At 49.1% G+C, this 229853-nt stretch carries 241 protein-coding genes, 1 tRNA gene and 1 other annotated feature (1 of these 243 running past the window's edge); of the genes, 56 read left to right on the top strand and 186 right to left on the bottom strand.

Annotated features, from left to right (window positions below; all coding sequences use genetic code 11):
- Together ftsZ and BQ7364_RS07730 are read right to left on the bottom strand one after the other, a co-directional pair.
- Positions 1 to 528, bottom strand: partial view of a cell division protein FtsZ gene (gene ftsZ / locus BQ7364_RS07735; RefSeq protein WP_083538534.1) — the beginning only. It extends 549 nt beyond the left edge of the window; 528 of the gene's 1077 nt are visible here — the first part of the coding sequence; it begins with the start codon at positions 526 to 528; the stop codon falls past the left edge of the window.
- A 21-nt stretch (positions 529 to 549) separates the two neighbouring features.
- On the bottom strand, positions 550 to 1815 hold the full coding sequence (locus tag BQ7364_RS07730; protein WP_072684194.1) for a cell division protein FtsA: 1266 nt from the start codon (positions 1813 to 1815) through the stop codon (positions 550 to 552).
- 290 nt (positions 1816 to 2105) lie between these two features.
- On the opposite strand from BQ7364_RS07730, the gene rpmB reads away from it, so the two are divergent.
- Complete coding sequence (gene rpmB, locus BQ7364_RS07725; protein ID WP_006058954.1) at positions 2106 to 2300, top strand: 50S ribosomal protein L28; 195 nt, start codon at positions 2106 to 2108, stop codon at positions 2298 to 2300.
- Between the two features lie 249 nt (positions 2301 to 2549).
- Here the strand turns inward: rpmB and BQ7364_RS07720 are convergent, their stop codons facing one another.
- The 13 genes from BQ7364_RS07720 to BQ7364_RS07660 form a co-directional block, all read right to left on the bottom strand.
- Positions 2550 to 4499 carry a helix-turn-helix domain-containing protein gene (locus BQ7364_RS07720; protein ID WP_072684193.1) on the bottom strand — a complete coding sequence of 650 codons (1950 nt, stop codon included), beginning with the start codon at positions 4497 to 4499 and terminating at the stop codon, positions 2550 to 2552.
- Positions 4500 to 4614: 115 nt separating this feature from the next.
- Positions 4615 to 5112 (bottom strand): GNAT family N-acetyltransferase, encoded by a 498-nt coding sequence (locus BQ7364_RS07715; protein WP_072684192.1) that lies wholly within the window; start codon positions 5110 to 5112, stop codon positions 4615 to 4617.
- Positions 5109 to 5702 carry a P-loop nucleotide/nucleoside kinase family protein gene (locus tag BQ7364_RS07710; protein WP_159432773.1) on the bottom strand — a complete coding sequence of 198 codons (594 nt, stop codon included), beginning with the start codon at positions 5700 to 5702 and terminating at the stop codon, positions 5109 to 5111. The genes BQ7364_RS07715 and BQ7364_RS07710 overlap by 4 nt, the downstream gene beginning before the upstream one ends.
- Before the next feature lie 175 nt (positions 5703 to 5877).
- Positions 5878 to 6567 carry a M24 family metallopeptidase gene (locus BQ7364_RS07705; RefSeq protein ID WP_234973162.1) on the bottom strand — a complete coding sequence of 230 codons (690 nt, stop codon included), beginning with the start codon at positions 6565 to 6567 and terminating at the stop codon, positions 5878 to 5880.
- Positions 6568 to 6680: 113 nt separating this feature from the next.
- Complete coding sequence (locus BQ7364_RS07700; RefSeq protein ID WP_072684191.1) at positions 6681 to 7298, bottom strand: thiamine diphosphokinase; 618 nt, start codon at positions 7296 to 7298, stop codon at positions 6681 to 6683.
- Positions 7292 to 7939, bottom strand: coding sequence for a ribulose-phosphate 3-epimerase (gene rpe, locus BQ7364_RS07695; RefSeq protein WP_072684190.1), 648 nt, complete (start codon positions 7937 to 7939; stop codon positions 7292 to 7294). Before rpe ends, BQ7364_RS07700 begins: the two co-directional genes overlap by 7 nt.
- The gene (gene rsgA / locus BQ7364_RS07690) at positions 7939 to 8802 is read right to left on the bottom strand and encodes a ribosome small subunit-dependent GTPase A (protein WP_072684189.1); all 864 of its coding nucleotides are present in this window, start codon (positions 8800 to 8802) and stop codon (positions 7939 to 7941) included. The genes rpe and rsgA overlap by 1 nt, the downstream gene beginning before the upstream one ends.
- Before the next feature lie 33 nt (positions 8803 to 8835).
- Positions 8836 to 10536, bottom strand: a complete 1701-nt coding sequence (pknB, locus tag BQ7364_RS07685) for a Stk1 family PASTA domain-containing Ser/Thr kinase (RefSeq protein ID WP_072684188.1) — start codon at positions 10534 to 10536, stop codon at positions 8836 to 8838.
- Complete coding sequence (locus tag BQ7364_RS07680; RefSeq protein ID WP_006058944.1) at positions 10533 to 11282, bottom strand: Stp1/IreP family PP2C-type Ser/Thr phosphatase; 750 nt, start codon at positions 11280 to 11282, stop codon at positions 10533 to 10535. The genes pknB and BQ7364_RS07680 overlap by 4 nt, the downstream gene beginning before the upstream one ends.
- A complete protein-coding gene (gene rlmN, locus BQ7364_RS07675) occupies positions 11279 to 12322 on the bottom strand; it encodes a dual-specificity RNA methyltransferase RlmN (RefSeq protein ID WP_072684187.1) in 1044 nt (347 codons plus the stop codon). Before rlmN ends, BQ7364_RS07680 begins: the two co-directional genes overlap by 4 nt.
- Positions 12323 to 12352: 30 nt before the next feature.
- A complete protein-coding gene (rsmB, locus tag BQ7364_RS07670; protein WP_072684186.1) occupies positions 12353 to 13591 on the bottom strand; it encodes a 16S rRNA (cytosine(967)-C(5))-methyltransferase RsmB in 1239 nt (412 codons plus the stop codon).
- Positions 13592 to 13692: 101 nt separating this feature from the next.
- On the bottom strand, positions 13693 to 15861 hold the full coding sequence (priA, locus tag BQ7364_RS07665; protein WP_072684185.1) for a replication restart helicase PriA: 2169 nt from the start codon (positions 15859 to 15861) through the stop codon (positions 13693 to 13695).
- Between the two features lie 118 nt (positions 15862 to 15979).
- A complete protein-coding gene (locus tag BQ7364_RS07660) occupies positions 15980 to 16603 on the bottom strand; it encodes a recombinase family protein (protein WP_072684184.1) in 624 nt (207 codons plus the stop codon).
- 251 nt (positions 16604 to 16854) lie between these two features.
- Here BQ7364_RS07660 and BQ7364_RS07655 point away from each other — a divergent pair, with 251 nt between their 5' ends.
- Positions 16855 to 17082, top strand: coding sequence for a hypothetical protein (locus BQ7364_RS07655; protein ID WP_072684183.1), 228 nt, complete (start codon positions 16855 to 16857; stop codon positions 17080 to 17082).
- An 88-nt stretch (positions 17083 to 17170) separates the two neighbouring features.
- Here BQ7364_RS07655 and BQ7364_RS07650 read toward each other — a convergent pair whose 3' ends face one another.
- The 6 genes from BQ7364_RS07650 to sufC are packed head-to-tail and all read right to left on the bottom strand — an operon-like array spanning position 17171 to position 22461.
- Entirely contained in the window at positions 17171 to 17725 is a 555-nt protein-coding gene (locus BQ7364_RS07650) for a 5-formyltetrahydrofolate cyclo-ligase (protein ID WP_072684182.1), read from the bottom strand.
- Positions 17718 to 19127 carry a Fe-S cluster assembly protein SufB gene (sufB, locus tag BQ7364_RS07645; protein ID WP_139248594.1) on the bottom strand — a complete coding sequence of 470 codons (1410 nt, stop codon included), beginning with the start codon at positions 19125 to 19127 and terminating at the stop codon, positions 17718 to 17720. Before sufB ends, BQ7364_RS07650 begins: the two co-directional genes overlap by 8 nt.
- Complete coding sequence (sufU, locus tag BQ7364_RS07640; protein WP_072684180.1) at positions 19124 to 19573, bottom strand: Fe-S cluster assembly sulfur transfer protein SufU; 450 nt, start codon at positions 19571 to 19573, stop codon at positions 19124 to 19126. Before sufU ends, sufB begins: the two co-directional genes overlap by 4 nt.
- A 17-nt stretch (positions 19574 to 19590) precedes the next feature.
- Positions 19591 to 20823, bottom strand: a complete 1233-nt coding sequence (locus tag BQ7364_RS07635) for an aminotransferase class V-fold PLP-dependent enzyme (RefSeq protein WP_072684179.1) — start codon at positions 20821 to 20823, stop codon at positions 19591 to 19593.
- Positions 20802 to 21641 (bottom strand): SufB/SufD family protein, encoded by an 840-nt coding sequence (locus BQ7364_RS07630; RefSeq protein WP_072684178.1) that lies wholly within the window; start codon positions 21639 to 21641, stop codon positions 20802 to 20804. The genes BQ7364_RS07635 and BQ7364_RS07630 overlap by 22 nt, the downstream gene beginning before the upstream one ends.
- A complete protein-coding gene (sufC, locus tag BQ7364_RS07625) occupies positions 21634 to 22461 on the bottom strand; it encodes a Fe-S cluster assembly ATPase SufC (RefSeq protein WP_039864287.1) in 828 nt (275 codons plus the stop codon). The genes BQ7364_RS07630 and sufC overlap by 8 nt, the downstream gene beginning before the upstream one ends.
- A gap of 269 nt (positions 22462 to 22730) precedes the next feature.
- Here sufC and BQ7364_RS07620 point away from each other — a divergent pair, with 269 nt between their 5' ends.
- The 5 genes from BQ7364_RS07620 to BQ7364_RS07595 all read left to right on the top strand — a co-directional run bounded on the left by BQ7364_RS07620 (position 22731) and on the right by BQ7364_RS07595 (position 28472).
- Positions 22731 to 23828 carry a peptidylprolyl isomerase gene (locus tag BQ7364_RS07620; RefSeq protein ID WP_072684177.1) on the top strand — a complete coding sequence of 366 codons (1098 nt, stop codon included), beginning with the start codon at positions 22731 to 22733 and terminating at the stop codon, positions 23826 to 23828.
- Positions 23828 to 24691 (top strand): peptidylprolyl isomerase PrsA family protein, encoded by an 864-nt coding sequence (locus BQ7364_RS07615; protein ID WP_072684176.1) that lies wholly within the window; start codon positions 23828 to 23830, stop codon positions 24689 to 24691. The genes BQ7364_RS07620 and BQ7364_RS07615 overlap by 1 nt, the downstream gene beginning before the upstream one ends.
- A gap of 205 nt (positions 24692 to 24896) precedes the next feature.
- Positions 24897 to 26003: a DUF362 domain-containing protein gene (locus BQ7364_RS07610; protein ID WP_072684175.1), complete on the top strand. Its 1107-nt coding sequence runs from the start codon at positions 24897 to 24899 to the stop codon at positions 26001 to 26003.
- A gap of 13 nt (positions 26004 to 26016) precedes the next feature.
- Positions 26017 to 26409: an HIT family protein gene (locus tag BQ7364_RS07605; protein WP_072684174.1), complete on the top strand. Its 393-nt coding sequence runs from the start codon at positions 26017 to 26019 to the stop codon at positions 26407 to 26409.
- Between the two features lie 776 nt (positions 26410 to 27185).
- Positions 27186 to 28472 (top strand): ISL3 family transposase, encoded by a 1287-nt coding sequence (locus BQ7364_RS07595; RefSeq protein WP_072684172.1) that lies wholly within the window; start codon positions 27186 to 27188, stop codon positions 28470 to 28472.
- Between the two features lie 994 nt (positions 28473 to 29466).
- Here BQ7364_RS07595 and BQ7364_RS07585 read toward each other — a convergent pair.
- The 15 genes from BQ7364_RS07585 to BQ7364_RS07515 all read right to left on the bottom strand — a co-directional run bounded on the left by BQ7364_RS07585 (position 29467) and on the right by BQ7364_RS07515 (position 47780).
- On the bottom strand, positions 29467 to 30855 hold the full coding sequence (locus BQ7364_RS07585) for an MATE family efflux transporter (protein WP_072684170.1): 1389 nt from the start codon (positions 30853 to 30855) through the stop codon (positions 29467 to 29469).
- A 117-nt stretch (positions 30856 to 30972) separates the two neighbouring features.
- The gene (locus BQ7364_RS07580; RefSeq protein ID WP_072684169.1) at positions 30973 to 32328 is read right to left on the bottom strand and encodes a dicarboxylate/amino acid:cation symporter; all 1356 of its coding nucleotides are present in this window, start codon (positions 32326 to 32328) and stop codon (positions 30973 to 30975) included.
- A 232-nt stretch (positions 32329 to 32560) separates the two neighbouring features.
- On the bottom strand, positions 32561 to 32761 hold the full coding sequence (locus BQ7364_RS07570) for a hypothetical protein (RefSeq protein WP_139248593.1): 201 nt from the start codon (positions 32759 to 32761) through the stop codon (positions 32561 to 32563).
- A 43-nt stretch (positions 32762 to 32804) separates the two neighbouring features.
- Complete coding sequence (locus BQ7364_RS18520; RefSeq protein WP_255370394.1) at positions 32805 to 32936, bottom strand: hypothetical protein; 132 nt, start codon at positions 32934 to 32936, stop codon at positions 32805 to 32807.
- A gap of 96 nt (positions 32937 to 33032) precedes the next feature.
- Positions 33033 to 33773, bottom strand: coding sequence for a tyrosine-protein phosphatase (locus tag BQ7364_RS07565; RefSeq protein WP_072684166.1), 741 nt, complete (start codon positions 33771 to 33773; stop codon positions 33033 to 33035).
- A gap of 98 nt (positions 33774 to 33871) precedes the next feature.
- Positions 33872 to 34054, bottom strand: coding sequence for a hypothetical protein (locus tag BQ7364_RS07560; RefSeq protein WP_234973161.1), 183 nt, complete (start codon positions 34052 to 34054; stop codon positions 33872 to 33874).
- Positions 34055 to 34190: 136 nt separating this feature from the next.
- Positions 34191 to 35159, bottom strand: a complete 969-nt coding sequence (locus tag BQ7364_RS07555; RefSeq protein WP_072684165.1) for a 3'-5' exoribonuclease YhaM family protein — start codon at positions 35157 to 35159, stop codon at positions 34191 to 34193.
- Positions 35152 to 37137, bottom strand: a complete 1986-nt coding sequence (locus tag BQ7364_RS07550; protein ID WP_072684164.1) for a glycosyltransferase — start codon at positions 37135 to 37137, stop codon at positions 35152 to 35154. Before BQ7364_RS07550 ends, BQ7364_RS07555 begins: the two co-directional genes overlap by 8 nt.
- Positions 37134 to 38183, bottom strand: coding sequence for a lysylphosphatidylglycerol synthase transmembrane domain-containing protein (locus BQ7364_RS07545; RefSeq protein ID WP_072684163.1), 1050 nt, complete (start codon positions 38181 to 38183; stop codon positions 37134 to 37136). Before BQ7364_RS07545 ends, BQ7364_RS07550 begins: the two co-directional genes overlap by 4 nt.
- A 156-nt stretch (positions 38184 to 38339) precedes the next feature.
- Positions 38340 to 39359, bottom strand: a complete 1020-nt coding sequence (locus BQ7364_RS07540; RefSeq protein WP_072684162.1) for an LTA glycolipid anchor biosynthesis glycosyltransferase, IagA/BgsA family — start codon at positions 39357 to 39359, stop codon at positions 38340 to 38342.
- 256 nt (positions 39360 to 39615) lie between these two features.
- Complete coding sequence (gene nifJ / locus BQ7364_RS07535) at positions 39616 to 43122, bottom strand: pyruvate:ferredoxin (flavodoxin) oxidoreductase (RefSeq protein ID WP_072684161.1); 3507 nt, start codon at positions 43120 to 43122, stop codon at positions 39616 to 39618.
- A gap of 207 nt (positions 43123 to 43329) precedes the next feature.
- Positions 43330 to 44733, bottom strand: coding sequence for an MATE family efflux transporter (locus BQ7364_RS07530; protein WP_083538485.1), 1404 nt, complete (start codon positions 44731 to 44733; stop codon positions 43330 to 43332).
- A gap of 234 nt (positions 44734 to 44967) precedes the next feature.
- Positions 44968 to 45996, bottom strand: coding sequence for a M42 family metallopeptidase (locus BQ7364_RS07525; protein WP_072684552.1), 1029 nt, complete (start codon positions 45994 to 45996; stop codon positions 44968 to 44970).
- Positions 45997 to 46034: 38 nt separating this feature from the next.
- Positions 46035 to 46544: a bifunctional pyr operon transcriptional regulator/uracil phosphoribosyltransferase PyrR gene (gene pyrR, locus BQ7364_RS07520; protein ID WP_072684160.1), complete on the bottom strand. Its 510-nt coding sequence runs from the start codon at positions 46542 to 46544 to the stop codon at positions 46035 to 46037.
- Positions 46545 to 46562: 18 nt separating this feature from the next.
- Positions 46563 to 47780 carry a class I SAM-dependent rRNA methyltransferase gene (locus BQ7364_RS07515; RefSeq protein ID WP_072684159.1) on the bottom strand — a complete coding sequence of 406 codons (1218 nt, stop codon included), beginning with the start codon at positions 47778 to 47780 and terminating at the stop codon, positions 46563 to 46565.
- 228 nt (positions 47781 to 48008) lie between these two features.
- On the opposite strand from BQ7364_RS07515, the gene BQ7364_RS07510 reads away from it, so the two are divergent.
- A complete protein-coding gene (locus BQ7364_RS07510; RefSeq protein ID WP_159432771.1) occupies positions 48009 to 48434 on the top strand; it encodes a sporulation initiation factor Spo0A C-terminal domain-containing protein in 426 nt (141 codons plus the stop codon).
- Between the two features lie 234 nt (positions 48435 to 48668).
- On the opposite strand, the gene BQ7364_RS07505 is transcribed toward BQ7364_RS07510, so the two are convergent.
- The 12 genes from BQ7364_RS07505 to BQ7364_RS07450 all read right to left on the bottom strand — a co-directional run bounded on the left by BQ7364_RS07505 (position 48669) and on the right by BQ7364_RS07450 (position 61762).
- Positions 48669 to 49955, bottom strand: coding sequence for an ISL3 family transposase (locus tag BQ7364_RS07505; RefSeq protein WP_072684157.1), 1287 nt, complete (start codon positions 49953 to 49955; stop codon positions 48669 to 48671).
- A 225-nt stretch (positions 49956 to 50180) separates the two neighbouring features.
- Positions 50181 to 51509, bottom strand: a complete 1329-nt coding sequence (murD, locus tag BQ7364_RS07500) for a UDP-N-acetylmuramoyl-L-alanine--D-glutamate ligase (protein ID WP_072684156.1) — start codon at positions 51507 to 51509, stop codon at positions 50181 to 50183.
- A 1-nt stretch (position 51510) separates the two neighbouring features.
- Positions 51511 to 52473 (bottom strand): phospho-N-acetylmuramoyl-pentapeptide-transferase, encoded by a 963-nt coding sequence (gene mraY, locus BQ7364_RS07495; protein ID WP_072684155.1) that lies wholly within the window; start codon positions 52471 to 52473, stop codon positions 51511 to 51513.
- Positions 52474 to 52490: 17 nt separating this feature from the next.
- Entirely contained in the window at positions 52491 to 53930 is a 1440-nt protein-coding gene (locus BQ7364_RS07490; protein WP_072684154.1) for a UDP-N-acetylmuramoyl-L-alanyl-D-glutamate--2,6-diaminopimelate ligase, read from the bottom strand.
- Complete coding sequence (locus tag BQ7364_RS07485) at positions 53881 to 55797, bottom strand: penicillin-binding transpeptidase domain-containing protein (protein ID WP_072684153.1); 1917 nt, start codon at positions 55795 to 55797, stop codon at positions 53881 to 53883. Before BQ7364_RS07485 ends, BQ7364_RS07490 begins: the two co-directional genes overlap by 50 nt.
- A gap of 78 nt (positions 55798 to 55875) precedes the next feature.
- Positions 55876 to 58059, bottom strand: a complete 2184-nt coding sequence (locus BQ7364_RS07480; protein WP_072684152.1) for a penicillin-binding protein — start codon at positions 58057 to 58059, stop codon at positions 55876 to 55878.
- 5 nt (positions 58060 to 58064) lie between these two features.
- Positions 58065 to 58367 carry a hypothetical protein gene (locus tag BQ7364_RS07475; protein ID WP_006058889.1) on the bottom strand — a complete coding sequence of 101 codons (303 nt, stop codon included), beginning with the start codon at positions 58365 to 58367 and terminating at the stop codon, positions 58065 to 58067.
- A 4-nt stretch (positions 58368 to 58371) separates the two neighbouring features.
- Positions 58372 to 59310, bottom strand: coding sequence for a 16S rRNA (cytosine(1402)-N(4))-methyltransferase RsmH (gene rsmH / locus BQ7364_RS07470; protein ID WP_072684151.1), 939 nt, complete (start codon positions 59308 to 59310; stop codon positions 58372 to 58374).
- Positions 59307 to 59738: a division/cell wall cluster transcriptional repressor MraZ gene (gene mraZ / locus BQ7364_RS07465; protein ID WP_072684150.1), complete on the bottom strand. Its 432-nt coding sequence runs from the start codon at positions 59736 to 59738 to the stop codon at positions 59307 to 59309. The genes rsmH and mraZ overlap by 4 nt, the downstream gene beginning before the upstream one ends.
- Before the next feature lie 271 nt (positions 59739 to 60009).
- Complete coding sequence (gene rpmF, locus BQ7364_RS07460; protein WP_006058885.1) at positions 60010 to 60165, bottom strand: 50S ribosomal protein L32; 156 nt, start codon at positions 60163 to 60165, stop codon at positions 60010 to 60012.
- Between the two features lie 13 nt (positions 60166 to 60178).
- The gene (locus tag BQ7364_RS07455) at positions 60179 to 60682 is read right to left on the bottom strand and encodes a YceD family protein (RefSeq protein WP_072684149.1); all 504 of its coding nucleotides are present in this window, start codon (positions 60680 to 60682) and stop codon (positions 60179 to 60181) included.
- A gap of 144 nt (positions 60683 to 60826) precedes the next feature.
- Entirely contained in the window at positions 60827 to 61762 is a 936-nt protein-coding gene (locus BQ7364_RS07450; RefSeq protein WP_072684148.1) for an alpha/beta hydrolase, read from the bottom strand.
- A 159-nt stretch (positions 61763 to 61921) separates the two neighbouring features.
- On the opposite strand from BQ7364_RS07450, the gene BQ7364_RS07445 reads away from it, so the two are divergent.
- Positions 61922 to 63034: a tRNA(Met) cytidine acetate ligase gene (locus BQ7364_RS07445; protein ID WP_072684147.1), complete on the top strand. Its 1113-nt coding sequence runs from the start codon at positions 61922 to 61924 to the stop codon at positions 63032 to 63034.
- Between the two features lie 681 nt (positions 63035 to 63715).
- On the opposite strand, the gene tagD is transcribed toward BQ7364_RS07445, so the two are convergent.
- Positions 63716 to 64108 (bottom strand): glycerol-3-phosphate cytidylyltransferase, encoded by a 393-nt coding sequence (gene tagD, locus BQ7364_RS07440; protein WP_020223869.1) that lies wholly within the window; start codon positions 64106 to 64108, stop codon positions 63716 to 63718.
- A 182-nt stretch (positions 64109 to 64290) separates the two neighbouring features.
- Between tagD and BQ7364_RS07435 the strand changes: the two genes are divergently transcribed.
- Entirely contained in the window at positions 64291 to 65058 is a 768-nt protein-coding gene (locus BQ7364_RS07435) for an SDR family NAD(P)-dependent oxidoreductase (protein ID WP_072684146.1), read from the top strand.
- 105 nt (positions 65059 to 65163) lie between these two features.
- Here BQ7364_RS07435 and BQ7364_RS07430 read toward each other — a convergent pair whose 3' ends face one another.
- From BQ7364_RS07430 to BQ7364_RS07410, 5 genes are all read right to left on the bottom strand, one after another.
- A complete protein-coding gene (locus BQ7364_RS07430) occupies positions 65164 to 65886 on the bottom strand; it encodes a YebC/PmpR family DNA-binding transcriptional regulator (RefSeq protein ID WP_072684145.1) in 723 nt (240 codons plus the stop codon).
- Between the two features lie 83 nt (positions 65887 to 65969).
- Positions 65970 to 66839 carry a PHP domain-containing protein gene (locus BQ7364_RS07425; protein WP_072684144.1) on the bottom strand — a complete coding sequence of 290 codons (870 nt, stop codon included), beginning with the start codon at positions 66837 to 66839 and terminating at the stop codon, positions 65970 to 65972.
- A gap of 112 nt (positions 66840 to 66951) precedes the next feature.
- Positions 66952 to 68676 carry a M56 family metallopeptidase gene (locus tag BQ7364_RS07420; RefSeq protein WP_072684143.1) on the bottom strand — a complete coding sequence of 575 codons (1725 nt, stop codon included), beginning with the start codon at positions 68674 to 68676 and terminating at the stop codon, positions 66952 to 66954.
- Complete coding sequence (locus BQ7364_RS07415; RefSeq protein WP_072684142.1) at positions 68663 to 69034, bottom strand: BlaI/MecI/CopY family transcriptional regulator; 372 nt, start codon at positions 69032 to 69034, stop codon at positions 68663 to 68665. Before BQ7364_RS07415 ends, BQ7364_RS07420 begins: the two co-directional genes overlap by 14 nt.
- Positions 69035 to 69144: 110 nt before the next feature.
- Positions 69145 to 70101 carry an NAD-dependent epimerase/dehydratase family protein gene (locus BQ7364_RS07410; RefSeq protein WP_072684141.1) on the bottom strand — a complete coding sequence of 319 codons (957 nt, stop codon included), beginning with the start codon at positions 70099 to 70101 and terminating at the stop codon, positions 69145 to 69147.
- 331 nt (positions 70102 to 70432) lie between these two features.
- On the opposite strand from BQ7364_RS07410, the gene BQ7364_RS07405 reads away from it, so the two are divergent.
- Complete coding sequence (locus tag BQ7364_RS07405) at positions 70433 to 70612, top strand: hypothetical protein (protein WP_072684140.1); 180 nt, start codon at positions 70433 to 70435, stop codon at positions 70610 to 70612.
- 337 nt (positions 70613 to 70949) lie between these two features.
- Here the strand turns inward: BQ7364_RS07405 and parC are convergent, their stop codons facing one another.
- Together parC and parE are read right to left on the bottom strand one after the other, a co-directional pair.
- Positions 70950 to 73499, bottom strand: a complete 2550-nt coding sequence (parC, locus tag BQ7364_RS07400) for a DNA topoisomerase IV subunit A (RefSeq protein WP_072684139.1) — start codon at positions 73497 to 73499, stop codon at positions 70950 to 70952.
- Positions 73496 to 75418: a DNA topoisomerase IV subunit B gene (gene parE, locus BQ7364_RS07395; RefSeq protein ID WP_072684138.1), complete on the bottom strand. Its 1923-nt coding sequence runs from the start codon at positions 75416 to 75418 to the stop codon at positions 73496 to 73498. Before parE ends, parC begins: the two co-directional genes overlap by 4 nt.
- Before the next feature lie 195 nt (positions 75419 to 75613).
- Between parE and plsY the strand changes: the two genes are divergently transcribed.
- Positions 75614 to 76219, top strand: a complete 606-nt coding sequence (gene plsY, locus BQ7364_RS07390; protein WP_072684137.1) for a glycerol-3-phosphate 1-O-acyltransferase PlsY — start codon at positions 75614 to 75616, stop codon at positions 76217 to 76219.
- A 73-nt stretch (positions 76220 to 76292) separates the two neighbouring features.
- Here the strand turns inward: plsY and BQ7364_RS07385 are convergent, their stop codons facing one another.
- The 6 genes from BQ7364_RS07385 to BQ7364_RS07365 form a co-directional block, all read right to left on the bottom strand.
- The gene (locus BQ7364_RS07385; RefSeq protein ID WP_072684136.1) at positions 76293 to 76706 is read right to left on the bottom strand and encodes a hypothetical protein; all 414 of its coding nucleotides are present in this window, start codon (positions 76704 to 76706) and stop codon (positions 76293 to 76295) included.
- Between the two features lie 106 nt (positions 76707 to 76812).
- A complete protein-coding gene (locus BQ7364_RS07380; RefSeq protein WP_072684135.1) occupies positions 76813 to 77526 on the bottom strand; it encodes a biosynthetic peptidoglycan transglycosylase in 714 nt (237 codons plus the stop codon).
- A gap of 155 nt (positions 77527 to 77681) precedes the next feature.
- Positions 77682 to 77897: a YneF family protein gene (locus BQ7364_RS07375; protein WP_072684134.1), complete on the bottom strand. Its 216-nt coding sequence runs from the start codon at positions 77895 to 77897 to the stop codon at positions 77682 to 77684.
- Between the two features lie 57 nt (positions 77898 to 77954).
- Positions 77955 to 78299: a hypothetical protein gene (locus BQ7364_RS07370; RefSeq protein ID WP_139248592.1), complete on the bottom strand. Its 345-nt coding sequence runs from the start codon at positions 78297 to 78299 to the stop codon at positions 77955 to 77957.
- A gap of 349 nt (positions 78300 to 78648) precedes the next feature.
- Positions 78649 to 78810 (bottom strand): hypothetical protein, encoded by a 162-nt coding sequence (locus tag BQ7364_RS17955; RefSeq protein ID WP_159432770.1) that lies wholly within the window; start codon positions 78808 to 78810, stop codon positions 78649 to 78651.
- A 103-nt stretch (positions 78811 to 78913) separates the two neighbouring features.
- Positions 78914 to 80224: a hypothetical protein gene (locus BQ7364_RS07365; protein WP_072684132.1), complete on the bottom strand. Its 1311-nt coding sequence runs from the start codon at positions 80222 to 80224 to the stop codon at positions 78914 to 78916.
- Between the two features lie 383 nt (positions 80225 to 80607).
- Here BQ7364_RS07365 and BQ7364_RS07360 point away from each other — a divergent pair, with 383 nt between their 5' ends.
- Together BQ7364_RS07360 and BQ7364_RS07355 are read left to right on the top strand one after the other, a co-directional pair.
- On the top strand, positions 80608 to 81048 hold the full coding sequence (locus BQ7364_RS07360; RefSeq protein WP_234973160.1) for a sigma-70 family RNA polymerase sigma factor: 441 nt from the start codon (positions 80608 to 80610) through the stop codon (positions 81046 to 81048).
- A 65-nt stretch (positions 81049 to 81113) separates the two neighbouring features.
- Entirely contained in the window at positions 81114 to 81536 is a 423-nt protein-coding gene (locus BQ7364_RS07355) for a helix-turn-helix transcriptional regulator (RefSeq protein ID WP_139248591.1), read from the top strand.
- Positions 81537 to 81557: 21 nt separating this feature from the next.
- On the opposite strand, the gene BQ7364_RS17755 is transcribed toward BQ7364_RS07355, so the two are convergent.
- A complete protein-coding gene (locus BQ7364_RS17755) occupies positions 81558 to 81782 on the bottom strand; it encodes a hypothetical protein (protein ID WP_139248590.1) in 225 nt (74 codons plus the stop codon).
- A gap of 214 nt (positions 81783 to 81996) precedes the next feature.
- Between BQ7364_RS17755 and BQ7364_RS07350 the strand changes: the two genes are divergently transcribed.
- From BQ7364_RS07350 to BQ7364_RS07335, 4 genes are all read left to right on the top strand, one after another.
- The gene (locus BQ7364_RS07350) at positions 81997 to 84303 is read left to right on the top strand and encodes a tetratricopeptide repeat protein (RefSeq protein ID WP_139248589.1); all 2307 of its coding nucleotides are present in this window, start codon (positions 81997 to 81999) and stop codon (positions 84301 to 84303) included.
- Positions 84304 to 84344: 41 nt separating this feature from the next.
- Complete coding sequence (locus BQ7364_RS07345; RefSeq protein WP_072684130.1) at positions 84345 to 85157, top strand: alpha/beta fold hydrolase; 813 nt, start codon at positions 84345 to 84347, stop codon at positions 85155 to 85157.
- 129 nt (positions 85158 to 85286) lie between these two features.
- Complete coding sequence (locus BQ7364_RS07340) at positions 85287 to 85796, top strand: helix-turn-helix domain-containing protein (protein WP_200798776.1); 510 nt, start codon at positions 85287 to 85289, stop codon at positions 85794 to 85796.
- Between the two features lie 47 nt (positions 85797 to 85843).
- Entirely contained in the window at positions 85844 to 86035 is a 192-nt protein-coding gene (locus BQ7364_RS07335) for a hypothetical protein (protein ID WP_072684128.1), read from the top strand.
- A 165-nt stretch (positions 86036 to 86200) separates the two neighbouring features.
- Here the strand turns inward: BQ7364_RS07335 and BQ7364_RS07330 are convergent, their stop codons facing one another.
- From BQ7364_RS07330 to istA, 3 genes are read right to left on the bottom strand one after another with little or no spacing between them, the layout of a single operon-like run.
- Complete coding sequence (locus tag BQ7364_RS07330) at positions 86201 to 86404, bottom strand: mobility-associated LCxxNW protein (protein ID WP_200798775.1); 204 nt, start codon at positions 86402 to 86404, stop codon at positions 86201 to 86203.
- Entirely contained in the window at positions 86397 to 87188 is a 792-nt protein-coding gene (locus BQ7364_RS07325; protein ID WP_072684126.1) for an ATP-binding protein, read from the bottom strand. Before BQ7364_RS07325 ends, BQ7364_RS07330 begins: the two co-directional genes overlap by 8 nt.
- The gene (gene istA, locus BQ7364_RS07320) at positions 87182 to 88744 is read right to left on the bottom strand and encodes an IS21 family transposase (RefSeq protein ID WP_072684125.1); all 1563 of its coding nucleotides are present in this window, start codon (positions 88742 to 88744) and stop codon (positions 87182 to 87184) included. The genes BQ7364_RS07325 and istA overlap by 7 nt, the downstream gene beginning before the upstream one ends.
- A gap of 329 nt (positions 88745 to 89073) precedes the next feature.
- Between istA and BQ7364_RS07315 the strand changes: the two genes are divergently transcribed.
- From BQ7364_RS07315 to BQ7364_RS07285, 7 genes are all read left to right on the top strand, one after another.
- Positions 89074 to 89283 carry an AbrB/MazE/SpoVT family DNA-binding domain-containing protein gene (locus tag BQ7364_RS07315; protein WP_072684124.1) on the top strand — a complete coding sequence of 70 codons (210 nt, stop codon included), beginning with the start codon at positions 89074 to 89076 and terminating at the stop codon, positions 89281 to 89283.
- A 15-nt stretch (positions 89284 to 89298) separates the two neighbouring features.
- The gene (locus BQ7364_RS07310; protein ID WP_072684123.1) at positions 89299 to 90474 is read left to right on the top strand and encodes a macrolide family glycosyltransferase; all 1176 of its coding nucleotides are present in this window, start codon (positions 89299 to 89301) and stop codon (positions 90472 to 90474) included.
- 229 nt (positions 90475 to 90703) lie between these two features.
- Positions 90704 to 91621: a ParM/StbA family protein gene (locus BQ7364_RS07305; RefSeq protein ID WP_072684122.1), complete on the top strand. Its 918-nt coding sequence runs from the start codon at positions 90704 to 90706 to the stop codon at positions 91619 to 91621.
- Positions 91622 to 91624: 3 nt separating this feature from the next.
- Positions 91625 to 91996, top strand: a complete 372-nt coding sequence (locus BQ7364_RS07300; RefSeq protein ID WP_072684121.1) for an adenylate cyclase — start codon at positions 91625 to 91627, stop codon at positions 91994 to 91996.
- Positions 91997 to 92035: 39 nt separating this feature from the next.
- Positions 92036 to 92755, top strand: a complete 720-nt coding sequence (locus BQ7364_RS07295) for a replication initiator protein A (protein WP_072684120.1) — start codon at positions 92036 to 92038, stop codon at positions 92753 to 92755.
- Positions 92752 to 93594, top strand: a complete 843-nt coding sequence (locus BQ7364_RS07290) for an ATP-binding protein (RefSeq protein ID WP_072684119.1) — start codon at positions 92752 to 92754, stop codon at positions 93592 to 93594. Before BQ7364_RS07295 ends, BQ7364_RS07290 begins: the two co-directional genes overlap by 4 nt.
- 146 nt (positions 93595 to 93740) lie before the next feature.
- Entirely contained in the window at positions 93741 to 93959 is a 219-nt protein-coding gene (locus tag BQ7364_RS07285; protein WP_083538531.1) for a DUF3847 domain-containing protein, read from the top strand.
- 139 nt (positions 93960 to 94098) lie between these two features.
- Here BQ7364_RS07285 and BQ7364_RS17750 read toward each other — a convergent pair whose 3' ends face one another.
- Positions 94099 to 94329, bottom strand: coding sequence for a hypothetical protein (locus BQ7364_RS17750; protein WP_139248588.1), 231 nt, complete (start codon positions 94327 to 94329; stop codon positions 94099 to 94101).
- On the opposite strand from BQ7364_RS17750, the gene mobQ reads away from it, so the two are divergent.
- Positions 94315 to 96018 (top strand): MobQ family relaxase, encoded by a 1704-nt coding sequence (gene mobQ / locus BQ7364_RS07280; protein WP_072684117.1) that lies wholly within the window; start codon positions 94315 to 94317, stop codon positions 96016 to 96018. The two genes, BQ7364_RS17750 and mobQ, sit on opposite strands and share 15 nt — an antisense overlap.
- Positions 96019 to 96067: 49 nt before the next feature.
- Here mobQ and BQ7364_RS18130 read toward each other — a convergent pair whose 3' ends face one another.
- The 6 genes from BQ7364_RS18130 to BQ7364_RS07250 all read right to left on the bottom strand — a co-directional run bounded on the left by BQ7364_RS18130 (position 96068) and on the right by BQ7364_RS07250 (position 100007).
- Entirely contained in the window at positions 96068 to 96808 is a 741-nt protein-coding gene (locus BQ7364_RS18130) for a hypothetical protein (protein WP_072684116.1), read from the bottom strand.
- Positions 96809 to 96821: 13 nt separating this feature from the next.
- Positions 96822 to 97247, bottom strand: a complete 426-nt coding sequence (locus tag BQ7364_RS07270; RefSeq protein ID WP_072684115.1) for a hypothetical protein — start codon at positions 97245 to 97247, stop codon at positions 96822 to 96824.
- Positions 97248 to 97289: 42 nt separating this feature from the next.
- Positions 97290 to 97640, bottom strand: coding sequence for a helix-turn-helix domain-containing protein (locus BQ7364_RS07265; RefSeq protein ID WP_072684114.1), 351 nt, complete (start codon positions 97638 to 97640; stop codon positions 97290 to 97292).
- A gap of 124 nt (positions 97641 to 97764) precedes the next feature.
- Positions 97765 to 99165: a DUF2812 domain-containing protein gene (locus tag BQ7364_RS07260; protein WP_072684113.1), complete on the bottom strand. Its 1401-nt coding sequence runs from the start codon at positions 99163 to 99165 to the stop codon at positions 97765 to 97767.
- Entirely contained in the window at positions 99162 to 99485 is a 324-nt protein-coding gene (locus BQ7364_RS07255; protein ID WP_072684112.1) for a PadR family transcriptional regulator, read from the bottom strand. The genes BQ7364_RS07260 and BQ7364_RS07255 overlap by 4 nt, the downstream gene beginning before the upstream one ends.
- Positions 99486 to 99635: 150 nt before the next feature.
- Positions 99636 to 100007 carry a TnpV protein gene (locus BQ7364_RS07250; RefSeq protein ID WP_072684111.1) on the bottom strand — a complete coding sequence of 124 codons (372 nt, stop codon included), beginning with the start codon at positions 100005 to 100007 and terminating at the stop codon, positions 99636 to 99638.
- An 89-nt stretch (positions 100008 to 100096) separates the two neighbouring features.
- Here BQ7364_RS07250 and BQ7364_RS07245 point away from each other — a divergent pair, with 89 nt between their 5' ends.
- Genes BQ7364_RS07245 through nagZ form a run of 4 tightly spaced genes read left to right on the top strand, consistent with a single transcriptional unit; the run spans position 100097 to position 104784 of the window.
- Complete coding sequence (locus BQ7364_RS07245) at positions 100097 to 101926, top strand: recombinase family protein (protein ID WP_072684110.1); 1830 nt, start codon at positions 100097 to 100099, stop codon at positions 101924 to 101926.
- Positions 101927 to 101933: 7 nt separating this feature from the next.
- Positions 101934 to 102299, top strand: coding sequence for a sigma-70 family RNA polymerase sigma factor (locus BQ7364_RS07240; protein ID WP_229100626.1), 366 nt, complete (start codon positions 101934 to 101936; stop codon positions 102297 to 102299).
- Between the two features lie 53 nt (positions 102300 to 102352).
- Complete coding sequence (locus BQ7364_RS07235; RefSeq protein WP_072684109.1) at positions 102353 to 103012, top strand: HAD family hydrolase; 660 nt, start codon at positions 102353 to 102355, stop codon at positions 103010 to 103012.
- Positions 103013 to 103068: 56 nt separating this feature from the next.
- Positions 103069 to 104784 (top strand): beta-N-acetylhexosaminidase, encoded by a 1716-nt coding sequence (nagZ, locus tag BQ7364_RS07230; protein ID WP_159432768.1) that lies wholly within the window; start codon positions 103069 to 103071, stop codon positions 104782 to 104784.
- 92 nt (positions 104785 to 104876) lie between these two features.
- On the opposite strand, the gene BQ7364_RS07225 is transcribed toward nagZ, so the two are convergent.
- The 16 genes from BQ7364_RS07225 to BQ7364_RS17950 form a co-directional block, all read right to left on the bottom strand.
- The gene (locus BQ7364_RS07225; RefSeq protein WP_072684108.1) at positions 104877 to 105107 is read right to left on the bottom strand and encodes a hypothetical protein; all 231 of its coding nucleotides are present in this window, start codon (positions 105105 to 105107) and stop codon (positions 104877 to 104879) included.
- Positions 105108 to 105243: 136 nt separating this feature from the next.
- Positions 105244 to 105882, bottom strand: coding sequence for an orotate phosphoribosyltransferase (gene pyrE, locus BQ7364_RS07220; RefSeq protein WP_072684107.1), 639 nt, complete (start codon positions 105880 to 105882; stop codon positions 105244 to 105246).
- A 2-nt stretch (positions 105883 to 105884) separates the two neighbouring features.
- Positions 105885 to 106592, bottom strand: coding sequence for an orotidine-5'-phosphate decarboxylase (pyrF, locus tag BQ7364_RS07215; RefSeq protein ID WP_200798774.1), 708 nt, complete (start codon positions 106590 to 106592; stop codon positions 105885 to 105887).
- Positions 106589 to 107506 (bottom strand): dihydroorotate dehydrogenase, encoded by a 918-nt coding sequence (locus BQ7364_RS07210; RefSeq protein WP_072684106.1) that lies wholly within the window; start codon positions 107504 to 107506, stop codon positions 106589 to 106591. Before BQ7364_RS07210 ends, pyrF begins: the two co-directional genes overlap by 4 nt.
- On the bottom strand, positions 107491 to 108246 hold the full coding sequence (locus BQ7364_RS07205) for a dihydroorotate dehydrogenase electron transfer subunit (RefSeq protein ID WP_072684105.1): 756 nt from the start codon (positions 108244 to 108246) through the stop codon (positions 107491 to 107493). Before BQ7364_RS07205 ends, BQ7364_RS07210 begins: the two co-directional genes overlap by 16 nt.
- Before the next feature lie 9 nt (positions 108247 to 108255).
- Positions 108256 to 111435: a carbamoyl-phosphate synthase large subunit gene (gene carB, locus BQ7364_RS07200; protein WP_072684104.1), complete on the bottom strand. Its 3180-nt coding sequence runs from the start codon at positions 111433 to 111435 to the stop codon at positions 108256 to 108258.
- Between the two features lies 1 nt (position 111436).
- On the bottom strand, positions 111437 to 112522 hold the full coding sequence (gene carA / locus BQ7364_RS07195) for a glutamine-hydrolyzing carbamoyl-phosphate synthase small subunit (RefSeq protein WP_072684103.1): 1086 nt from the start codon (positions 112520 to 112522) through the stop codon (positions 111437 to 111439).
- Between the two features lie 3 nt (positions 112523 to 112525).
- Entirely contained in the window at positions 112526 to 113812 is a 1287-nt protein-coding gene (locus BQ7364_RS07190) for a dihydroorotase (protein ID WP_072684102.1), read from the bottom strand.
- Entirely contained in the window at positions 113813 to 114688 is an 876-nt protein-coding gene (locus BQ7364_RS07185; protein ID WP_072684549.1) for an aspartate carbamoyltransferase catalytic subunit, read from the bottom strand.
- Between the two features lie 388 nt (positions 114689 to 115076).
- Positions 115077 to 116462 (bottom strand): PTS transporter subunit EIIC, encoded by a 1386-nt coding sequence (locus BQ7364_RS07180; RefSeq protein WP_072684101.1) that lies wholly within the window; start codon positions 116460 to 116462, stop codon positions 115077 to 115079.
- A gap of 125 nt (positions 116463 to 116587) precedes the next feature.
- Entirely contained in the window at positions 116588 to 117076 is a 489-nt protein-coding gene (locus tag BQ7364_RS07175) for a PTS sugar transporter subunit IIA (protein WP_072684100.1), read from the bottom strand.
- Positions 117077 to 117080: 4 nt separating this feature from the next.
- Positions 117081 to 117968: a 4Fe-4S dicluster domain-containing protein gene (locus tag BQ7364_RS07170; protein WP_072684099.1), complete on the bottom strand. Its 888-nt coding sequence runs from the start codon at positions 117966 to 117968 to the stop codon at positions 117081 to 117083.
- On the bottom strand, positions 117949 to 118830 hold the full coding sequence (locus BQ7364_RS07165) for a PRD domain-containing protein (RefSeq protein ID WP_159432767.1): 882 nt from the start codon (positions 118828 to 118830) through the stop codon (positions 117949 to 117951). Before BQ7364_RS07165 ends, BQ7364_RS07170 begins: the two co-directional genes overlap by 20 nt.
- A 363-nt stretch (positions 118831 to 119193) precedes the next feature.
- Positions 119194 to 119316: a hypothetical protein gene (locus BQ7364_RS18515; protein WP_255370393.1), complete on the bottom strand. Its 123-nt coding sequence runs from the start codon at positions 119314 to 119316 to the stop codon at positions 119194 to 119196.
- A gap of 157 nt (positions 119317 to 119473) precedes the next feature.
- Positions 119474 to 120439 carry a helix-turn-helix domain-containing protein gene (locus BQ7364_RS07160; RefSeq protein WP_072684097.1) on the bottom strand — a complete coding sequence of 322 codons (966 nt, stop codon included), beginning with the start codon at positions 120437 to 120439 and terminating at the stop codon, positions 119474 to 119476.
- Positions 120423 to 120599, bottom strand: coding sequence for a hypothetical protein (locus BQ7364_RS17950; RefSeq protein ID WP_159432766.1), 177 nt, complete (start codon positions 120597 to 120599; stop codon positions 120423 to 120425). Before BQ7364_RS17950 ends, BQ7364_RS07160 begins: the two co-directional genes overlap by 17 nt.
- Before the next feature lie 312 nt (positions 120600 to 120911).
- Between BQ7364_RS17950 and BQ7364_RS07150 the strand changes: the two genes are divergently transcribed.
- Genes BQ7364_RS07150 through BQ7364_RS07125 form a run of 6 tightly spaced genes read left to right on the top strand, consistent with a single transcriptional unit; the run spans position 120912 to position 134068 of the window.
- Positions 120912 to 128192, top strand: a complete 7281-nt coding sequence (locus BQ7364_RS07150) for a non-ribosomal peptide synthetase (RefSeq protein WP_072684095.1) — start codon at positions 120912 to 120914, stop codon at positions 128190 to 128192.
- Entirely contained in the window at positions 128189 to 130066 is a 1878-nt protein-coding gene (locus tag BQ7364_RS07145) for a histidine kinase N-terminal 7TM domain-containing protein (protein ID WP_072684094.1), read from the top strand. Before BQ7364_RS07150 ends, BQ7364_RS07145 begins: the two co-directional genes overlap by 4 nt.
- The gene (locus tag BQ7364_RS07140; protein ID WP_072684093.1) at positions 130066 to 131601 is read left to right on the top strand and encodes an HD domain-containing response regulator; all 1536 of its coding nucleotides are present in this window, start codon (positions 130066 to 130068) and stop codon (positions 131599 to 131601) included. The genes BQ7364_RS07145 and BQ7364_RS07140 overlap by 1 nt, the downstream gene beginning before the upstream one ends.
- 15 nt (positions 131602 to 131616) lie before the next feature.
- Positions 131617 to 133278 (top strand): AMP-binding protein, encoded by a 1662-nt coding sequence (locus tag BQ7364_RS07135; protein WP_072684092.1) that lies wholly within the window; start codon positions 131617 to 131619, stop codon positions 133276 to 133278.
- Positions 133279 to 133287: 9 nt separating this feature from the next.
- Positions 133288 to 133515, top strand: coding sequence for an acyl carrier protein (locus BQ7364_RS07130; protein WP_072684091.1), 228 nt, complete (start codon positions 133288 to 133290; stop codon positions 133513 to 133515).
- A complete protein-coding gene (locus tag BQ7364_RS07125; protein ID WP_072684090.1) occupies positions 133508 to 134068 on the top strand; it encodes a 4'-phosphopantetheinyl transferase family protein in 561 nt (186 codons plus the stop codon). Before BQ7364_RS07130 ends, BQ7364_RS07125 begins: the two co-directional genes overlap by 8 nt.
- On the opposite strand, the gene BQ7364_RS07120 is transcribed toward BQ7364_RS07125, so the two are convergent.
- From BQ7364_RS07120 to BQ7364_RS07100, 5 genes are all read right to left on the bottom strand, one after another.
- Positions 134053 to 134715 carry an amino acid ABC transporter ATP-binding protein gene (locus BQ7364_RS07120; RefSeq protein ID WP_072684089.1) on the bottom strand — a complete coding sequence of 221 codons (663 nt, stop codon included), beginning with the start codon at positions 134713 to 134715 and terminating at the stop codon, positions 134053 to 134055. The genes BQ7364_RS07125 and BQ7364_RS07120 overlap by 16 nt on opposite strands.
- A gap of 11 nt (positions 134716 to 134726) precedes the next feature.
- The gene (locus BQ7364_RS07115; RefSeq protein WP_072684088.1) at positions 134727 to 135359 is read right to left on the bottom strand and encodes an amino acid ABC transporter permease; all 633 of its coding nucleotides are present in this window, start codon (positions 135357 to 135359) and stop codon (positions 134727 to 134729) included.
- A gap of 2 nt (positions 135360 to 135361) precedes the next feature.
- Positions 135362 to 136159, bottom strand: coding sequence for an amino acid ABC transporter substrate-binding protein (locus BQ7364_RS07110; protein WP_083538481.1), 798 nt, complete (start codon positions 136157 to 136159; stop codon positions 135362 to 135364).
- 106 nt (positions 136160 to 136265) lie between these two features.
- Positions 136266 to 136524, bottom strand: a binding site (T-box leader).
- A gap of 80 nt (positions 136525 to 136604) precedes the next feature.
- A complete protein-coding gene (locus BQ7364_RS07105) occupies positions 136605 to 137492 on the bottom strand; it encodes an SDR family NAD(P)-dependent oxidoreductase (protein ID WP_072684087.1) in 888 nt (295 codons plus the stop codon).
- Positions 137493 to 137684: 192 nt separating this feature from the next.
- Positions 137685 to 138785: a M20 metallopeptidase family protein gene (locus BQ7364_RS07100; RefSeq protein ID WP_072684086.1), complete on the bottom strand. Its 1101-nt coding sequence runs from the start codon at positions 138783 to 138785 to the stop codon at positions 137685 to 137687.
- A gap of 119 nt (positions 138786 to 138904) precedes the next feature.
- Between BQ7364_RS07100 and BQ7364_RS07095 the strand changes: the two genes are divergently transcribed.
- The 5 genes from BQ7364_RS07095 (at position 138905) to BQ7364_RS07075 (ending at position 144699) form a co-directional block, all read left to right on the top strand.
- Complete coding sequence (locus BQ7364_RS07095; RefSeq protein ID WP_072684085.1) at positions 138905 to 140497, top strand: NAD(P)/FAD-dependent oxidoreductase; 1593 nt, start codon at positions 138905 to 138907, stop codon at positions 140495 to 140497.
- Entirely contained in the window at positions 140494 to 141264 is a 771-nt protein-coding gene (locus tag BQ7364_RS07090; protein ID WP_072684084.1) for a threonine/serine exporter family protein, read from the top strand. Before BQ7364_RS07095 ends, BQ7364_RS07090 begins: the two co-directional genes overlap by 4 nt.
- Entirely contained in the window at positions 141258 to 141680 is a 423-nt protein-coding gene (locus BQ7364_RS07085; protein WP_072684083.1) for a threonine/serine exporter family protein, read from the top strand. The genes BQ7364_RS07090 and BQ7364_RS07085 overlap by 7 nt, the downstream gene beginning before the upstream one ends.
- 267 nt (positions 141681 to 141947) lie before the next feature.
- Positions 141948 to 143210 (top strand): glycosyltransferase family 2 protein, encoded by a 1263-nt coding sequence (locus BQ7364_RS07080; protein ID WP_229056845.1) that lies wholly within the window; start codon positions 141948 to 141950, stop codon positions 143208 to 143210.
- Between the two features lie 343 nt (positions 143211 to 143553).
- A complete protein-coding gene (locus BQ7364_RS07075) occupies positions 143554 to 144699 on the top strand; it encodes a S1C family serine protease (protein WP_072684081.1) in 1146 nt (381 codons plus the stop codon).
- A 167-nt stretch (positions 144700 to 144866) separates the two neighbouring features.
- Here the strand turns inward: BQ7364_RS07075 and BQ7364_RS07070 are convergent, their stop codons facing one another.
- Positions 144867 to 146939, bottom strand: coding sequence for an elongation factor G (locus tag BQ7364_RS07070; protein WP_072684080.1), 2073 nt, complete (start codon positions 146937 to 146939; stop codon positions 144867 to 144869).
- An 11-nt stretch (positions 146940 to 146950) separates the two neighbouring features.
- Complete coding sequence (locus BQ7364_RS07065) at positions 146951 to 147619, bottom strand: ankyrin repeat domain-containing protein (RefSeq protein ID WP_072684079.1); 669 nt, start codon at positions 147617 to 147619, stop codon at positions 146951 to 146953.
- Between the two features lie 597 nt (positions 147620 to 148216).
- On the opposite strand from BQ7364_RS07065, the gene BQ7364_RS07060 reads away from it, so the two are divergent.
- Positions 148217 to 148966, top strand: a complete 750-nt coding sequence (locus tag BQ7364_RS07060; protein ID WP_072684078.1) for a sugar isomerase domain-containing protein — start codon at positions 148217 to 148219, stop codon at positions 148964 to 148966.
- Positions 148967 to 149051: 85 nt separating this feature from the next.
- Here BQ7364_RS07060 and BQ7364_RS07055 read toward each other — a convergent pair whose 3' ends face one another.
- Both BQ7364_RS07055 and BQ7364_RS07050 read right to left on the bottom strand, forming a co-directional pair.
- A complete protein-coding gene (locus BQ7364_RS07055) occupies positions 149052 to 150200 on the bottom strand; it encodes a MalY/PatB family protein (RefSeq protein WP_072684077.1) in 1149 nt (382 codons plus the stop codon).
- Positions 150201 to 150308: 108 nt separating this feature from the next.
- A complete protein-coding gene (locus BQ7364_RS07050) occupies positions 150309 to 150989 on the bottom strand; it encodes a peptidoglycan-binding domain-containing protein (protein WP_072684076.1) in 681 nt (226 codons plus the stop codon).
- Between the two features lie 138 nt (positions 150990 to 151127).
- Between BQ7364_RS07050 and BQ7364_RS07045 the strand changes: the two genes are divergently transcribed.
- The gene (locus BQ7364_RS07045) at positions 151128 to 151622 is read left to right on the top strand and encodes a peptidoglycan-binding domain-containing protein (protein ID WP_072684075.1); all 495 of its coding nucleotides are present in this window, start codon (positions 151128 to 151130) and stop codon (positions 151620 to 151622) included.
- Between the two features lie 73 nt (positions 151623 to 151695).
- Here BQ7364_RS07045 and BQ7364_RS07040 read toward each other — a convergent pair whose 3' ends face one another.
- The 6 genes from BQ7364_RS07040 to BQ7364_RS07015 form a co-directional block, all read right to left on the bottom strand.
- A complete protein-coding gene (locus tag BQ7364_RS07040) occupies positions 151696 to 152199 on the bottom strand; it encodes a hypothetical protein (RefSeq protein ID WP_072684074.1) in 504 nt (167 codons plus the stop codon).
- An 84-nt stretch (positions 152200 to 152283) separates the two neighbouring features.
- Positions 152284 to 154218: a sensor histidine kinase gene (locus tag BQ7364_RS07035; RefSeq protein ID WP_072684073.1), complete on the bottom strand. Its 1935-nt coding sequence runs from the start codon at positions 154216 to 154218 to the stop codon at positions 152284 to 152286.
- Positions 154193 to 154888, bottom strand: a complete 696-nt coding sequence (locus BQ7364_RS07030; RefSeq protein ID WP_072684072.1) for a response regulator transcription factor — start codon at positions 154886 to 154888, stop codon at positions 154193 to 154195. Before BQ7364_RS07030 ends, BQ7364_RS07035 begins: the two co-directional genes overlap by 26 nt.
- A gap of 82 nt (positions 154889 to 154970) precedes the next feature.
- Entirely contained in the window at positions 154971 to 155660 is a 690-nt protein-coding gene (locus BQ7364_RS07025) for a M48 family metallopeptidase (protein WP_072684071.1), read from the bottom strand.
- 164 nt (positions 155661 to 155824) lie between these two features.
- On the bottom strand, positions 155825 to 156850 hold the full coding sequence (locus BQ7364_RS07020) for a DUF4097 family beta strand repeat-containing protein (protein WP_072684070.1): 1026 nt from the start codon (positions 156848 to 156850) through the stop codon (positions 155825 to 155827).
- Positions 156847 to 157164, bottom strand: coding sequence for a PadR family transcriptional regulator (locus BQ7364_RS07015; protein WP_072684069.1), 318 nt, complete (start codon positions 157162 to 157164; stop codon positions 156847 to 156849). The genes BQ7364_RS07020 and BQ7364_RS07015 overlap by 4 nt, the downstream gene beginning before the upstream one ends.
- Before the next feature lie 130 nt (positions 157165 to 157294).
- On the opposite strand from BQ7364_RS07015, the gene BQ7364_RS07010 reads away from it, so the two are divergent.
- Together BQ7364_RS07010 and BQ7364_RS07005 are read left to right on the top strand one after the other, a co-directional pair.
- The gene (locus tag BQ7364_RS07010) at positions 157295 to 158011 is read left to right on the top strand and encodes an RcpC/CpaB family pilus assembly protein (protein ID WP_072684068.1); all 717 of its coding nucleotides are present in this window, start codon (positions 157295 to 157297) and stop codon (positions 158009 to 158011) included.
- Positions 158012 to 158094: 83 nt separating this feature from the next.
- A tRNA-His gene (locus BQ7364_RS07005) sits at positions 158095 to 158171 on the top strand.
- Positions 158172 to 158585: 414 nt separating this feature from the next.
- Here BQ7364_RS07005 and BQ7364_RS06995 read toward each other — a convergent pair.
- From BQ7364_RS06995 to BQ7364_RS06690, 63 genes are all read right to left on the bottom strand, one after another.
- Positions 158586 to 158906 (bottom strand): hypothetical protein, encoded by a 321-nt coding sequence (locus BQ7364_RS06995; protein ID WP_072684066.1) that lies wholly within the window; start codon positions 158904 to 158906, stop codon positions 158586 to 158588.
- Between the two features lie 3 nt (positions 158907 to 158909).
- Positions 158910 to 159167, bottom strand: a complete 258-nt coding sequence (locus BQ7364_RS06990; RefSeq protein WP_072684065.1) for a phage holin family protein — start codon at positions 159165 to 159167, stop codon at positions 158910 to 158912.
- A 13-nt stretch (positions 159168 to 159180) separates the two neighbouring features.
- The gene (locus tag BQ7364_RS06985) at positions 159181 to 159477 is read right to left on the bottom strand and encodes a DUF4406 domain-containing protein (protein WP_072684064.1); all 297 of its coding nucleotides are present in this window, start codon (positions 159475 to 159477) and stop codon (positions 159181 to 159183) included.
- A 13-nt stretch (positions 159478 to 159490) separates the two neighbouring features.
- Complete coding sequence (locus BQ7364_RS06980) at positions 159491 to 160894, bottom strand: NlpC/P60 family protein (protein WP_072684063.1); 1404 nt, start codon at positions 160892 to 160894, stop codon at positions 159491 to 159493.
- A 14-nt stretch (positions 160895 to 160908) separates the two neighbouring features.
- Entirely contained in the window at positions 160909 to 161292 is a 384-nt protein-coding gene (locus tag BQ7364_RS06975; RefSeq protein WP_072684062.1) for a hypothetical protein, read from the bottom strand.
- A 1-nt stretch (position 161293) separates the two neighbouring features.
- Positions 161294 to 161677, bottom strand: a complete 384-nt coding sequence (locus BQ7364_RS06970; protein WP_072684061.1) for a hypothetical protein — start codon at positions 161675 to 161677, stop codon at positions 161294 to 161296.
- Between the two features lie 64 nt (positions 161678 to 161741).
- Positions 161742 to 162149 (bottom strand): hypothetical protein, encoded by a 408-nt coding sequence (locus BQ7364_RS06965; protein WP_072684060.1) that lies wholly within the window; start codon positions 162147 to 162149, stop codon positions 161742 to 161744.
- Position 162150: 1 nt separating this feature from the next.
- A complete protein-coding gene (locus BQ7364_RS06960) occupies positions 162151 to 163077 on the bottom strand; it encodes a hypothetical protein (RefSeq protein WP_072684059.1) in 927 nt (308 codons plus the stop codon).
- Positions 163078 to 163159: 82 nt separating this feature from the next.
- On the bottom strand, positions 163160 to 163579 hold the full coding sequence (locus tag BQ7364_RS06955; RefSeq protein ID WP_072684058.1) for a hypothetical protein: 420 nt from the start codon (positions 163577 to 163579) through the stop codon (positions 163160 to 163162).
- A 5-nt stretch (positions 163580 to 163584) separates the two neighbouring features.
- Entirely contained in the window at positions 163585 to 163998 is a 414-nt protein-coding gene (locus BQ7364_RS06950) for a hypothetical protein (protein ID WP_072684057.1), read from the bottom strand.
- On the bottom strand, positions 163998 to 164168 hold the full coding sequence (locus BQ7364_RS17945) for a hypothetical protein (RefSeq protein WP_159432765.1): 171 nt from the start codon (positions 164166 to 164168) through the stop codon (positions 163998 to 164000). The genes BQ7364_RS06950 and BQ7364_RS17945 overlap by 1 nt, the downstream gene beginning before the upstream one ends.
- Positions 164162 to 164440: a hypothetical protein gene (locus tag BQ7364_RS06945; protein WP_072684056.1), complete on the bottom strand. Its 279-nt coding sequence runs from the start codon at positions 164438 to 164440 to the stop codon at positions 164162 to 164164. The genes BQ7364_RS17945 and BQ7364_RS06945 overlap by 7 nt, the downstream gene beginning before the upstream one ends.
- A gap of 1 nt (position 164441) precedes the next feature.
- The gene (locus tag BQ7364_RS06940) at positions 164442 to 164726 is read right to left on the bottom strand and encodes a PF13754 domain-containing protein (RefSeq protein ID WP_072684055.1); all 285 of its coding nucleotides are present in this window, start codon (positions 164724 to 164726) and stop codon (positions 164442 to 164444) included.
- Positions 164726 to 165607 carry an Ig-like domain-containing protein gene (locus BQ7364_RS06935; RefSeq protein ID WP_072684054.1) on the bottom strand — a complete coding sequence of 294 codons (882 nt, stop codon included), beginning with the start codon at positions 165605 to 165607 and terminating at the stop codon, positions 164726 to 164728. Before BQ7364_RS06935 ends, BQ7364_RS06940 begins: the two co-directional genes overlap by 1 nt.
- A 14-nt stretch (positions 165608 to 165621) precedes the next feature.
- Complete coding sequence (locus BQ7364_RS06930) at positions 165622 to 166122, bottom strand: hypothetical protein (RefSeq protein ID WP_072684053.1); 501 nt, start codon at positions 166120 to 166122, stop codon at positions 165622 to 165624.
- Positions 166106 to 166507 carry a hypothetical protein gene (locus tag BQ7364_RS06925; RefSeq protein ID WP_072684052.1) on the bottom strand — a complete coding sequence of 134 codons (402 nt, stop codon included), beginning with the start codon at positions 166505 to 166507 and terminating at the stop codon, positions 166106 to 166108. The genes BQ7364_RS06930 and BQ7364_RS06925 overlap by 17 nt, the downstream gene beginning before the upstream one ends.
- Positions 166461 to 168713, bottom strand: coding sequence for a hypothetical protein (locus BQ7364_RS06920; protein ID WP_072684051.1), 2253 nt, complete (start codon positions 168711 to 168713; stop codon positions 166461 to 166463). Before BQ7364_RS06920 ends, BQ7364_RS06925 begins: the two co-directional genes overlap by 47 nt.
- Positions 168714 to 168715: 2 nt before the next feature.
- Complete coding sequence (locus BQ7364_RS06915; protein WP_072684050.1) at positions 168716 to 169120, bottom strand: hypothetical protein; 405 nt, start codon at positions 169118 to 169120, stop codon at positions 168716 to 168718.
- Positions 169120 to 172245, bottom strand: coding sequence for a phage tail protein (locus BQ7364_RS06910; RefSeq protein ID WP_072684049.1), 3126 nt, complete (start codon positions 172243 to 172245; stop codon positions 169120 to 169122). The genes BQ7364_RS06915 and BQ7364_RS06910 overlap by 1 nt, the downstream gene beginning before the upstream one ends.
- Before the next feature lie 34 nt (positions 172246 to 172279).
- Positions 172280 to 172483 (bottom strand): hypothetical protein, encoded by a 204-nt coding sequence (locus BQ7364_RS06905; protein WP_139248587.1) that lies wholly within the window; start codon positions 172481 to 172483, stop codon positions 172280 to 172282.
- 134 nt (positions 172484 to 172617) lie between these two features.
- Positions 172618 to 173073, bottom strand: coding sequence for a hypothetical protein (locus tag BQ7364_RS06900; RefSeq protein ID WP_072684047.1), 456 nt, complete (start codon positions 173071 to 173073; stop codon positions 172618 to 172620).
- On the bottom strand, positions 173073 to 173783 hold the full coding sequence (locus tag BQ7364_RS06895) for a hypothetical protein (RefSeq protein WP_072684046.1): 711 nt from the start codon (positions 173781 to 173783) through the stop codon (positions 173073 to 173075). Before BQ7364_RS06895 ends, BQ7364_RS06900 begins: the two co-directional genes overlap by 1 nt.
- 14 nt (positions 173784 to 173797) lie before the next feature.
- On the bottom strand, positions 173798 to 174205 hold the full coding sequence (locus BQ7364_RS06890) for a hypothetical protein (protein ID WP_072684045.1): 408 nt from the start codon (positions 174203 to 174205) through the stop codon (positions 173798 to 173800).
- Entirely contained in the window at positions 174202 to 174738 is a 537-nt protein-coding gene (locus BQ7364_RS06885; protein ID WP_072684044.1) for a hypothetical protein, read from the bottom strand. Before BQ7364_RS06885 ends, BQ7364_RS06890 begins: the two co-directional genes overlap by 4 nt.
- An 87-nt stretch (positions 174739 to 174825) precedes the next feature.
- On the bottom strand, positions 174826 to 175194 hold the full coding sequence (locus BQ7364_RS17745) for a hypothetical protein (protein ID WP_139248586.1): 369 nt from the start codon (positions 175192 to 175194) through the stop codon (positions 174826 to 174828).
- Positions 175191 to 175493: an HU family DNA-binding protein gene (locus BQ7364_RS06880; protein WP_072684043.1), complete on the bottom strand. Its 303-nt coding sequence runs from the start codon at positions 175491 to 175493 to the stop codon at positions 175191 to 175193. The genes BQ7364_RS17745 and BQ7364_RS06880 overlap by 4 nt, the downstream gene beginning before the upstream one ends.
- Positions 175494 to 175496: 3 nt before the next feature.
- Entirely contained in the window at positions 175497 to 175871 is a 375-nt protein-coding gene (locus BQ7364_RS06875; protein ID WP_072684042.1) for a hypothetical protein, read from the bottom strand.
- Between the two features lies 1 nt (position 175872).
- Positions 175873 to 176895: a hypothetical protein gene (locus tag BQ7364_RS06870; RefSeq protein ID WP_072684041.1), complete on the bottom strand. Its 1023-nt coding sequence runs from the start codon at positions 176893 to 176895 to the stop codon at positions 175873 to 175875.
- Between the two features lie 3 nt (positions 176896 to 176898).
- Positions 176899 to 177498, bottom strand: coding sequence for a hypothetical protein (locus BQ7364_RS06865; RefSeq protein WP_072684040.1), 600 nt, complete (start codon positions 177496 to 177498; stop codon positions 176899 to 176901).
- A gap of 109 nt (positions 177499 to 177607) precedes the next feature.
- Entirely contained in the window at positions 177608 to 179203 is a 1596-nt protein-coding gene (locus BQ7364_RS06860; RefSeq protein ID WP_072684039.1) for a phage portal protein, read from the bottom strand.
- A gap of 13 nt (positions 179204 to 179216) precedes the next feature.
- A complete protein-coding gene (locus BQ7364_RS06855; protein WP_072684038.1) occupies positions 179217 to 180941 on the bottom strand; it encodes a hypothetical protein in 1725 nt (574 codons plus the stop codon).
- A gap of 33 nt (positions 180942 to 180974) precedes the next feature.
- The gene (locus BQ7364_RS06850) at positions 180975 to 181358 is read right to left on the bottom strand and encodes a hypothetical protein (protein ID WP_072684037.1); all 384 of its coding nucleotides are present in this window, start codon (positions 181356 to 181358) and stop codon (positions 180975 to 180977) included.
- A gap of 1320 nt (positions 181359 to 182678) precedes the next feature.
- Positions 182679 to 183047, bottom strand: a complete 369-nt coding sequence (locus BQ7364_RS06840; RefSeq protein WP_072684035.1) for a hypothetical protein — start codon at positions 183045 to 183047, stop codon at positions 182679 to 182681.
- A 14-nt stretch (positions 183048 to 183061) separates the two neighbouring features.
- Positions 183062 to 183241, bottom strand: a complete 180-nt coding sequence (locus BQ7364_RS17740; protein ID WP_139248585.1) for a hypothetical protein — start codon at positions 183239 to 183241, stop codon at positions 183062 to 183064.
- Between the two features lies 1 nt (position 183242).
- The gene (locus BQ7364_RS06835) at positions 183243 to 184136 is read right to left on the bottom strand and encodes a hypothetical protein (RefSeq protein WP_072684034.1); all 894 of its coding nucleotides are present in this window, start codon (positions 184134 to 184136) and stop codon (positions 183243 to 183245) included.
- Between the two features lie 621 nt (positions 184137 to 184757).
- On the bottom strand, positions 184758 to 185675 hold the full coding sequence (locus BQ7364_RS06830; RefSeq protein WP_072684033.1) for a hypothetical protein: 918 nt from the start codon (positions 185673 to 185675) through the stop codon (positions 184758 to 184760).
- Between the two features lie 2 nt (positions 185676 to 185677).
- Positions 185678 to 186178, bottom strand: a complete 501-nt coding sequence (locus BQ7364_RS06825) for a Panacea domain-containing protein (protein WP_072684032.1) — start codon at positions 186176 to 186178, stop codon at positions 185678 to 185680.
- Between the two features lie 96 nt (positions 186179 to 186274).
- Positions 186275 to 186913: a recombinase family protein gene (locus tag BQ7364_RS06820; protein WP_072684031.1), complete on the bottom strand. Its 639-nt coding sequence runs from the start codon at positions 186911 to 186913 to the stop codon at positions 186275 to 186277.
- Between the two features lie 109 nt (positions 186914 to 187022).
- The gene (locus BQ7364_RS06815; RefSeq protein WP_072684030.1) at positions 187023 to 187622 is read right to left on the bottom strand and encodes a hypothetical protein; all 600 of its coding nucleotides are present in this window, start codon (positions 187620 to 187622) and stop codon (positions 187023 to 187025) included.
- Between the two features lie 15 nt (positions 187623 to 187637).
- Entirely contained in the window at positions 187638 to 187994 is a 357-nt protein-coding gene (locus BQ7364_RS06810) for a single-stranded DNA-binding protein (protein WP_072684029.1), read from the bottom strand.
- A gap of 5 nt (positions 187995 to 187999) precedes the next feature.
- Positions 188000 to 188533 carry a dUTP diphosphatase gene (locus BQ7364_RS06805; RefSeq protein ID WP_072684028.1) on the bottom strand — a complete coding sequence of 178 codons (534 nt, stop codon included), beginning with the start codon at positions 188531 to 188533 and terminating at the stop codon, positions 188000 to 188002.
- Positions 188534 to 188865: 332 nt separating this feature from the next.
- On the bottom strand, positions 188866 to 189312 hold the full coding sequence (locus tag BQ7364_RS06800; RefSeq protein ID WP_072684027.1) for an RNA polymerase sigma factor: 447 nt from the start codon (positions 189310 to 189312) through the stop codon (positions 188866 to 188868).
- A gap of 108 nt (positions 189313 to 189420) precedes the next feature.
- Positions 189421 to 189906, bottom strand: coding sequence for an HAD family hydrolase (locus BQ7364_RS06795; RefSeq protein ID WP_072684026.1), 486 nt, complete (start codon positions 189904 to 189906; stop codon positions 189421 to 189423).
- Between the two features lie 344 nt (positions 189907 to 190250).
- Positions 190251 to 190802, bottom strand: a complete 552-nt coding sequence (locus BQ7364_RS18125) for a nucleoside triphosphate pyrophosphohydrolase family protein (protein ID WP_072684025.1) — start codon at positions 190800 to 190802, stop codon at positions 190251 to 190253.
- Between the two features lie 13 nt (positions 190803 to 190815).
- Positions 190816 to 191022 (bottom strand): hypothetical protein, encoded by a 207-nt coding sequence (locus BQ7364_RS06785; RefSeq protein WP_072684024.1) that lies wholly within the window; start codon positions 191020 to 191022, stop codon positions 190816 to 190818.
- A 56-nt stretch (positions 191023 to 191078) separates the two neighbouring features.
- Complete coding sequence (locus BQ7364_RS06780) at positions 191079 to 192122, bottom strand: phosphoadenosine phosphosulfate reductase family protein (protein WP_072684023.1); 1044 nt, start codon at positions 192120 to 192122, stop codon at positions 191079 to 191081.
- On the bottom strand, positions 192119 to 193684 hold the full coding sequence (locus BQ7364_RS06775) for a DNA cytosine methyltransferase (protein ID WP_072684022.1): 1566 nt from the start codon (positions 193682 to 193684) through the stop codon (positions 192119 to 192121). The genes BQ7364_RS06780 and BQ7364_RS06775 overlap by 4 nt, the downstream gene beginning before the upstream one ends.
- Positions 193681 to 193920: a hypothetical protein gene (locus tag BQ7364_RS06770; RefSeq protein WP_072684021.1), complete on the bottom strand. Its 240-nt coding sequence runs from the start codon at positions 193918 to 193920 to the stop codon at positions 193681 to 193683. The genes BQ7364_RS06775 and BQ7364_RS06770 overlap by 4 nt, the downstream gene beginning before the upstream one ends.
- Positions 193921 to 193933: 13 nt before the next feature.
- Entirely contained in the window at positions 193934 to 194365 is a 432-nt protein-coding gene (locus tag BQ7364_RS06765) for a single-stranded DNA-binding protein (protein WP_072684020.1), read from the bottom strand.
- Between the two features lie 13 nt (positions 194366 to 194378).
- On the bottom strand, positions 194379 to 194666 hold the full coding sequence (locus BQ7364_RS06760) for a hypothetical protein (RefSeq protein ID WP_072684019.1): 288 nt from the start codon (positions 194664 to 194666) through the stop codon (positions 194379 to 194381).
- Positions 194663 to 195166, bottom strand: a complete 504-nt coding sequence (locus BQ7364_RS06755) for a hypothetical protein (protein ID WP_072684018.1) — start codon at positions 195164 to 195166, stop codon at positions 194663 to 194665. The genes BQ7364_RS06760 and BQ7364_RS06755 overlap by 4 nt, the downstream gene beginning before the upstream one ends.
- Positions 195167 to 195170: 4 nt before the next feature.
- Positions 195171 to 195626: a hypothetical protein gene (locus tag BQ7364_RS06750; protein ID WP_072684017.1), complete on the bottom strand. Its 456-nt coding sequence runs from the start codon at positions 195624 to 195626 to the stop codon at positions 195171 to 195173.
- Between the two features lie 158 nt (positions 195627 to 195784).
- Positions 195785 to 196693, bottom strand: a complete 909-nt coding sequence (locus tag BQ7364_RS06745; protein WP_072684016.1) for a hypothetical protein — start codon at positions 196691 to 196693, stop codon at positions 195785 to 195787.
- 2 nt (positions 196694 to 196695) lie between these two features.
- The gene (locus tag BQ7364_RS06740; RefSeq protein ID WP_072684015.1) at positions 196696 to 197532 is read right to left on the bottom strand and encodes a hypothetical protein; all 837 of its coding nucleotides are present in this window, start codon (positions 197530 to 197532) and stop codon (positions 196696 to 196698) included.
- 19 nt (positions 197533 to 197551) lie between these two features.
- Positions 197552 to 197968, bottom strand: a complete 417-nt coding sequence (locus tag BQ7364_RS06735; RefSeq protein ID WP_072684014.1) for a RusA family crossover junction endodeoxyribonuclease — start codon at positions 197966 to 197968, stop codon at positions 197552 to 197554.
- Positions 197952 to 198470 carry a hypothetical protein gene (locus tag BQ7364_RS06730; RefSeq protein ID WP_072684013.1) on the bottom strand — a complete coding sequence of 173 codons (519 nt, stop codon included), beginning with the start codon at positions 198468 to 198470 and terminating at the stop codon, positions 197952 to 197954. The genes BQ7364_RS06735 and BQ7364_RS06730 overlap by 17 nt, the downstream gene beginning before the upstream one ends.
- 15 nt (positions 198471 to 198485) lie before the next feature.
- The gene (locus BQ7364_RS06725) at positions 198486 to 199340 is read right to left on the bottom strand and encodes a recombinase RecT (RefSeq protein WP_083538475.1); all 855 of its coding nucleotides are present in this window, start codon (positions 199338 to 199340) and stop codon (positions 198486 to 198488) included.
- Positions 199337 to 200335: a YqaJ viral recombinase family nuclease gene (locus BQ7364_RS06720; protein WP_234973159.1), complete on the bottom strand. Its 999-nt coding sequence runs from the start codon at positions 200333 to 200335 to the stop codon at positions 199337 to 199339. The genes BQ7364_RS06725 and BQ7364_RS06720 overlap by 4 nt, the downstream gene beginning before the upstream one ends.
- On the bottom strand, positions 200280 to 200561 hold the full coding sequence (locus BQ7364_RS06715) for a hypothetical protein (protein ID WP_072684011.1): 282 nt from the start codon (positions 200559 to 200561) through the stop codon (positions 200280 to 200282). Before BQ7364_RS06715 ends, BQ7364_RS06720 begins: the two co-directional genes overlap by 56 nt.
- Positions 200548 to 200826: a hypothetical protein gene (locus BQ7364_RS06710; protein ID WP_072684010.1), complete on the bottom strand. Its 279-nt coding sequence runs from the start codon at positions 200824 to 200826 to the stop codon at positions 200548 to 200550. Before BQ7364_RS06710 ends, BQ7364_RS06715 begins: the two co-directional genes overlap by 14 nt.
- Entirely contained in the window at positions 200813 to 201244 is a 432-nt protein-coding gene (locus BQ7364_RS06705) for a glucosaminidase domain-containing protein (RefSeq protein ID WP_159432763.1), read from the bottom strand. Before BQ7364_RS06705 ends, BQ7364_RS06710 begins: the two co-directional genes overlap by 14 nt.
- A 189-nt stretch (positions 201245 to 201433) precedes the next feature.
- On the bottom strand, positions 201434 to 201694 hold the full coding sequence (locus BQ7364_RS06700) for a helix-turn-helix domain-containing protein (protein ID WP_072684008.1): 261 nt from the start codon (positions 201692 to 201694) through the stop codon (positions 201434 to 201436).
- A gap of 229 nt (positions 201695 to 201923) precedes the next feature.
- Positions 201924 to 202109, bottom strand: a complete 186-nt coding sequence (locus tag BQ7364_RS06690; RefSeq protein ID WP_072684006.1) for a helix-turn-helix domain-containing protein — start codon at positions 202107 to 202109, stop codon at positions 201924 to 201926.
- A gap of 200 nt (positions 202110 to 202309) precedes the next feature.
- On the opposite strand from BQ7364_RS06690, the gene BQ7364_RS06685 reads away from it, so the two are divergent.
- From BQ7364_RS06685 to BQ7364_RS06665, 5 genes are all read left to right on the top strand, one after another.
- Complete coding sequence (locus tag BQ7364_RS06685) at positions 202310 to 202711, top strand: helix-turn-helix domain-containing protein (protein WP_072684005.1); 402 nt, start codon at positions 202310 to 202312, stop codon at positions 202709 to 202711.
- Positions 202712 to 203023 (top strand): hypothetical protein, encoded by a 312-nt coding sequence (locus tag BQ7364_RS06680; RefSeq protein WP_072684004.1) that lies wholly within the window; start codon positions 202712 to 202714, stop codon positions 203021 to 203023.
- A 1-nt stretch (position 203024) separates the two neighbouring features.
- On the top strand, positions 203025 to 203747 hold the full coding sequence (locus BQ7364_RS06675) for an Ig-like domain-containing protein (RefSeq protein ID WP_072684003.1): 723 nt from the start codon (positions 203025 to 203027) through the stop codon (positions 203745 to 203747).
- A gap of 139 nt (positions 203748 to 203886) precedes the next feature.
- Positions 203887 to 205047 (top strand): tyrosine-type recombinase/integrase, encoded by a 1161-nt coding sequence (locus BQ7364_RS06670; protein WP_072684002.1) that lies wholly within the window; start codon positions 203887 to 203889, stop codon positions 205045 to 205047.
- A gap of 347 nt (positions 205048 to 205394) precedes the next feature.
- Positions 205395 to 206234 (top strand): DegV family protein, encoded by an 840-nt coding sequence (locus BQ7364_RS06665; RefSeq protein ID WP_072684001.1) that lies wholly within the window; start codon positions 205395 to 205397, stop codon positions 206232 to 206234.
- Positions 206235 to 206845: 611 nt separating this feature from the next.
- Here BQ7364_RS06665 and BQ7364_RS06660 read toward each other — a convergent pair.
- The 7 genes from BQ7364_RS06660 to BQ7364_RS06630 are packed head-to-tail and all read right to left on the bottom strand — an operon-like array spanning position 206846 to position 212529.
- Positions 206846 to 207154, bottom strand: a complete 309-nt coding sequence (locus tag BQ7364_RS06660; RefSeq protein WP_072684000.1) for an RnfABCDGE type electron transport complex subunit B — start codon at positions 207152 to 207154, stop codon at positions 206846 to 206848.
- A complete protein-coding gene (locus BQ7364_RS06655; protein WP_072683999.1) occupies positions 207151 to 207336 on the bottom strand; it encodes a hypothetical protein in 186 nt (61 codons plus the stop codon). Before BQ7364_RS06655 ends, BQ7364_RS06660 begins: the two co-directional genes overlap by 4 nt.
- Before the next feature lie 3 nt (positions 207337 to 207339).
- Entirely contained in the window at positions 207340 to 207921 is a 582-nt protein-coding gene (locus BQ7364_RS06650; protein WP_139248583.1) for an electron transport complex protein RnfA, read from the bottom strand.
- Positions 207918 to 208568, bottom strand: a complete 651-nt coding sequence (rsxE, locus tag BQ7364_RS06645; RefSeq protein WP_072683998.1) for an electron transport complex subunit RsxE — start codon at positions 208566 to 208568, stop codon at positions 207918 to 207920. Before rsxE ends, BQ7364_RS06650 begins: the two co-directional genes overlap by 4 nt.
- A gap of 12 nt (positions 208569 to 208580) precedes the next feature.
- Entirely contained in the window at positions 208581 to 209828 is a 1248-nt protein-coding gene (locus BQ7364_RS06640; RefSeq protein ID WP_072683997.1) for an FMN-binding protein, read from the bottom strand.
- Positions 209829 to 209839: 11 nt separating this feature from the next.
- Positions 209840 to 211219 (bottom strand): RnfABCDGE type electron transport complex subunit D, encoded by a 1380-nt coding sequence (locus BQ7364_RS06635; protein WP_072683996.1) that lies wholly within the window; start codon positions 211217 to 211219, stop codon positions 209840 to 209842.
- A gap of 14 nt (positions 211220 to 211233) precedes the next feature.
- Complete coding sequence (locus BQ7364_RS06630; protein WP_072683995.1) at positions 211234 to 212529, bottom strand: RnfABCDGE type electron transport complex subunit C; 1296 nt, start codon at positions 212527 to 212529, stop codon at positions 211234 to 211236.
- Between the two features lie 251 nt (positions 212530 to 212780).
- On the opposite strand from BQ7364_RS06630, the gene BQ7364_RS06625 reads away from it, so the two are divergent.
- On the top strand, positions 212781 to 213899 hold the full coding sequence (locus BQ7364_RS06625; RefSeq protein ID WP_072683994.1) for an FAD:protein FMN transferase: 1119 nt from the start codon (positions 212781 to 212783) through the stop codon (positions 213897 to 213899).
- Between the two features lie 168 nt (positions 213900 to 214067).
- Complete coding sequence (locus BQ7364_RS06620; protein WP_072683993.1) at positions 214068 to 215933, top strand: LTA synthase family protein; 1866 nt, start codon at positions 214068 to 214070, stop codon at positions 215931 to 215933.
- Between the two features lie 208 nt (positions 215934 to 216141).
- On the opposite strand, the gene BQ7364_RS06615 is transcribed toward BQ7364_RS06620, so the two are convergent.
- Complete coding sequence (locus tag BQ7364_RS06615) at positions 216142 to 217416, bottom strand: glucose-6-phosphate isomerase (protein ID WP_072683992.1); 1275 nt, start codon at positions 217414 to 217416, stop codon at positions 216142 to 216144.
- On the bottom strand, positions 217413 to 217778 hold the full coding sequence (locus BQ7364_RS06610; RefSeq protein ID WP_020223945.1) for a CvfD/Ygs/GSP13 family RNA-binding post-transcriptional regulator: 366 nt from the start codon (positions 217776 to 217778) through the stop codon (positions 217413 to 217415). The genes BQ7364_RS06615 and BQ7364_RS06610 overlap by 4 nt, the downstream gene beginning before the upstream one ends.
- A 74-nt stretch (positions 217779 to 217852) precedes the next feature.
- Here BQ7364_RS06610 and BQ7364_RS06605 point away from each other — a divergent pair, with 74 nt between their 5' ends.
- Positions 217853 to 218308, top strand: coding sequence for a divergent PAP2 family protein (locus BQ7364_RS06605; protein ID WP_006058768.1), 456 nt, complete (start codon positions 217853 to 217855; stop codon positions 218306 to 218308).
- Between the two features lie 11 nt (positions 218309 to 218319).
- Complete coding sequence (locus tag BQ7364_RS06600) at positions 218320 to 218568, top strand: NifU family protein (RefSeq protein ID WP_072683991.1); 249 nt, start codon at positions 218320 to 218322, stop codon at positions 218566 to 218568.
- A gap of 82 nt (positions 218569 to 218650) precedes the next feature.
- On the opposite strand, the gene yunB is transcribed toward BQ7364_RS06600, so the two are convergent.
- From yunB to BQ7364_RS06575, 6 genes are all read right to left on the bottom strand, one after another.
- Positions 218651 to 219328, bottom strand: a complete 678-nt coding sequence (gene yunB, locus BQ7364_RS06595) for a sporulation protein YunB (protein ID WP_072683990.1) — start codon at positions 219326 to 219328, stop codon at positions 218651 to 218653.
- A complete protein-coding gene (locus tag BQ7364_RS06590) occupies positions 219306 to 219614 on the bottom strand; it encodes a DUF1805 domain-containing protein (protein ID WP_072683989.1) in 309 nt (102 codons plus the stop codon). Before BQ7364_RS06590 ends, yunB begins: the two co-directional genes overlap by 23 nt.
- Before the next feature lie 452 nt (positions 219615 to 220066).
- A complete protein-coding gene (locus BQ7364_RS06585; protein WP_072683988.1) occupies positions 220067 to 220363 on the bottom strand; it encodes a helix-turn-helix domain-containing protein in 297 nt (98 codons plus the stop codon).
- Between the two features lie 60 nt (positions 220364 to 220423).
- Positions 220424 to 220570: a hypothetical protein gene (locus BQ7364_RS17940; RefSeq protein WP_159432762.1), complete on the bottom strand. Its 147-nt coding sequence runs from the start codon at positions 220568 to 220570 to the stop codon at positions 220424 to 220426.
- 57 nt (positions 220571 to 220627) lie between these two features.
- Positions 220628 to 221167, bottom strand: a complete 540-nt coding sequence (gene rbr, locus BQ7364_RS06580) for a rubrerythrin (protein ID WP_072683987.1) — start codon at positions 221165 to 221167, stop codon at positions 220628 to 220630.
- Between the two features lies 1 nt (position 221168).
- Positions 221169 to 221498 (bottom strand): rubredoxin-like domain-containing protein, encoded by a 330-nt coding sequence (locus BQ7364_RS06575; protein WP_072683986.1) that lies wholly within the window; start codon positions 221496 to 221498, stop codon positions 221169 to 221171.
- A 245-nt stretch (positions 221499 to 221743) separates the two neighbouring features.
- Here BQ7364_RS06575 and BQ7364_RS06570 point away from each other — a divergent pair, with 245 nt between their 5' ends.
- Positions 221744 to 223837, top strand: a complete 2094-nt coding sequence (locus BQ7364_RS06570; RefSeq protein WP_072683985.1) for a glutamine synthetase III family protein — start codon at positions 221744 to 221746, stop codon at positions 223835 to 223837.
- Positions 223838 to 223945: 108 nt separating this feature from the next.
- Here the strand turns inward: BQ7364_RS06570 and BQ7364_RS06565 are convergent, their stop codons facing one another.
- Complete coding sequence (locus BQ7364_RS06565; protein ID WP_072683984.1) at positions 223946 to 225094, bottom strand: AI-2E family transporter; 1149 nt, start codon at positions 225092 to 225094, stop codon at positions 223946 to 223948.
- 117 nt (positions 225095 to 225211) lie between these two features.
- On the opposite strand from BQ7364_RS06565, the gene BQ7364_RS06560 reads away from it, so the two are divergent.
- On the top strand, positions 225212 to 225616 hold the full coding sequence (locus BQ7364_RS06560; protein ID WP_006058758.1) for a PTS sugar transporter subunit IIA: 405 nt from the start codon (positions 225212 to 225214) through the stop codon (positions 225614 to 225616).
- Between the two features lie 86 nt (positions 225617 to 225702).
- Here BQ7364_RS06560 and BQ7364_RS06555 read toward each other — a convergent pair whose 3' ends face one another.
- The 3 genes from BQ7364_RS06555 to BQ7364_RS06545 all read right to left on the bottom strand — a co-directional run bounded on the left by BQ7364_RS06555 (position 225703) and on the right by BQ7364_RS06545 (position 229138).
- The gene (locus tag BQ7364_RS06555; protein ID WP_072683983.1) at positions 225703 to 227328 is read right to left on the bottom strand and encodes a Na/Pi cotransporter family protein; all 1626 of its coding nucleotides are present in this window, start codon (positions 227326 to 227328) and stop codon (positions 225703 to 225705) included.
- Between the two features lie 192 nt (positions 227329 to 227520).
- Positions 227521 to 228360, bottom strand: coding sequence for a PTS system mannose/fructose/sorbose family transporter subunit IID (locus BQ7364_RS06550; protein ID WP_072683982.1), 840 nt, complete (start codon positions 228358 to 228360; stop codon positions 227521 to 227523).
- On the bottom strand, positions 228350 to 229138 hold the full coding sequence (locus tag BQ7364_RS06545; RefSeq protein WP_072683981.1) for a PTS mannose/fructose/sorbose/N-acetylgalactosamine transporter subunit IIC: 789 nt from the start codon (positions 229136 to 229138) through the stop codon (positions 228350 to 228352). Before BQ7364_RS06545 ends, BQ7364_RS06550 begins: the two co-directional genes overlap by 11 nt.
- Positions 229139 to 229853 lie beyond the last annotated feature (715 nt).

Genomic DNA, 229853 nt, shown 5'->3' with positions numbered 1-229853 from the left:
AACAAACGGAATCCGGCCGATGACCTGAAGCAGTTGGTTGTTGGAAACGATGATCAGAGAATCAATGAATTCGCTCAACTGACTTAAACCGGCTTCGGCCTGCGCCATCCGCCGCGGTCCTTCAAAGGAGAACGGCTTGGTGACGATGCCGACGGTCAGCGCGCCCATTTCCTTGGCGATCTTCGCAAACAGCGGAGAAGCGCCGGTGCCGGTGCCGCCGCCCATGCCGGCGGTGATAAAGACCATATCGGAACCCTGCATCGCTTCGCGGATTTCTTCTTCATTTTCCAAGGCCGCCTTGCGTCCCATTTCCGGGTTCGCACCAGCGCCTAAGCCGCGGGTTGTTTCCCGGCCCAGTATAATTTTGTTTTCTACCGGAGACTTGTTGAGATCCTGCATGTCGGTATTGGCGACATAGAATTCAACGCCCTGAACGCCTTCCTCGACCATGCGGTTCACGGCGTTGCAGCCGGCGCCGCCGATGCCGAAGACTTTAATTTTCGCAACCTGATTGTATTCTAAATCCATCTTCATTCATCCTCTCGTTTCCTATTTCTGTTTGGCTTCAAAAAGCATGTCTTTTAATCGTTTTGTAATCGAATCGTCAACGCTGGTTTTTTCTTTCTTCAACCCGCCGATCGTCACCGCTTTTTCAAACTGTGCGGCGTTCACGCCGACCTGATCGGTATTTAACAGCGGCTGCTGATCCTTGTAAGCATAGAACAATCCCAGACACCCGGTTAACGCACTGTCGCGCACACCCAGGGTTTCCGGATAATACACCTTCGCCGGCGCTCCCAGATGATCCTGGACATATTCCGCGATTTCCTGCAGCTCGCCGCCTTCGCCGACGATCACAATCTGCGTCTTGCCCGCTTTGAGGATCGGTCGGCACATTTGTTCAATCTGTTCCATCCAGGATTCCAGTGGTTCCCGAATCGCTTCGCACAGTTCCTTTTCGGAAAGCGTGTACGTTTTTGTATTTTTTGACCAGATATAGATCGGCGTCTGCACCGGACGACGCTGATTCAATCGCGTGTTGTATTTGACTAAGCGGACGGCTTCCGCCAGCGGCAGTTCGTACCGTTCCACCAGCGCCTGGCTCCACTGATCGATTCCCTGTTCGATAATCTCACAGCTCGCCAGCTTGCCCTTGGACAACAGCGACAGAGTCGTCGTCTGTTCTTCCAGCCGGATTAAAATTAAATTCTGATCCATCGTCTGCTCGAACAACGCCGCTTCCTTCGCGATCGCAAAGCTGTCCAGACTGATATCCAGCACTTCCAGCCCCGCCTGTTCGACACAGCTGACATATTCAAACGCGATCTTACGGTTCGCGCATAACAAATCGACGTCCACCGTCAGCTCGTCGCACAGCTCGCCGATCGGCATCCGCCGCGTCGAGATCCCATTGCACGTATACCGCACGCACACTGCGCTGATCAGCGCCAGTCCGTTCTCAATTTTCGTTTTCATGGCGTTTTTAACCGCTTCCCGAACATCAAGAACGGTTACCCGGCGGTCAAAAGAAGAAACCGGCACCGTAATCTTCAGCGATTTGCGCATCATATCCCGCGAGGGAATGGATAACAAAACCCGTTCAATCCGTGCACCGATCATGCGGGAAGCGTTTTCCGCCGCCCTCCGGATCGCTTTGACAATTTCATTGGGTTCCGTCAGCTGATGAAACTGAACGCCCGCCACAGGAACCCGTTCGACTTTGATTATATTAAAGCGAGTATTGAAGAACTCGCCTACCAGCAATCTAACTTCGTGATCCGCTATCTCCAGCGCCGCGAAAATCTGCTTGTCCATGCCTTTTTCGACCCCCTGAGCTACACATATATACTATATCATAAAACACTATTCAACAAAAGAATTTTTCCAACAATTCGCTTTGCCTTCCACGCCGGATAAAAATGATGTCAGCTTCCTGCGAACGCTGGCGATTTTGGCAGAAATCCGGCGGTTTTTCGTATTTCCAAGCCGCCGTTGTAAAAAAATCCTTTTTCTTTATCACCTTTTTCGGATAACGCCTTGCATTTTTTGGATGATCATGTTATAGTTTACAAGCGAAATTAAGACAGAAAGGGGGGTTACGGTTAATGTCTAGAGTATGTGCCGTATCCGGTAAAAAAGCCTTATCAGGAAATAAGCGTTCTCATTCCCTGCACGCATCCCGCCGCAAGTGGAACGTTAATTTACAAAAAGTTAAAGTGATGGTTGATGGTAAGCCACAGCGAATCCGTATTTCCGCCCGTGCTTTAAAAACACTGAAGGCTCAGCAGAAAAACGGTTAATTAAAAAGGAGTTCACGCTCCTTTTTTTCTTGGCTCAAGTTTCTCTCTGGCTGGTCTCTGTCAGGTTAAAGCCGGAAGACGCTGCTGCAAGCAGGCTAATTATTTTAATCTCGGTATTTAGAAAAAAAATTATTTAACAGGACCGCAGCCCAGGAAAATTGTTCTTTTTCCGATCGTCTGCGGTCTTTTTTTTCCAGATACTTCCAGGCGTTTTTCACTCAACTTTTGCTTTATTTCAGGATCGAACGATTACTCCGGCTGGGCATTGTTTTCCGCTTCCCGGATCGGGATCGTGTACTCCCCTTCGCTTTGCCATAGGCCGTCGCAATGCAGCCAGTCCGGTCCTTCGCAGCGGACAAGCCAGAAACGATAGTGAAGCCGGTCTTCCGCGATCCCATCGTAAAGCAGCCACAGCGTCTGACCGCCGTCGCTTTCCAGCAGCGCCTGCTGCCCATCGGTGCTGAGCGAAGCTTCCTTTTGCGCAAAGGCTTCATCCAGCAGGATCTGCATCGCCTGTGCGGGGGAACGGCGGTTAATATACATATAGGTTGTATCATAAAGACCGCTGACAAAATAATGCACCAATTCCGGCACCGCTGGAAACTCAGGTTCCAGCTCCACGGGCTCCAGTCCGCTCATTCCTTCCTCCAGGGAAGGCATCAGCGCTGCCAACACGGCGTTCTCCGCCCGCATCAAACGGAGCTTATAGGTCATCGTAAACGCTTCGCCGCTGGGTCCGGCGCCCTGGTTGCCTGGGGAAACCGCCCATTCGTTCGTTTTGACCTCCACGAGCTGATCGGCATCGGTCCCCGCCAGCACTTGTACAGAAGCCAGTTCCACGCGGATATCGACGCCGTTAACCCGATAGCCTTCATCCCGCTGACGCAGGGTCAACAAACTCAGCCAGAGCGGATCGGTGCTGGCGGTGTCCAGCTTCATTGCGCCGTTGGGTAATGGCTGCGATAACGTCGGATCCGCAAGGATCGTCTGACGCATCACTTCAACCAACGGCGTTTCGTCTTCCTCCGGAAGGTCCGGGGTCTGAAATAAACCGACATCAGGCAGGGGCGAGGTGCGGACAAAGTTCAGCGGCGCGGTCGGGTTCATTGCGACCGGACAGAGAATCAGCGAACCGTCGATGAACAGATCCTGTTCGTTCAACGTTCCCTCCTCGCTTAACACCAGCGTCCACTGCGGCAGTCCGTCCCGGCACAACGCCAGCGCCAGCGTCCCGAACGGCACCGCGTCGTCATAAGCATAATCTTCCTGAAGCGTTCCATTTTCCAGATGAATTCCCGTGCGGTCGACTACGATTTTCCAGCCGGCCGCGTTGGTTTCCATCAACGACCATTCGCCCTGGATCGCCGAAGCCATGTTATGATAGCTGATCGGATCGCCGCGGTCGCCAAACGTCGCGATCATCTGATGAACGCTCCGGTCCAGCGTTTGATAGGTGATTGCACAGACATCCTCGGCCAGCCACTGCAGCTTCACCGGCCCTTCCACCGTATAGGGAAACGTGTCTTTTTCACGCCGGTAAAGACCATAGCGGCTGCGGCAGAGCACAGTCTTCCCGGTTGTTTTATCCTGCTTGATCACGACCTGATGACGGCCGTCAGCCGAAAAGCTGATCGTCGTCGGCCGCTGCTGGATCGCCTGCTGCAGCTGCCAGCCAAACCCCGCCATCAGCACCAGCGCGATGCCCAAGCCGCTTTTTCGCCAGCTGGGCGTGCGGATCAGAACGCTGCCGGATAAAGCCAATGCCAGAACCAACATTAAATTTAACAGCGGTGAAATCCAGTCCGCAATGTATTCCCAGCCTCGGGCACGGACGATCGTGTACGTCACAATTTGAAGCGCAAGAATTCCGACCGCCACGATCAGGCATACGATGGCCGCCGCAGTCCAGCCGTGGCGTCGCTGCCGGGTTTGCCGCGCCTGATCCAGCTCGACCAGTGAAGGCGATCCGGCTTGAAGCGTTTCCGTCTGCGCAGCGGCAGGGTCATCCTGAACGAGCTCGTCGACTGAAATTCCAAAGCAATTCGCTAACTGACGCAGTTTATCAAGACTGGGAACTGATTGTCCGGCCTCCCACTTTGACACCGCCTGCCGGGAAACCGCGCATTTTTGAGCCAGCTGTTCTTGTGTCCAGCCGGCCGCTTTGCGCCGCCGCTGAATATTTTCCGCTAATTTCACCATCGTCCACTCCTTTCGACAGAAACCAGTGTAGCACGATCAAAACGGCATTTCCAGCCCGGAAACCAACAAAACAAAAAGGCAACCGACGGTTGCCTGGATCCTCCATCCTTCTGTTTTATTCAAGTTGAAAAAGCAGGGAGATCTGATCTTCCGAACGATCCGCATGCCCGCTTTCCCGCGCAATTATCACGCCGCCCTGCCGGAAGTAAAACGCCAGCGCGCGTTCGTTGTGCTCATTGCAGCGGCAGCCAAACACCGTGAATCCCGCCTGCTTTACCCGGCGTTCAATTTCCTGCCAGACCTGCCGTCCCAGCCCGCGATGTTGAAAATCGGATATCAAATAGAGGGCGTTGACGCTGATCGGCAATTCGGTCCATCCCAAGCGGGGTTTTCCCAGCACAAAATAGCCGGCGTCCTGCCCTTCCTCGCCAAGCAGCACGACCTGATTTGTCGGATCCGCGATCAACCGCCGGAATTTTTCCACGTGCCGGGCTTCATCAAACTCTAAAAGTTTTTGCGATGGATAAATTCCCGTATAGGTTTCCTGCCACACCCGGCGTTTCAGCTTTGCCAGCCTGTCCGCCAACCCGGCGTTAGCTTCGATCATGATCATGCGTCCATCTGCTCCCGGATTTGTTCCGCCAGCCTTTCCACGTCGATGCGCGCCGGATCCGTGCAGTCAACCGGGATCAGCGTACCGATCGCAAAGCGCCGGTATCCGCGCTGCGCAATACTTTGTTCAAAAGCATCGAAGCTCAAAGTCGGCACTTCTGTCGGGACGCCGACTTCCGGATACCGGTCGTTCACAACATGGCCGCGGTGCCGGGTCGGCGATTGATCACGCTTGACAAACCGCTCATAAACCGCCCGGGTTTCCCCATCGAACAGAATTGTGATCATCCGGCAGCCGGTTCGCTCCTGCAGCGCCTGCAAGCCCGGCTGGGAAAGATCCTCAAAATTATTCTCCAGAATCACCGACTGACCGGCCGCTAAACAACGCTCTGCCGCATAATAAAGAATTTCCATCGCCGCCAGACCGAGCTGAACCTTTTCCTGCCGGCTTTGAAAACCAATCCGGTCGAACAGCTTCTCTTTGATCTCATCCTTGGACAACATCGCGATCCCCAGCTTTTCGCTGAGCCGGAGCGCCGCCGTGGTTTTTCCGCTGGCCGGCATCCCGGCAATACAAATACAAGTTTTCATCGTCATGTTCAAAATCAAGACTCTCAATCAGGAAGGCTTGATTATTTACTCCTTTTTTTCATTATACCGCACCGGCGGCATTCCGCCAACGGACTCACGGTCTTGATTCCTGCGGTTAAGTCGGATCATCTTCATCAAGCAGGAAAACGATGCCGCATCTTCAGCCCGCCTGCCCTTACAAGCGCTTCAGCTTGCCCTTTTCAAAATAATAGATGTCTTCCTGCTTAAAGCCATAAAGCGAACCCGGCAGACAAAGATGGGGTTCAAAGGTAAACATTTTAACGTCCGACAATTTCGTACCATTCCCTTTTTCAATGTAGATCCGATCTTGTTTATCCTGAACGATCGAATGGCCCAGATTTCCCAGATAATCCAAGTTCACAAAGCCTTGCTTTGTGATTTCTTCATTCATGACAAAATATAACTCCTCAAACGTCATGGCTTCCGTTGCAGCCTCCGTCAAAACGTGATGCAAATGGTCTTCCATGCGCAGTCCCCGCTTCCATTCCGGATGGCGGATATCCTTTGGATGAACGACCACCTTCCCAGCTTCGATCACAAGCGTTCTTGCGTAATCGCCCCAGATCCGCTGACACTGCGGGCTCAGGTCTACGGTCAGCAGATCATTCTCGCGAATCCGCCGGTCCGCGGTTGTATAGTCTTTCCCGGAAATTGAGATTGTCGTTTCCTCCCCGGAAAAAACAAACGCCCCAACATCATAGTACCAAAATGAATCGGCTCCGTTTTCCAGCATAAACCGCTCGCTTAAGCTTCTTACTTCCACTAACGACATCCCTGCCGATAAATTCTGTATCAGGTATTCCATCGTCGCCCGGCTTAAATTCTGCATCGTTAAAGAATCCACGCTGATCTCTCCTTTTAAAGACAAAGCCTTACTCCCTGTTGAGGAAATAAGGCTGGTTAATAATTTTGTTTTCAAACATGCGTCTGTACGGCTTTCCTTCGCTGAAAATTGGATTATTCGCCGTCGTCGCGGCTGCGGACGACAAGCAGCCGGCCCTGATCCAGCGTCAGCACCGCTTCGTCCGCCGCGATTTCATTCGAGATGCCGATCGTGTCGCCGCGCTCCATCACATAATGATCGAGCGGATATAGAAATCCTTCCAGCGTCAGCACCGCCGGCTCCACCGCGAAAAAGGAAATGAAGCGGCGGGCATCGGGATGAAACACATGCCGGCCTGGATCCAGACAGAACAATTCATTGTTTTTCTCCCGCAGGATGACCGGCAGCTTCTGATGCATAACCAGAAGCAGATTGGCCAGCTGATGATCCTGCCTTCCGCCGACCCCGCCGATCAGAACCATCGGGTTATAGCCTTGACCGGCAGCCCAGCGCAGCGCCGACAGCGCGTCGGTTTCATCCTTCATCGCCGGCAGCACCTGCATCTGATCGGCATATTGCCGGATCAGTTCCTTTTGCGGCGGAGTGACCGAGTCAAAATCACCGATCGCCATCACCATTCGCCGGTGTGCTTGAGCACAGATCAGCGCCCCGCGGTCCGCGCCGATCAGATCCCCTTCAGCCAGCGCACAGTCCTGCGCCAGCCCCAGCACGATCGTGCACGGTTTTAACATAACGAATCAACGGCTTCCACAATGTTGTTTTTAAAGATATAGCTGCCCGCGACCAGCACATCCGCGCCGGCCTCACGGCACAGCTTCCCGGTTTCGGCGTTGATCCCGCCGTCGACCTCGATCCGCAGATCAGCGCCAGCCGCCTGCGCCCACTGGCGCAGCACGGCGATTTTATCCAGCGCCGACGGATCAAACTGCTGCCCGCCGAAGCCCGGTTCCACCGACATCACCAACACCAGATCGAAATCCTGCCACAACGCTTCCAGCACGGACACCGGCGTTTGCGGCTTGATCGAAATGCCCGGCTTCACGCCCAACGCACGCAGCTCCTTGGCCAGCGCGCGGCAGTCCTGGGCATCGTTCATCGCTTCGTAATGAAACGTGATCCACTGCGCTCCCGCCTGGGCAAAGACCGGCGCGTACTTCCGCGGATCGCTGATCATCAGATGCACGTCCAGCTGGCGGTCGGTCAGCTTGCGGAACGCCTTGAGAATATCCGGACCGAACGTCAGGTTCGGCACAAAATGGCCGTCCATCACATCATAATGCAGCCACTGGGCGCGGGAGGCGTTGACCGCGTCCATCTGGGAATTCAGCTGGGAAAAATCCAGCGATAAAATCGAGGGGGATATGATCGTCATCAATATTTCTCCTTTCGGCCCTGCACCAGGGTCAGACAATCCAAATAGTCCGCATAGCGGATCCGGGAGACCTGCCGGTCTTCCACGGCCTGCTTGATCGCGCAGCCCGGTTCGTTTTGATGAATGCAGTCGCGGAACCGGCACCGGCCTAAATACGGTGCGAAGTCCGGGACGCTCTGCGCCAGCTCGGTCGGCGTCATGCGGCTGAAATCCAGCGAGGAAAAGCCTGGCGTATCAGCCACCCAGCCGCCGGCTACCTCGTGCAGCTCAACATGCCGGGTCGTATGCTTGCCGCGGCCCAGCGCCTTGGAAATCTCCTGAGTCTGCAGCTGAAACTCAGGATTCAGCTTATTCAATAAGGAAGACTTGCCGACGCCGCTCTGGCCGGTCAGCACCGTCACCTTGCCCCGCAGCACCCCGGCCAGATTTTCATCGAGTTCCTCCCGGCCGCTCAGCACAACTTCATATCCGCTCTGGCGGTAATCCTCAATCCAGCCGTGAACCGGGTCGTCCGGCTGAACTAAATCCATCTTGGTGATGCACAGCACCGGCTTGATCGAAGCGTTGACGATCAGAAACAGAATCCGGTCGACGAGCGTGCAGGAAAAATCCGGATCCTTCGCGGACATGACGATCAGCGCCTGATCGACATTGGCAACCGGCGGACGGATCAGGGAGTTCATCCGCGGACGAATCCGCTCGATTCCGGTCTGATCGCCGAAATCCGTATATTCGACCCAATCGCCCACGCGCGGTTTGTCCTGCCGCCGGACCTTGCCCATCGCCACGCATGCCACGCGGCGGCCTTCCTCGTCCGCAACCAGATACTGGTTGGAAATAATTCTGATTATTCTTCCGATCATAACGCTCCTTTTCTAATCGTTCCGATGGATGCTTTAATAATAATATAAGGTAATATAGCTGTCTTCATTTTGTTCATACAACGTGCCGAAACCCGGTGAACAGTTGATCACGACGCCCCGCGGCAGATTCGCGGCTTCTTCCTCGCTCATACCGCTGGTATCCAGCACGGAAAGCATGACTTCCCCACCCTGGCTTTCCAACAGCGACTGGGCCTCAAAGACGTCCATGCCTTTGATCGACCAGTCAATCTGGAAGGTCGGATACGCGGCGATCACAAACCGGATCGTATTGGTTTTCTGCGGATCGATCTTGGTCTGTGGATCGAGCAGTTCCTGTCGCAGGATCGTGCCCGGCGCGCTGTCGCTGGCTTCCTGGCTTGTCTGAATGCGGATATTGGAACCCTCCAGCTTTTCGCGGGCCTCGCCGATCTTCATTCCGACGTAATTTTCAACGACGACATAGCGGCCCAGCGATACCTTGATCTTCACCTGACTGCCGCCCGTCAGTGCCGTACCCGCGGCCGGATCGCTTTCATAGATTCGGTCTTTCTCCACGTCGTCGGTTAACGCGTAGCTGATCTCCGCGCGGTTCAGCTCCAGCCCGGCGTCGCTGAGCGTGGAAGCTGCCTGCTCGACCGTCAGGTTGATCAACGGCGGCACTTCGACCAGCTGGCTTTTGCCGCCCCAGTTGCCGGTCAGCGCGAGGATAAAGACCACCGCCGCGATTGACAGTACGACTAACCCGGTGATCAGCAGGCCTACCCAGGCGTTGCTTTTCTTCTTCCGTTTCTTTTTCTTTTTGTTCGGCTTGGCTGAGGGATGTGAGGAACCGCTCTCCTTGCGCCGGGCCGTGTCGATGGCGATCGTCTTGTTGCCCTCGCTCGGCGTTTTGAACACGACGCGCGGCTCATCAGCGCGCTGCGGGGACAGACAGGTCGTTAAATCCTGAAGCATGACCTCACAGCTGGGATAGCGGAAATTCTTATTTTTCGCGGTCGCCCGCAGGATCACGTTTTCAACGGCCTGGGGCAGCTGCGGATTGAGCTTGCGGATCGAGGGGATTTCCTCGCGCATGTGCTTCATCGCGATCTGTACGGCCTGTTCGCCATGGAACGGCACCTCGCCGGAAAGCAACTCGTAGAACACAATGCCTAAGGAATAAATATCGCTCTGGCGCGTTGCGGCTTCCCCGCGCGCCACCTCCGGGGCAAGATAGTGAACCGACCCCATGACCGAATCCGACTGCGTCAGCTGCAGCGCATCCTGCGCCAGCGCGATACCGAAATCGACGACCTTGAGCGTGCCGTCGTCTTTGATCAGTACGTTCTGCGGCTTGATATCGCGGTGAATGATATTGCAGCGGTGCGCTTCGGCAACCGCGCTGACCAACTGCTTCATAATCGCCACGGCTTCTTCCTTGCACAAAGCGCCGCGCTGGGCGATCAGCTGTTTCAGATCCTTGCCGCGGACGTATTCCATCACGATGTAATGGTAGCCGTTTTCCTCGCCAACGTCGTATATGTCGACGATATTGGGATGCGAGAGCGCCGTGGAGGCATTGGCTTCCCGCTGAAACCGCAGCAGCGCGACGGGATCGTTGCTTAATTCCCCGCGCAGCACCTTTACCGCGACCTCCCGGTTGAGCAGCGTGTCGACGGCGACATAGACGTCCGCCATTCCGCCCTGGCCGATGTGCTTGACGACCATGTAGCGCTTGGCAATCATTTTGTTCATCGCTTATCCCCCGCTTCCTTCTGGATCAGGATGATCGTGATGTTGTCGTAGCCGCCCTGCAGCAGCGCCAGATTCATCAGCTGTTTGCTTTTGGCCTGCAGCGTCTGGCGGCTGTCGAGCATGACCTTGGCGATCACACTGTCGGGCACATAGCCGTGCAGTCCGTCGGAGCATAATAAAAACGTATCCGCCGGATCGTCAATCCGCGTCAGATCGATGCGGATGTTGGACCAGATGCCCAGGGCGTTGGTCAGCATATTCCGCTTCGGATGATTCATCATTTCTTCCTCGCTCAGCTCGCCATGGTTGACCATATCCTGAACCAGCGTGTGATCCTGCGTCAGGCAGCGGAAGCTGCCATCCTGAAACGAAGCGTAGGCGCGGCTGTCGCCGACGTTGATCACGTAGCTGCCCTGCGGGATCAGCAGCACCCCGACCAGGGTTGTGCCCATTCCCTGATATTCCCGGCGGGTTGTCGAAAGCGTGAACACGGTGTCGTTGGCCTTGCGGATCTGATAGCGCAGCCAGGTCAGAGCTTCCTCCTCATCCTTAAAGCCTTTGTTCGCGCTGAACACCTCGCTGAAATACTGGATCGCAGTCTGGGACGCCACGTCGCCGGAATTGCCCCCGCCGATGCCGTCGCAGACCAAAGCGAAAACATCGCCTACCTCATTGGAGGCGATGACATAGCTGTCCTGATTGTTCGCACGGACCAAGCCGGTATCGGTAGCGCCGAAGCACTTCATTGCCCGCGCATCCTTTCATGCTTGGCGCGCAGCTGCCCGCACGCGGCGTCGATGTCGTTGCCGTGCTCCTGGCGCAGCGTTGCTTTCACGCCCTGCTTCATCAGCACGTCGTAAAAGCGCATTGCGGATTTGTAATCTGTACTCTTATAGCCGTTTTCATCGACTTGATTGTAGGGAATCAGATTGACGTAAGCGTTCATGCCGCGGATCAGGGAAGCCAGCTTCACCGCCATCTCGTTGGTGTCGTTGACGCCTTGAAGCAGAATGTATTCAAACGTCAGGCGGCGGTTGTTCTCCACCGAATAGCGCCGCAGACAGGCCATGAGCGGCCCTAACGGATAAGCCTTGTTGACCGGCATGATCCGGCTGCGCAGCTCATCGGTCGGGGCGTGCAGCGAGATCGCCAGGTTGTACTGCTTATGCTCGGCCGCAAACCGATCGATGCTCGGAATCAGCCCGCTGGTCGAAATCGTGATGTGGCGGGCGCCGATCGCCAGCCCCTTGTCATGGTTGATCGTGTTGCAGAAATTCAGCACGTTGTCATAATTGTCAAACGGTTCGCCCGTGCCCATGACGACGACGTGCGAAATCCGGTCTTCTTCCTTGTCCAGCTCCAGCTGCACGGTCATGACCTGTGCGACCATTTCACCGCTGGTCAGATCCCGCTGTTTTTTCAGCAGACCGCTGGCGCAGAACGTGCAGCCCATGTTGCAGCCGATCTGCGAGGTTACGCATAAGGAGCGGCCGTAATTGTAGGTCATCAAGACGCACTCGACCAACGCCCCGTCGCCCAGCTCAAACAAAAACTTGATCGTGCCGTCGCGCGACACCTGCTTTTCAACAAGCTGGATCGGATTGATGCAGAACTGTTCCTTCAGCGCTGCGATCATCTCCTTGCTTAAATCGGTCATCTGATCGAAGGACGTCGCATGCTTGCGGTACAGCCATTGAAAAATCTGATCGGCCCGGTATTTTTTCCATCCCAGGCTGAGGACGAGTTCCTCAAGTCCGGAATAACTGTAATCATAAATTGTTTTCATTCTATCACCGTCCTTTATTCTATCATATTTTTAACCGCGGCGGGTCATTTTCGCGATATAAAAGCCATCCTGCGCGCCTTCATCCGGGAAGATCGTTTGTTCCGCCAGCAGCTTAAATTCCGGATGCTGAAGCAAAAACGCGGCGACCTGCTTGTCGTTTTCCTTGCGGTTGAGCGTACAGGTGCTGTAAACCAGCGTTCCGCCCGATTTGCACAGCGGCGCACAATGAGTCAGGATCGCAGCCTGCAGCGCGACGATCTCGTCCAGCGAGTCCGGCGTCAGCCGCAGCAGAATTTCCGGCTTATGCCGCAATACGCCCAATCCGCTGCACGGCACGTCCAGCAGCACGCGGTCAAACTGCCGCCCGGTCAGCTGCTGGTCCGCCTGCGCGGCATCGAGCGTCCGGGTCTGAATGATCGTCGCGCCGCAGCGCTGCGCCGCTTCCTCGACTAACGCCAGCCGATGGGCATGCAGATCACAGGCCAGAATCGAGCCTTCGTTGTTCATCATCGCCGCCAGCTGCGTCGTCTTGGTGCCCGGCGCGCTGCAGGCGTCAAAAACCGTGTCGTTCGGTTTGGGATCGAGCATCAGCGCGACTTGTTGGCTGGAACGGTCCTGAATGACGATTTTTCCTTCCTTCAGCCAGGGATCGCTGACCGGATTGCCCGCGGTGCGGATCGTCCAGCCGTTGGACTCCAGCACCCAATCCGGCCGCTGCGCCAGCGCTTCCCGGCTTAATTTCAGCGGATTGATCCGCACGCTGACCGCCGCTTCTTCCAAGTCCGCCAGCGCGATCCGGCGCATTTTTTCTTCGCCATAGTGGGCTTTCCACAGCTGCAGCAGCCACTGCGGGTGACTGGTCACTAACGCCAGATCCGCGATGGATTCCGGCTCCGGCAGAGGTTTGGGTCCGCGCCGCAGCAGCTGGCGCAAAACGGCGTTGACCAGACCTTTTTTACTTTGCGGACACAGCTCGACCGCGTCGTTGACGATGGCGTACTCAGCGCCTTTATCGAGATAAAAAAGCTGGTACACGCTCATGTCGAGCAAGACCGCGACGCTGGGTTCCGGCACGTTGCGCACTAAATCCCGCCATTGCCAGCGCAGCGGTTCACGATGGCGCAGCACGCCGTAGATCACGGCGGTCACCCAGCGTTTTTCTTCCTCACTGAGCGTCTGACCGTGCTGGCGCAGCCACAGATTGGCATACTGGCCTTCATTGAGGATCGCGTTCAGCCCCTGCCACGCTCTTTTTCTTGTTGTGTTCATCAGCCTGCTCCTTTGCTTGCTTATACTTGATCTTCCTGTAAAACCGCCGGCCGGGACAGGGCAGACGATTCCCTAAAGATAGATGGAATGAATGAAATCCGCTACTCGAGAATCAGCGGATTGACGTCGATGCTTAAATGCGCCTGAGAGCGCTGCTTGCGGTATTCCTGGAGAACCTGCGCCAGCGCGGCCTTCATCTGATCCAGATCCTTGCCTTTCAGCACCAGACGGCTGCGGTAGCGATCCTGAAGCTTGAACAGATCGCTCGGCCCCAGCACCTTGAACAAACTGGATTGCCGCAGCGCCTGCGCCACGACCTGCGCCGATTGCTTCGGTCGGTCCGGCCGAACGTCGGAAAAGGTCAGCGCGATCAGATAGGTATACGGCGGATAGCCGCCTAAATGCCGGTACTGCATCTCCTGATAGAAAAAGCTTTGATAATCCTGCCGGCTGCCGGCGACAACCGCGAAATGGTTCGGATCAAACGCCTGGATGACAACCTCTCCGGGCGTCTGGGAACGGCCGCTGCGCCCGGCCGCCTGCATGATCAAATCGAACGTCATCTCCACGCTGCGAAAGTCCGGCCGGGCCGTGCCGGCATCGGCGTTGAGGATGCCGACCAGCGTGACCTGCGGAAAGTCCAGACCTTTGGCGATCATCTGCGTGCCGACCAGGATATCCGCTTCATGCCGGCCGAATTGTTCAAGCAGCTTCTGATGGGCTTCCTTGCGCGATGTCGTATCGGCGTCCATGCGCAGCACACGGGCCTGCGGAAACAGCCGCGCGACTTCTTCCTCCAGCTTCTGCGTGCCGTAGCCCGGCGCCGCAAACGTCCGCGATCCGCATTTCGGACAGACCGTGACCAACGGAAACTCCGAGCCGCACAGATGACACTTCATCTTCTGAATCGATTTATGATAGGAAAGGGCCACGTCGCAATGCGGGCACTGCAGAGTTTCGCCGCACTGGCCGCATTTGATCAGCGGACTGTATCCGCGCCGGTTCAATAACAGGATCGCCTGCTCGCCCCGTTTGATCCGGTCCGCGATCTTCTGGCGCAGCACGTCGCTCAGAATTCCCGACTGCGCGCGGTTCTGGTTCTTCATATCGACCACTGTGCAGACTGGCAGCTGACGGTTGACCCGTTCTTTCAGCTCAGCCAGACCGTACACCCCTTTTAGCGCCCGGGCGTAGGATTCCAGCGACGGTGTCGCGCTGCCCAGGATCACCTTGCATCCGAAATGACGTGCGCGATGAATGGCGATATCGCGGCAATGGTACTGCGGCAGGGAATCCTGCTTATAGCTGGAATCGTGCTCCTCATCCAGAATGATCAGGCCGAGATGGTCAAACGGCATAAACACCGCCGAGCGGGTGCCGACGACAATCGAAGCCTGCTTTTCAAATACCCGGCAGTATTGTTCGTATTTTTGTTGATTGTTCAGCGCGGAGTGATAAATCGCCACATCGTTCTGGAAGCGGCCTTTGACGCGCGCTACCATCTGCGGAGTCAGCGAGATTTCCGGCACTAAAATCAACACCTGTTGGCCCGCATCAAGCACCTGACGAGCCAGATGCAGATAGACCTCCGTCTTTCCGCTGCCGGTCACCCCATGAAGCAGAATCACATCCTGGGTGCTCGTTTGAATTTCCTGCACGACCCGCTTCTGATCCGCGTTCAGCGGCAGAAAGGCTTCCGCCTGACCGGCCTGTTCTTCCCGCGCTTTTACCGGCCGGCTGTCCAGCCGGACACAGCCCAGCTTTTCCAGTGTGCGGGTGATCGCCGGCGACTGTTTGCGCCATTGCGCCAAAACCGTCGGGCCTTCCGTCCGCAGCCAGCCCAGCACTTCCTTCTGCCGGGGTGTTAAGAGCGGATGCTCGCCCACATACACGGCGATCTGTTCCATTTTAATTTTCTGATTCGAGCTTTTCGGCTTGAGCTTGCTCGGCAGCATCGCCTGAAAACAGGAAATCACCGGGGAAAGCGTATCCTCCGCCATCCATTTAGCCAGCTCAAACAATTCCGGCGTGATCAGCGCGTTCTCATCGAGCACGGACAAAAGCGGTTTCAAAGGACGCCCGTTGACCTGAGTCTCCGGCTGACCGTCGTCCACCTCCGTCACCGCATCGACAAACCCGACGTTCTGACGGCCGTTGAAATCAACAGTCACCCGCTTGCCCTTTTCTGCCGGCAGCTGCAGCGCGTCATAAGAAAACACCTGATCGAGCTGTAAAACCGGATGTTCAATCCAAACTTTCGCGATCCGCATGCGCTCTCACCTCCGAATTCTGTCCTTTATCATATCATAATTTAAGCGCCGCGAAAACGGAAGTTCGGAAAAAGCCGGCAGAGTTTGGCGGACAATAAAAAGAATCCAGCGCGCCGGTTTAACGGCTGGCATTCGTTTCCCGCTGGCGAAGTTTCCGGCAGGTGCGGTAGAATTTCTGATACGACATTCCGCTTTGGGCAATCAGCTCCTTGGATGGCCGGCTTTTCTGCCGCCATTGTTGATACAGCGGCATGAATTCCGGCGGCACCGCCAGCTGCGGACGGCCCAGATGCACGCCCTTTTCCTTGGCGATCCGGATGCCCTCGGCCTGGCGCTGGCGAATCATCTTGCGCTCGTTCTCCGCGACAAACGAAAGCAGCTCCAGCACAAGATTGCAGATGAGCGTGCCGACCAGATCCTGATCGACGCTGGTGTCCAGAATCGGCATATCCAGAATTTTGATATGGACTTTACGGGTACGCGTAATCCATTTCCATTCCTCCAGAATTTCTTCATAATTGCGGCCTAACCGGTCCAGGCTTTGAACGACGATCAGATCGCCCGGCTTGACCTTGCGGCGCGTCAGCTTCTGATAACCGGGACGGTTAAAATCCTTTCCGCTGAGCTTATCCATATATATCCGCCGTGGCGCGACGCCATAGGCGATCAGCTCCTTCCTCTGACGCTCGATATTCTGATCCTTTGATGAAACGCGGATATATCCGTAAACGGTCTGTGACATAACTTCCTCCTCCATGCATTCATTACATCATAGACACAGAAAAAAGGGAGATGGTAAACTTTTTCTCCCTTTGATCAACCGCTTTGTTTTAAAAAGGTGTACCTTTCTGACACATTGGAAACAAGCTGTAAAAATTACCAAAATAGGTTTTGACAGGAAACGTTCTACCTATTAAAATAAAGAATAGAGTGATTTGCTGGGTGTTTTATTAAAGTACACTTTACTGAAACGATAAAGGAGTGAGAAGGATTATGGCACTAATTGATCAGATCGCAGACCAGTGCGGTTTATTCATTTCTGATTTAAAGGCGCAGGATAATTACTCCGTTATTGCCGAGGTCCTGACGCAGATTGACCCGGATTCTTTCCCGGTTACGGACTGGAATCATTTTATAACGTATTTATTTGAAAAGGATGTTGCGTTCACTACCGCCAAGCAGGCCCGGCAGACATGCCTGGAACAATTAGATCAGAAATGAGAAGCGAAAGCTTCTTTTTTTATCAAATCAAAAACCGGAGCGTTCACCCCGGTTTTCATCGTTGTTTCTCATTTTAAGAGATCTTTGTTTACAAGGAGCCCTGCTCCGTGATGATCATATCCAGCGGAACATCGAAAGCCTCCGGCTCAAAATCAGCCACGCGCTGCATTGTGTAGGCCAGTCCGACCTTCAAGCCGGGAAAGGTATCTAGCACCGAGTCATAATACCCTTTGCCGTAACCGATCCGGTTCTTGCGCCAATCGAATCCGACGACCGGGACGATCATCAGCTCCAGCTCGGACAACGCCGCTTTGCGGGACGGCTGCGCCACCGGTTCCAACAGCTCGAAGCGGGAAGGAATGCAATCCTCCAACCCTTCGATCCAATAGAAATCCAGCGTGTTCCGCCCTTCGCGCACGACGCACTTGGGAACGGCGATCTGTTTGCCCTGATCGAGCAGATGCTGCAGGATCCGGCGGGTATCCGCTTCATCATTGATCGAAATATACATTCCGATCTTCTGATACGGTTCCTGCACCTTCATGAGCTGCGACCGGATATTTTCATCAAACTGCGCTTTGAGCAGCGGCGGCAGCTCGTGCCGCTTCATCTGCGCCAGCTTCCGCAGTGCTTTTTTATCCAACGCTGCCCTCCATATCCAGCTTCAGCAGCTGGTTCAGCTCGACCGCGTATTCCATCGGCAGCTCGCGGGTAAACGGTTCCAGAAAGCCCATGATGATCATTTCTGTCGCCTGCGATTTCGTCAGTCCGCGCGACATCAGATAAAACAGCTGTTCCTCGGAAATCTTCGAGACTGTCGCTTCATGCTCGATCGTCGAAGTCCGCGAAGACGACACGTTTGTCGGAATCGTGTCGCTGCGGGACTGCTCGTCCAGGATCAGCGTATCGCATTCCACCTTCGAACGGGCGTATTCCGCTTTCGGCCCATGCTGGACCAGACCGCGGTAATTGACCTCGCCGCCCAGCCGGGAAACCGACTTGGAGATAATCGTACTGGAAGTATGCGGCGCCAGATGAATCATCTTGGCTCCGGCGTCCTGGACCTGATGACGGGATGCCACGGCGATCGAAATGCACATGCCGCGGGCATATTCGCCGACTAACAGACAGGCCGGATATTTCATATTCGTCTGCGACCCGATGTTGCCGTCGATCCACTCCATCGCCCCGTGCGCATCGACCTTGGCGCGCTTGGTGACGAGGTTGATGATGTTGTCCGACCAGTTTTGAACAGTCGAATACCGGCACTTGCCGCCTTCCTTGATGATGATCTCGACCACCGCGGCATGCAGCGATTCCTTGGAATACGTCGGCGCCGTACAGCCTTCGACGTAATGCACGTCGGCGCCCTCATCGACGATGATCAGCGTCCGTTCAAACTGACCCATCTGTTCCGAATTGATGCGGAAATAGGACTGCAGCGGTTTTTCCAGCTTTACCCCTTTCGGGACATAGATGAACGAACCACCCGACCACACGGCGCTGTTGAGCGCAGCGAACTTGTTGTCGGTATACGGTACAACCGTCGCGAAGTATTCCTTCACCAGTTCCGGAACCTGCTGCAGAGCGGAGTCGGTATCCAGGAAAATGACGCCCTTCTCCTCGACTTCCTTCAGCATGTTGTGATAAACCGTTTCCGATTCATACTGGGTGTTGACGCCGGCTAAGAACTTCTGTTCCGCCTCCGGGATGCCCAGCCGGTCAAAGGTGTCCTTGATCGTCTCCGGTACCTCTTCCCAATCCGTTTCCTTCTTGTTGCTCGGACGGATATAGTAGGTGTAATCGTCAAAATTCAACGTGCTTAAGTCAGGACCCCAATCCTGGATCGGCATCTTGACGAACGCGTCATAGGCTTTCAGACGGAAATCCAGCATCCACTGCGGTTCCTTCTTGATCGTTGAGATCTCGATCACCGTTTCCCGGGTCAGGCCCTTTTTTGTTTTGAAGACGCTGACGTCCTCGTCGTGAAAGCCGTATTGGTAATCGTCCTGCGTCTTCAGGACTGTTTCTTGTTCGCGGCTCATTGATTTTTCTCCCATTCTTCGATCATTTCCTTCATCGCTTTCCAACCGATCGTCGCGCATTTAATCCGGTTGGCCTGCTTGCTGACATTCTTGAAGGCAACCGCCTCCTGCAGCCGTTCCGGATCATATGGCTGTTCCTCGATCATCGCGAAATACTCGTCGATGATCGCCTTGGCTTCGGCAACGCTTTTGTCTTTCAACAGCTCCGTCATGATCGAGGTCGACGACGTTGAGATCGTGCAGGCGACCCCGTCGAAGCGCACGTCTTCGATGCTGCCCGCAGGGTTGATTTTGGATTGAACCGTAATATCGTCGATGCAGGATTCCGAAGCCATATGCACCTGATGGTAGCCCGCGTCGTCCGTCAGCTTATGATTGTGCGGATATTGATAGTGATCCATGATGATCTCGCGCAAGACCATCGGATCCTCCAGCAAACTGGACATAAACTTCCTCCTTTCAATCAGAAGAACAGTCCGACGCAGTTTTCCAGCGTAATTTCACTGCACGCCTGGACAAACCGGTCGACGTCCTCCTTCGTGTTATAGAAATACAAACTGGCACGGATCGTTTCCGAGGTCTTCAGCACATTGAGCAGAATTTTAGCGCAATGATTGCCGGAGCGCACAGCGATCCCCTTGGAATTCAGATATCCGGCCGCATCCTGAGCGAACACATCCTTCACATTGAAGGCGATGATGCCGGTCGGTGAGGTTGGATTATACAGGATCAGGTTATCCAGTTTTTTCAGTTTTTCAATCGCGTAGGCCTTGAGCTCATGCTCGTAGGCTTCAATCTTGTCCATGCCGATGTTTTCGAGATAGCGCACAGCCTGCTGCAGGCCGAGCACCCCTTCGATATTCGGCGTCCCGGCTTCAAATTTATACGGCGCGTCCTTTAACAGGATGTTGCCGCACATGTCAAAGCGGGCGTTGCTGCCGCCCCCGAGCATGAACGGATCGGTTTTCTGCAGCAGCTCAAATTTGCCATACAGCACGCCGATGCCGGTCGGGCCGCACATCTTATGCGCGCTAAACGCCAGGAAATCCACGTCCCAGGCTTTCACATCCGTCGGCGTGTGCGGCACGGACTGCGCCCCGTCGCAGACGACGATCGCTCCGTGTTCATGGGCAATCCGCGTCATTTCCTCGATCGGCGCGACATAGCCCAGCACATTGGTGATATCCGCGACAGCGACGATCTTCACCTGCTCATGCATCGCCTTGCGGAAGTTCTCCAGCGTCAGCCGGCCATCCTCCGTCAGGGGAATGTATTCAAGCTTCGCACCGGTTTCCTCCACGACTTTAAACCACGGCAGGATGTTGGACGCGTGTTCCGCCTCCGTCGACAGAATCACGTCGCCCGGCTTTAAATACTTCCGCCCGTAGCCATACGCCACCAGATTCAGCGACGCGCTGGCCCCGGCCGTAAAGACGATTTCCTTCGGCTGGGCATGGATAAACCGCGCCACGTCTTCGCGGGTTTTCTCATAGGCTTCCGATACCTGATAGGAAATTTCATAATCACCGCGGTGAACGTTGGTCGTCTGCTCGGTGTAATACCGCACGACGGCGTCGATCACACACTGCGGCTTGAACGTCGTCGCGGCGTTGTCCAGATAAACTAGCGGATGCGACTGCATCGTGCGGTTGTGAAACATTGGAAAATCCTGTCTTATTTTGAGGACGTCAAACATACTTCATTCACCTTCGTTTCAATTTCCTGAGCCAGGGCTTCCTGAAGTTTTGGATCGTCGCTGATCCGGGCGATCGGCAGCAGATAGCCGATCGTGACCAGGCGGATCGCTTCGTCTTCGCTCAAGCCGCGGCTCTGTAAATAATACATCTGGTTTTCATCCATTTGTCCGATCGTCGTCGCATGGCTGGCTTCCACATCGTTTTCATCGATCAATAACTTCGGCAGAATCGTCGCGGTCTGCTGGGCGTCAAAGGTCAGTGCGCGGCTGGTCTGATGACTCTTGGCACCGCGGGCGCCCTTTTCGATCTTGCCGGTCGCTTCCATGCGGTAGCGTCCGCCCTGCAGGACAATGCTGTAATTCTCCATGATTCCCGTCGTCTGTCCGGCCTGGTGAATGAGATCGACGACAAACTGCTTCTGAGTCTGTGCGATCACCGCCGACTGAACCAAAGCCTCGGCCCCGCTTTCCTTCAGCAGGGTCTTGGACTGATGATCGACCGTGCCCGGATTCAGCTGCACATACGCCGCTTTGAAGCGGGCGTCACGGTAAATTTCGTTGCTTTCGCGAATCGTGATCGGCGCGCTGCTCTCATTCCAATACAAGAGCGTGAGCTGGCTGGCCGCTTCCGCCCGCACCTGAATCGTCAGAGCTTCGGCTTGACGGATCCGGACGACCAGGGAGCAGGCCGTTTGCGCAGGCGCGGTCAAAGTCAGCGTCAGCGGCGCGGAAGCGTCGATGACAAGCTCGCGCAATGTTTCCTGTAAAACGACGGGGCTGACCGGACTTTCATGCAGGGTCAGCACTGTTTCAGCCATGCTTGCGGCCCCTTGCGCTGGCGGCGCAGCTGCCCAGGGTGAAGGTCAGCTTCACTTCTTCTTTGGCCGGCTGCAGATCCAGCTGTTGATACAGCCAGTCGTAGCCGTCCTGATCAATTTTCTGAACCAGCGTTTCATCGCCTTCCATGACGATCCGGCCGTTGATCAGCACGTGTGCGTGCGTCGGCTTTAATAACTGATAGAATCGTTCGTAATGCGAAACGACGATCATACCCAGCCCCGTTTCCTGCTGCATCTGCGTCACGGCGTCGGCCACGATTTTCAGAGCGTCGACGTCCAATCCGCTGTCAATCTCATCCAGCATCGCCAGCGACGGCTTCAGCATTTTCATCTGCACGATTTCGTTGCGCTTTTTCTCGCCGCCCGAAAAGCCCTCATTGAGGAAACGATGTGCTAAATCCGGCTTCATCTGCAGATCTTTAATCGTCTTTTCCATTTCCTTAATAAAAGAGAACAGGGAAATCGGATTTTCCCGGCGGGCGTTCATTGCCGCACGCAGGAAATCGGAGTTCGTGACGCCCGGCACTTCCTGAGGATACTGCATCGCCAGAAACAAACCAGCGCGGCTGCGCTCGTCGACGCTCATCGCCAAAACGTCGCGTCCGTCGTATTCAATCGTTCCGCTTGTCACAGTATATTTCGGGTGCCCCATAATCGCCGCCAGCAGCGTCGATTTTCCGTTTCCGTTAGGACCCATTAAAGCATGTATTTCATGATCGGCGACCGTCAGATCGATCCCTTTGAGGATCTCCTTGCCTTCGACCTCAACATGAAGATTTTTAATCATCAGCTGACTCATTCTCTCATCCTTTCCGCTCATGATTCGAGTTGTTATCCAGACAAAAAATGTCCAGAATGATTATAGCATATTCTGTTTCAGGATGTGCGGATTATTATCTGTTCAAACGGCTTTACCAAGCACTCTTTCGGCCTTTTTCTTCCAGCGATGATGGAAAAAAGCGGGAAAATGGGGTTGTTCACACAAAATTCAGATAGAAAGCCTGCCGATCAAATTGCAAAGTCCCCTGAAATACCCTATAATAATAAAGTTCATTAGGAGGTACATTCATGTTACAAACACTCAAAAAGTACTGGTTTGTGTGCCTTGTTGGCGTTCTGTTAATCGGAGCCAGCATTTATTTTGCATACGACCAGAACAAAGGAAAGCTCCCAGGAAAATCAGTCGGCGGCGAGGACGTCGTATTCTCGATCGGCGATCAGGATATCACAGCCGGAGAATTCTACGACACGCTGTTTAACGAAATGGGCGTCGCCGGCGTCTATCAGTTCATGGAGAAAGCGGTCGTTGACCCGTCCATTGAAACCACGGAGGAAATGAAGACGCAGGCCCAGTCGTATGCGGATTCGATTACGGCGCAGTATCAGTCGACCTACGGCGATCAGTACAAGGAAATGCTGCTGACAGCGCTCAACGGCGTCGGCTACAGCAAGCTTTCTGATCTGACAGACTACTTCATCCACATCCAGAAGACGCAGCAGATGATCAAGGATTACATCAACGCGCATGCCGACGAATACATCCCGGCGTATGTTGAAGCGAAGAAGCCGCGGATTGTCAGCCATATCTTAATCAAGATGGATGATCCGGCCAACCCGACAGAAGAAGAAACCAACCGTGTCAACGCGGTTAAGGACGCGCTGGCCAGCGGCCGCGACTTCGGCGAAGTGGCGCAGGAGTTGTCAGAAGATTCCGGCTCTGCCGTCCAGAATGGTTCGATCGGCTACATGGACGCCGACAGCCAGTTAGTCTCCCCGTTCCTGGAAACCGCACTGGCGATGAACGAGGGCGAGGTCAGCGAATGGATTCAGACGACCTATGGCTGGCACATCATCAAGTGCGATGTTTCCGACACGGAGACGCTGAAAGGCTATGATGAGTTCTACGACGCCCTGGCGACCTACTACCCGAACCTGCAGCCGAAGGTTGTCTGGGAGAAGGCTCAGGAAATGAACCTGGACTTCAAGGGCAACGACGAACTGCAGAACAAACTGTTGATCTACATGGGCTTAAATGAAAAAGACGAACCGGAAACTCAGCCGGAAACTACGGAAAACACGGAAAATCCTGAAGGTCAGGGCGAAGATCAGAACAACGCCGAAGATCAAAACGGTGAAAACAACGGCGAACAGGGAGGAAACGAATAATGAAGAAGCTTGTTCTTTTAGCCCTCGGGGCCTTATTGTTAGCGGGCTGCAGCGATGCGCGCGCGTCCCTGAAAGATCCGAAGACAGCCGTCTTCTCCGTTGGCAATCAGACGCTGACCAAAGGCGACATGTACAACTTCATGTTGGCGCGGGATGCCGGCTATTTCACGATCAATGAAGCAAAGAAAGTTATTTTTGAAAAAGAAGTTCCAGTAACGGATGAAATGCGCAGCGAAGCGGAAGAAACGCTGAACACGTACAAGACGATGCTGGGCGATTCGTTTGCCAGCTACCTGCAGTCCTATGGCTTTGCGGATGAGGAAGAATACCTGAACAACAGTCTGTTAGTCAGTCTGCAGGCTCAGGAACTGACGAAGGTTTACGTCAACGAAAAGTTCGGCGATCTGGTTTCCCGTTATTCCCCGAAGAAAATCCGGATCATGCAGTTCACTGATGAAGCAACGGCCAACCAGGCCCTGGAACAGGTCAAGAGTGGCGCGAACTTTGAAGAAACGGCGACAAGCTTAGGCTCCAGCGTTTCCGCCGCCGAGACAATCGCAACGACGCAGAGCAGCTATGCGACCAACGTCCTGTCGACGCTGTCGGTGATCACAGATCCAACACTGACCGACGTGATCGCTGATGACAACGGCGCGAACTTCTACATCGTTCAGGTCATCGCGACGGATGCGGAAAGCTTCAAGGATGAAGCGGTCGATACGATCGCCTCGATCAGCGCGCTGTCTTCGGAAGCATCGATCTTCTATTTTGAAAAATACAATTTCACAGTCTATGATAAGACGATCTATGATCAGTTGGAATCCAACTACGCGGATTATCTGATTCAGGCAAAATCGAAGTAAAAAGAGACCTTAAACACGAAAGCCCCAGGAGCTGCAAACGCAAATTCCCAGGGCTTTTTTCTGACTTTGATCGGTGACGAAAAGATAAAAGTTTATCAATCTATGTATTTGAAAAAGGTCTGCGAATATTTTTCCAATCCGCAGGTGATCGCTGGAAATGCATTCCACTTTCCTATATAATAAGGGACATGGAGGGATAATAAATATGGAAAAAGCAAAGGTTTATACAACGAACCTGAGGACCTATGGAACGACCAGCCTGTTGGACAAGCTGGAACGACTGGTGAAACAGGCGGGAATTGAAAAACTGGATTTTCAAGATAAATATGTCGCGATTAAAATTCATTTTGGCGAACCGGGAAACCTGGCTTACCTGCGGCCGAATTACGCACATCGAATCGTAGATCTGATCAAGTCGTTGGGCGGTAAGCCGTTTCTGACTGACTGCAACACCTTGTATGTCGGCGGACGAAAGAACGCTCTGGATCATATTGAATCAGCGTATCAGAACGGCTACAATCCGTTCAGCTGCGGCTGCCACATTCTGATCGCCGATGGTTTGAAAGGAACGGACGAAACTTTAGTGCCGATTCATCAAAAGCATGTCAAAGAAGCCAAGATCGGCCGGGCAATTATGGATGCGGATATCTTCATCACGATGACTCATTTTAAAGGGCATGAATCCACGGGATTCGGCGGGACGTTGAAGAATATCGGGATGGGCTGCGGTTCCCGTGCCGGAAAGATGGAAATGCATAACAGCTCAAAGCCGCAGGTCAATCCTGAACGGTGCCACAGCTGCGGCATGTGCCAGAAGATCTGTGCCCACAGCGCCTTGAACTTCGATGAGAATCACAAGATGCACATTGATCACAGCCGCTGCGTTGGCTGCGGGCGCTGCATCGGCATGTGCAACTTCGATGCGATTGAACCGATGAACGACGAGGCTAACGATATCCTCAACGAGAAGATTGCCGAGTACTCGCTAGCGGTTATTCAGGGTCGGCCACACTTCCATATCAGCTTTGTCATGGACGTCTCACCATGCTGCGATTGTCATGCGGAGAATGATTTGCCGATCGTTCCGGATATCGGGATCTTTGCCTCCTTTGATCCGGTAGCCCTAGATCAGGCTTGTGTTGATGCGGTAAACCAGGCTCCGGTGATTGCGGGCAGCGTCTTGGATGAGCATCAGCATGATCACCACGATCACTTCACCGACACGCATCCGGATACTAACTGGCAGACGTGTCTTGCCCATGGCGAAGAAATTGGTCTGGGCACGCGTGAATACGAATTAATCCATTGTTAAGGAGGAGCTTCCCATGTGTGTATTCTGCAGCATCATCAACCATGAAATTCCATCAAAAGTCGTCTACGAAGATGATCTGGTCTTAGCGATCCTGGACATCTCCCAGGTTACAAAAGGTCATACTCTGGTTATGCCTAAGAAGCATGTCGACAATTTGTTGGAATGTGACGATGAAACAGCCGCTCACCTGATTCAGGTCGTCAAGCACTTAGCGAAACGGATTCAGGAAAAAACAGGAGCTTCGGGGATCAATATCCTGAACAACAACGGCGAGGCCGCAGGCCAGACTGTGAATCATCTGCATTTCCACATCATTCCCCGTTACAGCGAAGACGATGCGTTCGTATGCGAATTCAAAGAATCAAAAAAACAAGATCTGGATGAAGTTTTAGAGTTAGTCAAATAATCAAAACTATACGTTTATCCTATAGTTTGTTCTATCTTAGTTAGGGTTTGAAGCTTTGGAAACTTAAATATTATAGCGAATAAATACAGTCTTCTCAAACTAGCGCCTCGGCGCTTTTTTTATTTAGTTTTAAAGTCGTAGATATTTCCTTATTTATAAATTAAATTAGCAATGTTTAGAACATTTAATATTAATGAAGTTATTGTTATAATTATTTCTAAAATGTAATAATTATATTTTATTTGATCTTTACTAAGTTCTGAAATATAAGTTATACACTCTTGAATTTTGTTTTTATCATTATTAATCTCAGCAATGTTAAGATTCTCCTCTAAGCTTTGTAATTTAACCATTTTCCAATAGAAAACCATTCTATTAATATAAATTTTGGGTAAAATTGTTATTACTATGCATGTAAAAAAGCTAAGAACTACTAATGTAACTGTTAATAATTGAAAATTAATCATTCCAGAAATTTTAGAAACCATATTCGAATTATCACATAACAATGTTGTTATATACAAACAATTATACAGTATAGATACTATTAAAAATGTAAGTGAATTCTCTGAAGAATGACTGACTAATTGCTGAATTTCACTAGAACATGAAGGTAGATAATTATTGTGCTTCAGATCATCTAATTTTAGTGGTTCTATAAATTTTGGTGTTGGTAGAAACCAACGCCTTTTTTTCTTGAGCATAAAAAAAAGAGACATAGGTAAGAATTTCCGTTACAATAAAATCACCACAAATTACAGAAAGGAAATCTCACTATGTCCATTACTCATTCTATCGTATCTGTTCTCAATTTAAAAGACCCTCATCTTCATTTCTCTGAGGATTGTGTCTCTTCTCAGTCGATTCGTGGTGTTGACTCCCTTGTCTTTTCCGGCTCGCTTTCTTATGACCCTCCCTCTTCCTGTCCTCTCTGCGGGTCCTCCAACCCCGGCTCGGCTATCATCAAACATGGTACGAAATCCTCCCTCATCACCCTGCCTTCCGTTTCCCGCCGCCCCGCTTATCTCCGCCTCAAAAAACAACGCTTCCTTTGTAAACATTGCGGCCATACTTTTACGGCTTCGACTTCCATCGTTCTCCCTCATTGTTTCATTTCCAATAACACTCGTCTCTCCATTGCCCTCGACGCCAAGATGAAGACTTCTGAAAAAGATATCGCTTTCCGTCACTCTGTTTCTCATGCTACGGTGAATTCCCTTCTTCAACAGCTCTATCAGGATTTTAAAGTCCAGCGGAATTTTCTTCCCCCTCATCTCTGTTTTGACGAGTTTCGCTCTGTCAAAGGGGTTGATGCTTCAATGTCTTTTCTCTTTCTTAACGCGGAATCCGGTCAGATTCTCAATATCCTTCCTGATCGCAGAATGCCCGTTCTCATCCGCTATTTCATGAGCTATTCCAGGAAAGCCCGCGAAGCCGTTAAAACCGTTTGTATGGATATGTATTCCCCTTACTTCTCTGTCGTTCACCACTGTTTCCCTCACGCCAAGATCATTCTTGACCGCTTCCACATCGTTCAGCTGCTCAGCCGCGCTCTCAATAAGACCCGCGTCAATTTCATGAATCAGAGTAAGCCTCATTACAATAAGCTCAAACGCTATTGGAAACTCCTTCTTAAATTTGAAGATGACCTGAATGATCAGGACTTCAAAAAATGGGTTTGCTTTCCATCTCTGATGCGCGAAATTGACCTTGTCCACTTCTTAGTTGAACTGGATCCCGAGCTCAAGGCGACTTATGAGCTCTATCAGAGTCTCCTTACCGCGCTCAACCGGAAAGATCCTGACGCCTTCCTCCAAGCTTGTCTGAATCCTGATCCTTTGATCTCCAAGCCCATGAATACTGCCATTCAGTCCTTAGTGGAACGGAAAGAGGCAGTGATCAACGCCTTGACTTACTCATTTTCCAATGGCATGATTGAAGGTACGAATAATCTGATTAAGGTCATCAAGCGCCTGGCTTTCGGTTATCGTTCTTTCATTCAATTTAAGACCCGCATTTTACTTATTTCTAACACCTTAGTTCCCTGCCGTTTTCTCAATTAAAAATGAGTCCCATTTCTGGAACTCATCTGCGTCTTTCTTGTTTCGGTTTTTCTCTCACCAACACTATTTTTGAAAGAGCCATTTTAGTGAAGAAAGTTTTGCCAGAAAGCAAGCATGTAAGATACAACCATAATAACTAGAACCATTTAATATTAAAGTTATACTAAATAGAATTTTTGAGCTAAAAGAATTAGGAATTAAACCTAAACTTTCAACTGTATAACAAACAAAGCCAATGTTAAATATCCAAATAATTATGAAAAAAAACCTGCTTAAATTCCAGTTAAATAGTGAACTATTATATTTTTTATATAGATTATTATAATCAGAATTTTCATTGTAGATATATTTTAATTTTTTAATTCTATTATAAAAATTTTTAGCCACTCCAAACCATATAGATATAATTAAAATCAAAATAAAATCATACATGATTTTATACGTATTAGATTGTTCATAGATAAATAAAACAAAATAAATAATTATCAAAAATTCAAAGACAGATACACTGAATTTAGTATCAGTTTTTTTAAATACTAAAGGAAATTTTTCAATAAAAAATTTTAACAACATACTTTCTTTAGTATATTTTTATAAACTCATATACAGAGAATTTTAAAATATACAATTCCTCCTAATATAATATGAATACTAGAAACCATTACAACCAGGATAATGCTTAGTAATCACGTCTGTAAGCATTGACACGCTGATCGATTTTATTTATAATGAAAATAATTACCCTATCTTCTTACATTAGACATTATAAAAGTAGATCGTGTGAATGTCAATGAAAGTGTAAGTAAAGTTCCAGTTTCAACACTTAAAATGTAATGAATTACCTGTTTTTTGTCCTGAACGTTCACTAAAAATTATAAAAAATCGAAGAATTTTTACCTTCGATTTTCTTATTTATACAGTTTTATAACTCAAGAAAATCTAACTTGGCTTACATCCTGACGAATCTTATAAACTGTTTAAAAGAATAAACAAATCAATTTTGAAGCCCTTTTCTCTCTTCTTTTTTCAACCTGCGCTTTAACCAGCCACCCTGCAGATAATACAGCACAAACAGGATCGAAGTCAGACTCCACGTCAACGGATAGCTGAACAAAACATTCTCAATTGTAGGATTCAGCGGAACGGCGATCCAGATCCAGACGACGCGCAATACACATACCCCCATGCAGGTCATGATCATCGGAATTACAGAATCTCCTGTGCCGCGCACCACCCCTGACAGCACCTCAATACACACATAAGTGAAATAATAGGGAGCCAGATACAACAACATCTGCATCCCCACCTCAATCACCGCCGCGTCCTGCGTAAACAAATGATAGATCCAGCGACTGGTCACCATCAAGATCCCACTCATTCCCAATGCTGTGCCAAATGCCATCGCCAGGCACACCCTGACGCTCTTGTGAATCCTGTCGATTTTACGCGCGCCGAAATTCTGTCCGACAAACGTCGTGATCGCCACGCCGAAAGCCCCCATGATCATCCAGAAGATCCCATCGATCTTCCCATACGCCGTATACGCCGCAATCGTGTCCGTGCCAAACGTATTCACGCTGGCCTGAATCACAATATTCGATACCGAATACATGACCGACTGCAGCCCAGCCGGGATCCCGATTACGACGATTTCCTTCAACAATTCGCCATGCAGCCGAATTCGCTTGCGGATCAGCCGGTAACGGTCATCCTCAGCCTGAGATAAGCTCAGATAGACAAGTCCGCCGCTGATAAACTGCGCCAGACAGGTAGCCGCCGCCGCACCGAAGACACCCCATTGGAAGACCAGGACAAAAAGCAGATCCAGAACCACGTTGGCCAGGCAGCAGACAATCAGAAAGTACATCGGCCGCTTGGAATCTCCGACAGCCCGCAGAATACCGGACCCGACATTGTACATCAAATTCGGAATCAAGCCGACGAAGTAGACAATCATATAAATCAATGAATAATTCATAATGTTCTCCGGCGTCCCCATCGCCCTTAACGCCACCGGTGCGCCGAAGATCCCAATCACCATCATGATCGCCCCGCCGATCAACGACATCGCCACCGCCGTGTGCACGGCGTCGCTTGACTGCTCCACCTTTCGCGCGCCATAATACTGTGAAATAATGACCGTCGCGCCCGAAGACAAGCCGACAAAAAAGCCGACCAGCAGATTGATCAAAGTCCCCGTCGCGCCCCCAACCGCCGCCAGCGCCTCCTTGCCGACAAACTGACCGACGATAATCGCGTCGACCGTGTTGTATAACTGCTGAAAGAACGTTCCCAGCATAATCGGAAAGAAAAACAACAGCAGCTGTTTCCAAATAACCCCTTCCGTAATCTCATTGACTGTCGGATGTTGATGCTTTCTCATCAGTAATGCTCCCCCTTAAACTGAATACTAGAATAGCACTGAAATTTCCGTTTGTCACGAACAAATATGAAAAAAACCAGAAGCATTTTTCAGCTTCTGGCCAACTCTTTTCACACTCTAATTTTGTTCGGCATTGTACTGCTTTTCATCCAGCATTTTCTCGCTGCGGGCGACGATGACCGACGTTGCAGCATCCCCGACGACGTTCAGCGAAGTAACCAGCATTTCAATCGGCCGGTTGATCGCCAGGATCAGCGAATATGCCAGCAACGCCGCGTCATTGGTATAACCCATCCCCGTCAAAATTGTGAACAGGATGACCGCTCCAGCCCCCGGAGCCGCCGGTGTGCCGATCGAAGCGATCAGCGCCAGGATCGCAATGATCGCAATGCTGGAAACCGTCACAGAATAGCCGGAGGAGGCCGCGACGAAGATCGCGGCAATGACCTGCATGATCGCCGTTCCGTCCATGTTGACCGTCATGCCTAACGGCAGCGTGAACGATGCAATTTCATCACTGACGCCCAGTTCTTCCGTTACCGTCTTGCGGTTCAGCGGCAGCGTTGCCGCACTGGAGGAAGTAGAGAAACCGAACACCGCAACTTTCGCAATCTTCTTAACGAACGGAATCGGATTGATCCGGCCCAAGACCGCCACAAAGATCGCATAGCCGACGATCAGGAAGGCCAGCAGAAGCAGCACCGTCGTCACGACATAGGCCAGCGCCGGCTTCAGATGATCGACGCCGTAGATTGCAAACGTCCGGGTCAAAAGAACGAAGATTGCCAGCGGACCAAATTTATTGATCACATAGCTTAAGCAAACTGTGATGATATCGCTGATCTCCTGCAGCAGCTTCTTTAAAACGGTTACCTTGGAACCCAGGGCGTTGATGCCCAACCCCGTCGCTACCGCTAAGAACACCACCGCCAGCACCTGTCCGTTGGTTGAGAACGCGCTGGTCATGTTGTTCGGGACGATCGACAACAAGATTGACAGCGGATTGCTTCCGCTGGACCCCGTCGAAACATTCAAGCCGCTGACTTCCACCGCATTGAAAGCCCCGGTCGCATAAACGGTAAGACCGACAGCGCCGGCGATCACCAACGCCACCACGGTCGTCAGTAAGAAAGTCCCCAGCGTCTTGCTGGAAATCCGCCCCAGCTTGCGCGTATCCGTAATCTGACAGATCGCCAACGCAATCGAACAGAAAATCATCGGTACGATGATGACCTGCAGTGCGTTGACAAACAGCTGACCGACGATGTAGAACAAACCGATCGCATTCTTGCCGGCCTCCGCCGTAATATCCTGGAATAATAGATTGTTGATAGCCACCCAGGTCTGGGTCTGGCCCGAGGTCAAGAGATTTTCACGAAGCATCAGCATGGCCAGGCCGCAGATCAGCCCCAGAACCATCGCGATCGCCATTTTGACGGCAAGATGATTGCCTTTTTTCTCTGTTTTTTTCATACAGTTCCCCTTTCATAAAAATACTCCTGACCCTTTAAGATCAGGAGTAAATGAACAGGCGAAACGTATTCATCTTCCTTGAGCAGCCTCACGGGACTCTCTTAAAGGATCACTGCAAAAAGTATACTCATAAATTCCTCCCTTGTCAACAATCAAAAAAGCACTTGTTTATGGAGCATTTTTATCCCTGGCGTATCCTTATCCCGCAGGATGAACTTTTTTCTGAAATGATTTAAGGACGAACGCTGATCGCGCCCGGGATCCGCTTGAAAGCATACGAAAGCAAAAGCTTCTCCACCTTTTTCAAATAATTTTCATAGTTGCCCCAGCTGATATTGAACGGTCCTTCGCCGCCGGCCACAACCGCAACATAAGCCGTGATCTCCCTTTCTCGAATCACCAAGGTGATCGTCACGCCCGTTGCTGAATTCACCCGCGCATAATAGCGCTCAGCTGTGATTATCTGTACCTCGGTATCACCCGCCTGCTGTCACGAAAACAACGACATCCCCGCTAAAAGCCTTGACTTGTCTGACGAAGGTTTCCGCAAATGAAGCCTCCGGCTGACCTTCAAAACGATAGAGCTGATCGATGATATTTTTACTCATTTTCCTTCCCCTTTCCCTTTCATTTGGCCCCGGATCTTGGTTGTTCTGCTTTCACGCCGGTCAAATTGTCCTATTCCTTTCCTGATGATTTTCACCTCAGCGATGGATCAAGGCGTCACCCGTGATCAGCCGCCGCCCGTTTTCATGGCACAGCAACAGAGCAGTATCCCGGTCTGTCCGCCGTTCAATCTCGGCCTGAACATCGCTCAGCTTGATCACCCGCTTGCCCCAGCAATGATGCGCGTCAGTGCCGACGGCGTCGCAATAGCCTTCCTCTACCATCCGCCAGGCCAGCGCGCATTGTTCCTTATCGTCGTTGAGAATCAGCGAAGTCCGGTTGACCTGAAAATCGCAGCCCATAGCCCGCCATCGCTTCAGCGTAGAGAAATCCTCCTGCACGCTCTTATACCGTTCCGGATGCGCGATGATCACCTCATAGCCCGCATCCAACACCTGCTTTAACAGCTCGGTTTCGCTGCTGCCCAGATGGACCTTCTGATACCAGGGAAATTCGATCAACAGCCGCCGCGAACCGTTCAGCGTCAGCGCCCGACCGCTGCGGATCCATTCCAGCGACGCATCGGTCAAAAAGAACTCGCAGCCCAGCGCCGTTTCAATCGGCCAGTTTTCTTCGGCGATCAGCTCCTGCAGCGCCGCAAACGGCGCCGCCAGCGTTTGAGCGTCGTTTTCATATTTATAATAAGGAAGACTGTGCGGCGTACACAAGATCGCCTCAATTCCATCCTCTACCGCAATTTGCAGCATCTTCTTCGTTGTTTCCCGATCCTGCGACGCGTCGTCGACGCCCCACAACACATGACAATGAATATCAATCATTCCATTTTTTCCTCCTCTGTCCGCAATCGCTATCCTTATTATAATAGAGTGTACAAAAAAGAAAAGAGAATCCCGCAAGATTCTCTTCAGTCTTCATTTCACAAAGCGGAACCGTCAAAATAAAGATCAGACGAAATTTTCAGTTCGTATTTATTTTCGAATTCCACAATAAACTCATTTGACGGTTTTTTATTCTTATGATAGTCCTCAGCCAGGACTCGTTTGATTTCCTCCCGCCGCAGATACGCGTCCGCTTCATTCACATAGACAATCCCATCCATGCCCGCATACGATACATAAATTTCATAAACCCATCCGGTGACGAAAACAAGCTGACTTCGACGGTATTATCCAGCACCTCATTCATGATCAGATATTTATTTTATAATGCCTCTCAGCTTTCCGAAATCTGTGGCCTCAATCCACTTCATCCTGTTTTTCATTCTTTTTCGATTTCGGCTTGTAAAACGCCCGGTTTTCCATCGGGAACAGACGCGATGTGAAGCTGCCCGGCTCCGTTTGCGCGTACGCCTTATCCAGTGTGTTCATGCGCGCGTCCAGATTGTCGATCAGATGCAGCACTTCCGCCTCCGCGACCATCGGCATGACCGGCGAACCAAATTCCAGCTGACCATGGTGCGACAAGACCATGTGCCGCAGTAAAATCGCTTCCTCGCTCTTTTCGTAGCCCAGCTGAACGGCGACTTCCATAATCTTCGCCTGCATGATCGAGATATGCCCGATCAGCTTGCCCTCCAGCGTATATTCCGTCATGACCGGGCCGGACAGTTCCGTCAGCTTGCCCAGATCATGAACCAGCACGCCGCTGACCAACAAATCCCGATCCAGCAGCGGATAGAGCTTGACGATCTCATTCGCCAGATCGACCATCCCGGTGACATGCACCGCCAGGCCGCCGACGAAGTTGTGATGGTTCTTCGCCGCCGCCGGATAATCGAAGAACGGCTTGTCGTATTCCGCGAACAATGCGCTGACAATCCCCTTATAGACCGGATTGGACAGCGAGCTGATCGCGTCCTGAATCTTCTGCTGCAACAGCTCCTTGGGAATATCCGAAGCGATAACATAATCGCTTAATTCAATACTCTGCTGATCCATCGGCGTCAGCCGGTGCACGCGCAGCTGCAGTGAATTCCGGTACCGCAGCACCTCGCAGCTGACCTCGCCGACCCGTCCCGGCACGCAGGCAGCCGCCTGTTCTTCCTTCACATCCCAGATCTTGCCTTCGATCGTCCCGGATTTATCCTGCAGCGTCAAAGACAGATAAGGCGAACCATTGCTCGTCACGCCCTTGGTGACCTGCACAAGCAAAAGCGGCAGCGTCAGGCTTTCACCTTCCTTAAACTCACTGATTTTCTTATTCATCATCCCACTCCATTTCACTTAAAATTAAATAAATATCCTCGACGTCGAAGCCCTGGGCTGAACAGTAACGGAAAACGTAATTGCGCAGCTTGGTGCCGCTGTACTTCGACTGATACCGCTTCTTTGCTTTCGCCGCCGTCTTGCGCAGGCTCTCCAGCTCGGCCCGTTCTTCCTCGACAAAGCTCAGGTTGTCCATGACCTCGTTGATCACGTCGACCGCAAAGCCCTGAGCGATCAATTTGGATTTCATCATATTCTTCTTCATCCGTACTGATTTTTCCTTGATCGTCGGCTGCAGCTTCTGCGCCCACTTCAATGCGTTGCGGAATTCCGACTGTTCATCCTCGTCGGCGAACACGGATTCAATCATCTCATACGGGATGCCCTTCTTCCGCAATGTCCGGCTGATCTTGTTTTTGCCCTGCATCAGAAGCTTCAGATTATAAACTTGATTTTTGGTATAGCGCAGGTCGTTGATCAGATCCCGTTCTTCCAGCTTCTCAACGATCTCGTTGATCTGCTTGATATCCAGCTGCGTGTTCTGCGTCAGCCAGTCGTAGATTTCCTTGCGCGTGCGGTCTTTCGCCGCGATCCGCTTCAGACAGCTCTGATACGCCTTGACCGCTTCTTCCTCGCTGATCAGTTCGTCCAGCTCATCGCTGCTGATCAGCACGTCCTTGCGCAGTCCCTTATTGAAATACGTTTCCAGCGAAACAAGAATTCGGATTTCATCGTTGGGCGAGCAGACCTTCAGCTCAACGCAGTCGTCCTTCGGCCGGATCGATTCCAGCCGGTACATCTCACGGTATTCCGCAGTCGCGCTTTCATAGACTTCCAGCACCTTCTGATAGAAAATCCGGCTGTCATAAACTTCAACCTGAGACTTCGCGGCAGCCTTCATCACGGCGCGCTCCTCTGCGCTCATCGCTAAGAAAAGCTGCACTTTCTCGGCAAACTGTTCAGGTTTCTTAAACAGGAAACCGGTCTGGCCTTCCAGCACCAGATCTTCCAGCACTTCATCCGGCCGGGCAAAAACCGGCAGTTCGCTGGCTAACGCTTCGATGTAGGTCATGCCCTGCGTTTCAGTCAGCGAAGCGGAAACAAACGCGTCCGCGCAATGGTAGTAGGAAGGAATCTGGTCCGCCGGCTTCTTCCCGGCAAAGGTGATCATTGAATCCAGCCCCAGCTCGCGCACATGGCTCTCCAAGGCTTCCTGCTCCGGCCCGCCGCCGATCACCGCAAAATGAACCGGCACCCCGGCTTCTTTTAAATAGGTAAACCCGTCGATCACAAAGTCGATGCTTTTTTCCTTCGCGATCCGGCCGACGAAAATGATCAGCGTCTCTTCCGGATTCGCCATCAGCTCTTCGCGCCGCTGCCGGATCGTTTCCGCATCCGTGCGGTGGGCGTCAAAGCGCTGCAGGTCCAGTCCGGTCGGAATCACGTGAATCCGCTTTTTAATTCCATAGCGCTGCAGCATTTCCTTGGTCTTCTGGGATGGAGCGATCAGTTCCGTGCTTGTCTCGCCATACAGCTTGCTTAAGCTGCTGACCGCTTTCTTGGCGACCTTATCAATCGTTTCCAGATTAAAGACGTTGACGTAATGTGTATAATCCTCATAGGTTGTATGATACGTCGACACCAGCGGGATCTGCAGCATTTTCGCTACGATGCGGGCGAAGATTCCAACGCCGAATTCCGTATGGGCATGGATCACATCCAGCTCCATCTCGCGGATATCCTTGAGCACCGCGAAATGAATCGGACTGGTCAGCACATAGCCGTATAAGCTTTTTAATTCCACCCCCGGCAGCCGCAGCACATTGCCTTCGCGCTGGACCTGAAGCAGTCCCGGATGGGTCGTGATCACAAACACGTCGTGACCATTCTTTTCTAGTTCCTGCTGCAGCGTCACGATGGAAGAAACGACGCCGTTGACGTCAGGCAGATAGGTATCTGTAAATAATCCAATTCTCATTTCTTTTCCTCCTGCATCGGTTCGACAACGATCGCCGGCCGGCTCTTAACCCAGATAAAGGTCAGACCGCCCAGGATCAGCATAAAGTAATAAGAGGCAAACCGCCATAAAATCATCGAGCTGGTCGCGCCCAGCTTTCCGAAGATCGTTGAAAACATCAAAACATACGTAGCTTCCGTACCGCCGCTGGCGCCCGGAATCGGAATGAATGCGTTGATCATCGACACAAACGCTGACAGCGCCATGCAGTCAATAATCAGATCAAGACTGACGTTCAGGCCCAGCGCCTGCGCGCAGAAAAACGGGATCGCATAATACAGGCCGAGCCGTACAAAGTTGGCCAGCGTCACTCGCACAATCAGCGGCCGGTGGCCTTTCAGCTTCGCGGTTTCACTACCGAACCGGTCGAGCTGATCCTTTAATAAAGCCAGCGCTTTTTCCGGATTTTTTACCAGATGCAGCTTACAGCCCAGATGCAGACCGGTCGTGCTGATCCATGTGTAAACCTTCGGGAACCGGACTAACGCCCACAACCCGATGATCACCAGGCTGTTGACCAGAAAGCCAAGCAGGACAAGCAAAAAGAACTGCGAATAGTTAGTGTAGAAATGATGAAACCGCAGCAGGATCAAAATGAAAACCGACGCGATCATCGTCGACTGGTACACGATAAAATCCATCCACAGCACGCTCGCCGAATCACTTAACGGCACGCCCTGTTTCTTAAACACATACACCTGGGCAAACTGACCACCCGAGGCGCTCGGAGTCACGCCATGGAAAAAAGAAGCCACCAGGGCGTTGACAATCCCATAATTCAACTTGTAATGCGGATTGCTGATGCGGGTCAGCTGCGTCAGTATCCAGCCGATCACACACTGATACAGAATCGCGATCGCAATGATCACGATCAGCCAGCCGGCGTTCACCTGCTGCAGAATCCCCATGACTTCGTTAAAATTATCCTTCAAGGTAAACCACAGCACTCCGGCTGTGAAGCCTACGATGAGCAGAATATTAATCACATAGTTTCGCGCTTTTTTCATACTTCCTCAGCCTCGTTAACTTATTATACAATGAAAAACAAGGTTACACAAGGAATAAGGCTTCCTGCCCCGCGCTCTTAAGACCGCCTTCGCCGATTCTTTTTTCTTTCTTAAGAAATCCCCGTCAAATCAAAGAAAAAGAGAGCCTTGCTCTCCTTACAACGTCTCCGGCCGGTTGTTTTCCAGCACGGTTTCATAAATGGTTTTCAGCTGCTGGCCCACGCTGGCGATGCTGCGTTCCTGTGCCGTCTTTTTCCCCTCGTCGCTGACCGACGGCAGACGCTTCTCAACGACTCCTTCGATCAGCTCGACGAACTCGTCTACAGACTGGCCTTTATAACAGTTCACCCGATCTTTCAGCCAAGGATCAAACACCCCGATGTCACGGACGATGACCTGTTGGGAAGCGGCCAGCGCTTCCAGCACGACGATGCCTTCCGTTTCCTCGTAAGACGGGAAGAAAAAAGCATTCGCTCCGGCATACGCGCCCTCGATAATCGCGCCCTTAACATAGCCTGGGAAGATCACATTAGCCGGATGATCCTCAACCAGCTCGCGGATATTCTTCGGCACGGAGATCAGCGGCGTATAGCCGAACCAGATAAACTTATACTGCGGCAGACGCTTCGCTACCTCAATGAAATCCGGCAGTCCCTTGCGCTCAAAATACAAGCCGACAGACAATACGACCTTATCGGTTTCATTCAGGCTGAAATACTTGTAATACGCTTTGACCTTTTCCGGATTGTAGCTGAAGCGGTCCAGATCAATGCCGTTGGACACGGCATAAATTGGTAAGTCAATGCCATAGCCTTCCAACAAGCTCTTGGAATAGGGCGTCGGCGTAATGATCGCATCGGCGCTGGAATAGAGCGAAACCAGATGCTTCTTAAACAGCGGGGCAAACTGATTGGACAGCACAAACGAATTGCGGAAATCTTCTTCTGTTGAATGTGCGTGATAAATGACCGGTTTGCCTTCCCGGCGGGCTTTGGCAATCACCCCCGCGCTGGCCGGTCCGACCGTATTGATGTGCAGAATATCAAAATCATCGTTCGGATCCAGCGTGTACTCAATCCCCGCCATCGTCAGCGCCTGCTTCTGATGCTTCAGCGCCCGTCCGATTCCGGAGGTCGAGATCACCTTTTCTCCTTCAAAAAACAACAATACTTTCATGTACATACCTCGAATCCACTATCAAGTATAATGAAAACCCTATCAATTATCAAGTCCTTCCGCGGTTTTCATCCTGAGCCTTAGACATCCGGCGGACATTGTTTGCCAGATTTCTGCAAAGAGGAGCTTGTTTTATTCAAATTCAGATGTATCAAAATCGATCAGGGAATAATTCCATGCTTCCATTCAACAGCGGCTGAAAAGCAAAAAAAAGCGACCCCCAAAATGAGGGTCAGCTTTCTATACGATCTTCAGCTTATTCTTCTGACAGCTTGACTAAGCGTGTATAACGGCGCTGCGCATCCTTCTTTGTTCTTTCGAACATTTCGTATGCTTTTTCGCCCTTCAGCTTCGGCAGCTGGCTGTAACGGGTTTCGTTCAGCAGGAACGCCTGGAACAGATCCCAGTTCGGTTCCTTGGAATCGATCGTTAACGGATGTTCTTCGTTGCGCGGATCAAAACGGTACAGAACAGTATAGCCGCATTCAACAGCCTTGGCCTGAACTCTCTGATGGTTCGCCAGACCGCCCTTGATGCCGTGTTCAGCACATGGTGCGTAAGCAATGATCAGGGATGGTCCGTCATAGCTTTCAGCTTCCTTGAAGGCTTTCAGCGTCTGAGCCCGGTTCGCGCCCATCGAAACGGAAGCGACATAGACATGACCGTAAGCCATCGCGATCTGACCGAGGTCTTTCTTCGCGGTGCTCTTGCCGCCGGCTGCGAACTTCGCGATCGCTGCCGACTGCGAAGACTTGGATGCCTGTCCGCCGGTGTTGGAGTAAACTTCGGTATCCAGAACCAGGACGTTAACGTTCAGGTTGTTGGCCAGAACATGATCCAATCCGCCGTAGCCGATATCATAAGCCCAGCCGTCGCCGCCGACGATCCAGATCGACTTGCCGACCAGGTCGCGTTCGTAATCCAGCAGTTCCTTGACCGCTTCATTCGCGGAAGCTTTGACGCCGGCAATGATTTCATCTTTGATTTCACGCTGTGCATCACGGTTGTTGCCCGCCGCCAGATATTTCTCGAACGCCGCCTTCAGTTCCGGTTCAACGGAATCCAGGTTGTTTTCCATCAGCGACAGGATGCGCGCTTCCTTGAAGTTCTGCGCCAAAGCCATGCCGTAGCCGTATTCAGCGTTGTCTTCAAACAGGGAGTTCGCCCAGGCGACGCCGTTGCCTTCCGCATCGTTGGAGAACGGAGTTGACGGTGTCGAGGAGCAGTAGATCATTGAGCAGCCGGTCGCATTGGCGATCATCATATCCTTGCCGAACAGCTGAGAAGCCAGCTTGTAGTAAGGCGTTTCGCCGCAGCCCGGGCAGGCTCCGGAAACTTCAAAGTAAGGCATTGCGAACTGCGAGCCCTTGACCGTGTCCACCGGGAAGTAGTTCGTCTTGTATTCGGTGTGCTTGAACAGGTAATCGGCCAGCGGTTCCTGATCCAGCTTTTCGTTGATATCGACCATCTTCAGCGCCTTGTTGCCGCCCTTGCCCGGACATTCAACAACGCACAGACCGCAGCCGACGCAGTTCGCCGGAGAAACCTGGATCCGATACTTCAGATTTTCAACACCCTTGCCCATCGCCTGAATCGTCTTGAATTCCATCGGCGCATTGGCGATTTCTTCATCCGTCAGTAAGAACGGACGGATTGTCGCATGCGGGCAGACGAACGAGCAGAATCCGCACTGGATACAGTTGTTTGGATCCCAGGTCGGAACCTGAACCGCGATCGTGCGCTTTTCCTTGAAGGAAACGCTGTTGTGAATCGAGCCGTCCAGGATATCGTACTTCATGAAGTTGGATACCGGCAGATCATAGCCTTCCAGAGAGTTGATCGCCATGACATGGTTGTCAAAGTATTCGTCGCCGGTCAGCTTGCGTCCGGAATCATAGCTCAGTTCAGCCCATTCCGGCTTCACTTCGATTTCAACCAGACCGTTTTTGCCCTGGTCGATCGCCTTGTAGTTCAGCTGGACGATTTCGTCACCCTTCTTGGAGTAGGACTTCTTCGCCATGTACTTCATCAGTTCAACCGCTTTATCATACGGCATGATCTGTTCGTTCAGCGCGAAGAACGCCGACTGCAGGATCGTGTTGGTCCGGCGGCCCATGCCGATTTCCTGAGCGATCTTGGTCGCGTCGATGATGTAGAACTTCGCGTTCTTCTTCGCCAGCTGCGCCAGCATGCGGTTCGGCAGGTGATCCTGCAGTTCCTCTGCGGAGAACGTTGTGTTCAATAAGAAGGTTCCGCCGTTCTTCAGGCAGCTGACCATGTCATACTTGAAGCAGTAAGCGTCTAAGCTGCAGGAAACGAAATCAGCGTTTTCAATATAATAGGTGGAACGGATCGGGGAATGACCGAAACGCAGGTGGGAGCGGGTAACGCCGCCGGCCTTCTTCGAGTCATACTGGAAATACGCCTGCGCATACTGATCGGTGTTGTCGCCGATGATCTTGATCGAAGACTTGTTCGCCGAAACGGTACCGTCAGAACCCAAACCGAAGAACAGGCAGGATGTGTAGTCCGCGCTGACATGGAATTCAGGATCGACTTCCAGGCTCAGGTGCGTAACGTCATCGTTGATGCCGATGGTGAATTCCGCCTTCGGAGCATCTTTCGCCAGTTCGTCATAAACAGCCTTGATCTGGTTCGGCTGCGTATCGCGGGAGCTTAAGCCGTAGCGGCCGCCGATGATCGTCAGATCCATGCCCTTTAATGCGGCTAAGACGTCGAGGTACAGCGGTTCGCGGGCGCCCATTTCCTTCGTGCGGTCCAGAACCGCGATCTTCTTGACCGAAGCCGGCAGCACCGCGGTCAGATACTTCACGGAGAACGGACGATACAGATGGACTTTGATCAGGCCGACTTTTTCGCCGCGCTTGGTCAGCTCGTCGATCGTTTCTTTAATCGTTTCGGTAACGGAACCCATCGCAATGATGATGCGTTCCGCATCCGGTGCACCATAGTAAGTGAACGGTGCGTATTCGCGGCCGGTATGCTCGCTGATCTTCTTCATGTAATCGGCAACGATATCCGGGATCGCTTCATAGTGCAGATTCTGCGCTTCGCGGCCCTGGAAATAAATGTCGTCGTTTTCCGCGCCGCCGCGGGTTACCGCGTTGGTATGCGGGTTCAGCGCATTGGCCCGGAACGCTTCAACCGCGTCCATGTCGATCAAGCTCTTTAAGAACTCATAATCCATGACTTCGACTTTCTGAATTTCGTGAGAAGTTCTGAAGCCATCAAAGAAATGAACGAACGGTACGGAGCCCTTGATCGCCGCTAAATGCGCGACGCCGGCCAGATCCATTGCTTCCTGAACGGAATGCGACGCCAGCATGCAGACGCCGGTCTGACGGCAGGCATAAATGTCGCTGTGATCGCCGAAAATGCTCAGTGCACGGGTTGCCAGAGAACGCGCTGCGACGTGAATAACGCCTGGCAGCAGCTCGCCGGCCATCTTATAGATATTTGGAATCATCAACAGTAAGCCCTGGCTTGCCGTAAATGTGGACGCCAGCGCACCGCCCTGCAGAGCGCCGTGTACCGCGCCGGCGGCACCGCCTTCAGCCTGCAGTTCCGCAACTTTGACAATCGTGTCAAAAATGTTTTTACGGCCCTGAGTAGCCCATGCGTCAACGACTTCAGCCATCGGTGAGGATGGGGTGATAGGATAGATTGCAGCTACTTCAGTAAACGCATACGCGCAATGAGCGGCAGCTGTATTGCCATCCATGGACATAAAAGTTTTTGTCATGGTTAAACCTCCTGTACTCTCTAACCGTTACCATTATAAAACAAAAGGTTTGATTTTTAAACCTCGATTTTCAACTTCTTCCTGCTTCTTTCCGATTTTTACCCATTTTTTTCAAGCGCTTTCCATCAGATGATTTAAACTTTACAATTTGCCTGAAAACCGGCCGTCAAAAAAGGAGGAAATCAATGAATTTCCCCCTTCTGTTGCCTACACTTGAATGCGCGTCCACTTCGCTTCGCGGAAACGCCAGTAGCTGACGATATAGCGCGTGAACTGATCGAGCAGCACCGACAGCCACGCCCCCGGCAATCCCAGATTGAGCGGATAGCACAGCACCCAGGTCAGAACCGGCCGGACGATCGTGACGCTGACAAACATCAGAAGCGCGACAAACTTGACGTCGCCGGCCCCGCGCAGCGATCCGACGATGATGACCTGCACGATCTGAAACAGCACGGTGATCGAAAGAATGATCAACGGTGTTTCCCCGGCCAGAATCACCGCCGCCTCGTTGGTGAACAGCGCCATCAGCTGGGCGCGGAACAGCGTGATCGAACCGGAGACAAGAATTGCCAGAATCAAGCCGATCCGCTGGGCAACCTTGCCGTAGATGATCGCCATATCCGAGCGGCTGGCGCCTAAGCTCTGCCCGACCAGCGAGGTATTGGCAATCGACAGCCCGTCGCCGACGGAGAACGAAATCGACATGATGTTCATGACGATCTGATGGGCGGCGAAGGCGACCGTGCCCAGGCCGGCCACCGCTTTGGCGTACATCAGAAAGCCGATCCGCAAAAAGATCTGTTCAACAAAGGCCGACCAGCTGATGTTATAAAGATCGCGGATCGCCGGAATATCCGGCTTCCACGACTGCCGCCGATGCAGCTTTAAGAAGCCCTCGGTATGCGTGACGGAATACACCGCGATCAGAAACGAGACGATATTGCCGATCGCCGTCGCGATCGCCGCGCCCGCCACCTCCAGGCGCGGGAAGAAAAACAGACCGTTGATCAAAAGTGCGTTGAACACGAGGTTGACAAGATTGGCCGCGATGTTGGTCACCATCGAAATCCGCGTGTTGCCGACGCCGCGCTGGGCGGCGGTGATCGTCAGACCGATGCAGTAGAAGAAATTACCGAACATGATGATCCGGAAATAGGTCACCGCCAGGCCCAGATAATCCGGCGTCGCCCCGGCAAACGCCAGAATCTGCGGAGCGAACAGCGCGCCGCAGAAGGAAAGCAGAAAAGAAAACCCGACGCTCAGCAGCAGCGCCTGGCGCAGATAGGTATTCGCTTCTTCCTGCTTTCCCGCCCCCTTGCGGCGGGAAACGAGCACGGTAACTCCGGTGTTGAGCGCCAGGATCGTCGCCAGCACAAGAAACTTCGGCTGGTTGGTGATGCCGACCGCCGCGATCGACGCCGAGCCCAGGTTGCCGACCATCATCAAATCGACCGCTCCGATCAGCGCGATCAGCACGCTCTCGACGGCGCTGGGCCAGGCGATTTGATAGGTGCGCTTGTAAATCGCTTTGTTGCTCGGTATTTCGCCGCGGATCTGAGCCGGCTTGATCATTCCCTGCCAGCGGAAAAAGTTCAATATTGCGTCCACTTATAACTCCCCCTCAATTCTATACCGAATAGTTTACCATAATTCTTCAGAAAATGCGTCTTTAGTTCTGCCCTTGATTAAGGGAAACGGACCGGCCTGATTTTTTCACCCTATCCTCAGCGCAAAAAAAAGAAACCCGCCGCCGGAAGATCGAACTTCCACTTCAGCTGCGGGCTTCGATATTGAAAATCCTGTCCAATAAACGGGATTTGTCTCTTTCAGAGCATCCTTCGCTTATTTTTCAAGCAGGTAGGCCGCCAGCAGCGTGTAAGCCGCGCTGACGCCCTGCATGTGCGTCCGTTCCATACCGTGGCTGGCATGCACGCCCGGGCCGATCAAAGCGCCGCGGATATCGTTGCCGCCCTTGAGCGCCGCGCCGCAGTCGCTGCCGTAAAACGGATAGATGTCGACGGCATAGGGCAGCTGGTGCGCCTGCGCCAGTTCGATCAGCCGGCTGGTCATCTGATAATCATACGGGCCGCCGGAATCTTTGGCGCAGATCGACACATCGGTCTCAGTACAGCTCAGATCTGTACCGACGCAGCCCATATCGACCGCCAACAGCTCCCGGACATCACCTGGAATCCACGAAGCGCCGTGGCCGACTTCCTCATAGGTGGAGAACAGGAAATAGGTTTTCTGCGGCGTGGTCACGTTTTCATCTTTGAGCGCTTTCAGCAGCGTCAGAAAGATCGCGGCGGAAATCTTGTCGTCCAGAAAGCGGGATTTGATGAAGCCGCTCGGGGTGATCGTCGTCTTCGGGTCGATCGCGATGATATCCCCGGCCTGGATTCCCAATCTGCGCACATCCTCTTCATTGCGGACAAGCTCGTCGATCCGTACTTCCATCGTTTCCTCCGAGCGTTCCTGGCTCGAAGCTTCCTTGTAGACATGCACTGCCGGGGCCGTCGACAGAATCGTACCGGTATAGACTTTTCCCTGGCGTGTGATGATGCGGCAATATTCGCCATCCAGCGTCGGCAGGCACGGCCCGCCCAGCCGGGTAAACGCCAGCTTGCCATCCTTTTTAATTGATCGGACCATCAGCCCCAGCGTATCGGTATGCGCGCTCACCGCAACAGCCGGCTGATCGGCCGGTCCTTCGATTTCCACGATCAGATTGCCCTTGGCGTTGCGATAACAGGCGTAGCCTAACGCCTGCACCTGTTTTTCGATCCAGTCGATCGCATGCTGAGTAAAACCGGTCGGGCTGTCGATGCTCAGCAGTTGTTGAGCATAGTCCGCCAGAATTTGTTCGTTCATCTTCTTCATTGCGTTTCCTCTTTTCCTTCTGAACCAGACTAACTGATATAGACTCCGTCCTGATCATCCGTTTCGCTGACCAGCACTTTCACATCCTCATTGAGTGAAGTCGGCACGTTCTTGCCGACATAATCGGCGCGGATCGGCAGCTCGCGGTGTCCGCGGTCAACCAACACCGCCAGATGAATCGCCCGCGGCCGGCCGAAGTGCATGATGCCGTCCATCGCTGCGCGCACTGTGCGGCCTTTATACAAGACGTCGTCGACCAGAATCACGATTCTGTCCTGCACCGGCACGCGCAAGGCCGGCGGCTGAACCTCGCCGCGTTCTATATCGTCGCGCCACGAAGAAATATCAAGGCTGTCGCAGGGAATGTCGCATTCCTCAAACTGATCGATCATCTTTTTTAAACGTTCCGCCAGAAATTCGCCGCGGGTCTTGATGCCGACCAGCACCAGTCCTTCCACACCCTTGTTTTTTTCTACGATTTCATGCGCCATGCGTACTAACGAACGCTTCATGGAACTGGCGTCCATAATTTCCTTCATGTTTGTCTTCTCCTTTCGTCACACAATCTGGAATAAATAAAATTTAAGATACCGGGTTTCCGGCACGGTTATTAAAATGGGATGATCCGGGGCCTGATGACGGACCTCGATTTGCCGCAGCTCGACCTTTGCGTTCCGCGCGGCTTCCTGCAGCATCGTTTCAAACATTGCGTCTTCCATAAAATGCGAACATGACGCCGTTGCGAACAATCCGCCCCGCGGCAAAAGCTTCATCGCCAGCGTGTTGATCTGGCAATAGCCCTGATAGGCGCTGCGGATCGTTTTGCGGGATTTGGTAAACGCCGGCGGATCGAGAATGACATAATCAATGCCCTGCGCTTTCCACTTCGGATCCGCTAACAGATCGAACACGTCGGCCTGCACAAACTCCAGCTTCTCTTCCAATCCGTTAAGCCGCGCATTGTCTCTGGCGCTGGCTAATGCGCTGGCGGAAATATCGGCGGCGATCACCCGCGCCGCCCCAGCCTTCGCCGCATTGAGCGCAAATGATCCGGTATGCGTGCAGCAGTCCAGCACCGATCTTCCCTTCGCCAGCCGGGCCGCTGCCTGACGGTTGTATTTCTGATCGAGGAAAAATCCCGTCTTCTGCCCCTCGCCAAAATCAACCTCATAGCGGATTCCGTTTTCCACGATCTGCGTCGTCGTGCTTTCAGGATGCGGGAAGCCGGCGGCCCAGCCCGTACCTTCCCTCAGTCCTTCCTTTTTGCGCAGCGCAATATCGTTGCGCTCGTAAATTCCCGCGACTGTTTGACCGCGTTTTTCCATTTCTTCCCACAACAGGGCAAACAGCTGATCCTTGATCCGTTCGATCCCCAGCGACATGATCTGGCTGACCAGCACCGAACCAAACCGATCGACCGTCCAGCCCGGGAAGTGATCGGCTTCCCCAAAAATCAGCCGGCAGCAGCCGAAATCCTCGCCCATGACGATCCGGCGGTAATCCAGACTGTACCCGATCCGGCGGCGCCAGAACGCCTCGTCAAATCCGTCGTTGGCATTCTGCGAAACAATCCGCACGCGGATCAGCGACTGTTCATTATAAAACCCGGTTCCCAGATAAGTTCCCTTTTCATTGACGACATCGCACAGCTGCCCGTCCGCCGTTTCTTTGACTTCGACGACTTCGCCGCCGTAAACCCACGGATGACCGCTTTGCAGGCTGCGCTGCGCTTTTTTCGTCACGGTCACCGTCGGAAACTGACGTTGTTGTTTCATGATTCATCCCTCTTTTTCACAGTCTTATCTTATCTGAAAGTCAGGGAAATTACAAATATTCTTTTCCCAAATTTCCGGTTAAACCTTTGACAAGGTCACAAAAAGAGTGTAATCTGAAATGGCACCGTTTTTTATCATTTCTGCAAGCCAGACCTCTGTTTTTATTCTGATTCCAAACAAATCAGGAGAAAAGAGGGTGCCAGGGATATGAGTTATGACTTTTTCAGCATGAATACAATTAGTGAAAACGCTGTGCTTCATCACAGACTTTTTTATTGCGTCCGTGAATTATTTCGGGCGCCTGAAAATCACAGGAGGCCGCAGTTAAGCCGTTCGGCTCAGCTGCTTCACGAATTGGGCATGCCCAGCAGTCTTTCCGGTTACCGGTTCTTGGAATTCGCGATGATCACGCTCGCGGAACAGCCGCACCTGCTCAAGAACCTGGACCGCGGATTATATCCGATCATTGCCGAAAAGTTTAACAGCACCAAAGACCGGGTTGAGAAAAACATCCGCTGCACCATTGAACGAACATGGCTGCGCGGCAATGCTTCCCTGATCAGTGAGATTTTCGGGTATTCCGTCAATCCGGATCAGGGCCGACCATCCAACGCCGAGTTCCTCTGGGCCGTCTGCGATTATCTGAACCGCTGAACAGGTTCAGACGTGCCGGTTTATGCGCAACCCAAAAATCCGCCGTTGAAGCCAACGATCAACGAATCCGGGCAGCTGCCCTGGGATATTCGCGATCAAGTGCTCGACGGCGGATCTTTTTTATTTTATCGCAGCTGTTTCAAGTATGAAAATCGGCTCTTTCAAAAATAGTGTTGGTGAGAGAAAAACCGAAACAAGAAAGACGCAGATGAGTTCCAGAAATGGGACTCATTTTTAATTGAGAAAACGGCAGGGAACTAAGGTGTTAGAAATAAGTAAAATGCGGGTCTTAAATTGAATGAAAGAACGATAACCGAAAGCCAGACGCTTGATGACCTTAATCAGATTATTCGTACCTTCAATCATGCCATTGGAAAATGAGTAAGTCAAGGCGTTGATCACTGCCTCTTTCCGTTCCACTAAGGACTGAATGGCGGTATTCATGGGCTTGGAGATCAAAGGATCAGGATTCAGACAAGCTTGGAGGAAGGCGTCAGGATCTTTCCGGTTGAGCGCGGTAAGGAGACTCTGATAGAGCTCATAAGTCGCCTTGAGCTCGGGATCCAGTTCAACTAAGAAGTGGACAATGTCAATTTCGCGCATCAGAGATGGAAAGCAAACCCATTTTTTGAAGTCCTGATCATTCAGGTCATCTTCAAATTTAAGAAGGAGTTTCCAATAGCGTTTGAGCTTATTGTAATGAGGCTTACTCTGATTCATGAAATTGACGCGGGTCTTATTGAGAGCGCGGCTGAGCAGCTGAACGATGTGGAAGCGGTCAAGAATGATCTTGGCGTGAGGGAAACAGTGGTGAACGACAGAGAAGTAAGGGGAATACATATCCATACAAACGGTTTTAACGGCTTCGCGGGCTTTCCTGGAATAGCTCATGAAATAGCGGATGAGAGCGGGCATTCTGCGATCAGGAAGGATATTGAGGATCTGACCGGATTCCGCGTTAAGAAAGAGAAAAGACATTGAAGCATCAACCCCTTTGACAGAGCGAAACTCGTCAAAACAGAGATGAGGGGGAAGAAAATTCCGCTGGACTTTAAAATCCTGATAGAGCTGTTGAAGAAGGGAATTCACCGTAGCATGAGAAACAGAGTGACGGAAAGCGATATCTTTTTCAGAAGTCTTCATCTTGGCGTCGAGGGCAATGGAGAGACGAGTGTTATTGGAAATGAAACAATGAGGGAGAACGATGGAAGTCGAAGCCGTAAAAGTATGGCCGCAATGTTTACAAAGGAAGCGTTGTTTTTTGAGGCGGAGATAAGCGGGGCGGCGGGAAACGGAAGGCAGGGTGATGAGGGAGGATTTCGTACCATGTTTGATGATAGCCGAGCCGGGGTTGGAGGACCCGCAGAGAGGACAGGAAGAGGGAGGGTCATAAGAAAGCGAGCCGGAAAAGACAAGGGAGTCAACACCACGAATCGACTGAGAAGAGACACAATCCTCAGAGAAATGAAGATGAGGATCTTTTAAATTGAGAACAGATACGATAGAATGAGTAATGGACATAGTGAGATTTCCTTTCTGTAATTTGTGGTGATTTTATTGTAACGGAAATTCTTACCTATGTCTCTTTTTTTTATGCTCAAGAAAAAAAGGCGTTGGTTTCTACCAACACCAAAATTTATAGAACCTGAAAATCAGGTCTTCTTCAAGAACATCCGCTGCATGACCTGTCGTGACCGGATACGCCAATGATCTCGGATCGCTCAAGGTTAAAGCACAATACCGGCGTTACAGACCGTTTTTTTCATCAGCCTGCCCGGTCAGCGCCAACACCTGTTCCTTGAACTGGCGGCCGCGCTGTTCATAGTCGGTAAACTGATCCCAGCTGGCGCAGACTGGCGACAACAGCACAATATCGCCCTTCTTCGCCAGCTGACAGGCCTGATCAACAGCCTCCGCCATCGTTTCCACGACGATCGCATCCGGCCGCAGCGCCTTGAGCTGATCGCGGGTTTCGCCATACACGATCATCGTCGCGATCCGGTCCAGAACCGGCTTCAGACCCTCGAAGCCGGTCTTTTTATCATACCCCCCGGCAAGCAGAATCACCGGTTTGTCAAAAGCCTTCAGGGCGACCGTCGTCGCGTCGACGTTGGTCCCCTTGGAATCGTTGTAATACCGCGCGCCATTGATTTCCGCCACAAATTCGATCCGGTGCTCGACGCCCTTGAACGTGCGGATGCCTTCGCGGATCTGATCCGCGTCCACGCCCATCTTCACCGCCATCGCGGCCGCCGCCATCGCATTCTGCAAGTTATGCCGGCCCGGCAGATGCAGATCACTCAGCGCAAACAGCGGCTGATCAAACAGCCAGACCTGATCCTGCTTTACGCAGACGTCGGCCGGCTTATCCAGCGAAAACGTCACCCTGCGGCACGGCAGATCCACGCAGCGTTTGACGATTTCCGGATCGTCAAGATTGACTAAAAACCAGTCGTCGCCGGTCTGATTTTTCCAGACGAGCATCTTGGCGTCGTAATAGGCGTCCAGCGAACCGAAATAATCCAGATGATCCGGCGTCAGATTCATGCAGACCGACACCGCTGGATGGAACTTTTCCATCGCGACCAGCTGAAAGGCAGCGACCTCCAGCGCCACGTCCGTCTTCTGATCACCTTGTTGGCGCACAATTTCCGATAACGGCACGCCGATATTGCCCGCTGTCCGGGCATTGGGACGCTTGCGTTTCAGCAGTTCGCCCAGCAGCGTCGTCGTCGTGGTCTTACCATTAGTACCGGTAATGGCGGCATAGGTAAACTGATCGGTAAACCACGAAGCGACCTCGATTTCATTGACAATCCGCGCCTTTTTCTCCACGAAATACTGCACGAACGGCGCATGATAAGGAATTCCCGGATTCTTGACGATCAGATCCCAGTTTTCCATTTTCAAAAATTCCGAATGTCCGTGATCCAACACCTGAACTCCGGCTTCTTCCAGTTCGCGTTTTGCGTCGATCTGCTTCATATCGGTGATCGTGACCGCATGATGATGACTTGCCAGCAAATACGCCGCCTGCGTCCCGCTGCGGGCCGCGCCGATGATTAAAACCTTCATATTACAACACTCCAATCAGAAAGCCGGCCACTGTGCAGACCAGCTGTAAAATCCAGAACATCACAACGACCTGCGTCTCGCGCATGCCGCCTAAAACAAAGCTGTAATGAATCGGTGTGTAGCGGAACACGCGTTTGCCGCGCAGCTTCACCGACGAGATCTGGATGATGACGCACAGCGTTTCCCAGACGAACACTCCGCCGATCACCACTACGGCGATCTCCTGCTTCAGAATCATCCCGACCGCAGCCAGCGCCCCGCCCAAAGCCAGCGAGCCGGTATCGCCCATGAAGATCTTCGCCGGATGCGAATTGTATTTCAAAAAGCCCAGCAGCGAACCCATCACCGCCATGATGAACGTCGCGATCGCCAGCTTGTCCTGCTGCAGAGCGAACATCACAAACGGCGCGAAGGCCAAAAAGCTGCATCCCCCTGCCAGCCCATCCATGCCATCGGTCAGATTGACGGCGTTGGACGCGCCGGTGAACATAAAGAACACCAAAAGCATATACAGCCCGCCTAACGGAATCACCCATTCAAGAAACGGCAGGATCACATCCGTCGACGCGTTCTGGCGGTACATGAAGAAGAACAACACCGCTAAGACCAGCTGTAAAAAGAATTTGTACTGCGGCTTAAGGCCTTCGTTGTTCTGCCGGATCACGATGATATAATCGTCCAGAAAGCCGATCAGACCGTAGCCGACATACGCCAGCATCACGATCATCGCCTGCAGGTCGCGGATCGCCTCCGGCTGCAGAAGCAGCGTTACGGCTAAGGGCGTCAGCACGAACACGATGCCGCCCATCGTCGGCGTCTTCTGTTTTTGTTTGTATTCTTCTAACGAATATTCGCTGACGGTCTGGTTGTAGTTGATTTTATGTAGATAGGAGATCAGCAGCGGCATCGTCGCAAGCACGACGACCAGGCTGATTCCAAAAGCACTGACCAGTGTTAGAAACATGTTTCTGTCCTCCCCGCTTACCCGAAGTACCGCTCGATCAACGTGCGGTCGCTGGGGCAAGTCTTTGCCGTGTTCTGGATCAGGGAAGTCTCCCCGCCTTTTCCAGCGACTACTATTATATCATCAGTTTGCGCGCCGTCGAGTACAAATTTTATTGCTTCCGCCCGGTCGCGGATGATTTTCTCAGAGCCGTCGCAGCCCGCGGCAATCTGCGCCAGAATTCGATCTGGATCCTCGGTGCGCGGATTGTCGTCGCATAACACAACCTGATCGGCATAGGTGCAGGCGATCCGGCCCATCAGCGGGCGTTTATCCGCCTCCCGATCCCCGCCGCAGCCAAACACCACGCTTAAACGGGTATGCCGCCCATCCGCCACCTTACGCCAGTGCTTCAGCATCGCTTCCAGTGCGCTGGCGGTGTGCGCGTAGTCGACGACGGCCAGCACCGGCTGCTGGCATACGATTTCCATCCGGCCTTCCGGTAACGCCGCATGACGCGCGAACTCCAGCATCGCCGCCCAGGGGATATCCAGCGCGAACCCGCAGGCCAGTGCGGCTGCCAGATTCCCTTCATTAAAGATTCCGGCCAGCGGCGCTTCGACGCGGTGGCCGTTGAGATCAAACGTGATCGAATCCAGCGTTTCCGCGACCGGATGAATCCGGAAATTGACGCTGTCCCGGCCATAGGTAAACACCGGCCGGTGCAGCTGTCCCAGCCAGCGCTGCGTCACCGGGTCGTCCTGATTCAAAATCGCCGTCCCTTTCTCTTTCAATTTCTCAAACAACATGAATTTCGCCCGCTGATACGCTTTTAATGTCTTGTGATAATCCAAATGATCCTGTTTCAGATTTGTCAGCACCGCCAGATCGAACAACAGCCCGTCGACCCGGTGCATCGCCAGCGCCTGGGAGCTGACCTCCATGATCACGGTATCAATCCCCCGTCTCACCGCTTCGTCCAGCAAGCGCGTTAACGTCAGCGGATCGGGCGTCGTATTCGGACTGAAGCGAATTTCATCGCCGATCACAATCCGCCCGGTGCCGATCAGACAACAGCGCCGCCCGGCGCCGTTTAACATGTCGTAAAGCAGCTGGGTAACCGTGCTTTTGCCATTGGTGCCGGTCACGCCGATCATCGTCAGCTTCAGCGCCGGATAATCGTAATACGCCTGCAGCAGCAGCGGATAGACTGCACGCGGATCGGGATGCACGATCGTCCGTTCCCCCGGCTGATCGCTGAGCACGTACCCGCCGCGCGAGCGCACCGCGTCAGCCCATTGCCGTCCATCCGCGCGGTCGCCCCGCAGCGCGACAAACAACCCGTCCCGGCCGATTTCCTGCGCCCGGTCGCTGAGTGCGGTCAGCTCCGTCGCGTCTTCCGTTTCAATGCCAATCACCCGCAGCAGCTCATTCAGCCGACGCCGCCGGGCAGTAGAGCCAGACTGTTCCTTGTTCATCAATTTTCACCCCCGGACTCGGCAGCTGGTCAACGACGACGTCGCCCTCGCCGATCTTGACCAGCTTCAGATTTTCGTTTTTTACCTTTTTGTATTCCTTGCCGATATAATCGCCGACCTCGATGGTCACCGGATCGGTCCACAGCTTGATCTTCGCCATCTGATCGTCGGTTCGCCTGACCTCATAGAGTGTCAGCACATCTTCCAGCACGTTGCGCACGATCGGGGAAACGACGGTGCCGCCGTACTGAATGTTGGACTTTGGCGCATCCAGCGCGATATACACGACGATCTGCGGATCGTCGATTGGAGCCGCGGCGATCGTCGACAGAATGTACTCGCCGCTCAGATACGCGCCGTCCTTCGCCTTCTGGGCTGTACCGGTCTTGCCGCCGATCTTGTAGCCGTCGATATACGCCCCCTTCGCTCCGCCTAACGCCACGACGCTTTCCAGCGCATAGCGCATCTTGAAGCTGGTATCCTCGCTGATGACCTGGCGCACGGCGTTGGGCTTCACCTCGACGATCGGATCCTTGGTCGTCGGATGCAGGATCGCCTTGGTGATATACGGCTGGTACAGCGTCCCGCCGTTGACGATTGCGCAGAAGGCCGTGACCAGCTGGATCGCCGTGACGGAAATGCCCTGGCCGAAACCCGTTGTTGACTGTTCCAGCAAGCCCCAGTCGTCGGCATTGAACAGGATGCCCTTGGCCTCGCCCGGCAGATCGACGCCGGTTTTCTGACCGAAGCCGAAGGCATCAAGATATTTACTCAGATTATCGCCGCCCAGCATCTGGGCGATGTGCACAAAGCAGGGATTGGACGAATTCTGCAGGCATTGCATGTAGGTCTGCTGACCATGACCGCCGGCTTTCCACGACTTTAAGCGCGCGCCTTCGACGATTTCATAACCGCGGTCGTAATAACCGTCGTGTTCCATATCGAACAGTCCTTCCTCCAGCCCCGCGGAAAACGTCACCGTTTTAAACGTCGAACCCGGTTCATAGCTCATCCAGACCGGCAGGTTGCGGTTGTAGACGGATTCGTCGTAGTCCTGGTAATGATTGGGATCAAAGTCCGGCTTCGACACCATCGCCAGAATTTCGCCGGTGTTGGGGTTCATCGCCAGTCCCCAGGCAGAATCCGGGTTATAGCGTTCCATCGCGTTGTTCAGCTCGCGCTCCAGAATACTTTGAATCCGCGTGTCGATTGTCAGCATGACGTCCATTCCCTGGCCCGGCGCTTCATAGCGCTCGGAATAGATTTTCACCGGATGGCCCTTCGCGTCGAATGGAATTTTCATACTTCCCTTATTCGCTTTTAAAATTTCCTCATATTGCAGCTCCAGTCCGGCCAGCCCCTGATTGTCCACGCCGGTAAAGCCGAGCACCTGCGCCAGGTAGGCGCCGTTGGGATAATAGCGCAGCGAGTCCTGCACCAGATACACGCCGGTCAGATCCAGATGGTCGATCGCCTTGGCCTGTTCGTTGGAAATCAGCCGGCCGTAAGGGACGATCCGCTGAGTCGAAACCTTGCGGGTGATCTGCTTGTAGATGTTCTCTTTTTCCGTTTCCAGAATGTCCGCCAGCTGCTGGGCGGTGCTGTCGGGATCGGTGATCTGGGCCGGAACAACCATGACCGACGTCGAAGGAATATCTGTCGCCAGCACTTCGCCATTGATGTCCAGAACATTCCCGCGCAGTCCGGATACTGGGAAATCCCGCTCCCATAAATCCTGCGCTTTGGAAAACAGCGTTTCCCGATCCAGAATCTGAACGTAAGCCAGCTTGCCGATGATCAAGGCAAAAATGACCGTGCCGCCGATCACGATTTTGTTGATGCGTTTTTTTATCCGTGTGCTCAGCATCCGATCACCTCTGTTTCATCCTATGAAAAAAGACCCGCGCTCATGCGGATCTTTCTTTGTTTGTAAAGGATGAAACATCTATTCCTGCAGCACGACCTCGATCGCCGTCTGCTTGTTGACCAATGTCCCCGGCGGAATATTCTGGGAAACGACCTTGCCGTAGCCTTCGATCTTGACCGGCAGACCGCTGGCCTTCCAGAAACCGCTGACCTCCTTGCGCGTCCAGCTGTTCATATCGGGCATCGTGATCTGATAGGTGTCCGTCAGCAGGAAAACCTTCTGGCGCGTCACCACCATCTCGCCGGCCTGCGGGAACTGGTCGATGATCTCCTCGCCTCCGCCCAAGACGATCACATCGCATTCGCTGTCGGCCAGCTTGTTCTGCGCGTAGGTTAACGTGTGATTGATCAGCGACGGCATCGTGGATTCATGAATCGGTACGATTTCCGCCGACGGCGTGCTCGGCTCGCTGACGTCCTGCTGCCCGGCAAAATTGTAGGTCATCGCAACCTTGCGCAGCACCGATTTGATCGCGTCGGATTTGACGTGCGCGTTCTTATCATAATCGGCCTGGAAGGCATAATACACCAGGACCTTCGGATCCTCCGCCGGCATCGCCGCCATCAGCGAAACGATCGTCTTGCCAGTGCTGTAGCCGCCCCCGCCGACCGCCGCCAGCTGGGTGGTTCCGGTTTTGGCGATGATCGTCGTTTCCGGAATCTGATAGAACCGGGCGGTGCCGTCCTCGCGGTTGGCTGTGTCGTACATCAGCTGCTGGACCTGCCTGGAGGTTTCGACGCTGATCGGATTGCCGACAACCTGCGTCTGGCCCTGATACAGCACATTCTGATCGTCATAGGAGGAACGCACCTGGTCGATGACGTACGGCTTGACCATCGTGCCGTCGTTGAAAATCGCGGAATAGGCCTGGATCATCTGCAGCATCGTGACGGTCGAGCCCTGCCCGTAGGTCAGCGCCAGCTTGTCCGCCGGCCAGGTGAAATTCTTCACGCCGGTGCTTTCCGCAATACCGTCGGTATCGACCAGCTTGAAAAAACCGAAGCGGTCGAGATACTCCTCATAGACCGACGGTTCAATTAAATTCGTAATGATGCTCGCAGTCACGACGTTGGACGAATAGACTAAGCCCAGATCGTAAGGGATCATGCCCCAGCTTTTGCCCGAGGCGTTGCCGATGCAGCCGATCTTGCGGGAATCACCCTGGGAAACGCGGTACGGCTTCCGGTTGGCCGCCGCGTAACAGAACTTCGAGCTGTCCACCAGCACGCTGCCGTCATACGCTCCGCTGTCGATCGCTGCGGCATAGGTGAAAACCTTCATCGTCGAGCCCGGTTCATAAGGCATCTGCGATACATAATTGACGTAATCATCAATATTCATCGTGTTCGGATCAAACGACGGCGACTGGCCCCATGCCAGGATCTTGCCGGTTTCGACTTCCATGACCGAACCCCACACCTTTTCCGGGTTAAACTCGGCCTGCGTCTGCATGAACGCCGTTTCCAACGCTTCCTGAATCCCCTGATCCAGCGTTAAAATCACGTCGTTGCCATTGACGGCGCTCTTTTCTTCCATCTTCATGCCCGGCAGAATGTTGCCGTTTTTATCCGCCTGATAGCGTTTATAACCATCCTCGCCGCTCAGCGCGGCATTCATATATTGTTCGATGCCCATCCGGCCGCTGACTTCCCCGTCGTCGTCCGCCTGCGCGAAGCCGATCAGATAGGAAGCAAACGTGCCTAACGGATAGGACCGCTTTGTCGTTTGCACAAATTCAATCCCGTTGAGATCCAGCGCTTCGATCGCTTCCTTGGTTTCCCGCGGCAGATTGCGCCCTTTGCTGCCAAGCTCCACCTGTTTGGCGTTCTTGGTCAGATAGCCGTAAAGCGTCGATTCCTCCATGCCTAAAATCGGCGCCAGCGCACGCGCCGTGGCCAGCGGATCGTCGACATAAGCGATCTCGCCCTTGCGGCTCTGGCGGTTTTTATCCAGAATAGCGATGATGTTGTAGGTCACGTTGTCCTGCGCGATGATCGTTCCGTTGCGGTCTAAAATATATCCCCTTCGGGCCTGCTGAACCGTCCTGTGCACGTTGCTGGCGGAAACATAATCGGTCAGATCCGTTCCGCTGCGGGCGTGGACCTTCACGACGGCCACTAAAAAAACATTCGCCGTGACCAAAGTGCTGATCAACAGAATCGTCGCCAGGATCAGCAGGATCATGCGATTGCTTTGCCGCATGAGAATTACTCTCCAGTTTTGGCGATTGTCACAATATTCCCCTGATTTTGTGTCATGCCGTCCTCGGCCGCAATGCCGGTGACGCGGTCGCGCGTGCTCAAGCTCTGGACTTCAATCTTTAACGCGTCGTTCTCAGTCTGCAGTGCCGCGATGTCGCGGGATACGCTCTGCTGACGCGCGCTCAATGAGTTATTGTAAGTTCTTAAGAATAATGAAGAAGAAACATAACAAACTGAGGCGAAAAAAAGCAGCACTGCAGCCAATCCTTCTAACCTTAGCTTCTTCTTCTTTTTCACTAACTTAGCCATGATTCTAATCCCCTATCCTTTCTAATACGCGTAATTTCGCGGAATGTGAACGATTGTTTTCCGCAAGCTCCTCCTCGCCTGGCAAAATCGGCTTGCGGCTGACCAGACGGAAGTCCGGCTGCCGGATCTGACTTGGCAGCAAGGGAATCCGCGGGTCGATTTTTTCAACGCTGGACGCCTGACGGAAGGTTTCCTTCACGATCCTATCCTCCAGCGAATGAAAGGTGATGACGGCGATCCGGCCGCCCGGTTTGACTAACGACATCGCCGCCCGCAGGCCGGTTTCCAGCGATTCCAGTTCGCCGTTGACGGCGATCCGCAAAGCCTGAAACGTCTGCTTGGCCGGATGTCCCTTCTTATTGAGCACTTTCGCCGGCAGCGCCTTTTTGATCACGTCGACCAACTCGAAAGTCGTGTCGATCGGATGCAGGGCGCGGGCCCGCACGATCTGCCGGGCGATCGGACGGGAATAGCTTTCCTCGCCGTATTTCCACAGCAGCGCGCTCAGTTCTTTTTCATCAAGTTCGTTGACCAGATTCCAGGCCGAGCACGGCTGACTCTGATCCATGCGCATATCCAGACGGGCGTCGTAGCGGTAGCTGAATCCCCGTTCGCCGTCGTCAAACTGCGGCGAGGAAACGCCCAGATCCATGACCACACCGTCGACGCTCAGCACGCCCCGCGCGTTCAACTCCTCGCGCATCTGCGCGAAATTGGCGCGGATCAGCGTCACGCGGTCGCTGACTTCGGCTAATCGCTGAGCGGATTCCGCCAGCGCCTGTTCGTCAAGGTCGAACGCGTAGAGATGACCGGTCTGCAAGCGGCGGGCAATTTCCAGACTGTGGCCGCCGCGGCCTAATGTGCCGTCAACATAAATACCGTCAGATTGGCAGTTCAGGGCGTCGATGGACTCCTGAAGCAATACACTGTAATGTCTTGTCATATAAGAAACTCCGTGAGCTGTTCGGCAACATCCTCAAACGAAGCACTGGCTTCGTCATAGTAGTTGTCCCAGCGTTCCTTGGCCCAGATTTCCACGTGATCGGCAACCCCGACCACGACGCATTCTTTTTCAATTCCGGACTCGGTGATCAAAGCGGCGGGAAGCAGAATTCGTCCCTGGCTGTCCAGTTCGCATTCCGACGCTTTCGACGTCAGCATGTGAATGTACATCCGGGTTTCCCGCTTGGTCGAAGGCAGCCGTTTCAGCTGTTCGAACACGGCGTCCCACTGCGCCATTGTATAGGTGCGCAGACAGCCGTCCAGACCGCGGGTCACGACGAAGCGATTGCCAAGCTCATCGCGAAAGCGGGCAGGAATGATCATTCTGCCCTTGGCGTCAATGTTGTGCCGATATTCGCCCATGAACATGATCAATCACCCACAATCTACCACTTTATGCCACTTCATACCACAATTATAACACCGTCCCCGCAAATGCCAAGAATTTATTTTAATAAAACGTCATTAAGTTGTCATAATTTGTTAACCAATTTTTACCATTTGGCTTAAACACAGGCTTTTTGTCGAAATGTGTCAGAATAAATCAAGTCCTGTTTCTTAATCTAATTGAATTATTTTCAACTTATCTACAAGAATAAAAAAAGACACCGGAAACCTTTTCCGATATCTTCTTTTTGTTTTATTTGCCGTTGTAGGAACCGCAGGAGCAAACGCGATGCGGCAGCTTGTATTCTCCGCAAGCCGGGCATTTAACCAGCGTCGGAGCCGTCAGCTTGAAATGCGTTCTGCGTTTTGCCTTTCTTGTCTTCGAATTTCTTCTCTGTTGTACAGCCATGTGTCAGCACCTCCTAATCATCAAACTTGAATTCTTTCAGTTTCGCTAAACGAGGGTCAATTTCTTGTTTCTTCTGCCGGTTGTAATCTTCTTCCCTGATGACTTCCCAGCCTTCTCCCTTGGGATAGGAAATTCCGCTTTTAACAACCTTGAGCGGGACTTCGGCCAGGATCAGCTGAAAGACGACCGGGTAGAGTTCAAGTACATCCTTCTTCAGAACATGAACCTCATCTTCCTCGCACGGAAGGAAAGAGAACACTTCGTGAGAAGAAGTCTCAAACGGCACGATGACGTCTTCCAACGACACCGCGCAGGGAACCACCATATCACCCGTGACCTTGAGATCTGCCTCGAAACGCTGCCGCGACGGATCGTAATGTCCGCTGCCGGTCACCGTCACGTTTTTCAAATCCCGCAGGCGGTCACTCGCCAAACTTTCCGGATCAAACGTCACAGCCTCGTTAATTGTGAGTTCTTGATTCCCTTGATTGATCAGTTCAGTTTTAGACCATTTCACGCGCAGTTCACCCTATTTCGTTAACAGCCTTTATTATATGTAAAAACCCAGCTAAAGTCAATGATAACTTTTAAAGCTTAACACCGGGGTTTTTCGCAGGTTGGAAAACGTTGGACAGCGGAAATGAAAGCAGAAATTTACAGCTTACTGACCGACTTGTTCTCCCTGCCGCAGATCGGCGCAGCCGGGGATCTTGCGGGCTGACCAGTCAAGGATCTCCGCAACGACCTGATCCTTTTCTTTTTCGTTGAGCAGCTCATGACGCAGACTCTTGAACACCCGCATTTCGATGTCATCATAGCCGGCTTCCCGCAGCGTTGCCGCTGAGCTTTCCAGTCCCTTGCGGCCGCCGGTCACCGGATCATCCCCGCCGGCGATAAACAGAATCGGCAGCTTCGGGTTCTTGAGATTCCAGCGCATCAGATCGTGCATATCCTGAATCCCGTAAAACATATCGTCAAACGCCGAAGCGGTAAACCGGAATCCGCACAGCGGATCGGCGATGTACGCGTCGACATTGTCCGGGTTCTTGCTCAGCCAGTCTAACGGCGTGCGCGGATTGGGGATCTGCTTGTTGAAGGAGCCCTGCACCAGCTGATCGAGCAGCTTGCTGCGGTAATGATCACCCTTGAGCGCCATGATCGTCTTGGCCATAACCCGGCCGGCCGAGGCGGCCGGGTTGTAATTCGGCGCGCCGCACAGGATCAGTCCGTTCAGCAGCGCGTCGTAGCGTTTGACAAAGCTGCGGGCCATGATCGAACCCATGCTGTGACCGAACAGGATTACCGGCACATCCGGATATTCCTGCTTCACCTGAATCATCAGCTCATACAGATCGTTGACGCATTTCTGCCAACCCTTATGCTTGTTGAAATAACCCAGCTCCTCAGGACTGGCAGCGGATCCGCCATGACCGCGGTGATCGCTGGTCACCACCACAAAGCCCAGTTTAGCCAGATTCTGTGCGAATTCCGCATACCGCAGCCGGTGTTCCGCCATCCCGTGCGAAATCTGGAAGATTGCCCGCGGCTGCCCATCAGGGCGGTATATCGTTGTCGCTATTTTTTGTTTTTCATCCATTATTTTTGTTTCACCTCGGATTCCTAGTTTATTATAGCATAGCGTTTCTCCGGTTTGTGAGCATTTCACGAATGTTTATGATATCATAAGGGGCGACAGTGCAAAACACCGCTGTCTGCCTTCCCATAAGGAAGGGTTGGAAAGTTCTGGAGGTTGTCTATGAAAGCTTGCGGCATTATCGTGGAATACAATCCGTTTCATAACGGTCATCTTTATCATATAGAACAAGCCCGTGCGATCACCGGCTGCGACGTGCTGATCGCGGTGATGTCGGGGAATTTCGTCCAGCGCGGGGAGCCGGCAATTCTGGACAAATGGAAACGGGCGGCGGCGGCGCTGGCGCAGGGCTGCGATTTGATCATCGAGCTGCCCTACCCCTGGGTCACGCAAAGCGCTTCGCATTTTGCCGAAGGCGCGGTGACATTATTAAAACTGGCGCAGGTTTCTTCCCTGGTCTTCGGCTCGGAAAGCAACAACCTGCAGGAGCTGAAGGAAATCGCGTCGATGCCGATCAATCCGGATCATCTGAAGGAGTCGTTGGCCGCCGGACTGGCTTTCCCCAAGGCATATGGTTTATGGGCCAGGGAGATGCTGCCCAACGATATCCTGGGCGTGGCCTATCTGAAGCAGCTGCAGGACAGCCCGATCACGCCCTATACGATCCAGCGTACCGTCGGCTATCATGAAACAGCGCTGCAGGGTCCGGTGGCCAGCGCCAAGGCAATCCGGCTGGCCGCTGAACAGGAATGCTTCTGCGATGAACAGACGCCGATGGCTTCCGCGCTGAAGACCGGTCCCCGGGTCTGTCTGGCGCAGTTCTATCCTTATTTAAGAACGATGTTGATCACGATGCCGGTTCACGTGCTGCAAACGTACTTCCTGTTTTCCGAAGGGATTGAAGTTCATCTGGCTCATTGTGCAGAAATTTCGCCGAATTGGGACAGCTTCATCGCTGCGGCCGTGAACCGACGCTATACCCGATCGCGGATTCAGCGCACCTGTCTGCAGCTGCTGTGCCAGATTCATTGGGATGAGGTCCGCAGCCTGCCGCCGCTGGATACGCTGCGTCCGCTGGCGTTCAACGAAACCGGAAGACAGTATTTAAAACAGCTGCGTCAACAGGAAGTTCGCATCGCCTCCCGTTTTGCGGCCGTTCCCGAGCCTTACCGCCGGCTGGAATACCGTTCGACACAGCTGTACGCCTCAATGATGGCGGAATCCGCCCGGATCGCATTGTTAAAAAAAGAAATCGGCGGACCGATCATCCTGTAAAATAAGGATCATGACATCATCCTCATTAAATTACCATAAAAAAAGCTGGCAACAGTAGACCTATTTTTAAGCTTACTGCCGCCAGCTTTTTGCCGTCAGAAATTCGATGCCGATCAAAACTGAGTAAGAATCGTTCAATGCCGCTTTCTGATCACTCATTTCACTACTTTTTTTATCGCAATCTTCGTCGAAATTGATATACCGTCCTATGCAATTACAAAACAGGGCCAACACTTTATTGTTAAAGAATTTTTTATAGATCCGGGTCCCGCTTGACTGCGGCTAATGCAAATTTTAATCATATCGGTTGATCCTTCCCGGGCATAAAATTCATAAAACGGCGAACATAAGTTTTCAAGCTATAAGTGATAAATACAGCCTCCCCTTATCAAGAAAGCAATCCTTGATCTTCAACAGAGAGAAAAGTCCGTGTCTCCATTCGAATATAGAGATACTGATTATCTGTTTATAATGCTTGGACATAAGAAAAATACACTCTTTTTTTACAGTGGATTAAAGCAATAAACCGGTTCTTACTAAATTTAGGGTAGGCTTAGAATTTCTATACAAAAAAGGAGGCTGTACAAAGCAAGATTTCAGGCTTTGTGCTACCTATTCTTTTTATCTTTACCCAAGTTCGAGGAAAAACCAATAAATCTTCCTGCCTTTTTTTATTTCAACTTATTTCAGCTTTTCAAGATCCTCCTTGATCTTAGTCGTAGAGATTCCTTCGGTGCGCGGCAGATAAACAACCTCGCAATATGCTTTCAGCTCGTCGAACTTCCCTTCCCAATCATCGCCCATAACAAACACGTCAGCGTGATATTCCTGGATATCCTTTGCCTTCTGTCCCCATTCGTTTTCCGGAATCACCAGATCGACATAGCGGATCGCCTCCAGCATCATCTTACGTTCTTCATAGCTGTGATAAGCTTTTTTTCCTTTGATCGCGTTGAACTCGTCGGTCGACAGTCCGACGATCAGATAATCTCCCAGCTGTTTCGCGCGCTTTAATAAACGGATATGTCCCCAATGCAGAAGATCATAGGTTCCGTAAGTCAGTATTCGTTTCATAATTCATTCCTTTCCTCGCTTTCCATTATATCAAAAATCGATCTTTGCGGGTATCGTTCTGTGAATTCGCAATTATTTTCAGGCTTTTTTTCAAACAACTTTGTGAATTTATTTAACTATTTAACATTTTCATTGTTTCTTTCATCATCACGATTTACGATTATAGTAAAGGAGGAATCTTCATGAATGTCTTAAAAGAGAAAGTGGCTTTGATCACCGGCTGCAGCGGAGGAATCGGACGGGAAACGGCCATTCGCTTCGCGGAAGAAGGCGCAAATTTGGCGATCTGCGCAAGAACCCAGTCCAAGCTTGAGGAAACAGCTGAAATCTGCCGTAAGAAAGGCGCGGAGGTTCTGGCTGTCGTCTGTGACATTACAGATCGGGCACAGCTTGAAAATCTGGTCAAGCAAACCGCCGACCGCTTTGGACGAATCGATATTCTGATCAACAACGCGGTAGACGCAAAACCGGGCATTCCATTTTTGCAGCAGACGGAAGCCGATCTGATGACGGTATTCAAAAGCGGCTATCTGGCGACATGGCGGCTGATGCAGCTGTGCTATCCTTATTTGAAAGAATCCCATGGCAAGATCATCAACTTTGCTTCCCCGGCCGGCTTGACCGGTACAGAAGGCTACGCAGCGTACGCTTCGGTCAAAGAAGCGATCCGCGGTCTGTCAAAAGTTGCGGCCCGCGAGTGGGGCAAAGATGGGATTAACATCAACTGCATCAGTCCGACGGCGATCACTCCGAAAATGCAGGCGATCATTGATTCGTTTCCGGAAGGTCAGCGTAAACCAGAAACCCTGGGCTTTACGGTTCCGGCTATCGGTCGGATTGGCACGGCCTATGCTGATTTAACTCCGGTTCTCGTTTTCTTAGCCAGCGATGCCTCCGGCTATATCACCGGTCAGACAATCCGCGCCGACGGCGGCGGCACGATTTTCTAAGCCGCTGGCAGCTTCCTGTTTTCAAAAAAAAAACGGTACAATCGAAGCCATCCCCAGTTTGATCCAACACGTCAGACGGGCTTCAAAATTTACCGTTTTTTTTACTTATTCAGCTTCGACGTTATGATAAACCTTCTGTACGTCGTCGCAATCGTCCAGCATCGTCAACAGACGATTCCAGGATTCCTTGTCTTCTTCACTCTCCAGCTTGACATATTCCTGCGGCAGCATCGTGATTTCGCAGGCGTCATATTCAACCTCCGGAATCAGGGCGTCGATCGCTTCCTTCGCTTTGTGGAAATCCGTCGGATCGACCGTCACGGTCATGGTGCCGTCTTCACATTCAATGTCGATGACATTGACTTCCGCCATGATCAGCGCATCCAGCATGCCTTCTTCATCTTCATACGGGAAGTTGAACAGACCGACGTTGTCGTAGCTGTGCGAGACGCAGCCCGCAACACCCATCTTGCAATGCGCCTTGTTGAAGCAGGTCTTAACCGCACTGACACTGCGGTTGGTGTTGTCGGTCAGACAGTCGATAATGATTGTCGCCGCGCCCGGGCCGAAACCTTCGTAACGGCAGGAATCGTAGTTTTCGCCAGTGCCGCCCTTCGCTTTTTCAATCGCTCTTTTAATGACGTCGGCAGGTACCTGATTCGCCTTCGCTTCGGCAATTTTCCGTTTCAGGCCCAGATTCATCTCCGGATCCGGAACGCCCGCTTTCGCTGCGATCAACAGTTCTTTGCCGTAACGGGAGTATAATTTTGACTTCGCTGCGGCTGTTTTGGCCATCGCCGCCGCACGGACCTCATGTGCACGTCCCATAGTTAATAACCACCTTCCAAAATTGACTTTATCATTATATCAAAGCACACTGTAAAAATCACGAAGAAATTTGTAAAACAGGCTTAAAAGCGGTGAATTTCCGCTTCATCCATAAGAAACGGGATGCGCCCGATCTGAATCGCCGGTTTGTGATGGCCGTGGAAATCGCTGCCGCAGGTCATCCACAGTCCATGATCCAGCGCCATCTGCCGGTAACGGCAGGTCTGTTCCTCATTGTGATAGCTGCTGTAAACCTCCATGCCCTGCACGCCGCTGTCTAATAATCGTTCCAGAATTTCATCCTTGCCTTTGAAATTGGCGCCTGGATGGGCGACGACGGCTTCCCCGCCGGTAGCGTGAATCAGGTCGATGATTTCCGCCGCCGTCTTCTTGCTTCCTGCGGTATAGCCCGGCTTACCCTGGGAGAAGAAATCCCAGAAAAAGTTCACATTCGGATTATCGCTGCGGCTGCCGCCCTCGCGGTAGGGATCCAGCCAGCGTAAACCATCGTATTCCCTGTGGCTTAACAGGTATGCGCCGATATCCTCGGGCACAAGAATGTTGTCCTTGGCCACGGTCTTTAACAGCTCGTCCGGCAAATCCAGTTCCATCGCTTCGCAGAACTGATACTTCGCTTTCCAGGTGTTTTCAACAGACTGATCGTAATAATAATGGAACAATTCATCATAACGCGGATCGGTGATATCAATTCCATAAGCCGTCATGTGGAAGCCCACGCCTTCAAATTCGCAGTCAATCTCTATGCCCGGAATGACGCGGATGCCTGCCGCTTCACCCAAGCGCGCCGCCTCGGCGACGCTGGCAACGTTGTTGTGATCGGTAATCGCCAGCGTCTTCACGCCGTTTTCCTGCGCCATGCGGATGATTTCCTCCGGTGTGTAGTCCGCGTCGGTGCTGACGATCGTATGGATATGATAATCCAGGGTACTCATAAAATTCCTCCTCTTACCTCTAGGTGAAGTATACCGTGAAACCGTTTTCTAAGCAACAAAAGAACCCGGAAATTTTCCGGGTTTTGATTTGAAGAGCGATGTATTTTCCTCTTTACTGGTACAAACTTGACGGATCCAACGCGGTTTCATTCTGAATCAGATAGAAATGTACATGCGGTCCGGTTGCCCGTCCGGTCATTCCCATGATACCGATCGTCTGTCCCTGCGCGACAGCGTCCCCTTCCGCAACCTGAATTTCGCCCAAGTGTCCGTAAAAGCTCTGAATTCCGTCGACATGATCAAGAATGATGTAATTGCCGTCGATCGAATTAAACCCGGTCGTGTTCACCGTTCCCGCCGCCGTTGCCAGAATCGGCGCCTGCTTGTTATCCGGATCGGTGATATCCAGCGCCTGATGATCAGCATAACAACCCCAGCGGCAGGTGATTTCAGGGTTTTCAACCGGCGAAATCGCCTGAATCCGGGCTACGGCGTCAGCGCCGCCCGCTACCGGATACGGCTGAAGAAGCTGGTCCGAAGTCAGTTTTACAAAGATCCGATCTGTTGGCATGAAGCAGGTCACGGATTCCGGGATTTCCCCGAATTCCAGCTGCGCCAGGGATTCTGCGCCCCGCTGCATATCGGTCAGCGTCAGCGTTTCGCCAGTCGGCGAAACCCATTCCTTAACCCGCACGATGACCGGCACCTCCATGCCCATTGATTCCAGCGCTTTCTTCGAGCCTTCGCACCAGACCTTGATTTCATGGGTGTCCGTCAATTCAACCGGCGCCGCTTCGTTTTGAATCAGCGTCCGCTTCATCGTCATTTCCCAGCCGGACTGAGCATCCGGTTTTACCATCATGCTGACGCTGACCCCGGCGCAAATCAGGACGATCCCGGCCGCAAGCAGCCACGGCGTTCTTTTTTTATTCACAATCCATCCCATCCTTTCTTTAAATCGTTTTTGTGTTCGCTTGCTATTGAGGCACTGCAACGCCCGCTCATCATGATCCGCGCTCAACGCCAGCAACAGGCGAGCGTAACCGATCCGGTCTGCCTGCGGTTTATCCTCCAGCAGTTTTTCGTCGATGAAGTATTCCAGATCCAGCCGCAGCTGATTCATCATCAGGCGCACTAACGGATTAAACCAGTATACGATCTCCAGCAGCTGAATGAATCCCAGAAACCATGGATGTCCGTATTTCACATGCAGGCATTCATGATCGAGCATCACTCTCCGCTGCGCTTCTGTTCGTTCTTTAAAATCTGCGCCCAAGACCAGCTGCGGCATCAAGTTGCCATAAATCGCGCAGCTGTGAAGGCTCGCGCTCTGCCGGACAGGAATCTGCAGGCAGCGATTAATCCGCATCTGACGCACTGCTTCTTCACCCAGCGCGGGAGAACAAGGCTGCAGACATAACCGTTTTTTCAATTTCACACGGGCGATCCCATTGACAGTCGTCATGACGACCATTCCCAATACCCAGAGCATCACCAGTCCCTCGCCCCAGGTCCAATTTTGCGGTATCGGCTTGTCCGGCGGCATTGAGAGCGCAGCTTGGGCTGGATGGATGATTATCGGCGCAGTTTCAATTTGTTCTACCGTTTCCGCGAATGAATCTGCCAACGGGATTGTCGTCAATTTCTGATACGGGCTGTGCTTTGACGTCAGCTGAACGGGAATTGCCAGCTGAATCAACAGCGGAACCCACAACAACAGCCGGGCGGTTGGTCCAAGCCTACGCAGACTCTTTTTTCTCAGCAGGAAGATCAAGATAATCAGCGGACTGATCATTAATGAGACTTCCAGAAGCTGCCGCAGACTATTTTTCAGCATCGCGGATCATTTCCTTCAATTCTTCTAGCTCATCGTCACTCAGCTGGACTTCTTCCATGAAGTTCAGCATCATCCGGCTCATCGAACCGTTGAACAGCTTATCAGCCAGACTTTTCTGTGTCTGCCGCGTATAATCCCGGCGGCTGATCGCTGGGCTGTATAAAATTTCACGTGCGCTGCGGTCGGCCGTCACCGCCTGTTTTTCCTCGCAGCGATGGATTAACGTACGAATCGTCTTGGCATTCCAGTCCTTTTGTTTGGAAACCTCCTCGACAATCTGATTCGCGGTCAAGGGTTCCCGCAGCCACAGAACTTTAAGTACCTCTAATTCGGCATCAGTGATTTTTTCGGCGTTCATCAACGTCCCTCCATTCAGATTACAACTGTAATACATTTATATATTACAGTTGTAATCTCATTCTGTCAAGCGAATTCATAAAAACGTCCGGCTTGTGCCGGACGCTCTGTTTATTCCTGTATTCCCATTTCGCTTAGAATCTGTTTTTCATTGGCCGCCAGCTTGGGCTTAAACACAATCTCGCCGCGATGTTCGCAAAACCAGCGGTAAGCCCGCGTCAAGCCGGTTTCAAACGAGGTATCTTCCGGCACAATTTGATGAATCTTCGTCACATCCAGTACATTGTCATAATCGCGGAACGGGAAGTAATCTCTGGCGTTCCAGTTTGCATCATGAACCGGAATGATCTTCGCCTGCGCGCCGCAGACGTCAGCACATTGTTGAATCCATTCGCTGAAGCTCACGCCCTGTTGATCGCCGACATTGTAAATCTCAATCCCCTGATCCGGACACCTTAACAGAGTAGTGACGATCTTGGCTAAATCGCCGGTGTAGCAGAACTGAATGCGGTTATCCGCCGCCGGGATCAAAATCGGCTGATTCCGCATCAGGTGATCAAAAATGAAGCTTTCCCGCTGCACATAATTATATTCCCCATACATATAAGGCGGCCGCAAAATCGACAGCGCGATGTTTTGCTTTTGGCAAAATGCCGTCAGCGCGCTTTCCGCCGCGATTTTATCGGTACCATATTGTCCCCAGTATGGATTTTCCCCTAACGGTTGCGTTTCTAAAATCGGCAGCGCACACCGGTCTACATCATAAACCGCACTGGAACTGATGAAAACCCAGTGTTTAACGGAGCAATCCAGACTTTCGCAGCAGATCTCAATCTGCTTCTGGTTTAATCCGGACACGTCGATCACCGCGTCGAAAGTTCTGCCTTTTAACGTTTGTTTCATCGCTGCCGCGTCTTCCCGATCGCAGGTCAGCTGCGTTACCGGTCTGCCTGTCCATGGCTGACTACCGCGGTTTAATAACGAAACCTCCCAGCCATCTTCCAAACACTGTTCTGTAATCCGTCTGCCGATAAAATAACTGCCGCCTAAAATCAATACTTTTCGCATGAATGATCTCCTTTTTCAGGTTTATTATATCATCAGCCTGAACAATTACCAGTTTTCCAATCGATTCTTCCTGCATAATCATCCTATATGCAGAATAATAGAATCCCCATCGCAGCTTATTTCCGAAAAGTATCTTCAGCGCTCTTTTTTTACTTTGTGAACATATTTTTCATCATTTTCTTAGGGGGTTATTTTTACTTTTCCGCAATATTAATAGTGTTGGGTTTTGTTGAACCGCGGATGCCCGTCCGGACAGAATCGACTTTTGACCTTTTCAATTCGATTCAAACCGACAGATTTTTGTCGTCTGTCATTCAAGGAGGGCAATTCTATGGAACATTTCCTGGAACTTTTTGTCAATGTAGTTTTGAAAGTTGGTTTGCCCTTGATCGAATGTTCGATCAAGGTGATTGAATGCCGCTTAAAAATTATAGAGGCCAAAAAGAAAAGCGCTGCACCATCGACCAAGAAAAGTCAGCGCTCATCTGTCCGCCGCCACCGTAAAAGGTAGCTCATGACGGGTGCCGCCTTTCAGCAACACCTTACACCTTTAGTATAGGCATTCCTGATGGAATTTCAACCTTTTTCTTTCCTTCCTGAGTTAATCCGTTATTATTCATTGGGAACAAGGCTGAAAAACAAACAAGAATTTATAATAAAAAGGCTCAAATCAAAACACGACACTGCAAGCCGAAAAGAGTAAACGATATAGATTGGCAAAAATGAAACGAAAGAAATTGATTTCATCATCCTTTGACGACGAACGTTTGTTCAAGTCTGCCGGCGTTTACTGCCAGCCACAAGCTTCTGCCCCGTAAAAGAAAAGCCCGGCTTACGCCGGGCCTTCCTTATTCTTCTTCAAACAAACTCATCATTTCAATATCGGAATGGACTTTTTCATCCGCTTCCGATTCTTCATCATAGTCTTCAAACGGAATTTCGTCCTCGCCGACCGGATGATCGACAATCCGCACTTCCTCAATCCCCTTAATCAGACCCCAGTCCTTTTTCAGTTCCAGCGGTGTGGAGAAGGTGGCTTCCCGGCTCATCATCGGCACGTCTTTCGCCTGAAGAATCTGCAGCTGCGGATCCATCAGCATCAGACTGTCATACGGCTGCACGCATTGGCAGTAGGCGATATGATAAGGGTTGGTCTTCAGCCGCTTCACAACGATTTCGCCTTTGACCGGACGCCCGGTGACGTTGATGTCGCTCATCTTGATCCGTTTCATATTGCCCTTATCCGACAATACCCACAGGCTCTGACGTTCGTCGCTGTAGCTGCAGGCCGCCGCCAGCGTGTCGTCCTTCGCCAGATTCAGCGCCTTGACGCCCTGCGACTTGGTGCCGTTGGCCGGTACCAGATCCGAGGAATACCGGCTGATCCAGCCGCTGCGGCTGATCATGATCAGATCCTCGTGCGCATACACGACGAACGCCCGCATCATCTCATCGTCTTTCTTGAGATTCATCGCGGTCATCATCTTGTTGTTGCGCTGCACCTGCCACTGACTGATCGGCGTTTTCTTGACCTGTCCGCGCCGGCTGACGGTCACAATCCAGGCGTAGCTGGAGAAGTTTTTGACGACAATCGCATTGATGATTTTATCGTCGCCGTCAATGCTGACATATTTATTCATATGCGAGCCGACGTCCTTCCACTTCGCTTCGTCGATCTGATACACCGGCAGATACGCGTAGTTACCCTTGCTTGTGAACAACAACAGCGTGTCAAGCGTATCGACTTCCAGCTGTCCAACGAGCACGTCGCCTTCCTTCAAGCCGGTCATCGCGTTGTCGCTGGCCCCGTAGGAACGCAGCGATACCCGTTTGACATACCCATCGCGGGATGCGGTGATCATGACGCGTTCGTTAGGAATCATCGCGGTCTTATCAATGACGATTTCCTCAACCTCCGCCTGAATCTCGCTGCGGCGCGGGTCGGCATATTCCTTTTTGATCTCGCGCAGTTCCTTGATCAGAACGCTCTTTAAGACAGTCTCACTTTCCAAAATCGTTTTCAGCATTTCCATCTCGTTGACTAACTGCGCAAATTCCTCCCGCAGCGCCACGATATCGGTCGACGTCAAACGATACAGCCGCAGGGTGACGATCGCTTCGGCCTGGGTTTCACTGAAACCAAACGATTCCGTCAGATTGCGCTTGGCGTCGCCCTTATCCTTCGACTGCCGGATGACGGCGATCACCTCGTCCATGATCGACACGGCTTTCATCAAGCCCTCTAAGATGTGGCAACGTTCCTCCATCTTATTATAAAGGTAACGGCTGCGGCGCAGCACGACCTCCTCACGGTGCGCGATGAAGGCGTCCAACATCCCGATCAAGCCCATCTGAACCGGACGCTTGTTGACGATCGACACCATGTTGTAGCTGTAATAGATCTGTAAATCTGTGTTTTTATAGAAATAATTCAGGATTACATTGGGATCGGCATCCTTTTTGACGTCGATGACAATCCGCAGACCAGTCCGGTCCGTTTCGTCGCGGATATCCATAATCCCTTCAATTTCGCGGGAAAGCCGGATATCGTCCATTTTGCGGACCATCGACGATTTGACGACTTCATAGGGAATTTCCCGGATAATAATCTGATTGCATGTCTTGCCCGTGACGATCTCCGTGCGGGCGCGGATGACAATCCGGCCCTTGCCGGTGGTGAAGGCATCGACAATCCCTTTTTTGCCCATGACGATACCGCCGGTCGGAAAGTCCGGTCCCGGCAGGATTTCCATCAGTTCCTCCAGCGAACACTTCGGCCGCTGCATCCGGTAGATCGCCGCGTCGATCACTTCGCTCAGATTGTGCGGCGGGATGTTGGTCGCGTAACCCGCCGCGATTCCCGTCGCTCCGTTGACCAGCAGAACCGGAAAGCGGGCCGGCAGGACGGTCGGTTCATTCTCCGTATCGTCGAAGTTCGGCGCGAACAGGACCGTGTCCTTGTCGATATCCTCCAGCATCGTTCCGGCGATTTTCGCCAGCCGTGCTTCGGTATATCGCATCGCCGCCGCCGGGTCGTCGTCGATCGAACCATTGTTGCCATGCATATCGATCAAAGGCATGCGGATCTTCCAATCCTGCGACATCCGCACCATCGCGTCGTAAACCGAGCTGTCGCCGTGAGGATGGTAATTACCGATGACCAGACCGACGGTTTTCGCCGATTTGCGGTGCTGATGATCAAACGTGTTGCCATCATGATACATCGCGTACAGAATCCGCCGCTGAACCGGCTTCAGCCCATCGCGGGCATCCGGCAGCGCGCGTTCCTGAATAATATATTTGGAATAGCGGCCAAACCGCTCGCCCATGATGTCCTCTAACGGAGAAATCACCAGGCTGGGTTCTTTGACCGGCGCTGTATTTTCTTTCTTCTTCATTTCTGTTCCACCTTAAACGTATCTTCCAACGTAAACGCGACGTGCTGCTCAATCCAGGTACGGCGCAGATTGGCCTTGTCGCCCATCAAAATGGAAACATTGCGCTCCGCCTGCACCGCGTCTTCAATCGAAACCTGAATCAGCGTCCGGGTTTCAGGGTCCATTGTCGTTTCCCACAGCTGGGACGCGTTCATTTCGCCCAAACCTTTGTAGCGCTGAATCTCGACCTTGCCCCACTGCTGCTTCACCTCGTCCAGCTCCTCATCAGTGTAGGCGTAGCGCAGCTGCTTGCCCTTGGTCACCTTATATAACGGCGGCAGGGCGATGTAAACCATGCCATGCTCGATCAACTGCCGCATGTAGCGGTAAAAGAACGTCAAGAGCAGCACCTGAATGTGCGCGCCGTCGGTATCGGCATCGGTCATGATGATGATTTTGTTGTAATTGCTGTCGGAGTAATCGAAGCCGGAACCGATCCCCGCGCCCAGGGCATGGACGATCGTATTCAATTCTTCGTTCTTTTCAATCTCTGCCAGTCCCGCCTTTTCCGTATTCAGCACCTTACCGCGCAGCGGCAGAATCGCCTGGTACTTGGAATCGCGGCCCTGCTTGGCGGAACCACCGGCGGAATCGCCTTCCACTAAGAATAATTCTTTGCGGGTCGCATCCTTGGACTGAGCCGGCGCCAGCTTGCCGGAAAGCACCTTTTCACTTTTGCCGGCCTTCTTGCCCTTCCGCGCTTCTTCACGCGCTTTCCGCGCCGCTTCCCGGGCCTGCGACGCCTTCTGCATCTTCTTGATCAGCATCGTCGAAAGCTCTTTGTTTTCTTCCAGATAGAAGCTCAGCTTATCGCCGACAAGGCTCTCGACCGCACTCTTCGCTTCCGCGGTCCCCAGCTTGCCTTTGGTCTGACCTTCAAACTGAAGCAGATTTTCCGGAATCGACACCGACACGATCGAGGTCAGACCTTCGCGCACGTCGCTGCCTTCAAAGTTTTTATCTTTCTCTTTTAACAAACCGAGCTTCCGCGCATAATCGTTAAACGCCTTGGTGAACGCCGATCGGAAACCCATTTCATGCGTGCCCCCATCCTTGGTGCGGACAAGGTTGACAAAGGAAACCATGCTTTCCTGATAATCATCCGTATACTGGAACGCGCACTGTACCTCGATGTCATTCGCCATTCCGGTAAACACAACCGGATCATGCAGCACCGTCCGATCCTCATGCAGATACTCCAGAAAAGCCTTTAAGCCGTCTTCGTAATGGAACGTTTCCGTCTTGCCGGAACGTTCGTCCTTCACGACCATCGTGATATTCTTCAATAAGAACGCGTTTTCCCGTGCCCGCTCGCAGATCAAGCCGGCATTGAATTCGATCGTCGAGAAGATCCGCTTGTCCGGCATGAACCGGATCTTACTGCCGGTTTTGGTGCTTTTGCCAAGCTTTTCGAGCTTGCCGATCTTCTTGCCGCCATCCTCAAAACGCATGGAAACCATCTGTCCTTCCTGACAGACCGTCACCTCAACCCATTCACTTAAAGCGTTGACGACCGAGGCGCCGACGCCGTGCAGACCGCCGGAGGTCTTATACCCTCCTTCGGAGGAAAACTTGCCGCCCGCATGCAGGACGGTAAAAATAACCTGAATCGTCGGAACACCGCTGGCATGCATGCCGATCGGCATCCCGCGACCCTCATCCTCAACGCAGACCGCGCCGCACTTTTCCAGCGTGATCGTTATTTTCTTGCCGAAGCCGTTGAGCGCTTCGTCAATCGCATTGTCGACCGTTTCCCAGACCAGATGATGCAGGCCGCGCGAATCTGTCGATCCGATATACATCCCCGGACGTTTTCTGACCGCTTCCAATCCTTCCAGGATCTGAATTGAATTCTCATCATATTTCTGTGTTTTTGCCATCTTTTATTACGATTAGAGAAGAAAAAATCCTACTCTTTCTCCTTTCCGTTTCAGCTTGATTTTCCTGAGTTTAGCCTTTCCCCGCCGCCTTCATTCCAATCCGCCATAGATTAGATTATACACAAAAACGGCTTAAAATAAAAGTTTACGCGCTCGGTTTTTATGATAAAATAGGGGCGAAGGAGTGAAGAGGAAATGATTAAAATTCTTTTTGCGATGGTCCTGGGTTATCTTTTCGGATCGATCCCCTGGGCGTTAGTCATCGGCAAAGTCTTCTATAAAACCGACGTTCGTAATTTTGGCTCCGGCAATCTGGGCGGCACCAACGCCGGCCGCGTGCTGGGAAAAAAGGCCGGCGTCACCGTGATTGTGCTGGATGGTTTGAAAGCCTTCTTCGTTGTTGGCCTGTGCGTCTTGTTTGTTCCGGAGGCTGCGGTCTACGCCGGCATGTGCTGCTGCGCGGGGCATTGCTTCCCGATCTTCGCCAATTTCAAGGGCGGCAAGGCGGTCGCGACAACGTTTGGCTATCTGTTGGCCACCGGCCTGTTCGTCACCCATGAACCGATCCAGATGTTTGTGATCCCGTTTGTGATCTTCATGATCACCTTGAAGATCTGGAAGATGGTATCGCTGTCCTCCATCATCGGCATCGCCAGCGCGGCGCTGATCACGACGCTGACCCAGTCCAATCTCATGATCACCGCTTCCATCTGGATTCTCTGGGCATTTGTCACCTACCGTCACAAAGCGAATATCGAACGCATCCGCAGCCATGAGGAAAAGAAAATCTCCTGGATGTAACTGACGATCAATCTGAAAAAAGCTCGTTTTCATCTGAAAGCGAGTTTTTATTTTATCGTCGATTCAATGCCTGTCATTCGCCGTTGAGCTGTTCATTCAACGCCTGGAGAATCACATCGTTCGCACCATTATAAATGATCATCAGCTGATCGTAATAATAGATATGATAATCGGTGTCCAGCACTTTTTCTTCACGAACCTCTGCGGATCCTTCAACAATATATAAAGTCGCATCTGACTCCGCGAGCGAGCCGATCTGCTCGGCGCTGACCGTTTCCAGATTTAACGTTTCATAAAAATCATAGGTCTTAAACCGATCCAGCAGATTGCTGATCGAAATTGGAAATCCATCGTTGCTGACGCTGATTTCGGCCTGTGATTTTACGGAATACTCCGAGGCCGTCGCCGCGTTTTCAGGCTGGCTGCCGCATCCTGCGCTCAACAGAAATACGCAGAAAAACAAGAAAGGCAAAATTGACCTTTTCATAGACAGAACCTCCTACTATCTTGATTATACCGATCCCGGCTTTAAATAGATAGAGGATTAAGGAATGCTTCATGTCAATTTAAGAAAGGTGTAATAAATTATTCAATCACATACCCAAATAGTTGGATGACCATTCCAAAGCAGCCTGACTTTGCGCCGCGTCGATCAAGCCGACCGCCTGCATCGCTTCCAAAACCTGCTGCTGACGATGCAGCGCCAGATCTTTGCCGGAACTGAGCTGATAGCGGCTTGGTGACTGCGGCAATCCTGCCAGTAAGGTCGCTTCCGCCAACGTCAGCTCGGAAGGTTCCTTGTTGAAATATCCGCGGCTGGCCTGAGCAATGCCGTAATGCCCGTCGCCGTAATAGATGACGTTGACATAAAAAGAAAGAATCTCATCTTTGGAGTAGGCCGCTTCCAGATCATAGAGAAAAAACACTTCTGCGATTTTCCGCGTCAAGGACGGTTTATGCGTAAAATACAGGTTTTTCGCCAGCTGCTGAGGAATCGTGCTGCCGCCTTCCTTGAGCTCGCCGGAGATCAGATTTGTCAGCAATGCCCGGCCCAGAGAAATTACATCAATTCCCTGTCGGGTATAAAACCGCCGATCCTCCACCGCGACGACCGCATTCACAAAATCCGGACTGATCTGATCCAGCGGCATATAATCTTCGCGTTGTTTCACTTCTTCGATCTTATCCGCCAGCGGCATTTCGGCGATCGCTTCTTTATATCGCTGATAGCCTGAAGCCGTCAGCCATCCCCCGCCGATCACAAGCAGCGTGAGCAGAACAAGCACGAAACGCTTTATCCATTTCATCTTTATCACCTGTCCGCATTATACCACGCAGATCCTGCTTGCAGCCTTACAGTTTAGTCATGTTCCCGTCACCTGAGTCAAATAAAAAAACTGATAAGTCCGGCGATCCTGTCCCCTGCTTATCAGCTTTTTATTTCCTTCTTCCCAATGTTGAGTTACTGTCCCATGGACTTCATGATAGCCCGGATCTGAGCTTCGGACGGCTTCCGTCCCATCTGCAGGAACATGGCGCGAATCATCTTCTCATTGACTGGAGGATGTTCCTTCAACTGCTTTTCAAAATAACGGCGCGTGAAGAAGAAACCTAATCCACCACCGATAACCAGTCCCAAAATCAGAAATCCGATTGAACTCAAGAATGCGTTTCCCATTATTACACCACCTATCTCTGTGATTATCGTATTTATTGTATCGTTTTTCAATCTATTTTACAAGTCTATTTCCGTCAGAACCAATGTCCCCCGCAGCTGTTTCAATTCATACAGAAACGGGTATTCCGCCTTATCTGAGAGAACCAGATGCCATTGTTCTTTTTCGAGCGTGCTCGTCCGCTGTGTCAGCGAGTTATAATAAGTTATTTTATCCGGTACCAGAAACATATCATCACGATATTGAAAGCGTGTCTTCAGCTGCTGAAAAATGACATCCGGCGAGATCAGGATCGCGTCAAGCTGAGCTTGATATTCATCACGATTTTCCATCCAGCCAAGAACCGACGTACTGTTTTTCATAACAGAAATAAACTCATCGCGGATCATATATCCTCTAATCATCTTCTCACCCCGATCAATATAACAGTCCGCGCTTCAAAATTTTGTCGAAACACAAAAAAACGATGGAGAATCCGACTCCCTATCAGATTCTCCATCACTGCCTGCGACCGGTTTTGCACCTATAAATAGACCGATCACTCACCAATTTTTATCATTTTTCTACAAGCAAGACATCAAATAAATATCGATTATGTTTTTATTCTCACTGTAGCGGTCCGGTTTATTATGTTTCTGCAACTTAGTTCTTCTACCTTGTTTCGTTCACTCGTTTTCCCGTAGAATGAAGCCCCCATTACTTCGCCATAATAAACATTGTTGTTGATTTTATGCAATTCAGTTAATCTATAGATTAACCAAACATGCAATCTGGTGCTGTGCAACCCGCTGGTTCAATGCACAATTCTGGATGTTCAACAGAGCAACCTTCTGGGTCTGTTTCTTCAGCACTCACTGGTGTACACAATACGCATAACGCTACTAAAGCTAATGCGCTTAACAATACTTTCTTCATATTTCCTCCTTTCAACGGTCTTATTATATAATGAAAATCGCATTTAATATGTTTTTGTTACATTTCAAAAGTCAGAATATTTGAATCATGAAATCTTTACATATCAAGCAATTTTATGCGAAGTAAAATCATTGAAACTATCAATATCTTTATATTTTTTCGTTATTTTTACTAATTTTGATAATTCAGACTTAAAATAGCTTAAAATGCTTTCTGAACGATATTGATTTATCAATAATCTATGAATATCCGTCATGATAAAATTTTGTAATTCTTTAGCAGAAGCATTATTAATTTTCATTGAAAAATACTCATAAAAAATTTTACAAGTACTATTATCATTGGGATCCTCTAAATGAATCTGCTTGAATAACGCTGTATCTGTTGGTAAATTTAATTCTTCAAAACATTCTAAAACATGTAAAATATGAGCTGTAAACTTAGGCTTATAACTTAAGAACTTTTCAAAGTATTCCTTGGCTAATAGATAATCCTTATCATAATAATAATGATAACCTACGTTAAAATAATTTTCTTTGAGCTTTTTTTCAGCTAATCGACCTCCACATTTTGATAAATATTCTATAGATCGATCAAAGTAATTTTTTACATTATCTTTATTGCCTGTATGCAAAGCCAATGCCTTCGTATAATATAAAATACCTAAATAATATATGCTATTTAATTGCGTAAAATAAATGATTCCCAGTTCAGTATAGCGCAAGGCATCTAATAACCTTTCTTTATAAATAAGCCAGAAAACTATATAAATTGTTGAAATTTGTGAACCATTTTTATAACTAATTAATTGTTCTGATATTTTCTCAGAGTAAGACATATTCATTTCTCTAAAGAAAAAATAATCAAATAATATATTTTTAAGTATTTCATCTATTTTTGAGCTTAATAAAAAACTCGTATAATACATTCTTTCTGCAGTCACACTATTAGGATATTCAGCAAACAAATAGTATTGTATAATAATTTTAAATGCTTCATAAATATCACTATAATAGAAATATGATTTAGCTTTAGTGAATAGAGTTTCTATTTTATTATCAATTTCCTTTATTTTCCTAATATCATACAGTTCTACAGCTTCAAATAATTCAGCACTAATTAATTCAACCTGTGACATCACCCCCGGAAAGTCATCGACCTTAAACCCCAGTTTCTCAATGAAGAAGACGTATAACTCATCATCTTTGATGATCTGTCCCCGCTCTAAACGATTTAATGTAGCTCGGGAACAAACCGGTTCACCCTCAACAACTTCATAAAAAGGATGTTCCCTGGTCGCTAAAATAAATTCGTTGCAGCTGAAACGTTTATCTTTAGATCCCTGATGCATTCGTTCACGATAGATCTTGATTAGACGTCCACTGTTTTCTCGCATTTTGTTATTCGCAAACATGTTCGTTCCCCCTCCAAAAATTCCGGTTATATTCTATCATAGATTATATTGAAAAATGGTAATATTTGGGAATTCTATCAATGAAATCATATCACAAATTTATCAATACAGAGCAAAATGTAAGAATTATAGAAGTTTAAGAACACAATGCCGTTAACAAATCAAGGTCTTGATTTTAAACGATTGCTGAGGAAAGATCGAAAATTTTCATAGCGGATCGAGGATTTAATCCAATTCTAGAAGACTGCTGACTTCAAATTGGGAAGAAAGTGAACTTTTAATCGAGAGTGCCGCATTAAGAAAATTCATCAAATTACGACTAAAATCGCAGGATCGAACATACGTTGAAGAAGGTGATAACTATGTGGACACAACTTTTTCAAATGCTACAGATTTTCTTCAGCTGCTTTATCGGTTCCATCCGGACAACCTCCTTCCCGCAGCCTTTGACAGCGGAAGAAGAACAAGACGCATTGCAGCGCATGGCCAAAGGCGACGTCGAAGCGCGGGCTGATTTAATCGAACACAATCTTCGTTTAGTCGCGCACATCGTAAAGAAATTCGATATCCGCCGCGAACAAACCGAAGATCTCATCAGCATCGGTACGATCGGTTTGATCAAAGGCATCGACACGTTCAAGGTCGATAAAGGACATAAGCTGGCAACTTATGTTTCCCGCTGTATCGAAAATGCTATCCTCTCGCAGATGCGTTTATGGTTCCGAATCAATCCCCTCAGAGCAGAAAAGCACCAAAATGGCGTATTCTGGCACAGGTTTCCGAGAATATTTACATACTCTGCTCCACTTCGGAGGGCTATGTGAGGTATGCACCGATGTATATCCATAGTTTCCGACTGATAGCCCCTCGCAGACTTCTGGAAGCTCAGTTGTTTAATCAACAGTATCAGAATTATGAAGATATACCGAATGTGCAGGACAGGCTCCGCTGGTGCCGTCACCACATGGGGCTGATGCAGAAAGAGGTCGCAGACCTGATTGGAATATCCAGAGGGCATTACATAGATTTTGAAGTTGGATATGTAGATTACTATCCAAAAGAAATCGTGGACAAGCTGGCAGCACTCTATCAGGTTCCGGTAGATGATTTACTGGACGATTACAATCGCTTCTTATATAAAGGGCAAGGGAAAATGATACGAGAATATCGTGAGAGCCTTGGCTTAAAGAAAAAGCCGTTTGCCCGGTTGATACATCTTGATCCGGGAACGTTACGATGCTGGGAAAATGATGAGAAGCGAATGTTCAAAGATTCTTGGGAGAAATATTTCAAAGACATCATAAAGGTATAGAAAAAAGCAGGTGTTCAAACTTTAAGGAGTTTGTTCACCTGCTTTCTCTATGGATGCGGATTTGATCACCGCATCCAGGAGCAGTACCTTCTGGTCGGAAGGGCAATTCAGTTTTTTGATATGCTGATTGACCATATCTGCGTGGACACCAGCAACACGCTCTGCCAATTCACGCTGACCTTCTATGGTTTTCGGATAATGGACAATTACATTGATTGGAACACTCTTTCTTGCGATACCACGCACCTCCCTCGGTATTTCAGTCTATGAGAGAGAAGTTGTCCGCTATTCCCACGTTGTTACGCCTGTTTTGCCACTTCAAAAAATGGCGTTTTCTGCTATAATATTGTTGAAGAACTACGGAACTTCTTTCGTGGTATCATCTTATCAAGAATCTGTCAAAGATTCATTGAGCGTGAATTGAGCGCAAATTGACTATTTTGGGGAAGGAGGGCTGTCTATGGAATATTTAGATTTCAGTTCAGTCATCACCATTATTCGTAAATATATCAGTGATGCACATAATATGAATCAACTGGATTTGATGTACGATTTGTTTGTCAGCTTCCTAAGTGATGAAAAGTCCTTGGATTTTACTTTTGATAATGGATTAGTCTGCCGTTGGTTTAACGGTCAGGCAAAAATCAGTCCTCGCATCACCGGATACTATATGGATCTCCATAATCGAAATAGGCTCGCTGCTGATATGCACAGAAATGTACTGTCGATAATGTATGACAGTGCTATGGCAGTGCAGGAAGTCTATAACATTCTGGTACAGGATACAACTATCTCGGATAAAACCAAGGAACAGCTCCTTCAGAACTATCCTTGTGAAAGTGAAATGGACGAAGCGTTTTTTCTAACTTCTGCGTTGTGTTTTGGCATGGAGCGTAACTTCGTAAAGAGAGATGCAAATACAAAGAATCTGTTGTCAGCTGGAAATCTTTCTCCGGTTGTGAAAGATTTTATCTACGATGGCGGAACACCAAAGCCATGCCGTCATTTCTGCGGACGAGACAATGAACTTGAAACTTTACATCAGCTGTTGTGTAAACATGGAAAGGTATTTCTGCAAGGTATCGCCGGTATTGGTAAAAGTGAGTTGGCAAAAGCCTATGCCAAGGCTCATAGCAAAGAATACACAAATATTCTATTTCTTTCCTACACCGGTGATTTGAAACAAGATATTTCTGATATGGATTTTGCGGATGATCTGCCGGATGATGACAGCGAAGAACGTTTCCGCAAACATAACCGTTTCCTGCGCACATTGAAAGAGGATACTTTATTTATCATTGATAACTTCAATACTACAGCAACGCAGGATGGTTTGCTGTCGGTTGTGATGAAATATCGCTGCCGTATTCTGTTCACTACACGAAGCAGCTTTAACAACTATACTTCCATGAATCTGGAAGAAATCTCTGATACAGAAGCATTGGTTAATTTAATGGGCTGTTTCTATTCTGATGCTGAAAAGAACCGTCCAATTTTGGAACAAATCATCCAAACGGTACACAGTCATACTTTGGCGGTAGAAATGTCGGCTTGCTTGTTGGAAAGCGGAATTATGGAGCCGTTACTCCTGTTAAAGAAGCTGAAAGAGGAAAAAGCCGCCCTGGATGCTACCGACACCATCGGCATTTCCAAGGATGGGAAAAGTTGCAAGGCTACCTATTATGACCATATCCACACCTTATTTTCTCTGTATCAGCTTTCAGAAGCAGAAACCGATGTTATGAGAAATCTTGCGCTGGCTCCGATGACTGGTGTTCAGAACAGACTGTTTGCAAACTGGCTGAAGCTGCGTGATATGAATACTGTCAACGACCTCATAGAAAAAGGCTTCATAAAAGCACTGGAAGGTCGCATGATCGCCCTTCATCCGATGATACAGGAAGTAGCCATAGAAGAAACAAAACCGTCCGTGCAGAAATGCCATGCATTACTTGACAGCTTACAGCAGATCTGCCTGCGTCACGGAGAAGAAGTTTCCTATCATAAGCAGTTATTCCAGACTATCGAATCTGTGATAGTGCAGATTGAAAATGATGATATGCCGGCATATCTCCGATTCTTGGAAGATGTGTTTCCGTATATGGAGAATTATCATTATTATCCGGGCATGGAACAGGTTATTGATACGCTGTCTGCATTGCTGAAAGATGTGGCTGCCGGATCTGCGTCTGATCGAGCATTACTGCTCAGCTATCGAGCAGCTTATGAGAAGAAACCGGATAAAGCAATCAAGATGCAGAAAGATGCCATTGCTATGATTTCAGAAGTCACACCGGATAATGCCCTTTTGGTTTCCAATCTCTATGCTAATCTTGGTGGAATGTATCGAGTAAATAGTAAACTGGAACTTGCTAAAGAGAACATGGAACAGGCAATCAGAATTATGGATGAATATGGTCTGGCTTATTACCATGACAGCATTGTGCAGATTACAAACTATGCTGTATTACTGACAGATATGGGACAGCCGGATGTTGGTCTATCTGCGTTACGAAAGCTGTGCCGTGTAATCCGAGAATATAATTCTGATACGGGTCTGGATTATGCCAGTGTACAAGAAGCTATGGGCGGTATCTGCCTGACTATGGGAGAAATCCAACAGGCTACTTCTCATTTCCAGAAAGCTATGGAAATCTATGAAATGGTATTTGAGTTTGAACCGGATATGATTGAAGCAAAGAAACAGGAACTGCTTGGGACGTATGCACAGGCAGGATTATATCTTGGAAAGGAAATGCTTGAGTAGAGCGAAAATTTGAAGCTTACATAGTGTCAGGAGGATGTATTATGGAACATAGAACCATTAAAGGAGTTGGAGGAGAAGTACATTATTGGATTTCAAGAACCAAAGACATACCTAAGGGGACAATTGTTTTTAGCCATGGCTTAACAGCGAATCATACAATGTTCGAAAAGCAAATCGAATATTTCAAGAATGAATATATAGTAATTGCGTGGGATGTTCCTATGCATGGTTTATCTGTGCCTTATAATGATTTTTCTTATGAAAATACTGCAAGAGATTTACATCAAATATTAGAACAGGAACACATTGAAAAAGTTTGTTTGGTAGGAATGTCAATGGGAGGATATCCTTCACAAATGTTTGCACATTTATATCCCAAAAAGGTGCAATGCTTCATAGCTGTTGATACAACACCATTTGGAACAGCATACTATTCAAAATCTGATTTGTGGTGGCTTTCTAAAGTTAAGCCAATGGCAAACTGGTTTACAGATAAGATGCTTCGTAAGAGTATGGCAAAATCCATATCTGTAACAGACTATTCTTATAATAAAATGATAGAAATATTAGCACCATTATCAAAGAAACAAATTATAGAACAAATGGACATCGCTTATGGAAAGTTTGCACAGGAAAACAGGGATTTACATTTGACATGCCCAGTATTGATTTTGCTTGGTGACAAAGATAAAACTGGAAAAGTCAAACGATATTGTATTGCATGGGCAGATACAACAGGATATCCGTTACATATCATTGAAAACGCTTCTCATTTTTCTAATGGGGATAATGCAGAACAAGTTAATTCTGAGATAGAGCAGTTTGTTAAACAAACTGGTGTGGATTCGATTTAAATCTAAATCTGTAGAGAACGTAAAATTTCAGTAAGCCGGTGAGTTTAACTGAGAGATGAATTTGAAATTTCTGTTGAGTTTTATATGGATTCCAACTATATTCTACCAACAAGGGATTTTATTTAAACAATGAAAGAAGTACCTTTATATCATCAAATGATTGGAGGAATGCATATGAACCAATTAGTTACAGGGAAGTTTATAGCATTAAAGAGGAAACAGAAAAATTTAACGCAAGAACAATTAGCAGAGAAGCTTGGAGTTTCCAATAAGACCATTTCAAAGTGGGAAACTGGTAAGTGTATGCCAGACTATTCCATTGTAAAAAGCTTGTGTGAAGAACTTGAGGTTACGGTGGCAGAACTGATGGATGGTGAAATATCCGAAGAAAAAAGTGTTCGTACATATGATGATGGACAGATTATAGATTTACTTAGACGAACACAAGAGTTAGAAAAACAAAAAAATATGCTATATGGAGTTATGCTAATTGTAATGGGCATTGCATTACAGGCTCTTTCGTATGCGTTTGGAGGTTCAAATATTAAAGATTTCGTTTCTGGTGTACTATTAGGATTATCAATTGTAGAAATGTTGGGTGGTATTTATGTTGTTGGAAAGTCATTGGCAGGAAGATAAATTTCAGCAATATTGAGTAACGAATATGAATTTGACGAGGTGTAAAAATGAGAAAAAATAAATCTACGCTGTTCTATGTATCAGCAGTATTGTTTTACTTAGCTGCAATTCTAAACTTTGTGGGTGGAGACCATAATTCCATAGCTGTTGTGTGGTTGTGCCTTGGTTCAACATTTCTTTGCTTAGGTTCAGTATATTCTAAAAAGTCTAAAGAAAATAACAACAAAGATGAAGAATAACCAATTCAAATTTGCAAGGAACTGTATATTCCGACCGCATAGAGCACTCTGCACGGAGGTTTAGAGCAGACTTTCCGCCTTTTCAGAGCATCCTTTCCGCTCTGTTGAGCACTCCGTTCCGGAAAAGCAGTGCATACCTTTCCGGAGACGAGTGCAATGATAGGTTTAGTATTCCGCCGGAATCTCTATTCCGTGCTCTGTAAGAGTTGCTTTTAATATATCAATGTACTCCCGTAGGTGCTGGATTTCAATCCAGTTTCCATGGCATAATTCATTGGCCTCTGCTAATTCATAGCGGGTCAATTCATAGTCCATCCATTGAATACATTTATGGTCTTTACTGAAAGCGCAATAATTATTATCAATCATGGTTAGCTCCTTCCTGAGAAGCCTGTAAGCCATGACGCTTTCTCATAGATGTTTTTCCTTCAATGAGGATATCATAAGCGTTATTCGTAATACGATCCATGATGGCTTCCGATATCGGACTTCCTTCATCGAATTCCGGATCAATACGACCATACCATTCCTCATTGTTATACTGTGTACAGAAGATCATGGAACCCTTGGAACTGTTCACACGAGATTCAATGATTTCTAACAGGTTGTAAGTTTCCTGCGGTGTAAGTTTACGAATCAGCCACTCATCAATAATCAGAAGGTCTACCTTTTGATAAGCTTTAATTATTTTACGGAACGAACCATCTGCTTTTGCAAGATTGAGTTCGTCCAACAACTCGGGCATTCTGATATAGCGTACAGTTTTATATTTCCGGCAGGCTGCGTTGCCCAGTGCACAGGCAAGATATGTCTTACCGGAACCACTGGCACCTTTCAGAATGATATGGTGATTCTCGCTGATATACTGACAGGTAGCAAACCGTAGTAACTGCGCTTTATCCAGTTTCCGGTCAGGTAAGTACTCTATGTTTTCAATACATGCTGTTGGCTGAGAAAAGGTTGCCAGTTTTATCAGCTTTTGAAGCTTATTTTGTTGACGCCTGTTCCACTCAGCATCCACCAAGAGAGCAACACGTTCTTCAAAGGCAAGTGTTCCATATGTTTTGGTGTCACTCAGCTGGTTTTCCAGTTCTGATGCCATTGCGCTGCAGTGCATAGCTTTTAACGTTTCAAGCGTAGAATTATTTAACATGTTGCATCACCTCCATTTCTGTAGGCAGATGCACCTCTGGTAATTCCTTTGCTACGTTTTTCTGAAACAGGATGTTCCTCCACTGTCTTTTCTAATGGAAGTTTATCCTGTCCATTTTTCAGAATGGTTGCAATGCTTCTCAAAGAAGGCTGTGATGTAAAGGATAACAGTCTCTCACAAGCCTTTTCGATACGGTTTTGTCCGTAACGGTCAGCCATCTTCATCAGACTGACACAGTATTTATAACCCTGTTCTGGTTCTTTGCCGGAATAAAGGAAGTAATTAACAACCCTTGATGTGAATTCGCCAATACATTCTGCCCATGTTTTAAACTCCTCCGGATTATAAGTAAGATATTTCTGGTGTTCCGGCGGCATGTGTTCTTTGATAGAGATAGGATTCCTCTGTGCCACGTTTCTTCTTACATGAGAAGCAACACGACATCCATGGAAAAATACTTCTACAGTTGTGCCGGTACAGCGAATGTCCACATGTTCACCGATTAAATCAAATGGAACTGAGTATTTATTGATTCCGTCCGATATGAGATAATCGTTCTGAACCTTAGCAGTGGACCAGACTGCCGGTTCGTAAGGGCACAAAGGGAGCGGCTGCATAAATTCCTTTTCTTCATTCTCAAAGGCAATACGGCGGTTTCCTGCCCGTTTTGTAAATGAACGGTTATTCAGCTCTTCGAGCTTTTCAGAAACAGCCATTCTTGCTTCTTCAATAGAAAAGAAATGGTAGTTACGAAGTGCCGCCAGAATCCAGGTGGTTGCAAACTTAACAGAGCCTTCGGCATTAGGCTTATCATCCGGATGCTTTACCCTTGCAGGAACAATAGCAGTGTTATAATGCTCTGCCATTTCCTTGTAAGCACGAGGAATTACGGTTTCGTACCGGGTATTTCTTGTAATCCCGGCTTTTAGATTATCCGGTATTAACAGACGGGTTACACCGCCAAAGTATTCATAAGCATGTACATGGCAGTTAATAAACGTATCGGATTTCATGTTAATACAGATTTCAGCATACACATAGCAGCTGCATGATAATACAGCAACAAACAGATATGCCGGTGTAACTTCGCCGGTTACCGAATCATAAATATCAATGGTAGCTCCTGCCCAATCGACCTCCATTGTATCACCGGGTTTATGCTGAATACGCATAGTGGCTTTGGAAACACGTGCCCATTTATGATAGTTATCATTGAACTGGGTACTCATGTACGGCGTTTTACCTGCATTCCTTGCCTCTATACAGTATTCTGTCCAGAGAAGAGAAAGCGTTACCCCTTTCTTTGCTAGTTCCCTGTGAATGCGGGGATAGTCAGGAATCAAACGTTCTTCATCCTTTTTGTGTCTGTCCGGATAAAGAATAGATTCCAGTACGCGGTTTGTGACATCGTCATCAAGTGGCCATTGAATCTGTAAAGCACTGGCAATACTAAGAACTTCTTGAATCGTATTGCGTGAGCTGTGGACACTGGCAGCGATATCAGTTTGATTGTAGCCGAGGCTTTTTAGCCTCAAAATTTCTCGATAATCAACCATGGTTATCGACCTCCTATAATAATAGTCACACAATCGTGTGCCGGTTTTATTATAGGATATATAAAACGGAGTGCTCAACAGAGCGGAAAGGATGCTCTAAATCAGCGGAAGGTCTGCTCTAAATGACCGTGCAGAGTGCTCTATGTGGTCGGTATTTACAAGGAACTGAAAATTTCAGTTTTCAGCGGACAATTTAATATGGTTAAACAAGGCAGTCTTGCACTACGGTGTATGGCTGCTTTTTTCATCTGCAAGTATTATATACTCTTGAAAATCACTATTAAAAATGGTATGATTTGTATGAATAATCATACTTTGGAGGATTGGATATGGACTTTAAAAATGGAAAATATGCTTGGATGGTAAAGATTGGCGAAAAAGGACAGTTTGTAATTCCTAAAGAAGCAAGAGAACTCTTTGATCTTCAGCCAGGGAATAAAATTCTGGTTCTTGGAGATGAGAAAAGAGGAATTGCAATCCTGCCAAAAGAAATGCAAATGGAATATATCCAAAAGATTTTTTCGGAAATAGATGAATAAAGGATGGTGTGATACATGAGTAAAATAGTTTTCTTTTGTATTCCGGCGCATGGTCATACAAACCCTACTCTTGGCGTTGTACGTGAATTGGTTTCTCGTGGGCATCAGGTATGGTACTATTCTTATAATATCATGCGTGAAAAAATAGAATCCGCAGGAGCTACTTTCGTTTCTTGTGATGATTATGATATGGAGCAAAAGCTCACACCTAAAGATTCCGTACGTGTTGGTAAAGACCTGGCATTTTCGACGAAAATTTTAGTAGACACAACCTTAGCTCTTGATGATAAAGTGTGCGAAGATATGAAACGGCTGAAGCCGGACTGCATTGTTGCTGATTCAATGGCGGTATGGGGAAAAGCAATTGCTATAAAATTAGGAATACCTTTTGTTTCTTCTACTACAACTTTCGCATTCAATCAATATTCTGCAAAAATCATGAAGCAAGGTATTGGTGAATTAGTACGAATGTTAATTTCTATGCCCAAAATCACGAAAAATATAAAGCGCCTGCAGGACAAAGGGTATCCGATTAAAAGTGTACTTGATATTATCCAGAACGATGATAATACACACACGATTGTATACACTTCTTCTGATTTTCAGCCTTGTGCAGATACATTCTCAGACAAATACGTTTTTGTTGGTCCATCTATCCGCCCTGCTACTGATAAGATTGTAAAAACCAAAGAAAAACTGATCTATATTTCTATGGGCACCGTAAATAATGATATGATGCCTTTATATAAAACTTGTATTACCACCCTTGCAGATACGGAATATCAGGTAATTATATCTGTTGGTAATTTGGTATCCATCAAAGAATTCGGAAAATTGCCAGAAAATATCTCTGTATATGAACACGTTGATCAAATTGCGGTGCTTCAAGTGGCAGATATATTTCTGTCGCACTGTGGAATGAATAGCGTAAATGAGAGCCTTTATTTTGGAGTTCCTTTACTTATGCTTCCACAGACCGCTGAACAGGGAGGTGTTGCTGAACGTGTGCATCAACTTGGAGCAGGAATTAAACTAAAGAAAACTGACAGAATTTCCATTCAAAATGCCATAAATAAACTTCTGTTAGTGGGCTCATACAAAGAAAATGCCATGAAAATCTCTTGTAGCTTTAAACACTGTTCAGGTTCCAAAGGGGCAGCTGATAAAATCGAACAAGTTTGCAGGAAATAATATTGTACAAAATTTTAATTGCAGTCATGCACTACGGTGTGTGGCTGCTTTTCTTTTTTGCTCAATTTCCGCTCAATCCACGCTCAATGTGTTTTATGCCCTCTTTCAGTAGAATGAAATTGCAATGAAAACAGCACCAAATCAGAAAATCCGGTGCTACTTCAAAGCAAATCTACTGAAAGGGGGCATTTTTTATGAACACAAACAAGCGCAAGGAGGTACAGAGCAAATGAGAGAACTGAATAACATCAAAATTATCGCCGTCGATCATGGTTACGGCAACATTAAAACTGCGAACACAGTTACTTCTACCGGGGTGACCGCTTATGAAACAGAACCAATCTTCTCCGGCAACATTCTGGAGTATGGCGGTATCTATTACCGCATTGGGGAAGGTCACAAGGAATTTATCGCTGACAAGGCCATGGACGAGGACTATTACATTCTGACCCTTATGGCAGTTGCCAGAGAGCTGAACGTATATGGCATCCGTGAAGCAGATGTTCATCTGGCTGCCGGCCTGCCGCTGACCTGGATTCGCAAGCAGCGTGAAGACTTCCGAAACTACCTGCTCCGCAACAAGGAAGTGAACTTCCGATTTAACAGCAAGGACTATCACATCCGTTTTGTCGGATGTAACCTGTTTCCACAGGGATACCCTGCCATTGTCGGTCGTTTGGGGGATTTCAAAGGAACGAATCTTCTGGCAGACATTGGAAATGGCACGATGAACATTCTGTATATCAACAATAAAAAGGCAATGGAAAGCCGCTGCTGGACAGAAAAGTTTGGTGTCAATCAGTGTATGATTGCCGCTAAGAATGCGGTACTGGACAGCTTCGGGGTAAAAATCGAAGAATCCACCATTGAACAGGTGCTTCGCTTCGGTACTGCTGACATCAGCAAGTCGTATCTGGACTGTATCACTTCCGTAGCAAGGCGATATGTAGCTGATATTTTCGCCACACTTCGCCGCTATGAATACAATCCGGATTTGATGCGACTGTATATCGTTGGTGGTGGCGGTTGTCTGGTCAAACACTTTGGACAGTATGATGAAAGCCGAGTGACCATTCTGGATGATATTTGTGCGACAGCCAAAGGGTATGAATATCTCGCCTTTGCCAGCCTTCGCAGGAAGGAGTAACCCATGAGCGAGAATATCCGCAGCACAAACCTTCGCTTCAATCTGGAAAAGGACACACAGAAGCGAGCATGGCAATATCTTCAGGCCATGGACAAACAGCATTTCAAGTCCTACAGCAATGTAATTGCCGTGGCTCTGGTGGAATATTTTGACCGCTATTATCGCAGTCAGGATGATCCTTACTTTGAAACCAGAGAACGTGAGGAACGATTTGTAAATCAGATTGTTTTCGCTGTAGAAAGTGCCATGGAGAAAACACTTCCCATATTTCTTGCAGGCTGTATGGCGGGACTGTCGCAAATGCCGGTTACAACAACTCCGGTCACACAGCAGGAACCAGATGCAGAACTGGATTGGGACTTCCTTGGAGAATAAGTTTTCTCCGAGCTGATCTCATAGATGGGAGGTGAACACATGACACAATTTCTGACACAGGATAGTCCGATACCGCCGTATATGGCATTTCCAAGATTTCTACTGGACAAAGATGGACTGAGTGAAACCGCAAAAATTCTCTACACGGTTTTGCTCGACCGAGCAAGGCTGTCACAGAAAAACGATGGATGGTCAGATGAACAAGGTCATGTGTTCATTTTCTTTCCTATCAAGAGTCTGGCAGAAACCATGCATAAGAGCGAAATGTCCATCAAGACTGCACTATCTGCTCTGGAAAAAGAAAATCTGATTGTCCGCAGACGTCAGGGCGCAGGGTTTCCAAACAGGATCTATATCAAATATCCATTGGAAGCACTGGCTCAGACGGACAGAAATCTTTCTGTTAGGCAGACAGATTCCTGTCCTACAGATGGAACGAAAACTGTCTCTGTGACAGAAAGAAAACTGTCCAGTAGTAATAAAGAGAAGAACAATATGAAAAGAACAAATACAGAGAGTAAGGATGAACGTACCGCCTATGGCTCTTATCAAAATGTTTTCTTGAGCGTGGAAGAACTGATTTCCTTGCAAAAGGTAGTTCCCCACTATCAGGAATACATTGAAAAGCTATCCAGCTACATGGCATCCAGTGGTAAGCAATATTCCAACCATGCTGCTACCATACGAAGCTGGGTGTTGCGTGACCATCCTGCTCCTGTCAAACGAACCTATGAATGTAAGGAGGATGAAAGCCTATGAAACCAATTAGCAACGCCGTGGACGATCTGTTTCAGCCAAGAGAGCTTGCAGCGGACGAATATCTGAACGAAGCTGACGGGCTGATCTATTGTTCCAAATGCCATACTCCCAGACAGCACCGAATTGAACTGAAGGAACGAGTATTTCTCCCCACAGTTCGCTGCCGTTGTCAACAGGAGGAATATGACAAACAAGAAGCGGAGCGCCAGCATCAGGAACATCTAATACAAGTATCCCGATTGAGAGCCAATGGATTGCAGGACAAATCCCTGCGAGATTACAACTTTGCTAATGATAAAGGCTATAATCCGGAAATGCAGAAAGCCCATGATTATGTGGCACATTGGGAGGAAATGAAAGCCAACTCGTTGGGATTGCTCCTCTGGGGCGATGTGGGAACCGGCAAATCCTTTTTCGCCGGATGCATTGCAAATGCCCTTTTGGACAAAGGAATTCCGGTTTTGATGACCAACTTTTCCAGAATCCTGAATACGCTGACCGGAATGTATTCCGATGACAGAAACCAGTTCATTGACAGCTTTAACAAATACAGTCTGCTGATTATTGATGATCTGGGAATTGAACGAAGTTCAGAATTTGCTCTGGAACAGGTATTCAATGTGATTGACAGCCGATACCGAAGCAAAAAGCCGCTGATTGTAACCACCAATCTGACCTTGGATGAGCTGAAACATCCGAAAGATCTGGCAAGAGCCAGAATTTATGACCGAGTATTGGAGCGTTGTGTTCCTCTGAAAATCAATAATCAGAATATCCGAGAACTGAACGCAGCTGCCAATATGCAGGAAGCACGAAAAATATTAAATTCCGGTACTTAATTTCACAGCCGATGGTGCTGAACAATTCGCCTATCAGTACACAGATAACCTTAAAATTGCAAAGCGAATTGTATCTGCACCATCTACACCGGATTACAGTACCAACCCGATACCAGAAAGGAGAATTTATGGCAAATAACAGACCTATGACCGAAGATGAAAAGAAATTATTGCAGGCACAGCACAGATTGGAAGCTGCTGAAGCCCGTGACCGTCAAAAAGAGCGTAAGGCAAGAACCAGACGATTGATCCAGATGGGAGCCGTATTGGAGAGCGTGTTCCCGGAAGTTCAGACCATGGAGCTTGATGATGTGAAGCTGGAGCTGAAAAGACGATTGAATACGGAAGAACGATTGAAGGCATAAGCCTTGGCAGCTTTGCTGCTATCCCGAAGGGCGCACTTACTCACCACCCATAAAATGGGCGGTGGTATCCCCTTCGGGGTCGTGCGCTCTGCGAGGCTTTGCGGCTCCATTGGAGCCTTATGTACAATGCCACGCTTTTTCAAATTGCTGTCATTGTCCACGCAGTTTCCGCAAGTACAACCGCTGATGCGTTTGTCAGCCGGGGTACAAATTGTACCCTACCTTGCGCTAACTGCCTGCGAAAATCTGCCACCGGCAGTTTTATCGCAGAGATAGGTGCAGCATTTACCGCACCTATTTTCTTTTTCAGAAAAAGAATCAAAAATTGTGCTGTGGCACAGGAAGGAGGAAAATAGTGAACTATTTCCATTTGGAAGCAAAAGTTGTGAGCCGTGGTGCAGGACGTTCCGTAATAGCAGCTGCCGCTTATGCATCCTGCTCCCGACTCTACAATGATTATGACGGACTTACCCATGACTACACCAGAAAACAGGGATGTTTGTATAGCGAAGTCTTTCTTCCGCAGTATGCACCGGCAGAATGGAAAGACAGGCAGCTGCTCTGGGAAGCAGTCGAATCCGTAGAAAAAACAAAGGACAGCCGACTGGCAAGAGAGTTTGTGGTTGCTCTGCCATCGGAACTGTCCTTGGATGACTGGAAAAATATGTTGGAGCGTTTTGTTCATGAGCAAGGTATTGACCTTGGAATGTGTGCGGATGTGAACATCCATGATCCGTACCCTCCGGGGCATAATCCCCATAGCCATATTCTTTTCACCATGCGTCCCTTGGATGAGCATGGCAAGTGGCAGGCAAAGACACAGAAAGAATATCTTTGTAAGCGTGGCAGCGAAGAACGTGGATTTACCGCTGATGAGTTCAAAGTCTCCAAGACACAGGGCTGGGAGAAACAATATATGTATCAGTTCGGGGAGAAAAAGGAGTATTTAACCCCGTCTGAAGCCGAGAAAATTGAGGGATGTATCAGAACATCAAAGACACCCAAAAGTACCCGCTATGGGAGACAGAACCCTCTTACAGAGCGTTGGAACAGCGAGGAACAGATATTTGCGTGGCGTAAGAGTTGGGAAACGATTATCAATGAAGAACAGGCACGTCATGGTATTGCCGATCGTGTAGACTGTCGCAGTCATGCCGCCAGAGGATTGAGCGAACAGCCGACCGTCCACGAAGGATACCATGCAAGAAAACTGGAATCCATGGGAATTGTTTCTGGCCGTTGTGAACTGAACCGTCAGATCAAAGCAGATAATAAGCTCCTGCGTGAATTGAAAAAACAAGTACAGAAGCTGATGAAAGCTGTCAAAGAAAATATTCCGGCCATCGCTTCTGCATTGGAAACTCTGCGTGACCACATGGTTCTGATTCAATATCAGTTGATCATGAATATTTCTCAGCAGGAAGCGGTAGTTTTCCAGAAAAATCTTCTGGCCGATATACTGGCTGAATACAAAAATGTAAAATCTGAAATCAAAGCCAAAACTGCTGAGAAAAAAGAACTGATTGCAGAGCAGAAAAACTGCGGTATTCACTTCATCCGTGCAGGTAAGCTGGGCGAACAGATAGCCACTTTGACGGAGGATATTGAAGAACTGAAATTCCGGAAGGCACAGTTGCTGGCTCGATTGAATTGCCAGGATAATGGTGTTGCTGCTAAGAAGCAGGCATTAAAAGATATGGACACGACGCTGGATACCTTAGTGCAACAGCACACCCTATTGTCCGGGCAGAAAGAAGCTAATAAAGCAGAGTTCCTTGAAATCCGAGATGGTATTGCACCGGAAAATAAGGGTGCTGTCATGCAGAAACGTGAAGCCCTCCGTCCTGAAGGCATGGTCGGTATGATTCGGAAATTGTATGAGAAATACAGAGATAAATACAGTTCTGATACCTTCGATGAAGCCAACCGGCAGATTGATGCCGAATTGAAGGAGCAGCCGATTCATAAGAAAAAGCGTTCTATCAATGAACAGTTGAAGACACCGGAACAGGTAGTGCCACAATCGAAGAAGCAGAATAAGAAAGAATACGAACGATAAGAAAACCACGGCTGTTGCTCTATAATGGAGTAGCAGTCGTGGCTTTCTTTTAGAAATTGTAGCTCGGAAGATTCCGGTATTCCTCAGGTATCTCATTCCCGAAACAGCTAAGCTCCCTGATGAACTTGGATTCACAATCAGGAAACACCCACTTGTTCAGATAATCAATGAAATCAGGTGCGCCGAAAACTGCACCAAGTTGATTATCACTAAAGTGCTTCAAAAACTTACCATTCTCAGGACCATGCCAGACCCAATTAGCGGCAAAGTCCCAACAGTATTTATCAAGATCGGCAGCAACTTCCGCAGGAACCAAGTAGATCATTGCTTCACTGTCATGGCTGAGAATGACTTCTTTCGTACCGGTATATTCGGTTTCATCAACGAAAACCATATCTCCGTTATGATAGATTTCAATAGTACATTCACCCATTGTTCCACCTTTTGAAAGGAAACCGGTGTAGCAGACACGGTTGTAGCCGTAGTTTTCGTCCATGATTGAGAAACCTGCGTTTTCAAAGCTGTCTATAAAGTCTTTCAGGAACATCTTTTCGCCTGAGAATGTTCCTACATTTCCATAGAATCCATTGTAAATGTAAACATAGCAAAAGTCGAAGTCTACGTCGTGAAATTCTACATAGCCCTCAACCTGAGATGACAGATTGGCGGTTTTTATCATACCGGACTGTGTTCTCATTGTAATGGTATTTCCGTCTACTTCAAATGCAATCACATTCATATCGTGCAGATTGTAGGGCGGGTTAATTTTATCAAATATGGTTCTTGTCATGGCTCCCTCCAATCTATTGTTTCTCGTCTAACACCCACGGAAGCTTTACCCAAAACTCCAAATCAAAGTGGGATGTCGGAAAGTCCGGTGCTCCGTAAGGGTAAGGTTCGTGGCAGCACCGTACTTCACCCCAATCAGCAACTGTACTCTTTGCGGTATCTTCATTCAGAATACGACCGGCAAGACGATAGCTGAATTGATATAAGTGATCGTTATCCTTGGGCATGATCTCACATACATAGGTAGCTTTCTCCGGTGCAATATTCAGTTCTCTTAGAATGGCATGAACAGCTTCGGGAAGCTCGTTTCGCTTGCACAATTCTAAGAAATTGCGGCAATCACCACATTCACAGCCCCATGGCTCACTTGTTAAATACCATTCTTTTGTAGCAGATTCGTTTATCTCCACTTCAAAATCCCAAAGGTTCCGTTTTATCATTCCATGCACCACCCTTTATGTGAGATTGATGATTCGTATTTCTTATTCAACTTCTTTCAGCAGTTCCTCAACGGAGACACCGAACAGTTTTGCCAGAGCAAAAAGGTTGGAAGTGCTGGGATCAGAGATTCCCTGCTCCCACTTCGATACGGATTGTCTGCTGACGCCAACAGCTTCAGCAACAAATTCTTGTGTCATTTTGTTCTTGGTGCGATAATTTTTCAAAACTTCTCCCAAAGATTTTTTGATGATTGCGGATTCCTTACGAGAGTCGGAGGATGAGATGTATTTTTTTAATGCTTTGCAAAGCAAAACAAAGAGATAAATAATTCCTCCAATAGTTAAGAAAAAGAGTGGCAGCGTAATCAAAGCCATAAATAATGTTGTTTTCATAATGCGTCTCCTTTCGTGGTTTACTATGCCTATATCGTAGCAAAAACCACCGGTTGCTACCACCAACTATCACGCACTTTTAAGGTGCATTGGGGGAGCGGTGCTGTTTTGGGGATTATCAATATCATTTTGTCAGTTTATTTGCCACAACAGCCATCTGCTCCGGAGTAGGTTCCCAACTATAGAAGGTAATTTCTGCAATTCGTTCATCCCAAACTAATAGATATTTATTAAGTACCGAATCGCTCCAATGGAGCTGATAGGCTTCATCAGCACCCCAAGGTGTAGCATCTATAGCTTCATAATGATCTGTGAAAATATAATCTCCGTGAATTTCGTCCTGACGTTCATTGATGACGGCATTTTTAATTGTAGTGAATATCCCCGGAATATTTGCCGTAATGATTGTATATTCAATATCTGGAAGTTCTTTGAAGTTATCTGCATCATAGCGAGGGTTTTGTCTACATTCGGTTTTTGTCAAAAAGATTGTCTTGTCCTCTGTACAATGATAAGAATAACTTTCATATTGCTCACCGGTCAAGTCTTCGATTGTAAGCGGAAGTTCATCGTCATAATACTCCCAAACCATTCCGTCATGTTCATAGGTTCCAGCAGCGTTACTATCTGTGAAGAATCCCTGTTCTGTGCCTTTAATAATAGCAAATGTCAATACACCGACCAGTGCAACAGACATAGCTATGCTGACCAGCATTGTGACGGTAAAATTGATTTTTGCTGATACTTTTCTGCGTTTGAGATAACGCATAACAGTGCGAACAATGACAATCAACGCAGTCATATACAATACGCCAAATACTATGCCTTGTACAGCGCCTGCACCAGGAAGGGACAGAAGCATACACACCAGTACAGTCATCAGTAGAATAAACAGAGTATTTTTGATAAAACGAGTGTCTTTAGGAAGAAGCAGACGATCTTCTTCAAGTGCAATTCTCTGAGCTTTCTTGTGCCACCGGAAATACGCAATGGGTTCCGCTGTTGTAGAAATAAGGTAGAGTGACCACATACAGCCTGAACAAAGTCTGCTTGCATTTGCGAGTGTGTCAACAGGATAGGTAAAAAGCTGATAAGCAAAAAGTCCCAGATTCATAATACCAAGAAGTAAACCTAACCAGAAATTAACAAGAATAGATTTCTTGGCAGCTCTGTGAATATTCTCGATTTGAGCAACTGGATCAGTTTCAATCGGACGAGGGTTTTCAGATTCATTGTAAAAAATCTGGATTTGAGCTGCTTGCACAGCCAGCTTCCAACCAGTATGTTCGCAAAAATCCCAAAGCATTTTTAATTCATCGGATGGCTCCGGATCTAATGCCGTTGCTTTTGGGAAATATGTTACAGCAAAATGCAGTTGCTTCGGTTCGATACGCTCATATTTCCATACAGTTCCCTCTGCACTTTTCAGCATCCAACCTTCTAAAGCCATTTCAGACAAATGCTTTTCAATAGTAGGGAAATCATAAAAAGAAAAGAAACTTAATTGGTGTTTGGTATTCTTCATTTGCTTTCCTCCTTTCCAAAGAGAGCATCGTAATCAGCAACACGCTTACGTAATTTTTGAGTTTCAGCCTCTAACATCTCTCTACCTTTATCGGTCAAGATGTAGCTGCGGCGACGACCTTCTACCTTAACTTCTCGAATCATACCTGCATCCAGAAACTGTTCCAACAAGTTGTACATTGTTCCCGAACCGACAGTAACTTGGTCATCGGTCATAGCGGATATTTTATCAAAAATATCAATGCCATAACATTCTTCTTTCAGACTGAGCAAAATATAAAACATCTGCTCTGTTAGCGTTTGAAATTTCGGTCTTGGCATCGTCACACCTCCTCATCTCGAATATCGAGTTCTTTGATTTTATTATAACTCGAATATCGAGAAAGTCAAGATATGAAGATATAATTCATAGAAAATTAAGAAAGCCACGGCGGTTGCTTCGTAATGGAGTAACCGCCGTGGCATCTTTTATCAGCAATATATCAATTCACTTAACACAATTTCCTCTACCGCATTACGGATATTATTCATAGCACCGACCCACGCCGTCTGGTCACGAGCCTTTAATGCTTCGTTTACGCCCTGTCGCTCCTGCATTTGCAGGGTCAGCAGCTCCATTCTCTGATTAGCGGAATCATCTACCTCATTCAGATGTTTGACCAGTTCTCCGTCCAGCAAAAGCGTAGTGTATAATACCTTATGATTCTCTTTCAGATGACGCAGACGCATTCGGCCATACTTGCCGTAATGAGGTTCTTCCTCTGGAAGTGCAAGATCCGGATAATACATTCCGTCTGCCCCCAATGTATAAGTTCCGCCCATTTCTTCGAAAAATGATTTCATAGAAAACCCTCCAATCTGTTTACTTTATTGCTACGCTATGTTATAATACCACAAGACACATCACATATCAAGATAAGGAGGATATGAAAATGCGGAAAAATGAAGAAATGATTGCTATCTATTCCCGTAAGTCTAAGTTCACGGGCAAAGGCGAAAGTATCGGCAATCAGGTCGAACTTTGTAAGGAATATATTCGTGTGCATTATGGTGATGCCGCTGTTGATAAAGTTGTTGTATATGAAGACGAAGGATTTTCTGGCGGTAATTTGAATCGTCCGGATTTTAAGAAGATGATGGACGCTGCCAAGAAGCGTAAGTTCAAGGCAATTATTGTTTATCGTCTTGACCGTATCAGTCGAAATATCAGCGACTTTTCTACTTTGATTGAAGAACTGGCTCGTCTGGATATTTCTTTTGTTTCTATTAAAGAGCAGTTCGATACAAGCACTCCTATGGGACGAGCTATGATGTATATTGCATCGGTTTTTTCTCAATTGGAACGTGAAACCATCGCAGAACGTATTCGTGATAATATGCACGAACTGGCAAAGACCGGACGCTGGCTTGGAGGTACGACACCTACCGGCTATGCGTCAGAAGCAGTTAAGAGCATTACCATTGATGGTAAATCCAAGAAAGCCTGCAAGCTGAAACTGATTCCGGATGAAGCTGATATTGTTAGAATGATTTATGATTTATATATAGAAACAGATTCTCTGACTTTGACAGAAGCTGCCTTGATCAAACAGGGTATCAAGACAAAAAACAATAACTACTTTACTCGTTTCTCAATCAAAGCTATTTTGCAAAATCCGGTTTATATGATTGCGGATGAAGATGCCTATAATTACTTCGTTCAGAACGATACAGACTTGTTCTCAGAAAAAGATGCTTTCGATAACCAGCATGGTATTATGGCTTACAACCGTACCGATCAGGAAAAAGGCAGAGCCACCAAGTACCTGCCTGCAAGCGAGTGGATTGTATCTGTCGGCAAACATCCGGGTCTGATTCCGGGTAAAGTGTGGGTGCAGATTCAAGAATCTCTGGAACGCAATAAGTCGAAGTCTTTCAGAAAACCTCGCAGTAACGAAGCACTTTTGACTGGATTGTTGTTCTGTAGCTGCGGTGAGCGTATGTACCCGAAGATGAGCAAGCGCAAAACTGCGGACGGCAAGGTAATTTATACCTATGTTTGCAAAATGAAGGAACGCAGTCAGAGATCTGTGTGCAACAGCAAAAATGCCAACGGCAACACTTTGGATATGGCTGTGGTTGAGCAGATTAAAATGCTTGCAGAGGACAAAGACACTTTCATTGCACAGTTGGAGCAAAGCCGCAGATTCTATACCGGCAATCGTATGGACTATGAACAGCGATTGGATGATATGCGAAAAGAAAAGGCAGATACAGAGAAGAAAATCAACTCTCTGGTAGACTCCCTCGTAGATATGGGTGACAGCCCTGCCAAGGCTCATGTAACCAAACGAATTGAGCAGTTGAATGGAGAATACCAGTCCCTTGAACAGCGTATTCAGGAACTGGAGGGACTGACTTCACAGCACGCTCTCAGCGACATTGAATTTGATTTGCTTCGTCAGTTGCTGACCATCTTCAAGGATGGCATTGATGAAATGACAGTTGAACAGAAACGTGCTGCCATTCGTACCATTGTGCGTAAGGTGGTATGGGATGGTGTCAACGCCCATGTGATTCTGTTTGGTGTAAAGGATGATGAAATCGAGTATCCGGAAATTGCTGCTGTAGCATCCGGTAATACTGAGGATGATGACGAAACAGAGGAATTGGTGAACTTCTCTGATGTCGATTATGATACTGACGATATGGAGGATGACCGCCTGGGAAAAACTAATCCCCTCAGTGCTTTAAAAACGCATTGGGGGGAGGATAGCAAATGAAATTCTGATGCACTTACGCAACAACAAGCATGCTTTCCAGACGCGTTCTTTAGATGATGCGATTGGTCAGGATAAAGATGGCAGCGAGCTGACCTTGATCGACGTGATTCCCGCCCCGGACCAGCCTGACCCCATCGACAAATTGATGCTTGAGGAAAACAAACGCAAGCTCGCTCAGTTCATGGGTTTATTGGATGAACGGGAGCACAGCATCCTTGTCCGCCGCTATGGGCTGGAAGGGCATCAGGAAATGACGCAGCGGGATATTGCCAGACAGGAACACATTTCCAGATCCTACGTCTCGCGGATTGAAAAGCGGGCTTTCATGAAGCTTCTGCGGGCATTTATGAAGGAGAATCAGGAAAAGAAGTAGCCATTTGTTTTGAAAACCATTATAATCATCTTGAGAGATTCGAGGTGGATAAAATGAGTATAGAATGTGTAATTTTTGACTGTGACGGCCTGATGTTCGATACCGAAAAGGTCGCTAATGAAAACTGGCGGGAAATCGCTGGAAAATATGGAATTACGTTAGACGATGAGTTTTTCTATCAGATCATCGGCTGCGGACACAAATTATTCTTAAAAGCCATGGAGAACCATCAGGATCTAAAACCGCATCTTCCGGAAATCAGCGAAGGCCGGTTAAAAAAGATCTTTGGCATGTGTGAAAACAAAGGCAGCCTGAATAAAAAAGGATTGACTGAATTGCTCGACTATTTAGACGAGGCAGGCATCAAGAAATGCGTCGCTTCGTCCAGTCACCGCGAATATGTCGACACGCTTTTAGGCAGTATCGGCAAGCCTTATCACTTCGACAGCGTCGTGTGCGGCGATGAAGTGACCCATGGCAAACCGGATCCGGAAATCTTTTTAACCGCTGCGCGGAAAGCCGGCGCCGCCCCGGAAAAATGCGTCGTGCTGGAAGATTCCAAGTTCGGCATCATCGCCGCAAAGCGGGCAGGGATGAAAAGCGTCTGGATCTATGACTTTGTAAAACCGGATGAAGAAATGAAGGAAGCAATCCAGGAAAGCCGCAATGATCTGCTTGAAGTAATTGATTATTTAAAGGAGCAGGCACGATGAGCCGTTCCCCTGCTTTTCCTGCTTCTTCATCTGTTCACGGCCGGCGGTGGTCAGCGATGCTTTTATCTCTTTTGATGCTTGCCAGCTGCAGCCGCCCGGAACCTGTTCCCTCTCCGGAAATTTTACCCAGCCCAACGCCTTCTGACAATGCCGTTTCTGAAAAGCTCAATGAACAGCAGTTAAAAGAGCTTGTCGCAAAAATGGAAGTTCAGGAGAAAGTGGGTCAACTGGTCATCGTTTCTTTTGAAACGACGGAAGTCGATACGAAAACTGAGGCCTGGCTCAGAACCAATAAGATCGGCAACGTCATCGTGTATGCGAAAAATATCGAAAACGCCGGGCAGGCGACGACGCTGACCGGACAGCTCCAGAACACCATCCGCGGCGCAACTCAGATTCCGGCGTTCATTGGAATCGATCAGGAAGGCGGCATGGTCAACCGGGTCCGCGAAGGCGTCACAATTTTCCCATCCCCGATGGCGATCGCGGCCGGCCGGCAGGAGAATCTGTATTCGCTGGCGTGGTCGATGGCAGATGAGCTTTCCGGCATGGGCTTCAATATGAACTTCGCGCCGGTGCTCGACGTCAACTCCAATCCGGACAACCCGGTGATCAATCTGCGTTCGTATGGCGATGATCCGAAAGCTGTCGCCAGCTTTGCCTCGATCTGGATTAAAGGCTTGCAGGAAGGCGGCGTGGTCAGCGTAGCGAAGCATTTCCCAGGGCATGGAGATACAAGCGAGGATTCGCATTTCGCCCTGCCCACTGTCAATAAGACGCTGGATCAGCTGAAAGAAACGGAATTGATTCCGTTTGAAACGGCGATTCGCAGCGGCGTCAGCGCGATTATGACCTCGCATATCCTGTTCCCTAAAATTGAAAAAGAAAAGATTCCCGCAACTTTATCCAAAACGATCATCACCGATTTGTTGAAAAATGAGTTGGGCTACAACGGAATCGTCATCAGCGACAGCCTGCAGATGGATGCCATTGAAGCGCATTACGGGATGGCAGAAGCGGCAGTTCAGGCAATTCAGGCCGGCGTGGACATGGTGATTCTGGGCGATGGCAAAGTCCTGCAGCCGGACAGCGAAGATGTTCAAACACCGGTGATCGAGGCCCTGATTGAAGCTGTCAATCAGGGAACCATCAGCACCGAGCGACTGGACGACGCGGTTCTTTCCATTCTGCGGATTAAGAATGATTATGGCTTGTTTGAGGACAACGGCGAATCCAATCATGCACCTTACGATATTGATCTGGAATCGCATCAGGTGCTCGTTCAGGATACGACAGACCAAAGCATGACGTTGATCCGCGATGAGATTTCCGCGCTGCCGCTGCCGACAGACAGCACCTTGTTTATTTCCTTTCCTTGCGTCTATCCGCTGGAATTCGATAAAAAGAGCTTCGGCGAAGTGGCCGCGGATTCCTTATTTGGCAAGGCCGTGAATGTTCATCAGGATCCGACACAATCGGAAATCGACGATATCCTGCAGCGGGCCTCCGGTTACGACACCCTTGTTTTATTGGTCTACAATATGGCGGATTCTCCAAACCAGAAAAAATTACTGGATCAGCTGCTTGAAACTGAAAAGCCGATTGTCGTCATCTGCGCGGGCAGTCCGTATGATCTGCAATATCTAAAAGATGCTCCGACCGTGCTTTGTACGTATGGCTATACCCCTGCCGCGGTGCAGTCGGTCATCTCCGTACTCAATGGAACCTTGCTTCCTGAAGGCAAATTGCCCGTGGAAATCCCTGAGAGCTAAAATAAGAAAAGCTGATGATTCACACAGGAATGAAGCTTCTTTCCTGGAGTGAATCATCAGCTTTTTTATGTCTGTTCTTTAAAATATAATTTTTAAAATTCATGGCTCAACAGAAAATCCACAATGGGCATCGCCTTAATTTTCTCCACATTACCGCCTGAGAAAATATCGGTTCGTAATACATAGTTCGGGATAATTATCCCGAATATCCAATAATTTTCCAGCTTCACATTTTCTGTTTCTGCGGATCCAATCTCTTGGGCGAACTGGATATACAGCTTATTCTCCTGCTTCAGGAGAATCTCATTCCATTCTCTTTTCACAGAAAATTCTCTTAGTTTTATGGTTATAATTGATGAATAACATAAATTGATATAAATATCCGGTTATAATTGTATTTTTTTAATAAAAAAGAGCCGGATTTTACAATTCAGCCCTTTCTTTATTCAAAAATTCAAGTTACAGACTCATCCAGCTGGAATCCGACGGATTCGCCCGGAACGCCTGAAGCTTTTTAACATCATCAGCGCTGATATAGCCGGTTTCCACAGCGACCTCAATCAGCGCGTCATAGTTGGAAGCCGATACGTTCTTCACGTTTGCGGCCGCCAGCCGGTCGATCCCCTTCTGCAGGCCATAGGTGAAGATCGACGCAATGCCCAGCACTTCCGCGCCCGCTTCCCGCAGCACGTTGACGACGTCGATGCAGCTGCCGCCGGTGGAAATCAGATCTTCGACGACGACGACCTTCGTTCCTGGCTCGCAGCGTCCCTCAATCTGATTGGTGCGGCCATGATCCTTGGCGCTGGAACGGACATAGCCCATCGGCAGGTTCAGAATCTGAGCGACCAGCGCAGCATGCGCGATGCCGGCGGTGCTGGTGCCCATGACTGCCTCGCATTGCGGATAGTACGTTTTGATGATCTCGGCGATCGCGTGCTCCACATCATCGCGGACCTCCGGATAAGATAAGGTCAGGCGGTTATCGCAGTAGATCGGCGCTTTGATCCCGCTGGCCCAGGTAAACGGATCGTTCGGCTTTAAGAAAACCGCTTTGATGTCCAGTAAATGCTTGGCAATATTTTTCTCTGTGCTCATGGTTATTTCCCCTCCACAAATTCTCTGATGCAGCGGCGGTAGCTGGCCACCGGATCCTTGCTGGCGGTAATCGAACGGCCGACAACGATGTAATCGGCGCCGATCTCGCGAGCCTTGGCCGGCGTGGTGACGCGGACCTGATCGCCCTTGGCGTCATCCGCAAAGCGAATGCCCGGCGTGACGGTAAGGAAGTTTTCACCGCAGACCTGATGTACCAGACCGGCCTCCAGCGGGCTGCACACAACCCCGGCCAGACCGGCGATTTCCGCGTTGTGCGCGTAATGCTGAACGGTATCCGCAATCGGATGATCGATCCACAGCTCATTGCGCATCCGATCTTCGCTGGTGCTGGTCAGCTGGGTGACGGCGATCAGCTTCGTATGCGCGCCGACCTCGTCGATCGCTTCCTGCGCGGCTTTCATCATTTCGATTGTGCCGGCGGCGTGAACGTTGGTCATATCGACGTCCAGCAGCGCGATGTTGCGCATCGCTTTCTTCACGGTATTGGGAATATCGTGCAGCTTCAGATCAAGGAAAATTTTATGGCCGCGCGCCTTGATCTCGCGGACCATGTCCGGTCCTTCGGCATACAACAGCTCCATGCCGATTTTCACATACGGCTTTTCCTCGGTAAACAGGTCCAGAAACGCCATCGTTTCCGCTTTGGTTGAAAAGTCGCAGGCGATCATTACATCTCGTTCTTTCATCATTGGTGAGCCCTCCCTATTACGTCACTCAATTTTTCAATGTTCAGTTCATCCATCAAGGATGGCAGCCGTTCGATAATTTCCTTGCAGACATACGGATTGCGCAGGTTTTCCGCGCCGATCTCGACCGCGGTGGCCCCGGCGTACATCATTTCGATGACGTCCTCGGCGCTGGCGATGCCGCCGATCCCGATGATCGGCAGTTTGACAGCTTCATAAACCTGATACACCATCCGTAAGGCGACCGGTTTGATCGCCGGGCCGGAGAAGCCGCCCATGACGTTGGCGATGATCGGCCTGCCCGTGCGCAGGTCGAAGCGCGCGCCCAATAACGTGTTGATCATCGAGATCCCGTCCGCCCCGGCGTCTTCACAAGCTTTGGCAATCGCAACGATGTCGGTGACGTTCGGCGACAGCTTGATGTAGACCGGCTTGGTGGTCACCGCCTTGACCGCGCGGGTGATCTCGGCCGCGGCGTCCGGACTGACGCCGAAGCTCATGCCCCCGCCATGCACGTTCGGGCAGCTGATGTTGACCTCCAGAATGCCGACGATGTCCTGCGCGTCCATCTTTTTCGCGCATTCGACATATTCCTCTTTGGAGAAGCCGGATACGTTAGCGACGACTTTTTTCTGGTAGACCTGCTTCAACTTCGGAAATTCCTCGCTGATGACCTTGTCAATGCCCGGGTTCTGTAACCCGACGGCATTGATCATGCCCCGTTCGCACTCCGCAATCCGCGGCGTCGGGTTGCCGAAGCGCGCCTCGCGGGTCGTGCCCTTGGTCGCGATCGAGCCGAGGATGTTGATGTCGTAGAAATCCGCAAACTCATAGCCGAACCCGAAAGTTCCGCTGGCCGGAATGACCGGGTTGTCCAGCTCCCAGCCGGACAGCGTGACCTTTAATCTTTCGTCCATAAGACCTCCTGACTGGAAAGCACCGGGCCTTCCTTGCAGATGCGTTTCGGGCCGGAAATCGTTTCGCAGCTGCAGCCCATGCACGCGCCGAAGCCGCAGCCCATGCGTTCCTCAAAGGACAGCTGACCCTGAGCGTTTGAGGTTCTCCAGACTGCCTTGAGCATTGGCATCGGGCCGCAGGCGAAGTACGGCAGATTGGTCAGACCTTCCTGAATCATGACGTCGCTGACAAAGCCCTTGACGCCCTGACTGCCGTCATTGGTGCTGAGCTTGACGTCGCAGCCCAGATCCGCAAACTTCTTGATGTAGAAGATATCCTTCTCCGCCGTAAAGCCGAGAATCACAACCGGCTGCTTCCCCTGCTTCAAACACGTTTTCGCCAGTCCGTAGAGCGGCGGCACGCCGACGCCCCCGCCGACCAGCAGCACCTTTTTTTCATCGAAGGCTTCCGGTGTGAAGCCGTTGCCCAGGCCGACCAGACATTCCAGCAGCTCGCCCGGCTGTTTTTGAGACATCTGCTTCGTACCGAAGCCAACGACCTTGTAGATGATCGTCAGGCCGTTCTCATTCCAGTCGCAGATACTGATCGGCCGCTTGAGGTAGGCATTGTCGATCGTGACGTTGAGAAACTGCCCGGGATGGGTGATCCAGGAGGAATCCCCTTCCAGTTCCATTTCATAGACCTGGTCGGCGAGATTCCAGTTGGAGATGATCCGATATTGTTTTATGCGCTCTCCCATAACTCCTCCTTAATTCTGATCAATCGTCGAAACGCCCATTGTGATTTCTTCCAGCACATCCAATAAGACGTTGACGGTATCCAGCGAGGTAAAGACAGTCACGTTGTTTTCCACGGCGCACCGGCGGATCTGATAGCCGTCTTTAGAGGTGCGGGAATCGTTGGAGGACAAGGTGTTGAGGATATAAGTGACGTGGCCCTTGCGGATCGAATCGAGAATTTCCTCGGAGCCTTCGGAGATTTTTTTCTTTTCGCGGGTCTTGATGCCATGCGCCTTCAAGAGCTTGGCCGTGCCGGAGGTCGCTTCGATGTTGAAGCCCAGATCGTAGAACCGGCGGACCAGCGGAATCGCCCGGTCCTTGTCCTGATCGGCCAAGGTCACCAGCACCGTGCCGTAGTTGACGACGCGCATGTTGGAGGCCTGCAGCGACTTGTACAACGCGCGGTTGAGTGAATCGTCATAGCCAATCGCCTCACCGGTGGACTTCATTTCCGGGGACAGATAGGCGTCCAGCCCGTGCAGCTTGGAGAAGCTGAACGTCGGGCTCTTGACGTAAAACCGTTTCTTTTCCGCCATGACCTCGGTCGTATAACCCTGATCCTTTAAGCTTTGCCCAAGCATGACCTTGGTCGCGATGTTGGCCATCGGCACGCCGGTCGCCTTGGATAAGAACGGCACCGAGCGCGAGGAACGCGGATTGACCTCAATGACCGACACCTCGTCGTTCTCATCGACGATGAACTGAATGTTGAACAGCCCTTCAATGCCGATCGCCAGCCCCAGCTTCACCGTGTATTCCTGAATCGTCGCCTTGACCTTGTCGCTCAGGGAGTACGGCGGATAGACGCTCATCGAGTCGCCGGAGTGCACGCCGGTCGCTTCGACCAGCTGCATGATGCCCGGGATAAACACGTCTTGGCCGTCGCAGATCGCATCGACCTCGACCTCGCAGCCGTGGATGTACTTATCGACTAAGACCGGCTGATCCTGATCAATCTTAACCGCGCTGGTCAGGTATTCGATCAGTTCCTCATCCTGATGCACGATCTGCATCGCCCGGCCGCCCAGCACATAGCTTGGCCGCACTAAGACCGGATAGCCGATCCGGTTGGCAACCTTCAGACCGTCCTCAATGTTGGTGACGGCCTGACCGAGCGGCTGCGGGATGCCGCATTCCGTGACGACCTTTTCAAACAGATCGCGGTTTTCCGCCTTGTCAATCGCTTCGGTGCCGGTGCCGATGATCGGCACATTCAGCTTGTTCAGCCGGTCCGCCAGGTTGATCGCCGTCTGGCCGCCCAACGACACGATGACGCCCTGCGGCTTTTCCAGATCAATGACGTTCATGACGTCCTCGATGCACAACGGTTCAAAGTACAGCTTATCGCTGATCGAGTAGTCGGTCGAAACAGTTTCCGGATTGTTGTTGATGACGATCGCTTCATAGCCGGCCTGCTGGATCGCCCAGATCGCATGGACTGTAGAGTAATCAAATTCCACGCCCTGCCCGATGCGGATCGGGCCGGAGCCCAGCACGAGGATCGACGGCTTGTCAGTGACGATGCTTTCGTTTTCCTCCTCGTAGGTGGAATAGAAGTATGGGACATAGGCGCTGAACTCCCCAGCGCAGGTGTCGATCATCTTGTAGACCGGCCGCAGATTGTGCTCGCGGCGCCACTGCACCATTTCCAGCTCGCTCTTGCCCAGAATTTTGCCCAGATATTTATCGGAGAAGCCTAAGCGCTTCGCTTTGCGGATATTTTCCTCGCTTGGATCGGCCTTCACCCGTTCCTCCACGGAAATGATGTGGTGGATCTTATCAAGGAAGAACGCGTCGATCTTGGTCGCATCGTAGATCAGCATCATGTCAACCTTACGGCGGAACAGCTCGGCGATCGCATACAGCCGTTCATCGGTCGGGGTCTTGATGTTTTCCAGCAGTTCTTCGGTTGTCAGCGAATCGAACTTTTCAAGGTAGATGTGATCGACGCCGATTTCCAGTGAACGCACCGCTTTCAGCAGGCTTTCCTCCATCGTCCGGCCGATGCTCATGACTTCGCCGGTCGCCTTCATCTGCGTGCTCAGCGTGTGATCCGCCTTGGCGAACTTATCGAACGGGAAGCGCGCAATCTTGGTCACGACGTAGTCGATCGTCGGTTCAAAGGAAGCCGGAGTGTTGGCAATCGGAATTTCATCCAGCGTCAGGCCGACGGCGATCTTGCTGGAAACGCGGGCGATCGGGAAGCCGGCCGCCTTGGACGCCAGCGCCGAGGACCGGGATACACGCGGGTTGACCTCGATGACGTAGTAATCAAAGGAGAACGGATCGAGCGCGAACTGCACGTTGCAGCCGCCTTCGATCTTTAATTCGCGGATCAGCATCAGCGCGGCGTTGCGCAGCAGCTGATATTCCTTGTTGGACAGCGTCTGGCAGGGAGCGACGACCATCGAGTCGCCGGTATGCACGCCGACCGGATCAATATTTTCCATGCTGCAGATCACAATCGCGGTATCGTTGTGATCGCGCATGACTTCAAATTCAATTTCTTTATAGCCCTTGATCGACTTTTCAACTAAAACCTCGCTGACCGGAGACAGCTTGAGGGCGTTTTTGCCCAGCGCGATGACTTCATCGTCGTCGTAGGCAAAGCCGCCGCCGGTGCCGCCCAGCGTAAATGCCGGCCGCAGTACGACCGGATAGCCGATCTTGTTGGCATACTCTACGACTTCCTCAATCGTGCGGGCAACATAGGATTCCAGGCATGGCTGACCGATCCTGAGGCACAGGTCCTTGAAGCGCTGGCGGTCCTCCGCCTGATCGATGGATTCAAAGTCGGTGCCGAGAATCTCGCACCGGCATTCTTCCAGCACACCTTTTTTCGCCAGCTGCATCGCCATGTTTAAGCCGGTCTGGCCGCCCAGCGTCGGCAGAATCGCGTCCGGGCGTTCCTTGCGGATGATGCGGGACACATATTCCAGCGTCAGCGGTTCCATGTAGACCTTGTCGGCGATGTTGGTATCGGTCATGATCGTCGCCGGATTGGAGTTGATCAGGATGACCTCATAGCCCTCCTCGCGCAGGGCCAGGCAGGCCTGGGTGCCGGCGTAGTCAAATTCCGCGGCCTGACCGATGACGATCGGTCCTGAGCCAATGACTAAGATTTTATGAATATCCGTTCTTTTCGGCATCTTAACGGCCCTCCTTCATAGCTTCCATGTTGTGAATGAACAATCCGAATAAATATTTGGAATCCTCCGGTCCGGAAGCGGATTCCGGATGGTACTGGGTTGAGAAGATGCGGTCCTCGTCAATCCGCAGGCCCTCGACAGTCTGATCAAGCAGGTTGATGTGCGTAATCTCGACACGGGTCTTTTCAATTCCGTCCGTGCTGACGGCGTAGCTGTGGTTCTGGGAGGTAATCTCGACCTTGCCGGTCAACAGATTTTTCACCGGATGATTGCCGCCGCGGTGGCCGAATTTCAGCTTGTAGGTAGGCAAGCCGTTGGCCAGCGCGATCATCTGGTGGCCCAGACAGATGCCGAAGATCGGCTTTGTGCCCTGGAGCTGACGGATCAAATCAATGACCTCCGGCACGTTTTCCGGATCGCCCGGCCCGTTGGACAGGAAGATGCCGTCTGGATTGAGCGCCATGATCGTTTCATACGAAGTGTTGTACGGCACGATTGTGACGTTGCAGCCATAGCGGTTCAGCTCGCGGATGATGTTGTATTTGATGCCGCAGTCAATCGCGACGACATTGAAGCGCGGATTGGCGCAGCGGGAATACCATTTTTTCCTGCACGAGACGCGCGCGACCAGATCCTTTGGAGCGCTGTAGGCCGCCAGCTTCGCCATCGCTTCCTCGTGGGTTACATCTGAGTCGCAGATCAGACCGAGCATCGCACCTTCGTCGCGCAGAATCCGCGTCAATTTCCGGGTATCCAGATGTGTCAGGCCCGGCACCTCGTTTTCTTCCAGCAGCTCGTTGAGCGTCTTGGTGTAGCGGAAGTTGCTTGGCTTGTCGTTGTATTCGCGGACGATGAAGCCCTTCGGTCCGATCAGCTTGGATTCATAATCTTCGTCGATGATGCCGTAGTTGCCGATCAGCGGATAGGTCATGACGACGATCTGTTCGGTATAGGAGGGATCGCTGAGAATCTCCTGATAGCCGACCATCGACGTGTTGAACACCAGCTCAGCAATCACTTCTTTCTGGCTGCCGAAGCCCTTGGCCTGCAGCTCCATGCCGTTTTGTAATACGAGTTTACGATCCATTATTTATAGCCCCTCTCTATACACGATCTGTCCGTCCGCCACCGTCATCACGCAGCGGCCCATCGCCCACCAGCCTTCAAACGGTGTGCTTTTGCCTTGGGAGACAAAGGTTTTCGGATTGATTTTTTCGCGTTGATTTAAGTTGAAGACAGCCAGATTGGCCTTTTCAAAGTTGATGATTTCGCCGCCCTCGATGCCGAAGATGTCGGCGCAGTTGTAGCTCATTAACTCAAAGCACTTCTCCAGCGTGATCTTGCCGGTGCGGACAAGATAGGTGTAGATCAGCTCAAACGCGGTTTCAAGGCCGACGATGCCCATTGCGCTGCCCTGCAGACCCTTCGCTTTTTCCTCGGCGCTGTGCGGCGCGTGGTCGGTTGCGATCATGTCGATCGTGCCGTCCTGAATGCCCGCGATCAGCGCTTCCTGATCGGCCTTAGTGCGCAGCGGCGGATTCATCTTGAAGCGGCCGTCGTCGGCGCTGATGTCGTCCTCGCACAATAACAGGTGATGCGGCGTGACCTCGCAGCTGACTTGGACGCCGCGCTGTTTCGCCTGGCGGACCAGCTCGACGGATTCCTTACACGAGATGTGGCAGATATGATATTGACAGCCGGTTTCCTCCGCCAGTCTGAGATCGCGTTCGATCTGTTGGTATTCGCTGGCGCTGCTGATGCCAATCAAGCCGAGTTCCTCCGCCTTGCGGCCCGCATGGATGCAGGCGCCCTTGGCGATCAGGCTTTCATCCTCGCAATGCGCAACGATCAGGCAGTTGTTGCGCCTGGCCGCTAACATCGCTTCGCGCATCATCGCTTCTTCCTGCACGCCCTTGCCGTCGTCGGAGAAGGCGATCACCTCCGAGGCCAGCGCGTAGAAATCGACCAGCTCGCCGACGCCCTTCTGCCCCTGAGTGATGGCGGCATAGGGAATGACCTGGATTTTTGCGTTGTAGCGGATCCGGTCCTGCTGCACCTTTAAGTGTTCGAGCGAGTCCGGTACCGGATTGAGGTTGGGCATTGCCATGATCGTCGTGTAGCCGCCCTTGGCCGCAGCTGCGGTACCGGAAGCGATTGTTTCCTTGTATTCAAAGCCCGGCTCGCGCAGATGCACATGCGGATCGATCAGCCCCGGTGCGATCAGCAGGCTTGACGCGTCGATCACCTCGTCCACGTCCTCCGCCGTCAGATCGATCTGATCCGCAGCCGTGACCCGGCCCAGATCGTCAACCAGGACGTCCATTTTGCGGACCTTGCCGCGGTAGAGCACCTCGCCGTTCTGCATTAAAAAACTCATTTATCGTCCCTCCATTGCGCGTTTCAGCACCGCCATGCGCACGAATACGCCGTTGTTGATCTGTTTGAAGATGCGGGATTTTTCGCATTCTACGACCTCATCGGCAATTTCCACGCCGCGGTTAAACGGCGCCGGGTGCATGATGATCGCGGTGTCCTTCATCGCTTTCACCCGCTCCAAGGTCAGACCGTAGCGCGCATGGTATTCTTGTTGAGTCAGGGACATCGCCTGTTCATGCCGTTCGTGCTGCACCCGCAGCAGCATGATCACATCCATATCCTTGACCGCCTGATCGAAATCAATGTAATCGTACTGCGGATCGCGGTATTCCTCCGGTCCGCTGATGAAGCATTGCATGCCCAAGCGCTGCATAACCTCGATGTTGGTATGGGCGACGCGGGAGTATTTTATATCGCCGACAATCGCGATTTTCAAGCCGTCAAAATGACCGAACTCCTGACGGATCGTCATCAAATCGAGCAGCGACTGGGTCGGGTGGTCTTTCTTGCCGTCGCCGGCGTTGAGGATCGGAATGTTGATCCGGCCCTGCAGCTGCTTGTAGTATTCATCCTGCCGGTCGCGGATGACCACGGCGTCCAGGCCGAAGCTCTCAAACGTTTTGACCGTATCGTAGAAGCTTTCGCCCTTCTGCATCGAAGAGGCCTGAGCGTTGAAGTTGATCACCTTCATCCCCAGTTTTTCCTCGGCGGTATTGAAGCTGTACTGGGTTCGGGTAGATGGTTCAAAAAACAGGTTGGCAACGATTTTTCCTTTCTCGCTGTCGATGAACTGGCCCTGGCGGCATTGTTCGGCAACATCGAGAATGTGCTGAATCTCATCGGTAGAAAGAGAGCTGAGTTGGTATAGATCGTTCATCAGGAATCCTCCGTTTCTGTAAAAAAAAGCCTTCAAAAACAGGCTTTTGAAGGTTACACGAAAAGAACGCAGATTCATCTTAAAATTTGTGTATGCCTTCTTAGTGTCGCTGCACTAAATTAAAGCCATGAATATTATAACCCAGTTTGTTTTTCAGCACAAGCTTTCGTTCATAAAACCCTGGAAATTCAGTTCCGTTTCCTTCACTTTCCCCCTGTCTTTCCAAGATAAACCTAGCTGTTCGCTATCCTTATTTTATATCTGGGATCATTCTTTTCGATAGTCCCATAAAACTGTGGCTTCTGCCGCTGAAACGCAGAGACAAAAAAGGAAGTCCGTTTTTCCTCAGACTTCCCTTATTTCCCTTTTTGCTTATTCAGTCGGCGGGTTACTGGATCTCCTCCGGCTTGATCATCATCCATGCCGCGATGAAGGCCACCGCGAAGGCGATCAGCACTGTGATGCAGGCATTGATCAAATTCATCGGATTATCCAGACTGATGAAAACCGGCAAGGTTGGCAAACCCGGAGCGCCCTTGGCGAAGCGAACGACATGCGTGATGCCGGCATAGAAGCCGCCGACGCCTCCGCCGATGACCGTCGCGATCAACGACTTCTTATTTTTAGCGGTAAACCCGTACAGCGCCGGTTCCGTAATTCCGCACAACGCGGTCACGCCGGCGGTAAAGGCCAGCGGCTTTACCTTTTCATCCTTCGACTTCAATGACAGCACCAGTGTGGACGCTCCCTGCGCGATGTTGCTTGCCAACATGCCTGTGCCTAACAGCGAGCTAAAACCCATCTGAGCGATCTGCATCGTTTCCAGCGTACCGACTGCCCGGTGCATGCCGACAAAGACCAGAAACGGCGAAACGGCGCCGACGATCATCGGAACTAAGAATGGGACGGAAGCGTCGATCGCCGCGAAGATCTGCATTAAGACCTCGCCGAGAACCGCGCCGATCGGACCGAGGATTAACAGGCCCACCGGAAAGGTGATCAGCAGCGTCAGCATCGGCTCCATGATCGCTTTGACGACCTTGGGTGAAACCTTGCGTGCAAACCGTTCGACATACGCCATGAACCAGACGGTCAGAATCGTCGGAAAGACGGTCGAGGAATAATTATACAGAACGACCGGCATGCCGAAAAACGCAACGGCCTCGCCTGCAGAAACCAGACCGACATAGGCCGGATGCACAAACATGGCCGTGACGGCGGCCGCAATATATTTGTTGCAGCCAAAATAAGAAGCGGCGGTGACGCCTAAATAAATCGGCAGGAAGTAGAAAATCGTATCGGAAACATAATTGATAATGATGTATTCCTGCGAGGTTTTCGCCAGTCCGAAAACAGCTACGAGAATCGCCAGCACAGCCTTGATCATCCCGGCTGCCGTAAACGCCGGCACCAGCGGAGTAAACATGCTGCTGCAGGCATCGAAGAATTTCCCCGCAGCCGCCTTCTTTTTATTCTTCGCCACCGGCTGTTTTTCTGCCGCTTCCGCGGACTTGGCCGGGGCTTCACTCTGGGCCTGCTCGACCAGCTGGCTGACCACGCCGTACAATTCCGGAGCGTCGCTGCCGATAATGATCTGCGTCTGCGCTCCGACCTGCATCACCTTGATGACTTCCGGCAAAGCAGTCAACGCCGCTTCATTCACCTGACTTTGATCCCGCAGCGTCAGCCGCAGCCGGGTCGCGCAATGGGAGACGGCTTGAATATTGGCAGCGCCGCCGACGTGTTCGATGCATTGTTTTGCAAGTTCTTTCATCTTCATTCTCCTTATTTTAATATGATTTAATAACGTTCACTCTAAGCCCGGATGGGAAAATGAATCGGATACTGATCTTGCCCGCGTGAGTAACAATTCTGGTTATCGGGATTCGTGGATGTGAATTACTTCGATACGGATAATAAATTTTCCTGGGCTTTGATCATCCCCTCCTTCAGTGTTTCAACCTGTTTGAACAAACGGGCGTTGGTAACGATCATCACAACGCCGTCCGGATAGCCGGCAGCCTGAATCTGTTCGCGTGAAAAGCGCATCAGCCGCTCCCCCGCCTGCACGTGCATCTTCGGCTGGACTTCCACCTGAAAGCCTTCGCCGTTGAGATTGACGGTGTCCAGACCGACGTGCAGCATCAGCTCGACGCCCTCATCGCTCATCAACCCGATCGCGTGCTTCGTCGCCGCCACCATGACAACCTCGCCCGCAAACGGCGCGGTCAGTTCGTCTTCACCCGGCTGGATAACGCAGCCCGGTCCCAGCAGCGCTTCTGAAAACACGCCGTCGTTCAGGCTGGCCAGCGGTTTCACTTCGCCGGAAACCGGCGCTTTGACGATCAAGCGGGCCGCCGTCCGCCGGCCCTGTTTAAATAATCCCATCGTTCTACTCCTTTCCTTCTTTGAGAATTTCTTCCGGATATTCCGGCTCAATTTTGCTTGCGAACCATTGACGCAGCGGTTCAATTTCCTGAGCGCTCATCCACCGCTGCGGGCGGCCTGCCAGACGGTAAAAGCAGGGAAAGACAATCTCTACAACCGCAAACGGCCGGTTTTGCCGCTGCAGCATCAACGCCTTACGTAAGCTTTGCGTCAGCCGTCCTATCGCTTCGGGCGAGCGCACGCTGCCGCGGGCCAGATAGGAAGCGTAACCTAAGTCGCGCAGCTGTTCAAGCATCCGCGATCCGCCGCCGATAAGCTGTCCCGCTTCATCGCGCTCAAACCAGTTTAAGGTATTGATGATTGTAACCGACTCGTCTCGCAGCGCGTTGAAGCGTTGTTGGTTCAGGGCGGTGGACGGCGCTTTGCTGCTGGAACAAATCAAAATGACCAGCTTTTCCGGATGCGCCCGTTTATAGGCCAGACCGTCCTGATAAAACTGTTCGTCCGCGTAATCGTGCAGTTCGCAATTCAGATTGACATCGGCGGCTTTCTTCTTAAAGATCACCACCTGCTCGCGCACACCCAACTGTTCGATCGCGTCAGCCAACGCTTTTGTCAGCGAACCAAGATAACAACCCGCATGCGGCGGGATTGCCTGCTTGTCAATCAGAGTATTGCTGACAGGCTGATTGTTTTCAAGAAAATCAATCGCTCCCGCCGTACACATCAGCTCGCATCGCCGGCAAGCGATGCAGCGCTGAGGATCGACATTTTCAACGAAGCACACGCCGCGGCGGTTATGCTGGGCCGACAGGCGAAGCAAATCCAGCGGACAGGCCGTCAGGCAGTTCCCGCAGCCGGTACACTGATCCTTATTTAAACGTTGTTCCATCAGAACTCTCCTCCATTTTCAAATTTTTAAGCAGATTGTGGATGTGCAGCGCCAGATATCCCTTTTCTTCCTCGCCCACCGGCATGTGAAACTCGTTTAAGATAATCCCGGCAATCAGTTCCGTACACGCTTCTAAGCGTGGATATTTCTGCACAAGCAGCGGGTACAGCGTACTCTGCGAAGCTTCCAATAACTGTCCGTCATGCAGGCGGGCAGCCAGAAAGCTCAGATGTGTCAGAAACCGGGAATAATAGACCGACAGATGATCCAGCTTCACGCCGTATTCCCGCTCGATTTCCTGAATCACGCGCTCCTGAAACAAAAGTCTGACCTTCGCGTCGCTGCGGAAATGCTGTCCCTGGGCATTGATATAATGCAGCACAATGTAGCCGGCTTCATCTTCCCCCAGTGTCGTCCGGGTTTCTTTCTCGATCAGATCCAGTCCCTCTTTCGCAATCAGAAATTCCCGCGGATACATCGTCTTGACTTCCTCAAGAATATCCAGCGGCACCTGGAAGCCCTCCTGCTTGTTCCGCACGGCATTGTGAATATGATCGGAGAGACTGATATTCATCATCACATTGACCTTGCAATGCAGCCGGGATTCAAATAAAGCGATGATTTTCGTGGCCATGTCGATATACACCGGGTCGATATACTCAACCAGATTCATCAGGAAATTCTTTTCCTTCGTATCCGAAGGTTCAAAAACCTTGATGATTTTTGAATTGTCGATGCTATCCCCACGCTTCTTTCCAAATCCAACAGCCTTGCCGAACACAATGATTTCCCGGCCGCCGGCATCCGTGGAAAACACCACGTTGTTATTGATCAGTTTTGTTATCACATAGTGATCCTGCATAAGAAAACAGCCCCTTTCGTTTCTGACATAGAAAAAGATCAGTAACAGATGCAAAAAACGCATCAGATACTGATCTTGCCTGTTCCCAGTAACAATTCTGGATATCTGTGTCTCTACTATAAAATCTTCAAAATAATTTGTCAATCTTTTTCTAAAAAAATCCATTTTCCCTACACAGGTATAAATTAAGCGTCTTTTTATCCTTAATTCCTCATCGCGTCTGTTAATCTTGAACCCGTTCTCACTTTGATCGCGGATCGTCAATTTCCTTCCATCAGCGCTGCCATAAAACCGCATCGTCGCTTCCCACGTATTAAATCAATCATCTCTTGCCTATCCGAACCTCCCAACCCTATTTCTGAATCAACCATTCTCTTTGTCTTGTGTCAGCACGCTTTCATCAACATAATCTTTCACCGCATTCTCCAGCCGCTCGCTGCTGTCAAAGTAGAAATAAACATCTTCTTGCCGCCCGTATTTTTCCAATTTGCTGAGGCGCTGACGAATGGAAGAAGGAACCGGAAAGTCAATGACGAGCTGATCATTCGATTCCTTCTGACCTTTTCAGCCCCTTCGTTATGATCACCTTTCCTTATTCTCCACGATTCTGGAATTTCCAGAAAGCTGAACGCATCCCGCTCTGCTAAGCCCAGCTGATCAACAGGATCAATCCCAGCAGAATTCCATCCGCCACCGCCACGCCCAGCGTATTTTTGCCGAAGCGATAGATTTCACCACGCTCAATCAGCCGGTGCAGTTTATCCTGCTCAATCATCATCCAGACGACATTCAACAGGATATAGGGCAGAAAAAGAAGGACCTGAAATGCAGCTTTGGGGGAATTATGACCCACCCAGCCCAACATGCCGGAAAGAATCAGAATCATCACTCCCGCCATCAGTGTCGCGGCGAAGAAAATTGAAATGCGATTCCCGCTGCGGATCTTGTCGGGATAATCCGGATCCCGATAAATCCGGTCCTTATATTTCACATTAACGAGGAGAATGGACAGGACAAAGCCTGCCAGGTACATCACAAACAAGACCATCGACAGAGATTCAGAAAGCTGCCCTTCCAACAAACAGCTCAGAATTGAAAAGCTCAGCGTATCGGTCAGAATCATCGTTGCCATCGCCGCCGTCATGTCCGCCATCACATCCAGATCATACGGCGCATGCGGATCATAACCAGACAACAGCGAGAAATCGCGGCTGCGGATGCAATAGGTAAACGCCGCATAGATCGACAGCGCGATCAGCACGAAGACAAACCGAAAGCCATACCGGCTCAGCGCTTCCTTCATCGTGGACGTCGTGGCGCACAACCAGAGCAACGATCCCAAATGAGTCGCCAGAATCGCCAAAAAGAGTCGGGTTAACGGCCGTGTATCGACTTCCCTGCGTTTAAGATGGATATCGGTTAACAGCTCGTTCATATCGACGCCGAACACCTGTCCGATCTTCTTCAGCGCGGCGACATCCGGTTCCGTCTTATCCCGCTCCCAATTCGAGATTGCCTGACGGGTCACGCCCATGACGTCCGCGAACGCCTGCTGCGTCATGTTTTTCTCCTGCCGCAGCCCGGCGATTTTTTCACCCAGTGTTTTCATTGCTCTTCACCTCAACCCGATTGTAAGGGACACCCTGCGGATTTGTCACGCAACGTTTTCTTGCCTGACGCTTAAACCGCAGTAAATTGATTATTTTAAGCCTTCCTGCCGGATCACCGGCGCGCTGCGCGGGCTTAAAAGATTCTGATGCTGCGTTCATCAAATTTTCCTCATTGAATTTTCCTCATTCCTGATTTTAAGTTTACCTGAAAATTCCGCAGCCGTCAAAAATCTGCGAAATGAATTCGTGTCCGCATCAAGAGGTTGAGTTTCAGAACGAAAAAAGCAGCGATTTCGCAAAAAGGAAAGCATTCGAAAAAGCAGGATGAAAATTGAATCAAAAAGTCATGAACCGCGTCTTGTTTTTTGATTATTGAACCGATATAATTCTCATAGTTAATGTTTACTTTGAGCTTCAAAGCCTGATGCCTCACCGCTTCCTGACACACTTTCAAATTTAAGGAGGACCGGGATGAAAACCTTTTCGCAGCCCCACACTGAAGACCTGTCATTCAGTCAACAGAATATCTGGAATCTGGAACAAGCGCTGCCGCACACGCCGATCAATCACATCAGTACCACTTTGTTTATCGACGAAGGCTTTGACGCCGAAGCTTTGCAGCGAACGCTGAATGCCGTCGTCCAACATGATGAAACGCTGCGAACGCGGCTGACGTTGATCGAAGGCCGGCCGCGCCAGTATTTTGTTCCGTTTGTTTCCCAATCCTTTCCCGTGCTGGATTTCTCAGCGGTAAGCGAAGCGGAATTCGCCGTTTGGCAAAAGGCAATGACACAGACGCCGATGCCATATCTGGATCAGCCTTTGATCCATTTTTATGGCTTTCAGATCGGGGAAACGTGCGGCGGCGTGCTGATTCTGGCGCATCATCTGATTTCCGACGGCTGGGCGCAGGTGCTGCTGCACAACCGCATCGCCGCGCTGTATTGCCGCGCATGCCGCGGCGAGAGTCTCAAGGAAGCTGAGCTGACGCCGTATCGGGAACACCTGCGTCAGGAACAAGCCTACCTGCGCAGTCCCCGCTACGAGCGCGACCAGCAATTCTGGCAGCGGGAAACCGCGGCATGGGAAGCGCCAAAACCATTGCGGACCGCGCCGGTCTATCCCCCAAGTCCAATATCAAAGCGGTTCAGCCGCCCGCTTTCAGAAAGCCTCAGCCGGCGGCTTCAAGCCTTCTGCAGCGAGCGTCAGATCTCTCCGTTTATCATGATTCTGTTGGGACTGACCGTTTATCTCAGCCGGGTTCACGCCCAGAAAGCGCCGGTGATCGGCGTACCGGTAATCAATCGTTCCCAATCCAAAGAAAAAAATGCCGGCGGGATGTTCGTCAGCACGCTGCCCTTTCGCTGCGAAACAGATCCCGCGCAGACAGCGGATCAGTGCTGCCAGACGCTCAACGATCAATGGTACCGCCTGTTAAAGCATCAGAAATATCCGTTTACCGAAATCATGAAACTGGCCCGCGCTCAGCAGCCGGAACTGGAAGCCTTGTTTTCGATCGCGCTTTCCTATGAAGACACACGCTTAACCCCACCTTCGGACACCACTGTCCATTTCAGCGGTGCCTGGCATTTCAGCGGCTGGCAGATGGAGGAATTATGCCTGCACGTCAGCCATCGCGAAACCGCCGCCCTGCAGATCGACTACGATTATCAGGTCCAGAGCTTCAGCGAAGCCCGGATCGCGCAGCTGCATCAAAGCCTGACCGTGATCCTCCAGGACGTGCTGACTCATCCGGATACGCCGTTGAGCCAACTGCGCGTGCTGGAAGAAGCCGGAGAAGACCGCGTTCTGTATGCTTTCAATCCACAAGCTGCAGCCGTCTGCTCTTCAACGCTGACCGCCCGCTGGCGTCAGATCGCAGAAAATCAGGGACAGACGATCGCGATTGTCGATCAGGACCGCAATCTGACCTTTGCCCAGCTCAATGCTCAGGCGGAAGCTTTAGCCGCGCAGATTTTAACTTTACCGCAGGAAAAACCGCTGCGGATCGCGCTGCTTCTGCCGCGGGGCGAAGCTCTGATCACCGGCATGCTTGCGGCGATGCTCAGCCACGCCGTGTGGATCAACCTTGATCCTGTCCAACCCGCAAACCGCTTGAAAACGCTGCTTGCACAAACGGGCGCAGACTTGATCATCAGTTCCTGCGCGCTGCGCGAACAGCTGGACCCGCAGCGGCGCTGGGCCTGGAAAACGATCGAAGATGATCAGTTTCATCCGGCCGCGCTTGCGGACGCCCCGCGTCCCTTCACGCCGCCGGAGACAGCGTATATCGTCACCACCTCGGGCACGACCGGAACCCCCAAGGGCGTCCTGGTCGGTTCCGCCAGTTTATGCAACTTTATCGACGCGATGGCCGGCGTCTATCCGCAAAATCCGGTGCTTTCGTTATGCAGCCCGGCGTTCGACGCGTTCCTGATCGAATCGATTTGCGCGTTATTGAATGGACGAAGCGTGGTTTTCGCTGATGCGGAAGCGGCGGAGAACCCGGCCCAGCTGGCCGATTACATCGGCCGCCATCACATCGGCATGCTTTCCCTGACGCCTTCGCGCTTGCAGGCATATCTCAGACATCCGGCATTTTGTCAGGCGGTCTCCCGGCTGGACTGTCTGGTCTGCGGTGGGGAAGCTTATCCTTCCGTCCTGCTGCGTCAGCTCAAGCGCTGGACATCGGCGCGGCTTTATAATCAATATGGTCCCAGCGAGGCGACGATCGGCGTCTGCATGAAAGAGCTGTCGCACGCCCGCCGGATTACCGCCGGCCAGCCCCTGCCCGGCTGCCGCCTGCTCGTGCTCGATCCCACAGGCCAGCCGTTGCCTTGCGAGAGTATTGGCGAACTGTGGATCAGCGGTCCCTGCCTGGCGCTGGGCTATGATCAGGATCGCGCCAAAACCGACGAAAGCTTCCAGCCGCTGACTTGTTTACAGGGAGAACGTGCCTATCGCACGGGCGATCTGGCTTATTGGACGCAGGATGGCGAGATCGTGATCGCCGGCCGTCAGGATCAGCAGCTCAAGGTGCGCGGGTACCGGATTGAAGCGCAGGAAATCACCGCTCAGCTGCGCCGGCTGCCGCACATTCAAAACGCCGCGGTCGTGCTTCAGAATGACCGCCGCACCCTGGCAGCCTACATCGTCAGCGATCAGCCGGTCGATCCGGCCGGTCTCAGGCGCGCCTTAATGGAACAGCTGCCCGCGCCGGTCGTCCCGTCCGTTTATCTTGCGGTCGACGAACTGCCGCTCACCGCTAACGGCAAACTGGATCCTAGCCGGCTGCCGCCGCTGCCCCAGTCCCCTCAGCCCCTCAGATCCGCCGCCACTTCCGCGGCTCAGCGCTGGCTGCTCGATCAGCTGCGTACGCTTCTAAAACGGCCGGACATGCAGCTGGACAGCGATTATTTCGCTTACGGCGGGGATTCGTTGATCGCGATGGAATTGTTAAGTTTAATCGAAGAAAAATTTCAGATCCGTTTAAAAACGGCGGATCTTTACCACCTGCGCACCGCCGCGGCGATCGGCGAAGTGCTGGACGGCGGGCAGTCTGCCCCGCAGCCAAAGCCGCAAGCGGCTCCAAAACAAAAAACCTATCCGCTGAGCTTTCAACAGAAAGCGATTCTGGCGGATCTGCTTGCCGACCCGGAAAACGACGCATACCACATGCCGGGCTTGTTCACGCTGCCCGACACACTCGATATCGACCGCTTACGTCAAGCGTTAGTCCAACTGGTGCAGGAAGAAGAACTGCTGCGCACCGGCTTTGTCCTGGATGATGGAGAAATCCGAATGCAGGTTCACGACAAGGTCGCCTTCAACGTCGAGATCATCGAAGCAGGACCGGATTGGGATCCGGCAACATTAATCCGGCCGATGGATCTGGCCAGACCGCCGCTGTTTTCCGCCGCCTTCATTCATCGTAAAGAAGGCTGGGCGCTGGGACTGGACATGCATCATCTGATCAGCGACGGGCTGACGACGCCGTTACTGCTTTCGCATCTCGATCAGCTCTATCAGGGACGTGTCTGCAGCTCGCCGGCGCTCACCTACAAAGACGCGGCCTGGGCGATGCAGGATGGCCCTGCGGAAGCTGATCTTGCGTATTGGAAAAAGACGCTGACACCGCTGCCAAAACCGCTGCTTCTGCCGCAGGACCGGCGGGAACAGCCGCATCAGGGAGGCAGTCAGCTCATCTATGATCTGAGTCTGGAAGGCTCGGAAAAGATCCGCACGTTCTGCGCTGCGAAGCAGCTGACGCCGGCCGCCCTGTTTGCCTGTGCGGCGCTGATTCAGCTGGCCCGCTGGAACCAGAGCGACCGGGTCGTTGTCGGAATGCCGGTCAGCGGCCGGACGCAGGCGGCGACGCAGGCGATGCCGGGGTTATTCATGCATACGCTGCCGTTGGCGCTTCAGCTTGACCCTCAGATGCGGATCAGCGCGCTGCTGGCGCGCGTGCAGAATCAGCTGGCGGCAATTCAGGATCATCAGGCGGTCAGTCTGGAAGATTTAATCCGGATGTTCAATCTGCCCCGCCAGGTGGGCGGCAACGCCGTCTTCGGCCTGTTGTTTTCGCTGCGGCCGATCGCGGCGGACCAGCTGCGCTTAGCCGGGCAGCCACTGGGCTGTCAGCCAGTGGCGACCGGGTTAAGCAAACTGCCGTTAACCGAGGAAGTTTATTGGGAAGCCGGCCGCTGGCATTTCTGCTTTGAATTTGAGAACCAGCGCTACCGCGAAGAAACGATCCGCTTCTACCAGCGCAGTCTGGAACACATCGTCATGACTTTAACGAAGGAGGATCCGGTCTGGACTGTATTGGACGTGCTTGCGCCGCTGGATCGCTACCGCTGCCTGGACGCGCCCAACGCTCTGCGCGTGCCATATTGCGGACTGCCGCTGGACGTGCAGATTCGCCAGCGCGCCCGGCTGCATCCAGACCAGCCGGCCCTGCGCTTTCATCAAAAGACGACGACCTTTGCCGAGCTGATCGAACAGGCGGATCGTCTGGCCGGCGCACTGATGCAGAACGCTTCGGCCAAGCCGGCTGGAATTCTGTGTGAGCGGGGCGAGGGACTGTTTGTCGCAATGCTCGCACTGATGCATTGCGGCCGGGCATATGTTCCGCTGGATCCAGACTTCCCTTCAGCCCGGATCGCAACGATGCTGGATCAGGCCGGCGCCGATCTGATCGTTGGAACTCCGGCTTTATTAAAGAAATTGAATCTATCGCTTCCAACCTGTTCCGTGCTCGCTCAGGGTTCGGTGCCGTTTGAGGCGCCGGCCCGTCCGCTGGACGCCGTGCATTATTGCCTGTTTACCTCCGGCTCCACCGGTCTGCCCAAAGGAACGCAGATCACTTATCGCAACACCGCGGCATTTCTGGAATCAATGCGGCCGCTGATCGGTGGATGCCGGCGGGCTCTATGCGCGACCAATTCGGTTTTCGATGTCTTCCTGACGGAAAGTCTGATCGCTCTGGCGTTGGATATGACGGTAGTGATCGCCGATGAATCCCAGCTGCGCCTGCCGTGGGAGCTGGCCGCCTTAATCCAGAATGAGGGCTGTGATTTCGTGCAGTTTACGCCGACGCGAATGCAGATGAACATGGCCGACGCCGCATTCCGGGAAGCGTTGGCTTCGGTCAAAACAATCATCCATGTCGGGGAAGCGCTGCCTGCGCCGTTAGTGCGCCAGACCGCCTCCTGCACCTCAGCCCGGATCCTCAACTGTTATGGTCCGACGGAAACGACGGTGTATGCCACGTGGGATGAAGTTTCCAAAACCCCGGTCACCATCGGTATGCCGCTGGCCAATTACGAAACCTATGTCTTAAACAAAGCCCGTCAGCGCTGTCTGCCGATGCAGAGCGGCGAGCTGGTGATCGGCGGCGCCGGAGTCGGATTGGGCTATATCAACGCCCCCACTAAAAACACGGCGTTCGTTCAGGCTCCGCAGCAGCCTCAGCGGCGGTTTTACTTCACCGGCGATTTAGTCCGCGTCAATCCGCAAGGCAAGCTGGAATATCTTGGCCGGCGCGACAGTCAGATCAAGCTGAACGGCCACCGCATTGAGCTGCAGGAAATTGAGCAGCAGCTTTTGCGTCTTGCGGGCATCCGCGAATGCGCCGTGATCCCGCGGATTCAGGATCACGAGGTGCTCTCGCTGCACGCGTTTGTCTCGGGCAGCGAAGAAACGGACTGGCGGCCGGCGTTACAATCCATGCTGCCGGACTTCATGATCCCCTCCTCGCTGACGTGGCTGGATCATCTGCCGCTCACCGCCTCCGGCAAAACTGACCGGCGGGCGCTGGCGGCGTTGATTGAAACTGCCGCTGCCGACCGTCCTTGTACTTTCGAAGGAATTCAGCCCGAAATTGAAATGCCGCCGGTTGTGGAAGAAGCCGGCCCCGCCGATCTGGCGGCGATGTGGCGGAAGGTCTTGAAGCGTTCCGAACTGGACGAAAATCTGTCATTTTTCGATCAGGGCGGCACTTCGCTGGGCGCTTTGACGTTACTGACAGAATATTACAATCTCGGCCTGCATTTGACACTGGAAGAGTTCTACGCCCATCCGACGTTAGCTGAACAGCGTCAGAAAGTACAGCCGGAATGGCAAGTCCAAAAGCCGGTCTCCCCCCGGTTAGACAAGTTCCCGCTGCAATCCGATGCACCGGTCAACTGGCGTAGCCCGCTGATCAGCGGCGGTTCCGGTTTCTTCGGCCTGCATCTGATCGACGTGCTGCTGACACAGAACCTGTCGTGTTCGATCGTTGTCCTGTCGCGTTCAGATAAAGCCACGCTGCTGGAAAAAGCGCAGGCGTTATTCGGCCCGGAATGGGTCGGCCGTTATCAGAACAAACTTGTCTGCCTGCATGGCGATCTGACCCGCTCTGATCTGGGATTGTCCGCCGCAGAGCGATCACGGCTGCAAGCCTCGCTGACGTGCGTCGTGCACAGCGCCGCCGAGGTCAGTCACTATGGCCGCCGCGATGCCTTTCTGGCCGCCAACGTCGAGAGCACCCGCAACATGCTTGCCCTCGCCCGGCAAATCAACGTCCCGCTGGTGCATGTCTCCACGCTCAGCGTCAGCGGGTCGTATCTGCCCGCCGATCCGCAGAAACCGGCAAGCTTTTGCGAAACCGATCTCGACATCGGGCAGAACTGGAACGAAAATCTGTACGTTGAAAGCAAATTTCTAGCCGAACAGGCCGTTCGTCAGGCAATCGCTGCCGGCCAGCCGGCGCGGATCCTGCGCTTAGGCCGGCTGTGCGGGCGGCATCGGGACGGTCAGTTCCAGCGCCATCCGCAAACCAACGCCTTCTGGCGGCTGTGTCAGGCCATCCTGCAGGTCGGCTGTCTGAATCCGGCGCTGGCACAGACCGCGGCGGAGGTCACAGCGGTTGACGAATGCGCCCTGGCGGCCGTCGCCGGCCTGCGTTCCCGCCTGACCGTTTTGCATCTGATGAATCCTCATTTGCTATCATTTAAGGAAATTTTCCCGCAGCTGCCCATCGTCGGCGACGAACAATTCGCCGCTGCGCTGCAGCGGGAAGCCGGTTCAGGCAGCGATGTGATCGGCAGTCTGATCGAACAGCTTAATCAGCTGGAAAAGCAGCCCGTTCAAATCCAGCCCGACGCCGCTGTGACGCTGCAGGCGCTGGAAGCGGAAGGCTACCGCTGGCCGCTTCCGCGTCCCGACCGCGAGCTGGCCCAGCTTTGTCAGAAACGAGGTGAATCCCGATGATAACCAACGGCGCCCTGATTACCTTCTACATCTCCATCATCGGTCTGGTGCTGATCGTCTCGCGCAACCTGCGCACCAACCGCAGCCACCTGATCAATAAAATCTATGTCGCGTTCTCGATGATTCTGATCGAATGGATGACCGCTCTGATCGGCATGCGCTTCACCGCGCCCGGCGATGAAATCATGCTTTACATCTGGGACGCATTGTCCAATTTCGGCACAAGCATGGCGCCGGTGCTGCTGCTTTTGATCGCGCTGGTCTTCACCCATCATTACGACAGTCTGCCGAAGAAAGTCCGCGGCCTGTTTATCGTCCCGGTGCTCACTAACATCATGATCTGGACCAATCCGCTGCATCATCTGCATTACAAGCATTTCAGCGTGATCGCCAGCGAGGTCGTGTTCGGCCCCTACATGTATATCAGCGGCGGCTACAGCTACCTGTGCATGATCGCCGCGATCTGCATCATCCTGCACTTTGCCTTTAAAAGCAACAACCGTCTGTATATGCAGCAGGCCGTCATGTTCTCCTTAGGTACGTTGATTCCGTTAGTCGTCAGTATGCTCGCAACGCTCAAAATTCTGAACCTGTCGATCGCTGCGACACCGATCAGCTTTGTGTTCACGGTCATCTTCCACGGCATCGCGATTGAGAAGCTGAATTTCCTCAACATCACGCCGATTGCGACGCAGCACATCCTCGACTGGATTTCCGACTGTTATCTGATCCTCAGCGAGACCGGGCTGGTGCTCAACTACAACCAGCCGTTCGCCCAGATCATCGGCAGCCGCTGCGGGATTGAGATCAACAAGCCGCTGATCAACATCCACCGCGATCACGATCCCAGCGCGATGACGGCCGTCTACAATCTGATCAGCTCCGTCGAATCGTCGCGCGAAAGCCGCAGTTCGATCGCCTATGAACAGTCGATCGTCGCCGACGGTCATCTGCATTACTACATGGTCGAGGTCACGCCGTTAATCATGAATAAGGTGATCGTCGGATTCAGCGTTATTTACAAGGACGTCACCAAGCTGAAGGAAAGCATGCAGAAATTACAGAATTCACAGAAGCGGATGATGGAACGGGAACGGCTGGCTTCGTTAGGTCAGATGGTCGGCGGCATTGCGCACAACTTGAAAACGCCGATCATGTCGATTGCCGGAGCGCTCAACGCGATGGACGATCTGGTCGACGAATGTCAGCGCAGCTTCGGCGATCCGGAGGTCACCCCGGCCGATTACAAGGAGATCGCTCAGGAAATGACGGACTGGATTCACCGCTGCAAGGATTCGTGTTCGTACATGTCCGACATCATCACGGCCGTCAAAGGCCAGGCCGCCAGTATGAACGCCTCCGATAAGGTCACCTTCACGCCCGAGGAACTGCTGCGGCGGACGACGCTGCTCATGCGCCATGAGCTGACCGTCCACAACTGCCAGCTCATCGCAGAAAACTGCGTGCCGCCTGCGGTTGTGCTGCATGGGGATATCAACAACCTCGTTCAGATCGTCAACAACTTCATCGCCAACGCGATCGACGCCCAGCTGCCCCAATCCGACCACACCATTCGCTTAAAGATCTGGCAGGAAGACGACCAGCTCTCGCTCTCGGTCAGCGATCACGGCAGCGGCATTTCCGATTCCGTGCGCCGTCATTTATTAAAGGAAATGATCACATCCAAGGGCACCGCCGGAGCCGGTTTGGGATTGTATATGTCCAAAGCGCTGATCCAGGGAAAGTTTGACGGTGAACTGTGGTTTAACGATAACCCGGGCGGCGGCGCGGTGTTCGGGTTCACGATTCCGCTCAACAGCGAAGTCCTGCAGGAAGAAAACCTGCCAAAATCTGAAGAAAGGAGTCCCTTTTGATGCGTAAAAATCGCAAAGGTCAGATCCATAACGAGTTCCGCCTGCTGGTGTTGGACGACGATGAAATGATCACGCTGGCGCTGCGCTCTTATTTTGAGGGCTGCGGCTACACCGTCGACATTGAAAGCAATCCGCGGCGGGCTATCGAAAAAATCCGTCTGGATCACTACGACATCCTGCTGCTGGACTTTCTGATGAATCCAATCTGCGGCGACAAGGTCGTCGAGGAGATCCGCAAGTTCAACACCGATCTGTTTATCATCCTGCTAACCGGCCACAAGGATCTGGCGCCGCCGGTCAAGACGATCCGTGAGCTGGACATCCAGGGCTACTATGAAAAAAGCGATAAATTCGATCAGCTGGAACTGCTGGTTGAATCGTGCGTCAAGTCGATCCGCCAGATGCAGACAATCCGCCGCTACCGCGACGGACTTAACGAAATTCTCGGCAACGTCACGACGTTGTATCAGGATCAGAATCCGCAGCAGCTGATCGCGGCGATCGTGGAACAGGTGCGTTCTCTGTGTCATGAAGACGACGTCTTCGTGATGCTCAACCCGCAGAACATCCCCTCCTTCAGCGAAAAAGTGTCGCTGGTTTCCTCGCTGTTATTAAGCGGCAGCGGCGATTATGAGCTGGACGCGGGACAGTTTATGCGGCTGTACTATCCGAATTTTCTCGACGCGATCCAGCGGATAAAAAGCTCCCGTCAGCCGGATCTGTGCGAACAGCGCCTGGCCCTGCCGCTGCATGATGAAAGCGGGCATTTTCTCGGCATGATCGGAATTCATTTCAGGCAGGCCCCGGCCGAAACACTGATTCAGTTATTGACGCTCTACAGCCGTCAGGCGGGTTCGGCGATCGCGCGGATGGTTCTGCATACGGTCTTGCAAAGCCGCAACCATCAGCTGAAAGAAACGAACAAGCAGCTCAAAGACAGCTATATGGAAACGATTACGGCGGTCCGGCTGATGGTCGAAGCGAAAGATATTTACACCCGCGGCCATTCCGATCGGGTCAGCTATTACACGACGTTATTGGCTAAAAAACGAATTCAGGATCCGCAGCGGCTGGAGCTGATCCGCCTGGCCGGCCTGTTTCACGACGTCGGCAAGATCGGCGTACCGGATTCCATTCTGACCAAGCTGGGACCGTTAAGCGAGGAAGAATTTGCGCAGATCCGCCGCCACAGCGAGCTGGGCTGTCAGATTCTTTCCACGATGAGCTTCTTTCAGGATATCGCCGGCATCATCCGCGGTCATCACGAACGCTGGGACGGCAAGGGTTATCCCGATGGTCTGGCTGGTACCCAGATTCCGCTGGAATCGCGGATGATCGCCGTGGCCGACGCATTCGACGCGATGACCTCGTTTAGGGCCTACCGTCAGTCGCTCTCGCTCGATCAGGCGCGGGCCGAACTGATCCGCAACAAGGGCACGCAGTTTGATCCGCAACTGGTCGACGAGTTCCTGGAGCTCTTAAACGATTACGACAAGATCCATGCGCAGCTGGAATGGACATTCCACGAACTTTAGGAAAGGGACCTCACAATGAAAAATTATGCCTATTACCCGGCCGACGACTACGCTACCTTCCGCCAGTTTATCGACGGCACAAGCCGCCGTTTTGCCGAAAAAGAAGCGCTGGTCAGCTACTCCCCCAAGGGCGAACGCCGCAGTCTGACCTTCAGCCAGCTGAAGCAAAACGTCCAGGCGTTAAGCGAAGCCTTCCGGCTGGCGCTGCCTGAAGGCAACGTCGCGATCATCAGCGAAAACAGTATCGAATGGCTGCTTGTTTACTTCGCGCTGATCATCAGCGGCCGCACCGCCGTGTGCATCGACATCGAACAATCCGACGACGTGCTGCGAAGCATGGTCATGCAGGCGGACTGCACAGCCTGTTTCCTTTCCCCGGCCTTCCAGCCTGTCGGCAGCCTGTTATGCCAGGAAAATCCGACGCTGAAGCAGTTGATCTTGATGGAAGGCGAAGGCGAATTCACGCTGAAGACGCTGCTGAAGCAGGGGCAGGCCCTCGTCAAACGCCGTCAGGGCGTCTGGTCGTTTCCCGATCATCCGCAAAATTTTACCGCTTCGATCGTTTACACCTCCGGTACGACCAGCACCTCCAAGCCGGTGATGTTGTCGGAGGTTGGCATTCTTACCAACGCCGCCGACTCGATGCGCCTGGTCGGGGTCGGTGCAACGGTCTTCACCTCGCTGCCCTTCTATCACACCTATGGCCTGACCTGTTCCGTCATCAACATGCTTCTGCACGGCAGCACGGTCGGGGTCAACGGCTCATTAAAAACGATGATGCGCGATTTGAAAGCCTTCGCTCCGGAGACACTGATGGCCGTGCCGCTGATCGTCGAGACGCTTCATCAGAATATCTGGCGCACGCTGCGCAAACAAGGCAAAGAAGAAGCCCTGCGCAAATATATGAAGCTGTTTCAGTTCTGCCGCAAATTCGGGATCACGCTGCACCCCGCGTTTTTGCAGCCGATCCGCGACGCTTTCGGCGGACATTTGTCGCTGATCATCTGCGGCGGCGCGCACCTGTCGGCCACAATCGGCGAGGAAATGGAAGCCTTCGGCTTTCAGATCATCCAGGGCTATGGGATCACGGAATGTTCCCCATTACTGGCGGTCAACCGCAATAAGGACCGCCGCGTCGACACTGTCGGTCATGTTTTGCCCAGCTACAAGCTGAAGCTTAAGGACGGCGAAATTCTCGTTCAGGGCGTGTCCCTGATGCAGGGGTATTATAAAAATGAAGAACTGACGGCCGCAGCGTTTGACGAGGGCTGGTTTATGACCGGCGATCTGGGCAGTCTGGATAAAAACGGACATCTGACGATTACCGGCCGCAAGAAAAATCTGATCGTGTTTAAGAATGGTAAGAAAGTCTCCCCGGAAGAGATTGAAGGTTATGTCAGTTCGCTGCCGCTGATCAAGGAGGTCATGGCCTTCGGGCTGAACTCCTCCGCCCATGCCGACGACGTGCGGCTGGCTTTGATGGTCTATCCGGATCCCGAGCTGACCGCCGGAATGTCGCCGTATGAAATATTAGAACAGCTGCAGGCGCAGATCGATCAGGTCAACGAAACGCTGCCGGCATACAAACAAATCCAGATGATTAAGCTGCGCGATTCTGAATTTGAGAAAACGGCGACCAAAAAAATCAAACGCAGCACCGTTTTAGAAAAGAGGTAACGGCCGACTATGCTTGAAAAAATTATCGCGATCATCATCGCTGAAACGGGTCAGCCGGGCGTCAGCGTACAAACCGATCTGGTCCGCGATCTCCAGCTGAATTCCTTCGATATCGTTAATATTGTCGCAGCGCTGGAAGAAACGTTTGACGTTGAGATCAATGTCCGCAGCATCCGCAAAATCCGCAATGTAAAAGATATTCTGGCTACCTTGACCGAACTGGGCGCGCATGAATGAGCCGCTGCGGGGACTGTGGCGCTTCAGCGCTGATTTCAGCGGAAGCGACAGCGCGCAGCGGCTGAATCAGGCACTGTCCTGGCTGGCAGATCAGCACCTGCTGCCTTTTGTCCCGGTACAAAAGGTTGTTTCCGCCCGGGGCAAGCCAGCCTTCGCCGATCTGCCGGGGCTGCATTTCAGCATCTCCCATTGCCGGCAGGAGTGGATCTGCCTGATCGCCGGCGCGCCGGTGGGCATCGACATCGAACAGCCCCATCCCTGCCGTCAGGAAGCGATTACCCGCCGGTTCTTTCACCCCCGGGAACAGGCCTGGCTAACCCAGTATCCGGAAGCCTTTTTTTCACTGTGGACGGCGAAGGAAAGCGTCGTCAAATGGTCGGGAAAAGGCATCGGGGAAGATTTTTCCCGCTTCAGCGTCATTGATGAAGCAGGCCAGCTGCACGATACCCCAAACTACCGATTGATCCCCTTTGTCACAAAAAAAGGAACGCCCGGCACGATGTGCCTGAGCGCTTCCCTGAGGGATACGGTTCATGATTATTTTTTAGACTGAAGTTCGCTAAGCCGGACGAAACGCGTGCCGGTGCGGTGCGCGAATTGTTCGTCATGGGTGACGACCAGAATCCCCAAACCATCCTGTTTCGCCAGCGACTGAATGATGTTGGACACTTCCAGCGCCGATTGTTCGTCCAGCGCGCTGGTCGGTTCATCAAAGCACAGGATTTCCGGCGCCAGCATGCAGGCCCGCGCGATCGCAGCCCGCTGCTTCTGCCCGCCGGAAAGTGAATTGGGATAGGCGTCCGCCTTCTCCGCCAAATTCAGCTGTTGTAAAAGCCTGCGGGCTTTTTTTTCAGCTTCCGCCCGATTCATCCGTTTCTGATGAACCGGCGCCTTGATCAAATTCTGTAAGACGGTCCAATGCGGAAACAGATTCCAGTTCTGAAACACCAGTCCGATCTTCTGCCGGTATTCCATGGGCGACTGCCAGCGGCCATCCTGACACAGCACCGTGCCGGAAAGTGAAATCGTGCCCTTTTCCGGCAGCTCCAGCCCGCACAGACAGCGCAGCAGCGTGGTTTTTCCAGCGCCGGAGGGTCCCATCAGACACACGATCTCACCCGGATCCACGCGCAATGACACATTTTCAAAGACCGGCGTCCTGCCGAAGGTCTTGGCGCAATTTTCTGCGATGCAGCTCATGACTTGCCCTCCTAATAATAACTGATGCGTTTCTCAATCCGTCCCAAAAGCCAGCTGAACCCGCCGCACATCGCCAGATAGAGAATCCCGACGACGACAAACGGCAGTGCGGTCGCATACGTGTTGACGGCGGAACGGCCGGCTTTCAGCAGCTCTGAAGCCCCCAAAACGTAGATCAACGACGTGTCCTTGACCAAATTCAGGACTTCGTTGCCAATCGAAGGCATCGCCGTGCGCAGCGCCTGCGGCAGCTGAATCCGAAAGTAGATATAGCGGCGGGAGAATCCGAGCATCTTCCCGGCTTCCGCCTGTCCGGGATCGACTGCGCTTAACGCGCCGCGCAGAATCTCGATAAAATAAGCGGTATAATTCAAGGTGAAAGCGATAAAAATCGACAGTTCCCGGCTCAGCGTCAGGCCGAGATACGGCATGCCGAAGAAGATGAACATCAGCTGCAATAACAGCGGCGTCCCCCGCATCAGCGTGATGTAGCCGCGAAACAGCGGCTTTAAGGCGCGGCCGGAAAACTGCTGGAGCGCCTGAAGCAGACAAGCCAGCGGCAGCGACAGGATCAGCGTTATAAAGAATACCTGCAGCGTGACCCCGGCGCCGGCCAGTAACGACGGCAGAATCTGACGGATCATGCTTATTCCCCGAACCACTTGGCGTTCAGCGCCGCCGTTGTGCCGTCTTCATTACAGGCCTTCATCGCTTCGTTGATCTTCTCCAGCAACGTCGTATCCTGCTTGCGCATTCCGACTGCGTATTGTTCCGTTCCAAAATTCTCGTCCAGCACCTTGTATTTTTCCTGACCTCTTTGCTTCATCACATACCGCGCCAGCACTTCGTCGACGACGATCGCCTGCGAACGGCCGGCTTCCAGATCCATAAAGCAGTCGATGTTCGTATCGAATTCCTCCGGCGCGCCGTTTTTTAACGCAGACGTGAACGCAGCATCGGCGCTGACCGCTTCCAAGGCGCTCGATTCCTTCTGCACCGCGATCGTTTTCCCTGCCAGATCCGCTTTGGCATTGACCTCGGAATCCGCCAGCGTGATGATCAGCTGGCGGTTTTCCAGATAAGGCTCGGAGAACGCCACCTGCTGCTTCCGCGTGTCCGTAATTGAATAACCATTCCAGATTAAGTCGATGTTGCCGGCATTCAATTCGGATTCCTTCATCGACCAGTCGATCGTCTGAAATTCAAAGGCAATTCCCAGCTTTTCTGAAACGGCCTTGGCCATCTCGATATCATAACCGGCCAGCTCGTTGTTTTCATCGCGGAAGCCCATCGGTGCAAACGTATCGTCAATCCCGACGACCAGCTTCCCCCTGTCTTCGATTGCGCTCCAGCTGTCCCCCTGCGGCTTGGCGGCGCTCTGACATCCCGTCATCGCCACCAGCGCCAATCCGATCAAACCCATTCCCAATTTTCCGATTTTCATTTTCATTTCTCCTTTTTCTTTTTTGATATAGCATGAAATGAAATTGAATCCCGAACAGGATGCGTTTCAGCCCGCGCCGCTAAAACAAAAACCCTCCCGTCCTGCAGCTAAGGACGAGAGGGTCGTTTTTCCCTTCGTGGTTCCACCTTAATTTACCAGATTCCTCGCGGAGTCCAGCCTCTTCGAGTACAAAACTTCTATACTCTAGTACGATAACGGGTACAGGTTCCGATCCAGCCTACTTGATTCCTCGTTCGGTGAATTGCTCCAAGATGTGTTCAACCTGCTTCTCATATTCCCTTGCACCAACCGGGAACTCTCTGGATAAGCAGTTCAGGTTTACTTTTTCTTTTCATCGCTGTTATATCAATGACTGTATGATAAATCTGAAGCGGGAACTTGTCAAGCAGGAAATGAAATTTTTCTGAAAATGAATGACAATCTTTCACCGCGGCATACCGGCATGACTGGCCTGAATTGAAATTTCCAGCAGTTTCAACATTTCGCAATGCGTTTCTGCCTCCCCGGGCTTAGAGGGGTGCGGACAATGCCAGACATGCATGCCGTTAAGCCCCTGCTGCATCAGCCACACGGCCATTGTGATTCCGGTTGGAAGCAGCTTCGCCCCCAAAATAGCGAGCCGCGTCAGCGTTCCATAAACGGAGCGGCGTCTGCCTTTCTGACTGTCAGAAATTGCCGCCCGGGCGACCGGGGCCGGATCCGTGATCGGAAACATCCACACAACGTCGGGTCTGGCCGTGGTTTGCGCCTTATTGAGCAGCGGGGTTCTCATCCAGCAGGGACAGACCGAGGTCACCGTGATCCCCCGCGGCTTCAGCTCGACGGCTAACGCCAGAGAAAACCGGTCGATAAACGCCTTGCTTGCCGCATAGACACTGAAATACGGCAGCGGCTGAAAGGCGGCTTGGGAAGCCGTGTTGACAATCCGGCTGCCCGGGGGCATATAGGGCAGGCAGTTCCATGTCATTTCCACGACCGCGCGGCAGTTGAGATCGACGATCCGCGCCGCTTCCAACGCTTCCAGCTTTTCAAACGGACCGAACTTGCCGATCCCCGCGTTGTTGATCAGCCAGCGGATCTCTGGTTTTTCCAGACTTAAACGACGATGAAAATCCGCCAAAGCGTCCAGCTGCGTCAGATCAATTTCGACCGGAACGATCCGGGCGCCGAAATCCTGAACCAGCCGCTGCAGCCGGGCCGGTGTTTTGGCCAGCGCCCAGATTTCATCCACATTTGATTCTTCCAGGATCAGCCGCGTATATTCCCGACCCAAACCGCTGTCTGCACCGGTGATCACCGCAATTTTTTTCATAACACCCCTCTTTTCCGATTCATTTTTCATTATTCTTCATCTTTAGTATGGCTGCTTCTTCCCGTTTACCCGGAAAGTCCGCTGCCTTTTTTAACCTTTATGCCGGTCTTTTGAGATGGCGGAAAACATTTCAATGCCCGCCACACCTAAAAAAGGCTGAGTCACACCCAGCCTTCCTAGCGTTTCCTATGTTTACAGATCAATGTTCATCAGCGCCAGATCGGTCTTAATCCCTTCCTGCAGCACCTGTTCGTCAAAATTGAAATGGCAGTTATGCAGCGCGATCCCCGTGCCTGTGCCCAAGAAGAAGAACACGCCCGGGATTTTCCGCTGATAGAACGCGAAATCCTCCGCGATCATTTCCGGCTTGTCCAGCACCTGCAGCTGCGGCAGAAGCGCCTGCGCCTTCGCAAACAGCGGGGCGTCGTTGATCACGGCCGGATAGCCTTCCGTGTAATCAAACACGATCTGGCAGCCGGTTTCCTGTTCCAGCTGACGCATGATCGCCTTCGTCTGATCAATCATCCAGTCGAACGTGGCGTCCTGAAACGACCGGTAGGAGCCTTCCAGCACCGCGGTTTCCGGCAGGATGTTGCGCACCGTGCCGGCGTGGAAATTTCCGAACTTTAAAATCCGGTATTGGTTCGGAGCGATTTTCTTTTCCATCGCGTACAGACGGCATAACAGCTCCGCGCCGATCGCCAGCGCGTCGATGCCCTCATCCGGTTTGGCGCAATGGGTGCTCTTGCCCTTGACCGTCACCGTGACCTCGCTGGCGTGCGCCATCATCTCCTCCGGCCGGCTGGCTACGGTCCCGGCAGGGATAAACGGCCACAGATGCGTGCCGAAGATCGCCTTGACGTTGTACTTTTCAAAAATCCCGGTATCGCAGATCGGCTTGGCGCCCCCGACCGTTTCCTCCGAGGGCTGGAAGATTAACAGAATGTTGTTTTTCCAACCGCTGCGGTCAAGCTGATCCAGCTCCTGGGCAAATCCCAGCAGCATCGCCATGTGGCCGTCGTGGCCGCAGGCGTGCATTTTCCCCGGATGGCGCGAGGCGAATTCCAGCCCCGTTTCTTCCTGGATCGGCAGCGCGTCCATATCGGCGCGATACGCCAGCGTTGCCGGCCGGCCGGCGTCAAAGTAGGCGGCTACGCCCGTTTCCAACAGCTCGATGAGCTCGCAATGCAGTGTTTTTAAGACGGAAACAACATACTCCCTGGTTTTAAATTCTGTGAAGCTGGTTTCCGGAATCTGATGCAGATCCCGGCGGAATTGTGTCGCTTGATTCATACGGAAGACTCCTTTCGTGATTCTCTCTCATTCATTGTAACGATCTTGTAAAATTCGTCAAGCAAAGAGCGCACACTGTCATAAGATTTGTTATAATGGAGGACAGGAGTTGATCAACCATGCTGCAAATATCCAATTTACAGCTTTCGCTGGATGAAAATCCGCAAAGCCTGGAATCCCTGATTATGAAGAAACTGCGGCTGCGTCCGGGCCGTCTGACATCCTGGAAAATCGTGAAGGAATCGCTGGACGCGCGCAAGAAACCGCTGCGGTTTGTCTATACCGTCCTGGTTGAAACGCCGGGCGAAGCTCAGATCCTCAAAAAGAAACTGACCCATGTCAGCGCGGCTGAACCTTATCGCTATCAGCCGCCCAAGCCGGTTTCCTTTGACGGCCCGCGGCCGGTTGTCGTCGGCTTCGGCCCGTGCGGCATGTTCGCGGCGCTGTTGTTAGCCGAGGCGGGACTGCGGCCGATTGTGCTGGAGCGCGGCGCAGACGTCGATCAGCGTGTGAAGGACGTCGAAACCTATTGGCAAGGCGGGCCGCTGAATCCGCAAAGCAATGTGCAGTTCGGCGAAGGCGGCGCGGGTACTTTTTCCGACGGCAAGCTGACGACGCGCGTCAAAGATGTGCGGATTGTCAAAGTGATGGACGAGCTGATTGAAGCGGGCGCGGATCCGGAGATCGGCTATCAGGCGCATCCGCATATCGGCACCGACCGGCTGCGGCAGATCGTCAAAAACATCCGGCTGAAAATCCAGCGGCTGGGCGGCGAGGTCCGCTTCAACACACCGATGACCGCGCTGTTCACGGATGAAAACGGAGTCTGCGCGATTGCGGCCGGGGATCAGCGGATCGCCTGCCGCCAGCTGGTGCTGGCGCTGGGCCACAGTGCGCGCGATACGTTTACGATGCTGCACGAAGCCGGGATCGCGATGGAAGCCAAGGACTTTGCGGTCGGCGTGCGTGTCGAGCATCCGCAAAAACTGATCGATCAGAATCAATATAAGGAAGCCTCCGGCCATCCGCGTTTAAAAAGCGCGGAATACCGGCTGACCTGTCAGACGCGGGAAGGCCGCGGCGTTTATTCGTTCTGCATGTGTCCCGGCGGCATGGTCGTCGCCAGCGCCAGCGAGGACGAAGCGATCGTGACCAACGGAATGAGCGAATACGCCCGCGATCAGGCCAATGCCAACAGTGCTCTGTTAGTCCAGGTGCGCCGCAGCGATTTCGGCGAGGGCGTGCTGGATGGCATGCATTATCAGCAGGAACTTGAACACCGGGCGTGGATTTTGGGCGGCCGCTGCGGCAAAGCGCCGTGCCAGCGGATCGCGGACTACCTGGCCGCCCAGCCTTCCCACGATTACGGGATTGTGATTCCCAGCTACAGCCGCGGGGTGACGATGACGGATCTGCATCCGCTGTTTTCCCCCTCCATCAATAGGGCATTGACGGAAGCGCTGCGTTATTTTGATCAGAAAATTCCCGGGTTTATCGAAACCGACGCGCTGATGACGGGTGTCGAAACCCGGTCTTCCTCGCCGGTACGGATCCTAAGGAACGAACAATTTCAGAGCTTAACCACCCCGGGTCTGTACCCGGCGGGCGAAGGCGCGGGCTATGCCGGCGGAATCGTGTCGGCCGCGATCGACGGGCTGCGTGTTGGTGAACAGATTCTTCGCGATGGAGAAAGCGTGGGATTCAGAAAATGACCCACGATTTTGATCAGCTGCTGCAAAGTGCAGCCTACGCCGGCCAGCTGTTGTTGGAAAGCGGCGCAGAGATTTACCGCGTCGAGGACACGATCTGCCGGATCTGCCTGAATTACGGCGCCCAGGAGGCCAGCAGCATCGTGCTGCCGACCGGCATCTTCGTCACGATCGTCGCCGGCGGGCGTTCCGTCAGCAAGATCGTCCGGATCAAGTCGCGCGGTCTGGATATCGACCGGATCGACCGGATCAACACGCTCTCCCGCCAAAGCAGGACGCTGACGCTGGACGAATTTCTAACACAGCTGCGTGCGATCGCCCGGCTTCACCCGTACTCACTTTCGCGCCGGATTGCGGCTGGGGCGTTAGGCGCGGGTGGATTCACCTTATTCTTCGGCGGGCAATTTCCCGATCTGTGCTGCGCGCTGGTCATCGGCGGCCTGATTGAAGGATGCAGTTCGATTTTAGAACAACGCCAGTTTCCGTCCTTCTTCGCAATCAGCCTGTGCTCGGCTCTCACCGCGCTGTTGGCGATCGTCTTCAATCAAACCGGACTGGCGTCGTCGTTAGACGCGTTAATCATCGGCTGTCTGATGCTTCTGGTCCCCGGTCTGGCGATTACCAACGCGATCCGCGACAGCCTGTCCGGCGATCTGATCTCCGGGATGACCCGCGGCGTCGAGGCTTTCCTGATCGCGATTGCCGTGGCGTTAGGACCCGGCCTGGTCATGAGTCTGTGGATGATGCTGGGAGGAAACCCGCTATGGTGATCAAACTGATCGGAGCCTTTCTCGCTGAAATCGGCTTTGGCATTTTGTTTAATATTCATGATCGGAAACTGTTGGCGGCGGCGCTCACCGGAACCCTGGGCAGTCTGATCTATGAACTGGTGATGCAGGTTCACGGCGGCGAAGTGCTGGCAATGTTTCTGGCAGCCTGCGGACTGTGTCTGGTCAGCGAGCTGCTTGCCCGGCGCATGAAAACCCCGGTCACGACGTTTCTGATCTGCGCCCTGATCCCCCTGGTTCCCGGAGGCGGCATGTATTATACGATGCTGGCCATCATCCAGGGCAACACGATGAACGCTTTGGAAATCGGCATTCACACGTTGGGCTGCGCCGGCGCACTGGCGCTGGGAATTGCCCTGACCAGTGCTTTCTTCTCCTTTTCGATGAAAAAATCATGAAAAATCATGCGAAACCTGAATTTTTTCAGGTTTTTTATGTATAATTAACGTCGTTTTGATGACATACTAAGGTCTGAGCTCATCTCTTAAGAAGTCTGAAAGTTTCTTACATTTTTCTTAAAATAAACAAAAACTTTCATGACTAATGTGAATTTTTCTTCACAGAGATTGCATTTCTTCTTCAGCCGTTTAAAATAGAATCCAGCATCCGGATTTTGGGGGGTGCTGCTTTTTACAGGGTGAAAATCCGAAGAAAGGACCATGTATATGCTAGAAAGTTTAAACGCATTTAATTTTACAATTTTTCTCTTATTCCTGCTTCTCTATCTCTATCAGATCATTTATGCCGGGATCGTCCTGTTTGGCAAAAAGAAGCCGGCGCCTGAAGCGAAGCAGATGCACCGCTATGGCGTCATCATCGCCGCGCGCAACGAAGCGACCGTCATCCGCGAACTGCTTCAGAGCATTAAGGCGCAGAATTATCCGGACGGGCTTGTCACGGCATTTGTGGTCGCTGATAACTGCACTGACAACACGGCCGAGCTGGCGCAGATGGAAGGCGCGGTTGTATATGAACGTTTCAATCAGCTCAAGGTTGGCAAAGGCTACGCGCTGGATTACGCGTTCAAGCACATCATGAAGGAATATCCCAAAGATTGGTTTGAGGCTTATTTCGTCTTCGACGCCGACAATCTGCTCGATCCGAACTATATTCGGGAAATGAACAAAGTCTTCGATTCCGGCTATGAAATCATCACCAGCTACCGCAACTCCAAGAATTACGATTCCAACTGGATTTCCGCCGGGTATTCGCTGTGGTTTTTACGCGAATCAAAATATCTGAACCAGGCGCGGATGATGTGCGGCTCCAGCTGTGCGATCTCCGGCACCGGCTTCATGATTTCCAATCAGATCGTTAAAGCGAACAACGGCTGGAAGCATCACTTACTGACCGAAGATATCGAATTCTCCGTCGACAGCGTTCTGCACGGGTTAAAGATCGGCTATTGCGGCGATGCGGTGCTGTATGACGAACAGCCCTGCACGTTTGAACAATCTTGGAAACAGCGGCTGCGCTGGTCCAAGGGCTTCTATCAGGTTTTCGGTAAGTACGGCACTTCCCTGGTCAAACGGATTCTCAAGGAGCACGATTTCAGCAGCTACGATATGACGATGACGATTGCGCCGGCGTTGTTCGTTTCCCTGTTCAGCGTGCTGATCAACTCACTGGCTCTGGTATGGACATTGTTTGTTCAGCGTGACCCGGAAGTCTTATCCGTAACATTGGGCGCCATCACCGCTTCCGTCACGAATTACTATTTGATCCTGTACGCATTCGGCATCCTGACCACCGTTACGGAATGGAACAATATCCATTGCAGCGCTATGAAAAAAATCCTGTATACTTTCTCCTTTCCGATCTTTATTTTCACCTATGTTCCGATTGCGATCGAAGCGTTGTTCAAGAAGATCGAATGGAGTCCAATCACGCATACCATCGCCAAATCAATTCAGGAAATACGCGATTAACCGCGTATTTTTTTATCAGCTTCCTTAACGGAAACTGAATTTCGCACTGTCACAAACTACAAGCAAAACAGAGCGCAGGCAAGAAGAAACTTTTGACATAACCGGAAACGTTATGAGACAAAGGGATTGGGGTCCGGCATGGGAAGCCGCCTTATGCTCTCACTGCGCAAAGTTTATAATTCAAACGTTTTCAGCCTGATTTCAGATTTTTGACGCGGGAATTGCTCAGTTTTAGACATTTTGTCTAAAAAGTCGTCGCCCGTCAAGGCAAGTTTACAATTTCTTCACACAAACTTCACGGATTCTTCCTATAATAAAAACGATAAGAAAGAAGGAAATAAAAATGTTCGATTCTGAATTTTTGGATTCCGATACCGCGGCGATTCAAAAAGAACTGCGGTCAATGAAAAGAACCTTCCGCCTCGGATTAGCCGCTTGCGCGCTGTTATCCGGAGTGATCGGCTTTTCTGCCGGGACGCTGGCCGCTAAAAGTCAGAAAGGCAGCGTCGTTGTCCAGAGCGTAGAGCGCCTGCCTCAGAATCTTGAGAATGTGCCTGTGACCTCGATCAATATTCCGACCGTCGCCGCCCGGACGCAGAACAGCGTCGTGGAGATCCGCACGGAATCGGTGACCAACAGCTTGTTCCTGCGCCAGTTTGTCACGGAAGGCGCCGGCAGCGGGGTGATCATTTCCGAGGATGGCTACATCGTCACCAACAACCATGTGATTCAGGACGCCCGTTCGATCACCGTTGCGCTGCATGATGGTACGACATACCAGGCGCAGCTGGTCGCAACGGATTCCAAAATGGATATCGGCGTTATCAAGATTGACGCTTCCGGTCTGACCCCGGCAATTCTGGGCGATTCCGATTCGCTGTCGGTCGGCGAGCCGGTCGTGGCCGTCGGCAATCCGTTAGGCCAGCTGGGCGGGACGGTTACCAACGGTATCGTCAGCGCGCTCGACCGGGAAATCATTCTGAACAATGAGCGCCGGAACCTGCTTCAGACCAACGCCGCCATTAATCCGGGCAACTCCGGAGGCGGTCTGTTCAATGCCAATGGCGAACTGGTCGGCATCGTCGTCGCCAAATCTTCCGGTGAAGACGTCGAGGGCCTGGGCTTCGCGATTCCAGTCAACGATGCAAAACCGATTATTGAGGATCTGATATCGCAGGGTTATGTCGGCGGCCGCGTATCGTTGGGCATCACTGCGCTGGATCTGACGACAGCGCAGCTGGCCGCTCAGTACGGCTATAAAACGCCGGGCGTCTACGTTCAATCTGTCGTCGAAAACTCCAGCGCCGCCAACGGCGGGCTGCAGCCGGGCGACTGCTTCGTTTCGATCAACGATACGGCGATTGAAGCCATCTCTGACGTCACCACGATTCTCAACAACAGCTCAGTCGGCGATCAGCTTGAAATCACCGTCAAGCGGGATGGCAGGATCGTCGAACTCACCGTCACCCTGCAGGAGAAAAAAGGATAGTCTTGAAAAGCTGGCTGCGGCCAGCTTTTTATAATGCACTAAGAAACGAAAGGAATTTTCATCTTTCCAATTTTAAAGACGCTGTCCGACGGTATTTCATTGATCAAAGCGAAAGCGAAAAAAAGGAAAGGATCTGATTTTATCCAGTCCTTTCCGCTTTAATTCTATCAATCTTCGTCGTTCGCAACATTCGCAGCTTTGATCACCTTATCGGCAATCGGCTGCGGCGCCGGTTCGTAACGATCGAATTCGATGATAAAGGATCCGCGGCCCTGCGTCATTGAACGCAGTTCGGTCGAATATTTCATCATTTCCGCCATCGGCACTTCAGCGGTAATCTTCTGTTCTTTTTCATCGACCAGATCCATACCGAGGATAATACCGCGGCGTTTGTTGAAATCACCGATGATCGTGCCGGTATATTCTTCAGGAATCAGAACCTCAACCTTGCCGATCGGTTCCAACAGAATCGGCTTGGCTTTCGGCATGCCGGCCTTATAGGCCAGACGGGCCGCGGCCTTAAACGCGATTTCCTTGGAGTCAACCTCGTGATAAGAGCCGTCGGTCAGCGTCGCCTTGACGCCGACAACCTTGTATCCGGCCAGTACGCCTTTTTCCATGCATTCCCGCAGACCTGCTTCAACCGCCGGGAAATACTGCTTTGGAACCGCGCCGCCGAAGACGGATTCCGCAAACACCATTTCATCGCCGTCGCATGGTTCAAATTTAACGAAGACATGACCATACTGCCCCGCCCCGCCGGACTGCTTTTTATGCTTGCCTTCCGCCGTGACCGTACCGCGGATTGTTTCACGGTACTGAACCTTCGGTTCCGTCGTATCGACTTCCACTTTATATTTTGATTTCAGCTTGCTTAAAATGACGTCGATATGCTGCACACCCATGCCGTACAGCACCGTTTCCTTGGTTTCTTTATTCTTATCCAGACGAATTGACGGATCTTCCTCGCACATCCGCTGCAGACCCATGCTCATCTTGTCTTCATCCGCTTTGGTCTTCGGCCAGATCGCAACGCCCAGCATCGGCTTCGGGAATTCAATCGGCGCATACGTCACCGGCTTGGACCGGGTTGCCAGCGTATCGTTGGTATCCGTAAACTGCAGCTTGACCACCGCGCCGATATCACCGGTAAACAGCTTGCCGACCGCGATCTGATGCTTGCCCTTGACGATGTAAATCTGATTCAGTTTTTCAATTTTATCCTTCTGAACGTTTAAGACCTGCGCATCCGTGCTCATAACGCCGGTCATGACCTTCAATAATGAAATCTTGCCGACAAATGGATCAATAATCGTTTTGAAGACCTGCGCTGTGAACGCTTCCTGTTCGTTGGTTTCCATCAGAATCGGAATTCCATCCGGATCCAGCGCTTCAATCATGCCTTTTTCCGCATAGCTCGGGAAGTATTCGCGAATCAGATCCAACAACCGTTCAATGCCGGTAACCTGCGTCGCACTGCCGCAGTAAACCGGTCGGATATCGCCGTTGCGCACGCCGATCCGCAAGCCCTTGGCCACTTCATGTTCGTCAAAGCTCTCGCCGCTGAAGAATTTTTCCATCAGCTCGTCGTCGGCCATTGCGATCGCCTCCGCGATCTGGCTGTAATATTCCTCAACGATGTCTTTCAGCTCGTCCGGGACTTCCTTCGGCGTCGTTCGATCGTCATAATACCATGCTTTTTTACGCAGAATGTTGACCGAACCGACAACCTTGCCTTCGCGCTGAATCGGAACTTCAAACGGAATGACCGTCTTGCCGAAATGTTCGCGCAGCTGATTGTAGGTCTGATCAAACGAAGCATTTTCCTCGTCGATCTTGTTGATGAAGAAAATTGTCGGCAGTTTCTTACGGGTAACGATTTTCCACGCTTTTTCCGTTCCCGATTCCACGCCGTCTTTAGCGCCGACGACGATCAGCGCGTTATCGCCGACCGCGATGCCGCACTGCGCTTCGCCCTCATAATCCAGATAACCCGGCGTATCAATAAAATTGATTTTACATTCTTTCCATTCCACCGGAGCGATGGAGGTATAGACGGACAGCCCGCGTTTCACTTCTTCCGCGTCGTTATCCATCACGCTGGTTCCGTCGATCGTTTTGCCCAGCCGGTCCGTTGCCTTGGTAAAATATAATGCAGCTTCCACGACGCTGGACTTGCCCGCGCCGCTGTGTCCCATCAGAACGATGTTGCGGACTTCATTCGCTAAATAATCTCTCATGCTGCTTCCCCCTACTTCAAATGCTCTTTCAGCTCAGCGAAGCAGTGCTCGCGGACATAATGAATTGCAAGATTGCCCTGGAAATCTTTGATGCTCTTATCCGCGCCCTGGTCCAGAAGGTACAGAACCAAATCGACATAACCGCTATAACTCGCTCTCATCAACGCCGTGCAGCCCGCATTATCCTGCATGTTGATATCCGCGCCATGTTCGATCAGATATTTGATGACGTCAACTTTGCACGCCAGAACCGCTTCCATTAACGCGGTCCGCCCCTTGCTGTCGCGGGCGTTGACATTCGCTCCATTTTCCACCAGATATTCCACAACTTCACTCTGACCCAAGAACGAAGCCCGCATCAGAGAAGTCCGGCCGTTGTCGTCATGCGAATTCACATCGGATCCAGCTTCGACCAACATCTTGACGATGCCCAGATGACCTTTTTTCGCCGCACCCATCAACGCCGTCTTATTGTTGACGTCGCGAGCCCGGACATTGGCTCCGTTATCCAGCAGAAACCGCACGATATCTTCATAGCCGCGCTTGGCGCTGCGCATCAAAGCGGTCCGTCCGTCGCCGTTGGAAACGTTAACGTTCGCCCCTTTGGAAACACAGGCGCAGACTTTCGCGAAATCGCCGGCTGCCGCCGCATCCCAGAACTCTTTGTTTGTTTGATCCATAATGAATTCCTCCTTTTATTTATTCATCAAACAATGTACCTTCCATACCTCATTCCGAATCTCGGAACCCCTTGCGGCATAGCCCGCAAAAGTATTCCTGAACTTCTGATCCCTGCCGCCGTATTGTATGCTTCCTGCCGCCGGCTTTTTCAAGGATCCTCATTCAGGCGTAGGTGGATTTACACCGCTGCCTCTCTTGTCTGACCGCTGTGACGCATCCTTTTCTTATTGCGTCGTTCCATTGAGTAGACAAAAAAGATGGACAGTCTAAATCCATCTTAAAAACAACTGATTTTTTCCAAAAGAACCCCGCCGAAAACACCTTCAGCTCTAACATCTCCATTTTGAGGGGCGCCAAAAACTAAGCCTTTCTTCTGGTTCATGATGTTTCACTCCATTCCGGTCTTGGTTCTTTATAGCTTTATTGTAACCGATTTCATTTTTTGTTCAAGACCTTTCTTCGCGAATTTCCATGAAAATAAGTTTCAATTTGTTACATTTTGTAAATTCTTTCATTTTGTTTTTTTCTTCCGTTTTGGACTTCTTTTTTACAAACGAAGTTGTTACAATGAAAGCAATGAGGAAAAGGAGATTCTTATGGAAGCCTGGAAAAATTACTTCAACGTCATGAACGAAATCATCGCCAAGGTTATGGACAGTCAGGGCGAAAACATCATGAAAGCTGCCACTTTGTGCGCCGACGTGTCGCAGCGGGGAGGTCTGATCTATGGATTGGGCGCGGGCCATTCCCATTTGGTCATTGAAGACGCCTTCTGGCGCGCCGCCACCGTCGCCAATTATGCCGCGCTGCTGGAACCCAGCGTCACCGGCACTTTTGACATCACCAAAAGCTACCTGATGGAAAACACCTACGAGATCGGCCGCCATATCGTCGATTATCACCGTGTCACGCCCAATGACTGCATGATCATCATTTCCAATTCCGGCAACAATATCGTACCGGTGGACGCCGCCTTGCGCGCCAAAGAAAAAGGCATTCCGACGATCGCGATCACGGCCGTCGAATACAGCGATTATCTGACGACCAAGCATAAAAGCGGCAGGAAATTAAAAGACGTCTGCGATATTGTCTTAGATAATTGTTCGCTGATCGGCGACGCGGCGGTCCAGATCGAAGGCTTCCCGATGAAGATCGGCTCGACCTCGACGATCCCGGCCGTTTATCTGCAAAACGCCGTGCTGACCCAGACGGTGGAGCTGCTTGTCCAGCGCGGATTGGATCCGGATGTCTACTTCAACGGCCACATCGCCTTTATGGACGCCTCGGCAGCGGAGCATAACGACAAACTCGTCGATAAATACTTCTATCGCATCCGCAACTTGTAGGCCAGCGCTTCCCGACTTAGCCTTGCCAAAGAACACCGCCGACCGGCGGTGTTCTTATTTTTATGCTCTGGCGTCTTTCTTTCCTTCAGCACGACTGCGAAAGCGCGCGGATCAGCCGCTCCGCCGCCCTCACAATCACGCTGCGGGGCGCGGCGATATTCAAGCGGATAAACGGTTTGCCGGATTGATAATGCGAACCGGTGCTGCCATAGATATGACAGCGGTTTTCAAACAGATCGACGACTTCCGCGTCGGTTTTACAACAGCCGCTGCAGTCTACCCACAACAGAAACGTCGATTCCAGCCGCATCGGCTTCAGCGACACACCGGCCGTTTTCAGCATCGCGCAAAAAACCCGCGTGTTTTCCTGCACATACGCCTTCGCCTGGTCCAGCCACGCCGCGCCTTCCTCACTGTAAGCGGCCAGCGCGGCTGCGTGCGAGAAAGTCTGATTATTCATATACGCCAGCGCATCACGCTCGCGTTGGACCGCCTGCGCCTGATCAGCATCGGGGATAAACATAAACGAACATTGCATCCCCTGCAGGTTAAACGTCTTGCTTGGCGATAAAAGGGTAATTACATTCTGATCAAGAGCGCTGGCCGCCGTCATTGTCCCATATACCCAATCCGCATGGATCTCATCGGCGATCACGGCGATGTGATATCGACGGCACAACGATAACATCGCGTCCAGCTCCTGCGGACTGAATACCCGGGAGGTTGGATTGTGCGGCGAACATAGAATAAACATCCTTACCTCGCTGAGCTTCGCTTCAAAATCAGCCAGATCCAGTTCATAATGATCGTCCTTCTGAATCAGTTCGTTGATCACGCAGCGCCGCTGATTCAGCTCAGCGACTTTGCGGAATGGACTATACGAAGGATTCTGGATCAGTATTCCGTCCCCCGGCTGCGTCAGCGCCCTCACGCACAGTGCAATCGCAGTGTTGACGCTGGGCGCGATCTGAATTGTCTGCGGATCCAGAATTGCTCCGCTGTGTTCCTTTGCCCACGCGCACACCCGTTTTGGCAAGACCTCGTCAAATTGCTGATAGCCGTAAAACGGATGCGCCGCCCGCTCGACGATGGCCTGTGTGATCGCTTTGCAGCAAGGCAGATCCATGTCCGCCAGCGTCATCACCAGCGCATCCTGAGGCCGCTGTGCGGTTTTAGCCTGACTGTACTTGACGCAGTGCGTATTTCTGCGGTCGATGTATTCATCAAAATTCATGGTTGGTCTTCTCCCTCTTTTTTTCATTATAACACCTTTTCCCACGATCCACGCAAACGAAAATGGCCCTGAAATCAGGCCATTTCATTCTTTTCTTTCCGTTGAAGTTCAGTCTGCGATGTCATCATCAATACCGGGAACCGGCCGCAGCTGGGACATCAACGCTTCCCAGGTCAGTCTTCCGATAATTCCATCCGCAACCAGCCCCTGATCCCGCTGAAACGCCCGTACGACTCGATCAAGTTCCGCGTCAAACACGCCGCTGATCTTCGTGACTGGATAGCCCAGCGCCCACAGCGCATCCTGCGCCACACAGACCTCGGTCTTCTGATCGCCTTTCTGAATCTGCGCGAACGGAACAAAGTCGCTGGCCGCTTCATTTTGATGATGCATGTGGGCTTCAATCCGGGTATGCTGCAGGTCGGTGATCACATCTAACAACTCCTGATCTTCCGCCAGCGTGACCAGCTGCTGCAGCCCCGACAGCGACAGGTTTCGTCCCAGATCAACTCCCGTCCCCAGCATGTGCGTCAAAATCATCGGTTCCTCAGCGCTCCACGCCCGCCGAAACGCCCGGCTGATGCGCGGCTTCATGCCAAACCGCCGGATCAGTTCATCGGTTGACCGCAGAAACCGCCGGGTCGACCAGCCAATCGTTCGGCTGTGGGAATTACGCATGAACTCGCCGACTGTAAACCGGCAGCAAGCCGTATAAGGCATGTTATCGCAGCAGCGCAGCGAATACGTTTCCATCTTATCGGTTTGATCGTTGTAAATCAAAATTCTCATGGTTTTCACCTCCAGTATACCGTATGCAGCTCACGCGGAAGAGAAAAGGCCAATAACCAAATGAATTCCCGTTAGGCACGTTCCCTTTCGGTCCTCTCCCTTAGACATACCTTGTTAATGAAAGGAGGATTTACTCACATGGCTTATGTTATTCGCAGAGGGTATACCGGGCTGGCGGTCAAGAAAATGCAGCAGTATCTGAACGTCCTGCGCTCTTCGTACCCTGACCTTCCTGTTTTAAAAGAAGACGGCTCCTTCGGACCCGCCACAGAAAACGCTGTCATGATTTTCCAAAGACACACCGGTTTAACGGCCGACGGAATCATCGGTACCCTGACCTGGGATAAAATTATCGCTAAATACAAGGCGAATCCCGGCCCCGGTCCGAATCCCGACCCGGATCCCGGCAGCGGGCAGCCGCCGCTGGAATACGGCGACACGGGACTGGAAGTCCAGAAAATGCAGAACTATCTGAATCGGCTTACGCTGCCGTCGACCCCGATTACAGCCGACGGCGTTTTCGGTGCCAAAACCGAAGCCAAGGTCATTGCGTTTCAAAATGCCCACAGTCTGACGCCGGATGGCAAAATTGGCGAAAAGACCTGGGATAAGATCATCGCCTTAATCGACTAGACAAAAATAAAACCGGAATCCCCACTTCGGAAGTTCCGGTTTTTTTCATGCTTCAGATCGTTGCCCGGCCGCGTTATTTCTGCACAGGTTCAGGATGTTCAGCCTGACTGACCGCTTTTTCTACCGTCTGCAAATAGTTCTGAATCGTGATCGTGCACTGCGTCCGCAGATCTTCGTTCGCCGCTTTGCCTTCCTCATCGACGTCCACAGCGTCCAGACCATGCGCGACGATGTAGTCTTCCAGCGCTTTGATCTGCTCGCTCCAGCCGGCGATCGCCTGTTCACCCAGCTTATACTGATCGCCCAGCGCTTTCTTCGTCGTATCTTCGGTGATCTCGTCGATCGAAACCCAGCTGATTTTGCCGTCCTTCATCTGAACGGACACGATCGGCGTTCCAAACGCCGTTGTTTCCCCGACGATATCGCTGGCTTCCGTGATGGCCGGATCAATCGTCGGCAGAGCGGATGGCGACGGACTGGGCGAAGCGGAAGGCGCGGGCTGCGAATTGTTTTTATTCCAGGAACAGCCGGCCAGCACCGCCAGACAGATTCCGGCGCACAGAATGATTTTCTTCATGAAACTGCCTCCTTTTCATTCTGTCCTTAGTCTGCCCCGCGCCGGCCTGTTTTATCAGATCAGAATCCAGGAAAGCCGCTGAGCTTACATTTCAGCGTGGTCCTGCGGCAATTCCGCAAATCGAATTTCAATTTTAAACAGATCACCGTCGGCGCTGACCTCAATCTGCCCCTTCATCAAAGTCACGAAAGTTTCCGCAATCGCCAGTCCCAGTCCGGAGCCCTCGGTGGAGCGGGATACATCGCCGCGGACAAACCGTTCGGTCAGAGAACCGGGATCAAATTTCAGCTCGTAATTCGCAATATTTTTAAAACTGATGCAAATCTGATCATCCATGCGTTCAATCTGGATGTAAACGCGGGTATTTTCCATCGAATATTTGATCGCGTTGGTAATCAGATTGTCAAAAACATTATACAATCGTCCGCCGTCGGCCAGAATATAGCCCGGCGTGTCCAGATACTGAATCTTGAACTCCAAGGAACTGGCCTCGATCTTTTCGTCCAGCTCAGCCAGCGTCTGCATCAGCAGTCCGTTGATTTCCAGCCTGCGCAGATCCATCTGCAGGTTGCCGCTGGCGGCTTTGGAGATCTCAAACAGATCCTGGATCAGATTCTTCAGCCGCACGCTTTTCTGCGTGATGATCCGCACGTAATCCCGCGCGTATTCCGGCTGGATTTCCGCTTTCGTCAACAGATCGGAGTAGTTGATCAGCGAGGTGATCGGCGTCTTTAAATCATGCGATACATTCGTGATCAATTCAATTTTCAGCTTTTCGCTCTTAAGCTGCTCCTCCACCTGATGACTGACGCCTTCGCGGATCTTTTCAAGATTATCGCTGACCGGCTGCAGCAGACTGCCTTCGCTCAATTCAAAGCTTTCGTTGAGCCGGCCGCGGCGAATATTTTCCACCTGCTGCGCCAGCGTCGCAGAGTCCTGCATGAATGTCATCATCCGCCGGATATAGAGAAACAAAACAAGAAATGCCGCCGCAAAGATCAAGACGAACACCAGAATGCCGATAAAGCCTAAGAAGGAAGAAAACATCATCGTCCATAAAATAAACGCGCAGACGACCTCGAACACCACTAAAAGCAGAAATTCTGTCAGCCATTTTTTCTGATAGCCATAGGGGCCGCTGATCAGCCTGACAGTCTTCATCGCAGAATTCAGGATATTATGATGGAAAGGTTTCAGGCCATGGAAATGCAGCTCGTTGACTAAAACATAGAATTCCCAGAACGTCACCGTAGCCGATAACGGCAGCGGCAGCCACAAAGAAAGCATCATCACTGTCAGCACCAGCACCAGGCCCAGCTTTACTTCAATCCAGAAATTCGCGGTAAACTGCGCCAGCCCCTCGTTAAAGGCTGTAATTGCCGTCCGCTTGAACACGCCGTAGGCCAGCGTGATAAAAAACAGGCACAAGGAAGAATAGAAGCAGATCTTGAGATTATTCATGGATTCCTGAAAATAAGTATAGCTGTAATACATCGGCGTGTTGTAAGCAAGCTGATCGGGAATCACCAACGCCAGCCGCTCGACTTTTTCCTGCGAATACAGCTTGAGCAGACTGACCGCTGTTTCCGCGGTTTCCCGCGTAATCGTCTTCTGATCGATCAGAAAGTAGCCGCCGCGGTAGGTGATCTGCGGCGTTTCGCCCTGCTGCCAGGTCAGCGTCAGCATGCCTTTGCCGCCATACTGTTGTAAAAACTGATCGTAAGTCAGCTTCAGATCATCTTCGCTGTTGAAATAAATCTCTTTCTGCTCGACAACATAATGCAGATTGTAGTACAGGTCTTCCTGCACTTCCATGGCCAGCGGCGTTTCATCATAAAGCAGCTGCGCCAGATCCTGCAGGCTCTGCTGGATCATCTGTTTGGGATACAGGGCCTGCTTGCCCTGCGCGGAATACAGCGTTTCCACCGTCAGCGACGAGGTGAACAACAGCCCCGTCAGCAGCACGAAAAAAAGCAGGAACGCCAGAAACCCGCTAGTTTTTCTCGATCTTGTATCCAATCCCCCACACCACCTTTATATACCGGGGATTCTTCGGATCGATCTCAATTTTTTCCCGAATCCGCCGGATGTGCACCGCGACCGTGTTCTCACTCTGGAAGCTGGTTTCATTCCACACTCGTTCATAGATCTCGTCGATCGAGAACACCCGGTTGAGATTCGTCAAGAACAGCTCCAGGATTCGATATTCGATCGGCGTCACCTTGACCGGTTCGCCTTCCAGCGTGACCGTCTTGGCTTCCAGATCAATGCTCAGACCGCCGACCTCGATCACCGTTCCGGTTTCCGCCGTCGCCCCCAACTGCATGTAGCGGCGCAGCTGCGATTTGACGCGGGCGATCATTTCCAGCGGATTAAATGGTTTTGTGATATAATCGTCAGCCCCGATGTTCAAGCCCAGCACCTTATCCATGTCCTCTGACTTGGCAGACAGGATAATGATCGGAATGTTGGAGGTTTCCCGAATATGCATGATCGCCTGAATGCCATCCATCTTCGGCATCATCACGTCCATCAGAATGCAGTGGATCTTCTGTTGATTCAGGATTTCCAGGGCTTCCATGCCATTATAGGCTTTAAAAATTTCATAGCCTTCGCTCTTCAGATAAATTTCAATCGCGTCGGCAATTTCATGATCATCGTCCACAACTAAGATTTTATAGTTTTCCATCAGTCCTATCCTCCCCGCTTTTCTCTTTTATAACCTTACCAGACAAATCTTAAGCGTTTCCATTGTTTTCCTTACAGTTTTCTTACAAATCCCCATTTAACAGGGCTTTGCGCACTTCATAGTCCGGCATGTGATGCAAAATAACCGCGTAAAACCGCTGCGAATGGTTCGGCACGATCAAATGCGCGTATTCATGCCACAGCACGGCATCAACGCAGGCCAGCGGATAATGAATCAGCTTCAGATTCAGCGTAATCTTGGATTTAGCCGGAATGCAGCTGCCCCAACGGCTTGTCATGCGCCGGTAGTGGATCGAAGGCTGCGCGAGATGATAATCGGCGATCACCTGATCCCAGCGCGGCCGCAGCTGTCCAATTTCGGCCTCCAGACTGGTTTTGGCAAACTGATCGAAGGCCCGCCGCTTTGTTTCCGGCTGCGAATCCGGACCATAGAGAACCAGCCGCTCCGATTGCAGGCGGGGTTTGCCTTTGCCGATCACCCACTGCAGCTGTACCGGCCGGCCATATACCGCCAGACTCCCGTCAGCCGAGGATTCCGCCTGTCTGGCCTGCCGCTGGGCAAGCTTTTCGGCATGCGCCGCAATCCAGCTGCGCTTCGTTTCGATAAACCGCAGGATTTCCGCCGTCGAACAGGCGTAAGGCGCGCTGACAAGCAATTCGTCCGGCGTTTTCAAGCGCAGGATTAAATTGCGGATCGGTTTGCGCTGAATCGTCAGCCGCAGCGTTTTCCCATTGATATTCAAGCTTTCCATGAGCCGCACTCCTTTAGAGGTTTTATTATAGCATAAAACCGGAAACAACGAAACGGCGCCCTGCCGGACGCCGTCGTCTTTTTGTCTGCCTAATTCTCCCCAAAGCCCGCGCGATGCGTTATTCAAACATCTCCGGGCCATTTTATCAGGTGATAGAACAGTTGTCAGTCGCTGATTTTAAAATCGCCGCTGATCGTCTTCACGGCGATTTGCGCATGCCCGTCGCCGGCTCTCAGCTGGCGGCCCTGCCGCTGCAGCGGTAAGCCGATATGCTGGCCAAGATCGCCGGAGATCGTTGAGAAGCTGCATAGAAAACCGGTTGTGCGCGGCAGCTTTAAATGAATGTCGCCGCTGATCGTATCGAGCTTCAGACTCTCGGCTTCTTCAATCGACAAGTCCAGATCGCCGCTTTTGCTTTCCGCCAGCATCGCCTGGAAGCAGCCCTGAACCTTTAGATCGCCGGAAGTCGTGCGGAACTTGCCCAGCTTCCCTTCCGCCTGAGCGATGTCAAGATCGCCGCTGACAGATGCCACCTGGACTAATTCGCCGCGCACTGCCGCCTGGATATCACCGGAGGTCGACGTAAGCTGAACCGCTTCGGCGTCCAAGGCGCGGATTTCAATATCCCCGCTCTGTGTGACGACCGCAAGCTTACCGCAGCTTATCGCTTCCCTCAGGCGGATATCGCCGCTCATCCCGGTGATTTTAATGTCCAGGCACGCAGCCGGCAGCGTGACGTCCAGCCGCAGATGCTCGCCCGCCCCGGCCCGCAGCCAGCTGTTCTGCAAGCGATGCACATGAATATGATAAATATCGCCTTCCTGAAAGGTATCCAAACGATAATTATGCACCCGCAGTGGATTGCGGCTGTCATAGAACTCGACCAGCACCTCACTGCCATTTCCCTGTCTGAGCGTAATATCGGCGCTGTCCGCCTCAATGACAACCGCAGACAATGAGCTGGCGTCCGGCTGAGCTTCCGTCTGCGACTGATGATGCGGCCGGGTGTTCAATTCGCTGATCAGTTCCGCAGGATCACCCAGTTCCGCGCTGATTTCCTCTTCACTCCGTCCCTCGCTCAGCCCCTGATCAAAATGATCGGCAAAATCCTGAAGAATTTCCTTCGCCGTCGTTTCGTCAACAGCCTCCAGATCCATCTGCAGCCGTTCCATGTATTCTTTTCTGTTCATGCTTCTCCTTTCCGGATGAGTTCATCCACTAAACGTACAAATTCACGCCATTCGCCTTGTAACTGTTGTTCGTGGGACCGGCCTTTTTCCGTCAGCCGGTAATACTTGCGGGCTGGACCTTCTGCAGATTCCACCAGATAGGTCTCCACATCGCCGTCGTCTTTCAGCCGCTTTAGAATTAAATACAACGTTCCGGCCGCGACCGTCATTTTCTGCGAGATTGCTTCTGTCAGCTCATAGCCATATTGATCATCCTGCGCTAACAAGGACAACACACACATTTCCAGCACGCCTTTCTTAAACTGAGCGTTCATCCAATCCCTCCTTCTAACAAGATCATATCACTAGCTATTCTATATTGCAATATACTATTCATTAAAATTTTAAAAAATTGTAAGGCAATTTGCGATTTTCCGCAATATTTATAGTAGGAGGATTTTATCTATGAAGAAAAAAATCGCAACGACCCTCGCAGTTTCTGCCGCAGCTCTTATCCTCATTCTCAGCGGGATTTTATTATTCCGGCAGGAGCTGGCCCGACGTCTGTCTTTGGTTTCTGTTCCCGTCAGCGTCTCAACCCTGCCGCCTCGTCATTTGATCGCGGCGGACGATCTGATCTGGATTGACGTGCCTTCCGCTTACCTGCAAGCTGACGTTTTATGCCGGGAAGAAGAGCTTGTCGGTTCCTGGACACGGCTTGAGGGCACAATTCCGGCCGGTTCTTTGTTCTATCGGGAAATGGTTGAAACGCCGGCAGCGATGGCAGATTTCAGCGTAACTTTATTGAACGAAGGTCAGGCGGTCTTCCCTTTGACCATAGCGGTCAGCGAGATCAGCGGCCAGTTGATGCAGCCGGGACAGAAGGTCGATCTATACGTCTATGGACAATGGCCAGAAGGTCAGGAAATGATGGACTGCCTGCTGCGTGGGGTACGCGTTCTGGAGCTGCAGAACCGCAATGGCGAACGAATCACTCAGGCAGACGACACGCTGCCTTCAACGGTGTTGTTAGCTGTTGATCAAGCTTATCTCACTGCCTTGTCCATCGCGGAGAAAAAAGGACGAATCGAGTTATATTTAACCGCCGGCAGTTATGCGGAATCTGAATGTCAGTTAGTTGAGGACAGCGAGGTGCTTCGCTGGCTAAAAAACGAGCGTTAAACTTTTGATCGCGCTCTTCTTCTTTTTTTGAAATTTATGCTTTACAAATTCCGCCATCTAGGGTAAAATAGTATTCGCTGATGGCGGTCGTGGTGAAGTTGGTTAACACTCTGGATTGTGGCTCCAGCATTCGCGAGTTCGAGTCTCGTCGATCGCCCCATTAAGTTAAAATAAAGCGCCTAACAAAGGCGTTTTTTATATATTTCATGAAATTTGCCATATCTTTTGCCATATTTTTTAGAACACTTGATATTGAATACAATTAAAATGGGTGATATACAATGAACGTCTATAAAAAGCAAGTTATAGTCAATGGCGATTACTTAACTAATGGGCAGATCGTGCCAAGATCGTTCAGGCTTAAAGAATCGCTGGATGTATATAATGTTGAGAAGATAATTGGTCATGTCCCCGTTCAGGCATCTCTGGCCGGAATGTGCGGTGAATGCTGGATCGTCAAAGTGTCAGGTGTTCAGAGGAATCTATATAAGGAATCAAACGGTAAATGGTATATCGAATCCGTTAAGCCATAATAAAAAGCCCCACCCTCCGGCATTGGAAGGTGGGGTGTTTGCTATTTGTCAATAAGGTACTGCTGTAGCTCTGTTCGGATCTGCTTCATGCGCTCCGTGCCGTTGCCGGTGATCTCATGATCGATCAGAGCAAGCAGGCACTTGCACATGATCTTGTCGGCGGCTTCTGCATCCTGCAGGCGAGCAAGGTCTCTCGCCAGTTTCTCATCATGATCGTCAAGTCGCTTTTCATCTTTTTCAAAACGTTTCTCATGCTTAGCTATCGGGTTATTTTTAATGATTTTCCAGGCAGCAGTCAAGGTACTTAGTGCTGCGGCGATCCATAAGATATCCGCCACGCTGATGGTAAGTCCTTCCAGCATGACTTACTCCTTATTGGACAGCTGCTTGATTGTCTGGTTGAGACCCGTAGACGCCCATCCGGAGATCGCGCCGATCATGATGGTCTGCGCTGACCAGTCGCCGGTGGCCAAAGGTGCAAGCACTGCACCAATAAGCAGCATAGTGGCCGGGATGTATTTGTTTGGATAGCGCTCCGTAGATTTAAGCGCAGCGCCGATTGCATAACATGCGGCCAGCACTAGTGGCATTAAGAACTGAGTGATAATTTCTGTGATTTCCATTACATTTCCTCCTCTAGTCCTTCAGGACTGTAATCCCATAATTTATGGCACAATCATGCTCAATTCGGCACCCCCGGGCATCCTTCCACCCCGGCGCAAAGTAAGCGCAATCTGCGTCAGCAAGCATCCAGAGTGACTTAGCCAGGTACTGCAACGGTTTAGCTCCGGGGCCAAAGTCGTCGAAGTAGGTGTCCAGGACCTCATGATCACCGATAGATGCCTGGATTTCTTCGATAATTCGGTTTCGTTCCATGAGGATTTCGTTTTCTGTTTTTCCTCTCATCGGCTGACTGATAAATACTTTTTTCATAAGTTTAGTCCTCCTACTCAAAATAATCTTTATCAAAAGCAAACCACAGGCCGTCCCCAGTCAAGCACCACGGCTCTGCAGCAGACGTATACTGATTTTTGCCCTTGTTTTGAATATCGACCACCTTGACGTTTTCGCCCGGCTGTAAATAGCTTACGATTGCTCCTGATGGCGCTGATGACCTCAGCGGATACCCTTTTGATGTGCTGGCTTTAGTGCATTTAAAGACCATCGTCTGGCCTGTTGGGATTACAGGCACATCTGGATCCGGATCTGGCTGTGCATCGATCTTGTAAAACGTCAGCGCCGCCGTTAAGGGTCTGCCTGTATACACCTTTTTAACACCATCAACGATCATCTGCGAGCTGCCTCCACTATCGCCCAGATAGCACTCAGTCATCCCGTACGCTTTAGCAAACTGACGGCAAGCTGTCCCATCGAGCTTACCCGATACAACCGCAAAAACGATCTCATCTTTGTTTCCCATCAAAATAGTCTGGGTATTGGCTGCAGTGTATTTAACATTCCCGCAGGCAGATGAGATGTCCGCTTCGTCTTTTCCTTCATGCAGTAGGCAAACCGCATACATAGTACCGAGTTTGATCTCATCTTTCGGGTATTCCCAGCTTTCAAAATCACCTTTCAGCCATTTTCCGTCTTTGGTAATGATTAAGCTGTGATACTCTTTTTGTGCCGGCCGATCATCCCTGGTAAATCCTTGATTACGTCCATAGGTAATACCGTACTCTTTAGTATCTGGATGATTGTTGAAAAATGGCCAGTTAACCTTGCAGTAATGAATGTGGTCATCGTCGATTTTATCTATCGTTTTGGTTACTTGCCCTGGCAACTGCAGCAGGCCAATATCCTGATCAGCCTTACGCTTGTAAACGTGGATCATCTGTCCTTGCCAGGCAATACTCTGATACCCTGGTTTTAAATACATCTTAGATCCCTCCTCGTAAATTAAAAAAGGACACCTGAGCCAGTGTGTCCATGTCCCGCGGTACATCGCTGCGGACTTGTTGGTAAATTGTGACTTGACGACGCAGCCGCCGACGGATCCCCATCGCTTAGCCGTCGCCTCGATAACCTGACCATTGCCGATGTAGATCCCGATATGACCTGGCTGCCAGACCATCAGCCCCGGGATGTCCGGGAACGTGCTGATCGGGCCCTTGTCGGTCGCCCGGGCGTACATCTGATCGGCGTTGATGTCCGGCGCCGTCTTACCGTAGTAGCTGGTATTGCCCGGGCCGTAGTCGTGCCACAAAAAGCACTTGATCAGGCCGACGCAGTCAAACACCCGGTGGCCAGACACGTCATAGCGGCCGATACCGCCGAGCTTGTAAACTGTCTTACGGTTGAGCTGCTGCTCTGCCCACCGACAGAGGTCAGCAGGCGATGTGTAGTCCATAAGATCACTCCTCTCTATTCTTCATAAGTTACATTGGCTTCTACCCGATAAGCTTCGCGATCGCACCAACCTGTAACTCTGACGTATCGATATTTACCAATATTTATTTTTGTGGTTTGCTGATAGGTACTATCTTTATATTGGTAAGAGGCGGTCTCAAATATATTAATCCATGTCGATTGATCGTTTGAAACCTCTGTTCTGATGTGAACAGTCCCGTTTACGCCTCCCGACCCCCAATACCACTCGTAGATATTAACGATTGATAAGATATTTTTGGGCTCGCCTAAATCTAGGGTAGACGATCTTGTCTGCGTGTTGGCTTGGGCGGATATGCTTTTGTTTCCCACTTTGCGCTTACCTGCGGTATTAAGAATATTGCGGCTGAAACTAGGCATCTTAAACACCCGCCTTATCTAACCAGCTTAATGTGCAGCAGCTGGTGACTCGGCTGTCCGTGCAGCTTGTCGTAATCTTTATGCGATTGATTTTTTTACTGTATTTATCAAACGCCCAAACAAGAGGCGCTGGCGTTGATCCTTGCCAGCCACTCGGTGCTCCCGACTTATATAGCTCATAGGTTTTACCACCATCTGAAGACAAGTAGAGATGGTAAGTCGCAGTTTGACCAGCCCAGCCGCAGAAGCCAACAAATCTGAAATTTTTTAAATCCGTTGGATTAAATATCCCGGTGTCGAAAGTAGTACCTCCGCAAGTGCTGAAGGAATAAGATTTTACAATAGCTTTGCTCCCATTCGGCAAAATATTTTTGCAGAAATTCATCTTACGCCACCTCGTTTCAAAGTGACGAAAAATGGTAAAAAATCCTTTAAATAAAGGGGATTTCTTACCCCCCCCCGAATTTTTTCAAGGCATTCTTACATTCAAAAATCGAATCAACTGTGCAAGATTTAGAAATCGTTTTGATAAACAGACTATCAGAAAATACCGTTTCGTCGCCAAGTTCACGGAGGTCAATAATGTGATTCAGCGTTCGCGCATCTAACCCTGTAGTTCCACCATTGTTATTTACGATCGTCATTTGCTTAGATCCATCAGGACTCATGATTTCTGTGTGCTTTCCACCAGCGCTATCACCCATTCCCAGTCTGCTTATCTTGTATAAAAAGACACCAGGAGTTTTAGGAACTTTACAAGTCGTATTACTGAATTTTAAATTTTCAGCAATCTGAACCCATTCAAATTCAGGAATTTCTTTTTTTCCAGGGTGTACGATATTTTTACAAAAATTCATATCATTCACCTACCGTTTCGAGCCATACTCGCTTGATATAGAGATGAGTAGTTGAATATCCACCAGTCCACAACCACAGATCAATTACATCGCTAACCATATCACTAGTTCCCATTAAAGTAATTTTATTAACAAAAGACTGAGCTAAAGCCATTTTCACAACACTTACTCCACCATTAGTAAGGCCAAATTGTGTATTGGCGTCAGCAGCGCTTCCGTTATGATAAAATTCGATCATTAGCCGATCATAATCGGACATATTTATCGAATTTACAGTTTTAAACCTGGCGTCACCTGTGTTTTGACCTCCACAATATAAACAACCATCTTTATTAAAAGACGAAGTGTAATTTCCTCCTGGAGATGCTGGTTTCGTGAAAGTCCATCCTCCTGTAACGTCTGTGCATTGATCCCCATCTTTATATAGATAGAGTCGCTTATACTCTTTTGGTTTAACCGGCTTAGCTCCACCTGCGCCTGTCTTCTCAAGCCAAGCTGTCACTTCTATTTTCCCGGTAGTTGCGTCATACATGCCGCCATTACCCCAAGTATTAATGTCGATCCGGTTAATCGTCGAAGCCGCTTCAACATCATTATCATACGCTCCCAAAGGATAGAGATAAAAACCATTACTAATATTCATCCATTGTGGGCCTGAATTTTTGTTTACATTTAATAACGATTTTCCATTGTTATCGGAGATAGAAATACCAAGACTAGAAGTTTCTCCTTTACCAGAATAACAATTCCAAGTACCAGAACACTTAATGCAAATTGGGATACAATTAGCTGGGATAGCTAAGCTTCTGCGTGCAGTATTACTCTGATTCGCTTGTGGCAGGCTACACAAAACACCTGTTTTCAGCTTATATCCAGGGAATGGATTACCACCAGATCCATTTGGCAAGATGTTTTTACAGAATCCCATCAGTTTCCACCTCTTCCCGAGGTGATACAAACATTCATAAAATGGCTTAACAAAGCCTTTTTTAAAGAATAGAGGGATAAAATTACCCCCCCCCCCCACCGACTCTTCTGAGTCCTACGGCAGCAAAAGAACTAAAATGTGGGTCACGGCTATTTGGTCCAAAGACAAGGGAAAAACTCGTCATCTTTTTTAGTGTTTCAGTGCTTTCGAAAAGAGTTAAATCCAAAATTAAATTGGCTATAGAGTAGTATGGAGAATAACCATAATCGTCCGCTCCCATGCTTCCAAGCCAATGCAACGTTCCAACCGAATCTCGATAATAAATATTTTCGTTGGACCGGTCAAATTGTTGATAAGTATAAGCCAGTTTAAACTGATAATAACCGGCAGGATAGCTTACAGTTACACCACCTGTGAGCTTATTAGACACTACACAATCAATTGGTTCCGTTTTTAAAGGATCTTTTCCTTTGGAAGGCAGTATATTTTTACAAAATCCCATTTTCTTCATCCTTTCTTACAACGTGGCACCGTATAAGCTGTGCCATTTTTGTTTGAATCTGCATAAACCCTGATCTTGTTTGCGCTTATTCTTGAATATAAGCCAATACCCTCCGTGCCGATAGGAAACATTGGCTCGATGATGTCATCCGCCCCGCAAGTATAGGTCACATCGGTGAACCACGGAAAGCTAAGTGTCGGATCGAATTGTAGATAGTCCGGGTCCAGACTAGAAACATTCGCGCTGGTCAGTTGTGTCCAAGTTGCGGTCGCCGCAATCGTAAAGCCAGGAAGATATTTTGACGTCGCGTTGTAAATCGCTGTGTCGATCTTGTCAAAATTGCTGTTAAGTACCGTATTATCCGCCGAATCAGAATCCGCCGGCTTTGCAAGGTTGTAATGCGCCGTTGAGGTTGCCACTACTTAACCACCCCCTTGATCTGCGCCCAGGTGTACTTTTTGATGTCCGCCCACTTGGCTTTTTTAAGCTCTGTCCAGGTCATTTTTGATGTGACCTCGACGGTAACAATAAAACGCTCGCCGGTAGCGACAACTGTCTTAGATATGGTAGGATTGGCCACTGTCAGCATTTTACGATCACCCCGTATCTAAAGATAAAAGTTTCCGGCCCGATAACGCATTTAATGTCCAACTGATAAAACCCAGGATCCGGAGGTTCAAGCTGGCAAGACACAACATATTTTTCGTTGTCTATTTTGCAATCTCCAGTTAGCACTTCCACTTCATCTAATGTGAGTTTATATGTAGCTTCCTTGACTACAAAATGTTCTCCTTTTGTGCTCTCAAGTTGTAAAGATACTACCTTATTTTCACCAATAATATAGGCTGGATTTGCAACCATACTATCCTCTCCTTTCCATTGTTGGCATCAACTTCGCTGTAATATTTTGAGATAACAGCACCGCACGATACGGACTTGGAATCAACCGGTAGGTCAGCTTGCTCGAATCAAATAAAATCTTATACGCCGTGTAAAAGCTTGGATTTCCAGCGTCGTCTTCTGCGTATAAGTCAATAACCAACTCGCAGGAATCAGGAAAAGGGATCGTGGCAGTCCACAATCCCTCTGATATCCTTTTGAACTCTACATAATACAGGCCGGCATTACCGTATACCCGGGTTACCATTAGGCATCCGTGACCTCGACGGTGATCGTAATCGAACCACCTGTATTGACCGGATCAGGAGTAACAGTGATCGTACCGAAGACCGGAGCAACAGTGTCCAAGACGACCGTGCGGGTGACCTCGGAGTATTTACCAGCGGCGTCCGTCGAGCGTACCACGATGGCGTTGCTACCCTCTTTGAGAGTTAACGCCTTGCTGAAATTGCCACTGGCATCAATTGTGATCGCGCCCTGATCCGTACCGTTAAGCGTGACTTTGACAGTAACTGGGCTGGATGTCGTATCAGAGGTCTTGCCTGTGATTGTGCAAGCGGCCTTGTTGGTCGGCGTAGTCGGCTGGCTTACTGTCAGTTCCGGCGGCGTAGTGTCTTGCTTGTAGGTTACACTGGCCGCTGCCGATGTGTTTCCGTCATTGTCGCTGCAGCTTGCGGTAATCGTATGGCTGCCGTCCATCAATGCCGTCTTAGGCGTATAACTGAGATCGACACCACCGGATACATCTGTCAGGGTGTAATCCGCCGCGGCTACTGCGGTGTTGTCTACCTTTAAGACGATCGACGACTTTAGCACTCCTGAGCCCGCATCTCTAAATTGCGCTGTGATTGTCGGCTTGTTTGTGATCACGGTAGACCCATTGGTCGGAGCCGTAATCGCCGCTGTCGGCTTGACGGTTTCCTTAACACGGATCGTCTTAGACGCGTCTGACTTGGTGTTACCAGCGACATCGGTTGCTGTAAAAGTCAGCGGATAAACATGGTTATTTTGTCCCCACGACGTGGTCCCTGGGGCAGTGATTGTTGCCTCATACTTTTTTGACGTTGAATTGTAGGTTAAATCGTAACTCTGCCCGTTGAGTGTTACTTTTACACTTTTTATTGCCAATTAAATCATCCCTTTCATGATGCAGTATTTGATTTCTTCTGTGTATATTGGTATGCTCGCAGCTGAGTCCCGGACATATCAGCATTGCAGTAAATTCTTAATTTGCCAGCCGATACTCTGATAGAGTTTCCCAAACATCCCAATTCAGCGGTGTCAATATCCCACTCAGGATAGACTTCATCGTCTTCATCGCAGTCAAAATCAATATCTGTAAAATATGGATATTTTAGACTGGGATCAGGATTTACCTTTGGGCGAGGATCTAAAGTTCCTACATTTTCAGCCGTGAGAAGTGTCCAAACTGCGGTTGATGGAACAATGATTTCAGTTTCGTGTTTAACTCCTATCGCAAGGCAAATACTGTTTGCGTCTTTTGCCGCAAAGGTATCACCCTGCTGAACATAATCCGTTTTATCCTCAAGAGAAATTGTTCCGTCCGGATTTTCAACAAGAGTATATTTCCTTGAGCCAGAGAATATATCGTCTTTGTAATTCGTTTTAAGCGTATAGATCACCCCCTAATCTAAAAGAGAGACGATGACGTCCTCTTTTTTGATTTTCCAATAATTCTTTCATTTTCAACTGAAAAGCCTCAATCCGATTAAGGTCGATAGCCGAAATATACTTATTATTAGGATAATAAGTATTCGTTTCTTGATGGTCTTGGATTGGGAAGGTGTTTGCATAAATTGCATCGATATCTCTTTCTATCGCATTCCAAATACTCGCGTAGGGTAAATCTGAATACGTTTTATCTTGTCCAAGAGCAACAATTCCAAATTCCGGATATAATTCGTATGCCAGGTTAATTAAATACTGCATATTATTCTTTATCCGGTTGTAATCTGAAACATTAATCTTGTCCTCGATATCCCAATTTATCTTCGGTTGCGTCCACATAAACTCTCCTCCCTTTAATCTTTCCGCTGTATGCGTTCTGGTTGTAGGTAACCTCATTGTTCATGATCCGGAAAGGCATTCGATCATTAAACCTGTTTTGAATATAAATGATATCGTTACTATCAACGCATGGATCTCCACGCCAATTGAACTCATATTGCTTGTTTTCAAACACATAATCACCAAGCCATTTTGCCATGAGCTTCGCCTGTCCAACATCATCTACAAGATCGTTGCTGAAATACTTATCCGTTCCCTTTTCATGCACCATCCGACCGACATTCACGTAACTTAAAGCAAACTTCTTTCCGTAAATATGAGCTGTAGAATCTTCGGTTACCGCAGCGTATTGAATCTTTACATAATAGCTTCCACATTCAATCAGAGTGGCGTTTTCGACCCGGATATCATATCTGGGTTCATCAAACGTAATCGTCTCATAGAGGCCCGATTCCGTCGATGAGAAGTCGACTGATGATATTTCTTCCTCGACACCTTGTTTTGCGAAACGTGTCGCCGTAACATACAGTGTCTTAATTTTTTCTTCAACTGTTCCTTTTGGCGTTTTCTCAATGTACTCTCCAAAACTGATGTAATAATCTGAGAGTTCGCCGAAACTGATTCGATTTACGCAGATATGCTGATTTCCTTCAGACGATTTCAAAAAGCGCAGGATAACCTTGTCGAATTTCTGCCAACTTCGATTACAGTTAATGAAAGAGGATGTGTTTTTATATTGCTTTACTTCCACTTGTTGACCTTTTAAATAGGTGCAAACCTCAAACTCAGACGCAATCGTATTTCCAAATTCTAAAATAATCCCCATAGTCACAAGGCCAGACTCAAGGTTAATCGTTATTTCAGGGGCCTTCGTAAAAGATCCTGATGAATCAGACATTGATCGTGATACATACGCGATATCAATGTAATCTGAATTTTCCGGAAGAAAGAAACTTTCTTGATCTGTTTCGTTATTTCCGAATGTTGCATAGTGATTATTCCACCCTTTTTTTAGTAGGGATACATTGCTGTATGGAGCTTTGTCCTCAGCGGAAAACGAATAATCAGGAATAAAATTAGTATTCAGCACGAGCACTCCATTGGCATCATAAGAAAGATATCCCCGGCCGGCATTCGCAATCATTTGAAGCGCTTCAGCGTGTTTACAAATTGGGATGGGATTATGTGTGACAATTGTTTTGTAGTAATCATCTATTGCATATTGCCAAGGGTCCAATCCCATATCCGTCACAACATCAATAAACAGATCATACAGAGAGCGTCCTGAATCGCTGTAAATTCCTTTGTAATAATCTGCATCGTAGAAGTTAAGCAATCCTTCAAATTTGAAATTTGCTGTATATTGCTCAGCAGACCAAGTTTTAAGCTTTGCGGAAGCCATGTTAAACCATTCCCATGTTCCGCTTTTCAATTGATACCCGAAAGCCAGATATCCATCCTGCTGTTCTTCCAGAAAATTAATTCTGGATGATGGATTTTCAAGATCATACTCATAATTCTTGTTGATGATATCCATCGACATATCAACGGTCGGAAGCTTGTTTGACACGGGGTTTGTATAGGTCTTTAGCGATACTTTTTGGATAATACTGTCATCATAAAGTAGACCGACACCAAACATCATGTAGCGTATACGCAACCTTGAGTGCGGCACACTCATCTTGCTGAATGTGATTGAGAATTGATTTCTAATACCTGAAAAAACTGTCGTTTCATCAGAGAAATAACCTACTTCGTTACTATACTCTTTAGCTCCTTCATCCCATCGCACAACAAAATTTGTCGGATGAGAATAATCTCCAAAATCAAGCGTAAGTCCTTTAACTTCCAAAGGTTGAACATCTGACGGAAAGGAAAAATCAATAGTGACATTAATATTCCCCTCCTCATCAGAAAGGGCATCAACAATATATCCATTAAATAAAGCCTCATCGATATCTCCTTCTGGAGGAAAAAAAGACGATCCATCAGCCGATGCTTGGTCAAATTCAAAAGAAGCGTATGGAAAAAGGATTTCTCTATCGTCGAAAATCTTTGCGTCAGAAATGAAATAATCACTTGGATTATTAATCTTGGCGTTGGTCTGAGCATCCATACTGACAACACCAACAGATACACGAACCGCAAACATCCCGCGCACAGGCTGATTGATTTCCTCACGATAAGCTTTGCTTGTCATTTTCATAATCAATACCCCATGTCAATTATATTTACGGTGCAGTTAATATAGCTTAGTGGTTTTGCCACTGAATACGATACACTATCCCATTCATACGGAGTTGCGCTGGCATCGCCAAAATAAAACCTTCTGGTAATAATACGATTTTCATATTCATCCCAAAAGGTTAAATTCACTTCAAAATTTTCTACATTTCGGATAATCCATTGCCATTCATCATAGGTTAAATAGCTCCATTGAACGGAATCATATTTCCGCATCCTACGGTTGATTTTCTGAGCAACGACTTCCGCTCGGCCGTTGCGTTTACTATCAACGAGCTGCGACCCGACAATCTTGAGCTGCCCCATCGGAATTGGGGCGGGGATGCCATTAAACAACCACACTGGTGCAGATCCATAGTTTTTATTCATCAGTCAATCCCCTCCAATCCGAAGTTATAACCCCTATTCTTTTTGATTTTCTGCTGGTTACGATAAATCGGTTCGCCGTCCAGTTCAATCGTTTGATTCAAGTTAATATCTCCACCACTGTCAACAGCCGCCATTGCCTCCATTACACCTCGCTTGATGCCTTCGATAATCTGTTCCTGATTCGCGACAGTTGTCTGAGAACCAATTCTGCCTACCAACTCAGGTATACCATCTTCGTTGGCGAAGAATATATCAGCACGATCCGGAAAACCACCCTCGGCATAGCCATACATAGAATCAGCGCCGGCAGAACTACTTGAACTAATTTTCTTACCAATACGATCCAGATGTACATGAGGTAATGTACCAAGCACAAAATTAGCAACCCAATCAAGCGTCGGCAAAGACGCAACCCCCAAAATCAATCCATTCAAAAAATTTAAAAACCCATTAATTCCATCAATAATGAAATTGATCATTCCTTCAAACACAGAAATAATAACATTCATAATGCCAGTGAAAATATCGCCAAGTCCTTCCCACGCCATTTTCCAATTTCCAGTAAACACACCAGTAATGAATTTGATTATACCTTTAAGAATGGTAATAACAGCGTCAACAACATCGCTAACTGTTTTTACGATGGTCTGAACAACTCCCAAGATCGTATCAACAACACCGATAACCGTCGGTGCAAGGAGTTCTATTAACCATGAAATGAGTGGTGCAAGAACGTTATTCCAGAGATCAAATAGGGATGTCACTACAAGGCCAATAAATCCAGTCAGATTTATTACAAGATCTTTAAAACCATTTTCCCATAACCAGCTCAGCTTTTTCCCAATCAAATCGATAATCGGACTGATGACCTGTTCCCACAGCTGGGTTCCCAGAGCTTGAATCGTTGTCACAAATATATTAAATTTTTCAACGATTGTATCAATGATCTGTCCAACAAAATTACGGAAATTCTGGCTCGTGTTGTAAAGGTAAATGAAACCTCCAATTAGAGCGGCAAAGAACGCCGCGATAAAAGCGGGACTGGTAACAAAGGCTGAAATAAACTGAACGAATGGCTGCATAAACTGAATGAAAGGTGCAAACAGGTTTGCGAACTCCGCTGAAATAAGTCCGACAGTTGATGATATCCCAGAGAAAGCGGCTTTTAGTCCCGCAAGCTTGGATGTCAGTAGCGTAACCGCCTTACTATTCAAAAGACCATCCATTAAGCCTTTGCCGGCAGATCCTACAGCCTTTCCAATTTTTGAGTTTTTAACCAGACTACCAAGGTTTGAGAAGATCCCGCTCAGGCTCTTTGTGAGTGCGTCGAAGTGAAACAATTTGCTCCAATCAATTCCGGGTCCATCAACCCTTTTGAAAAAGTCTCCTATGTTAAATAATCCTTTGAAAAATTTATTATCGCCAGAGAAAAGCTCGATGAAACGTCTGAGCGGCGTTGATAAAATCCAACCTGCAATGATTGCGCCAGCGACTTTTAAACCAGTTATGATTCGGCCGATGTTTGTTGGCCCATCTCTCAAAATCCAGGAAACAGAGCCGTCGTCATTGAGGATTTTATCAAATCCCAGCCAGTCCATGATTGCATCACGGATCTTCTCAGCTTTCATTTGAACGTCGCCCATCAAGCCGTCATAGTCCATCAGTCCAGCGAGAATTCGATCATCAATACCCATACCACCAAGATCAGCGCTGGATCCGCCCGTATCCTTCGAAAAGGTATTGAGTTCATCAATTCCCATGGCATTCATGTTGTCTACCGCTTTTTCAAGATCTTCAACTTTTGCCGTTGCGTCTTCGGCGCTGTCGCCATATCCATCAAGTATATTTCCAACCCCGGAAGATCCCGAAGAATTTGGATTATATCCAAAGAAAATAGCAACCATTTTTGCCAATTCTTTTAGAACCATGACCACCGCATTAATGTATGGAAGCACCTTTTCTAAGGCTTGATAGAATATTCCACCAACCCACTTCGTCAGTTCTTTAAACTGCTGTTGAAGAACTCTGAGCTGATTTGCCGCATTCTCGATCGTTCGTGCATAGTCGCCCATAGCGCTCGAATTTGCCATCTGCTGCTGTAAAGTATAGATGATCAATAAACGCTGTTCAATTTGCGATAATGTACGAACTGAGCGATCATAAATACCAAGTTGCTGCAAGCTTTCCTGTAAGGTCGCTTGAGTGATATCGTAACCCGATGTTGAACGAATCGGACGTACTTGCTTTGTCAAGGCGGCCTGAAATTTCGTCATTGAAGATTCAATAGAGGTGTTATATAAAGACGCATAATCAACGGCCATCATTGACAGCGTCTCTGACAGTTTTTCTGCTGTCTTTGCGCCCAACCCTCCGATTGAATTCATCATATTCATGAATGTAGCCTGGTACTTCATGGTTTCAGTTGTTGCTAAACCATACGCCTCTGCGATTTTGTTCTGAAACCTGTTGGCCGATTCATAAGCTTCTCCCATAGCTCTTGCAAAGTAGTTTTCGGTTTCAACGTAATCAATTGCATTATTGACTATATTTGCAAAGCTTTGTCCGAGCTGCTTTGTGTAATTTAAAAACCAATAGATCTTGCCGATATTAAACATTCGCTTTAATAAAGACGGCGATTTCTTGGCTTCTTTATTTACATTTGAAATAGATTTTTCTACATTTTTTAAATTGCTTTTTTTATTAAGCTGGTGCATCGCAGCTTCAAAAGCGATCAGTGATGACTCCGCTTCTTTAAGCATGGCAAGAAACGGTTGAATTTGCGTTGCCAACGTTGTAAACACTTCGCCAATTTTGGATGCGTCAATAGCCGCAATGGACTCCATAATCTTTGGAATCTTACGAAGTTGCTTAATTGAGCTTTCAACATTCACATTACTTAACGCATTTACAAATTCTGCCATTCTTTGACTTGCGGCTTGGATCGCAGAAAGATCCACTGACTTTAAACGTTCGAAAACTTGTGTCATACGTTCTACTTTTTTTGTAATTGCCGTAACACTTCTGTTAAGCCGGCCAACAACGTCAATTACTTTCTGCAATGATTCCGCGCCGGGATCAACAGCTGTTTTAAGTTGCAAACCAATATCGGCATCATAATCTCCCACTATTTCTACCTCCTTTCCTTTTTTAGAAAAACAGTTAATAGAATTGCATTAACCGTTTTCGATATTCACAATCTCTCTTCTTACTATCCGCCTTTATCTCAAGTTCTTCTTGTTTTTCTCTGAGATCAAATGGCATGGAAGGATACGCAAGTTTTTTATGTCCTTTCTTGCTCAAGGCGTTGCTTACAACCGTACTGACGGCGCTATAAATATACAAACCATTCAGCCAGGCTGTCATATTAAGACGATTGTAATAAGCTTCAACGTAAGCGTAGATCAGATTACAATCGTCATACCAAAAAGAATCGATATCCATCCCGACTTCAACCGCAAGCGGAAGTAACGTTTTATTGCAAAATTCCGCAAAAGTTTTTACTTGGCTTCTTTGCTCTTTGTGGACACGAACGTGTGAAACTGAACCTTGCTTTCTTTGTACTCTTGCATCCGCGCCACTTTTGTAAAAACCTCACTTACGATATCTGTCATCGCATTAAACGTTTCCTCATAACCGTACTTTTCTGATGTGACATCGATGATTTCATTCCATTTGTCTTCGTTCATTTCATTGCGATACCGTCTATCATTTTTCAATAAAATGTACCCGATATCAAAAACATCATCATCTTGCAGTTCATCTAAGTGAGGAATAAGTACAGGCATAAATTCGCGCATTCCTTCTTCATCATCGGACTTGAGCTTCGAAACGACCTCGGCAACTTCTGGAATTTTCAAAAATTCCGTATCTTTTTTTTCAATTTCAATTCGCGCTTTATTTGAAAGGCGGAACTCAAATTCAGATCCGCCTGCATCACAAAATTTAACAGTCATTATGCAGCGTCCTCCTCTACAATTACGTGAATTGTTGTAACCCACGATGCACAGCCGTCTTTAGCTGCTTTTAAACTAATGACAGCTGATCCGGCCGCAACACCTGTAACCATCAATTTCTTTCCTGTTACAGTCGCACTTGCACAACCAGATGCATCGCTCTCTGCCGTAACCGTGGCATCGGCAGGATCCGTTTCGATTGTAACCTCATACTTTTCGCTTTTTTTAAGTACCCGCGTTGGTTCAATCGGTGACGAAAACTTTGCGGTTTGCTGCAACAGATCAAAGCAATCGTCGATAAAACCAAGATCCTCCGAAGGGATGATCTTCATCGTTCCTTTAAGAGGATCGCCCGACGTTGCATCGCTCTGAGCGATAGACACCGTTCCGTTATAACGATAACCGGTATAATCAGGATTAACTACAAGAAACTCGGTCGTCTTTCCGGTGAGTTCTTGTAAACGCCGAATGGAATCACGATGTACAAAGAATTCTGATTCTTTTTCGTCAAGCGATGCTTTGCCTTCGATCTTTCCGATGAATGGTACAGTTGTTACGTCAATATCAATGGATCCGGCAGCTGCAGAGGCAACCGGAACGGTTTCCAAAGGTAAGACGATGGAGAATTTCCCAGTCGCGTTCTTAGAATACAAAGCGCAGCCAATGCCACTTTTTGCGCGATTCTCGGGGAATTGTTCGTAAAACTTCATGTTAACTTCCTCCTTCAATAAAGACGACCTCGATAGTCGTCTTGTTTTGCGTTAAATCTCATTGTGATTCGATAGAGGTCTTTATCAATGTTTGGCGTGGGCCGACAGCTTATTCTATGCAATCCCGCTGCAATCATAAATTTATCGGTCTCATCAGCCAACGACCAAGCGACCATGACATTTTCAATACTAACCCCATCCAATTCAATGTCAGGTGCGTAGATGTTTACTTCGTAATCAGATTTTGAATAAGTCACGCTTCGATCTGTCGAAATTGTATCCAGCGAATTGTCGATCATTTCCAAAGTGATTAAAGGATAATTAGAACCATTTGCTTTCTTCAGAACAACCGGCTGATATTGTGTCGATTCCATTAATCGTTTGTACGCAATAAAAATGTCTTCATGCACTTGTGTATTCATATCCCCAAAGCATCCATCCTTTCCTTCATTACATTGAAATAAATTTGTTTATAGATAGCAAGATAATCGTTGACCGCATTGTAAAGAAACCTGTGAGCAGGCATACCCGCTGTGAAATGTAGCTTTCCGGCTTTATCCAGATAGTACCACCCTTCTTCTCCGTGTCCGTTCGTGTCATATTGCCATCCATCTGATCCTGCGTTGGGATGGGGATCGCTGGCACCGACAATACCAGTTCCGTATTCAACAAAGGCAGAATAACCGCAATGGGAAATTAGAGTTGCCAGCGTCTTTCCCTCATAAATCACTTTGTCCGGTCCAAATTCATTGAGAAGAGTTCCAGTTACTTGATAAATACCATTTCCTGTTGTTTCCTCAATGTTTTTTTGAATCCGTTCGCAAATGAATTCCATAGAGCGGCGAAGAAATATATCATTGATATTACCAAGTTCCTTCTTCAAAGCGATTAACTTTTCTTTCGTTTTTGCCGTTGAATTGGGAGAAAGATTAAACTCGATCTTTGCCAGCTGCATTTTTTTGGTTTACAGCATTTTCTTTAAGCAACTCCCAATCACCGGTCCCCAAAAAGTCTTTGACGAACTTTTCGTCTACACTTTTAACTACATTGTTCTTTTTATTCCGGATTTTAACTTTACGCATTTTGTCACCTTCTTTTCTAAATAAATTACGGATTTAAAATTGCCCGGACGAACTCCAACAACTTTGTAATCCGCCCCTGCTGGCGGAGTATCATAAACCCATACGTCATCACCTTCAGAAATATTTTTCGTCATCCGATAATCGATCACAGTTTTCAACATATTGAAGACCCGGTCACCGTACTCTTTGATCTCCAATTCCCCGGAAACTGAAGAAAGACTTAATCGATATTCTGTCGGATAACCGTATTTCTTTCTTTCAATACCCGTTGAAGTATCACGCCCAATGATGTGTGAAACTAAAATTCGATTGTTCCGAATAATCGTCATTTAGGCACACCAACTTTAGGAGTAAGCTCGCGAATCAGACCGCTGGATAGCTGTGTTCGGTCAAAGCTGACCGTGTAGTTATTTTCCGAGTACGCAAGCACAGATGACATACCGCTACGCTCAATAAACTCAATGGCCGCACGATAAACCCAATTTTTATACTTTGGTATTAGATTTGAAATGTCATCTTTTTTCAATTCTGAAAGGACAAAAAGAGCGGCTTCTACCGCATCTTCAATATCCAGCAATTCAATATAAGGATATTTTTCTGACAATCTCGCGATCAGTTCATTTTCCACGCCTTACTCCTTTCTTTTTCTTCGCTTTTTTTCAACAGGATCTGAAAGTTGTTCATCCTCGGACTGTTGTTCATCCTCGGATTGTTGTTCATCCTTACCATCCATATTTTGCGCTTGAATAATATAAGGGTTGACACCAACGCTGGAAACAGTTTTGTTTGATTTCTTGACAACTTTTTTATTGACTTCGTCCCAATCGTCAATTTTTTTGATGCCCAGCCGCATACGCATTTCATCTTCTGTATAGACGCACCCAATCGTCGTTTTAACCGGTATAGGGTTATCTTTCAGAATGAAAACTTTAAATGCGTCAATTTGAATCGGATATGCCCTTTCGCCGTCATAGCAAAAGGGCATTCCATTGATAAGAATAAACATATTAACCGTTAGTGTACAGGAAGGCCAGCGGGACGTTTTTGTGATTGAAAACCAGTTTCCAGTTATTCGGATTCTTTAACTCCTCATCTGTCGGGGATTCTTCTTTGATATTATCCGAAATAATAGACAATCCGTTAGGATGTAATACTCTGCCCTGTTTTGTATACAACATTTCGACACCACCCGCAGTTTCTGGGTCATATTCGGCATAATATGGCTTATCCAGATCTCGCGAACAAGTTAAGAAAGTTCCTTCACCCGCCATGATTGTTTTGTATTTTGGATAACCGGCAATCGATGTATCTACTGTCCCACGATCGTCAACGACAATAATCTTGCCGTTGTAAGTAGGAAGATCAACAGTATCAACAATTGCTCCTGGAATTGTATACTTGCTAAAGTTAATCAACTTCAGAATGGATAGACGTGTATAAACGGCCGAATGCATGATAACCAAACGGAAACGATCCGCCATATCACCAAGAGCCTTCTGACCTAATTCAATTAACGTTGTTTCACCGATTTTATCAGATTCTTCGATCGTCCCTTCTGTTTTTGCGAGATTAGTTTTGTGCGTCTCAAGCCCTGCAACTCCCTCGACGCCTTCCATGATCGCCATCAGAACATGCTGCCAAGTCTGCTGATAGTAATCGCCAACCTTACGACCGATATCGCCAATTGGGTCAGCGCCAGTTAGCTCACGAGTGAAATCTTTAGCTTTCCACGACTTCATTCTCAGGACGGACATAAAGGTTTGTTTTTTCCCGGATGTTTCAATTGGCGTGTTATCTGTCATGCCGTCGTAGTTCAACGCCGCGTTTCCTTCTTCTTCGTAATCCATCGGGACATATAAAGGCATAGTTCCGACGTTGCCGCTGGTTCCGATCAAAGATCGAATTGTATTATCTTCCCGAATAATTCCGGAAGCGATAATTGCTGTTTTTAAATAAGACGGTTCCGATACATAACCGGAAAACACTTCCGGATCGAATGGAAAGCCGCCAAAAGTACCTGTTCTTGGCATAGATTATTTTCCTCCTGTAAATTTCTTGTATACATCTGGATGTTTTTCCTTTAGCTCCAAACGCTGTTGATAATTCATTTTTGCAAAATCTTTCGCTGTGATTTTGTCTACCTCAAGTCCACCCTCTCCGGCCGGTGTAGGCGGTCTTTTAACACTTTCCAATTTCAGTGCCGCGATCTCATCGTCTTTCGCCTTTAACCGAGCCGCAATGACGGCGCCAAACCCTGATACAATTCCTTCAACGTCCACATCAGCAACCGAATCCCTCAAGCTCTCGATTTCATCAACTGAGAATCCGTTTTTAAGCAGCGCATTCTCCAATTTCAAAGCACGGGTTGCTTTCTCTGCTTCTTCTCGTTCGTCTCTTTGGCGAGCGGTTTCATCAAGGTTCGCTCTATACTTCTTTTTGATTTCAGCGAGTTCTTTTGCCACTTTATCAAATGCGGCCTTTGATACCGTTGGCTCTGCCGGCGGTTCTGGATCACCCTCTGATTCAGGATCAGTTTTCGTCTCCGGTTTTGGATCAGTATCTGTTGTTTCGGCAAATTGCTGGATGTTGAGTTTGATTTTCGTTCCTCTGCGGATCATTTCCTGTAAAGACATAATTCCTCCTGCGTTTTTTAGACTTCTCTGTCTTTTGCTTTTGCGTTTTAATGACTTCTCTGTCATTTGCGTTTTATCGTCTTCTCTGACGTATAAAAAACCGGACTCCTTATTCGTCCGGTTCCTTAACTTTTTTGTTTTCTACGTTATTTTCTTGTTCTTGATTTTTAGCAAGTTCAACAGCTTCCTGCTTTGACTTATCTATTTGAGCTTCCCATTGCTGGCAAACTTCGTGAATTCCTGATACAAGGCCAATCGCGTTTAGCGCAGCTTCTTTCGGGAAGTTCATCGCGATCAAATTGGACAACGACTGTGTTTTTACGAGCAAGTTATCGCTGTTTGTTCGGTTGAACGAAATCTTAATATCTTCTGGGTAAATTTCATTGATCGGGCAGGCCGGATCCATTTTACAAATAGCAAGCATAACGTCGAGATCCTGATTGATACCTTTGATGATTGACTTTTCGTCTTGCTTTGCAACGATGTCCGCTCGGGTCCATCCTCCGCCAAGCAATCGCGCCTGGCCTGTATCACCACCGGAAGTAAATGTCCCGGAAGCGCGCGGGACGCCTGCGATGTCATAGGCAACCGTAATAAGAGCCTCATATTTCGCGAGGACGTCTGCTTGATTAAGGGCGTTAACCAAATATTTAACGTCCGCAGGGCGTGACGGATCGTTTGAATTCACTTCCAAAGCACCCGCTTCTAATAAATCTTTTAATCGCTTAATATCCACTTCTTGGTTATAAAACACCAAGAGCGAATTAACAAAATCTACGATATTATCAACACTGTTTGAAGATATTAGATTAATACCATTGAGAATAGTTTCCACAACTTCGATGATCCCCAATTGGGATTTATTCAGATCATATTCGACGATCGGGCACACTCCAATAGTATTTTTTCCTTCACTTTTTAATTGAGCGATCCCCATAGGCGTGTAATCATATTCCAAAATTAGATCGTCCGTATAAATAGTAAGCGTATACTTTCGATCGTTAATATCGGAAGACGGTTGCTTTGATACCACACCGCCAAACAATTTGTCATGACCAATTGCCGTAGAGTAGACCACAAAAGATTCCTCGAATTCCAAGTTTTCAGTGCGAAATGGGACCTTAACTTTCTTTCTGTTATACTTCTTTTCATGTTCTTTTAGCGGCAGTGTGATTCTTCGGGCTGTGCCGGCAGTGTAAAGGCATTCTGCCAGATCAATGTTTTTAGAATCGTAGTCACAAGCTCGGAGAATCTTTGAAAACTCAGACAATTCTTGGGGACAGTCACTTTCCGATTCCATCGACAGTTTTACGCCATCGCCATACTGATATCCCTTTTTAAATTCAACCATTGAAAAGGCGTGGTTTTCAACAATGATTGTATTTCCTTTGTTTGCCTCATCATATAAACGTCGCTTCTTGAGAATCTCCTGGTCGCCTCTGTAAATTCCGTGAAGATGCCGATATTCAGTCACATTTTCCTGATGACACGCCATGATATGATTGATATATCGTCCTATATTTTCTGGTGTTAGATTGTTCTTTTCCAATGGGATAACAATCCTTTTTCGGCCGAAGTGAAACCTTGAGCCTAAAGCGTCAATCTTGCTCTGAATTTCTTCCTGCGTAGGATCTGTTATTTCCTCCGGTGGAATATCTTGAGATGGATCCTGAGGACTTGGGGATGGATTTATTTCTTCTGTCATAATTCAGTCCTTTCTAAATACCGAGCTTCCGTCGATTTATTGACTTTGGCTTAGACATTTTCAATAAGTTATCGATAAATTGCTGAATAAACAACACAATAGAATCGATCGCATCATCGAATTTATTCGGATAATCAAAGCTATATGACGTTATTGAAGCCATAGCTTTTCCCATATCTGTGCTTTCTGGGTATAACCCCTTTTTTGGATAGACGATCGAATTTCTGACGGATCCCTGATGATTGCTGATTCGGATCTCTTTGTTTTCCGTAGAGTATTTCTCAATGATCGTACATTTGTAATATCGGCGTCTTCGCAAGCGTTCTTCCAGCACTTCTTTTAAGCTTGTATCCGTGTTGTTTTCGATAACAATCTGTAAAACATTATTGCTGATGATTTTCTCAACGATATCGTCATATAGTTCTTTCATTGACTTTTTCTTGTAAAGAAAATCAACAAGGTAATATCGATCATCACCTTTATATCTGTTAAAAATCGGCATAGAAACATAGTTTTTTCCGCGGCGTGCCGGGTCCAGTGAAGCATACACAGTTTCCAGTTCAAGCTTCGGCAATCGCTCATATTGTTGAAGAGCTGACCATGTGAACCCCAACCCTTCCGGAGCAATTGGATTCTGCTGATAAACAGCAGCCCATAGATAATCGCTCATTTCCCTTTGCTTTTTCATCAATTTTTTTGTTGAAAAGCGTAAAGGACAGGTTGATTCGCCGTTTTCATTCAAAGCAGGAATACTGATAAATGCCATTTCGTCAGATGCAATCGTAAACTTCCGGTTATCATCTTCCACCATCTGGCAATCATCAGAATTGACTTCACGATCATAAACCACATTCAACAGGTCTGTGTGAGCCCACATGGTTCCCAAAAGACATATCTTCTGCGAATCGTCATCGGCACGAGATGTCCAATCCGAATCAAAACGATTTACCAGTTGTGCATGAAGTGTAGTGTTGCTGGATTCAATTTCGCCTTTCAGAAGATCATCGATGATAAGATATTTTGCACGCTTACCCGTTGACTGTCCATCGCGTGTGACCGCAAAAAATTGATTTTCATCTTCGCAGTCACACATGACGAAAGAGTAGTTATCATCATTTTTAAATCGAGGTTTGCCAGTGTACCGAGGAAAAATTTCTTCGAACGCTTTTGATTGAATAATAGCTTTCGTCTGCCGGGTTGTCGTTTTAACGAGGTCATCCGAGTACGTAATTCTCAAGATTGTTGCGTTGGGATCATTACCAATAATATTGGCAACCAAAAGATTGCCGAAATACGATTTTCCAAGCCCTGGCATACATGAAGCGCGAAGCATCAAGAATTGTTCTTCGTTGACAAACTTCGATCCATAAAAAAACACTGGCTCCATTGTTTCCAGTGTCTTATCCCAGATTTTTTTTGTTTTCTGCGCTTCCACGTATAAGGCCATATTTGCCATGATTCTTCGTGCTGACATTGCGAACAAATGCCTGTATAGATCAAATAATTTATTCGCAATCAGGACATCCCGGCATCTATCGATCGCTTCTTGAACTTTTTTCAGAACGTTATCGTTGATTTCGTAGCAAATATTAACTTGCCCCTGTACATCAGATTCTTCATATAGCTGATACAACGCCATGTAGAGGTTGGTTGTCACTTTATACATCATCGGAGAATCCCGAACTTTCACTTGCTTAAACAATTTCATATATGCCTGAGCTGCTTCTTTATAGTTCACGGTGACTAACCACCCCCTTTCTAAATTAAATAATCAGAATGTTACTAAGCAATCCTCCACTATCACGCCATCGTCCAAAATTTCAGGTATGGACCGATCTTGTTCTTTAATCGTAATCGTCGCAATAAAAATTCTTGTTCGCCCGATAAAGATGCTCTGGATCGAAACGATCTGGTCTACCGTGACATATTCGCCAATCGTAAGATCCGCATTCGTATAAATGTTCAGATACAGAAATCCCGTTCGCCTTGAAGATTTCTTTGTTGTAGAAGCTGCGTACAGATTAATGTCCAATGCTTGACACATAACTCTCCGGCCGTGCTTGTCTTCCACAATTGCTATTGGTACAGACTTCGTGGGGTCGTCCCGATACGTTTTCCACGGATATAATTTAATTTTTGTTCCTGATTTAATCATTTCTTGTCCCTCGTTCTATTGATTTCTGTATTTCCTTTAATGTCTTGCCCAGTTCATGGATTTCTTTAATCAGCTGGGAAATTTGTTTTTCTAATGCCGTCATTGAATGACTCCTTTCAAAATATTGGTGTGTAGTGAAATGGGGTAACTAGACCCCCGGGCGTCGATCAGACAATAGGGAAGGGGTACGTCATAGGAAAAAGCCTTTAAATAAGGCTTATTTGACTATCTGAAGTGTGCAATAAACGAACGTTTAATGAACATGATCGTTGATCGACCCATGAAACACCATGAGGAAATGGCGCATCCTATGTCATACCTTACGCATATTTAAGTTGAAACTTTTAAAATAACGAGGCGTGATTAACTGTCGTTACATCCCTCATCATATCCACTCTCATAACGCCTCACAGCATCACATGAGCTCATGTCAGCGTAATCATGCACGAATACATAACGCCTATATAAACGATGCCTACAAGCACGTAGGAACTCATGAAAAAGCGTCTATCATAATAATAAATATAAAACCTTTATTATTTATATTTCTTTAATATACAATACATAATTTTATATACTAAATAGAATATAAGTTTAAAGTATTATTATATATATACATATCTAGCAGCACGAACAGCAAGAAGGCCTCACAAGCTCCCAGAAGCAGCCCAGACGCGATAAAAGCGCTTTATATAAGCTCGATCCCTGATCAGAAAGGAAACGCGCCTTATATTGGCTCAGACAGCGTTATAGGCCGATTATATCTTAGATGCCCAGCGCATCAAGCAATAAGGGAAAATGTCAAACGCCGCATAGCCCATTTAGAAGCCATTACAGCGACAAACGAATTAAGCAAGTAAACTATAGTTGCAACGAGCAAACGTCGCTAGAACGGCCATTTATGCAAGTCAGAGAGGCTAGATATGTAAATCAGTTAATAATCATAAACATATCTAATAAATATAAAGCATAATCAACAATCGGCGAGAACGTAAAAAAAGACAGCTTGTTATAAGCTGCCTTTATTTATTGAGCCCAACCAGCGCCGCCAGAAACCAGAAGCAGAACCAGATCGGGAAGAAGATGACCATCAGAACACCCTTTATAAGCTTTCCCATGGCTTCACCTCCTCTCTTACTGTACCATAACAGCGCAGAAAGTCAAAGAAGCTGTAAGAATGTGCTGCCCCAGCTGACGGGATCACCTTAACAACACCTAAGGCCGACGACCGGCCGTCGTGGAGGATAAAGCGCCGGACCGCCTCTTTATCTCTGTAGGACCTGATAAAAACTCCGTCCTCAGTGTAAACATTAAACCTGATCATCTTCCCTCTCCTTTCATTAAACCTTCGGCGATCTTCGCCACATCTTCGGCCATTTTTCTAATTTCGGGATCGTCCAGGCCGATCTTCCAAGCTCCATAAGAACTTAGATCTTCCGACATCTCCCAGAGCGCGGCGCCTGCCGACGTTTTGTCGTCACGCCAGAATAAACCGTCCTTTTTTATCAACTTAAAAATTGATGGGCTGTGATAGCGTTTATGCTCCGAGTCGGAAACAAATAAATCAGTCCACATATTGCAATCAGATACATCAATCATAATAACAGCGTGACCATCCCAACCGTTATAATCCGATATCGCTTGATAGATGCCCGGAAAGGCTTGCTCGATGCGCTTTTTCTTATTCATATTTACCCCCATCCCTAAAAAGTGGCGCTATTATATTGCGCTTGTGAGATTACGCCATCACGGCATAAACCATCAATAAAGCAAGACCATTCAAGCTGTACTTTGCAATAATCGTTTTTTCTGGCGGCTTTATATGCCGCCATCGTTCCATAAAATTCTAAAACAAATAATCGTTTTATCTCTGCCTGTTTCACTTTATAAGCTCCCTTTTTCAATAAGCTTATATATAATTTTTTCGTCTTCTTCCGGAATGGGAAAATATTTCCATTCGCTTCCGTATGTGTAGCCACACACCGGGCAAGCTTTAGCAAGAATCCCGTCCGGGTGTTCGCTCTCATGTAACCAGCCTAAAGACTTTGTTTCTGTGTGCCCTTCGTCGCCGGCGTAAAGCGGTTTCTTCGGCTCGTAATATTTCGCCAATTCCGCGGGCAGCATTTCCGTCCATGTAGTCAACGAATATTCGAGGTTAGCGAAAAATTTTTGATCAATTGTCGGATTGAATGTTTCCCCAAGCTTCAACGCAACAAGGGCGGCTTTTTCGGCGGCTCTTTGTTCTTTCATGGCTTCTTGCGTCATTCTCCAATGATATAAAGTAACCTTCTTTCCCGCCAGCTTATGCCATCCCGCGGCGTGTTGATGCTCACATTCTGGGTGCATATCGTTAAGATGATACGCTTTCCAGAGTCTGAAGATTTCGGAGAAAACCGGATTTTGGATATATGGGGCGATGCTGTCAAGGCATTGACCACCGGCAACAACGTCGGAATGCCGAGCATTCCAAACCAATGCAGAGACGGAAAAACGCTTTTTGTCTCCGTTCTGCTTATATTCCATTTCCACGGTTACCCGGTTAAGCGCCTTTCCTCGTCCTTCGTAATCGATGCAACCAAAATCAAACTTTCTTTTCATCGCTTTGATGATCGCAAAATCCGTGTGATGGGTTTCCGCATCGGATTTCGTGAAAATATCCGTGCCGTCGTCGTTGGTGAAGTAAAGGCCGAATCCCGCCGATCTGGCCGATTCTTCCGAAGGGAAGGTTACCGCCTCGAAGGTGCCGCGCGGTGTTCTGATTGTTGTTCTTGTTGTCATGATTTTTTCTCCTTTCCGCGGGGGTTGTCCCCGTGCTATAATTGGGTCGGCTGGTTTTCCTTGTCATGATTTCCAGCCGTCGCCGTAAGCGCTGGAACGCTTGCGGCTTTTTTGATGCTGTTGTATAATTGGTGTACACGGGGTAACCCGTTGTGGTGCGCTTAACCCGGGCAGGGGTTAAGCTTTTTTAATTTTGCTTAACCTTAGACGGAGCGACAACCATATAATCAAAATCACCTTAACCATACGTCCCGCCTTTCTAGCGATCTTCCGCACGGTCTTTGACTGGGGCGGTTTTTTGTTGGGCCGCCCCGTGTACATCTAAAGGATATCTCTATCCGTCGATATTGTCAACGACTTTTTGAACATTTTCGCCTATCCTTTCATTAGATAAAAAGCCTTAAAATAAGCATTTTATCGCGTTTTTCAACGGAATTCAAATGATTTTCGCAAAGGAAAATAACCGATACTTATTGAACATTTTTACACATATAAAAGGGGATGTGTCATAGGCAAACTGTTGCAGGCTTTTGGGATGTGTCATATAAAAACTGTTTCTAAGTTTTCAAAAAAAAGCGTGACCTCAAGAGATCACGTTGCTATAATATAAGAATTTTATTATCAATTTATACGATCAATCACATATGGAAGAAACATGAATACTACTATAGCACATAAAACTACAGGCATTAGATCATAGCCTTCATAGCACACCACAAGCGAAATAATAAACATTAAAAATAATAAAGCTATTGAACAATAAAAAATTTTATCCATGACAGGGTGTTTTGCCGAATCCTTAACAATTACCATAACGAATCTTAAAAACAAATATGTAGCTGCAACCATAGCCATACCAAGCATTGATCCTAATACCATGACTTTACCTAAATCAACACCATCACCGATCTCTTTGAATAAAGTTGACATGGTACTTATACCGCCGAACATTACAAATGAAATTGCAGTAAAAATGGCAACAATTGATATCAGTTGATTAAGTATATCTTTTTTCACTTCTCCAACTTCTGCTTCAGCTTTTTTAGCAACACCTTCAAATCGTTCTTCTGTTGCTTTTATAGCTGCTTTGATTAATGGATCCGATCTTTTTTTAAAAGCTTCATCCGACATTTCAAAACTGGTTTTCTGGCTCATCGCTAAGTTGATATGATCAGTAAGTTTAATAATCACTTTTATGATATTAGCCCGCTTTTCTTCATCAAAATTACAGAATATATATTCGCTTTGCAGGACTTTATCAAGATTTGTTAGTAACGTACCCATTTCCACAGTTTTCTTTGCATACACCCTATTAGTAACAACAGAATATAAAATTCTATCATGATTTTCTATATACGACTTCAATCTGGAAACAAAACTAGATGGATCAAATTCATCGCTACTCACATCTAAAATTGCCAACACATCATTCATTGCCTCTTCTTTTTCGGAATATTTTGTAATTCTAATATCGTCCAAATCATTTCCGTCAAGTAAATTTTGCAAAACTCTATTTAATTTTTCTACATCGATATCCATAATTAATTACCCGATCCATATTGATTCTGAAAATATTTTTTAATGCTTTCATTAGTTATTTTTATACTTTTTTGATCAGGCTCATACACGTCAGCCCAAGGCGCTTGTGCGTGAGTCATACTAACCAATTTAGTAGACGAATAATTTTTAAACATTTTTACTACTAACTCAACCAATAACTTAGTATTAGAATCTAATACCGATTCGTCGAATGTCTTAACTATGTCATGAGGATCAGTAAAGTCATAATATGTCTCAACCTTAGGTATGCTATTAGAACCAAACACCTTAAATTCATGATAGACCTCAGGCATAACCGGGCCGAAGCTCCAAGCCTCAAATTCGCTTGTAAAACACGCTTCACCGAACGCCGCAAAAGATACCCCTTGCACAAAGTAAAGTAGTTTTTGCAGTTTTAGATTAGAAACCGGTATGTTGCTATCATTACAATAATTAATTATATATCTAGCAACATCTTTGACTTCCGCTTTGCTTTTATCCATATATATCACTCCATATATAGTATATCATCTTAACGCTGAGTTGCGTGTTAAGATGATTACAATCACTCAATTTTCACCGCTAATAGAGGAAGCCTTTCAGCTTCCCTTGGTTTCTTTTCTCCGGTCTTTCTTAATTTCTAATCCAGCCTCTTTGATCGCGCTGTAAACCGTTCCTCTTGCAACGTCCATTTGCTTTGATATATCAACAATAGACATCCCGGATAAATAAAGCTTGCAAATTTTCTTTCTGCGCTTTTCATCTACCGGCCGGCCAAGCGTTTTTCCAGCCGATTTCTTCGCCGCCAACGCTTCTTTGGTTCGCTGCGAGATTTTTTCTCTTTCCCTCTCAGCGAGATAACACATCAGCTCAAATATTACTGATCGCATAAACCGCATATCGAGAGTAGCGCCATCTTTGTACATGGAATTCATCATGGGCATATCGATGATAATAACGTTAATATCATGTTTGTCCATCCATGCCCATTCTTCCTTGATCCCGTCCCAATCACGCCCGAGACGATCGATCTCTTTGATTACAACATAATCGCCAGGTTGCAGGATTTCTTTCATTTTCTGATAAGCGTCACGGAAGAATGTTTTACCCGTGACTGTATCACTAAACACCTTATCATAAATAACTCCGTTATCGCTGGACCATTGCTTTAACGCCTCATCCTGTCTGTCAAATCCTTGCTTTCCTGTCGATACTCGCTCATATCCATAATATGCCATAATGACACCCACCTTCCATATCTAAATGATATCATAAATGTTCATTAAGTCAATGCATTTATTGAACATTTATATTTTTTAGAATGGGATGTGTCATATCAAAACTGTTTCATGATTTTTTACTACATGAAGCCTGCGGCAAAAGGTTTTTAAGCTCTCTCTCCAATTGATCAGCCGGTTTGAATCGTGCTTTGAATCGGTTGTCCTCGTTGGCTTCTTTTTGTGTCACAAGGCTATGTCCATTGTTGCCAGAAACTTGTGTCCGGAACTTTGTTAAGTTGGCTTTGGTCACACCACCTTGACCGGCAGACAGTTGCGAATCAATCAGATAATCCTCAACCATCTGCATCACCGCCCGGATATCATCAGCGTCACTATTGAGATTTTGGTTATAAACTTCTGCTGTCCATCCCATGAACTGGCAGAAATTTTCTTTGGTTGGAACGAAATTGATCTTTTTATTAAGCATGTACATGATCTCTTGATACTTCTTCAAACAAAAATCAATCTCTGCCGGATCAGTGAAGGACCGATCAGCCATCTCGGACAGGTTGTTATCTTTATTAAAAATGTAAGCTACGATCGGATAAATATTAACACCATCTCCACTTGCGATTCGCAGTTTCATATTTTCGTTATCGAGAATATCATTGTCCAGATCTTGGATTATCTGATCGCTTTTCTTCTTGATCCATTCCAGCAGATTCATTAAACAAATCTTCTCCTATTCATAGTCATCCACCCCTTTGAATTCTTCGCCGCCGAGTTTGTCGGCCGGCTCACGACGGGATCCAGAAACAAATCGAATGCTATCAGCCACCAGCATAATCCCTCGTTTGCGATCCAAGTCAACATGCCCCTGGACCTCGCAAAAATCGCCTTTAACTGCATACTCAAACGCATTATCAGCCACTTTACCATAACAGTTAAACTGGATCAGAACGTGCGTGTTACGATTTTCATCTCCTAAATACCTTTTTGGCACCGCGAGTTTAAGGAAAGCATAACTGTCTCCTTTAGCTGTCTTGTTATAGATGAGATCCGTTCCGATCTTACCGCTACAAATGACGGTGTTGATCATAATTCTTAATACCCTTGATCCTGGCGCTGATGATTGATACCGTTTTTGACTAAATATTGCTCATAGATTTCATCTTGCGTGAATCCGAGCGCGTCTGCCAGCAGCTTTGCACTTCCAACCGCTTTGTCGATATAGCCTTCACTTACGTTCCAGATTAGCGACGCAAGAACTTTGCTAAGCAGCACTGTTTTATCCTCTTTCTCAGCTCGAGTTTGGTATTCCTGAGCGTCATTCAAACACTCCAAGTATCTTGGCACATTCATCTTATATTCATTGCACAGGCTTAAAAGAAAGTGGTATACGTCAACGTATTCTTTCAGAGCTTTTTCTCGATCATCGACAGCAGTTGACTTCCAATGTTTGAACTTCGTCGGAAGTTCGTTCATCATTTCGCCAATCTCGACAATCAGCGCAATCTTAATATTCTCATAAGGGTATTTCTTAATCCCTTGTTTATTCAAAATTTCTTTGTCCAATTCACGTTGCATATGCAACATCGTGCGGATCTGGTTACGTAATGTATTCTTATTTTCTTCCATGATTTTTCTCTCTTTCTTTTTATTTATAGAACTAATTCCGAATGGCTTTAAATTTAACCCCAGCAGTCAGGGAGATAACTGCCAGGGAAAAATAAAAGCGCCCCGAAATCAGGAACGCTTGTATCGCACCCGATTCGCTTAGAATTCTCGGGAGCTTATTTTTTTGAGGTTTAACAGATTCTGCTCAATCCGCTTATTCCCCGCTCGGCGTTGTCACCATCTAAGCAGAGACGTGACACCAACCGCCCGCGCTGTTACGAGCTTACGCCGCATTTTAGTCGGCACCGGTAATATACCCTGTTGCATCTTACGCGCACATAGTAACACGTTTTTTAGTGGGACGTGTCCCAAGTTTCTAAAATCAGCTGGTTTATTCTATAACCAACGTTAGATTTACTGCGTGGAAGCAGATATCCGATCTCACGATATGATTTTTCTTCCACATAAACTTGTTTAATCAATTCGCGGTCCTCGGGATCCAGACCAGCCATAAAATCATCCAATCCAAGATAGCTGCGTTCCTGTGCCACTTCTTCAATTAGATATTCTAGGCTGGTATATTCTATGATCAGTTGTTGTTCCGCCGGGTGTTTGGGATCCGGACTGCCTACACGGCAGCTTCGGGCTGCAGCTTTGGGAAAATCGCAATGCCAATGCAGTTCGTTCTGAATTTCAAAAAATCGTCTTTGAAGTTTTTCAATTTCTCTGGTGTAGCTTCCATACAACCAAAGTTTCTTTTTGAACCTTTGCTTATATTCCGATTCTGTGATCCCTACCATTTCCTTATACCTCCCTGTGTGTTAAAATAAATTTGTCGATTACACACGGGAGCCAGAAATGGCTCTTTTTGTCAGCTTTATTTAAAGTATCAAAATTTCAATTTATCTTTAATAGTTGTCTGTTGGTTGCATCATAAACGCCAACAATTTATCCGGATCATGGCATAATCTGTATAACTCGCACCCTTGACAATCGCAAGTCAAACTACAGCCAAGACTACAAGCAAATTGTTGGCAAAGCGCAGCTGCGTACTTATCCAAGTTGCGACGGCTGCCATTGCCAATACCTGCAAAGACAAGATTGTGATCATCGATGTATTCATTCGCAAAAATTTTGCGTGGATTGTTTTTATAAAACTCCTGCATACACGCCACATTATCGTTGATAGCGTCAAACTCAATGCCTTGTGCCAGACACCAATCAACAGCCTCCTGTAACCGATCGCCCTCTCGCATCGTGTTGAGAATGATCTGATCACCGTTAGCCTTGCATTGCTTGGCGTACTCAACGACTGGGTATATCGGCCGGATAATCTCCGGCCACTTGGTCACCGCCAGAGTGCCGTCAAAGTCAAATGATACTATCTTGCTCATCGTTTATCTCCTCTCTACGGCTCGCAGCTTGCGCCTGAGCCTCGCCAGATGATCTGCTTTTGCGTGGCCAGGATGGCCGCCTGGAGCTCAGCGGCAGTCATGACCACGCCCATATCGCTACACTATAGATAACGACGGATGTAATTATTAGCCACATCTGAAATGATCCTCTTTCGATTTTATCAGGAGTTCCAATTTCGTAAATTGCCCAGGCAATGTACGCTATCGTAATGCCTGCTATAAACAGGCATCTTACTAATGTTTTAACATCCATCACAGATCACCTCCGATCCTGTCAATGATCAGCACAACCGCCACAAAGAAGACGGCGAGCAGCGCGTGGATCATTGGTTGTTACCCCAGTACAGTGCCTGGCCACAATCTTGGCAATAATTGCAGCCCCAGTCACCTATTGCATATTCAAATTCTCTTCCGCAATTCGGACAATAAGCCAGGTCATATATTAGATTACCGTCTGTATCACACCCATCTGCTGCGTATGTCAAGTTCTGCGGATAAGCTCTGTCTACCAGTTCTTGTAATGATTCTCCTTCAGTCACTACCGCTGCTTTTGTCAGTGTGTCATTATCTTGTTGACATTCGCTCATTAATAGTTTCTCATCGGCTTCTTTAAGGCGTTCAGCCAGCCGCTGCAGCTTGTCCTTTTTTATTTCCTTGACAAGAGATTCCTGGTAAAAAATCATTTTATATTGTTCCAGCATAATCTCGACGTCAGCAATTTCTTCCGCAACATGAGTAATTGTTTCTGTGCATAACTTCCGTCGAAACTTGTTGATTGCTTGGATCAGCTCCGCCATTTCCTCGATTCCCTGATTAATCTGAGCTTCTGATCCCCATGTATCTATAGCAAGTTTGTATAGTTCCTTTTTGTTCATAATTTTTCTCATTTTAATCTACCCACGCATCGCTTTTATAGCGTGACGCTTCCTTTCTTTTCATGTTCTCAACTTGCTGGCGCAATCCGAGATTTTCACGATCCAGCTTTTTGATTCTTCCCTTCAATTCAGTGATGATTTCGCACTTCTGGAAGTTATCATCCTCTAACGCTCTATTTTCGCGTCTTAACAATTCAATTTCTCTTTTTTCGTCTGTCATACCTTTTCCTTCCTCCTGCCTTTTTAGGGCTCCGGATGTTGTAAATCGTCGTTTTGCTAAAACAATTCACATTGCTGATGATCCCACCTTCTCAACTTTTCCGGCCGGTATTTCTTTATCATCTCGTAGCGCATTTGGCTGTACACTTTCTCCCACTTCTCCATCCTTTCCGCCTCGTATTGAGGATCAAACAGAAGTCGCACTTCCTGCGCGATATAAACATCTTTGAGCCAGTGTAGCGCTGCCTTGTAGCGTAATGGCTCATGATCATACAATGCCTTAAGCGATTTACTTAATCTCTGTCCAGCAAACGGGCAGCCAATACAGCCGGTTCGATCAGATCTGTAAATTGTGTAAGCCTTGGACAATGGAATTGTGTATTTTTTTATAAACTCATCGATATCCTCATCTGTCCAGTCTATGATCGGAAGTTTAACGATCATGTTACCTTTTGTTCGTGTGCAAGCCGTCCCGCCAGCTTTTATCCTAGCTTCCATGGTTGCTAATCTTACTCCGCCTTCAGCTGCACGTTCGCCTGTCATATATCCCTTCATGCCATGTTCTTTTTCCCATTTGTCAAAGGGCTTCTTTTTGAGATATTGGCAGCACTTGTTGCCTACTTTAATATCGAAATCAGGATGAAGAAGGTGCAGATCGCGGTCGGCAAGCATTGTATTTTTATAACGACCTGTTTTATCGCCGAGCAGCTGTTCCAAGTAAAACAAGTTATGATTTCTTTGCCATTTTCCAAGATTATCAGATTTCATTTTGCTTTTAATAGGCTTGCCTTTGTTCTTCAAAATCCAATCGAACGAATCTCTTTTATCATGTCTGATTGTTATCACATTACTGTACCAGTTTTCACTTACCCACCGCACAAACTCAGTAGTTGCACCGAGTTCAATTCCTGTGTTGTTAAACACCGCTGGAATCGCTCCTGGCGGAATTGTCAAAAGATCTTCGCATTGTTTGATCAGCGCCAGAATAACGGTACTGTCCTTTCCGCCAGAAAATGAAAGATAACATTTTCCTTCTGTTTCGTTGTAAAGGGATTCAACGCGCTCCTGCGCACGGGTAATTTTGTCTTCTAAACAAGTCATATAGACTCCGCATAGGCTTCGCATCTCTTTAAATGTTGCATAGATTTAATGGATTCTTTATGGCAAAGATCAGGCAAATTCGCTTTAACAAGCGCAGTTGGTATAGGAGGGCATACAGCATTGCCACATCTTTTGACTTGTTCTGATCTAGGGTATTTTTTTCCTGTATAATCGTGATCAATTACATAATCAGAAGGAAATCCCTGGCAGCCATAAAGCTCACTTGGTTCCAACATCCGCAACCCTATATCTACGATCGTATAATCAATCCCCGCGATAGTAACTAATCCAAATCGATCGTTGGCAGTAATGGTATCAAGCGGATCTTTTATATCCTGACCTATCCCTTGTCCATAATATTTGATCAAAAATGATCTAACTTCCTCTAAGTGTTCGCCGCTATTATTGCTGAGTTGTTTTAACCTTGCTGCACACACGCTGTTATGATCTCGCGCAGTAATCGTTGGTAAAGGATCTATTACCTTTGCACCAGCACCTGTATATCCACCGTCGTAATACTTGTGCAAAAATGAAGTTACTAAACCATACCTATTTGAACCATCTACTGTCATGATCGGATCTTTAAGTTCTTGACCTCTAACCACAGAAAAAGAAGTTTCGGAATGATATTGGATCAGCAAAGGTGAAACTATCCCATACCCATGTTTTCCAGTTATTGTTGGCATAGGCTCCTGGATACTTTGTGGTCGACGTTCACCGCTATGATTACACTGGATAATAAACGGCTTAGGATTTTCTAGCACGAATTTCTTTATTCCCTTGGCAATTCTTTTCATGGTTTTATCCGCCAGCGGTCTGACCGCACGAATACCGTACTTTTCTTTTATTTCTTCGGCAGAATCAAATATCGATGGGCAGGGTAAACTAAAATCAATTTGAGTGTAGGCACCGACATAAGGTTTTAACTTCCCTGATTTTGCTTCTAAGCTATACGCTGGAGCATGAGTTGGCTCTGGCCATGTTATAGGTTTTCCATCACATCGAGCAATCATGAAGAATCTCTTGCGCATTGTTGGTGCACCATAGTCAGCCGCTACAAGTTCCCTGAAATCAACCTCATAACCAAGTTTTTCAAGTTGTCCTACAAATTTTTTGAATGTCTGTCCCTGTTTTGCTTTTATTGGATGATGCCGGCGATTAAGCGGTCCCCAAGTTTTAAATTCCTCTACATTCTCAAGCATGATTACCCGCGGCCTGACTGTTCCTGCCCAACGCAGTGCAACCCACGCTAACCCTCGAATATTTTTATCTTTCGGTTTACCTCCTTTTGCTTTACTGAAATGCTTACAATCAGGACTGAACCACGCCAGCCCCACCGGTCGACCGGAACAAGCCTTTACTGGATCAACATTCCATACTGATTCGCAATAATGTTCAGTGAATGGATGGTTTGTTTTGTGCATTCGTATTGCTTCCGGATCATGGTTTATTGCAATGTCAACGGATCTTCCCAAGGCCATTTCGATACCTGTACTGGCACCTCCGCCCCCTGCAAAATTATCAACAATAAGTTCATCAAAGATTGTAGGATTATTTTTCATAAATTCGTCCTCACATCAAGCTTGTAATTCATCCACCAATAACTTCCTTCATTTTCTTTGCTTTTGAACATTACCAGCCTTACAATTTCGTATTCCTGGATTTCTTTATCTTTGAACGGATATTTTTTACAGTTAGGACAAAGGATTGTTTCTCTTTTTTCATCATCTGATCCATCTTGGTTGAACTTATTTATTAACAACGTATTTACTTCTTTACCGCAATTTTCGCATTTCATTATTTCGCCTCAACTAAAATGGAAAATAATCCGAGCTGATTTCTAATGCCGGCGCATCTCTCATATACTCCTCAAAAGATGCGTCAGAATCTGCTTTTTGAGTTGCAGAATGCTCTTGATTACCATAGCCAGAAATAAGCTTAACGTTATCGCATTGAACGGTTGTTTTATAAACTCGCCGGCCATCTTTATCATCATAGTTATCAATCTGCAATCTTCCTTCAACTCCAACTATCGCGCCCTTATGAGCATACTGGCCGAGGTAATCCGCAGATTGTCGCCAAGCCACACAGTTAATAAAATCAGCTTTGCGATCCTTTCTATCACCGCCAGAGTACCGGCGATCGCAAGCTACTGTGAAGTCGGCAACGGAAAGTCCGTTTTGTGTTTTTTTAATCTCTGGATCGCGCGTTAAACGCCCTACAAGAACAATTCGATTTATCATTCTTAATCCCTCCTTAAAATGGTAATGAATTTTTTCTATACTGGTTAATGTCCCATCCATCTCTTACAATCAACTGTAAGACTTTCTTATGACCATAAGGAAATTCGCCGAAAATCCCTGCACATCCAATAATTTTCACTAAAGCAACACCATTCATGTTTTCAACTATAGCCAAATCAGCTGTTTCGCGATCTGTCTTATGAATATAGGATATGTTATCCGGCAATCTCCAATAAAAATATCTACCTGGAGAATCAATGTGCTCTCCAATAATGTACCTTTTAATTTTGTTCATTCTCATCTCCAAGCCTCCTCTCCGATGTTTGCATCATCAGATTGACAAACATATCTCTTAATAGACCTCACCTTTCCACATAATTCCTCCGAGGTTAAATCATCGATCGTTTTAGGATTGTGATCGAATTGAGCGTGATAGAATGCCGTACAGTTTGGAATGATGTAAAACGGCAACTCTCCAAAAACAATTTTATTCGTTACCTCTACTGGTCGGATGAAACTTTTGACTGGAGCTTGAATACCCAGTGAACGATATAATCTGATCAAATTGTCATGTCGCGTAACGATCATGACATCATCAATTCCAACAAAGTACGAAAGCGACGTGCTTTTAAACAGCGACATACCATCGGATTTTCTAATAGCGATAAAACCAGCACTTTCCTTTTCACCGCTGAAATTGAGTGTGTAAACGGTTTTCCCGTTGTCGTAGCAAATTTTGGCTTCTTCGTATGTTGTTTCACGGATTCCGTCGATATCTCCGTTGATTTTAATTAAGCTCATATTTTTATTTCTCCCTTATTTTGATAATTGACTTTGTTCCTTTTTCGTCTTCGGAAAATTCGCAATCAAGTCCAAACGCTTGGAGTATATCCAGCACTTTCTTCGGCCCTCCAAGCCATTTGATACGTTTTGCGTTAACATACACATTTCCGAATACGGTCAGGTGTTTGATGAGGTAGTTTTTTATAAACTCATCTTCTCGGCTTTGCTTTGTCGGAATTTGCGATGCAATTTTATCGTCAAATTGTATATCCAGCTTTGCTGCCTGCTTGATTTTTTGCCAAGTGTTAATCGTACCTCTGAACTGACCAGCAAGAATCGTTTGCATTGTAGAATTATTTACACCGCAGAGCTTCGCGAAGTCTCGGTTGTACATCTCTTTGTTCCGGATGTATTCTCTTACCAACGGTATATTGTGTTGGTACTGATCTTCCGAAATTGTGGAAATTTTATTCCCCATTTTCTCTTATTTTCCTTCCCACGGGATCATCCCGATCACTTCTATCTCTGTTTCTTGTAGTTTCAGCGCTCCGCTTACGAGTCGCAAGCCCTCCACAGCGTTACTGCACACGATGTAAGACGGCGCCAGGTGCGGATAACGGCGTAGACGGTAAACCATCAGCACGCTTCCAGCTCCTTCAGCACTCGCTCGAGCCGATAACGTCCATTATTGGTTAGCTGCGTTTGCCAGGCGTTCGCCCGTGGCGACCAGCGGAAACCATTCTTTTTTAGGATGTCGCGGATTTCTGCCGAAGGTTTATCTTCAAATAGCAGTTTGATCCGCATTGCTTCGGGGTCTTCGACAACCGAAAATCCGTCATACTCTTTTGTGTCAGCAGGCCGGGCTTTCACTTCCTCCAGATTCTTGATTCGCTCTTTCACACGCCGGATTTCCGCATTGTTGTTGGATAAAGCCCAACTTTCAAACGGCTTCGGGTCTGCGCGCCAATTGATGTCCAAAGATATTTTCAGTTTTTCCAGCTCTTCTAAAGGTAAATTAGGGCAACCGTCCAGCGTTTTATACTTGCGATAAAAGGCATTGACTGCCTTCATGGTTTCCTGCGCCTGCTCAAGATTCGCCAGCTTGTTTTTCAGCTTTTCTATGGCTTCCGGATCGCCGGCGGTTATGACTTCCTTACCATTTAGCAGATTTCTGATTTTATCTTCGATTTCTTTGCACCGCTCGTATTTCTCTCGATTCCGATCCCGCGCTTGGTTCTGCCTTTCTTTTTTTCTCACTGGAAATTTAGCCGGTCCTGCGATCATCACCGACGGACACATCTGATCAATCTGGAAATTGGTATTGTGGTGATCTGCAAGCAACTTAGCATACTGATCGGCTAATTTCTCCGCTTTCTCAGCGGCGTCTGGCCGTCTCTCAGCCACTTTCTCAGCTAATTGGTATATTTGTTCCACTTCCCACTGATAAGCCGCTGTTGCACTTCCATCGCGATAATCATCAAAGGACATCATTTTCTTTGACCTGCGAGCTGCAGCTTCGTTGATTTCGTAATATTTTCTTTCCATCTCTACTTCTCCTGTTCTTTTAACTTGCGGCGGATTTCCTCGAATTCTTTACGATCAAAATCCGTTTCTTCTGCGGTTTCTTTTTCCGATCCGGATTTCATCTGTTGGTAGTAATCCGGTAGCACGTCCTGCCGATGTGATGTATAAGTGCTTTTCTGCTTAAGTGGGTAAAATGTTTTCCATCCACGCTCAATAGTCTGATTAACGATCATTATTTTTGTCTGATCGTCTTGAGCCAGCTTGTCCAGATTTTTAAGCGCAAGCTCCAACGCCCTGACGGTAAAGCCCTTCATGACTTTCCTCATTCCGACAAAATCGTCAAGGGCTTTTCTTAGAGTGAGATCAGGCGTGTATTCATCGACAAGCGACCTATATGTTTTTACTTCTTCTTTCTTTACTTCTTTACTTCTTAAATTCTTATATTCTTTTGATGTTGCTAAAGCAGTCGCTAAACTTTCGTCACAAGTCTGTTGAACATCCGTTGATAAGTCTGCTGAATCTTTTGATAAAGGTCTGTCTTCAGGTATGTCATTCGCTTGATACAGATCGAAGTTTTCTACCTTTATAATGCGGTAATTTGAGAATCGTCGGTTTGTGATTGTGTTTGTCATTTCCATGTGATTTAACGCTGTTCTAATCTGCGATTGCGTTAAACCTAAGTCATTAGATAAGTTTGCTAAACTTGTGACGCATTCTCCTCGACCAATTTTCTCGTTTTTGAACCTCGTTTCTTTCCAATTTGCAGACAACAGAAGGTGGAGAAAAACGCGCATTGTGTTGGTGTCACCGTACCATTCCCACTCCTTTAATTTGCGATGTATTTTAATGTATCCAGCCACACCTATTACCTCCTAATTGTCACTCCTCCATCACCAAGCGAACCTCAACACAAGGCCTTTCCGAATAGACTTTCTCCACCCTCAAGCTGGTTACCTGACTATCGTCTTTAAATGCGATTTGATTCAGACTATCAAGAATGATTTTTGCGATATTATCGAGATCTGGTTTCTTCATCGGACTGATCTCGCCTAAAACCATCGATGCCATTTTACGTTTAGATGCTGATTTAGGGATACTGAAATAAGCGATAATTTCCGCTTTAACCTTACCTTGCACTGGCGTGTGATACGGGTATGCCGTTTGGAATGACAGCCTTACCAAATTCTCATAATTAATCGTATCTTTAGGAGTGTAGGCGATCCCAGAGCGTGTAACTCTGGGTCTCGCCTTTGCTTTCGGTTCGCCGGGAACAACGAAGCTAATTATCTTCATCATCGCGATTGTCACCGCCAGAAACAGCCAAATTTTCGATGTTTTCTTCATCTGTGTGTTCTTTGCTGGCTTTGTCTAAATCGTTCTCAGAAGTCTTGTCTGGGGCTTCTGAGAACATGATGTTAATTTCCTTTGATTGAGGTTCTTCGCCTCCGAACAAGTCAGCTTGTCCAGGCGCTTCAGTTTTTACCTCAGTCATTTTGTATTTGATTAGACGTCCAACATCGTCGATCGATCTCGTGATATCCATTCTGTCTTTAACAATCTCTTTTTTTACGATTTTTGAATTCGTACTGGCAGAAATCGCAATCGTTTCTTTATTAGATGTTGCCGAGATTTCAAACTCAATAATGATTTTTCTTGGCTTTGTTGGATTTGTTCGTGGATCGTCAATATTCTGTAGAACCGTCGCGAGTTCATCACAGAAACCATCGATCAATTCTGGATCCGAAAGAATGGTTTCTGCGCCGTTGTTTTTTAACACTTCTCTATCTGTAACAATCATTATTTTTCTCCCTTCTTACAGCAGGCTCGGCTGGTCCGCCGCTTTTCCCTTCACTTCTCCAGTTTCTTGATCTACCGAATATTCATTTTCAACTTCCGCTTCATAGATTTCATTCTCGTTAGGAACTAAAGTCATATCATCGGAAATATCTGATTTAATAGTTTCATCAGTTTCAATCTGACGAACAAATTCAGTTTTTATAGGCGCATATTTCAGAGCTTTCTTAAGTACCGTTTTCTTCGCCATTTCCTCAAAGTTTGTTTGCCACGGGCCATCACTATAAGATTTTGAATATTTTTTAGCGTGTGCTTTAACATCTTCTACGCTCATAACTTCGAAGCCTTCACCGCCATTTACAGTTTTGAATACAGCGTAGAACCAAACCGGATTTCCACGGTTAGATTTTGCAGGAACATGATGTAATTTCGGTGTTAAGCCGAACTCGAAATCAAATTCGTCATTTTCGTAAACAGTTTGAGCCATGATCGTTTTGACCTCTCCGCTTCGATAAGCAAGATCAATTAAGCCCTTATAACCTAACTGAAAAGTACAAGCTGATTTATACGGAATTAAGTATGCTTGGCCAAGTGGCGTGTTTGGTTCAAGCCCAAGTTGAGCTGCATTCATCATGGCGGCCAAGAATGATTGAGGCGTGCATTCTGCTAATTTTTTATTGGAAGAAATTGCTGATAACGCAATGCGTGTAAATCTTTCCGGCGTCATTACTTTAGGTAAAGCCTTGGCAATTTCTCCTTGCATGGAAACAACATAATCTTTTAATGTAATGTTTCCTTTCTTTTTACCTTCCACAGCACTTTCTGCCGCTTTGGTAATAGATGTAGCCTTATTGTTTACTGTCTGACCATTCATTGTTCATAATCCTCCTCTTTTATTTCAAATTTTCTGAACGAAATTTCTTTTTGACACTCAGAGTAAATATCTGGATATTTCTTCCTCAGCGTCTCAGCGTCAATTCGATTTTGCTTTGCTGTTTTCCAACAAACTTTGAAGTTATTGGTCTGTCCATATTCATGATCACCAAGATCTTTCTTCAGTTCGTTTTTAAGCTTATCTATTTGTTTTTCTATACTTTTCTTCGAATTTTCGAGATCCCTAATCGAACTGATAATTTCTTCTCTTCCGAACAAATCTATTGCGCCGTATCCTTCCGGGTAGCGTTGCAGAAGGGCATTTGATGTCGATTCAGATCCATCAACAGGCGGTTCTTCATCATTTACAACATAATCCCAGAATGTCTTTTCAGCTGATATCAAGGCGTTAATTGCTTCTTCGTCACGTTCGACAACATACCAATAAAAACCTTTGCCAAGAACGAGAATTGCTATATACACTCGATCAACACCTGTTGTTGCCATGTAATGAACACATTGAGCATAATAGTTATCTGGTATCTCGCCTTTTTTATATTGAACCTTCGTTAAAGCGGATGCAGTTTTGCACTCTAAAATTGCATTTTCTCCAACAATTATCCGGTCAACATTGGCCAGCATGAATGGATAATCTTTTCTCTGATAACTAAAGTTAGATTTTCTAACTTTCTTACCTGTTTCTTCTACGAAGCGATATGCCACATATTCTTCTAAATCACGTCCTTGTCGCATTGCTTCATTATCTGTATCATTAGTGATTTTTTCTGTCTTTTCACACCACAGCGTATATGCTGATTTCCAAGGATTCAGTCCAAGCACAGAACCTGCATCACTTCCGCCAATCCCTTTGTTTCTGTCTTTTAGCCATTCTTCTCTGGTTCCTGGGATCTTAAGCTTAATTACATTGGAATTTCTTTTCCTAGACATTCCCCAGGATCCCTTCTTCGCACATAATTTCAATTTCTTCTTTTTCAAACTTTGTCTGAATTATTTGTGAGCATTCATTACGAAGGTTTTCTACAAATTTCGAGTAACAATTTGGACACATCGTTCCCCCGAATACCTTGTGTTCTTCACCAGTTTCACAGGAATGACCGCAATCGCATTCGTAAGCCAATTCAAATTCCGATTGCATTTGACAGCCGGCGCTGTAATGGAAATTTTGCTCCTGTCGCCAAAGCTGATCTTCAACTCTTGTCATTGCCGAATACCTCTTTAATTAGTACCTCCGCTAAATTCTTAAAGGATTCATCGTCACTGCATTCACATGTTCGACATTTTTCATCGTGTGCTTTTGCCAATCCGGATGAAACAGCGTTTATAATTTCATCCTCAGTTAACTCTTGTCTCGCAAAATCAGCGACGGCAGCCATCATAATAAACAAATCCAGCTTTTGCCCGGTCATATATCCTTTAACCTTGCATCCATCAAGCTCCATGTGGATTGTTGGTTTATTGAATTCCATTTTGTTCTCCTCCTGCCAGCTGACACATGAGCTGGACAATTAAATCTGTATCCTCGGCCTCTGACCACAAGGAACGTTGCTGATCCACTGTGGTTAGGCCGTTGCTGTAATAATCTTGCATGATCTCAAACATGCGTCTGAGGCCCTCTGTGGCCGTGTCATATTTGCAATACCTGAATCCGCACCGGATGCCGGCCGGATTATGCTTGGTCAGCCATGCCGACGAGCTGCCCCAGCCGGTCTCAAGGACAAACACCGCTGTCGCATAAACCGGACTGATCTGGTACTCCTCTGCCAGCTCCAGCAATGCTACCGGGACAACCCCGGAAGCCTTACCAGTTGGCTGCCACTCATGCCAGCTGATATCCATGTCAGCAGTGTAAGCCGGCGGCGTATCGGGCTGGTAGAGATCGATCACGGTCACCGTCTGCGGTGCAGGTGTCTCAGCCTCCGCGGCCGGCAGGTTGAGCGTCACCCCGGCAGTGATTGCGGCTGTGAGGACTACTAGGGCCGGGCGTCTAAGCCGATACTTTTTCATTTAATTCTCCCTTCCTTCACAAGCTCAAGCGCTTGTGATAAAATAGAGATGAATCTTTTGCAATGGGATTCATCTTTGGGCTTTCCGGGTGCCACCGGGGAGCCCTTTATTTTGCTGTATCATTGCGATCTTGCAATGATCTGAACTGGATAAGCACTTACCTTTGTTTTCATCAAGAAAGCGTTGAAGTTCGTTTTCTGCATAGATGCTTCCTGTTCCTACTTTAATTCCTGTGATAAGACCTTGCCTTACCCAAAAGCAAAATTTATCGTAAGTCACCCCCAACACTTCAGCAGCTTCCTCAGCAGTGTAAGCAAGACGTTGGTTCACTCTTTCACCTCGCTTCCTTAAAAAACTTGAATCAAAATTTCTAGGATAATGCCGATCAAGTAGATGACCAGCATTTTGTAGAGACAGCTTACTTTGACTTCTAGTTCAGAGAGCCGGTCTGTTAATCCGGTTCTTTTATGCACCATCATGAATAAGCACACAATGAGAGCCATTAGAAGAAAGCATCTAATCAGCGATAAAACAAACCCGATTTCGTGCATACATCACCTCACTCCAAAAAGTAATCAATCGGGACGCCGAAGTAATCGGCTAAGATTTTCAGCTTATCGACTTTGGGCTTTGATTTACCGTTTTTCCAATCAGTAAATACGGTAGAATTTAATCCTGTTTCTTTGGCAACTCGATAGGCAGTAATACCTCTTTCTTCGAGAAGTTGAGCAAACTTGTTGTACAAAATATCACCTCTTTCTTATTTAATAGTTAGGAAATTCTTGATATTTAGGATTTTCGATGGTATATTTAAAGTGTCAAATCAAATATATCAGCACACCTTTTATTTAGAATTTTCTAACTGTCTAAATATTACATTAGATTATTCTAAATGTCAATCAGATTTTTTAATTTTGTTTTTCTAAACAGTTTAGGAGTGATCTAATGTACGAAATTCTTGAGGATCTATTAAAGAAAAAGGGTCTTACTTTTTACCGTTTGGCTAAAGAAACTGGCATAAATGCAGCAGTCTTTTCTGAATGGAAAAAAGGCAAATCACAGCCGAAGTATGACAAATTATCGAAGATCGCAGATTACCTCGGTGTATCTGTTGATTATTTAATGGGTAAAGAGGAGGATGATACCCTTGACCAATATGGATTCAAAAAGGAGGAAGTGTATGCATACTTCCGCGACAATCCTGATCTGCTTGAAACTTACAGGCACATAACCGAAAACGATAACGTTAGAATCCTTTTTGATAAATGCAGAGATCTTACCGTAGAAGATCTGAAACCGGTCCTTATCCTGATCGACGGAATAAGAAAAGAAAAAGGTCTAAAATAAATGACCTTTGAAGAATATTGTGACTTACACAATATCAGGATAAAAATCGATTACAGTTTGACCTGTGCAGGGAGAGGATTCTGCTATTATGACGGAGATGAATACCATGTATTTGTTAATGGCCGTTTAGGTTATCAGCAACAGAGAAAAACTACAATCCATGAAATTATTCATATTATGGAAAACCATTTCTACAAACCAGCAGGAGCTTCTTCCGTAGATCAATGCGAGGAAGAAGTTCACGAAATTATAAAAAAATTGAAAGTATTTGAAAGGGAAGGCGAAGATCTTTGCCTTATTATAGGGGATTAATATGAAAGTTATGGGTAAGACCATTTTTGCTGTCTCGCTCTTATTATTAGCGTCAGGATGTAAATCCTCAATGGTTGAAAAAATAGCTATAACACCGGCATCATTAACGGTAATAAAGGGAGAGAAAACTGAATTCAATGTTTACATTACTCCAAGCGATCCTGATAAAAAAAGTATTAGTTGTAAAATCAGTGATGAAAACATTGGAAAAACGTCAGGAATACTTAGTTATTATGTAAAAGGCATTGATGTCGGTTCTGCGGTTGTCACTTGTTCTGATAAGTACAGTGGCGTAGTAAGCAACGAAATGGTTGTAAATGTTGTGCTTTCAGAAGAAGAAAAAAATAAGCTCGAAGCAGAAGCGGAAAAAAATAGAGTTATTGACGATCGACCAACAACAATCATCACAGAAATACAAAATGCTATGGTCGAAAACGAGCTAAACGGAAGTGACCTCTATGGTGGTAAAAACTTTTTAATCACAGCAAATATCGAAGAAATAAGTTCGACGCTGTTTAAAGGTAATCCCCTTATAACATTCAAACAAGGTAATGTTCTATTTAACTGTGCCTTTGATGGAGATCATGTTGCTTTTAGAAATATGCGAAAAGGTGATCAGTTAACATTTACTTGCACTTATGATGGATGGGGAATAGAAGCTGAATTTACAGGCTGCTATTGCTCCGAAGAAGAACTTTCACGTTTTTGGACGCCAGAAGAATAAAATAAAAAAGCCCAGCCGCTACCAACGGCCGGGAAATGGATCCGAGCTACCAACAAGGATCCAAGCATAGAAAAATTGTCCGCCAGACAATACTTTTTCTATGCTCTGATTTTATCATAAATATGAGAGGAGCGCCAGTATGGCAAACAAATTCAAAGCTGAAAAACACATTCGTCAACGCTATTCTGATAGAACAAAGTTATGGACATTCCAAGTCAATATTCAGTATAAAAACGAATATGAAAACTGGGAAACTTATAACGAATCGTTTAGTGAGAAAGACTACGGCTCTGCAAAATTAGCATTTACTGCCGCTGTCGATCACAGAAATGAAATGCTGAAGCAAATTGCCACGGTTGGAATTAAAAAAGTAAAGCCAATTCCTTTAGACAAAGTTTACGACGATTCTGTAATTCTTTTCCCCCGGCGAAAAGAAACAATAAGAAAACGTAAACAGGTTTATGACAAGTATATTAAACCGACGCTCGGACATACGGATATAGCTAAAATCACATCTTACCAAGTCCAGTTGAACCTGAACTCTTTGATTGAGGACTGCACAAATACGACGATTGATAGAGTTTATACCTGCTGGCAATATCTCTTCCGCACAGCACGCATGAAGAAGTACATCAGCATCAATTTGATGGAAGAAGTCATTAAACCAAAAAGTCTGGCGTTAAAAGTAAAAAAGAAAAACAACAAGACTGATTATGATACACTCATAAAAATAATGGACAAAATGAGAGAATGCACCCGTAACAGTGATAAAGATAAATTTGAAACAGAAATTATGATTTATGCCTTGTTTATGTTATACTATACAGGTATGCGGCCGTGCGAATGTTTCGCTTTGACTCGCCAAGATATTTCTATCAAGGAAAGAACCATTAGTGTGAATAAAGAAATTGGTTCTTCTGCCACCGAGTACAATGTCCTGCGCGCAACAAAAACAGAATTGTCAACGCGGATAATTCCTATTGTTTCAGACTTAATTCCAATTCTTAATGATTTATTGGCTTACCAGGACTCAGAATTTCTATTTGCGAAATTTGACGGTACCCTATTCGATATTGACAAGGTAACGAATAAAGTGAGATATGCATCCCGGATGCTTGGCATAAATTTTAATATGTATCAACTTCGACACCAGTTCAGTACAGATCTGATCACGGAAGGGGTTGATCCAAGGACTGTTATGGAATTAATGGGACACAACAATGCCGGAATGACGATAGATTATGCCAGATCGAATGAAGAACTAAAATTGAAAGCTCTCGAAGATCGTCTCCGCAGTTAATATCTTGCCATATATTTGCCATAAATTTGCCATATTTTTTCTCAAAAACGTTCAAAAACCTTCAAAAGGAAAATTACGCATACATCAAAAAAGCCTTTAAATACAGGAACATTCAAAAACATTCAAAGAAAACTGAGCATAAAGATGTCTGGTCGATCGCCCCATTAATAGTTCGCACAGGACATCTGGATTCAGGTGTCCTTTTTCTTAAAATGATGAATTTATCCAGAGGCCAGGCAATTTTAAAGATTTGTCTAATAAATCCAAAAGAACCGGGGAAACTTAGAAAAGTCTTTCCCAGTCGGGGAATGTCTTATGGTATAATTGTAAAGCACGAGGTGAAAAAGATGCCAAAAATAGCAGTGATGACGGATTCGTCCGCCGATATTAATACCCAACAAGCAGAACAGATGAAATTGACCGTCATGCGGTTTCCTTTAATGATTGATGGTCAGGAATACATTGAAGAAATGGAAATTAAAACGCCGGAATTCATTCGCCGGATGGAACAGGGGGCGATCGTCAAGACCTCCCAGGCGCATTTGGGAAAATTAATTCAACAGTGGAGTGACTTATTAAAAGAATATGATGAAATTCTCTACATTCCGCTTTCCTCGGGTTTAAGTGGTTCCTTTCAATCCGCCCTAACCGCTTCGGCCGCTTTTGATGGACGGGTAACCGTCGTTGACGCCCGTTTTGCCTGTTATCCTCTCGCCTGGCTTTGTCAATGGGCGCTGGAACAGGTTGAAGCCGGCCGCAGCTGCGATGAAATCAAAAACAAAATCGAAGAAGAAGCTGATCTGTGGGCAGCACTGATTCCGGAAAAGCTGGAGTATCTGAAACGGGGCGGACGAATTTCCGCAGCCGCCGCGGCGTTGGGCAATCTTCTGAAAATTGTTCCAATCCTCAAGGTGGAACACGGCAGTATCGACGTACTTGGCAAAGTTCGTACAGTAAAGAAAGCCTATCAAGTCGGATTGGACGCAATCGCAGAAGTCGCGGATCCCACTGAGTATGAATGGATGATCGTTGAAGCTGATATGAAAGAAGAAGCTGAGGAATTGAAACGGCAGATGGAAGAGCGAATTGGACAGCCAGTCACTATTCACGCGATGGGTCCCATCATCATGGCTCATACCGGGCCGCGGACATTAGGTTACGGACGCGTTAAAAAATTGAAATTCTAAGCCGGAGCGATCCGGTTTTTTTATTTTCTTACCAGATATAAAAAATCAGGACTATCGTACTCCGTGAACCCCGTCTATTCACTCCCTAAAAACGCCCATTCTCTCCCAAACGCCTGACAACATTGGAGCTGTTGGATTGAAACAAAAACAAGAGCCTAGCTTTTGATCTTACTTCAATGTCTATTCGCTCCCTAAAAACGCCCATTCGCTCCAAAACACTTGACAACACTAAAGCTGTTGGATTGAAACAAAAACAAGAGCCAAGCTTTTGATCTTACTTCAATGTCTATTCGCTCCCTAAAAACACCCATTCGCTCCAAAACACTTGACAACACTGAAGCTGTTTGATTGAAATAAATACAAGAGTCGAGCTTTTGATCTTACTTCAATGTCTATTCGCTCCCTAAAAACACCCATTCGCTCCAAAACACTTGACAACACTAAAGCTGTTGGATTGAAATAAATACAAGAGTCGAGCTTTTGATCTTACTTCAAAGTCTATTCGCTCCCTAAAAACACCCATTCGCTCCCAAATCAGTCCAATTATCCAGAAAATCAAAAAAACAGCTGTCCGTTGTTCTTGAATTGCGAACAAACAGACAGCTGTTTCATTATGCCTTAATGTTAATCGTGTTGCCGTCCGGTCCCGGCGTTGTCGTCAAATACTCAACGATCTTTGCGCGGGCATCCGGTTTGCTTGGCTTACAAGCCGAAGCCGTAGCGACCTCGCCGGCCACCATCGCTTCCGCCATGCCGGAGCATCCGGCAAAGCCGCAGCTTCCGCAGTTATAGCCTGGAAGCATTGCCGTTACTTTTTCAACGCGTTCGTCGACTTCCACTTTGAACACGTTGGAGGCAATCCCCAGAATCAAACCGAGAACGGCGCCGACCACAAACATCATGATAATTGCTGTAATCATTCTTTATTCTCTCCTTTTGATTGTTTCAGTACGGGGTTATGAGCGCAGGAAGTAATCTTGCAGCCCTCACACTCCGCCGTCAGATCCTCGCATCCTTCAGGTACTGGCGTTTTACTATTCAGATAGTAGAACAAGCCGAACAACGCTCCCAGTCCGATTAAGACCAGGATTGCGATGACCATGGATTAAACCAGTCCGGCAAAGCCGCTGAACGCCAGCGCCATCAGCGCCGCAACGATCAGAGCGATCGGATTGCCCTTGAAGGAAACCGGGGTGTCCGCCGCGTCCAGGCGTTCCCGGATCGTGGAGAAGATGTAGAGAACCAACGTGAAGCCGATTGGGATGCCCAGAGAATACACCAGCATTTCAGGGAATGTAAAGCCCTGCTTGATGTTATCCAGCGCAACGCCCAGAACGGCGCAGTTCGTTGTGATCAGCGGCAGATAGATCCCCAGCGACTTATATAAAGCCGGAGAGAACTTCTTGATGAACATTTCAACAAACTGAACAAAAGAAGCGATGATCAGAATGAATGACAACAGATCCATATATTCCAGAGAATTCGGTTCCAGAACCAGCTTATACAGACCATAGGTCAGGATTGAAGCGCCGAAGATAACAAACGTAACCGCCGCACCCATGCCGATCGCTGAACTTTTATTCTTGGAAACGCCTAAGAATGGGCAGACACCCAGAAACTGCGACAGGATGACGTTGTTAATCAGCACTGCCGAAATAAACAAAGTAAATAAGTTAGCCATCGTTATTTAGCCTCCTTTTTCGCAGCCTTCGCCGCCTGTGCGTTTTTATACGCTGTCAATGCCGCCGCTAAGACCGCAAAGGTCAGGAATGCGCCGGTCGGCGAACCGAACATCGAAATCGTGAAGCTTTCCGGAATCAGACGAACTTCAAAAATCAACTGGTTCGTAAACGGATTGGTAAAGTTGATTAATCCCGTCGCAATAATCTGACGGATTAAGGACATGACGACCAACGCGCAGGTATAGCCTAAGCCCATGCCTAAACCATCCAATGCGGAATCCAGAACGCCGTTCTTGCTCGCAAAGGCTTCCGCCCGGCCTAAGATAATGCAGTTAACGACGATCAGCGGCAAAAACAGTCCTAACGCCGCGTCGATCGAAGACGCATACGCTTTGATCAACAGTTCAATACTCTTAACCAGCGCCGCAATAACGACGATGTAGACCGGAATCCGGATCTCATCCGGAATAATCTTGCGCATCATCGAAATGATGACGTTGGATAAAATCAAAACGATAATAACGGAAACGCCCATGCCGATGGCATTGTTGAGCGATGTGGTGATGGCCAGCGTGGAGCAGCATCCCAGATACAGCCCGAATACTGGATTTTCGCGGATGAAACCCGCTGTAAAATTCTCTTTACGATTCATTGTTCATCCACCTCATTTCTGGCTGGCCGCGAACGCTGCGCGGACCGCTTCAATCGCGGAATTGCTCGTGAAGGTGGCGCCCGACTTGACGTCAACCTTGGCAATTTCATCCTCCGACTTCAAACCGGCAAATCCCGCCAGATATTCGTCGTTGACCGCGTCGCCAATTCCGGTCGTATCGTTAAAGCTTGTCATTTTAACGCTGACGACTTCCTGCTTGTCAGTATCAATGACGATTTCATATTCGTTATCGCCCTGGAAGCCTTTCGCCGTCGCAGTATAAGTCTTTAATGCGCCGTCTTCCGATGTCAGAACCGCGGCATCATCGCTGTCATCGCCAGCGACCGGCTGATCCGCCGCATCCTGATTGTCCGCTGCGAAAACCGCGTTCCAGGCAGCCTTGACGGCATCAATAGCCGAATTGCTCGTATACGTTGCGCCCGACTTTACGTCGATGCCGCCGATCGCGTCTTCGCTGTTCAGTCCGGCAAACCCGGTCAGATACTCATCGTTGACCGCATCGCCGACGCCCGGCGTATCGTTGAACGCCGTCATCGCAACGCTGACGATTTCCTGCTTTTCGGAATCAAGCACAACAGTATAGGTATTGTTGCCCTGGAAGCCCTTGGCTTCAACGGTAACCGTAACCTGGCTGCCGTCGGCCTTCTGATCCAGAACTGTCGCTGTGGAAGCCGGTGTTTCCGGTTCCTTAGATGCTTCTGGCGTTGCCGGGGTGCTTGGCGCAGGAGCTGCGTTGCCGGTTAATGAAGCATAGACAGCCTTGGCGGCATCTAAGCCCTTGACAACCGCCGTGGAGGAAATCGTCGCGCCGGACAGCGTGTCGATCTGATCACCGGTGGTCTTGCCAATGACGGTATTTCTGAAATCATCTTCCGCAACGCGGCTGCCGATGCCGGAAGTTTCCGCAATCGCAATCACATCGTAGCCGACGATCTTGGAATCGTTGTCAATGCCCAGTACAAATTTAATCGTGTCTTTAAAGCCGGAAGTTTCGACCTGGAACATATAGCCCTGGCCTTCCGCCTGATAGACGCCGGTGACTAATCCGGAGTCATCCGTGTAATCTGTTACTTCCGTATAGGTTGTGCCCGGGAATACTTTTTCCAGGCTGCCCATCACTTCAGCCAAAGCATTGGCATTGATTTTCGCCGCGGTGACTTCGTTGACTGCCGCCAGCAGGCCGCCGGCCAATGCGCTGACAATGGCTAAGAAACAGGCCAGATACAAAGCTTTTTTCATTTCTGACCTCCTTAATTACCGGCGTTCAATGCCTGAATAATGGCATTTTTCGCCGATTTGCTGGTATAGCTCGCGCCGGAAACATTATCCACCGCGTTGACGTCGTCTTCGCTCTTCGCGCCGACAAACTGGCTCAGGTAATCGTCATTGACGCCGTCGCCGATACCCGGAGTATCGTTGAACTCCGTCATCTTGACGCTGACAACCTCGCCCTTGGCCGTGTCGATGACGACCTCAAACTGATTGTCGCCCTGGAATCCATGCTGCGTGACGTTGTACGTCGTTTCCGTACCGTTGGTCGCGCCTGCTTCCGCAGAACCCGCGGCAACTGGTTTGATCGTGCTGCCGACCAACAGCGTAATCGCCAGACCCGCAACAAACAGGATCGCCAGGTTGCGGATGTTCTTAGATTTCATTTTGATCTGCTGGCCGTCGGTCAGACTTTCGATCAGCGGTGTCAGCATATTCATGATCAGGATCGAGTACATGACACCTTCCGGCAGATTGGAACGCAGCCGCAGAACGATCGTGATGACCGCACAGCCGACCGCAAACATAATCCGGCCTGCAGCGCTGGTCGGGTTGGTGACCGGATCGGTCATCATGAAGACCGCGCCGAACATGGCGCCGCCGGTTAACAGATGGAACAGAGCATAGCTGATCGGCGCACCGTGCATCAGGCCGACGCCGGCTGCCAGAACAAACAACGTAATCAGGTAAGTAGCCGGAACGCGCCAGTCAATGACCTTGCGGATCGCCAGGATCACGCCGACAACCAGGATCACCAGTGCGCTTGTCTCGCCGATAGCGCCCGGATACAGACCGACAAACATGTTTCCCAAACCGCCAAACGGCTTCAGGAAGCTGCTCATGCCTTCCGCGGAATTGATAATCCAGTTCTGCGCCGCCATCGAAGACGTCGGTGTCGCGCCGGTCACAATATCGGCCGCCGCCGCGCCCGCAAAGGAGGCGAAAATCGTCGCACGGCCTACGGCCGCCGGGTTGAAGATATTCTGTCCGAAGCCGCCGAAGACCAGCTTGCCGAAGAAGATCGCGATCACTGTCGCGACCGCTAAGGCATAGTATTCAATCGACAGCGGGCACATCATCGTCAAGATGATCGCCGTCACCCACGGATAAGAATTTTTCAGACTGTTCAGGATGTCCTTCTTCGTAAAGACACACCACAGGATCTCCGTGCCGCAGGCGCTGACGATCGCCGTGATCATCAACAGAATTGCCCGCAAGCCGTAAGACGCTGAAAAATTGGTAAAATAATAATACAGTGAAAATGCAAATACCGCCAACAGCCCCAAGGTCAGCTCGCCCATGATCCGGCCGGTGCTCTGACCATCACGATAGTTCGGGGACGGTTTAAAATTAAATTTCATACAAACTCCCCTCCTTATTTCTTAGCGCGCAGAGCCATGTAGCGCTTCGCTCTCCGGACGCCTTCAGTGACGTCGATTTTCGACGGGCACACAAAGCTGCACATGCCGCATTCGATACATTCCATGATGCTCAGCTTTTCCAGCATCGCAACGTTCTTGGACTTTTCCGCCTGGTTGATCCGGACCGGCTGCAATCCCGCCGGGCAGTGATCCGAGCAGCGTCCGCAGCGCAGACAGGCCACCTGATTGACCGGTTTGTTCTTCAGTACAGTTAACGCGTTGCTGTACGGCGTGATGACGAACTGATCGGTCGTGATCGTTTTGCCCATCATCGGACCGCCCGCGATCAGCAGCACATCTTCCCCGCTGTAACCGCCGCAGGCCGCGATCACATCCGCCGCCTTGACGCCGACCGGCACCAGAACATTGGCCGGCGTGTTGATGCCGTCGCCGCTGACCGTCACATATTTGTGCGTGATCGGCATGCCCTTGGTCAGCGCCTGACCGAATGCAATCGCCGTCGTCGCGTTGTTGACGATGACGCCGACTTCGCCCGGCAGCTTTTCATAACGCTTCTTGGTGATTTCATAGACCAGCGTGCGTTCCCAGCCCATCGGATAAACGTCCGGAACTTCCTTGACGTTGATGTTGCTGTAATCCTTGAACGCTTCGACAACTGTCGGGATAAAGTCCTTCTTCGTCGTCTTGATCGCAATCGCCGCTTCCTTAGCGCCCGACATTTTCAGCATCGCCGCCACGCCGGTGACCAGATCCTGCATGTTCATGCTGGAATTCTTGTAATCCGCCGTGATGTACGGTTCGCATTCGACGGCGTTGATGATCAGCAGATCAATGCCCTTGCAGCCTCTGTACTTGACATAGCTTGGAAAACCCGCGCCGCCGCAGCCGACGATGCCGGCGTTCATCATGAAGGAAACCAGTTCCTCCTGCGTTGCCGTTTGATAGTTCAATGTGCCGAATGGCTGTTCTGTTTCGTTTTTGCCATCATTTTCAATGACAAGATGATCGACCGGACGCAAGCCAGCATGCATCATTTTCTGGATGCCTTTGACTGTGCCGGATACAGATGAAAAGTAAGGAACTGTAAAATGATCATTCCGCTTGGCGATCATCGTTCCGACTTTTACTCTGTCACCTTCCTTAACCAACACTTCAACTGCCGTTGAATTACCGTTAATTAAAGGAATGTATACAAGGCTGCCCGCTTCAACCTTGACAAGCTCGGTATGACTTGTAAGCTCTTTGTGACCGTCCAGATGCTTGCGCATCGGTCCCGTTAATAGTGACATTCCGTCCACCTCTTCCTTTCCTCAAATACCGAAAGCCTCTGGCAAACACAAAAAATCGACGGTGATCGATTTTTTCATTATCCGCCTTTCGCTTCGGAGCTATTATAGCATTATCGCTATTAATTTTAAACGTTTTTTCCACATCTATTTAGATAAATTTCAAGTTTTTTCACCCTGGATTCGTTTTGAAAATGTTTCCTTTGGGTAGTATCGCCCGACGATTTATGCTAGAATCTTCACGGGTGATTCAAATGAATAAAAAAGCAATGTCGCTGGCGCTGGCCGGCCTGCTGATGCTGGGCGGCTGTCAAAGCAAGCCGAAGGAGCCGGAGCTGACGCGTTATTCCAATATGGCGCTGGACGCCGGCTTCGACACGGTGATGACGTTAACCGGATTTACTGAAAACGAAGAACAGTTCAATCAGTATTTCGCTGAAATGAAGCAGCTGTTTCTCCACTACAACGCATTGTTTGACGTCTATAACGATTACGACGGATTAAACAACATCAAGACGATCAACGACAACGCCGGGATCGAACCGGTCAGCGTCGATCCGGAAATTATCGAGCTGCTCAAGACGGCAAAAGAATTTTATGATTTATCCAACGGCGAGTTTGACGTCACGATGGGCGCGGTACTCAAGATCTGGCATACTTATCGCGAGGAAGGCATCGCGTTAAACAACGAAGGCCAGCTGGGCAAAGTGCCGCCGCTTGCCGAATTGGAGAGCGCAAAAGCGTGCACCGGCTGGGATAAAGTGGAAATCGACGAGATCGCCGGCACGGTCTATCTGAATCAGAGCTGCGCTTCCTTAGACGTCGGCGGAATCGCCAAGGGCTTCGCGGCCGGCAAGGTCCAGCAGAAGCTGATCGAAGCGGGGCTGGTTCACGGCACGGTCGACGCCGGCGGCAACATCTGCACGATCAACGACAAGCCCGACGGTCAGCAATGGCGCGTCGGCATCCGCAATCCATCCGGCAACGGCTCGCTGGCGGTCGTCACGCTGCCCGGCTCCGCGGCGTTTGTCTCCAGCGGCGACTACGAACGTTTCTACGGTGCCGAGGACGGCAAGCTCTATCATCACATCATCGACCCGCAGACGCTGTTTCCGGCGACCTATTACCATCAGGTCACGATCGTCACGGAAAATTCCGGCTACGCCGACGCGCTGTCGACGGCGCTGTTCACAATGAGCTATGACGACGGTCTGGCTCTGATCGACCGCTTCCGCCAGACCTATCCCGATCAGCCAATCGAGGTCATGTGGGTCATGGATCCCGACCAGGTTCCTTCGGGCGTCAACAGCGTCATGTCGGGCGAATATGCCGTTGTCATGACGGATTCGATGAAAGATTATCTCGCGCAATAAACATTTTTGTCCTTACGATAGGATCCGGTCTTCCTGAGGAAGCCGGATTTTTATTTTCTTCCGCGCTGGAATTTTAGTCATTCCCGTTGATTTGTCCGTTTTTTTCCCGGCTCTTTTTGTGTAAACTAAAACTCTGGAAAATCTGAACTGAAGGAAAGAGGGAACACCATGAAAACGAAGAAATCGAAGCCGGCGGTTTCCCCGCTGGCCTACAAGCTGATTCTCAGCGCGGGAATCGCCCTGCTTCTCATCAGCATTCATTATTCTTATTTTTCACCGGCCGGTTATGGCGACTGGATGCTGGGCGCGCTGGCGGCGTTAATCAACAGTCTGATCTGGGGACTGCGGGCGCCCTGGGACAAGCTTGCCGGTCAACTGTGCACGCTGCTGTACTTCCTGTATATTGCCGGCCAGAGCTTATATTACCGCTTATTCGGTCAGTACATTTTCTTATCGACCGCCATCGGCCTGCGCAGCGAGGCCACGCAAAATCTCGGGGCCGGTTTCAGCGCCGTGCTGCCGCAGGACTGGCAGTTTCTGATCGCCCTGATCCTGATCTTTCTGCTTTTAACAACGCTGAAGCCGCAGCCAGCACCGGACGGAAAGCGACGGATGAAATTTTTTTTGGGCGCTTTCATCTGGCTGGGTTTGAGCATGGCATGCAGCCTTGTGTTTTACGGCAAGCTCAACGCTGAGGAAGCCGACAAATTTTACTACACTTATTCTGATCAATACCTATACGAACACGTCAGTTCTCCCCGCCAATTTGTTGAGCTGTTCGGCCCTGAAGCATTCTTCCTGCGTGATCTGAAGCTCAACCAGCTCGAGCCGCTGCGCTTCCGTTCGCAAAAGCGTCAGGCACAGGAAGAAATTGCGGCTTATCTCCAATCCGCTCCGGCCCAGCCCAACGCGCAAACGGGCTTGTTCAAAGGCAAAAATCTGATTTTCTTTGAAGCGGAGTCGCTGACTCAGGCGGTCATTGATCCCCTTCTGACGCCGACGCTCTATCAGCTCCAGCAAAAGGGCTATAACTTTGTGAATTACACTGCGCCCCTGCTTCAAGGCTCAACCAGCGACGCGGACTTCATGCTGAACCTCAGTTTGATGCCCAACAACGAAGGCGTGATCGCGATGCAGCAATACGCGGACAACACCTATCCGGTTTCCCTGGCGAAAGGATTGGCCAGCCAGGGCTATTCCGCCATCGCCGCGCATAACGGAACGAAGGAATTTTACAACCGCGATCAATTCTATGCGCAGATCGGCTATGAAGATTTCTGGGATCTGGGCGTTTTGGGGCCGGAATATGGCACCTCCGACGCCGTATGCATGGAAATTATCGAGTGGATGATCGACGATTCGCAGCCGTTTTTCCTCTACGACATCACTTACAGCGGCCATCAGGGCTATGAACAATCCGATTTAACGGATCACAATGCCGAAACTGCCCGGGAATACGCCGCCAGCTATGCAAAGGTCAGCCAGCGCTATCCGCAGCTGGACGAACAGGTCAAAGTTTATCTCGCCAAAAGCATGAGTCTGGATCTGGCCGTCGCCTCCGTGATCGATCATTTTCAGCAGAAAGGCACGCTTGATCAGCTCGTCATCGCGGTTGCCGGCGATCACCGGGCCAAAGGTTTTTCCGAAACGGTCATCGAACAGACCGCAAAACAGCTGGCTACTCACGGCTCGCTGGAAGAGGTGCCGTTCTTCGTGTGGTCACCTTTGATAGAAGGTCAGACGATTGAAAAACCCGGCACCGATATCGACGTCCTGCCAACCTTATTTAATCTCTTTGCGATTGACGTTCAGCCGGAACTGATCATGGGACATGATTTCTTTGATCCCCGCTATCCGGGATATGCCGACGACGACCGCCAGATTCTGACCAACAATTACCGTTATGACAAGCAAACCCGAGAATTCAGCGATCTGAACATTCCGCTGCAGCAGGCGATGGAAGAAAACGAACATTGGCTGCGAATTCACGAAATCGCCAATTTGATTTTAAAATATGATTATTTCGCAGAATAGCTTGGGCTTCAGCCCAGCGGCGATGATCGGTCTGCGCTGTTTCAGACCGTTTGTCAATGGAAAAAAATCCGTTCTGTTCTATGCAGCCTGAAAATCATGCCTGCGCATAAAAAAAAGTGAAACCTTTCGGCATTCACTTTTTTATTCTTTATTTGTGCTGCTTTGCTGATTTCTTTCATCAAACTGAGAAATCGAGAAAGTCCCAGACTTAGTTCTTGCCCAGCAGGCGGAACATGTTTTTCTTATAGACTTCGACGCCCGGCTGATTGAACGGATTGACGTTGAGAAGATAAACGCTGACGGCGCAGGCTTTGAAGAAGAAGTAGCACATATAGCCGAAGGTTTCTTCCTTCATGTCCGGCATCGTGATGATCAGATTCGGCACATTGCCGGTGACTTCATGCGCTTCCAGCGTGCCCTGGCATGCCATCTTATTGACCCAGTCCAGGCTTTTGCCGGCCAGATAGTTCATGTTATCCAGATTTTCCCCGTCGCTTGGGAACGTGCCGTCCAGCGTCGGAGTCTCCACTAACAGCAGCGTTTCATAAAGCATTTTCTTGCCTTCCTGAATAAACTGGCCTAACGAATGCAGGTCGGTCGAGAACGTCGCGCTGCATGGCAGAATGCCCTTGCCTTCCTTGCCTTCGGATTCGCCGAACAGCTGCTTCCACCACTCGGCGATCATCGCCATCTGCGGTTCATAGGTGACCAACATTTCCGCATCCTTGCCCTGATTCTCCAGAATCCGGCGGGCAACGGCGTACTGATACGCCGGATTGACATGCAGATCCGGGTTCTTCAGATCTTCATACGCCTGGGCAAAGCCCTTCATGACCGCGTCGATATCAATCCCCGCCAGCGCCATCGGCAGTAAGCCGACCGCTGTCAAAACGGAATAGCGGCCGCCGATATCGTCCGGAATGACAAACGTTTCGTAGCCTTCCTTATCCGCCAGTTCTTTCAGAGTGCCGCGCGCCTTGTCGGTCGTCGCCAGAATCCGCTTCCGGCATTCTTCCTTGGAATATTTCTTTTCCATCAACTGCTTCAGCATTCTGAACGCCATCGCCGTTTCGGTCGTCGTGCCGGATTTGGAAATGACGTTAAGAACGATTTCCTTATCCTGAATATACGCTTCCACCTGCTTGAAATACGTGCTGGAGAACGTATTGCCGATGAAGATGACTTCCGGTCTGGCCTGACAATACAGCCCGCGCATCATCTCAATCGCTGCCCGCGCGCCCAGATATGAGCCGCCGATGCCGCATACCAGCAGCACGTCGCACTGGCCTTCCAGCCGTTTGGCCGCCGCCTTGATTCTTTCAAATTCTTCATGGTCATAGCTGTTCGGCCATTCGACCCAGCCGACGAAATCGTTGCCCGCGCCGCTCTTTTCATGCAGCTGGGTATGTGCCAGCGTTACCGCTTGTTGATAATCGAAAATGTTTTCCTGCAGATGCGCATGCGAAGTGTCAAATTTGATCATACTGTTTCTCCTTTATTTGCTTCCTCGATCCAGCGGTCCAGGTTTTCGGCCAGCGACCGGAATCCAATTTTCATGACTGGCAGACGACTGGCCTTCCCCCGCCCGCGTTCCTTGCGGAATGCCGTGGGATGCAGCGCTTTTAAGGACAGCCGCGCCTGATGCGTAGACTTGTCAAAATCAATAATTTTAACCTTCACGCGATCATGGACATGAACGAAATGATTAACGTCCTTAACGAAGCCCTCCGAGATTTCCGAGATGTGAATCAGTCCTGACGTTTCCTCATCCAGACTGACAAACGCCCCATAAGGCTGAATCCCGGTGATCGTTCCCTCCACGATTTGTCCGATTCGATACTGCATAGACGCCTCCAATCTTTTTTTATTATATCACCTCCTTGCGTTTTTGTGATATACTAATTCTCGAGGTGAGCACCATGCTTCAACAGATGTATCCGTTCTGGGCTGCGATTGTAGCCAATTTAACAGCGCAGCTGCTTAAGCCCGTTATCCGCTACATACGAACCCGGGATTGGGACTGGCATCTCGCCTTGGAAAGCGGCGGTTTTCCCAGCTCGCATACCTCGACGGTAGCGGCGCTGACGCTGGCCGTCGGGATCACGGATAATTTTTCGTCGACGTTATTTGCCGTCACGCTGATGTTTTCGCTGATCGTCGCTTACGACGCCGCCAACGTCCGTTATTATGCCGGACAGAACATCCGGATTACGCAGCAGCTGATCAAGGATATCCAGATTCTGACGCAGACCCGTCTGGACGATCCGATTTATCTGACCAAGGTCAAGGAAGTGCTGGGACACAAATGGATTGAAGTCTTCGGCGGGATTATCCTCGGCTTAATCATCGCCGGGCTGATGTATTTTATAAGATAAGGTGATAAATTATGGAAACCATGGAAACTCAAGTTAAAAATGTTATTGAAAAGATCCGTCCGTATATTCAGCGCGACGGCGGCGACGTGGAATTCGTCAGTCTGGAAGACGGCATTGTCACCGTTAAAATGCTGGGCGCCTGTTCCGAATGTCTGTCGTTAGACGCGACGCTGAAGGATGGGATCGAAGCGATTCTTCTCGATGAAGTTCCCGGCGTAACGGAAGTCCACATGGCGCCTTCCGAGCCGTTGTTCTTCTAATTGCAGCGATACAGGCAAAAAACCGCAGATGCGGTTTTTTTATTGGCTTCTCCCCTTCAAGATATCCCTGACGTTTAACGAATCAGGCAAGCTGGCCGACCATCAGCTGCGGAATCTGCCCCTGCACAATTTGCATAACCAGCGGAATCTTAACTTCAATCTGTTGGGGATCGAGCAGAAACGGGCTGATCACCAACATCTCCACGCTGATCTTCAAGTCGATTTCCAACAGGGTGCTGTTGATGCCATAGGCCGTGGACACGGCGTCGATCTGCCCAACCAGACTGTTGACGGCACGCATCCGGATGTCAATCGAAGGTCCGACGTTTGCCAGCAGCACCGATCCGGTCAGCATCCCGACCGGCAGAGAATAAATGATGCCCTTATCGTAATAAACAAGATGGGTGTGCGGGTCCGTTTCCCCTTCTTCCGCAGCATTCAGCGATTCCTGAGCGGCGTCCAGCGACAGGCTCATCAATTCATTCATCCGCTGCGTATCATAAACGATATCCGTAATGTTGCCCTGCCCATCCCGCTGTACCCGGATCAGATCTTCCGTTTTCAAATTCAGCGAATCGACCGCCCGCTTAATCACGGACGAGGCTGCATTGCGGACTTCACTGGCAGCGACTTTCTCAACATGCGGCTTAAGCAGCGCGTTGATCTGACTGAGCGTCCGGTTGCCCAGCCAAACCAGCGCCGCGGCGATCACGACGAGCGCCAGCCAGCGCCGGTTCCTATCCCGTTTCCGTTTTTTCATGCATCACCTTCAGCAGCGCTTCCTTCCCGCTCATTCCTATATATATTCCCAAGCGGGCGGCGGTTGACGTCATCGCTGTAATTTTTCCGTTTAACAGTCCGTCTTTTCCCGGTTTCAGCACCTGAAAGGCTGCGATTTGTTTTGTTTCCAGAACGTTCAGGTCCCAGCTTTCATCAACCAGCACCGCCTTTGTACAGACGATCATCCGACAGGTCCAGCGCGGCAGAAACAGCGTGATATCCATGAACCGATACGCCTCGATTTCCAATGTTTTTAACTCGATCATAGCCCAGCCTCCTCCCCTATCAGTATAGAGAAAGATTGAAATTTGGTGCGTTCCTTTTTTCGAAGCGGCAGAGGAAAAGCGAGGTGCTTCAGCCTGGCCATTCCCGATCGAATTTCGAAAAGAAAAACGACGAAACCAGGGCCACCCCGCCCCCCTCACTGTGAAAAATCAGGCATCCAGCCGCGAATTCAGGACTTTAACAAATTCCCGCCGCCTTTATCGCTGATAATCGTCTTGACTCATCCCCTCACTTTCAGACTCGCAATGATGCGTACATCCAAATAACGCTGATTGGGAAAACAGAAAATCTGCGGATCAATGTTTTTTGGAAGCGCTGAACTTGGAATTTTAAAACACAGTGTTGAAGATTGAATCTCTGTTCAAAGGGAATTTTTTATTTTTTCCGACTTCCCTGCGCTCTTGCCGCACAACGGATAGGTTTCCGTAAAAATTCAGCTGATGATTTCACAATCGTTCAGTCCGTTTTCGCCATTTTCTTCTTCACTGAATTCGTAATCGTTGATCGACGAACAATCAAGAAATTCTGAAATGGTCATACTCAAACCGTTAGCCAGCCGATGCATCGTCTGCAATCCCGGACTTTTTGTGTGGCAATGCACAATGTTCTGAATCGTGGACATACTGACCCCGGAGATTTTGGATAATTCATACAATGAAACATCCCCGCGTTTGTGACATACGTCAAAAATCCGCTGTGAAATGAACTCCGCATATTTATCCTCGCTCATGTTTTTCACCTTCTTTTTGTCATAATAACAGGATGAGTTTCCAATTACTGCCATATTCGGTTATAACTCGTTGATTCTGAATTCAGGTTTTTCAGGCATTTTCGCTCCTTTTGCCCCGTGATTCAGCGTCGCTGAAACCTTGCTTTTTTCATCTATTTGTACCGGGCATAAAAAAAGTGAACTGGCTTCGGGATTTCCCGTATTCATGTTCACTTTGATTTCCGGTTATAAACGGATTCCGATTTTTGTCAGATTTGAACGATGTTAATAATTCTTAACTTCCTGTTCAAAATAAGCCTGCGGATGAAAGCAGACCGGACAGACCTTCGGCGCCTGCTGAGTGGTGACCGTATATCCGCAGTTGCGGCATTTCCAGACGATCGGTTCCGCTTTTGCAAAGACTGTTTTGTTTTCCACGTTGCCCAATAACGCCAGATACCGCTCCTCATGTCCTTTTTCAATTTTGGCGATCTCGCTCATCAGCCGGGCGATTTCGGTAAACCCTTCCTGTTTCGCGGTTTCAGCGAATTCCCTGTACATTTCCGTCCATTCGTAGTTTTCTCCATTGGCCGCATCCTTCAGATTGATCGGCGTCTCCTGGATCTTGCCGCCATGCAAAAACTTATACCACAGCTTGGCATGGGCGTTTTCATTCGCTGAGGTTTCCTCAAAAATGCCCGCGATCTGACCATAGCCATCCTTGCGTGCCTGATCGGCGTAATACGCGTACTTTACCCGCGCCTGACTTTCTCCGGCAAACGCCGTCCATAAATTTTGTTCTGTTTTTGATCCTTTTAATTCCATGTTACCATTTCTCCTTTCCGGCATGGATCGCAATTTCCGCACGAATCATCTGCCGCAGCAGCACCGCTTGTCTTAACGCCAGATCGAATGTCTGAATACAGCCGGGATCCAGCTGATCGGCGATGCCTTTTTCTGCTAAGCGCACCTGATGCTCAGCGACGGCCGCCAATTCCGTAAGCAGACTGTTGGTCAAATGGCTGCGGGTGATCTTTTCCGTTTCCTCATGAGGCAGCGTGCGGAAGCGCGAAGCGTCCGCATGACATTTCGGACAATCGTCCCGAATGAATTCCGAGTCCAGAATCAAGCCGCAGACCTCGCATTTTTTTAACATAAGCTTCCTCCTTATCCTATTTCTATTGTCCAGTATGCCCATGTCCGGCTGGGTCAATCAGACCTCCGCTTTAAAATCGAGCTTTTTCTATGTGACTGCGTTTTTTTCTCAATTTCCCCCTTTTTTTTTCAATCATGTCCGACATTCTTTGATTTTTTTCTTCATTTTTATGATTTTTTTAACATTTTTATTGACTCCGATCAAATTTGGAATAAAATTAAACCATGTTTTCAGGAGGATGAGTTATGAAAATCACAGATCCGTTTGACGAATTTGGCTGCCTGCTGTTTGATGAAACGCTGATGCAGGAGCGGCTTCCGTATCCGATCTACAAGCGTTGGAAAGAAACCGTCGCCAAAGAAGATTCCCTGGACCGCAATACCGCCGACGCGATTGCGCATGCGATGAAGCGCTGGGCACAGGAAAACGGCGCCACGCACTTTACGCATTGGTTCCAGCCGATGACCGGCTCTACCGCAGAAAAACACGATTCCTTTATCGAACCGGATGAAAATGGTCAGCCGTTAGTTCGTTTTTCGGGCAAGTCGCTGATCAAAGGCGAACCGGACGCATCCAGCTTTCCCAGCGGTGGTCTGCGCGCGACCTTTGAAGCCCGCGGCTACACGTATTGGGACTGCACCTCGCCAGCCTTTATCCGTGACAACGTGCTGTGTATTCCAACCGTCTTTGTTTCCTATAACGGCGAATCGCTTGATAAAAAAGCGCCGTTATTGAAATCCATTGAGGCGATCAGCGCCGCGGCCACCCGGATTGTCAATATCTTCGGGGATAAAGATGTAAAACGTGTCATTCCGATGGTTGGTCTGGAACAGGAATACTTTTTGATTGACAAACGTTATTTTGAGCGGCGCCAGGATCTGGTGCTGACCGGACGGACGCTGTTTGGTGCAATGCCGGCCAAAGGACAGGAGCTGGAAGATCATTACTTCGGAAGTATTCCGTTCCACGTCGCCGCTTTTATGAAAGAGGTCAATCAGGAACTGTGGAAATTGGGGATTTACGCCAAAACTGAACACAACGAAGTCGCGCCATGCCAGTTTGAAATTGCACCGATCTTCAGCAACGTCAACATTGCGGTGGATCAGAATCAGCTGACAATGGACGTATTGCGCAAAACCGCAGATAAGCATGGCTTCGCCTGCCTGCTTCATGAAAAACCGTTTGCCGGGATCAACGGCTCGGGCAAGCACAACAACTGGTCATTAGTCACCGACGATCGCCAGAACTTATTTGAACCGGGGGATAAGCCGGCTGAAAACATCCGCTTCCTGGTGTTTGTCTGCGCATTTATCAAAGCTGTCGATCAACATGCCGAGCTGCTTCGGATGTCATCCTCCGGCGCCGGCAACGACCACCGTTTAGGCGCCAATGAAGCTCCGCCGGCAATCATTTCAATCTATTTGGGCAGTTACATCGAAAACGTCCTAAACTCCCTGAAGGGTGCGGGGCAAACGATCGAGGATCAACAGGACAGTTCATTTACGCCGATCAGCGGTCTTTCATATATTCCCAAGGACAACACGGACCGCAACCGGACTTCGCCGCTGGCCTTCACCGGCAATAAATTTGAGTTCCGGATGCTGGGTTCATCCCTGTCTGCCTCGTTTGCCAACGTCGTGCTCAATACAATCACTGCCGATGTGCTCAACGAAATCGCCGGGCAGCTTTCGGATTTAAAATACAAGCAGGACATCCGCGCCCGCGCCCTGGAAATTTGTACGCAGATTTTAAAAGATCACGAACGGATTCTGTTCTCCGGCGACGGTTATTCCCAAGAGTGGGTCGCCGAAGCCAAACGCCGCGGATTGCCAAATATTCCATCGTTTATCGAATCGGTCAGCGCCCTGACCTCACCGAAAACTGTCGAGCTGTTTACGCGCAATCACATCTTTACGGAAAAGGAACTGAGCGCCCGCAGCGAGATTATGAACGAGCAGTATGTGAAGATTTCCGAGATTGAAGCCAAGGTTCTGATTGACATGACGCGTACGGAAATCCTGCCGCTTGTCACCCGGGAAATCCAGTCGCTGGCTTCGACACTGCGGGCGCTGGATCAGCCGGCTTCCTATTTCAGAAAGCAGCTGGCCCACTTAAATGAACTGATGGACCGAATGGATAAAGGCGCTGAACGTCTCGAAAGCAAACTGAAAGAGATCGACGGCGTCGGCGACTATCATGAGCGCGGCATTCGCTTCTATTATGAAGCTGCTCCGCTGATGCAGCAGCTTCGCAGCGCGATTGACGAGCATGAAACAGTTTTTGATAAAAAACAATACACATTGCCAACCTACGAAGATATCTTATTTCACAGCAATTAACTCGTTCCAGGGATCCGGATTGGATCCCTTTTCTTTATATAGTCCTTATATAGTTCTTGCCGCACCAGATGCTGCGTCGTTCCTCAAAAAAAACGGGCGAAACGCCCGTTAAAGCATATCGTCCGATCGGATATTCTTTTCTTTCAGCCGGCTGCTGACAAATCCGCGGACGACGACATAGAGAACCGCAAACACCGGCACGCCCAGAAACATGCCGAGAATGCCGAACATCCCGCCGCCGACGATAATCGAAAACATGACCCACAAGCTTGGCAGGCCCAGCTGATCGCCCAGAATCATCGGGCCGAGGATATTGCCGTCAAACTGCTGCAGAAGCAGGACGAAGACCGCGAAGATCAGCGAGTAAATCGGATCGACGATAAACAGGATAAAGATGCCCGGCACCGCGCCGATAAACGGGCCAAACACCGGAATCATGTTCGTCAGACCAACGATAAAGCTGATCAGCACCGCAAACGGCAGCCGCATGATCAACATGCCGATGAAGCAGATCAAGCCGATGATCAGCGAATCAATCATTTTCCCAATGATGAAGCTGTTGAACATCCGCGACGTCAGCCGGCTCAGCTGAATCAGCGACTCCACCCGGTTTTTTGGCAGAATCGCATAAGCCAGCTTTTTAAACTGTTCTGTAAATCGTTCTTTTTCCAACAGGATATAGACTGCGATAATCACCGCGATAAAGAAATTGAACGTCTGGCGGACAAACAGCCAGGAATAATTCAAGATCTTCGGCACGTAATCCTTAGCCATTCCCAGCATGGATTCCAGCAGCGCTTCGCTGGAATTAAATAGGATTTCCAGCCAGCCGGTTTTAAAGCCCAAACCTTCCGTAATTTCGTTCAGCAGCGTATTGGCTTTGCCCAGATAATCACTGAGTTGCGTCGACAAGGTCATAACGCTTTCCAACAGCTGCGGAATTAAAATCGCCATAAAGCTGATGAGTACGATGAACAGGAAAATGATCGCCGCCGCAACGCCGATTTTACGCTTGCTTGCCGGTTTCATTTTTGATTTTGCCAGCCATTTCTTTTCCACTCGGGCCGTTACCGGCGCCAATAAAAACGCCAACGCAAAGCCGAGGATAAACGGAAGCAGAATGCCGAGGATATTGCCCAGAAATTCCTTAAGCTGCGGAAATTTTGTGATCAGAAAATAAAAACCCAATAGTAAAATGCCCGAACAAGTCAGGGCCAGGATATTCTCTTTGGTTTGTTCTTTAAATTTAAATTTCATGGTGTGATCTCCCTTACTGTTATTTTAACATACTCGACCCTTTTCTATATTTAAAATTCTATTAAATTAACGTAGTTTATGATAAAATAAAAATGTAACTTAAGGAGGAAATTATTCATGAGAGGTATTTTATTAATTAGCCATGGTCAGTATGCAGAAGCTTTCAAAGGTTCTCTGAAAATGATCGCGGGCGAAGTTACAAATCTGTATTCCTGCTGCCTGCTGCCAACGGATGGCCCGGAACAGTTCAAGGAAAAACTGAACGCGCTGAAGCCGGAGTTGGACAAGTACGACGAAGTTCTGGTCTTTGCGGATCTGTTCGGCGGTTCCCCATGCAACACAACATTTGTTGAATTCGCGACGAATCCAAAATTCCATTTCATCGCCGGCATGAACTTCCCGATGGTTCTGACAGCGATTCTGTCGGAAGGCGAAGCGGTTGACAGCCTGATCGCCCAGGGACGCGAAGGCATCGTTGACGTCAAAGCGTTCATGGCCAGCATGAGCTCGGACGAAGACTAATTTACCCTTTATCCTTAAACAAAGAAGGCGGAAAATTTCCGCCTTTTCTTATGCTTCAGATTTCTGATATCCTCCGGAAAAGATCATCAGGAAACGGCCAGTTCCTCATGATAGAGCTGTTGCGCGAGGTTGTGATAATGGTCGTGAATTCGTTCCAGATCGGTCAGCACTTCGCTGAAGACGACGCACAGCGAACCGTCGATCTGTTGGCTGCGCAGCCTTTTAATCTGATCCTGACGGCTTTTCTCACAATACTGGTCCATCTGTTCCTCCAGCTGATCAATATGCTGCAGCGTCTCTGTCCGATGATATTCCTCAATCGCCGGCAGCAGCGCCGCCGTCTGATCCAGAATCAGCCGCAAATCCGCCAGCTCCTGATGTGCTTCCGGGGTCATCTTCTGTTTCTCTTTCAGAATTTGGGAGGCATGTTCCGATAAATTGACAACATGATCGCCCATCCGCTCCAAATCGCTGTTGATTTTAAACAAAACGTTTAACCGTCGGGAGTCCTCAACGTTCATCCGGGCTGTCGCCACATAGGGAATAGCGTCAATAATCTTACGGTGCATTGCGTCGATCTCGCTTTCCTGCGCCAGAATCTTCTCTTTATCCCATTCCAGTGTCGTCAAACCGCGAAAGGCTTCATCCAAGCTGGACTGCACTAGAGTATACATCCGGTTCAGCAGTTCGCTGATCTCATGCAGCGAAATCGTCACATTGCCCAGGCGCTGCTCCGGGATGCGCGTGATTTCAATCGCCGGCGCCGGCGTTTCTTTCTCCTGCGGCAAAAGCTTCATCGACAAAGCGGCCAAACCATTCCCCAGCGGAAGCAGAACCAGGGTAGTTACAACGTTGAACAGCGTGTGAAAGTTTGCGATCTGCGCCGCCGGATTGGCCGGCGTCCACTGCCCGATCCATGCGGTCAGCGGCAGCGCCAGCACCGCAACGGAGAACAACAGCGCCCCGCCGATGTTGAATAACAGATGAACCAAGGCAACCCGCTTCGCGTTCCGGCTGGAGCTTAACGACGAGAGCACCGCCGTGATGCATGTTCCAATGTTCATCCCGAACAGAATAAAGACGGAGTGCTGCAGCGTAATCAGGCCATTGTTGGCCAGTGTCTGTAAGATGCCGATGGAAGCGCTGGAGCTTTGGATGATCGCCGTAAAAAGCGCGCCGGTCAGAACCGCAATGATCGGATTATTAAACGCGGTAATTAACGACAGGAACGTCGGATCGTTCCGCAGCGGCGCCATGGCATCGCTCATCATCCCCATGCCAATAAACAGGATACCGAGACCGCCGACAATCATCCCGACCGCGTTGGTCTTTTCTTTTTTCAGGAAGACAACCATAACCACCCCGACCAGGGCAATCGCCGGAGCCGCCGCTCCGATATCCAGAGCGATCAGCTGTCCGGTGATCGTCGTTCCAATATTTGCCCCCATGATCACGCCGACTGCCTGCGGCAGCGTCATTAACCCTGCGTTGACAAAACCAACCGTCATCACCGTCGTTGCACTGGAGCTTTGAATTAAAGCCGTGATCAACGCCCCGACAACGACCCCCATCAACCGGTTTGAAGTCAGGCGTTCCAAAATTGACTGCAGCCGGTCCCCGGCGCACAGTTCCAAGCCGTCGCTCATCATCTTCATCCCGTAAAGAAATAATGCCAAACCGCCCATCAAGGCGATTACAAAACTAAGTTCCATACTTATGCAATAACCCTTTCCTCATATAAGCAAGCCTATTATAAAGGAAAAATCGGAACCCTGCTCAACAGAATTGTTAAGATTCCGTTAACAGGGATTCCTTTTATCATTTTAACTGGAATGGATTAAAGTTCCCGTACCCGGCCAAAATAAAAGTGATGTCCGAAGACACCACTTTTGAGAGTTTTGATATTAAGCCAGAACTCCGAAGAAAGCCAGAACGATAGCGAATAAGACAACAACCAGAATCAACTTGTTGGAGTTCATCCACTTCTTGCCCAGCATCCAGTAGCACAGAGCTGCGAATAATGCAGGGAACAATGCAGGCATGATGCTGTCAGCATATTTCTGCAGGTTGAATTCGTTAAACATTTCTTCGCCTGTTTCAGGGTCAATGCCTAAGCTCATTTTCAGAGTAGCCAGAGGGAACTTAACGTTCAGCGCGATCATGCCGCCGACAACCGTCAGGCCCAGGACAGAAGCAGCTTCCGTCAGAGCATTCATTGTGCCGGACAGGGAAGTAACCAGCTTAACGCCTTGTTCGTAGCCCATGTCAAACATCTTTGTACGGAATAACAGGACGGCAACCATCCAGATTTCCCAAATTGCGATACCTAAAGCATTGCCTTCCAGAGCCATTGTCGCTGCGATAGATCCGAAAACCGCACCAGCGATCATACCGAAGATTGTATCACCGATACCAGCGAATGGTCCCATCAACGCTGTCTTAATCGAAGCGGCGACGTCCAGACCAGAACCAGTTTCAGCTGTCTGTTCTTCGATAGCGATATTCATACCAACAATGATATCACCCATTGCAGGCTGTGTGTTGAAGAATACGGAATGTGTTCTCAACGCCTTCTGCTTCAGCTCAGGACGATCGCCATACAGCTTGTCGATAACCGGCAGCATAGTGGTCAGGTAGCCCAAGCCCTGCATACGTTCATAGTTCCAGCCGATCTGAGAGTTCCAGATCCAGCGCAGATTCAGACTTCTTAATTCCTTCTTAGTGAACTTCTTACTATTCGTCATAATCGTCGTCGCCTCCCTGTGCAGCGCCTGCAGCTAACTTAGCAGTAGCATTCTGATAAGTGATCAAAGCTGCGGCTGTACCGATCAAGGCAATACCCAGAATCGGCATATTGATATAAGCGGCTAATACGAAGCCCAGGATAATGAACTGCGGCTTCTTCAGAACTGGCAGGTAACGCATCAAGATTGCGAAACCAACGACTGGCAGCAATCCACCAGCGAACTTGAAGCCGTTCATGATGAATGCCGGAATGATCTTGATCAGATTGTCAACGACGCCCTGGCCAGCAACCAGCAGTAACAGAACAGGCAATCCGCGGGACAGGCCCCAAGGAATGATGCCTAATGTGTTCATCAGCGCGATACCCTTTGTGTTGTCTTCTTCAACATACTTGTCAGCGATGTGCTGGAATGCAGTGTTGGAGAAACGAGCCAGGATGTCCAACTGTGTGAATAATGCAGCTAATGCGATACCGATTGAAGAAGCCATTGCAATCGGGTCAGCGCCGGAAGCAGCGCCTAACGCTGTCGCGATCATACCGGAAGAAGTGATGTTCGGAATCGAAGCACCTCCGTATGTGCCAGCGCCTAACTGAGTCATCTGTAACGTACCACCAACGATCAGGCCATATTTCATATCGCCTACAACAACGCCGGTGAATAAGCATGCAAGAATACAGTTGTTGAAACCGATGTTCCAAGACAAACTATCGACGATGCTCCAAAATGCCCATGCTGTGATCAGCAGGATTTGGATAATACTCAACCCTCCAGACATAAATAGTCCTCCCTTTCTAACCTTTTGTGTCTTTGGTTTTTTCCGGTTGCCCGGATCCTCGAAAACCATTTCAGCCGGGCTGAGATCCGCGTGGCTTCTTACGCGATTTCACAGACCAGATGTAACCGTTTTCTCGATGATTAAATGATACACTAGAAAATGGGATTTGTAAACCCTCAACACATATTTTTCACATAATTCAAAGAAATTTTCACAAAATTTGATGGTTCATTTTCTGTATTAAACACGTGTTAAAATTCATGAAAAAGCCCTGTAAACAAGCTTTATTAGCAATTAATTTCGCTAATTTTTCGAACGGTTAATCCCGTTTTTTTTCTTTGCAAACTTTCACATTTTCTCCCCATGTTTCATAAAATGATTTGTTTTCCAAAGAAAGTTAAGCATTATTTCAGTCTATTCCGCAGCCTTTGGTTTTAGAACTTGAATATAAAAAAAAAGGTTCTATAAATTTTGGTGTTGGTGGAAACCAACGCCTTTTTTTCTTGAGCATAAAAAAAGAGACATAGGTAAGAATTTCCGTTACAATAAAGTTACCACACAATATAGAAAGGAAATCTCACTATGTCCATTACTCATTCTATCGTATCTGTTCTCAATTTAAAAGACCCTCATCTTCATTTCTCTGAGGATTGTGTCTCTTCTCAGTCGATTCGTGGTGTTGACTCCCTTGTCTTTTCCGGCTCGCTTTCTTATG

It is taken from the genome of Holdemania sp. Marseille-P2844 (assembly GCF_900120005.1).
Taxonomy (GTDB): domain Bacteria; phylum Bacillota_I; class Bacilli_A; order Erysipelotrichales; family Erysipelotrichaceae; genus Holdemania.
Note: the sequence above shows the minus strand (reverse complement) of the source record. Positions and strands in the feature narration are given on the sequence as shown.

Coding starts and splice junctions, on each gene's coding strand:
- BQ7364_RS07020 (WP_072684070.1), bottom strand. CDS start 156,850: ATGAACAGAAAAGAATACATGGAACGGCTGCAGATGGATCTGGAGGCT.
- BQ7364_RS07335 (WP_072684128.1), top strand. CDS start 85,844: ATGAGAAAAAATAAATCTACGCTGTTCTATGTATCAGCAGTATTGTTT.
- BQ7364_RS07415 (WP_072684142.1), bottom strand. CDS start 69,034: ATGAACGCCGAAAAAATCACTGATGCCGAATTAGAGGTACTTAAAGTT.
- BQ7364_RS06625 (WP_072683994.1), top strand. CDS start 212,781: ATGAATAAAAAAGCAATGTCGCTGGCGCTGGCCGGCCTGCTGATGCTG.
- BQ7364_RS06575 (WP_072683986.1), bottom strand. CDS start 221,498: ATGTTAAAAAAATGCGAGGTCTGCGGCTTGATTCTGGACTCGGAATTC.
- BQ7364_RS07635 (WP_072684179.1), bottom strand. CDS start 20,823: ATGTTTGACGTCCTCAAAATAAGACAGGATTTTCCAATGTTTCACAAC.
- BQ7364_RS06640 (WP_072683997.1), bottom strand. CDS start 209,828: ATGAAAAAAGCTTTGTATCTGGCCTGTTTCTTAGCCATTGTCAGCGCA.
- BQ7364_RS07080 (WP_229056845.1), top strand. CDS start 141,948: ATGCTAGAAAGTTTAAACGCATTTAATTTTACAATTTTTCTCTTATTC.
- BQ7364_RS07255 (WP_072684112.1), bottom strand. CDS start 99,485: ATGCCAAGACCGAAATTTCAAACGCTAACAGAGCAGATGTTTTATATT.
- BQ7364_RS06830 (WP_072684033.1), bottom strand. CDS start 185,675: ATGGATATCGATGTAGAAAAATTAAATAGAGTTTTGCAAAATTTACTT.
- BQ7364_RS07025 (WP_072684071.1), bottom strand. CDS start 155,660: ATGGAAAGCTTGAATATCAATGGGAAAACGCTGCGGCTGACGATTCAG.
- BQ7364_RS07425 (WP_072684144.1), bottom strand. CDS start 66,839: ATGAGTACCCTGGATTATCATATCCATACGATCGTCAGCACCGACGCG.
- BQ7364_RS07055 (WP_072684077.1), bottom strand. CDS start 150,200: ATGAATTTTGATGAATACATCGACCGCAGAAATACGCACTGCGTCAAG.
- BQ7364_RS07015 (WP_072684069.1), bottom strand. CDS start 157,164: ATGAACGCTCAGTTTAAGAAAGGCGTGCTGGAAATGTGTGTGTTGTCC.
- BQ7364_RS07385 (WP_072684136.1), bottom strand. CDS start 76,706: ATGAAAAGGTCAATTTTGCCTTTCTTGTTTTTCTGCGTATTTCTGTTG.
- BQ7364_RS06885 (WP_072684044.1), bottom strand. CDS start 174,738: ATGCAGCTGGCAAAGATCGAGTTTAATCTTTCTCCCAATTCAACGGCA.
- nagZ (WP_159432768.1), top strand. CDS start 103,069: ATGCTTTTATCTCTTTTGATGCTTGCCAGCTGCAGCCGCCCGGAACCT.
- BQ7364_RS06775 (WP_072684022.1), bottom strand. CDS start 193,684: ATGAAAAATAATCCTACAATCTTTGATGAACTTATTGTTGATAATTTT.
- sufB (WP_139248594.1), bottom strand. CDS start 19,127: ATGAGCCGCGAACAAGAAACAGTCCTGAAGACGCAGGACGATTACCAA.
- BQ7364_RS06550 (WP_072683982.1), bottom strand. CDS start 228,360: ATGACGAATAGTAAGAAGTTCACTAAGAAGGAATTAAGAAGTCTGAAT.
- BQ7364_RS07445 (WP_072684147.1), top strand. CDS start 61,922: ATGAAAGCTTGCGGCATTATCGTGGAATACAATCCGTTTCATAACGGT.
- BQ7364_RS06915 (WP_072684050.1), bottom strand. CDS start 169,120: ATGAATAAAAACTATGGATCTGCACCAGTGTGGTTGTTTAATGGCATC.
- sufC (WP_039864287.1), bottom strand. CDS start 22,461: ATGAGTCAGCTGATGATTAAAAATCTTCATGTTGAGGTCGAAGGCAAG.
- BQ7364_RS17955 (WP_159432770.1), bottom strand. CDS start 78,810: ATGAAGAAAGTATTGTTAAGCGCATTAGCTTTAGTAGCGTTATGCGTA.
- tagD (WP_020223869.1), bottom strand. CDS start 64,108: ATGAAACGAATACTGACTTACGGAACCTATGATCTTCTGCATTGGGGA.
- BQ7364_RS07430 (WP_072684145.1), bottom strand. CDS start 65,886: ATGGGACGTGCACATGAGGTCCGTGCGGCGGCGATGGCCAAAACAGCC.
- BQ7364_RS07170 (WP_072684099.1), bottom strand. CDS start 117,968: ATGGAACAACGTTTAAATAAGGATCAGTGTACCGGCTGCGGGAACTGC.
- BQ7364_RS06860 (WP_072684039.1), bottom strand. CDS start 179,203: ATGACAGAAGAAATAAATCCATCCCCAAGTCCTCAGGATCCATCTCAA.
- BQ7364_RS07585 (WP_072684170.1), bottom strand. CDS start 30,855: ATGAGAAAGCATCAACATCCGACAGTCAATGAGATTACGGAAGGGGTT.
- BQ7364_RS06835 (WP_072684034.1), bottom strand. CDS start 184,136: ATGACAACAAGAACAACAATCAGAACACCGCGCGGCACCTTCGAGGCG.
- BQ7364_RS07090 (WP_072684084.1), top strand. CDS start 140,494: ATGACCCACGATTTTGATCAGCTGCTGCAAAGTGCAGCCTACGCCGGC.
- rlmN (WP_072684187.1), bottom strand. CDS start 12,322: ATGAAAACAATTTATGATTACAGTTATTCCGGACTTGAGGAACTCGTC.
- BQ7364_RS07450 (WP_072684148.1), bottom strand. CDS start 61,762: ATGGATGAAAAACAAAAAATAGCGACAACGATATACCGCCCTGATGGG.
- BQ7364_RS07630 (WP_072684178.1), bottom strand. CDS start 21,641: ATGGCTGAAACAGTGCTGACCCTGCATGAAAGTCCGGTCAGCCCCGTC.
- plsY (WP_072684137.1), top strand. CDS start 75,614: ATGATTAAAATTCTTTTTGCGATGGTCCTGGGTTATCTTTTCGGATCG.
- mraY (WP_072684155.1), bottom strand. CDS start 52,473: ATGTTTCTAACACTGGTCAGTGCTTTTGGAATCAGCCTGGTCGTCGTG.
- BQ7364_RS07305 (WP_072684122.1), top strand. CDS start 90,704: ATGAGAGAACTGAATAACATCAAAATTATCGCCGTCGATCATGGTTAC.
- BQ7364_RS06875 (WP_072684042.1), bottom strand. CDS start 175,871: ATGTTTATTCTTATCAATGGAATGCCCTTTTGCTATGACGGCGAAAGG.
- parC (WP_072684139.1), bottom strand. CDS start 73,499: ATGAAGAAGAAAGAAAATACAGCGCCGGTCAAAGAACCCAGCCTGGTG.
- BQ7364_RS07065 (WP_072684079.1), bottom strand. CDS start 147,619: ATGGATCAAACAAACAAAGAGTTCTGGGATGCGGCGGCAGCCGGCGAT.
- BQ7364_RS07730 (WP_072684194.1), bottom strand. CDS start 1,815: ATGGACAAGCAGATTTTCGCGGCGCTGGAGATAGCGGATCACGAAGTT.
- BQ7364_RS07185 (WP_072684549.1), bottom strand. CDS start 114,688: ATGAACGATCTATACCAACTCAGCTCTCTTTCTACCGATGAGATTCAG.
- BQ7364_RS07180 (WP_072684101.1), bottom strand. CDS start 116,462: ATGAAAGAACTTGCAAAACAATGCATCGAACACGTCGGCGGCGCTGCC.
- BQ7364_RS07030 (WP_072684072.1), bottom strand. CDS start 154,888: ATGGAAAACTATAAAATCTTAGTTGTGGACGATGATCATGAAATTGCC.
- BQ7364_RS07235 (WP_072684109.1), top strand. CDS start 102,353: ATGAGTATAGAATGTGTAATTTTTGACTGTGACGGCCTGATGTTCGAT.
- BQ7364_RS06605 (WP_006058768.1), top strand. CDS start 217,853: ATGCTTCAACAGATGTATCCGTTCTGGGCTGCGATTGTAGCCAATTTA.
- BQ7364_RS07405 (WP_072684140.1), top strand. CDS start 70,433: ATGGAACATTTCCTGGAACTTTTTGTCAATGTAGTTTTGAAAGTTGGT.
- pyrR (WP_072684160.1), bottom strand. CDS start 46,544: ATGAAGGAAATTATGGACGCCAGTTCCATGAAGCGTTCGTTAGTACGC.
- BQ7364_RS06680 (WP_072684004.1), top strand. CDS start 202,712: ATGACCTTTGAAGAATATTGTGACTTACACAATATCAGGATAAAAATC.
- BQ7364_RS07210 (WP_072684106.1), bottom strand. CDS start 107,506: ATGGACGAAAGATTAAAGGTCACGCTGTCCGGCTGGGAGCTGGACAAC.
- BQ7364_RS07120 (WP_072684089.1), bottom strand. CDS start 134,715: ATGAGCTGCATCGCAGAAAATTGCGCCAAGACCTTCGGCAGGACGCCG.
- BQ7364_RS07045 (WP_072684075.1), top strand. CDS start 151,128: ATGGCTTATGTTATTCGCAGAGGGTATACCGGGCTGGCGGTCAAGAAA.
- BQ7364_RS07615 (WP_072684176.1), top strand. CDS start 23,828: ATGAAGAAGCTTGTTCTTTTAGCCCTCGGGGCCTTATTGTTAGCGGGC.
- BQ7364_RS07175 (WP_072684100.1), bottom strand. CDS start 117,076: ATGGGATTATTTAAACAGGGCCGGCGGACGGCGGCCCGCTTGATCGTC.
- BQ7364_RS07505 (WP_072684157.1), bottom strand. CDS start 49,955: ATGTCCATTACTCATTCTATCGTATCTGTTCTCAATTTAAAAGATCCT.
- BQ7364_RS06545 (WP_072683981.1), bottom strand. CDS start 229,138: ATGTCTGGAGGGTTGAGTATTATCCAAATCCTGCTGATCACAGCATGG.
- BQ7364_RS07205 (WP_072684105.1), bottom strand. CDS start 108,246: ATGGGAGAGCGCATAAAACAATATCGGATCATCTCCAACTGGAATCTC.
- BQ7364_RS06635 (WP_072683996.1), bottom strand. CDS start 211,219: ATGAAATTTAATTTTAAACCGTCCCCGAACTATCGTGATGGTCAGAGC.
- BQ7364_RS07345 (WP_072684130.1), top strand. CDS start 84,345: ATGGAACATAGAACCATTAAAGGAGTTGGAGGAGAAGTACATTATTGG.
- BQ7364_RS07340 (WP_200798776.1), top strand. CDS start 85,287: ATGAAAGAAGTACCTTTATATCATCAAATGATTGGAGGAATGCATATG.
- rsxE (WP_072683998.1), bottom strand. CDS start 208,568: ATGAATCGTAAAGAGAATTTTACAGCGGGTTTCATCCGCGAAAATCCA.
- BQ7364_RS06630 (WP_072683995.1), bottom strand. CDS start 212,529: ATGTCACTATTAACGGGACCGATGCGCAAGCATCTGGACGGTCACAAA.
- BQ7364_RS07655 (WP_072684183.1), top strand. CDS start 16,855: ATGGCACTAATTGATCAGATCGCAGACCAGTGCGGTTTATTCATTTCT.
- BQ7364_RS06995 (WP_072684066.1), bottom strand. CDS start 158,906: ATGCTGGAAGGACTTACCATCAGCGTGGCGGATATCTTATGGATCGCC.
- BQ7364_RS07410 (WP_072684141.1), bottom strand. CDS start 70,101: ATGCGAAAAGTATTGATTTTAGGCGGCAGTTATTTTATCGGCAGACGG.
- BQ7364_RS07075 (WP_072684081.1), top strand. CDS start 143,554: ATGTTCGATTCTGAATTTTTGGATTCCGATACCGCGGCGATTCAAAAA.
- yunB (WP_072683990.1), bottom strand. CDS start 219,328: ATGAAAAAACGGAAACGGGATAGGAACCGGCGCTGGCTGGCGCTCGTC.
- BQ7364_RS17950 (WP_159432766.1), bottom strand. CDS start 120,599: ATGAACGCAGCATCAGAATCTTTTAAGCCCGCGCAGCGCGCCGGTGAT.
- BQ7364_RS07050 (WP_072684076.1), bottom strand. CDS start 150,989: ATGAGAATTTTGATTTACAACGATCAAACCGATAAGATGGAAACGTAT.
- BQ7364_RS06805 (WP_072684028.1), bottom strand. CDS start 188,533: ATGGAAGAAAATAAGAATACATTACGTAACCAGATCCGCACGATGTTG.
- BQ7364_RS07010 (WP_072684068.1), top strand. CDS start 157,295: ATGAAGAAAAAAATCGCAACGACCCTCGCAGTTTCTGCCGCAGCTCTT.
- BQ7364_RS07560 (WP_234973161.1), bottom strand. CDS start 34,054: ATGGATGGGATTGTCTATGTGAATGAAGCGGACGCGTATCTGCGGCGG.
- BQ7364_RS07480 (WP_072684152.1), bottom strand. CDS start 58,059: ATGCGGCAAAGCAATCGCATGATCCTGCTGATCCTGGCGACGATTCTG.
- mraZ (WP_072684150.1), bottom strand. CDS start 59,738: ATGTTCATGGGCGAATATCGGCACAACATTGACGCCAAGGGCAGAATG.
- pyrE (WP_072684107.1), bottom strand. CDS start 105,882: ATGAGCACAGAGAAAAATATTGCCAAGCATTTACTGGACATCAAAGCG.
- BQ7364_RS07150 (WP_072684095.1), top strand. CDS start 120,912: ATGAAAACCTTTTCGCAGCCCCACACTGAAGACCTGTCATTCAGTCAA.
- BQ7364_RS06940 (WP_072684055.1), bottom strand. CDS start 164,726: ATGGTAACCCGGGTATACGGTAATGCCGGCCTGTATTATGTAGAGTTC.
- BQ7364_RS07135 (WP_072684092.1), top strand. CDS start 131,617: ATGAAAAATTATGCCTATTACCCGGCCGACGACTACGCTACCTTCCGC.
- BQ7364_RS06990 (WP_072684065.1), bottom strand. CDS start 159,167: ATGGAAATCACAGAAATTATCACTCAGTTCTTAATGCCACTAGTGCTG.
- BQ7364_RS06655 (WP_072683999.1), bottom strand. CDS start 207,336: ATGGTCATCGCAATCCTGGTCTTAATCGGACTGGGAGCGTTGTTCGGC.
- BQ7364_RS07350 (WP_139248589.1), top strand. CDS start 81,997: ATGGAATATTTAGATTTCAGTTCAGTCATCACCATTATTCGTAAATAT.
- BQ7364_RS06850 (WP_072684037.1), bottom strand. CDS start 181,358: ATGATTAAATCAGGAACAAAAATTAAATTATATCCGTGGAAAACGTAT.
- BQ7364_RS07660 (WP_072684184.1), bottom strand. CDS start 16,603: ATGTCACAGACCGTTTACGGATATATCCGCGTTTCATCAAAGGATCAG.
- BQ7364_RS07420 (WP_072684143.1), bottom strand. CDS start 68,676: ATGCTGAAAAATAGTCTGCGGCAGCTTCTGGAAGTCTCATTAATGATC.
- BQ7364_RS18130 (WP_072684116.1), bottom strand. CDS start 96,808: ATGACAAGAACCATATTTGATAAAATTAACCCGCCCTACAATCTGCAC.
- BQ7364_RS07680 (WP_006058944.1), bottom strand. CDS start 11,282: ATGAAGTGCTTCGGCGCTACCGATACCGGCTTGGTCCGTGCGAACAAT.
- carA (WP_072684103.1), bottom strand. CDS start 112,522: ATGGATCGTAAACTCGTATTACAAAACGGCATGGAGCTGCAGGCCAAG.
- BQ7364_RS06660 (WP_072684000.1), bottom strand. CDS start 207,154: ATGATTACAGCAATTATCATGATGTTTGTGGTCGGCGCCGTTCTCGGT.
- BQ7364_RS06750 (WP_072684017.1), bottom strand. CDS start 195,626: ATGGGGAATAAAATTTCCACAATTTCGGAAGATCAGTACCAACACAAT.
- rpmB (WP_006058954.1), top strand. CDS start 2,106: ATGTCTAGAGTATGTGCCGTATCCGGTAAAAAAGCCTTATCAGGAAAT.
- BQ7364_RS07330 (WP_200798775.1), bottom strand. CDS start 86,404: ATGATTGATAATAATTATTGCGCTTTCAGTAAAGACCATAAATGTATT.
- BQ7364_RS07605 (WP_072684174.1), top strand. CDS start 26,017: ATGTGTGTATTCTGCAGCATCATCAACCATGAAATTCCATCAAAAGTC.
- BQ7364_RS07130 (WP_072684091.1), top strand. CDS start 133,288: ATGCTTGAAAAAATTATCGCGATCATCATCGCTGAAACGGGTCAGCCG.
- parE (WP_072684138.1), bottom strand. CDS start 75,418: ATGGCAAAAACACAGAAATATGATGAGAATTCAATTCAGATCCTGGAA.
- BQ7364_RS06745 (WP_072684016.1), bottom strand. CDS start 196,693: ATGGAAAGAAAATATTACGAAATCAACGAAGCTGCAGCTCGCAGGTCA.
- BQ7364_RS07085 (WP_072684083.1), top strand. CDS start 141,258: ATGGTGATCAAACTGATCGGAGCCTTTCTCGCTGAAATCGGCTTTGGC.
- BQ7364_RS06620 (WP_072683993.1), top strand. CDS start 214,068: ATGAAAACGAAGAAATCGAAGCCGGCGGTTTCCCCGCTGGCCTACAAG.
- BQ7364_RS07060 (WP_072684078.1), top strand. CDS start 148,217: ATGGAAGCCTGGAAAAATTACTTCAACGTCATGAACGAAATCATCGCC.
- BQ7364_RS06570 (WP_072683985.1), top strand. CDS start 221,744: ATGAAAATCACAGATCCGTTTGACGAATTTGGCTGCCTGCTGTTTGAT.
- rsmH (WP_072684151.1), bottom strand. CDS start 59,310: ATGACAAGACATTACAGTGTATTGCTTCAGGAGTCCATCGACGCCCTG.
- BQ7364_RS06555 (WP_072683983.1), bottom strand. CDS start 227,328: ATGGAACTTAGTTTTGTAATCGCCTTGATGGGCGGTTTGGCATTATTT.
- BQ7364_RS07325 (WP_072684126.1), bottom strand. CDS start 87,188: ATGTTAAATAATTCTACGCTTGAAACGTTAAAAGCTATGCACTGCAGC.
- BQ7364_RS06895 (WP_072684046.1), bottom strand. CDS start 173,783: ATGAAGTTTTACGAACAATTCCCCGAGAATCGCGCAAAAAGTGGCATT.
- BQ7364_RS07540 (WP_072684162.1), bottom strand. CDS start 39,359: ATGAAAGTATTGTTGTTTTTTGAAGGAGAAAAGGTGATCTCGACCTCC.
- BQ7364_RS06765 (WP_072684020.1), bottom strand. CDS start 194,365: ATGATAAATCGAATTGTTCTTGTAGGGCGTTTAACGCGCGATCCAGAG.
- BQ7364_RS07295 (WP_072684120.1), top strand. CDS start 92,036: ATGACACAATTTCTGACACAGGATAGTCCGATACCGCCGTATATGGCA.
- BQ7364_RS17745 (WP_139248586.1), bottom strand. CDS start 175,194: ATGACGATTATTCGGAACAATCGAATTTTAGTTTCACACATCATTGGG.
- BQ7364_RS07160 (WP_072684097.1), bottom strand. CDS start 120,439: ATGAAAACACTGGGTGAAAAAATCGCCGGGCTGCGGCAGGAGAAAAAC.
- BQ7364_RS07190 (WP_072684102.1), bottom strand. CDS start 113,812: ATGAGTTTTTTAATGCAGAACGGCGAGGTGCTCTACCGCGGCAAGGTC.
- BQ7364_RS17945 (WP_159432765.1), bottom strand. CDS start 164,168: ATGCTGACAGTGGCCAATCCTACCATATCTAAGACAGTTGTCGCTACC.
- BQ7364_RS07720 (WP_072684193.1), bottom strand. CDS start 4,499: ATGGTGAAATTAGCGGAAAATATTCAGCGGCGGCGCAAAGCGGCCGGC.
- BQ7364_RS06825 (WP_072684032.1), bottom strand. CDS start 186,178: ATGGATAAAAGCAAAGCGGAAGTCAAAGATGTTGCTAGATATATAATT.
- rpe (WP_072684190.1), bottom strand. CDS start 7,939: ATGACGATCATATCCCCCTCGATTTTATCGCTGGATTTTTCCCAGCTG.
- BQ7364_RS07565 (WP_072684166.1), bottom strand. CDS start 33,773: ATGATTGATATTCATTGTCATGTGTTGTGGGGCGTCGACGACGCGTCG.
- BQ7364_RS07310 (WP_072684123.1), top strand. CDS start 89,299: ATGAGTAAAATAGTTTTCTTTTGTATTCCGGCGCATGGTCATACAAAC.
- BQ7364_RS07435 (WP_072684146.1), top strand. CDS start 64,291: ATGAATGTCTTAAAAGAGAAAGTGGCTTTGATCACCGGCTGCAGCGGA.
- BQ7364_RS17750 (WP_139248588.1), bottom strand. CDS start 94,329: ATGGAAATAGTTCACTATTTTCCTCCTTCCTGTGCCACAGCACAATTT.
- BQ7364_RS06800 (WP_072684027.1), bottom strand. CDS start 189,312: ATGGTAGGGATCACAGAATCGGAATATAAGCAAAGGTTCAAAAAGAAA.
- BQ7364_RS07140 (WP_072684093.1), top strand. CDS start 130,066: ATGCGTAAAAATCGCAAAGGTCAGATCCATAACGAGTTCCGCCTGCTG.
- BQ7364_RS07260 (WP_072684113.1), bottom strand. CDS start 99,165: ATGAAGAATACCAAACACCAATTAAGTTTCTTTTCTTTTTATGATTTC.
- BQ7364_RS07290 (WP_072684119.1), top strand. CDS start 92,752: ATGAAACCAATTAGCAACGCCGTGGACGATCTGTTTCAGCCAAGAGAG.
- BQ7364_RS07475 (WP_006058889.1), bottom strand. CDS start 58,367: ATGGCTAAGTTAGTGAAAAAGAAGAAGAAGCTAAGGTTAGAAGGATTG.
- BQ7364_RS07515 (WP_072684159.1), bottom strand. CDS start 47,780: ATGAAACAACAACGTCAGTTTCCGACGGTGACCGTGACGAAAAAAGCG.
- pknB (WP_072684188.1), bottom strand. CDS start 10,536: ATGAACAAAATGATTGCCAAGCGCTACATGGTCGTCAAGCACATCGGC.
- BQ7364_RS06890 (WP_072684045.1), bottom strand. CDS start 174,205: ATGAATACACAAGTGCATGAAGACATTTTTATTGCGTACAAACGATTA.
- BQ7364_RS07100 (WP_072684086.1), bottom strand. CDS start 138,785: ATGAATCAAGCGACACAATTCCGCCGGGATCTGCATCAGATTCCGGAA.
- BQ7364_RS06985 (WP_072684064.1), bottom strand. CDS start 159,477: ATGAAAAAAGTATTTATCAGTCAGCCGATGAGAGGAAAAACAGAAAAC.
- BQ7364_RS06905 (WP_139248587.1), bottom strand. CDS start 172,483: ATGACAGCCTGGCTGAATGGTTTGTATATTTATAGCGCCGTCAGTACG.
- BQ7364_RS07485 (WP_072684153.1), bottom strand. CDS start 55,797: ATGCTGAGCACACGGATAAAAAAACGCATCAACAAAATCGTGATCGGC.
- BQ7364_RS07285 (WP_083538531.1), top strand. CDS start 93,741: ATGACCGAAGATGAAAAGAAATTATTGCAGGCACAGCACAGATTGGAA.
- BQ7364_RS06715 (WP_072684011.1), bottom strand. CDS start 200,561: ATGACAAGAGTTGAAGATCAGCTTTGGCGACAGGAGCAAAATTTCCAT.
- BQ7364_RS06755 (WP_072684018.1), bottom strand. CDS start 195,166: ATGAGCTTAATTAAAATCAACGGAGATATCGACGGAATCCGTGAAACA.
- BQ7364_RS07040 (WP_072684074.1), bottom strand. CDS start 152,199: ATGAAGAAAATCATTCTGTGCGCCGGAATCTGTCTGGCGGTGCTGGCC.
- BQ7364_RS06670 (WP_072684002.1), top strand. CDS start 203,887: ATGGCAAACAAATTCAAAGCTGAAAAACACATTCGTCAACGCTATTCT.
- BQ7364_RS06675 (WP_072684003.1), top strand. CDS start 203,025: ATGAAAGTTATGGGTAAGACCATTTTTGCTGTCTCGCTCTTATTATTA.
- BQ7364_RS06560 (WP_006058758.1), top strand. CDS start 225,212: ATGAGAGGTATTTTATTAATTAGCCATGGTCAGTATGCAGAAGCTTTC.
- BQ7364_RS07315 (WP_072684124.1), top strand. CDS start 89,074: ATGGACTTTAAAAATGGAAAATATGCTTGGATGGTAAAGATTGGCGAA.
- istA (WP_072684125.1), bottom strand. CDS start 88,744: ATGGTTGATTATCGAGAAATTTTGAGGCTAAAAAGCCTCGGCTACAAT.
- BQ7364_RS06980 (WP_072684063.1), bottom strand. CDS start 160,894: ATGGACTACACATCGCCTGCTGACCTCTGTCGGTGGGCAGAGCAGCAG.
- BQ7364_RS06960 (WP_072684059.1), bottom strand. CDS start 163,077: ATGGGATTCTGTAAAAACATCTTGCCAAATGGATCTGGTGGTAATCCA.
- BQ7364_RS07095 (WP_072684085.1), top strand. CDS start 138,905: ATGCTGCAAATATCCAATTTACAGCTTTCGCTGGATGAAAATCCGCAA.
- BQ7364_RS07715 (WP_072684192.1), bottom strand. CDS start 5,112: ATGATCATGATCGAAGCTAACGCCGGGTTGGCGGACAGGCTGGCAAAG.
- BQ7364_RS07380 (WP_072684135.1), bottom strand. CDS start 77,526: ATGAAATGGATAAAGCGTTTCGTGCTTGTTCTGCTCACGCTGCTTGTG.
- pyrF (WP_200798774.1), bottom strand. CDS start 106,592: ATGATGAAAGAACGAGATGTAATGATCGCCTGCGACTTTTCAACCAAA.
- BQ7364_RS06810 (WP_072684029.1), bottom strand. CDS start 187,994: ATGATCAACACCGTCATTTGTAGCGGTAAGATCGGAACGGATCTCATC.
- rpmF (WP_006058885.1), bottom strand. CDS start 60,165: ATGGCTGTACAACAGAGAAGAAATTCGAAGACAAGAAAGGCAAAACGC.
- BQ7364_RS07595 (WP_072684172.1), top strand. CDS start 27,186: ATGTCCATTACTCATTCTATCGTATCTGTTCTCAATTTAAAAGACCCT.
- BQ7364_RS07510 (WP_159432771.1), top strand. CDS start 48,009: ATGAATACAATTAGTGAAAACGCTGTGCTTCATCACAGACTTTTTTAT.
- carB (WP_072684104.1), bottom strand. CDS start 111,435: ATGCCGAAAAGAACGGATATTCATAAAATCTTAGTCATTGGCTCAGGA.
- BQ7364_RS07365 (WP_072684132.1), bottom strand. CDS start 80,224: ATGTTTGCGAATAACAAAATGCGAGAAAACAGTGGACGTCTAATCAAG.
- BQ7364_RS07370 (WP_139248592.1), bottom strand. CDS start 78,299: ATGATTAGAGGATATATGATCCGCGATGAGTTTATTTCTGTTATGAAA.
- BQ7364_RS06945 (WP_072684056.1), bottom strand. CDS start 164,440: ATGGTTGCAAATCCAGCCTATATTATTGGTGAAAATAAGGTAGTATCT.
- sufU (WP_072684180.1), bottom strand. CDS start 19,573: ATGTCCAGTTTGCTGGAGGATCCGATGGTCTTGCGCGAGATCATCATG.
- BQ7364_RS06685 (WP_072684005.1), top strand. CDS start 202,310: ATGTACGAAATTCTTGAGGATCTATTAAAGAAAAAGGGTCTTACTTTT.
- BQ7364_RS06925 (WP_072684052.1), bottom strand. CDS start 166,507: ATGTGGACGCAACCGAAGATAAATTGGGATATCGAGGACAAGATTAAT.
- BQ7364_RS06965 (WP_072684060.1), bottom strand. CDS start 162,149: ATGAATTTTTGTAAAAATATCGTACACCCTGGAAAAAAAGAAATTCCT.
- BQ7364_RS06970 (WP_072684061.1), bottom strand. CDS start 161,677: ATGAATTTCTGCAAAAATATTTTGCCGAATGGGAGCAAAGCTATTGTA.
- BQ7364_RS07555 (WP_072684165.1), bottom strand. CDS start 35,159: ATGAATAAGAAAATCAGTGAGTTTAAGGAAGGTGAAAGCCTGACGCTG.
- BQ7364_RS06865 (WP_072684040.1), bottom strand. CDS start 177,498: ATGTCTTTACAGGAAATGATCCGCAGAGGAACGAAAATCAAACTCAAC.
- BQ7364_RS07265 (WP_072684114.1), bottom strand. CDS start 97,640: ATGAAAACAACATTATTTATGGCTTTGATTACGCTGCCACTCTTTTTC.
- BQ7364_RS06760 (WP_072684019.1), bottom strand. CDS start 194,666: ATGAGAATGAACAAAATTAAAAGGTACATTATTGGAGAGCACATTGAT.
- BQ7364_RS06955 (WP_072684058.1), bottom strand. CDS start 163,579: ATGGGATTTTGTAAAAATATACTGCCTTCCAAAGGAAAAGATCCTTTA.
- rsmB (WP_072684186.1), bottom strand. CDS start 13,591: ATGAACACAACAAGAAAAAGAGCGTGGCAGGGGCTGAACGCGATCCTC.
- murD (WP_072684156.1), bottom strand. CDS start 51,509: ATGAAGGTTTTAATCATCGGCGCGGCCCGCAGCGGGACGCAGGCGGCG.
- BQ7364_RS06785 (WP_072684024.1), bottom strand. CDS start 191,022: ATGACAGACGAAAAAAGAGAAATTGAATTGTTAAGACGCGAAAATAGA.
- BQ7364_RS06975 (WP_072684062.1), bottom strand. CDS start 161,292: ATGCCTAGTTTCAGCCGCAATATTCTTAATACCGCAGGTAAGCGCAAA.
- BQ7364_RS06730 (WP_072684013.1), bottom strand. CDS start 198,470: ATGATTGTTACAGATAGAGAAGTGTTAAAAAACAACGGCGCAGAAACC.
- BQ7364_RS06710 (WP_072684010.1), bottom strand. CDS start 200,826: ATGGAATTCAATAAACCAACAATCCACATGGAGCTTGATGGATGCAAG.
- BQ7364_RS07165 (WP_159432767.1), bottom strand. CDS start 118,830: ATGCAGGATCACTATGTGATAACAAAACTGATCAATAACAACGTGGTG.
- BQ7364_RS07110 (WP_083538481.1), bottom strand. CDS start 136,159: ATGAAAATCGGAAAATTGGGAATGGGTTTGATCGGATTGGCGCTGGTG.
- BQ7364_RS06820 (WP_072684031.1), bottom strand. CDS start 186,913: ATGGCATATTATGGATATGAGCGAGTATCGACAGGAAAGCAAGGATTT.
- BQ7364_RS06735 (WP_072684014.1), bottom strand. CDS start 197,968: ATGATGAAGATAATTAGCTTCGTTGTTCCCGGCGAACCGAAAGCAAAG.
- rsgA (WP_072684189.1), bottom strand. CDS start 8,802: ATGATCGGAAGAATAATCAGAATTATTTCCAACCAGTATCTGGTTGCG.
- BQ7364_RS07375 (WP_072684134.1), bottom strand. CDS start 77,897: ATGGGAAACGCATTCTTGAGTTCAATCGGATTTCTGATTTTGGGACTG.
- BQ7364_RS06870 (WP_072684041.1), bottom strand. CDS start 176,895: ATGCCAAGAACAGGTACTTTTGGCGGCTTTCCATTCGATCCGGAAGTG.
- BQ7364_RS07115 (WP_072684088.1), bottom strand. CDS start 135,359: ATGATCCGTCAGATTCTGCCGTCGTTACTGGCCGGCGCCGGGGTCACG.
- BQ7364_RS06565 (WP_072683984.1), bottom strand. CDS start 225,094: ATGAAATTTAAATTTAAAGAACAAACCAAAGAGAATATCCTGGCCCTG.
- BQ7364_RS07360 (WP_234973160.1), top strand. CDS start 80,608: ATGCTACAGATTTTCTTCAGCTGCTTTATCGGTTCCATCCGGACAACC.
- BQ7364_RS06795 (WP_072684026.1), bottom strand. CDS start 189,906: ATGAGCAAGATAGTATCATTTGACTTTGACGGCACTCTGGCGGTGACC.
- BQ7364_RS07580 (WP_072684169.1), bottom strand. CDS start 32,328: ATGAAAAAAACAGAGAAAAAAGGCAATCATCTTGCCGTCAAAATGGCG.
- BQ7364_RS18125 (WP_072684025.1), bottom strand. CDS start 190,802: ATGAACAAAAAGGAACTATACAAACTTGCTATAGATACATGGGGATCA.
- BQ7364_RS07710 (WP_159432773.1), bottom strand. CDS start 5,702: ATGAAAACTTGTATTTGTATTGCCGGGATGCCGGCCAGCGGAAAAACC.
- BQ7364_RS07545 (WP_072684163.1), bottom strand. CDS start 38,183: ATGAAAAAAGCGCGAAACTATGTGATTAATATTCTGCTCATCGTAGGC.
- BQ7364_RS07270 (WP_072684115.1), bottom strand. CDS start 97,247: ATGATAAAACGGAACCTTTGGGATTTTGAAGTGGAGATAAACGAATCT.
- rbr (WP_072683987.1), bottom strand. CDS start 221,167: ATGGAATTAAAAGGATCAAAAACAGAACAAAATTTATGGACGGCGTTT.
- BQ7364_RS06900 (WP_072684047.1), bottom strand. CDS start 173,073: ATGACTGTTAAATTTTGTGATGCAGGCGGATCTGAATTTGAGTTCCGC.
- nifJ (WP_072684161.1), bottom strand. CDS start 43,122: ATGACAAAAACTTTTATGTCCATGGATGGCAATACAGCTGCCGCTCAT.
- BQ7364_RS07105 (WP_072684087.1), bottom strand. CDS start 137,492: ATGAAAAAAATTGCGGTGATCACCGGTGCAGACAGCGGTTTGGGTCGG.
- BQ7364_RS07300 (WP_072684121.1), top strand. CDS start 91,625: ATGAGCGAGAATATCCGCAGCACAAACCTTCGCTTCAATCTGGAAAAG.
- BQ7364_RS06780 (WP_072684023.1), bottom strand. CDS start 192,122: ATGACTTGTTTAGAAGACAAAATTACCCGTGCGCAGGAGCGCGTTGAA.
- BQ7364_RS06610 (WP_020223945.1), bottom strand. CDS start 217,778: ATGCAGTATCGAATCGGACAAATCGTGGAGGGAACGATCACCGGGATT.
- BQ7364_RS07700 (WP_072684191.1), bottom strand. CDS start 7,298: ATGTTAAAACCGTGCACGATCGTGCTGGGGCTGGCGCAGGACTGTGCG.
- BQ7364_RS06725 (WP_083538475.1), bottom strand. CDS start 199,340: ATGAATGGTCAGACAGTAAACAATAAGGCTACATCTATTACCAAAGCG.
- BQ7364_RS06770 (WP_072684021.1), bottom strand. CDS start 193,920: ATGAAATGCGAAAATTGCGGTAAAGAAGTAAATACGTTGTTAATAAAT.
- BQ7364_RS07240 (WP_229100626.1), top strand. CDS start 101,934: ATGCACTTACGCAACAACAAGCATGCTTTCCAGACGCGTTCTTTAGAT.
- BQ7364_RS06665 (WP_072684001.1), top strand. CDS start 205,395: ATGCCAAAAATAGCAGTGATGACGGATTCGTCCGCCGATATTAATACC.
- BQ7364_RS06615 (WP_072683992.1), bottom strand. CDS start 217,416: ATGATCAAATTTGACACTTCGCATGCGCATCTGCAGGAAAACATTTTC.
- BQ7364_RS06590 (WP_072683989.1), bottom strand. CDS start 219,614: ATGATCGAGTTAAAAACATTGGAAATCGAGGCGTATCGGTTCATGGAT.
- BQ7364_RS07550 (WP_072684164.1), bottom strand. CDS start 37,137: ATGAGAATTGGATTATTTACAGATACCTATCTGCCTGACGTCAACGGC.
- BQ7364_RS17940 (WP_159432762.1), bottom strand. CDS start 220,570: ATGAATACGGGAAATCCCGAAGCCAGTTCACTTTTTTTATGCCCGGTA.
- BQ7364_RS18520 (WP_255370394.1), bottom strand. CDS start 32,936: ATGAGTAAAAATATCATCGATCAGCTCTATCGTTTTGAAGGTCAGCCG.
- BQ7364_RS07490 (WP_072684154.1), bottom strand. CDS start 53,930: ATGAACAAGGAACAGTCTGGCTCTACTGCCCGGCGGCGTCGGCTGAAT.
- BQ7364_RS06920 (WP_072684051.1), bottom strand. CDS start 168,713: ATGAAAATGACAAGCAAAGCTTATCGTGAGGAAATCAATCAGCCTGTG.
- BQ7364_RS07620 (WP_072684177.1), top strand. CDS start 22,731: ATGTTACAAACACTCAAAAAGTACTGGTTTGTGTGCCTTGTTGGCGTT.
- BQ7364_RS07125 (WP_072684090.1), top strand. CDS start 133,508: ATGAATGAGCCGCTGCGGGGACTGTGGCGCTTCAGCGCTGATTTCAGC.
- BQ7364_RS06585 (WP_072683988.1), bottom strand. CDS start 220,363: ATGAGCGAGGATAAATATGCGGAGTTCATTTCACAGCGGATTTTTGAC.
- BQ7364_RS07610 (WP_072684175.1), top strand. CDS start 24,897: ATGGAAAAAGCAAAGGTTTATACAACGAACCTGAGGACCTATGGAACG.
- BQ7364_RS06815 (WP_072684030.1), bottom strand. CDS start 187,622: ATGAATCTGCTGGAATGGATCAAGAAGAAAAGCGATCAGATAATCCAA.
- BQ7364_RS07070 (WP_072684080.1), bottom strand. CDS start 146,939: ATGAGAGATTATTTAGCGAATGAAGTCCGCAACATCGTTCTGATGGGA.
- BQ7364_RS07250 (WP_072684111.1), bottom strand. CDS start 100,007: ATGAAATCATTTTTCGAAGAAATGGGCGGAACTTATACATTGGGGGCA.
- BQ7364_RS06600 (WP_072683991.1), top strand. CDS start 218,320: ATGGAAACCATGGAAACTCAAGTTAAAAATGTTATTGAAAAGATCCGT.
- priA (WP_072684185.1), bottom strand. CDS start 15,861: ATGCGGATCGCGAAAGTTTGGATTGAACATCCGGTTTTACAGCTCGAT.
- BQ7364_RS07145 (WP_072684094.1), top strand. CDS start 128,189: ATGATAACCAACGGCGCCCTGATTACCTTCTACATCTCCATCATCGGT.
- BQ7364_RS06840 (WP_072684035.1), bottom strand. CDS start 183,047: ATGAATAAGAAAAAGCGCATCGAGCAAGCCTTTCCGGGCATCTATCAA.
- BQ7364_RS07245 (WP_072684110.1), top strand. CDS start 100,097: ATGCGGAAAAATGAAGAAATGATTGCTATCTATTCCCGTAAGTCTAAG.
- BQ7364_RS07525 (WP_072684552.1), bottom strand. CDS start 45,996: ATGAACGAACAAATTCTGGCGGACTATGCTCAACAACTGCTGAGCATC.